We start from the raw sequence: 230686 nt of genomic DNA, 5'->3' as shown, positions 1-230686 counted from the left end.
GTGCTGCGCAGGAGCATTGGCGCATAGGCGCATGTTCGAGAGCATGTCGAGGCCTTCGATGAAGCCTTTGGCATGCTCTTTCGGCCCGTACAGCACCATCCAGCCGGCACGGAAACCCGCGACCCGGTAGGCCTTGGACAGGCCGTTGTAGGTGATCGTGAAGAGGTCGGGGGCGAGCGAGGCGATCGAGGTGTGGGTCGCGTCGTCGTAGAGGATCTTGTCGTAGATCTCGTCGGCGAGGATCATGAGCCCGTGCTTGCGGGCGATGTCGACTATGCCTGTGAGGTTCTCTTTCGTGTACACCGCACCGGTGGGGTTATTGGGGTTGATGACGACGATGGCTTTGGTGCGGGGCGTGACCTTGTCGGCGATGTCGGTGAGGTCGGGCAACCAGTCGTTGTCTTCATCGAGGCTGTAGTGCACGGGGGTCCCGCCCGCGAGGGTGACACACGCGGTCCACAGCGGGTAGTCGGGCATGGGGATGAGCACCTCGTCGCCGTCGTTGACGAGTGCTTGGGCAGTGAGCTGGATCAGCTCGCTCACGCCGTTGCCGAGGTAGATGTCGTCGAGGTGGAGCCCTGGCAGGCCGCGGGTCTGGTAGTGCTGGGCGACGGCGCGACGGGCCGCGACGATGCCTTTGGAATCGGTGTAGCCCTGGGAGACGTGAGCCTGGCGGATGAAGTCGACGAGGATCTCGTCGGGCGTTTCGAAGCCGAACGGCGCGGGGTTGCCGATGTTGAGCTTGAGAATGCGGTGCCCCTCGTTCTCCATGCGCGCGGCCTCGTCGAGGACCGGCCCGCGGATGTCGTAGAGGACGTTCTGTAGCTTCGCCGCCTGCGTGAATTCCATGGGCTGAGTGTACTCCCTGGCCTCGGCGGTCAATCTCCACACGCTCTGCGCTTCCTCGACCCCGACACCGGACCAGGATCGCCGAGGCTGCCCCTGCCCGTCATCTTCTCCGCCCCGCCGGCGGAGGTGGACGCGGGTTTATTTTGGTGCGAAAATAAGTGGGTCACGGACGCCCCAAGCACAAAGGATCTCCTTCATGCCACTCGCCCGCACCACCCACGCCACCGCTGCTTCGCGTTCTTTCCGCGCGTTCCGCTCCTGTGCCACTCGCGCGCTCGAAAGCGAACGCGCGCTCTATCTGAGCCGCGCGGGGGTGGGCATCGTCCTCGACCTGACCGAGGGCCGGATGCCCGCAGTCGCCTATTGGGGCTCCGACCTCGGCGACCTCACGCGCGACGAGCTCGACCTCATCCTTGATGCTGCAACGGTCGCCCCGAACCAGAACGCCCTCGACATTCCCCCACGCACGGGCCTCCTCCCCCAGGATGCCGACGGTTGGCTCGGCGAGCCCGGCCTCCTTGGCGGGCGCGACAACGGCTCCGGCTTCGCTCCGCGACTCGGCCTTGTGGCGCACACGCTACGGCAGAACGCGCCCGACGGTTCCGGAGAAAAAGACGTCCTCTCTCTCACACTCGAGGATGCCGCCCTCGGTCTCGAAGTCGTGCTCGCCCTCGAACTACTGAACTCTGGGCTCGTGCGCATGCGCGGCACGCTCACCAATCGCGGGGAGGGAAACTACCGGCTGCAGTCGTTCACGATGGCGCTCCCGGTGCCGTCGGAAGCGAACGAAATCCTTGATTTTGCTGGCCGCTGGACCCGCGAGCGCGAACCTCAGCGCTTGCCGGTGCGCGTGGGCCAGCACCTTCGCGAGAACCGCCGCGGGCGCACCGGGGCCGATTCGGCGTTCCTCATGCACGTGGGCGAGCGGGGCTTCACCTACTCGTCCGGCGAGGTATGGGCGCTGCACACGGGCTTTTCGGGCCAGCACCGCCACGTCGTGGAGCGTACGAGTGCGGGAGAGACAATCCTGGCGGGCGGCGAAGGGCTGTTCGCCGGCGAGGTCGTGCTCGCGCACGGCGAGAGCTACGAGTCGCCTGACGTCTACGCGAGCCACGGCGTGGGCCTCGACGAGGTCGCGCAGCGCTTCCACGCGTGGCTGCGCTCGCGCGAGAACCACGTGGACACGAACCGCCCCGTCACCTTGAACGTGTGGGAAGCCGTCTACTTCGATCATGACCTCGACCGCCTCAAGGATCTCGCGGATCGCGCCGCGGAGCTCGGTGTTGAGCGCTACGTGCTCGACGATGGCTGGTTTGGCGATCGCCGTGACGACTACGCGGGCCTCGGCGACTGGGTTGTCAGCACGGACATGTGGCCGAACGGGCTCACGCCGCTCATCGAGCACGTCAAGGGCCACGGCATGCAGTTTGGCCTGTGGTTCGAGCCGGAAATGGTCAACGAGGACTCGGCCGTGGCGCGCGAGCATCCCGAGTGGATCATGGGCACGACGATGCAGCGGCTGCCCGAGCAGTCGCGTCACCAGCAGGTCCTCAACCTCGCGATTCCCGAGGCGTACGCGCATGTGCGCGATCAGATGGTCCAGGTCCTCGAGGCCAACGACATCGACTACATCAAGTGGGATCACAATCGCGACCTCATTGAGGCGGGCTTTCGCGAGACCGGCCAGCCCGCGACTCACGCGCAGACCCTCGCCACCTATCGTTTCCTCGATGAGCTGAAGGAGCGCTTCCCGGGCCTCGAGATCGAATCGTGCTCATCGGGTGGTGCACGCGTTGACCTCGGCGTTCTTGAGCGCACGGACCGCGTGTGGGTATCGGACTGCATCGATCCGCTCGAACGCCAAATGATGAACCGCTGGACGAACCAGCTGATCCCCCTGGAGCTCATGGGCTCGCACGTCGCCTCGGGCGCCTCCCACACGACTGGCCGCCTCCACTCGATCGGCTACCGCGCCGCGACCGCGCTTTTCGGGCATTTCGGCATCGAATGGGATCTGCGGCTTGCCACCGACGAGGAGATGGCGGAGCTTCGCGAGTGGGTGCAGCTCTATAAGAACGAGCGCGATCTTCTTTTCACGGGTGATCGGGTACGCGTGGATCTCGGGGACGACTCGGTCGCGTTCCACGGTGTCGTCGCGTGCGATGCCTCCCGAGCACTCTTTTCCTTCACGGCTCTCTCACGAAGCGACGCCAACCAGACGGGCCGCCTCTACTTCCCGGGTCTCGACGACGATGCGCGCTACAGGCTCGAGGTTCTCGTGCCGGGCGCGAAGCCCTCGGGTTACGTCCCCTCGCCCGTCATGAGCAGCGCTTCGGGCTTCCTCGCGCCAACGCCGGGCAACGCGCGCGAATACGAGCGGCTCAACGCCGAATTCAAAGCGCGTGGAGTCACGGATCAGGTGCTGAGCGGTAGGACGTGGGCGAGCGTCGGAATCACCACCCCGATCCTGAACCCTGAAAACACGGTGCTGCTGCGCCTCACGCGCGTGAACTGACGGCCGCCACACTCCACGTCTTCCCCTTCACGCGTCCGCCCCACCTGGCTGTATCCGGTGGGGCGGACGGAGGCGTTTTGGACTGTGGTACACCGGTGCGCGGCGGGTAGGCGTTCGGTACGGTTACCGCATGAGTGAAGAAGCAACAGCGACGTCCAATCCGCTCCTCGAGGCCTCAAGCCTCCCCTACAACCTTCCCGACTTCGCCGCGATCCGCGACGAACACTACCTGCCCGCGATCGAGCAGGGTATTCGCGAAGCGCGCGAGGCCTACGCTTCGATCGCGAACGACACCTCGGAGCCCACCTTCGAGAACGTCGTCGCGGTGCTCGATCAACCGAGCCGCACCCTGAACCGCGCCGCGATCGTGTTCTACAACATCGCGAGCGCCGACGGCACCGAACCGCTCCTTGAGATCGAGTCGAAGGTGTCTGAGCTCCTCACGGAGCTCGATAACGAGCTGCACCTCAACCCGCAGATCTTCGAACGCCTCAACGCCGTGTACGAGGCCCGCGAGGAGGCGGGGCTCGACGCCGAACAGGTGCGACTCACGGAGAGGTTCCATCAGCGTTTCACTCTCGCGGGCGCGGCCCTGAGCGAGGAGCAGCGCGAAGAGCTCGCGAAGCTCAACCTCGAAATTTCCAAGGCGCAAACGGAGTTCAGCCAGCAGGTCACGCGGGACATGAATGCCGCGGCTCTTCACCTCACGTGCGAGGAGGAACTGGCGGGGCTGAGCGAGGATTCAAAGGCCGCCGCGGCGCGCGCCGCGAAGGAAGCCGGCCGCGAAGGTTGGCTGCTCACCTTCATTCTCCCGACGAACCAGCCGGCGCTCAGTTCCCTCACGAACCGCGACGTGCGCAAGCGCCTCTACGAAGCAAGCGTCGAGCGCGGCGACCGCACGTGGCAGATGGCCGCAGAGATTGCGGCGCTGCGCGCCCGCAAGGCGGCGATGCTCGGCTTCGAGGATTTCGCCTCGCTCGCCGTTGCCGACCGCACGGCCCGGACCGCCGCGGCCGTCGATGAACTGTTCGCGAAGACGAGCGCACCCGCGATGGCGAACGCCAACCGCGAGGCCGAAAAGATCGCGGTCCGCGCAAAACAGGATGGCATCGACACTCTCGAGCCGTGGGACTGGGCCTTCTACAGCGACAAGGTCAAGGCCGAAGAGTTCAGCGTGGATACCGCGGCACTTCGCCCCTACTTCGCGCTTGATCGCGTTGTTGAGGACGGCGTGTTCTACGCCGCCGAAAGGCTCTATGGCATTACCTTTAAGCGCCGCGAAGACCTCGTGGGTTATCATCCCGAGGTCAAGGTCTGGGAGGTCTTCGACGCGAGCGGCGAGGGGCTCGGCCTGTTCCTCGGCGACTACTTCACGCGCGAGACGAAGCGCGGTGGCGCGTGGATGAACAACATTGTCGATCAGTCGCTCGCGGAGGGCACGAAGCCCGTCGTCGTCAACAACCTCAACATCAGCGCACCCGCCGATGGCGATGTAGCGCTCGTGTCCCTCGACGAAGTGAGCACGCTCTTCCACGAGTTCGGCCACGCCCTCCACGGCCTCTTCTCGAACGTCGCGTATGAGACCCTCTCGGGCCTCAGCGTCGAGCGCGACATCGTCGAGTACCCGAGCCAGGTCAACGAGATGTGGATGTTCCACCCGGAGATCCTGCCGAACTACGCCAAGCACGTCGAAACCGGAGAGGTCGTGCCGCAGGAGCTCATCGATGCCGTGACCGCCTCGCAGCAGTGGGGCGAGGGCTTCGGCACGGTCGAGTATCTGCGCGCCGCCGCACTCGACTGGGCATGGCACCGCCTCCCCGCCTCCCTCGAGGCCGAGCCGATCGAGGATCCGGTCGTGTTCGAGCAGGCCTCGCTCGAGGACGCGGGCCTCATGCATCCGCTCGTCGAGTCGCGCTACCGCACGAGCTATCTCAACCACACGTTCTCGGGCGGCTACGCGGCCGGCTACTACTCATACCTGTGGGCTGAGGTGTTCGACGCGGACACGGTCGCCTGGTACGAAGAGAACGGCGGGCTCACGCGCGAAAACGGCGACAAGTTCCGCGCCTACGTGCTCTCGATCGGCGCAACGCGCCCGATCCCCGAAGCCTTCAAGGATATGACGGGTCGCGAGGCCCAGTACGAGCCGCTGCTCAAGCGGCGCGGTCTGATCTAGTCGCTAGTTCACGTGAGGGGCGGCGCCTTCGGGTGTCGCCCCTTTCGTTGCAGCACGGCGTCCACGCCATCGACGCACGAACCGCACGAGCACGACGATCGCGACCACCGCCGCGATCAGGATGAACACCGCGGCGATGCCCGCAAGGATCGGCAGCAGCACCGCGAAAATCGCGAGGATCACGGCAGCAATATCCTCGATCACGCTTACGACCACGTTCGAGACAGGCTCGGGAGAGACGTTGACCGCCGCGCGAGTCGCAGCTTTCGCGCCGTGCGTGCCAAGTGCCGCAAACGTGCCCACAGCCGCGTAGACCACCGCGGTCGTCGTGTCCGTCTCCCCACCAAGCAGGAAGCCGATCGCGCCGCCGGCCACGGGCCGCACGACGGTGTTGATGCCATCCCACACCGAATCGAGAAACTGCACCTTATCCGCGAGAAAATCCACGATCACGAGAATCGCGGCAATCACCAGAACGTCGGTGCGCTGCATCACCTGGGGAATCTCCTGCACCTCGAGAAAGCGTCCCGCGAGGCCGAGCACGAGCAGCATGAGGTACGGGCGCACTCCGCTCACCACGCCGGAGCTAAGGGTCATCATGAAGGCTTCCACGGCGTCTCCTTCGGGTGGGGCCAAGGGGGTGGGGTCCGACGGTGGCCGGCAACCGTCGGAACTACCGTACCCAAAGGCGGTGTGAACCGTCGCGGGTAGGGTTGACGCATGGCACAGTTTAGGCGTCCAGCATCTCTGTCCCCCCAGCGTCAAGAGGCGATCGAAGGAGGTGTCGATCCTGCCCTCAAGAATCAGGCGGCGCACGAGAGCGCCGCGGCGCTCCTGCGGGAGACGCGCGAAAATGCCCGACCCGAGGTTGTCGAGCGCGTGCTGAAACTTGTTGAGCGGGAGGGTCTCGAGGATCTCGCTGCGCTGTGGTCCGGGGCGGAACCGGCCTCGCTTCCGGGCGCCCTGTGGCGACTGTACGTCCTGCACACGTGGGTTCAGCGCGATACCGACGAGGTTCGGCGCCTGTTCGAGCTTGGCCAATCCACGGCGCCGGGCCTCACCTACCTCGTAGGGTTTAGCGATCCGCCCACGATCGATTCGATGCGCGTGACGCTCGATGCGATTCTCTCGGGCGCATTCACGGGCGATCTTTCGGTGGCGCTCTCGCGCGCGGCGGCCGTCGCGATGCTCGCCGCTTACGGATCGGCCCACGCCGCCGACTCCCCCGCCTCTCGCACCGAACTCGCGCGTTCATTCGGGACCCCCGCGACGCCCGAGGAGCTCACCAAGCGCGCCGATCGTCTCCTCAAAACCGGCGAGGCACTCAACGAGGCAGCCCGATCAGCAGCGGCCGGCACGCTCGCGTAGCAGCCAATTCGTGGGGTTGAAGCACATACCCCCTTCACTGTTAGGCTTGTGTGCGCGCCGGGCCGCGGTGGCCCCGGGCTCCAACATTTGCCGCTACGAGCGGCCTTCGCGCCGACAGGCGCCCCCGGTCCGGCGCTTCACCCCTCTTCGTGAGGTGTTCGACCCTCTCCACGCCCAATTTCGTTACGTTCGAGCGGTACCCTGAGGCCATGCCGCTGTTTTCCCCTCCTCGCGAAAAGTCCGTGTATCACATCTTCACGGACCTCGCGCAATGCGTACAGGTCAGCGCAGAGACTCTAGCGGAGAGTCTCGCCCTCGAAGGAGAGGGTCGGTCCTCGGCATTCGACCGCCTCCAAACGCACATGATCGATGCGGCCGAGCTGAACCACAGGATCGCGAACAGGCTCGCCACAAGTCTCATCACGCCTTTCCAGGCCGATGCCCTTCACGGCGTCGCCGCCGCCATGAAACTGTGCGTCAACGAAATGGAACGCACGGCTGATCTCACCTTGAGGCTCAAGATTGACAAGCTTCCGAAGCGGCTTCTCGAGATTCTCTCGATCATTGAACGCGCATCAGAACTCGTCGTGCAATGCGCGTGGAAGCTCGAGAACCCGAAGCAGCTTTCCGGCTTCGACGAGGATATGCGGCGACTCACGACCCACGCTTCCGAGCATTCCCGCACCGCAATCGCCGAGTTATGGGACGACTGTTCCACCCCTTCGAGCTTTCCCACAGCCGCGCGCTCGCGCGAAGTGATCGGCGCGCTCGAGCGCGTACTACTCGCGTTCCAGGACCTTTCGCGCTGCGTCGATTTGCTGCGCGTCAAGGACGTCTGATGCTCGCCTGGAGCATCGTTGCACTCTCGGGCCTGTGGGCGTCCGTCAATGGAGCCCAGGACGCCTCGAACGCGGTCACAACCACGATTGTGACGCGCGTGCTCCCAGAGAGACTTGCCCTCGCCTACGCGGCGATCATGAACGGCGCCGGCGCGATGTTTGGCCTCGTGAGCGTTGCGTTTCTGCATCTCTCACTCGTGAGAGTCGTGGGTGTTCCCGAAGCCCTGTTTGATGAGCCTCGTACTCTTGGACTCGCGCTCGCGTGTGGTCTTTCGACCGCAATCGTATGTCTCCTGATCGGGTGGTGGCGCGGTATCCCCCTTTCGGGTTGGGTGACGACCCTCGCGTCACTCGTGGGCGCCTTCGCGGGAGCGCTTGCCGACGTGCGCCAGCTCGGCGGTATCGCCTTGCTCTTCATCCCCGTATTCATCGGGCCGCTTCTCGGCTTCGCGTTGAGCTTCCTTCTCACGCGCGCCGTGAGTGGGCTGCAATCCAAGCGCCGTCTCACGGCAGAAACGGTGCGTTGGACGCAAACCCTTACCGCGGGGCTCGTCGCTTTCGGCCACGGACTCAGCAACATTCGACTCCCGCTCGGAATCGTCGTTGTCGCGTTCGCAGGACTTGGCGAGCAAGGAACGCTCGGTTCGCACCCGCCGGGTCCTGAGTCCGACGGCTCCCTCGGTCACCTCCTTTCTTCTCACGCGGGCATGGCCGCGCTTCCGCTGTGGATCGCGGTGTTGCTTTCAAGTGCGATGGCGCTCGGCACGTTTATGGGTGGGCGCGAGATCGTTCGCACTCTTGGCCGACGCCTGACTGACCTCACGGTGAGTCAGGGTCTCGCAGCGGAAACGTCGACCGCCGCGCTGCTCTACACCGTGAGCGTGTGGCTCGGATTCCCGATGTCGTCGTCGTTCACGATCGTAGGATCGATCGTTGGATCCTCGCTCGCGACCTCGAAGAAGTCTGTCGCATGGCAGGTCTTCGGGCGCATCGCCCTGTGGTGGATACTGACGCCCCTCGCTTGTGCGGGGCTCGCGTGGGGCACGGTTGTGCTCGCCCTCCCCTAAACGCTTGCCTGCGTTTCCACATTGCTGCAAGGGCAACCTTGTAGGCTATGCGTGCAGAGCGTCACGCCCGTGATCGCGGTCCCTACTTCATACGGAGGCACACGTGTCCGATCCCTTCAACGGCAATGATCGCCCGCGCCCCACATACGGGCAGAGCGCAAACGAAGCATCCGGCCAGTACTCCCCCTATGGCCAACCGAGCGCCCCCGAGGCGCAGGGGTCGAACCAGTACCAGAGCTCACCGCAGTACTCGCAGAACGGTCAGCAGTATCAGCAGCACAGTCAGCAGTACTCGCAGCCTCAATACACGCCCCAGGCGCCGCAGGGGGCCTTTGGCGGCTATGGCACCCCTCAGAACTATGGAGGCGCAGCACTCAAGCCCAAGCAGAAGCCTATCGGAATTGTGCTCACGCTCATCGGCGTTGCGTTCCTTGTTATTTCGCTCATCCTTGGCGGGATTGCGATATGGCGCACGGGTGCTGGTCTCATGGATGAGATAGGCGACCTCAGCTCGCTCGAAAAGACCAACAGCAAGTTCGAGGGTGGCAAAGCCACGTATGACTTTGAGGTCGACGGCTTCGAGGTTCTGGCCCTCTACATCCCGGAAGCCGATAAAGACAACGCCACCTGTAAGGCCGTCCTCGAAGACGGCACTGAACTCGAAGCTCAGACAGATGCGTCGGATAGCGACTCCCTCGACATCAACGGCCAAAAGTACGTGCCGTACAAGGACTCGTTCCTCGCTAACAATGTCAGTGGCAAGGGCACGCTCACGTGCGAGAACGTCAGCGCCGCCGTCTCCGTCATCGGCCCGATCAACCCGATCAACATGGTTGGTGGCGGCATCGGCTGGGGCATCGGCGCACTCGTTACTGGTCTCATCGGCGGCCTTCTCTTCTTTGTTGGTGTCGTCGTCATGATTGTTCGCGCGATCGGCCGCAGCAGGAACTAAAAGCGCCCGTGAGGGCACAAAGGCACTAAGGAGTTTTCCATGGTTCACGAACGGGCGGGGAAGCTCCCGCTTCCTTCCGACCTGATCGACCCGGCCGCGGTTGTCGACGCCTACTATTCGCTGCAGCCGGATCCAGAGAACCCCGATCAGGCGGTGAGCTTCGGAACCTCCGGGCACCGCGGGAGCTCTCTCGATACTGCGTTCAATGAGGACCACATCGCAGCCACGACGCAGGCGATCGTGGAGTACCGTGCGGGACAGGGCATTCGCGGCCCGCTCTTCATGGGGCGCGATACCCACGTATTGAGCAAGCCCGCGTTCGACACCGCCCTCGAGGTGCTCGTGGGCAACGACGTCACCGTGCTCATTGACTCGAGCGATGGGTACACGCCTACGCCGGCTGTTTCACACGCGATTCTCGTGCACAATCGCGGCAAGAGCGCGAGCGATGAGTCGCGCGCCGATGGCATCGTCGTAACGCCGAGCCACAACCCCCCACGCGACGGCGGCTTCAAGTACAACCCGCCGCATGGCGGCCCCGCGGGCACCGACGCGACGTCCTGGATCGCTAATCGTGCGAACGAGATCCTCGCGGGCGGGCTTCGCGAGGTACGCCGCGTCAGTGCGGCGAAGGCGGTTGAGGGCGCCGGGCGCTACGACTTCACGACGACTTACGTCGAGGACCTTCCTTCCGTTGTGAACCTCGAGGCTATCGCGAAAGCAGGGGTGCGAATCGGCGCCGATCCTCTCGGTGGCGCGGCCGTTGAATACTGGGCCCGCATCGCCGAGCGTCACGGGCTCGACCTCACGGTTGTCAACCCCGAGGTCGATCCGACGTTCTCGTTCATGACCCTTGATGCCGACGGCATCATCCGCATGGACTGTTCGAGCCCGTGGGCAATGGCCTCGGTTCTCGAGCAGCGCGAAAAGTTTGATATCGCAACGGGTAACGATACGGATTCTGATCGCCACGGCATCGTCACGCCACAGGGCGGTCTCATGAACCCCAACCACTACCTCGCGGTTGCCATCACCTACCTGTTCAATAACCGCCCCGAATGGCCGAGCAACGCCAAGATCGGCAAGACCCTCGTCTCGAGTTCCCTCATTGACCGCGTCGGCGCAAAGATCCGCCGCGAGGTGCTCGAGGTTCCCGTGGGCTTCAAGTGGTTCGTGCCCGGCCTGCTCGACTCGTCAGTGGGCTTCGGCGGAGAGGAAAGCGCGGGGGCATCGTTCCTGCGCATGAACGGCGATGTGTGGACGACCGACAAGGACGGCATCATCCTCGCCCTGCTCGCCTCGGAAATCACGGCCGTCACGGGCAAAAACCCGCACGAGCATCTTTGCGACCTCGTTGAGGAATTCGGGGCGAGCGCCTACGCGCGAATCTCCGCACCGGCCGATCGCGAGGCGAAGGCGAAACTCAAGAACCTCTCTCCCGAGGCTGTCAGTGCCACGAGCGTCGCAGGCGAAGAGATCACGGCGATCATGACGAGTGCCCCTTCGGGTGATCCGATCGGTGGTCTCAAGGTCACGACTGAGAACGCATGGTTCGCGGCGCGCCCCTCGGGCACCGAGGACATCTACAAGATCTACGCCGAATCTTTCAAGGGCGAAGATCACCTCAAGAACGTCCAGGCCGCAGCCAAGGACGTTGTCGATGCCGCTTTGAACGAATAAGCCCTTCTCAGCGCCTCTTTTTCAGAGAATCGGGAGTGTCCGGGTGAACGGGCACTCCCGATTTCGCGACGAAGCGATGACGATTTATGCACCAATCGGTCCAGTTTTTATTACAAAACGATAACAGGGGTGACATACACACTTACTGGCGCGTACCCTAGTCACCGTTGCGCGATTCTCGCGCCGCCATTTTCGCGCTCTACATCGCTCTTTCCCGGGGAGACTGCATGTCCATTTCACGAACCGGCGCGCGCCGCACAGCGCACCACGCGCCGGCACGCAGTTTCCAGTCCCGACATCGCCGCCGTGCCGCGCGCGTGGGCGCGATCGCGTTGGCACTTTCACTGTCGGGAATCCCGGCAGCGCCTCTAGCCTTCGCGGCGGGCGATTCTACGCAACCGTCGGCACCTTCTGCCTCTGACAGCCCCACGAGCGGCGCTGAGCCGGCTGAGCCCGATGCCCCCAAGTGCGTTGTGCCGGGTGAGGAATACTTCTTCTTCGCGGGCTTCCGCTGGGTGAAGTGGTGGATTGAGCACCCGGGTGAGGATCCGTGCTTTCTCTGGCCCCCCGCGCCCGAGCCCGAACCAGAACCGTCACCGGATCCCACGGAAGAACCCGCCCCGGAGCCAGCACCCACTGCGGACCCCACGGAGCAGCCAGCCCCGGAGCCGGAACCCACCCCGGAGCCAAAACCGACCGTAGACCCCACGGACGCACCGCTGCCCGAGCCCGAACCAGAACCGTCACCGGATCCCACGGAACAACCCACCCCTGAACCGGCACCCACCGCAGACCCCACGGACACACCAACGCCAGAACCCACGCCCAAACCAGAACCATCACCGGACCCCACGGAACAACCCACCCCGGAGCCAGCACCCACCCCGGAACCGTCGGCGGAGCCCGCCCCACAGCCGAGCCCTAAGCCTGAGCCTGAGTCTGAGCAACTTCCTACGGACGCCCCGGCCGTCGCCTCCTCACCGCACGAGCGCCCCGAGTCTCTTGCACCGGATCTCGCGCCCGAGCACACCACTGAATCCGAAATCAATGCCGGGTCCGCACCGGCGGCCGAACCCCCACTCGACTCCCCCGCGCCGCTGCTCGTGCCCGAACAAGAGACTTCGGGACTCGCTCTCGCGCCGGCTCCGACGAGCCAACAAACTGAGATCCCCGCCCTCACCGTTCCCACGACCGAGGAATCGCAAACCGCCCCACCTGGCGTTCGCCTCAACCCCACGCAGGCCCCCACCGACGGTTCAACTCCGCCAGCAGATGACGTTCTCGGTGCCGACGAAGAGAAGGTCGACACGATTCTTTCCGTGTGGACCAACCCCGATGGCAGCGCCCTCGGCACACTCAAAACCATCCTCGCGAGTACGGTCGCGGTAGGCGTTGGTGTTGCCGGCGGTCTTGGTGCCCTCACGCTCAGGGCGCGCGCAAAGTGACCGTAGGGGCCCGCGAGTCAGCCTTGTTCAGGCAAGGGCAGCGCGATCCGGCCTAGGCGATCTCGCCGCGCTCACGAAGGCGCGACTTGATGAATAGCAGGATCGACGGGACCGCTCGCTCCATCTTGAGCACGGTGCGGTCGAAAAACTTCTGGCTCTCGTAGAACGGATCGGGAACCTCGAGATCCTCGGGTTCAGCAACTGCCGGTTTCGCCGGATCGAATTCGCCCCACATGTGAAGCGTGGGCGGCTCGACGCCTTCGGGAATCGCCTCGAGTTTGCGCGTCATTTCCGCGAGGTGTTTCGTGCTCATCGTGAGCACGAGGTCCCATTCGCCGAGCTGGTGGACGGGAACGGTGCGGGCTGCATGCGCATCCGGGCTATAGCCAGCGCGCTCGAGGGCAACGACGATGCGATCGTCCATGGGGAACCCTTCGGATTCGTACGTGGTTCCCGCGCTTTCAACCTCGACAAGACCCGCGAGCCCGGCCTGCTCGAGGCCAGTCTTGAGCATGACGGCGGCCGCGGGCGAACGGCAGATGTTCGCCGTGCACACTGTCAACACTCGGTACTTGCTCACGCCCCTATCTTGCCGCATTTTTGGCGCGAGCGTTAAGGGTCGTACCCGGCGCGTCTACTAGGATGGGGAGGCTCCCACCGGGGGCCTTTGCCGCGATCTGAAGTGCATGGAGGTGCGCGTTGGGTTCATACGCGTTCTCGCGACTGGATCGTCCCCACTGGTCGGCGCGCCTCGAAGATAAAAAGAACACCGCAATCGCCCGTGTGTTGCGCGCCCTCGGCTACGAAGCGCGCATCCAGCCGTATACCGCGTACGGCTCCCCCACAAAAGTACGCGTGCTCGGGCGCGTTCTCTTCGCGGGCGCCGGTACGCGCCCGGATCATTTCGATCCTCCGGTCTACGACATGCGCTCGCTTGCGCGGCGCGGCTTTCGGAATTTCACGTCGCAGATCGACCCGCACGTTCGAGTTACGGTCACCGTGAGCACCGCCAAGGGCCCACAGGTCTTTGAGACGTACGCTGACCGCTCCGGCATTATCGACGAGATCATTGGCGTAGAGCTCGCCCCCGGCATCCACGAGCTCTCCCTCAGCACCGATGGTACAAACACCGTCACGGCGAACGTCCACGTTTTCGATGATGAGGCGCAAGAAATCGCGGTTGTCAGCGACATCGACGACACGGTCCTCATCACGCTCCTGCCCCGCCCCCTCATCGCCGGGTGGAACGCCTTCGTGATCTCCCAGGCCTCCCGCCGCATCGTTCCCGGAATGGCCGTTTTCTACCAGCAGCTTCGCCGCCACTACGGTGAGAACACCCCGTTCATATACCTCTCGACGGGAGCGTGGAACGTCGCGCCCGTGCTCGAACGCTTCCTCTTCAAGAACGGGTACCCTGCCGGCCCGCTTCTCCTCACCGACTGGGGCCCCACCAACACGGGCTTCTTCCGCTCGGGCACACGCCACAAGCTCACGACTCTCGCCGCCCTGCGCGAGATGTTCCCGAACACGCGCTGGCTCCTCGTGGGCGACGACGGTCAGCACGACCCCTCGATCTACGGAAGCGTGGTCGATGAACATCCGGAATCGGTCGCCGCGGTAGCTATCCGCGAACTCACCGACAACGAGCAGGACCTCGCTCACGGCGCCGAACGCCCCCTCGCGTCGATCGGTGCCCTCGGGCGCGCCCTCGTGGATGCCGTACCGAAGGTGTGGCGCAGCACGATTGGCCTAAAGGGTTCCGACGATCGCCCGGCATCCGTCGGGCCTTCCTCAAACGGTACTGCCAGCGCCAGCTCCACGCACGCGCCCGGGACTGCTCTCGAGAGCGTGCACGAGCGCCAAGGGGTGCCGTGGGTCAGCGCACCCGATGGTTTTGGCCTTATTCGGGCGGCACGCGCGATCGGGATCCTCGGCCACCACTAAAATCAGGGTGGAGAGAGGGGCAGGCATGGGCGAGAGAACCTTTACCGTCCGCTACAACGATGGCGGTCTCGCCGACGCCGCGAGTCCGCGCGAGGCGCGCACCCGCCGCTACTGGCAGGCCCTCCTCGCGTTTTGTGCGCGGCACGTGACCGCGCTCGTTACGCTCCTCATCGCGGGAGTTCTCGCGGACATCGCCTTGAAGAAGGCGTTCGGAATCCACATCTTTTTCATTTCACTCGTCTCCTCGGGAACGGTTTTTGCACTCCTCGGGTACGTGTTCTACCGAGACGGTCGCAACCTCTACGATCGAGTGTTTCTTTCGCGTCGCGAGAACCCGCCCAGTCCACCCTTGGCGCCAACGGGCGCGGAGGCCTACGAGTGGGGTCGTGCGATCGACGGTGTCGGACTGTGGATTGACCCCGAATATCTCGGCCTCGTCGCAGACCCGGGACGCTACGAGACCTACCCGTGGAGCGATGTGCGTCTCGACAAGGCCACGTTTCGCGGGATTGGCAGGAGCGATTTGATCGTTCACTTGCCTCACCGCCACTTGCGCTACAGCGGCGACAAGCTTGGAGTGACCGCGGCAGACATCATCGCGCGCGCCTCGAGCCTCGCGCGCTAGAGCACAAGTGCCGAGGCTCCCTCTCGCGTAGTCACAGGGGTGTCGCGCCGCCCCTACAGCACGCTCGCGAGGAATGCCTTGAGCCGCTCCGAGCGCGGGTTATCGAGGATCTCGCTCGGCGACCCAGCCTCGACCGCCTTACCGCCGTCCATGAATACGACGTGGTCGGCAACCTCGCGCGCGAAGGCGATCTCGTGCGTCACGACGACCATGGTCTGGCCCTCGGCCGCAAGATCCTTGAGGACCTGGAGCACTTCGGCAACGAGTTCGGGGTCAAGTGCCGATGTCGGCTCGTCGAACAGCATGATCTCGGGCTCCATCGCGAGGGCCCGCGCGATTGCGACGCGCTGCTGCTGCCCGCCTGAGAGCTCGCTCGGATAGTGGTCGGCGCGGTCGCCGAGCCCCACGCGCTTCAGAAGCTCGAGTGCCTGTGCCCGGGCCTCGGCTTTCGACATGCCCCGCACGTGGATTGGGGCTTCGCTCACGTTCTCGAGGGCCGTCATGTGAGGGAACAGGTTGAAGCGCTGGAACACCATCGAGATGCGGGAGCGCTGCGCGGCGATGTCCTTTTCGGAAAGTTCTTGCCAGCGACCGTCGGCAAGCGGTTCCGGACCGTACCCTTGCAGCTCTCCGTCGATCAGGACTTTCCCGCCCGTGGGTTCCTCGAGTTGGTTGATGCAGCGAAGGAGCGTGGATTTACCCGAGCCCGAGGGGCCGATGAGCACGCACACGTCCCCGTCGCCTACCTCGAGGTCAACCCCCCGTAGGACGTGCAGGTCCCCGAATGCCTTATGGATGTTCTCGAGCCGAACCTTCGGCGCTACCGCCATAGTCATGTCCCCTTCCTCGCCACTGTTTTCTGTTCTTGCCACATGTGCCTCTGCGCTCACAGCTCAACCTCCGGCAGCGGGTCCTTCGGGGTTGTGCCGGCCGCGTTCACGGATGCCTGGCGCGAGGCTCGTTTGCCGGGGCGCACCGCGGCGCGATCGTCGAAGCCGCGCCCGAAGTAGCGCTCGATGTAGTACTGGCCCACCATGAGCACGCTCGTCACGGCGAGGTACCACAGCGCTGCGACGATGAGCATCGGCACGGGCTTGAACAGAAGGTTCGCGATCGAGTTCGATGCGTAGGTGAGGTCGAGCGTGAACGGCACCGCGAGGACGAGCGAGGTCGTCTTGAGCATGCCGATTGTTTCGTTGCCAAGCGGCGGGATAATCACGCGCATGGCCTGCGGAAGCACGATCCTGCGCAGGATGAGCGAGTTCTTCATGCCGAGGGATTTCGCGGCCTCGCTTTGGCCACGCTCGACGCTCGTGAGCCCCGCGCGCATGATTTCCGCGAGGTAGGCGCCTTCGTTGAGGCCGAGTGCGACCGTGGCTGCCCAGAACGCGGTAAAGAAATCTCGCGTCGAGAAGCTGAAGAGTTCGGGCCCGAACGGCACACCGATCACGACCTTCGGGATGATCACCGTGATGAGACCCCAGAAGACGAGCTGCGTGTAGACGGGCACGCCGCGGAACACGAAGATGTACGCCCACGAGACGCCGCGCAGGACGGGGTTGGAGCTCAAGCGCATGATCGCGGCGGTGAGGGCGATGATGGTGCCGATGATCATCGACACGAGCGTGAGCAGCAGGGTCCAACCAACGCCGCGAACGACCTTCACGTCGAAGAGGTAGGTGCCAACGACGTCCCATTCAAAGACCTCATTGCCTGCGGCGAAGACAATGAGCCACACGCTGAGGACCGAGGTGATGACCGCGGCGATCCATGTTCCTGGCCTCGGGGCCCGCTTCGCGCGGATCCGGTTCGGGATCGGGGTATCGATACTCGTATTCATGCCTTTTTGACCTCTGCTTTCTCGATCAGCCCCGCGTCGTTGCCCCATGCACTCATGATGGTGCGCATTGCACCAGTGTCGATGAGGTGTTGCACGGCAGCGCGCAGCGCTTCGGCGAGTTGATCTTCGCCCTTTTTGACGACGATCCCATTGAGTGCCGATTCCTCGACGTCGCCTACCTGTTCGAGGCTTCCGCGCGAACGCGCGATCGCGTAGCTCGTGACGGGTGAGTCTGCGATGAGCACATCGGCCTTACCGCCCGCGACGTTCGTGACGGCGTCTGAGTTATTGGCGTAGGCGAGGACGTCGACGGGGCGTTGGCCTTCGGCGCGGCACTGCTCATCGGCGGCGAGGGCGATTTCCTCCTGGTAGGAGCCAACCTGCACCGCGGGGCGTTTGCCGCACAACTTGTGCGGGTCGATGGAGTAGGGGTTGCCTTTCTTGACCGCGTAGGAGATGCCGGCTTCGAAGTAGCTCACCATCGTCACGGTTTGGAGCCGTTCCTCGTTGACCGTGAAGCCGGAGATTCCCACGTCGTACTTGCTTCCCACCGCGGGGATGATCTGGGAGAACACCGCCGATTCGGTGCGGGTTTTGAGCCCGAACACGATGCCGAGTGCAGTGAGCAGGTCGATGTCGTAGCCGACCGCCTTGCCGTTGCTAAGGAATTCGCCGGGCGCGTAGCTCAGTTCGGCACCGTTGACGAGTTCGCCTCGCGTGCGGATCTCTTCGGGAAGGAGTGCGGCGATGTCCTCCTGGTACTCGATCCCGCTGAAGTCCACTTCGGGGATGAGGCTCGCTTCAGCCGCCAGCTCTTCGGAAGCGCGCGTGCACGCGCCGAGGCTCGGGACTAGGGCGCTTGCCACGAGGGCGGCGGGGAGGGCTCGCAGGAATGTGCGCCTGGAGGTTCCGACGGTTGCCGCACTGGCGTCGGACTCACATTCACCGGTTTGAATCATTTTGCAATCGTATGCATGGCTATGCGATTGATGCAAGGTGTTCACAGTGTGACATGCGGCGGAGTCGAAAGCTTCGGTGACGGGCATTACACTGGAATCACAAGCATCTCTCGGCAAGGAGGCCACCATGAACGAGAGCACCCCCACCAACCGCGCAACCATGAATGAAGAAAGCTACGCGCATTTCCGGCGGCTCGGCACTTCGGGGCTCCTGCTGCCGCCGATCTCCCTCGGGTTCTGGCACAACTTTGGACGCGAACGCTTCGAAGGCGGCTTCGAACACGACGTTCGTGAACGTCCCAAAGCAGACTTCTCGCGCCAGCGCGAGATTGTGCACTACGCGTTCGATCACGGCATCACCCACTTCGACCTCGCCAACAACTACGGCCCGCCCGCGGGCAGCGCCGAAGAAATCTTCGGTGAGATTCTCCGCAAAGACCTCGCAGCCCACCGCGATGAAATCCTCGTGACAACCAAGGCGGGCTTTCGCATGTGGCCCGGGCCGTACGGCGATGGCGGCAGCAGAAAGTACCTACTCGCCTCACTCGATCAATCGCTCACGCGCCTCGGTCTCGACTACGTCGACATCTTCTACCACCATCGCCAAGACGACTCGACCCCGCTTGAGGAGTCGATGGGGGCACTCGCGCACGCCGTCAAGAGTGGCAAGGCGCTCTACGCAGGCATCTCAAACTACTCCCCCGAAAAAACCCGCGAGGCTGCAACGATGCTACGCACGATGGGTGTTCCGCTCCTTGTCAACCAGGCGAGCTACTCGATGCTCACCCGCACCCCCGAGGAGAGCCCGAGCGGTCACGCGGAAGATTCGCTCCTCGGCGTATGCGAGCGGCTCGGCATCGGGGTCGTCGCGTTCTCTCCGCTCTCGCAAGGGCTGCTCACGAACCGCTACCTCACGGGCATTCCCGAGAAATCACGCGCCGCGCAGAACGTGTTCCTCGGGGAAGACGTCGCGAAGGACCCCCGCTACCTCGAGAAGGTTCGCGCGCTCAGCCGCGTCGCCGACGACCGCGGGCAGAGCCTCGCACAAATGGCCCTCGCATGGGTTCTGCGCAAGCGCGTCGTGACATCCGCGATCGTCGGAGCGTCGAGCGTGCAGCAGCTGCGCGCGAACATCGCCGCCGCACGAACCATCGTGCGCGCGGGCGAGAGCGTTCCGGCAACACACTTCAGCGACGAGGAGATCTCGAGGATCGATACGATCCTCGCCGATCCCGTTCTAGAAGACTGAGCATCTAACCGTCCTGGGCGGAAGCCTGCAGCTCCTGCCCGGGGCTGCTCTCACACTCGCTGCTCGCACCCTCGAACTGCGAGCGATACAGCCGCGCGTAGGCGCCGCCCGCCGCGAGAAGCTCGTCGTGGGTGCCCTGCTCGACGATGTCGCCGTGCTCCATCACGAGAATCAGATCGGCATCGCGAATTGTTGAGAGGCGGTGCGCGATCACGAATGACGTGCGGCCTTCGCGAAGCGTATTCATCGCGTTCTGCACGAGGACCTCGGTGCGAGTATCGACACTTGAAGTCGCCTCATCGAGAATGAGCAGCTCGGGCCGCGCGAGGAAGGCACGCGCGATCGTGAGAAGCTGCTTTTCACCGGAAGACACGCTCGAACCTTCGTCGTCGATGATCGTGTCGTAGCCCTCTGGAAGCTGCTGCACGAAGTCATGCACGTGAGTAGCCTTGGCGGCTTCAAGCACCTCCTCGTCGCTCGCATCGAGGCGACCGTAGCGAATATTCTCGCGGATCGTGCCTTTGAAAAGCCACGTATCCTGCAGCACCATCCCGGTGCGGCTGCGCAACTCATCGCGCGTCATCTCGCGCGTATCCACGCCGTCAATCGTGATCGTACCACCATCGATCTCGTAGAAGCGCATGATGAGGTTGACGAGAGTCGTTTTGCCCGCCCCCGTGGGGCCCACGATCGCAACAGTCATCCCGGGACTCGCCACGAGTGACAAATCAGAAATGAGAGGCTTCTCGGGCGAATAGGAAAAGCGCACGTGCTCGAACCGCACCTCGCCACGACCAGGTGATGCGGCCTCGGGTTTGGGCCGGCGAGCGTCGGACCCCTCCCCCGGGCTCTCCGGGACCTGCTCCTCGGCATCCAAAAACTCAAAGATGCGCTCGGCCGATGCAACGCCCGACTGAAGCTGTGTTGCCATCGAAGCGAGCTGCGACACGGGCTGCGTGAACTGGCGCGAGTACTGGATGAAGGCCTGCACATCACCGAGCGTGAGCTGCCCCGAGACGACCTTGAGGCCGCCCACGAGCGCCACCGCCGCATAGGACAGGTTCCCCGCAAACATCATGAACGGCATGATGAGCGAACTGACCACCTGCGCACCAAGACTCGCGCGATACATCTCGGCGTTCTTCTTCTCGAAGCTCACGCGCAGATCGTCCTGGCGACCAAAAACCGACACGATCTCGTGGCCGGAGAACGCTTCCTCAACCTCCGAGTTGACCTCGCCCGTCGCATCCCACTGCTCCCCAAACAACTTCTGGGCGCGCTTGCCGATCACCGCGGTAATCACAAGCGCGAGCGGGATCACGATGAGCGCCACGAGCGTGAGAATCGGCGAGATCACGAACATCATGATGATCGTGCCGAGCACCGTGAGGCCCGAGGTAATGATGCCGCCGAGAGTGTTGTTGAGCGTGTTTTGAACGTTGTCGACATCGTTCGTGACGCGCGAGAGAAGGTCCCCGCGGCGACGCGAATCAAAGTAGCTGAGAGGCACGCGGTGCAGTTTCTCTTCGACGTCGCGGCGCAGCCTGTAGACGCTGCGGTACACCACGCGAATAAGCATGCGCGTTTCGAGCCACGTGAAGAACGCCGCGAGCACATAGAGGATCGTGACGGTGAGTAGCACCGTGTTGAGCGCACCAAAGTCGATCCCGTGACCGGGATTCAGGTCCATGCCCGAGACCATGTCCGCAAGCTGCTCTTGGCCACTCGCGCGCATTCCGGCGACAACCTGTTCCTTCGTGACGCCAGCCGGCAACCGCTTGGAGACGACACCGTTGAAGATGATGTCGGTCGCGCGGCCGAGGATCTTCGGGCCGATCACGCTCAGAATCACCGAGAGGACGCCGATTGCCATCGCGCCGAACAGCATTGCCTTTTCGGCCATGAGTTCGCGAAGGAGCCGCTTCAGCGACGGCCCGAAGTTGCGCGATTTTTGACCGGGGCGCAGGCCCCGCTCGCTCTGCTTCTTGTCCTCGCTCATTGCTTCGCCTCTTCCTCAAACTCTGAAGCCGCACCCTGCGAGGCCACAATCTCCTGATAGGTCTCGTTCGTCGCGAGGAGCTCCTCGTGCGTACCGCGCCCGACTATCCGTCCGTGATCGAGCACGAGGATCACATCGGCGCTCGTAATGGTCGATACGCGCTGGGCGACGATCACCATGAGCGCCTCGCGCGTTTCGGGTTTCAGGGCCGCGCGCAACCGCGCATCGGTCTGCAGGTCGAGCGCGCTGAAAGAGTCGTCAAAAAGGTAAATGTCGGGCTTAGACAGGAGCGCCCGCGCGATCGAGAGGCGCTGACGCTGACCACCCGACACGTTCGAACCACCCTGGGCGATCGGGGAATCGAGCCCCTCGGGCATTTCGGCAACGAAGTCGCGGGCCTGCGCAATCGTGAGGGCATGCCACACCTCTTCGTCGCTCGCCTCCGGCCGCCCAAACCTCACATTTGAGGCGACCGTCCCGCTAAAAAGATACGGGCGTTGCGGCACGTAACCGAGGCGACCGTGAAGCAACTCAGGCGCCGCCTCACGCACATCCACGCCATTGATCTTGACGGCGCCGTCCGTCACGTCGAAGAGCCGCGAGATGAGCCCGAGCAGCGTGGTTTTGCCCGAGCCTGTTCCGCCGATGATCGCCACTGTTTGCCCCGCGTGGGCCTTGAACGAAATGCCCTCGAGCACGGGCCGTTCCGCGCCCGGATACGCGAACGTAACGTCGTCAAATTCGAGCTCGGCGCGCGCACTTACACGCGGATCCCCCGGTTGAACAGCGACCTCTGGGGCAGGAAGCGCCACCGAACTGTGCGTATCGAGCACCTCCGTGATGCGCTCTGCGGAGACCATCGCACGCGGAATCATCATCGTCATGAACGTCGCCATCATGACCGCAATGAGGATCTGGATGAGGTAGGAAATAAACGCGACAATCGAACCGACCTGCATCTCGCCGCGGTCGATTGGACCCGCCGCCGCGAGCAACACAAGCACCGAGCTAAACGACAGCAGAAACATGATGATCGGGTTGATAAACGCGATCAGGTGCCCCACCCGTCGATTGATCTGCGTGAAGCGCTCGTTCGACACCTCGAAACGGCCCCGCTCATGGGGCTCGCGGACGAATGCACGCACCACGCGAATGCCCGTGATCTGCTCGCGAAGAATCAGATTCAGCTCGTCAATCCTCTCCTGCATCTCGCGGAACAGGGGCGCCGCACGCAGCACGATGACACCGATCGCGACGAGCATGAGCGGCACCATGACCGCGATCAGCCACGCAAGCTGTGCCTCCTGCTGGAGCGCGAGAACGACCCCGCCGATGCCGGTAATCGGCGCGGACACGAGGAACATGAGACCGAAGAACGACAGGTTTTGAAGCTGTTGCACGTCGTTCGTGTTGCGCGTAATAAGCGAGGCAGGAGTGAAATGGCTGATTTCCTTCGCGCTGAAGGACTGCACGCGATCGAACACATCGGAGCGCACGTCCCGCGCAAGCCTCATCGCAACCCGACCCGCGAAGTAGTTCGCGGCGCAGAGGGCGAGAATATTGGCAAAGCTCACGAGGAGCATCCAGCCGGCAAGGCGCCAAATCGCGTCGATATCACCCTTGGCGATGCCAAGATCGATGATGTCAGCGTTGAGCGTGGGCAGGTAGAGGGCGGCAAGCTGCGCCGCAGTTTCGAACACCGCGACGAGCACGAGAGAAAGCCACGACATTTTTGCGTAGCGCCACAGGAGTCTCAGGAGGGTCACGAGAGAGAAGAACCTTTCGTGCTCGTGCGGGTAAGGAGAGGCCGACGCCTGCCACGCCCGCAGTGACAATGCCCAAAGAATACAACCGATGCTGTTTCGCGACTATGGTGATCGCTCTCGACCGATTCTGCCGTGCACCGAGGGGCTGTATTAGCCTTGAGCGGTGAGTAAAACGACCCAGCGCATCGTCGTCCTGATCTTCGCTCTTGCCCTCATCATCCCCGCGGGGCTCGTGGGGATCGGGCAGTTCACGCAGAATGATCAGGGCGGTCGGCAGGTGGCCGACTCCGCGCAAGACACGCGCGCAAAGGTCGATCCCGCGACCCAGCCAAAGCCGACGAACACCACGGAACCATCGCGCGCGGACTTCCCGGGTATCGACGACGAAACCGAGGCGGGAGCAAAAGCAGCCACCACATATCTCTTTGCCGTGTACGCCTACATGATCGGCACCGGTGACACGAGCGCGTGGCGCGAACTCATGGACCCGTCGTGCGAGGAGTGCATGCGCTTTGCTGACAATGCGGAGCAACTTCACGCCGCGGGAGGCTGGATCGTGGGCGGCGAGATCACCCTCAGCGACGAGAAGGTGACGCTCACGAAGGGCAACGGTGCGAGTGATGGAGCCTCGACGACTGCGAAGGTCGACGCGACGTTCCACGAGGCCGCCGCAAAGCTCATCGATGACCCGACGCGCGAGCCCGCAACGCGCGGGGCGTCGCAGGGGAAGTTTTCCGTAGGTCTTCGTTTCGTTGACGGCCACTGGCGCGTGACGTCGATGGCGGTTGGTTAAGACAGCCGGCTAGGCGGGCCTGTACAGAAAGAGATCCGTGCGGTACGGCATCGCGACCCGGCTGCCGGGGTTGTAGCCGAGGTGCTCGTGGAGGTACCAGTCGAGATTGTCGAGGACCTTCGCTCGGGTTTTTTCCGAAGCGGTGAGATAGTAGCTGCGGGTCGTTGCAAGCCGTACGAAGTCCCACGTGGGGCGCTCATCTACCCAGTGTTCGACGTGCCGCTTCACAAGCTCGAGTCCCTCACCCACATCGGGGAGAAAACCTTCGCGTTGCACGTCGCCCGCGTGCGCAATCCGCGAATATCGATGCACCCACGGCACGCTCACATCGAGCGTGTTCCACACGAGAGCGAGCACTCCCCCGGGTGCAAGAATCCTCCGAACTTCGGCGCTCACCGCGCCCGTCTCAAACCAGTGCCACGCTTGCGCGGCAGTCACGATGTCTGCGCTTCCCGCCTCAAGAGTGGTGGCCTCTGCCGGCGCCACGCACGCCTCGAACCGCTGCGCCATTTGGCTCGCGACCGCTTGCGTGCGCGCCACTTCAAGCATCGACTCGCTCGTATCGAGCGCAGTGACGCGACAGCCTCGCTCAGCGAGCGCGAGCGAAAGCTTTCCCGTTCCGGCCCCTAGGTCAACCACGCGGGGGCGTGCAGCGGTTCCGATGGCTGCCACGATCAGGTCGAGAGCTTCAGCCGGGTACCCGGGCCTCAGCTCGTCGTAGCCGTCGCCCTCGCCTAGAAATCCCTTCGCGAGTTCCTCTTTGCGTTCCCGCGAGCCATAGCGCGGTTCATCCCGGCCCGAAATGTTGGGGATCGGGCCGGGAGTGCTTCGCCTGTCGTTCATGGTCACGAAAGACCACCCTAGCCGCGGCTCTTGATGCTCCGCGTGATGGTCTGCAGATTTAGCAAGGTTAACGGCACAACCGCCACACGGCGGCGAGCTCGTGCCCGCCGCCGATGGCGCCTCCATTCGGGCTAGTCGACGGGGCTGACCCGCACGAGGTTGTGGTCGGGGTCGGCTATCACGAAGGTGCGACCAAAGACGTCGTCGTGCGGTTCCTCGATCACGTGCACTCCTTTCGCGACCCATTCCTCGTAGACGTCGTCGATGGCAGAGGCGGGACCGGGAATCATGAGCCCGATTTCGTTCGTGCGCGGTGTCGCTGATGCGAGATTTTCGTCGTGACCGGTCCAGATTGCGAAAAGCACGCCGGGCGCGACCTCAAAAGCGACGTACCGCGGGCTGGTGAAGGTGGGTTCGATTTCGAACAGGCGACTATAGAAATCGGTGGATCGCTCGACGTCGCTGACGTAGGTCAGAAACAGATTTGGAGCCGGCATGGATCTCTCCTTATGTCAGTGGATCAGGGAGCCCCATATAATCAGGCATAGACGACACCTGCTGTCATGTTTTCTTTAAGGATTGGGAATGAAGTCGTCCCGCTTGTTGTCCATCCTGCTGCTACTGCAAACCCACGAACGAATGACCAGTCAAGAACTGGCTCGTCGTCTTGAGGTATCTTCACGCACGATCCTGCGTGACATCACGGCGTTGTCGGCTGCTGGGGTGCCGATCTACACCGAGCGGGGCCGGGGTGGAGCCATCGTGCTGGATCACCGGGCCCGGCTCGACGTCTCACGCCTCGATCCAAATGAACTGCAGCTGCTATCCGTCGCAGGACTAGATGAGGGTCTTCTTGAGCAGATCGGGCTCCATGCTGTACATGTCAGAACCCAGCAGAAGCTGACCGCTGTTGCGGCGCGTAAGCAAACCTCCGCCGCTCTGCCCTTGCCCGAGGTGCTCCACGTCGACCCCTCTGGATGGCTCACGGCCGAGCAGGAACTCGACGTGGCCGACCTTCTCACCGCTGCTCGAAATAGACAACGCATCCGCCTCCGATATCGACGCAGCGGCGAGAGCAGCGGGCAGTGGGTTGTCGCGGACCCTTACGGTCTCGTGAACAAAGCCGGATCCTGGTATCTAGTGGCTGACGTCGCCTCACAACCCCGCATGTTTAACACCAGCCGCATTGAGACCCGCGAGCTACTTACGGATTCCGCAGTGCTACGACCGGACTGCGATCTGCGCTCAGTGTGGCAAGAATTGCTGACCAGTTTTCAGTCGGCGCCTGGTATCGAGGTGCACGCACAGCTGCGCTCGACCCGCCTAGATCTGGCCCGACGAATCCTTAGAGGGCGAATGATCCGTATCGACGGCTCCGAGGACGAGTGGACTCATATCGTCGTCCACTATCCAGACGTTGAATCGGTTCGGCAGCTCCTCCAATTCGGAGACCACATTCGGATCTTAAGACCAGCCGCAGCGGTGGTTCGATTCCGCGAGATCGCGGCCCAGATCGTGCAGTTTCACTCAGCACAAAGCACTGCCGATCATCGCCGCCGCGATCGCTAACCAGCCCTCGAGAAGAGGTGGATGCCAAGCGCGACGATGAACACTGTTCCGCTCGCCATCGCGAGCAGGAGTTCTACGAGAATGCCAATCCCGAGGGTTTTCAAGGTGGAGAGCGTCGAGTTGAGGGCGTCGTGGAACTCGCGCTTGCGGCTCAGCTCTACGAGGAAGAAGCCGAGAATGAACCCGATGAGGAGGCCCGGGCCGGGAATGAGGAACAGGCCGAGGATCGCGCAGCCGATCGCGACGAAGATCGCCCACGTGGGCACTTCGCTCTGTTTGAGCTTCCGCCCAGTGAGCACGTAGCTGCTCGCCATGCCCGCGATCGAAAACATCGCCACCAGCGCGAACGCAACCCAGCCCGTCCAGCCGCCGATCCCTATGGCCCATACGAGCATTCCGGTAAGGATGAGGAACGACCCGGGAAGCACGGGCAGCACGATGCCCGTGATACCTACCGCGAAGGCGAGCGCGGCGATGATTGTCACGATGATGTCCACGGGCACGGTGTTCTCCTTAGTGCGTGGCGGGCAAGGGGCAATTTGGACGCCGCTGGCGGAGACTTCAGTCTATAGAGATTCGCGCAGGCACCGCTCGCTACACACTCACGCTGATGCGCGAGGTACCGTCGGACTTTCTTTCCACGTGCACCTTCTCCGCGATCTGTGTTTTGAGTTCGGCGACGTGGGAGATGATTCCCACCGTGCGACCGTGGGCGGCAAGTTGGCGGATCTCGGCGATCACACCCTCGAGTTTTTCCGGGTCGAGCGTGCCGAAGCCTTCGTCGATAAAGAGGGTGTTCATCTGCACCCCGCCGTTTTCTCCGCTCACGACGTCGGCGAGGCCGAGCGCGAGTGCGAGTGACACGTAGAAGGTTTCACCACCCGAGAGGGTCGAGGGCGAGCGAGAGGAATCATTGCGCAAGTCGAGCATGTCGAGGTCGAGCCCAACGTGCTTGCGGCCTGCTTTTTCGGGTTGGGCAAGGCGGATCTCGTAGATCCCACCCGAGAGAGTCGATAGCCGCGCATTCGCGGCCTCGATGACCTTCTCGAAGCGGCGCATGACCGCGAACGTCGACAGGGTGAGACGTGCTTTCGCATCGCTCGAGTTGCCCGTCGCGATATTCGCGAGGTGAAGTATTTCGCTTTGGCGCGCCGAGCGTTTCTCGTGCGCGGTGGCAAGAGCCGTGAAATCTGTGCGTGCGCGTTTCACGCGCTCGAGCTCTTTCGCGCGAGTCGCGTGGGTTCCCGCGGCTTCCGTGTGTGCATCGCGGGTCTCGCGCACGCGCGCTGCCGCGGTCTCGAGCGCCGCGGCTGCATCTCGCTGGGCTTCTTCGCTCGCATCAATGCCCTCGAGACGGCCGTCCGCGCGGGCATCCTCGATGAGCGCGGTGAGCGAAGAATGCTCCTTCACGGTGTCCTCGAGCGATTGTCTACGGTCGGGGGCAAGACGCGCCTGCGCCACTTTCTCTATGGTTTCGAAGCCGCTGCCCTCGAGAGACTCGTTGAGGTGCGTTTGAGCCCGCTCGTGCGCAGAACGAGCCTCCAGGGCTTTGTCGAGCAGTTTCGCGTGCGCGCGAGCATCCTTACCCTCCGTTAGAAGCGCGAGGCGTAGCGCCGCGATGCTCCCGTGCGAGTCTTCGTGGGCCGAAAGCTCCTGTGCAATAGCCGCGCGGGTCTCGGTTAGAGCTTTCTCGAGGTGCTGAGCTTCGAGGGCGGCACGCTCGGCGGCGAGCGCCTCCTCGTGCGCTTCACGTTCGAGCGAGGCCGTTCGCTCGTCGAACCGCGAGATCTCCGTTTTCACTCGCTCACGCTCGCCCTCGGCTTCGCGCGCAAGCTCCTCCTCGCGGGCAAGCGCAACACCCTCGCTCCTCAAGCGTTCGATGAGTTCAGGAAGCTGCTCCTGGAACTTCGCGAGATCCCCCTCGACGCTCTCCCCCCACGCCCGCTCGAGCGCATCGAGGTGGAGTGCCTTGGTGGCGGCAGCCGATGCCCGTGCCTCGCTCAGGCCCTGTTCGGCCTCCACTCGCGCGCGTTCGGCCGCCGCAGTGCGCTCTTGGCTCACGAGCTCATCGTCGGTGTGCGCGGGTGCCGGGTGCTCACACGCCCCGCACACGGGGCATGCCTGGCCGTCCTCGAGGTCCGCCGCGAGCTCGAAGGCGATCGCGTCGAGGCGTTTGCGCCGAAGACGTGCCTCTTCCTCGCTTGCACGCTTGAGAGCCGCGAGCATGTCGCGTTCATGCTGCGCGCGCGACGAGTAGGTTTCGAGGGTCGTGCTCGCCTCCTTCGCGGTGCGCTCGCGCGCGGCATGGGACTCGCGCCTTTCTATGAGGGCCCCGAGGCTCGAGGCCCGCTCGGTTGCCTCGCGAAGCTTCTCGGCGAGCACTTCACGTTCCGACGGCCGCTCGTTCAACAGCGTCGCCTTCTCTTTCGACGCTTCCGCCGCCCTTTCAGCCTCGCGAGCGGCCTCTTTCACCTCGGTCGCACGTCGAGGTAGCGCTGCTTCCTCCTTTTCGAGGCTCGCGAGCGCAGCGGCCGCTCCCAGTGCGCTTTCGCTTCGCTGATGGTTCTTGTCGCTTAGCGCCCCCCACTGGGAGACTTGCCCACGTTCGGCTTCGGGAAGTGCCGTCGCGGCGGCGTCCAGCGCTGCCGCCGCGCTCTTTTCATGCGCGTGGGCGTAGAACGGTTTTTCGGCACGTTCGTGAGAGGCAAGGCTTTCGCGGGCTTTGCGCGCCGCCCCTTCAATCGATGCCCGTTTCTTCTCGTGGGCGTCGAGCTGGGCTTTGCGAGCGAGCAGATCGTGGCGTTCGGTGGCTTTCTTCGCGGCTTCCGCCGCCTCGTTCGAGGCTGCCTTCGCTATGTCCAGGATGCGCATGGCTTCGCGAGCGGCGGCTTCGGAGGAATTCTCGAGCTCCTCGCCAATAGCCCTGGCACGCTCGAGACCCGCCGGGGTGAAATCCCGGGTATCGGTGAGCGCCTGCATGCGCTGCTCATCGCTGACCGATGCCGCCTCGAGGACCCGCTGGAGGGCCGCGCCGAGTTCCGCTTTTGAGGCGTCGACGTCACGTTGAGCCTCGCGTCTGAGTTCGCCGAATGATTGTTCGATCTGCTCGTACAGCTGAGTCTGGAAGATCCGTTCGAGCACAGTCTTGCGTTCACTCGTGTCAGCTTTGAGAAAGCGGGCGAACTCGCCCTGAGGAAGCACGACTGTTTGGGTGAACTGCGCGTGCGTGAGGCCGAGCAGTTCCTGAATCTCCCGGCCAACGTCGGCCGGTCGGTTGGCGATCGGCTCGATCTCTTCCGCGCGTTCGGTGCCAGCGATCGCCTCACCTAGCGCTTCGGGCGAGGCTAGCCGCCAGAGCTTCGCGCTCTGGTTCTCATGCACGGGAGCGCCTTTTCCACGCAGTCGAGCGCGCTCGTAGGCGGGGGTGCGCCGCACGCGGTAGATCCCTCGTGGAACCTCGAAAAAGAGGTCCACGACGCTCGGGTGCGTATTGGGCATGAAGTCGCTTCGCACTCGCGCATCGCTCGAGCCGCCGCCCGCAACATTGCCGTAGAGGGCAAAGACGATCGCATCGATGATGGTGGACTTTCCAGAACCCGTGGCGCCCTCGAGGAGAAAGAGGCCGCTCGCGCCGAGCGCATCGAAATCGAGTTCGACTTTCTCCCTAAACGGCCCGATGCCCTCAAAACTCAGGTGGTGAAGTTTCATGGATTCAGGAAGCCTTTCGCTGTGCGTGCGACTCCGTGAGATCGGCACGTGCGCGCGCATCGGCGAGCACCTGCTCGATGATGTCTCGTTGCACGGCGCTCGGTTCGGCACCCGTGACGTAGTCGAAGAATTCCGAGATGACCTCCGTCGGTGAAGCCTCGCGCGTCACAACCGGCGCGGCACTAGATTCCGTTTCGCGTGTGGAGCGGAACTCCGTAAAAAGGAGATGTGGAAGCGCCGCGCTCAGGACCTGCTGAAGGTGCGCGGGGCGAGTTTCCTCCCGCACGATCGCGTGGACCCAATCCTCCGAATAGTTCGGGGCACTATCGAGAATCTCTTTGAGAGAGCCGTCCAGTTCGATGAGTCGGCGGCGCACGGGGGTGGGAATACGTTCCACCTCGACCAACCCCGAGGAGTCCATCTCGACAAGAAGAACGGCTTTGGTGTGGTGACGCTCCGAGAACGAGAAGGCCAGAGGGCTTCCCGAGTACCACGCGACGGGCCGCTCGCCAGGGACAAGCGCACTCATGTTTTGGCAGCCGTGGAGGTGGCCGAGCGCGACGTAGTCGACCCCCGCAAACACGCCACCGGGAACAGACGCCACACCACCCACGCTCAGGTCGCGTTCGGAATCCGAGCCGTCCCCGCCCGCAACGAAGGTGTGGGCAAGCACGACGCTTCGCGGATGCCCGAGAATCTCGAGTTTTGCACGGACTCGATCCATCGCCTGCACCGTAACGTCTTCGTGCGTGCGAGGAAGCGGGTCCCCACCCTTGGGAGCGAGGCTGTAGCGCGCAAGATCCGGATCAAGGAAGGGCAGCCCGAAAAAGAGCACCTCACCGTGCTCATCGGCAACCGAAACCGGGTGCTCGATCCCTTCGACATCCGCGAGAATGTGAATGCCGGGCCGCATGAGTTTTGCGCCAAAGCCGAGCCGCACCGCCGAATCGTGGTTGCCTGGCGTGAGGATCACCGTGGTTTCTTCCGCGAGCGCTGCGAGCGACTCGTGCAGAAGCTCAACCGCCTCGACGGGCGGGACCGAGCGATCGTAGATATCGCCGGCGATCACGAGAGCGTGCGCTCCGGTTTCACGGACCTTCGCCAGAAGGAAATCCTGGAACTCCCGCTGGTATTCGTGCAGGTTCTCACCGTGCAAGGTGCGCCCGAGGTGCCAATCCGACGTGTGAAGAATTTTCATGCTTTCACTCTAAGAGGAGGGTGGGACATTTAAACTCACCTCATGACGTCTGCGCCTTTTTTCGCCTTCGTAGCCGCCCTCGCAAATGCCGTGTTCTTTCTGCCCAAAGTTCCCGAAGCCGCCGAGCCGGTTGCCTTCCTCCCCGGCGCGGATAAATTGGGACACATCCTCGTGTTTGCTTTCACGACCTGGGCGTTTTCACGACTTCTATGTCTCGAAGACTCGCGGGCTCTCTCGTGGTCCCCTCGTGCTGAGAGTGGCGCGCACCAGCGTGGGAACACGAGGCTCGAGACAGTTTTCGGGGTCGTGAAGGTCCGACACTTGCTCGTTCTCATTGCCGTCCTCCTCCTGTGGGGCGCCGCGATCGAAGTCCTGCAATCGTTCATGCCCGCGCGCTCAGCAGATGTCACCGACGCGCTTGCCGACGCATGCGGAATCGCCCTCGGAGTCGGAGCGCTGTGGATCGAACTCGCGCTCGCCCAGCGGTCCCGCACCCGCCGCACCGCAGGATAACGACTGCGACATGATCGCGAGCCTCACGACAGTCGCGCGGCTCACAGGATGTGGAGCTTTCTTTCACGTCACCGATTTACCGTTATGGGCGGCCATAGCCGAGTCGCATCACTGAAGGACCAGATCGTTCATGCCCCTGCTCCCCGCGTTCTATCGCAAGACCGTGCCCGCCAAAGATGGCGCAAGTTGGCCCCATGTCGTGGTCGTTGGCGGCGGCTTCGCCGGCGCCCACCTCGTGCTTGCCCTGCGCGATGCTCGCGTGCGGGTCACGCTCATCGATCGGAACGTGTACAAGACTTTCCAGCCGCTCCTCTATCAGGTTGCGACCGCGGGCCTCAACTCTGGCGACGTCACGATGTTCCTGCGCGGGCTCTCCCTCCACGCCCCCAACATGCGCTTTCGCCAGGGAGAGGTCACGGGGATTGACACCGACGATCAGGTCGTGAAGCTTTCCGACGGAGGCTCGGTGCGCTACGACCACCTCGTTTTGGCAAATGGCGCCACCACGAACTATTTCGGCACCCCGGGCGCGGAAGAGTTCGCGATGCCGATGTACACCCGCTCGCAGGCTCTCGAGATCCGCGAGCGGATCTTCGCGGAGCTCGAGCGTGCCACGCAGCTCACGGAGATGAGCTTCACCGACCGCCTCGCCATTTCGATTGTGGGCGGTGGCCCCACGGGCGTGGAAATCGCGGGGGCACTCGCTGATTTCCGCATTAGCGAGCTCGATGTGCTCTACCCCGAGGTGGACCCGGGAACGCTCGAGATTTCCCTTATTCAACGCGGCGATGAGCTCCTCAAAGCCTTCGAGCCTCAGCATCGCGAGTATGCGGCGCGCGAGCTTGAAAAGCGCGGCGTGACGCTGCGCCTTGGCCAGGGTGTCGAGGAGGTCGGCTACGACTTTGTGCGCCTCGCCGACGGCAGCTACGTCGAATCAGACATCACGATCTGGGCCGCCGGCGTGAGCGTGTCGACGTCCGTCAACGCGTGGGGTTTCCCGCAGGGGCGCGGGGGGCGAATCGATGTCGATCCCACCCTTCGCGTCAAGGGCTATGACAACGTGTGGGCCGCGGGTGATATCGCCGGTGGCGATGATCCACAGCCGCAACTCGCCCAACCCGCCGTGCAAATGGGCCAGCACGTGGCCCGCGCGATCAAGGCCCTCGTCGACGGCGATGAGGACGCTGCACACAAACCGTTCCACTACAACGACCTGGGGGCGATGGCGACGATCGGTCGGCGTGCCGCTATCGCGGAACTGCCCGGAGGCGTGAATCTCCAGGGCTCGATCGGGTGGCTCGCATGGCTGGGCGTGCACGTCTCGAAGTTGCTCGGTACACGCAATCGCCGTTCGGTTGCCGCGAACCTCCTGTATCTCTACAACGGCACGGGCATTTCCCGTGTGCCGAACCCGGTCGTGGGTGACGTGGATTCGCTCGGAGCTCGCAGGGCCTTTCGGGAAAATGCGCCGATTCGCCGGTTCGGCTACCAGGCCGGCAAACGGTTCAAGGATCCGGGCAGGCCGCGCATGCGCCGCTAGGGTGATGCCCCGGGTTTTACACGGGTTTTAAGCGCGCTACACGCTTAACGGTTGTTTCGTGGCCTATCGTGAGGTGGAGCGCGGTGAATCTTCCGCGTGGAATCTCTATCGCTCGCCTGACCACGAGGACGCACCCCATGGCCCAGCCCCGCACGACTGCGCTTCGCCGCCGCCTGAGCGGTGTCGTCGCAGGAGCGAGTGTGCTTGCCTCGGTACTGGCGATCTCGGGTACGGTGCCGTTTGAGACAGTGAGCGCTTTTGCTGTCGACACCACCTGCACACCGGGAACCGTCACCCTTTCCGAAGCAAAGGTCGAAAAGGGAAAGGCGTTTACGGCACTCGTATGCGGCCTCAAGGAAGGCACGCAGGTGCGAGGCGAATACCGCCACGCCGATCCAGCCGTCGAACTCGAAGCGACCGCAACCCCCACCGAAGGTAATCCGGTCGAGCTCCCGCCGCTCGGTTATTCGCGTGACACCGCGATTGTGGACGCCAACGGGCGTGCAAGAGTAACCTTCGTCATCGCGGAGCCCGGAAACTACATGGTCACTGTCGCCCCACTCAAGGGCGGCACGAAGTCCAGTGCGCAGGTCACCGTCACCGAGCCGGCTGAGCCCACGCCAACCCCGACTCCTGAACCGACGCCAAAGCCCGATCCCACCGATCCCACCGATCAGCCCTCGCCTAGCCCGACGCCGAAGCCGGAGCCAAGCCCTACGGATCAACCTGACCCAACCCCCACGCCGACGCCGGATCCCAAACCAACTGCGGAGCCTACCGCCACCCCGAAGCCGGATCCCACGGAGAAACCTGCACCTTCACCAACGGAACCGGCGTCCCCATCCTCGTCAGCGCGCCCTTCCCCGCGCCCTGAAACGGAAGCGCCGCTCCCCGCCGATCCGGGCGACAGCCCCGGCAGCACCGAACCCTCGACGACGCCCTCGCGCGAACAAACGGGTGAGCCCGAAGGATCCTCAACCGAGGCTGGCGGATCGAGGTTCGTGCGCTCTCACCCCTCCGCCATGTCCCGTATTCCTCAGCGAAGCGGCTACGGACGCTCAGCCGACTTCGGCGCCGTGGGAAGCGACTATTCGAAACTCAGCCACCACGGCACGAGTGGCAACGGCGATGCTGGCGGCATCGTCAGACCAGGCCCAACCCCGAGCCCGACGCCCGGTCAGCCTCAAGAGGAGCCGACGGAGGGCTCCACCCAGCTCATCACCGATCCCTCGCGGCAGCCGCTTGGCCTATCGGTCGCATGGCTCATCGGCGGCGTGATTGCGGGCCTCGGCCTCGCGGCTACGGGCGCGATCGTGCTAATGCGCCGCAATAGCTAGGCCAGGTACGCGGCGAGCGCCTCGAACTGATCGCGCGGGTGAAAGCCCGCCTCGGTAATTTTGCTCAGGTCGAGCGCGGAATTGATGGGGCGAAGCGCGATGCCCTTGTGTGTATCGAGGTATTCGGCACTTGAGACGCTTTGAACGTTCTCCGGGTCGTGCCCCGTGAGCTCGTAGACTCTCTGCGCGATCTCGAACCACGAGGTGATATCGCCTGAGTTCGTCACGTTGTAGGTGCCGAACGGCACCCGGGCGCGCAGCACAAAATCGATCGCACGCGCGATTTCATCCGTAAAGGTCAAACGCCCAAACTGGTCGTTGACGACCGAGGGCGACTCGCCATTAACGGCGTGTTCACGCATCGTCGCAACAAAATTCTTGCCCTCGCCGACAACCCAGCTCGTCCGGAGAATGTAGTGCGTATCGAGGGTCGAGACCGCGGCATCACCGGCCGCTTTCGTCTGTCCGTAGACGCCGAGCGGGGCGAAGCCTTCCTCCTCCGTGTGGAACGCGACCGAACCATCGAAGACGTAGTCACTCGAGATGTGCACGAGCACGGCACCCGCCTCACGCGCGGCCGAGACCAAAAGTGCAACCCCCTTGGCGTTCACCGCCCATGCTTCTCGGCGCCCCTCGGCACTTTCCGCGCCGTCTTTATCGGTATAGCCCGCGGCGTTCACGATCACACTGTAGGGCGAGAAATCAAAAGCGGCGATTGAGTCATGGGCGCCGACATCGAGGACCTCGCGGTCCACGAAATCAACATCGTCGCGACCGAGCCACAGCCCCTGGAGAGCTCGCCCTAGCTGTCCCGCGGCACCCACCACGAGGGTACGCTCGGGCGAGGAGGCCGCTTCTTGCCATTCGCGTTCGGCAGGCGGGGATGCAAAGTCGTGGGACACGGGCATTCCTTACTGTTCGTTTTTCGCGTATGTCGCTTCAGTTGCGGCCTTTGAGGCGCGCCACCACTGTTCGTTCTCGCGATACCACTCAATCGTCTCGCGGATACCGGCATCAAAGTCGCGGTGGCGAGGGCGCCACCCGAGTTCGTCCTCAAGCTTGCGTGCGTCGAGCGCGTAGCGCACGTCGTGCCCGGGCCGGTCGGCCACAAAGTCGATGTCGTCTCCGTCGCGCCCGAAGGCCTCGAGAATGACCCGCGCAACCTCGCGGTTGCTTCTCTCGCACTTCGCACCCACCAGGTACGTCTCACCGATGCGGCCCCGCTCGAGGATAGCAAGAACGGCCGAAGAGTGGTCGTCAACATGAATCCAATCGCGAACGTTCGCGCCGTCACCGAAGAGCCGCGGCCGCACTCCATCAAGAAGATTCGTGATTTGTCGGGGAATGAACTTCTCAACGTGCTGGCGAGGCCCGTAGTTATTCGAGCAAATCGAGATGGTTGCCCGTAACCCGAAGCTGCGTGTCCAGGCGCGTACGAGAAGATCGCTCGAGGCTTTCGTCGCGCTATAGGGAGAGCTTGGCCGGTAAGGGGATTCTTCCGTGAACCGCCGATCATCCTCGAGCGGTAGATCGCCGTAGACCTCGTCGGTAGAGACGTGGTGGAGACGCACGCCGAACTCGCGCACCGCTTCAAGCAGGGCAAAAGTGCCCACAATGTTCGAGCGCACGAACACGGTCGGGTCGCTCAGCGATCGATCGTTGTGGGACTCGGCAGCAAAGTGCACAACCGCATCCGTTTCAGGATCGAGGCTTTCGACAAGCGCACGAGTGGCTTCACGATCAGCGACATCGCCAACAACGAGACGCACGCGATCCTGGGGAAGACCCTCGAGGTTTGCCTCATTCCCCGCGTACGTCAAAGCATCAAGAACTGTCACCGAATAATCGGTGTGCGTGACGACATAGTGCACGAAATTCGAACCGACGAATCCCGCGCCACCGGTCACGATCAAGTGTGCAGCACCACCCATAGCTGCTAGTGTGCCACGACGACGAGCGCCAGACTGTTAGGCGAGTCTCCCGGCCCTCTCCCCACGCCCCAGCGCCATGATCGTAAAGCCCGCCTCGCGCCAGCGGGCCAGATCGAAGACCCCGCGTCCGTCGATCACCGCACGCTCGGCCACGAGCTCCGCGACACGAGCAGGATCAAGGTCGCGGTACACCTGCCACTCCGTCGCGAGGATGAGCAAGCGCGCGCCGCTCATCGCCTCCTCGAGATCGTCCACGAGGGTCAACTCCTCGTAGCGGCCTCGCACGACCGCGAGAGCCTGCGGATCCGTGATCCGCACATCAGCACCGTGGCGCGCGAGGGAAAGGGCGATGTCGATCGCGGGCGAATCACGCACGTCATCGCTATAGGGCTTGAATGCCGCGCCGAGAACCGTGATGGGCACCCCCGTGAGGTCCCCGTTGAAATACTCGAGGGCGAGCTCCACGGGGCGCGCGCGACGCTTCTGATTGATGCGATCGACGTTGCGGAGAAATTCGAAGGACTCCCCCACACCGTGCTCCTCCGCACTCGCAATGAAGGCCCGCACGTCTTTAGGGAGACAGCCGCCGCCGAAGCCGATGCCGGCTTTGAGGAAGCGTCGGCCAATGCGCTCGTCAAGACCGATCGCCTCGGCAACCTCGACAACGTCGGCGCCCGTCGCCTCACACATCTCCGCGACCGCGTTGACGAAACTGATCTTCGTTGCGAGGAACGCATTCGCGCTCACCTTCACGAGCTCGGCGCTCTCGTACCCGTACACAAGGCGGGGCGTCCCGGCCTCGAGGATCGAGGCGTACACCTCGTCGAGATGCGTGATGGAAAACTTCTGCTCCTCGTGCACGCCGTATACGAGGCGATCCGGGCCGAGCGTATCTTTCACCGCGTACCCCTCGCGCAAAAACTCCGGATTCCACGCGAGTTCGACGTTCGGAAGATCCGCAAATGCCTCGCTGAGGCCGCGCGCTGTCCCAACGGGCACGGTCGATTTGCCCACCACAAGGATCCTGTCGCGCGTCGATCCGGCGAGAATTTCCCTCAGGCCCTTGCGTACAGCATGGAGAGCGGCGAGATCCGCGGAGCCGTCGGACCCCTGCGGCGTACCCACGCACACAAAGTGCACGTCGCACTCGCGCACATCCGCGAGATCCGTCGAGAAATGGAGATTTCCGCGCTCGAGAGCTGCGGAGAGTTTTTCGGGGAAACTGGGCTCGAAAAATGGCGCTTCACCGCGCTCAAGCTTGGCGATCCTCTCGGTATCCACATCGATCCCCACGACATCGTGCCCCAGTTCCGCCATGCATACCGCGTGAACTGCACCAAGATATCCGAGCCCAATAACCGAGATTTTCATATATATCCTTGTGACGAAGAAGTAAGCGAATCTTTGACGGCGAAAAACCGTCATTGATTCGACCCTACCGACCGCACACTCACACCCCGGCCCGGGTTACCGAGAATTCACCGCGTACTTTCAGCCGTTCACGCGCCCGTTAACAATGTCTGGTTTCCGACGGTCGCCGCGACCACTCGACCCCACACGGATCAATCGTGCGGCGACGAGTGCGGGTCAGCGATCACGGCCGACTCGTAGTATTCGCGCAACTGTTCTTCTTGCGTGAACGTCAAATGACCGAGCCCGTTCGCGCGCGGGGCATCCTCGAGAATTTCGCGCCGAACCGCGGTTCTGGGGCCACTTTCATCAAGGTCAATATATTCGTAGGGAATATAGATTTCACGCGTACCGAAAGGCCCGAGTGCAAGCGTCACAAAAGAGATTTTTTGAGTGCGATCATTGAGGAAAATTTCGCACACTTTACCGAGGCGCGCACCGGAGGCATCGCGCACGAGAGCGTTGCGGAGTCGATCAAGCTCAACCTCGGTCGCCATACACGCTACTTTCTGCTCGTCGGGGTAAACGGATCGGCTTCGCGCAGCGGGATGACGAACATGCGCAAGAAAATCGAGAGGTCATGGTCATAGAGGCCATCGCCCATGAGGGCATCGCGCATGAAGACCCCCGTCCACATCGCGACGATCGAGCGGGCAATCCACTCGGGGCTCGCACCTTCGTCGAGCCAGCCCTTTTCTTCGTACATCTCAAAAAGGGCGGTGAGCTTCTCTTCTGCCATCGTCTGCATTCCCACGATCGCTTCGTGACCGGGGTGATCCTTTTCGACAGCCTCGGCCCTCACGACGGCGAACATCACGGACTGGTACTGCCGCACCGCATCCCAGTCACGAATCGCCGCGGGCTCTTGCGCCGTCTCGACGAAGTCATCGATGAGCTCTTCAAAATGGCGTGCCGCGCGCTCGAGGACCGCCTGGAGCAAGGTTTCCTTACGGGAAAAATGATGGAGCATACCCGGGTGGGAGATTCCCACGCGCTCGGAAATATCGCGAAGCGACGTGCCACGGTAGCCGTACGTGGAGAACAGGAGCGTCGCTTCCTCGAGGATGACCTCGCGAGTGCGCTCTCCGCGCGCCCGCGTGAGGTTGACTCTGGCGCCGTGATCGGGCGATGGATCGGCCGTGCGACGGGCTGCTCGGCGATCGGGGGTCATGGGCAACACTCCTAGGCTCTGTGACGGCGCGTGAACCTTGTGGCTGCTACGCACGCTCGCCCGCACAACACTGTAGGGTCACGACCTGCACGTACGCTAAGTTACGGCGATGAGCATGGGGGTGGATTCACGGGCGAATACCAATATTTCCAGCAGTTACTCCCAGTATGTCACAGCTTCGAGGCTTCAGCCCGCAAGCCGCTCGCATATCTGCACCGCGTTGAGGGCCGCGCCCTTGCGAAGGTTGTCCGAGGACACGAAGAAGATAAGTCCGCGACCATCCGGAACCGCCTGATCACTGCGGAACCGCCCCACGAATGTGCCGTCGCGCCCTGCAGCAAGGCGCGACGTGGGCACATCAACGAGGTCGACGCCCACCTGGGCCCGGACCGCTTCCTCGGCTTCGTCCACGGTGATCGGCCGCTCAAACTCGGCGTGGATGCTGAGCGAATGCCCCGTGAACACCCCAATGCGCACGCACGTGCCCGACACACGGAGATCCGGAAGATCGAGAATGCGCCGGGACTCATTGCGGAGTTTTTGCTCTTCATCGGTCTCGAGCGAGCCGTCGTCCACAAGCGCCCCCGCGAACGGGACCGCGTTGAACGCGATCGGAGCTGGATACACGCATGGCGCCGGCTCAGCATCGACTCGGCCATCGAGGGCGAGCGACTCAAGGTCATTCACGTGGGCGCGCGTTTGGTTCGCAAGCTCGTCGACGCCTTTGAGGCCGCTGCCGGACACAGCCTGGTAGGTCGCAACCGTGAGCCGCTCGAGCCCGGCGCGCTCGTGAAGAGCCTTGAGGGTCGGCATCGCCGCCATCGTCGTGCAGTTCGGGTTCGCAATAATGCCTTTCGGCGCTTTCTCGGCACACTCTCCGTTCACTTCGGCGACAACGAGCGGGACATCCGGATCCTTACGCCACGCGGAACTGTTGTCGATCACAGTGGCACCGGCGCGTGCAAACACGGGAGCGAGGCGCTTCGAGGTCGCACCACCCGCGCTGAACAACGCGATATCGACCGTATTGCCCTCACCCTCGAGCACTGCGGTCTCGGCGTTTTCTACCACGAGGTCCTCGCCATTGACACGCATACGCGTACCCGCCGAACGCTCGGACGCAAAAAGGCGGATTCGCGAGTGCCGCACGCGACGCTCTTCGAGAAGCGCGAGCATGACACGGCCCACCTGGCCCGTTGCCCCCACGACAGCAATGACCGGCCCCGACGGGTCCCTATCCATAACCTTTTCGCCCATTGCCCTCTCCTTTCGGTCGCGCTCAGCGACCCGTTCCGGCGTAAATGATGGCTTCACCCTCGCCGTCGAGGCCGAAAGCCGTGTGGAGCACCCGCACAGCCTGGTCGAGCTCGTCGACGCGAGTCACGACGCTGATGCGGATCTCCGAGGTCGAAATCATCGAAATATTGATCCCCGCGTTCGACAGCGCGCGGAACGCCGTCGCGGACACGCCGGGGTTCGACTTCATGCCCGCGCCAATAATCGAGACCTTGCCGATCTGGCCGGTGTACCGCAACTCGCGATAGCCGATCTCGCTTCGCGCTGCCTCGAGCGCACGTGTGGCAGCCTCGGCGTGCGCCTCGGGAATTGTGAACGAAATCGCGACTGTACCGTCGACAGTTGAGACATTCTGGACGATCATGTCGACATGCGCGCCGACGGACGCGACGAGTTCGAAAATTGCCGCGGCTTTCCCGGGCGTATCGGGGACCTCGACGAGGGTCACCATACCCTCGCTGCGGTCGTGGGCGATGCCCGTGATCATCGGGGCCTCATGGCCCCCTTCTGTCAGGAATGCCACGGGGGCCTCCTCCTTCGTAGGTGAAACATCACAGGCGCCCGCGAGTGCGCCAAGGCGGGTAAGGTCGGGGTCGATCGGGAAGTCCCGATCGGGATCCTCGCAAATCACGGTGCCGATACGGCCGCTGTGGCTCGAACGCACGTGGAGTGGAACCTCGAAACGGCGCGCGTACTCGACACATCGAAGGGCGAGAATCTTCGCTCCGGCAGCGGCCATTTCCAGCATCTCCTCGGAGCTGATCTCGGGGATGCGGCATGCGCTCGACACGATGCGCGGATCGGCGGTAAAGATTCCATCCACGTCGCTGTAGATCTCGCACACGTCTGCCTCGAGCGCTGCCGCGAGGGCGACGGCGGTGGTGTCGCTCCCGCCGCGACCGAGAGTCGTGATTTCCTTCGTCGTGCGCGACACCCCTTGAAAGCCCGCGACGATGGCGACGTGACCGTTGTCGAGCGCGCTGCGGATACGCCCGGGGGTCACGTCAATGATGTGGGCGCCGCCGTGAAGCTCGTCGGTAATCATGCCCGCCTGCGAGCCCGTGTATGCCCGCGCGCTCACGCCATTGGCGTTGAGGGCCATCGAGAGCACCGCCATCGAGATGCGTTCGCCCGCCGTGAGCAGCATGTCGAGTTCGCGGGCGGGCGGCTGCGCGGTCACTTCTTGAGCGAGGTCGATGAGTTCATCGGTCATGTCCCCCATCGCCGAGACGACGACCACGACTTCGTGGCCCGCCTTCGCGTACAGAGCGATGCGCGCGGCGACGCGCTTGATCGCGGCGGCATCCTCAACGGAGGATCCGCCAAATTTTTGTACGACAAGCGCCATGGGCGAGCTTCCCTTTCGCGCGCGGGGTTACCGCGGTAGTGGCATGAATGCGGGGTGGTGCCATTGTGACAGGCGAGGCCGCGGGGATGAGTGCAGCGCGCCCGTTGCGTCTCACACTGTGAGGCGTCCCGCGTGCAGCTCCTCGAGACTCTCCGGGATATCGTGCTCGCCTTTGATCGTGGGAGGCTCGACCGTGGCGGGCGTCACCTGTTCTTCGCCGAGCCCAAAGTCGGGCAACACACCGGTTCTCGAGGCCGCCTTGGCGATTTGCTCGAGCGTCGCGTCTTTCGGTAGACCAAGTTTCATCGCCTGACGTTCGCGCAGAGCCGCCCTCACGCGCGGATCGTCCGCGAGATCCGTCCGTGTGCCGCGCTGAGGTGCAATGGCTGAGAACGGCACCTCTCTGCGCATGTACCAGCCCGCAGGGCCGTAAACGATCGTGCGCAGGTCAATCGCCATCGCGCGGTAGGTGGCGATCATCCCCAATGCGCTCGCCGCGAATCCCGAGATCCCAAGAACCCAGAGGTGCACTGGGCCCGCGAGGGCTGCGTCACCGGTCACCTGGAGCACGACGAGCAACGCGATGAGGCACACGGCTTCCACTGCGGCGAGACCAAGGGTTGTCACCCACACGACGCCCCGCTCCCATCGATTCACGGCCATGCGCTCAGTAATCGTGGGATAGGTGCGCTGATCCCGGACCCCCCGTTTTGATGGCGGTATGAGGTGGAACAGGGAGAGCACGAGCGGTGGCAGCCATGCGAAGGCGCCCAGCCACGCAATGAGCAGGATGAGTGCCGCGATGCGCGTCGTGAGGGAAAAATCCGTCGCGCCGGAGACGTCGCCAACGCCGCCATCGAACGTAAAAAGTTGCCCGAAATCGGCAAAGTAGTAAAACGGCACAACCAGCACAGCAACGGTCAGGACCTGCCACCAGCGGTACCGGGCGATAGTGCGGAACGACTGCGCCACGACGCGCGGGTTTGCGATGAACCTATTGCGCGGCAGGTGCCGACGATCCTGCGCGAATAGAACGCGCGTGTAGTGACCGTAGTTGTCCGTGCCAATCGCAGCCTGGCGCCTCATTTCCAGCTCGCCGAGTCCCGGCAGCTTCAGCGGGTTTGATGCACGCGCGAGTCCAGCCGCGAGAGGCGCGCTCAACAGTGCGATCACAAGCATCTGGAGGTACCCCGACACGACGATGTAAGAAAAGTCGGCGAGGATGAAGGTGTTACCGGGAAGCGCGGTAAGGATCATCGATAGGACGATCACTGCGAGCTCGGGGCACAGGATCCACTTCGCAAACGACCAGCCGATCGCCCTTCGAAACTCCTTCTCCGTGAGGTACTCGCGGGGGCGTAGCCGCGCAACCGACCGCAGACCGAGCGCTGCCGCCCCCAGACCGGCGAGCGCGCCTAAGGGCGCCGACCCAAAAGCTATGAACAGCACGACACCCGGTGACGCGCCGAGTCCGTTGAGGAGCGATGCCACGAACGATGGCTCGGCAATCGCGAAAATCGGCAAAAACAAAAACAGCGGGGTCAGCGAACCGAGAAACACCATCGCGAGCGCTCCCCAACTGACAAACCCCACAATTGCCATCCACACCCAAATCTTCCGGCCCGTGGCCGCGCGCATCGACCGCGCGGATTCGCACAAGACTTCCTCGGGAAGGTCGACGACGTCGTCTCCCGTGGGCAGCCTTTCCGGCTCGGGCAAGTCGAGCAGTGGCGGAAGTGACTGCGCCGAAGGCCCGGCGAGCGTCGGAATCCCCATGCCCTGGCCCGGCCTTCCCGGGTGAGTGCCCTGCACCATCGAAACCCCCTAGAAAGTGCGCCGCCCCGCGAACGCGCGGCCAAGAGTCATCTCATCAGCGTAATCAAGGTCCCCGCCGACCGGAAGGCCCGAGGCCAGACGCGTGACCTCGACTCCGGAGTCCGCAAGCGTGCGCGCGATGTAGGTGCTCGTCGCCTCGCCCTGAACGTTCGGGTCCAGCGCAAGGATCACTTCGGTGATGCCTCCTTGCGAGACGCGATCCTGAAGTTCCTGAATACGCAGGTCCGCCGGGCCGACTCCCCCGATTGGGTCGATCGCGCCGCCGAGCACGTGGTAGCGACCCCGATACTCGCGAAGCCGCTCGATCGCAAAAACATCGCGGGGCTCCTCCACAACGCACAGGAGCTCACCGTTGCGACGCTCGTCGAGGCAGATCGCACAGCGTTCTTCCTCTGCGATATTGCCGCACACCTCGCAAAAGCGGATGCGCTTTTTCACCTCGGTGAGGGTCGAGGCCAGCCGTTCGATCGACGCGCTCTCCGCACCGAGCACGTAAAACGCGATGCGCTGCGCCGACTTGGGGCCCACCCCGGGGAGCATCCCGAGTTCGTCGATCAGATCCTGCACGATTCCCTGAAACACACCTAAACTCTATGGCACGGGTGAGACAAATAAACTCGTAAACTCGCCCCACGCCCGTTCTCAACGCGAAAGCACACCATGACCATCCACACGACTCCCGGCGGAAGCGATGTCGAAAACGGCCGCGGCTACACGACACTCACCGTGCTCGATCAGCCCTCCGTGCCGCTCGCCGCCGTCCGCGTCAACGACCTTGCGATGGACGCGCTCGGAGACTATGCGAGCGTGGTTGCTGATGCTCTGCCCGCGGCGCTCGAGCGCGAAGGCGCCGAGATCACCGGGCACCTGGTTGTCGTGTTTTACCGCGTTGGCGGCATCGACAGCGCTCACGCGCAGAGCGATGTCGCTATCGGTTTCCCGATCGAACGTCCGCTTTCGAGGGATATCGACGTGAGGTCCGACGCTTGCCCGGGCGAGACCACACTCCACGCAAGTACCGTCACCCTCCCCGAGGGGCGCATCGCAGCTCTTTCGCACAACGGCCCCTACAGCACGCGCGACGACTCGTGGAATGCCCTGCTCACAACTCTCACGGACCGCGGGCTCGAGCCCACGCCGCCGTTTTGGGAAGTGTCGATTCCCGTTGCCGAGCAGGACACGGTCGTGACAACCTCACGCACCGATCTTTTCGCACCGCTTGCCCCGCTGAACTAGGAGCGGGCCATGCTTGCCGACGGTCAAGACGACCCCCTCGATTTCAGCGCCGTTCGACTCGCGCGGGCCTACCGCGACGGAGAGCTCACGCCGAGCGTCCACGTCGAGCGCGCACTCGAGCGCGCCCATGAACGCGGCGCGAAGGTCGGGGCGTTTTCGTGTGTCACCGACGATCGTGCCCGCACGCAAGCCGAGCGCGCCGAGGAGATGCTGCTCGCAGAACGCTCTGCGGGCAAAACGCCAGCGCCTTTCCTCGCCGGCATTCCCCTACCGATCAAAGACCTCGTCGAAGTCGAAGGGCTGCCATTCGAGGCCGGCTCCCCCGCTCTCGCAGGAAGCATATCGACTCGCACCGATGGCATCGCCGAGGATCTCATCGCCGCCGGCACCCTCACGCTCGGGAAAACCACGACGAGCGAGTTCGGGATGAGCGTGTTTAGCGAATCGCCACTCGGAGCGGCCCGCACTCCGTGGGATGTGCGGCGCACCGCAGGCGGTTCGAGCGGCGGCGCCGGTGCAGCCGTCGCGTGCGGCATCGCGCCACTCGCCCACGGCAACGACGCCGGCGGAAGCGTGCGTGTGCCCGCTGCCTGCAATGGCGTCCTCGGCATGGTGACCTCGCGTGGAACGGTAAGCGCCGGACCACACGGCCTCGACGGGCCGGGACTCGCGCGCCACGGAATGCTCGCGCGCACGGTCGCGGATCTCGCCCTCGGCATCGATCTCATCGCCCACGCACGGCCAGGCGATTCATTCGCTGGCACGCGGCCCACACGGGGCGCGGGCTGCGGCGCAACCTCTTCAGTCGAGGCGTCGCTCGCTGCGCTCGATGCGCGAAAGGTTTCACCGCTCAGGATCGGTGTGCTCACCTCGCCCATGGTCGCCGAGGTAGAGCTCGCGGCCTCCTCTCTCGAAGCCGTCGAGCGTGCCCGCTCGCTGCTCGAGGCCCTCGGGCACACAACCATCGAGATCCCCGCACCGATGACACCGAAGGATTGGCAAACGTTCATGCCCGTGTGGGCTGTGGGAGCAGCGTCGATTCCGCTGCCGTACGGTCCGGCCGGGAGCGCCGAAGCCCGCGCCGGGGAGGAGGCAGCGGGCGTTGGAGCACTCACGCGCTGGCTACGCGGCATCGGCGCCGAGGTCACCGGACTTGAGTACGCCGCCGCCATCGCGCGCATCCAGGAACTTACGCGACGCATGGCCGAGGCGTGGGAGAGCTTCGACGCGATCCTCACGCCGATGCTGTCCGAGCCGCCCGTGCTCGCGGATCGCATCCCCGACGACCCGCGCGAGGACTTCGATTTTCAATCGCGCTTCACACCGTTCACGAGCGTGTGGAATATGAATGGGTTCGCCGCCATGAGCGTGCCACTGCATCGCACAGTGGTCGACGGAATCGAACTGCCCGTAGGCGTCCACCTCGGGGGAACTCGGCCGGGAGCCGAGACCACTCTTCTCAGTATCGCCGCGCAGCTCGAGGCCCTCGACCCCTGGCCCCTACTCGTCGCGCCCTGAAAAGCCCAGGCGCGGCTCGCCCCTTCCGCCGCTCTCCTCGCCCGTGCCGTCACACTTCATGAAAAACAGCCAGCACCAAGCCCTCACCGACCCCCAAGCCCACAATTTCTTCATACTCCGAGACGCGATCAGCGCCCAGAGTGAAGGGCCGACCCCAGAGCCGAGGCCAGAACAGCCCCTGCCGCCGCTCTCCTCGCCCGCACCGTCACACTTCATGAAAAAACAGCCAGCACCAAGCCCTCACCGACCCCCAAGCCCACAATTTCTTCATACTCCGAGACGCGATCAGCGCCCAGAGTGCAGCACCGAGGACGCCGGGCCGCGCCCAGAACTCAGAGCCGCGACCAGAACAGCCCCTGCCGCCGCTCTCCTCACCCGCGCACCGTCACACTTCATGAAAAAACAGCCAGCACCAAGCCCTCACCGACCCCCAAGCCCACAATTTCTTCATACTCCGAGACGCCATCGGCGCCCAGAGCGCAACGCCGAGAGCGCAGCATCGACGCCCGAACACAAATTTTCATAAGCGAGATCAGGCAAATCGAGATAGGGGCTCAGGGCTGCTCGTCGATAACCTCGAGCACCTCGCCGCCGAGGAATTCCTCAACAATGTCTCGACCGGGGCGGCGCTGCGAGCCAGTTGACGACGCGTCTTCGTCATCGAGCGAAGCCCCCTGGAAGGGATCATCGTAATTATGACCCTCGGCGCTCACGTGCGATTCTTGAGCCTTGGGCGAGTGCTGGCTGCGTCCATTGAGCCCATAGCCAGCATGTGCACCGCTGCCGTGTCGATTGGCTTGCGCTTCGTGGAGGGCCTGACGCGCAAGCGCAGCACCCGTCAGACGCGGCGCACCAGCGGGACCCAGACCCGGGCCCCGCTTGAGCTCCTGTCTTTCGGGAGCCTGATCGCGTTGCACATCTGGTTGCGTGCGTAGTCCCCAGCTGTCTTCATCTGTCGACGTAGCGGTTGCTGTCCCCGACCATGCATCGGTCTGCTCCGCATCAACCTCGGCCTGAGCCCGCCCGATTGCTGGATCCTTTTCGTGCCCCGCCGGGACGTTCGCCTCGGGTGCATCTACGAGAGTCGCCGCAGGTTCAAAACCCTGACCGAACGCGCTTGCCATCGCCTCCTTGAGAGCCTTCTGGCCGTGGGTGCGAGGCTCTCCCTCGCCTGGTTGTGCCGGGATGCGCACCGGCTCCGTGACCCCGCGCGGCATCGAAGCAGTGTCGCGCGCGGGCGTCGGTTCTTCAAACTGCGCCCGAGGTTCAGGCTCCGGCTCGGAGGTGCGCTGCGGTGTGTAGTCCTCAGACGGGGCATCCTCGTCACCGGGAGGCTCCTCGTCGAAGAACGGCGGCACGTCCGCGTCCGGCTCGCGAGGGGCGGCAACTGCCACGGGAGGCTGGCCCCCTGGAGACGCCTCCGCGTCGCGCGTTGCGCGTGCATTCGCTGCGTTCTGCCCGGGCACGCGCGGTGAAGGCGCCGGATGCTCGGCTGGAGCAACGGCATCGCCCCACCGCTCAGTGGGCGCGGCGGCCTTGGGGGGTCCACCTTCGCGTGATCGATTGCCGTTCGCGGGCGAACCATTGGAGGGAGAACCGCCGCGCCCATCTCCCGGCGGCACATCGCCAGAGGTAGCCTCGACCGTCACGTCGATGCGCATGATGCGCCGCACGGCCTCGGCCATATGCGGCGCGTGCTGGCCGCGATAGAAAGCATTGACGAGCCCTTGGCTGCGGAAACTCAACACGAGGGTCGAGCCGTCAAACGACTGAATGCCCGCATTTTGAGCGATAAGCGCCCACGATGCGCGCTTGAGCGTCTGCAGCGTATCCATAAGCGCCGACCAGTGCCCCTCAACATCGCTCGCACTCGCGCCCGAATCCGCCGGTGTGGCCTGCGGGTTCGCTCCGTCCGTCGCAGAATGGGCCGGTTGCTCAGGGGTCGGGTTCGGCTTCAGGGAGTCCGACGGTTGCTGCGACACAAGGTCGCCCCATGAATCATCGCTGTTGCTCGGCACTGGTCGCCGTGGCTGCGATTGAGGTTGCTCCGGCGTCGGCCGAGAGGACTGCGCGTTTTTCACGGGTTCCGCTTCAGGCGAGGCTGGCACGTGCTCCGGCCCTTCTTGAGCCTTGGGCTGCGTCCGAAGCTGGTCTGCCTGCACCGCTCTCTGCTCTTCTCGCGCGGGGTCTCGGTGCGCGTGCGGCGACGATTCCTCGGCCTGCGGCGCTCGCGAGACCTGACCTTTGTCGCGGCCCGCGGCCGCCGCTGCCTGTTCCCGTGCAATTTGCACGGCGCGCTGACGTGGAGACAGGGGTTGGCGGGAGGCGTCGGACTGCGCAGCCCCGCCCCCATTCGCGCCACCGAAAGAGGCGCCCGGGGCGCCGCCCACCGCGCCGGGGCGTGCCCCGATTGCGCCCTCCCCCGTACCCGTCGCCGGGCTGAGAAGGAGCCTCGCGGCGAGCAATTCGAGATGTAAGCGTGGCGAGGTCGCGCCCACCATGGAGTTGAGGGCTTCGCTCGTCACCTGCGCCAAATGCGTAAGCGTGCGAGGCTCGAAATCCTCGGCCTGGGAACTCAGGCGTTGGACCTGGTCGCTAGGAACGTCCGGAAGCAGCTCGCGTGCGCGCTCGGGCGCAGCTACGAGAACGATGAGATCACGGAAGCGCTCGAGCAGGTCCTCGACAAAGCGCCTAGGCTCGTGGCCCGAGCCGATCACCTCGTCGAGAACGCCGAACAGGGTCGCGGCGTCGTGTGCCGCGATGGCATCAACCGCGCGATTAAGCAGTTCAACGTCGGTGAAGCCGAGCAGGTTCGTCGCAACCTCAAGCTCGACACCGCGTTCGTCAGAGCCGGCGATCAGCTGGTCGAGCACGCTCAACGTGTCACGGGCCGAGCCGCCGCCCGCACGCACGGCGAGCGAGAGGACCCCGTCCTCAACAGTGACGCCCTCCTGAGCACAAATCTGCTCGAGGTAGGGAAGCAGCACCTGCGGCGGGATGAGGCGGAACGGATAGTGGTGGGTGCGCGAACGAATCGTGCCGATCACCTTGTCGGGCTCGGTCGTCGCGAACACAAACTTGACGTGCTCGGGCGGCTCCTCAACGAGCTTGAGCAGCGCGTTGAAGCCGGCCGAGGTGACCATGTGGGCCTCGTCGATGATGAAGACCTTGAAGCGGTCGCGGACCGGAGCAAAAGCTGCACGTTCACGCAGGTCACGGGCATCATCCACGCCGCCGTGGCTCGCCGCGTCGATCTCGACGACGTCGAGACTGCCCGCCCCGTCGCGTGCGAGATCACGGCATGAATCGCACGTGCCGCAGGGCGTATCCGTGGGCCCCTCGGCGCAGTTCAGGCACCGCGCGAGGATGCGTGCCGACGTGGTCTTGCCGCAGCCGCGCGGGCCCGAAAAAAGATAGGCGTGGCCGATTCGGCCCGACTTCAACGCGCGCCGGATCGGCTCGGTGACGTGGTCCTGGCCGATGACCTCGGCGAAGGACTCGGGGCGATAACGACGGTAAAGAGCTGTAGCCACGACACCAGCCTAATGGAGGGCAGCATTGTGGATGAGGTCGAGCGTCGAGTGCGAGTGCTGGCTGGGCCCGGACCTCGCGGAGATTGCGTTCCACACCATGAAGAAAACCTCAGAGCTGCTTGCCTTCGAGAGCCTGCAGCCCCGGAATTTTTATTAAAAGTGACGCGGTCCAGTTCATCGCATCCGCTTACGATGAAAACCCTGCCTGATGGCCTCCCTCACTCGAGCCTCGCACTCGTTCCAGCGGTAAAACACCTGGTCGTAGGTCAGCCTGATCACCCTGTAGCCACGGAGCTGAAGATCCGCATCGCGCTCGCGATCTCGATTGAACCCGTGCCGGCTAGCTTGATGATGCTCGAACGAATCGAGCTCAACGACGAGCGAGTCCCCGATCAGGAAGTCAACGCGCCCAATGGCATCGATGTACACCTGCTGCCGAAAACCGACACCCAGGCGTTTCATGCGAAAGGCGAACGCCGATTCCGTTCCCGACTCTGAGAAACGGCCCGGGACTCCAATCTCCTTGGCCTGGTATGCGAAGCACTTTCCCAAGATGCGCTCAACTTCAAACGGGGCTACCTTCCCAAGGCGGAGGGCAGACTCGAGCACAATAAACGCCTGTTCAGCAGTTCCGCAGTGGACAGCCTCGGTGAGCGAATCCACGATGTCGAGCACCGGTGCTTTCGACGGGTTGCGGGTCCATCGACGGTGGGACCCCACGCTCACCTTTCGGGCCTTGCCACTTGCGAGGCGATTGTAGGTCGTGCACAAATGCGGCGAGCCAAACATTCGCGGGACCCAGAGACCATGCCGTTCAAGTGCCGAGAAGCAGGTGACCCAACAACCGAGCGTGACGGCGCGTATAGCCAGGTCTTCCGACGAAACTGGGGGGAACGAATAGCTTCCATACGCGACCCGCACGAGGTTTCCCTTTGCGAGAGCGCGGTTGATGGATCGCCGGGTCCACCCCGCCTCGAAAAGTTGCGCCGCACTCACAGTCTCGTGGGGAAAGTCAATTCTCATACTCCAAGGATTGAAGTTGAGAGGTATTCAAATCACGGCGGGTATCGCAGCTGTTGACGGCCGCGATCTGTGAAGCGACAGCCGCGGCAAGAGGCAAGGGTTTGCCACAGCCCCTCGCCTGCAGTCCCTCACCGCGCCGCTTCCGCCCCCACTTCTGCCCCTCACTGCCTTCCGCCCCTCACTGCCTTCTTCCCCCGCCTCGCCCCCTCTTCTCCCGTTTCACTTCATGAAGAAACAGGGGCATGGCAAGGGCGGCAGCCCCGCATGACTCGAGACTTTTCATAAAGTGCGACGGCGAGGGAGGGAGGAAGCAGTGTTGGGAGGAGACAGCGAGAGTAGGAGAAAGGGGACGAACGGAGGGGTGTGGAAGAGACGGAGACTGGGACGGCCCCGCCCCTCAGGGGCTGGTGGCCTAGGCTTAACCCATGACATTTGCGCAGTGGACCGAAGCACTGATCGGGGCGATCGGTATCGAATGGTGGCGTATCCCCATCGTGGTCCTCTCCGCCGTCGTGATTTACCTCGTCTTCTATCTCCTCATCCACATTTTTGGGCCGCGCATCCTCACGGGGTCGACGAGCTTCGACGCTGCCGTCATCATCATGCTCGGCGCAGTCGCGGGCCGCGTCGTGATTGGACACCCACCCACCCTCGCCGCAGGCGTGATCGGGCTCGTCACCCTCGTTCTCATGGAAGTGATCTTCGGCGCGCTCAACACGGCGCTGTCACGATCGACGAAATATCCCGCGCTTGGCCTCAACAAACGGCCCGTCGTCGTCTTCGCGCACGGTAAGAAAGTCGAGCACTATGCGCGGCGGGCCCGCGTCACCGACCAGGACCTAGCATTCGCGTTCCGTCGCTCCGGCATCGCTACCCGGAGCCAGGTTCAGTGCGCGATTATGGAGCCGAACGGCTTCATAAGCGTCATCCGCGAAGGGGAAAGTATTGACCCCCTCCTCATCAAGGGAGTCGTGGGTCAGGAGTTCGTTCTTCCCGAAGACGACTCGCTCGACTAACCCCTGCTCGCTGACGGCATAAAACGACTCCCCGCGCACCTGCCAGAGCCTTCGTACCCTTGCTGCCGTCAAGCCCTGGGGGATTCCGATGGATGACACCACGCGGGGAGTCGCCCTCAACGATACAGGCTCGCAACCCATTTCGCACAGCCACCGTCGGCCACTGTGATGTAGACGAGCCCTACACTCCGACCCCGCACTCCGAGCCGACCACATCGCGAAACGCGGTGGACACGGCGCAGTCCTCATCCCCACACTGTGAAAGTTCATCTCGCCACGAGTGCGATAGTTCTGAGGAAAGACCACAATGACCGAACATTCCCACCATCTGGGCGTGGAACCGTCGGCCCCGAGCACAGACCGGCCCGCGGGTACTCAATCGACAATCCACGCCGCTCCCGAGCAACAACGCGCCAACCGCGGCGCGTTCTCCGGCCGCACAGCGTTTATTTTTGCGGCGATCGGCTCGGCGGTGGGGCTCGGCAACATTTGGCGCTTCCCGTACACGGCGTACGAAAACGGTGGCGGCGCGTTTATGATTCCGTACCTGATCGCGCTCCTCACCGCGGGTGTTCCGCTCCTCTTCATGGATTACGCGATTGGGCACCGGTGGCGTAGTTCCGCACCTCTTGCCTGGCGGCGCATGAACCGCAAGGCCGAGGCTATCGGCTGGTGGCAGGTCATGATCTGCGTAGTGATCGCGGCGTATTACGCGGCAATTCTCGCGTGGTCCGCGTGGTACTTCATCTTCAGCTTTAACAAGGCGTGGGGCGAGGATCCGGCGGCATTTTTCGGGACGTTCACGGCGTCGGTCCCCGCTGAGACAACGGGGATTGGCTTTGATTTCGTGCCGAAGATCCTCATCGCGATGATCGTCGTGTGGGTTTTGAGCGTCGGTGTTCTTGCGCTCGGCGTACAAGGGGGCATCGCCCGCTCGAGCACAATCTTCATCCCGCTTCTTATCGTGATGTTCCTCGTGCTCGTCATTCGTGCGGTGACTCTACCGAACGCAAGCTTCGGCCTTGATGCGCTCTTCACGCCCGACTGGGGTGCTCTTACAGACGGCTCGGTGTGGATCGCGGCCTATGGGCAGATTTTCTATTCGCTCTCGATTGCGTTCGGCATCATGCTCACCTACGCCTCGTACCTCAAGAAGAAAACAGACCTGACCGGCTCGGGCCTCGTTGTCGCCTTCTCGAACTCGGGCTTCGAGCTGCTCGCTGGCATCGGTGTCTTCGCAGCACTCGGCTTCATGGCGGCCTCGACCGGGCAGCAAGTGACCGACGTTGCCGCGGACGGCATCGGTCTCGCCTTCATTGCCTTCCCGGCAATCATCAATCAGGCCCCGCTCGGTGCTCTCATTGGTGTGCTGTTCTTCGGTTCTCTGCTCGTGGCCGGCTTCACCTCGCTCATTTCGATTCTCGAAGTCATCATCGCCGCGGTCCAGGACAAGCTCGGGCTCGGCCGGGTCGCAGGCACTCTTGCTGTAGGCATCCCGATGGCAATTCTTTCCACGCTCGGATTCTCCACCACAACGGGCCTCAACTTGCTCGATGTGTCCGATAAGTTCGTGAATTCGTTTGGCATCGTGGTCGCTGCCCTAGTGGGAACGCTCGTCCTCTCCTACGTGATTCGCGGCATCCCCGCCCTGCGCGACCACTTGAATATGTACGGCTCCTTCCGAGTGGGCGATTTTTGGTACGTCATGATCTCGGTCATCGCCCCGGCGATCCTCGCCGTCACCCTCGTGCTCGATGCGCGCGAAATCCTCGCGAACGGCTACGGCGGCATGCCCTCGTGGTTCGTCAATACGTTTGGGTGGGGCATGGCGGCGACACTCGTCGCTTTAGCCATCATCATGAGCGCAATCCCGTGGCCGAAAGCCTCCAATGCTGGCAAGCTCGACTCCGACGGCGACCCGATCGCTCAAAGCATCGTGCGCGGCAAGCCGCTTGAGGCCCCCACGTCCACGACGCAGTTCCCGCAAGAGCTTCGCGCCGACGATGACCCCGCGCGCGCCGGACTCTTCGCGCGCCTCTTGACGAAGGGAGGGAAGCGATGAATGCGTCAGCCGTTGTTTTGCTGATCGTCTCGATGCTTATGCTCTGGGGCGGGCTCGGTGCAGCGATCGTGAATCTACTGCGCCATCCCGATCTTTCTGCCGAAGACGACTAGCTCGTGTGACCTTCGACCCGTCTGTACCGAGCGATTCCGGCCCGCACATGCGCCGCGCATGTCTTTTTGGGTACACTGGAGCGCGTTGCCTTTTGTGGCGGGTATGTCCCGCCCACGGCAGCGAACTGGAGGATTCGCCTAGCGGCCTATGGCGCACGCCTGGAACGCGTGTTGGGTTCACGCCCTCAGGGGTTCAAATCCCCTATCCTCCGCTGATTGAACGGGCACCGCCTCAGCCTTCATGGTTGGGCCGGTGCCCGTTTTTCGCGCTGGGGCTCTCGCAGTTCCACCAGAACCGGTACGTAAACTCGGTGCGCGCCCCTTTCAATCACGACGAAGCGACGACCGGCGCCTGGAGTCCCGCATGTGGCACATTACCCCGCTCGACAAGATTCAACAGTGCACCGCACAGAGCGCAGAGGCGTGCTCGCAGGAGCCGCCCGAGCACCACTTCCCCACGAAGATTGCCGCGAGCCTCTTTCTCGATGAGTTGCACGCCGAGAGTGTCATCGACCCCATTTCGGGTTTCCACATTCGTGAGCTAAGGCGTGTGCGGCCGAGGAGCGGGGCCCCCGATCGCTTCCTTCGATCCCTCAAAGATGACCTCGACGAGAAATTTGAGGGGAGCGAGCCGGGCGAAATTAAGGGTGTAAACATGGTGACCACGGCGACGAGCCGGGTCTTACCGGTTTCGTATGGGATCTTTCGTAACGTAAGGAGCGACGGAGGCGGTACGTGGAAGCTCGTGTTCGCCGATCGTGCGGATAAGCACGTTAGGCATCGGTTTTCGACGAAAGATTCCGGTGAAGGGGATCCACGCGTGACGGGCGAAATCGACAAAGCCGTTGATGCTTTCCGCGACCTGATTTACAAGGAATACGGAAGTGCAACATGGGAGTTCCGCCCCGAAAGTACGGAAGAGTTCGATCGGGCCATTGCCGCCGACATGGCCGCCATCCTTTCGTGCGTGTACTACGTCGAGGAGTACCTCTCTCCGTTAACCTCCGGCAGTGACCGCCTGTGCAGCGGTAGCGCGAGTTACCTCTTCAATCACCTGATTCAGTCCGACGGTTCCCTTGCAGGGCAGGTTCCCTACTTTTCCGGGTTCGACGCGCGGGACATTCGCCGTCTCTTCCGCTGCTCGCCCGCCGTGCGCGATCGGTATGCGCGTATCGACATCACCGTGGCCGAGGAACCCGATGCGTACCTGCGCAGGGAGATTGGCGACCGGGCCCCCGCGTGGGCCCTGCGGAACGCTCAGGGGCGCTGGCAGTACAACGAAATCGAGAACGGCGAGAGCGTCACGAACGCTCTCGCCTCCCCCGACGATGCCTTCGCGAAGGTCATGGAACACTTTGAGAGGCTCGAGAACGTGCAGGGGTTTGCTACTTCCGGGGACAAGGTTCAGCGCAGTCAGTACCGACGTGCGGCCACGAGACGAGCGGAGTGGGCACGAGATTTCATGCGCAGCACCGATGCCTTTGCCCTCGCACATGATGCGGCACGTGCACAGGCCGCGAAGAACGCGCAAGGCTAAATGTTGGACTGGCGTAGCCGGGAAGCTGGGCCTGGCGGCATCAGCTCTTGAGGTGGAGTCCGACGGTGGCCAGGCGACCGTCGGAATCGCAAACCTCGAGGTGCTTCGCTCCCCCGCCGGGGATTTCACCCCGTTTGCCCGGATCGCGAGGAAACTCTCTGGCGCCTAGGCCGCAAGCTCCGCCTCCTGTAAACGGATGATCCCACGAAGCTCCCCTCGGGAACTATGTCAACGTCGAACACGAAGCGGCCCCCTTCGATGCTCCATACGTAGCACTCCAGGACACCCGGCTAATCGAGAGAAATCGACCCACGGTTAAATCGAGGCGCGAGGGAGCATAACGATGCATCTTCCTTGCTCGACCGCGCTCTCGTGACACACAACACCCACAGGTTTAGGTTGCCCTAACTTCTTTGTTAGTGCATCCTGGATTTCTCGCGTCATAGGGCGCGAGAGACGGGTCGACATCCGACGTGCACGGATGCACGCCTGCTCGGCACGTCTTCACTCCAGCATCAAAGGGATAACGTGAACCTTCGAAAGTCAGCACGCGCTGCCGTCGTTGCCTTCGCTGCCATGGCGCTCGCACTCACTGGCTGCTCAGGCCAAACCACACGCCAAGACGACGGCAAGAAACTCTCCGTGTACGCGACGACGGGCTACCTCGCCGATGCCGTCGCGAACATCGCCCCAGACGCCGAGATCACGACGATGGTGGGCCCCGGAGGGGATCCCCACACCTACCAGCCCTCCACCCAAGACATCGAAAAAATGCGAAGCGCCGACCTCGTTTTCTGGAACGGCTTGAACCTCGAGGCCCACATGACCTCTCAGCTCGAAAGCTTCGGCGATCGTCAACTCGCTGTCGGCTCGAAGGTCCCTGAGAAGCTTCTCCTGCCGTGGCCAGAAAAGGACGACAAAGGGCGCCCGCTCCATGACCCTCACATCTGGAACAGCCCTGAAGCATGGCTCATCGCCGTTGACTCGGTTGCCGACAAGATCGCCGAGGCCGACCCCAAAAACGAAAAAACCTATCGCGCGAACGCCGAGAAATACAAGGAGAAAATTCGCGCAGCAGTGAGTAAGGCCGACGCAAAACTCGCAAAGATCGATGCGCCCCGCATCCTCGTGACGGGGCACGACGCCTTCAACTATTTCGGAAAGCATTTCGATCTCGAGGTTCACGCGACCGATTTCATCTCGACGGAAGCCAAGCGGAGCGCAAAGGAAATCGACGATCTCGCAACCCTGATCGCCTCGAAGAAAATTCCCACGATCTTCCTCGACAACCAGGCCAACCCGCAGGCCATCAAGAGCCTCCAAGAAGCGGTGCACGCGAAAGGGTGGGACGTCAAGATCTCGGATGCCGAGCTCTACGCGGATTCCCTTGGAGCGGAACCCGGGGTCGACACGTACCTGGGAGCTTTCACCCACAACGTTGACGCTGTCGCGGAGGGGCTTGGGAAGTGACGGCGCAACCCCCTGCTAAGAGTGTCGCCGCGCCCGCGTGTCGCGTCACCGACATGACAGTCGCCTACCGCGAAAATATCGTCCTCAAAGGTGTCACGCTCGAAGTGGCACGCGGCGCCTGCATGGCGATCGTCGGACCCAACGGCGCGGGAAAATCCACTCTGCTCAAAGCCATGCTTGGGCTCGTTCCACCCCTCACGGGCACGGCCGAGTTTTTCGGGCAAAGCCTCCGCGTGGCGCGTTCGCGAGTGGGGTACATGCCGCAATCTCTGAGCGTCGATTGGGACTTTCCCGCGACCACGCTCACCGTTGTGACAATGGGGACCTACGGCACTCTCGGGTGGTTTCGCCGGCCGGGGCGCCGCGAGCGTGAGCGTGCGCTCGCGGCGCTTCGCCAGGTCGGCCTCGAGGATCTGAGCACACGCCACATTAATGAGCTCTCGGGTGGTCAGCGCCAACGCGTCTTTCTCGCCCGCGCCCTCGTACAAGAGCCAGACCTCCTCATCCTCGACGAAGCATTTCAAGGGGTCGATGCGCGAAGCGAGCGTGCAATCTTTGATGTTCTTGCCGACTTCCGCTCGAAAGGGCGCACCGTTGTGCTCGTTCATCACAATCTTGCGACTGTTCGGGAGTTTTGCTCTGACGTTGCGATTCTCAATACTGAACTCATCGCATCGGGCCCCGTGGAACGCACCCTCACAGACGTAGCTATTCGGCGCGCGTATGACCTCGATGGATGTCTCTCGCGCGCCCTCGTCTCTCGCGAAGAAGGCCACTCGTGAGCATCGTCGATTTTCTTTCGGTCTACACCTACCGCACTGTTCTTGTGGGGACGAGCCTCATCGGAGCCATTGCTGGGGCGCTCGGCTGCTTCGCCTATGTGCGCCACCAGTCGCTTGCGAGCGACGTCATCTCGCATTCAGCCCTCCCCGGGGTTCTCCTCGCCTTCCTTTTTTCAACGCTTGGTCCGGGCGCCTTCATACATTCGCCACTTCTTCTCGTCATAGGAGCGGCGGTCACCGGAACGGCAGCGCATCTCGTCGCGAACATCGTCGCGTCTCGCACACCGCTCACGATCGATGCCGCGATGGCCACGACGCTCTCGCTCTTTTTCGGAACCGGTATGCTGCTCCTTCAGTTCATCAGTAAAAGTTCCCTCCCCGGTAAGGGTGGGATCGGTGCGTTTCTTTTCGGTAACGCCTCAACGCTCACGAAAGCCGACATCACCTCGAGCGCGGTAGTCGGCGGGTGCGCAATCCTCGTGACGCTCGCCCTGTGGAAAGAGTTTTCGCTGCGCGCGTTCGATCCGGAGTTTTGCACGGTACTCGGACTGAACGGCAAGGCGATCGATGCGGCCATGTTCGCCATGCTCGCGATCGCCACGGTCGCGGGGGTAAAAGCCGTCGGGCTCGTGCTCATGGTGGCTTTCGTTGTGACCCCTCCGGCGGTCGCACGCCAGTGGACCCGCGAGCTTTCCTCCATGACACTTTGCTCCGCTCTCGTTGGTGCGGGCGCAAGCAGCCTCGGCGCCTATGCATCTGTCGCGCTCGGGGAACTGCCGAGCGGACCCGTGACCGTTCTCGTGCTCGTCGGGGCTCTCGTCGTGTCACTCCTGTGCGCCCCTCGACGTGGAATCCTTGCGCGCATGGTCGCGTCTTCGACAACGCGCCGCACTTTTCGATCGTCACCCGGGCAAGGGAGGAAACCGTGAACTTCATCCTTGGTACGTGTGCCCTAGCTGTCACGACGGCACTCGCTACTGCCCTTCCCGGAGTTTTCGTCGTACTTCGCAAGAGTTCGATGATGGTCGATGGTATGAGCCATGCGGTTCTTCCAGGAGTCGTGATCGGCTATGCGCTGACGCACTCTCTTACCTCTCCCCTGCTCATCGTCGGCGCCGCAGGTGCGGGGCTCCTCGTCGTGCTCGGAAGCGAAGCACTCTCACGCACGCGTTTGCTCGCGGGAGATGCGTCGCAGGGCCTTGTTTTTCCCGCTCTTTTCAGCGCCGGCGTTCTTCTCATCTCGATCGATTTCGGCAATGTCCACCTCGATGAACACGCGGTCTTGGTGGGCGATGTCAATCTCGCCGCATGGACACCTCTCACCATCGGTGGCATCGACGTTGGACCGCAATACCTCTACGTTATGCTCGCGGTTCTCGCCCTTAACATCGGCGTAATCGCCGCGTTGTTCCCACGATTGACCGTCACCACCTACGATCCAGCATTCGCCCAATCAATCGGCGTGCGCACGGGAGCCATCAACGTGGTGTTCATGTTTCTCACATCGCTCACCGTGACGGCCGCTTTTCACGCCGCAGGCGCTGTCCTGGTACTTGCCCTGGTCGTGATTCCCGCCGCGACAGCGCGGTTGTGGTCCAGAGACCTTCGAGACATGGTGATCGGAAGTGTTCTCGTCGCTACGCTCGGAACGCTCGCTGGGTTTTGGCTCGCCTACGTGCTCGGCGCGGCGACGAGCGCGGGCATGGCTGTCGTCTATGGCCTCATCTTTTTCTGCGTACTCGCCGCCCGCACGGCGCTCTCTCGGGTTCGCCCCTCTATTCGAGAACCGTGACCCACACAGCGTCAGTCGCAGTCTTGCCGAGCGCCGCTATCCCCTTCACGCCGTCGACCTCAAGGTCGAGCGTCTCGGAGAAAGGCTCCGCTTCGCGTGCACGCACAATCGCCCCAAAAGTGAGCCCTTTCCCCGCGAGGAACTGCAAAAGCGCTGGATCAGCATCCGACACTCGCTCCACCCGTGCCGACTCCCCAGCCGCAAGATCCGTGAGTTGGAACGCGGGGATCGTTTCAAGTTTTCCGTCGGGCCCTGGAATCGGGTCACCGTGCGGGTCTCGCGTGGGATGCGCCAACGCGGCGTCGATTCTCTCCACCATAAGATCGGAGACCGCATGCTCAAGCACTTCTGCTTCGGCATGCACCTCGTCCCACCCGTAGCCGAGCTTTTCGACGAGGAAGGTCTCGATGAGTCTATGTCGGCGCACCATAGCGAGGGCGAGGCAGCGTCCTTCTTCCGTGAGCGTGATTGCCCCGTAAGGCGAATGCTCCACGAGCGCCTGTTTCGCCAGTTTCTTAATGGTCTCGGATGCCGTTGCCGGCCGAACTCCCACGCGCGCGGCAATCTTCGAGGTCGTCACGGGTTCGTTCGACCATTCGCCTAGAACCCACACAGCCTTGAGGTAATCCTGCACGCTACCGGAGAGCTTCTCTACTGACACGCCACCACAGTAGCAACACAGCACTCTCATGAGCGGCTCACGGCTGAGCCGATCAAAGGCTATTCCGCCGTGCGGCACCAGTTGAGGCCGCGTGCCGTGAGGCGCGCGAGGTGGGCCTTCATCGTCTCGAGCTCACGTGCGTTGCCGGCCGAACCGGACCACACCTGCTGCGCGACCGAACAGCCGCGGGGCCACAGGAGGTACTCGGCTTTCACCCAGTCGTGGACGTATTCGGTCCACAGTTGGAATTGCGCACCGAGCAGTTCGCCTTTGCCTTCGCCGCCAACGGCGTCGAGGAGGTCGCTGAGGCCCGCGACCTTGCTGAGCGGGAGGTTGCCGCCGATCGTGAGCGGGTGGTCCTCTCCGGAGTGCTGGCGGTAGTCGAAATACGTGAACTCCGTGGGCGCGGCGATAGCGTCGAAGCCGGCGTTCATCGCCGCCTCGACCGCTTCGGATTTGCGCCACACCATGACCGTCGTCCCCTCTGGCACGGTGCCGTCGAGCACTTCGTCCCATGCGATCACGCGGCGGTTCATGCCGAGAACGTGCGTGCACACTTCGTTCTCAAACCAGGCCTGGGCCTCGGCAGGTGTCGTTGCACCGATACGTTCCATGGTTGCGCGCGACGGTCCGTGTTCGCGCCATTCCTTACCGGGGCATTCGTCGCCACCCACGTGGATGGGCGAGCCGGGAAAGAGCGAGGCGACGTCGGTAAGCACGGCGCGGCAGAATTCGACGGCTTCGTCGGTGAGGGCGAGAACGTGTTCGGAGATGCCCCAACACGTACGCGGGTGTTCGATGGGGACACAGCCGAGCTCGGGGTATGCGGCGACGACGGATTCCATGTGCCCGGGCATGTCAATTTCGGGCACGACTTGGATGCCGAGCTTTCCGGCTCGTTCGATGAGCGCGGTTATCTCGTCGCGCGTGTAGTAGCCGCCGCATTCGATTCCATCGTGTTCCGCGACATCGTCGCAGTCGTTTTCGTCGGGCGGCGGCTGATGGCCCGCGAGGGTTCCCGGGCGCCGTGATCCCTTCTCGATGAGCTTCGGGAACCCTTCGATGGGAATGCGCCAGCCCTGATCGTCGGTGAGGTGAAGGTGCAGCACGTTGAGCTTATGCATCGCCATGACCTCGAGGTGCCTGTAGAGGCCCTCAAGGGGAAGGAAGTTGCGGGCGACGTCGATGTGGGAGCCGCGCCAGTGGTAGCGCGGGGCGTCCTCGATCTCGACGCACGGCACGACGAGGGAGGAGGGCTCCATGGGGCCCGATGAGTAGATTGCGGGCGGAAGGAGCTGGAGGAGCGTCTGCACGGCCCATCCGGCACCGCGGTCGTCGGCGCTCTCAATCTGGATGCCCTCGGCGCTTACGCGCAGGCGGTAGGCCTCGTCGCCGAGGGAATCGTCGCGGGAGAACAGCACTCCGCCGGAGCCTTCGCACACGCGCACGCCGGCCGCGCGGGAAAGGCGTTCCTCGAGATAGTCGGCGGCATGCCCGCCTCCGGTCACGGGCAGGGGCGAGGGGAAGCTGAAGTGGCCGTCCAGCTCGCGCACGGTTGTTGGTTCGGGAATAAGGGTTCTCATGTCAGCTGCTCCGGTGTCCACGAGGTCACAATGTCATCGTTAAGAGTATCGACTGCCAGCGTCCCGATTCCACGCGCGTCGTCGCCGATCGTCACGACAAAGGCGCCCGAAGCGACAGCGGCGCGGGCTCCCGTGGGCGAGTCTTCGAAAATGACGCAATCGCGAGGGTCGGCTCCTAAGCGCCTGGCCGCTTCACGGTAGAGGTCGGGGGCGGGCTTGGGGTTCATGTGTGCACTGACGCCGAGGGCTGCGGTGAACCGCTCCTGCCAGCCGATCGCGCGCACGCACTGCTCGACGATGCGTTGCGGCGAGTTGGAGCCGATCGCGAGCGGCACCACTTGGGCGAGGCGAGACGTGAGGGCGTCGGCTCCAGGCATGGGCGCGAGGTCGACGTCGAGTCGCTCGCGGATCGCGTCTTCGAGTCTCGCGCATACGTCACCCATGCGCTCTTCGCGTTCGTCCCCTCCCCCGAATTCGTCAAGGAACGCGTTCGCGAGGTCTTCGACGGTGCCGCCTCGGTCTCCGTAGCCGCGAAAGACTCCCCCTGCATCACGCCACAGGGCAGCGGCTGCTTCGTGCCACGCCTTTTCCGAATCGAAAAGTGTGTCGTCCATGTCAAAGATGACGCCGGCAACCCGGCTCGGGAGTGTTTCCGCCACGGCCACCCTCACCACTCGAAAGCGAGGTTGCGCGTGGGGCCCACCTGCTCGATGTCGCGTAGCACTCCCACTCCTTCGGCGTCGTAGCTACCCTGGCGCACGCCCATGGCATCGAGGAGGTCCCACATGACCTGCTCGCTGTGGAGCACGTCGCGCGAGGTAAGAACCTCAGGCAAGGGCGCGCCGATGCGGTGGGTAATGAGGAAGCTGCGGCGCACTTCGACCTCGTCCTCGCCGTGGCCGCCTTCGGGTTTGTGGCCGTGGTCGGTCGTGACGGCCACGAGCCAGTCCTCGCCGAGCTGCTCGTGACGCTCGGCAACAGCCTTGATGAGGTGACGGGTGAGTTCATCGACGTGGCGGATCGCGTCCCGATACTGTTCCGATTCGGCGCCGTGCGCGTGGCCCGCGCCGTCGACGCCCTCGAAGTACACGACCGCCGCGTCGGGGCCCTCGTGGAGAAGCTTCCACGTCGCCCAGTGCGCAACGTCATCGTCCGCGCGATCCAATCCGTCCTTAAGGTCGGGGTGGAACGTCTGGTGCTGGCCCGTGCGCTGCTGGTCGAAGCGGTGCTGGAGCAGCGGGCCGAGCCCGTGGGGCGCACAGAACGCCTCCCACGTGGCCGCGGCGAGTGTGCGCGCGGCGGGGTTCGCGAAGTACACGCGCGAGAGGATGTCGGGGCGCCGCGCGAGATCGTGACCGACGAATTCGTTCCACCACACGTTGCATTCCTCGTGGGTGGAGCCCGTGAGGATGGAGGACCAGCCGGGCGCGGAGTCCGTGGGCGGCGTCATCCACATGGGCGTGATGTGCCCGCCCGAGTGCTCGTCGCCGCGAGCAAGCCGCGCGAGCGTGGGCGCGAGATTCTTCGGGGCCTCCTCGAGCGGGAGGGTGCGGTCGAGCGGAGGGTCGTGGGGTCCGACGGCAGGCTCACCCTTATCGTTTACTGCCCGAAAACGGGGATCAGCGCCGTGATCGGGTTTCGCGAAGTGCGGATCCGCCGCAACGAATTCGGGAAGGGCGATGTCGGCCCTCACTCCGTCGAGGCATATAAGAAGAAGTTTCATGCGCGGGCCACCCTTAGGGTCACAATCTGGAATTCGTGCATCGACACCTCGTAGAGCGAGGGGTCCTCGCTACACGCGGTAAGGCCGGGCGCGACCTCCGGCGCTTCTTTTTCGCGCAGGTTCGTCGCGCGGACTTTGCTCGGCGCGGAGGCGAAGCGGACGTGGGCGATGCCCGCACGCCCCTCGGCCTCGTGGAGACGGACGATGAGGTCGCCCGAGCCGTCGTCGGCGGGCTTCACGGCGTCGATGAGAGCGAGAGTGTCGCCCTCACGGTGTTCGATGCTCGCAACGGCCGATGTTTCGAGCGCGTGAGCGGTTTCGCGAAGCGGCTGCGTCAGGCGGAGGCCAGCGGCGTGCGCGTGCGCGAGATCCGCACCACACACGAGGCTGTAGCGAAGCGTGTGCTCACCGAGATCGACTTCCGGGTCGGGCGCCGTGGCCGAGCGCAAGAGCGTGTAGCCAAACGCGACACCACCGCGACGGTCGGCGGCAGCGGCGTCAAGCACGCGGACGTCGTGCCCGTATGTTTGCGAGTTGGCGAAGGCAACCGCGTAGCCGGGTTCTTCGAGGAGCGCCCAGCGGTGGCCGCTCACCTCAAACTGCGCTTCCTGCCACGAAGTGTTCTTCGCGATCGCACGGTCGATATGCCCGAATTGGATCTCCGAACGATCCGTGCGGGCATTGAGTGCAAGCGGGAAGCCCACGCGCAGTACGCGATGCTTCTCGCGCCAATCGACATGCACCTCGAAGTCAACGGCACGAGCGTCCGCATCGAGCGTGATGCGCTGAGTGAAGGTGGAATCTCCGTGGGTGCGGCGTACTTCGACGCACGCGCGAAGCGCCGTCTTCGTCACGACCTTCACCTCGAGCGCTTCCTCAAGCACTGTTTCGCTGCGCTTGTACTGGTGCTGAAGCTCCCACGCATCGAAGCAGCTTGGGAAATCCGGGTGGACGCTGAGGGCGTTGCCCCTCTGGCCTGCGGCGAGCAGCTCGCGGCCGCCCGCGTCGAGGTCGAGAATGGACGAGACCAGACCGTTTGCATCGATCACGACCTCCACGAGGCCGTTGGCAAGCACGATATCGCTCCCGCGCGTCTCGCACGTCACCGGATTCGTGGGCGACACCTCGAGCGCACTCAGGGGAGCACTCGAAAGAGGGGCAACCTCGATGAGTGAGCAACCGTCGGAATGCTCCCACACCTCGCGGCGGATCACGGGCGACGGGTTAACGACGGTGACCTCAGAGCCCGCGAGCGCCGCGGCCTGACCACTGTCGCCGTCGAGGGCCTCCACCGAGCCCGTGCCCCCACCCGCGCGGGAGGCGAGGAGCGAGTCGATGAGAGTTTCGATATCGGTGCGCAGCGCCTCGTACTCGGCACGCGCCTCGCGGTTGACCCAGTGGATCGACGAGCCCGGCAGGATGTCGTGGAACTGGAGGAGAAGGGCGCGCTGCCACAGCTCCTCGACCTCAGCGAGCGGGTAGTCGATTCCTCGCTCGGTGGCGAGAGCGCCGAGCCATTCGAGGACGGCGAGCTTCGCCTCGACCTCCCGGTTACCGCGCTTGAGTTCAGCGCTGCTCGTGTACACGCCGCGGTGGAACTCGAGATACATCTCGCCGCTCCACACAGGGGCGTCGGGATACTCCTCGCGCGCTTTGTCGAAGAAGCCGTCGGGGGAATCGAACTCCACGCGGGGCGCACCTTCCATGTCGGCGAATCGCCTGGCGCGCTCCACCATTTCCGCGACGGGGCCGCCGCCGCCATCGCCGTAGCCGTACGGAAGCAGCGAGCGCTTTGCTCGGCCCTTTTCTTTGAAGTTCCGCTCGGCCTTGAAGACCTCTTCGGCGCTCACGATCGAGTCGTAGCAATCCACGGGCGGGAAGTGCGTGAAGATGCGGGTGCCGTCGATCCCCTCCCACCAGAACGTGTGGTGCGGGAGCGTGTTCGTTTGGCTCCAGTTGAGCTTTTGCGTGAAGAACGTGGTCATGCCACTCAAACGTGCGATCTGCGGGAGCGCCCCCGTGTAGCCGAATGAGTCGGGAAGCCACGTGCACGTGGGGGCAACGCCAAGCTCTCGCTCCATCCAGTTGAGCCCCACGGTGAACTGACGAACGAGAGCCTCGCCACCGGGGAGGTTGGTGTCGGATTCAACCCACATGCCGCCCGCGGGGTGCCACTGACCCTTCGCAATCGATTCTTTCACGCGCGCGAAGAGCGCCGGGGCCCCGTCCTTGAGCCACGCATAATGCTGCGCAGACGTGCACGCGAACGTGAATTCGGGGTAATCCTCGGCAAGGGTAAGGACGTTCGAGAAGGTGCGCGCGACCTTGCGGCGAGTCTCACGCAGGGGCCACAGCCAAGCTGAATCAATGTGGGCGTGGCCAACGGCGCTCATGATCTGGGCGGAGTTACCGGCACTGCTTGCGATCACGGGAGCGAGGTGGGCCCGGGCGGCGTCGGCCCCCTCCTGGATGCCCTGAGCATCGACGACGTCCGCGGCTTCCTCGAGCCTGCGCAGAAGGGTCGCGCGCAGTGTCGAACCCTTGGGCTGCTCCTTGAGTACGCCCCAGAGCACCTCGACGTCGAGCCACAGATGCCACACGCTCTCGTTGCGCACCACGAGGTCGGCACCACCGAACGTCCACACGGGCGTGTCCGGGCGCGTCGAAAGGTCCCCGAGGTCGGTGGGATTGTTCATGTAGTCGCCCATATTGGGGTTTGCGCCGGCCTCGATGAGGAGTTCAACGGCACCGCTGTCGTCGAGAAGCCGCTCCCCCGCCTTCGCGATGGTCGCGGGAAGCCCCTCGCCCGTCAGCGGGATCAGGCGGTTCATGGGGTTCACGCCCTTGAGCGGCGTTCCAGCGGTCGTGTAGGCGAGGCCCTCGGACTGGTTTCCTGCCCAATCACCTTCGAAGCCAAGATCGACCCGCAGGTGCACGCGCTCGCCTCTCGCCTCTGCGGGAACGGTGCCCTTCATACGGAACCACCACGTGCTCCACGCCGGGCCCCAGCGGTCACCCGAGGAGATCGGGTCGTAGTTCGCTTCAGCGGCGGTCGCGAAGTCGACGGGCTCGCCGGGGGACTTCCACGCGGTGACGTCAACCGGGGCAAGGACGCGGAAGAGCTCTTTCCCTAGCCTCTCGTGGAGCCGTTCAATACGGTCCTCGACGAGCGTTGAATCATCAAACATCGCACCTGCCCCTACCTGGTTGTCACACGGCTCGGTTCCGGGTCGAGGAGCACCGAGCGGCCCCCTCGCCCTACGTTCGCACGCCAGTTCATTTGCGCGCCGGACCAAGCCTACATGGGGTCACCAAGGTGAAAAGTCTCGGTCTCACAAAATTTACTGGCCGTTAACATCGCGGGTTTCTACTAGTCGCGGAAAATGATCGCCACCATTCATCCCTACTTACGGAGTACGCAATGAACCTTTCACGTCGTTCGCTTCTGGGCGCTAGCACCCTCGCCCTCGGCCCCATCGCACTCGCTCTCAGTGGATGCTCGACGGGCAAGGGTGGGTCGAGCGGAGGAAATGACGACGCATTCGTGCTCTGGATGTGGCCCGAAGGTTACGGAGACAAGGTCCTCGACGCCGTCACAAAGGAGTTCCCGGACCTGAACCTCCGCCAAGACGTGATCGGTGGCGACTTCAAGCAGAAGCTCACGACCACCTTCAGCGCCGGCTCCGGCCTTCCCGACATCACCGGCGTCAAGGGCGAAGACATCGCATTTTTCTGCTCAAAAGCCGACTACTTCGAGGATCTCAACGAGCTCGGTGCGAAAGACATCAAGGGCACCTACCTCGACTGGAAGTGGGAGCAAGCGACAACCAAGGACGGCAAGCAGATTGGCATCCCCATCGATATCGGCCCCACCGCCCTCTTCTACCGCTTCGATGTGTTCGAAGAAGCGGGCCTGCCCTCCGAACCCGCCGAGCTCGAAGCCGCCATCCGCAGCTGGGAAGAGTACTTCGAGCTTGGCAAGGAGCTCATCGCCAAGAAGCCGGGCACCTACCTCATTCGCAACACCGCGAGCGTCTTCGGCACGGCTTGGCGCCAAGCCGGCCAGGGATTCGTCGATGAAAACGGCACCTTTATCGGCGACCAGGACCACATCAAGAAGGCATGGGACCTCGCGATCGCCGCGAACGACGCCGGTATCAACGGCGCACTCGCCGCTCAAACCACCGATTCGGCCGCCGCGGTCAACGCCGGGCGCCTCCCCGCGGACTTCGGCGCGTCATGGCACCTCGCCGACCTCATGTCCGACGCACCCGACACCACCGGAAAGTGGCACGTGTGCAAGCACCCCGGCGAGGCCGTCAACAAGGGCGGCTCCTTCCTCACCGTTCCGAAGGGAGAGAAAGACCCGAAGAAGTCCTTCGAGGTACTCTCCTTCATCCTGAACGCCCGCAATCAGGCCCTCGAATACACGAACAGCGGCAACTTCCCCGCTGCACCCGAGGCGCACTCGATGCCGGAGGTCGACGGCCCCGTCGAATTCCTCGGCGGCCAAAAAGCCGCGGAGGTCTTCAGCGCCGCCGCCGAAACCGTGCGCCCGCTCTATGAAGACCCGAACTCCGAAACCGTGAACGCGCCGTTCTACGCGGAGCTTGAGCAGGTCGAATCGTCGAAGAAGGACCCGGCGAAGGCCTGGAGCGATGCCGTCACGGCCGCCAAGCGCATCGCCGAACAGGCCGGCCTGACACTCGCGTGATCACAGCGGCAGCACCGGTGGTGGGGCAAGCGTCGGACCATTCCGACGCCTGCCCCACCTCACGGCGCTTCCGCGATCCCGCCTCGCTTAACCACGAAAAGGTCGACTTCAGAGCGGCCTTCAAGAACATCGAGAGCATGCCACACGCGCTCGGCGCCCCACGGCGAGAGAATCGCCGCGTCCCGCGGGTCGATGAGATCCCACGCCTCAAGCTCTTCCTCCTGCAGACGCACTCGATCGCGAAGCTCCGCCTCGGGAACCACCCCGGCATCGAACACGAAGTGAACTCCCATCGGTGCGCCGTAGGCGGCGCTCGACGGCACCCAGCTCACCGAAAGGAGCCGGCCGACCGGAAGATCCAGGTTGAGCTCTTCGCGCAGCTCCCGGGCGGTGGCCTCTCGCGCGTCCTCGCCGGCATCCACGCCTCCGCCCGGCAAGAGCCAGTGGTCGCGGTAGTTCGGTTTTTCCACGAGGATTCGACCGTGCTCGTCGCGGATCACGGCCGCACCCGAGCTGAAGAGGGTAGGCAGCTGCTGGTAGAAGTAGGGGTTCGGGAGGAGGTCGCTCATGCCTCCACGGTAGCGAGGCGGCCTGAGCCCGGTCAGGGTCGGCATGCGCCGGCAACAGTTCTCGTCGATGCTCGTCGAGGTCACCTCGCCCAGTGCACCGCTCTCGTGCCGCATCCCGCACGCCACCCCGGGCCACATAATCTGTATACAGATCTTTTCGATGACAAAAGCCTGTCCCGTCAATTTGCAAAAGACACCCAAAGCCGCGCATCTAATGCGATTACAGTCGACGCGCTCTCGGGCACGAGCAGCCGCCCGCACACCGCGCACTGCGCGCGGGCAAAGTCCCCCGCTCGCGCGCTATACTCGAACGGGCAGCGGAGCCAGCGAATTGGGGCACCGCGGCCCTTCCCGCCACCGTCGGCGGGGCACACACAATTCATAACCCCAACCGTGTGGATAGCTTTATATCCCCGCGAATATTCACATCATCAATACCCGGAAGTAAGGTTCAGTGCTCCGTGTTCGCGACGGCTGCGGACTCAGTAGCTCCTATAACCTCACGCTTTCCGAATTACGGAGTTTTCCATGGATATCTCACGCCGTTCGCTTCTGGGCGCCAGCGCGCTCACCCTCGGCCCCGTCGCTCTCGCCCTCACGGGCTGCTCCACCGGTAAATCCGGCTCCACCTCGGGTGGCGGCAGCGACAAGGACTTCGTTCTATGGACCTGGCCCGAGGGCTTCAGCGAGGACACCCTCAAGGCCGTCAAAGAACAGTTCCCCGACATCAACTTCCGCCAGAATGTCATCGGTGGCGACTTCAAGCAGAAGCTCACGACCACCTTCAGCGCCGGCTCCGGCCTTCCCGACATCACCGGCGTCAAGGGCGAAGACATCGCCTTCTTCCTCTCGAAGACCGACTACTTCGAGGATCTCAACGAACTCGGCGCGAAAGACATCAAGGGCGACTACCTCGACTGGAAATGGCAGCAGGCCACCTCGAAAGACGGCAAGCAGCTCGGTATCCCGATCGACATCGGCCCCACCGCCCTCTTCTATCGCATCGACGTGTTTGAAGAAGCAGGACTCCCCTTCGAACCAGCCGAACTCGAAGCCGCGATTCGCGAGTGGGACGCCTACTTCGAACTCGGCAAGGAACTCATCGCCAAGAAGCCTGGCACCTACCTGATCCGCAACAGCGCCGGCATCTTCAGCACCGCCTACCGCCAAAGCGGCAAGGGCTTTATCGATGAGAACCAGATGTTCATCGGCGATCAGGACCACATCCGCAAGGCCTGGGATCTCTCGGTCAAGGCGAATGCTGCCGGCATCAACGCCGCCCTTGACTCGCAGACCGCTGACTCCGCGGCAGCTGTCAACGAAGGGCGCTTGCCCGCCGACTTCGGCGCGTCGTGGCACCTCGCCGACATGAAAGTCGACGCCCCCGAAACTGCCGGCAAGTGGCGCGTGTGCAAGCACCCTGGTGAGGCCGTCAACCAGGGCGGTTCGTTCCTGACTATCCCGAAGGGCGCGAAGGACCCGAAGAAGTCGTTCGAGCTCATCTCCTTCATTCTCAACGCGAAGAACCAGGCAGTCGAGTACACCTTCAGCGGCAACTTCCCCGCTGCACCCGAGGCGCACTCGATGCCCGAGGTCGACGGTGCCGTCGAATTCCTCGGCGGCCAAAAAGCCGCGGAGGTCTTCAGCGCCGCCGCCGAAACCGTTCGCCCGCTGTATGAAGACCCGAACTCCGAATCGGTCATCGCACCGTTCACTGCAGAGCTCGAACAAATCGAATCGACAGGCAAGGACCCTGAAAAGGCGTGGAACGACGCGGTCACGGCCGCTAAGCGCATCGCCGAACAGGCCGGTATCAAGGTGAAGTAACAGATATGAACAATCCGCAACCCCGGCCACTCGGGACGCGCATCAAAAAGGCGCTGCCGCAATACCTGGCCATCTCGCCGTACTTTTTCTTCTTTTTCGTGTTCGGTGCGATGCCGGTCGTTTTCACGATGGCGCTCGCGTTCACGAACTGGTCGGGGTTGGGCGACTTCGACTTGGTCGGCTTCACCAACTTCAAGTACCTGATCTCCGATCCTCTCTTCTACAAATCCCTCGTCAACACCCTGATTCTGTGGGTCATGGGCACTGTTCCCACCCTCATTCTCGCGACGATCCTCGCCCTCATGCTCAACTCGACCCTCAGGTTCTCGACGACCTACAAAGTCATCTACCTGATCCCGAACATCACGTCGATGGTCGCGATGGGTATGCTGTTCAGCTCGATCTTCTCGAGCCAATTCGGTATCGCAAACGCCATCATCAACGTGTTCGGTTTCGAGAACATCGCGTGGCTTCAAACCGAATGGGGCATCAAGATTGCGATCTCATGCCTCACGACCTGGGCGTTCGTGGGCTACAACGCGCTGCTTATCCTCGCCGGCCTCCAGGCGATCGATAAATCCCTCTACGAAGCCGCCGCACTCGACGGCGCAAACTCGTGGCAGATCTTCTTCCACATCACCCTCCCCCAGCTGCGGCCAATCATCCTGTTCGTCACCCTGATGTCGACGATCGGCTCACTCCAAAGCTTCACCGAATCGCAGGTGCTGACCTCCTCGAACTCCGGAGGTGCAGCAAGTGCGGGCGGCATCAACAACTCTGGTCTCACCATGGTGATGTACTTCTACTCGGTGGCCTTCCAAGAGAACCGCTACGGCTACGGCGCCGCGATTGCGTGGGGCGTTTTCGTTGTCGTCATGTTCTTCTCGATCATCAACTGGCTCGTGACCCGCGAGCGCAAGGACTAAGGGGCGCCTCGACATGACAGCTCAGACTCATACGGACACGATTGTTCGCCGCCGCAAGCCGATTCGGATCACCACGATCCTCAAATACATCGCGCTCACGGCGGGCGCGCTCGTCTCGTTGTTCCCGTTCTACTGGATGTTCATCCTCGCGACCCACCCGTCGTCCGCGATCTTCAAGTTCCCGCCGGATGTGCTTCCCGGTGATCGTCTCGGCACCAACATCGAGACCATCACCTCGAAGATCAGCATTTGGGCGGCAATGGGCAACACCCTGGTCGTGGCCCTGTCCGTGACGGTACTCGGGCTTTTCGTCTCGTCGATCACCGCATTCACCTTCGCGAAGTTCGAGTTCCCCGGCAAAAAAGGCCTCTTCCTCATCATCATGGCCACGTTCCTTCTGCCGGCCCAGCTCGCGAGCATCCCGCAGTTCCTGTTCATGAGCAAGCTCGGTTGGACCGGCGACCTCAAGGCCCTGATTTTCCCGTCGCTCGCAAGCGCGTTCGGCGTGTTTTGGCTTCGTCAATACGCGACGAACTCGGTGTCAACCGAGTTGCTCGAGGCTGCCCGCATCGACGGTTGTGGCTTCCTGCGCCAGTACCGCCACGTGTGCCTCCCGCTCATCAGGCCGGCCCTCGCCTTCCTCGGCATGTTCACGTTCATCGGCGCATGGAACGACTTCATGTGGCCCCTCATTGTGCTCACGAACCCGGATAAGCTCACACTTCAGGTCGCATTGAGCCAGCTGAAGACCGCCCACGGAAGTGACTACGGCATGCTCATGGCCTCGGCCCTGATCGCGGTCGTGCCGCTCATCATCGTGTTCATCATTGGCGCGAAGCAGTTCATTGCGGGTATCGCCGAGGGCGCGGTGAAGTCCTAGCCCGCTCTTTCATGAGCGGGGCGATTACTCCCCCGACGCTCAGGCTTTGCGGGTTTCGACGTTCGCGTCGCCAACGAGTTCGGCAAGTTTCGCGTCGTACCAGGCCGCTGCCTGTTCCGGGGTTTTGTCACCCACCATCACGGTGTCCATTGCGTCCTGGATCGCGGAGGAGACCTCGGGATAGACCGCGAAGGCGGGCCGGTAATGGGCGCCCTCGAGCATGTCGGTGAAGAATCCGACGGTTGGCGAATAGCCCCTGTACTCCTCGTTTTGCGCGACGTCCCTCCTCGTCGTGAGCGTGCCTCCCGTGATGTTGCGCTGAACCTGGTGCTCGAGGCTGCATAGCTCCTTGACGAGTGCGAACGAGAGCTCGCGATCACGCGCGTGCGTGGGGATCGCCCAGCCCCAGCCTCCCGCGAGCGTTGTCGATCCGGGGGCCTCGCCGTGCTGAGTGGGCATGAAGGCGACACCGACGTCATCGGGCCACGTGGGCCAGGGGGCGAGGCTGCCTTCGGCCCAGAGGAATGAGATCCACGATCCATCGATGAGGATGCCGAGCTCGCCCGCGGGGAACATCGTAGCCTGCACGGCGTCCATGAGATTCGGGTCGAAGTGGCGGGCTGCGGGGAGCGTGAGCCCTTCGTCGAACTGGCGCTTGTAAAACGCGAGCGCGTCAATGAAGCCCTGCGAGCCCGCAACCCATTTCTTCGTCTCGGGATTGTAGAGCGTGTCGTTCGTGCCGTAGAGGAGCATCTCGAGGCCCTGCATCGAGGCTGATTCGCCCTGCGCTTTTCCGCAGTACATGAACATGCCGGTCGCGCCGATGTCGGCGTCGCGAATGACCGCGGCAGTCTCGGCGATGTCTTCCCACGATTGCGGCTGCCACTCGGTGGGAAGTCCCGCCTTCTCGAACACTCTCTTGTGGTAGTAGATGCCGCGCGTATCGGTCTCGGTGGGAATAAAGTGCACGCGCCCCTCGGGGTCCTTGGCAGCCTCCTTGGAGGCCGGGTAGAAACTCTCCCAGGCCTCCCACGCGTCAACGAGATCATCGATCGGTTGAAGGTAACCGGCGGCGATGTCGGATTGGAGAATGAAGGAGTCTTCGAACACGACGTCCGGGCAGCTGCGCGGCGAGGCCATGAGCAGCTCATTTTTCGTGAAGTAGTCATTCGTCGCGGCCACGATCGGCACGAGCTCGACCTTCACCTCCGGGTGTTTCGCGGTAAAGCTCGCGGCTACTCCCGTCAGCCACTGCTCGAGGTTCGTGTCTGATCCGAACTGTTGGAACGCGATCCGCAGCGTCAAGGCGTCGCGCTCGCTCGCGCACCCGGTCAGCATCGACAGCGGGAGCGTTGCCGCCACACCGCCCGTCACCGTGAGGAAGTTTCGGCGCGACGGCCGGTTCGTGACTCTCACGGCGTGGTGCATGATGGCGGTCCTCTCGTTCGCGGGCCACCGGTGTGCGTGGCTAAGCTGCCCCGTACTCCACGCGAGGGGCCGGGGAGACTCCCGTAGCCTACCGATGACTGGGCTGCCTGCGGAACTTTGGCCGGATCGCGGTCGCGCGGGCGCTTCTCCGCGGTGCTTCACTCACCCCTTAACCGCGCCGTCTTCCACTCCCTTGAAGAAGAAGCGCTGGAACACGGCAAAGAACAGGATGATCGGCACGAGCGCAATCATGGTGCCCGCGGCGATGACGCGCGGGTTGGAACCGAAGTTCGAGTTGAGGTACTGCATGCCCACGGTGAGCGTGTATTTGTCGGGATCGCTCAGCACGAGCAGCGGCCACAGGAAGTCATCCCACCCGCCGATGAACGCGAAAATGGCGACGACACTCGCCATACCCCGCACGTTCGGCCACACCACTCGCGTGATGATTTGCCACGTATTCGCGCCGTCGATCACGGCCGCGTCAAGGAGCGCCGGCGGGATCGATCGGCACGCCGCCATCATGAGAAGAACGTTGACAGCACCGATGAGGCCGGGAAGCACGACGCCCGCGAGCGAGTCAGCGAGGCCAAGCGACTTGATCGTGAGGAACTGGCTCATGAGGGTCACTTCGCCGGGCAGGAGAAGCGTCGAAAAGAGGATCCCGAGCGCGATTTTCTTGCCCTTGAACTGCAAGCAGCCCAGGGCGTAACCGGCGATTGTCGAGAAGACCACGTTCGCGAGTGCGAGTGACACGGCGACGATGAGCGAGTGCCAGGCGTAGCCGAGGATCGGCACGGTGTTGGCAACCTCGACGTAGTTGTGGAGCGTGAAATCACTCGGCAGAAGCGACGGCGGGAACTGATAGATGGGGTCCTTCGGGCCTTTGAAACTCGTGCTGAGCTGCCACAGGAACGGCCCCACCGACACGAAGAACATCGCGACGAGCAGAATGTAGCGCACGATCAAACCGGCAAGCGTCGGCTTATTAAATCCCCCGGATTCCTTGCTGCGCCACGGGCGGTTCGTGTTGCGGTAGGTGCGGGAAGAGGTTCCGACGGCTTCCGGGTTCACGTTGCCGGCTCCAGTTTCGAGAGTGGACATTCCGATCAGTTCCTTAGTGCGCGTTCGAGTCTGGCCGGTTGTTGAGGTAGGCCACGAGGATGAGTGGCCCCACCGTGAAGAGGAAGAGGAGTACGGAAAGCGCCGATGCGTAGCCGAGCCTGCCGTTGAGGCCTGAGCCGACCTGCTGGACGAGCATGACGAGCGAGGAAGCCTCGCCACCGGGCCCGCCCGAGCCTTTCGAGAGCACGTACAGTTCGGAGAACACGCGCATGCCGCTCACGGTGATGAGGGCGCTCACGAGGAACATTGCGCCGCGCACGCCCGGAACGGTGACCGACCAGAAGCGGCGCCAGGCGCTCGCGCCGTCCATGGCTGCGGCCTCGTGGAGCTCGTTGCCGACGTTGGCGAGTGCCGCGAGGTACACGACCATGTAGTACCCGAGACCCTTCCATACGGTGAGGACGACGGCCGTGAAAATGAGACCCCATCGCGAGGCGAGGAACGGCAACGGGCCTTGAACGAGGCCGAGGAATTGCAGGGTTTCGTTGATGACGCCGCGTGAGTCGAAGAGCCACTGGAAGATGAGGGCCACGACAACAACCGAGGCAATGACGGGGAAGTAGAAAGTCGTTCGGAAGAACGAAATGCCGGGAATCACGCGATGCACGAGGAGAGCGAGCAAGAGCGGCAAGAAGGTCAGGAGGGGGACGCACGCAACGGTGAAGGCAAGCGTCGTTCCGAGCGATGTCCACACGCGCGCATCGCTAAAGAGCGCCGCATAGTTGTCGAAGGCGACGAAGGTTCCTCCGGTGAGCGGGCGCGCATTCGTGAAGCTCAGGACGACCGTGTTGACGAACGGCCATAGAGCAAAAACGACGACCCACACAACTGCGGGGCCTACGAGGAGCCACGGGACGTACCACTTGTATGAACGCACGCTACTTCTTTCCTTCCAACGGTGCGGCGTAAAGGGGCCGGGCGAGGCCCGAGGGGCTTCGCCCGGCGACGGGTATCAGCTGAGCTGATCGTTGCCGTACTTTACGGCTGCGTCGAGCGCTTCTTTAGCCGTGATGTCGCCGCGCATGGCGAGCGCCATCTGCTGCCCCATGTTGGTCTTCATGTCTTCGGTCCACATGACGTTCGTGGGGTCGACTGCGGTCTTCATCGACTCGGCGGCCAGCTCGACTGCTTTGTTCTGCAGTTCGATGTCCGATTTTTCGGCGAACTTGCTGGGGTCGGCTGCCGCTTCTTTCGTGCCGGGCAAGAAGCCCTGTGCGAGCTTGACGAACTCGATCTGGTTTTCGGTGTTCGTCGCGAACTTCGCGAAGGCGAGTGCTGCGGCGGGGGCCTTCGACTTTGCGGAGACGGCGATGCCCTGCACGAACAGGGGCGGCTGCCCCATGCGCTTCGTGACGACCGTCTTCTCGATGAGGCCGGGGTTATCGGTCTTGAGCTCGGTGGGGTAGCTCGAGGTCGCGGTTGTCCACAGCACCTTCTCCTGCTTGTACAGCTGGGCGTTACCGGTGTAGTTATCGCTCAGCACCTCGACCGGCATGGCCTTGGCTTTGTACAGCTCCACGTATTTCTGCAGGAAGTCGACGTTTTCGTCGGTGTTGAAGTTGAACTTGCCGTCGTCACCAGAGGTGATGATGATTTCGGGGAGCGAGGAGATGATCGGGGCGGATCCCCCCTGCTTGGCGGCTTCCATGGCCAGGTCGTAGAGCTCGTCGAAGGTGGTGGGCAGCGATTCCTCGCTCACGCCGAACTTGCTCAGCGCATCGATGTTCCACCAGGACATGTCGGTACCGAGGTACCACGGGTAGCCGTAGCTGCCGTCGATGCCCGGCATTTCGTAGGCCTTGACGCCGCCCTCGACGTACATGTCTTTGAGCTTGTCGTCGGCCTTCGCGAGGTCGAGAAGCATGCCGTTCTTTGCGAGTGAGTACGCGAAGTTCGGCGGAACGTTGACGACGTCAGGGAGCGCGCCGGAGTTTGCCTGGCCGAGGAGCTTATCCTCGTAGCCTTCGCCGGGCTGATCCATCCACTTGACTTTGACGCCCGGGTTTTCTTTTTCGAACCTTGCGACGAGGTCTTCAAAGTAAGGGCTGAATTTTTCGTTCTTGAGCGACCAGGTTTGGAACGAAATCTCGCCCTCGACCTTGCCTTCTTTGGCTTCCTTGGCGGCTTTATCCTGTTCGGCGCTGCCGCCGCCACCGCTCAGACCGCATCCCGCGAGGGTGAGCCCCATAAGCCCGACGCCTGCACCGAGAACCGCGCGACGAGTTGTTTTCATTGCCGTGTACCTCTTCCTTGAGATGTCGTGAGCGGCACCAGACCGGTGATAACTAAACCGCTAAAGTTGAGTGTACACGCCTCCTCAGCCACACGGAAGACTGAAGGCCCGCAGGCGGATCGCTCCGCCCGCGGGCCCAAACCCCCACAGCCCCTATGGAATCCAGTTAAAAACGCGCGCGAAGCGTCACGATCTGGAACGGTCGGGCCGCGATCGTGATCCCGTCGCCGTCAGCGCGCTGGGCCTGGTAGTGCAGCACCGACTCCTCGGTCAGCTCACGCTCGAGAAGATCCACAGCGACAATCTCCTCAGCGCCAGGCACCACAACGACACCCTCGCCGCGCACGCCCTCGGACTCGTATAGGCGCACGATCAGATCGCCCGACTGGTCCTCGGCGAGTTTGAGCGTCTGGAGGCGCAGCGAGGTCCCCTCCCCCTCGATGCGCGCAAGCGCAGCGTCCACGAGGTCGTGATCGACATCGCGCGGCACCTGATTGAGTCGCGTGCCCTCGTCGATTGCGTCGGCAATCGACGCACCCGGAACGAGCGAAAACCGCATCCGGTACTGCCCCTCCTCAGCGCGCGGATCGGGGAACTCGGCCGCGCGGATCACGGTCGCGCGCACGATCGTGGTCGTGCCGCCGTCACTCTCGCGAAGGCATCGGCGCACGTCGTGGCCGTACGAAGAGTCGTTCGCCAGCGAGACGGCCGAGCCTGCCTGATCACCCTCGTGCACGCGCACCCAGCGGTGCGCGCACGTCTCGAAGCGACCGAAGTCGTCGAGCGTGTTGACGGGGATGGGGCGTTCGATGTGCCCGAACTGGATCTCGCTCGCCATGTGCGCCGCGCGCAGGTCGAACGGGAACGCGAGCTTGAGAACCTTTTTGCGCTCGTGCCAATCCACGTCGAGCACGACCTCGAGCCCCTTGGCACCGGGCGAGAGCACGTATGTGAGCACAATCCTCGAGCCGGTCCCGTTAGAGGGCGCGCCGGGGTACGGACGCTCCTCGGTGCGCACGCCCTCCGTGCGGGTCTCGTAGGTGGCGCGCACGCGCACCGCCTCGCCTTCGCGCTCCACGCTCACGGGTCCGACGGCTGCCAGGTCCCTGCCAATGCGCCGATAAAACTCGTCGATGTCCCACGAATCCCACGCGTTGGGGGTATCGCGGTGAAGCTGGAGCAGCGCGCCTTTGGCGCCGGGGGCGATGAGCTCGCGGCCGCTTTCGCCGGCGCGGAGGCTCACGAGGTGGCCGTCGCCATCAATCCGCGCGAAAACGTGGCCGTTGCTGAGGGCGAAGCAGCCGTCGGACTCTTCGCACGTAACCTCGCCCGCGGTTTCACTGCTCTTTGCCGCGCCCGTGTCCTTTGCCCTCGCGATTGCCTCGAGGGCTTTCTCGACGAGTTCCTCGCCGCGCTCCGCGATGCCCTCGTAGTTGTGTTCGGTCTCCTTGTGCACCCACGCGATCGAACTGCCGGGGAGGATGTCGTGGAACTGGAGGAGGAGGACCTTTTCCCACAGCTCGTTGATCTCCGCATAGGGGTACTCGAACGAGTCATCGAGGCGTGCGGCGAGCGCGCTCCATTTCTCGACGTCGTGCATGAGCGCCTCACTCCGGCGGTTGCCCTGCTTACCGCGGATCTGTGACGAGTACGTGCCGCGGTGAAGCTCGAGGTACAGCTCACCGTTCCAGCGTGGCGCATCGGCGTATTCGGCGCGGCTGCGCTCAAAGAATGCCGTGGGGCTCGAGAACTCGACCTTCGGCGAACCCTCGAGGCTCGCGGCCCGGCGGCCCGCCGCGAGTTGCTCGCGCGTGGGGCCGCCACCGCCATCGCCCCAACCGGTCGGGCTAAGCGCGATGTGGCTGCGGCCCTTGTCCTTGTAGTTCTTCTCGACGTATGCGAGTTCTTTGCCGGTGAGCTGGCAGTTGTAGGTGTCGGCGGGCGGGAAGTGCGTGTACTGGGTCGTGCCGTCGATGCCCTCCCACCAGAACGTGTGGTGCGGGAACACGGAGAACTGGTTCCAGCTGACCTTTTGGGTGAGGAAGTTGGTGTTGCCCGCGGCGGCGCAAATTTGCGGAAGCGCGCCCGAATATCCGAAGGAATCGGGCAACCAGGTTTCTGTGGTTTCGAGCCCAAACTCGCGCAAGAAAAAGCTCTTGCCCTGAATGAACTGCCGGGCCATTGCCTCGGAGCCGGGCATGTTCGTGTCGGACTCGACCCACATGCCACCCACGGGAATGAAACGGCCGCTCGCGACGTGCGCCTTGATGCGCTCGAACAGTTCGGGGTAGAAATCTCGGATCCACTGGTACTGCTGCGCCGATGAACACGAGAACGTCAGGTCGTCGTAATGCTCGAGGAGCCAGCACACGTTGGAGAAGGTGCGCGCGCATTTACGCACTGTCTCGCGCACGGGCCAGAGCCACGCGGAGTCAATGTGGGCGTGGCCGGTCGCGATCACGGTCATCGCGGAGGCATTGGCGGGCTTGTCGAGTTCGCGACGCAGCACCTCGCGGGCGTCGCTGGCGGTCGCGTGCAGATCATCCGGGTCGGCGACGTCGAGTGCATCGTCGAGGCAGCGGAGGATGTCCTGGCGGCGCGTGCTGTCCTCGGGGAGTTCATGCATGAGGCCGTTCAGCGCAACGACATCCTGTTCGAGCTCCCAGATCGTTGTCGAGCGCCACGCGAGGCGAAGTTCCGTGAGGTCGTAAATCGGGTCGTCTCCCGCGCTCTCCCACTCACCGAGCTTCGTCGGCGCGAATGTCCAGTCACCTGCGACGTTGGGATTGGCGGCAAGTTCGAGGTAGTACTCGAAGCTCGTGATGCCGGGTTCGAGCGTGAGGTACTGGTTGTAGGGATTGACCGCCTTGACGGTGGTGCCGTCGGTATTCCAGATGAGCGCCTCGGCCTGGAAGCCCGGCATGTTCGTGAAGGAGAGATTGAGCTGGAGTTCTATGTCACGTTCGTCGTCGGTCACCCACGCGTCGGGGACCTCGCCCGTCACGTGCAGCCACAGGGTTGACCAGGGGCGGCCCCAGCGCGCGCCGACCTCGATGGGGATATAGGTCTGCGCTTTCGCTTCGGCGAAGGGCACGGGCTCGCCGGGCACCTCCCACGCTTCGATCGTGACGGGCGCGGTATCGAGGTGACGCCGGGCGGGAAGCTGTTCGGCGAGGAACCGTCGGACCCGGTCCTCGCTGTGCGCGCGGTTGTTGAACATCGGTTGGCCTTTCGTCGAGGGTCTGCTGCGCGTTCGGGTTACGGGCGGGCACGGTCGTGATCGGCGGGTGGCGAACGACGGTGCTCGCGCTATCCGAGCTCGAGGCTTCGGTACTCTCCACGGCGAGCGAAATCCATCCATTCGCCGAAGACATCGGATCCTGTATTGGTGAGGGAGCGGTTCGAGCCATCGGCCTTCAGCCCTTCCACGATCACGCTCTGCGTCGAGGTTGGGGTCGTGGCAAGCTCGCCGGCTTTCTCGAGAGCGATGAGGTCGCGGAGGCGCTCGCCCGCGGGTTTCACCGCTCCTTCGGAATCGATGAGACCCAGGCTATATTCCAGATCTGGGAAGTCGGCAAGTGTTCTCGAGACGTCGTGGGAGCACCACCAGGTGATGCCCGAGAGGTCTCGGTACCCGCACGCTGCGCGAACGGTTCCCTCGAGGAAATCGGCGGCGTTCTCGGGACTCACCCACGGCGTTGGCGCGCCCACTTCCTGGAGCCACACGGGGCGGTCCGACGGTTGCCCGCTCACCCTGTGCCAGAGGTCTGCGACCTCGAGCAGGTAGCGGGCGAAGTGGGGAAGCTCGGGGGCATCGATGCCGTAGCGTTGCGCCGCGCCGCCGAAGATCCACGAGTGCACGGTTGTGGAGTCACCGAGTTCAACGGCCGCGCGGGGGGTGAAGGGGTGAGCATCGACGAACCAGGTGTCGTCATCAAAGCAGTGGTGGTGGGCTCCCGTCGGGAAGGCTCCGCGCACCTCGGCGAGCATGCCGTCGAGCCAGGCGTAGGCCTCGCTCGGGGAGATCTCGTGGCGTTCGGGGTGCCGTGGGGCGGCGAACTGACCGATCTCGTTGCCGAGGGTGAGGCCCGAGACGTGTGGGCGGGCGGAGAGCTCGGCGGCGAGGGCGCGGGCGAGGGCGCGCTGGCCGTTCACGACGTCGGCGTCGGTGAAAATGTTGCGGCGATGCCACGTACTCACCCACGAGGGGAGGAAGTCGAAGCTCGACAGGTGACCTTGGAGGAGATCCACGGAGACCGTGAGGCCCGCGTCGCCGGCGGCGTCGGCGACGGCGAGGACGTCATCGATGGCTTTCGAGTCGATGAAAGTGCGATTGGGCTGCAGGAGCGGCCACAGCGGGAAGATGCGCACGTGGTCGAGGCCGAGGTCGGCGAGGGTCGCGAAGTCGTTGTCGACCGAGCCGAGATCGAGGTTCGCCCAGGAGTGGAACCAGCCTTTTCGGGGGGTGTAGTTCGCGCCCCACGCGTGCTGTTGATTCATCGCGTCACCTCGTTGTCGCTGGATACCCATGCGCTCACCTAAAGCGCTTTAGCTCAAAAGGTATCATGGACTGCATGGCCCGCCCCACCATCGCCGATATCGCCCGCACCGCCGGTGTTTCGAGTACCGCCGTGTCGTTCGCGCTCAACGGGCGGCCCGGAGTCGCCGAACCCACCCGCGAAAAAATCATGGCGATCGCCCACGACATGGGGTGGACCCCAAACAGTGCCGCTCGAGCGCTGTCCACTTCGCGCGTCAACGCGATCGGCCTCATCATCACGTCGTCCTACGCCGAACTCGCGCGAGACGCCTTCTTTCTCCAGCTCATCGCGGGCGTCGAGCACGCACTCTCGTCGAGCCCCGTCGCCCTCGTCCTCAAAATTGTCGAGAACTTCGAGGATGAGCTCACGGCGATTCGCCAGTGGCACGGCGAGTCCCGCATCGACGGGCTCATCCTCGTCAACCCTCGCCCCGACGACCCGCGGCCTGCGCTTACGAACACGCTCGGCGTTCCCACCGTCTTCATCGGCAAGCCCGGAACGAACGAGCAGTTCTCCTCCGTTTTCATCGACGACGCTCTCGTCATGGACACGCTTATCGAAGACCTCGTGGCCCACGGAACGCGCCGCATCGCCTACCTCCATTCGCACGCCCGCTACAGTCACGGCGAGGCTCGCCTCAAGGCCCTCAGGCGCAGCCGCCCGGGGATCACGGCAATTGAGCACGGCATCCCCTTGGGCGAGCTCGACGACACCTGCGCGGCCATTCGCGATTTCGCCTCGATGCTCGACCTCACGGCCGCGACGACGTTCGTGTGCGAGAGCGAGGACCTCACTCTCGCGACCCTGCGCGCACTCAGCGACCTCGATGTCGCCGTCCCCGCAGACGCGGGCGTCGTGTCGTGGGAATCGACCCCGGGCCTCACGCTCCGTACCCCTGCGGTCTCGACGCTCGAGCGAAGCCCCGCCGAGATGGGAAGCGCCGCGGTGGAAGTCCTCCGCGACATGCGCGACAATCCCGGGCCCGAGCCCCGCACACGCGAACTCGCGTGCCCGCGCCTTCACGCGCGCGACACTCTCCCGCCGCGCGTCGAGAGCTAGAGAAGCGGCTCGGCCACGAGCGACGGGCGAGAGATCCCCGCAACGTCGAGGGCAAGCTCGCAAAACATCGCATTGGACCACGAGAACCACTCGCGCGTGAACGCCGTGGGATCGTTGCAGTCGACCCCTTCGTGCATATAGCCGGTTCCACCGGTCGTCGCGAGGAGCAACTCGAGAATCGCCCGCTTCTCGTCGATGTGGGTCGAGGTGAGCCCCTCGACGGATTTCGCGATGGGCCACACGTAGCCCTCGGGCGTATGCGGGGAGCCGACTCCCGCGAGCGCCGATCCCTCGTAATAGAACGGGTTGGCGGTGCTCAACACGGCCGCGCGTGTCGCGAGATACAGCGGGTCCTCGGCATCAATCACGCCCAGATACGGGAGAGACAGAAGCGAGGGGACGTTCGCGTCATCCATGAAGAGGGCTTCACCGGAACCGTCAACCTCGTACCAGAACCGGGCACCCCCCTCATCGCGCGTGATTCCGTGCGCCTCAATCCCCTTGAGGATCCCCTCGCGTACGAGGTCGGCACGCTCGCCCAGGGGCAGACGTCGGACCCCTTCACCCTGCTCCCCCGGCGCCTCGCTAAATCCGGCCGTCGCGCACGCCTCCACGAGCGCCGGCACGGCCCTGAGAGCCGAGGCCATGAAGAGGTTCCCCGGGATGTTGTAGCCGAGCGCGCACGCGTCATCGCTCGGGCGAAAGCCCTGCCAGACGAGCCCACACGGCTCAGTGAGCCGCCCGCGCCCCTCGCGTACGAGCGTGTCGGTGGGCGGGCAGTCGCGGCGCACGAACGTGTACGTCGAGCGTTCTTCGTGGTGGGTTTCGGTTTCGAGGACCTCGAGGACGGCCTCAAGGGCTGGGAGCGTGTCGGCGGTGATCCAGGATGTGTTGCCGGTTGCGAGCAGGCGCGCGGCGAGGTCAATCGGGTAGGCGAGCGAGTCAATCTCGAACTTGCGCTCCCACACCCACGGGCTCGGCTCGGGTTCGTCGTCATCCCAGCGGTTTGAGTTGGCTTCCTCGTTAAAGGCGTTTGCGTACGGGTCGATGAGAATCATGCGCCAGTGCGTCGCGAGCAGGCCGCCGATCAGGTCACCGAGGGTTTCGTCCTCGCCGACCAGGCGAAGCAGTGGCGAGAGTTGCGCGCACGAATCTCGCAGCCACATCGCGGGGATGTCGCCCGTCATCACGAACGTGTCCCCCTTGCCGCGGCGACGAACCGTCGTCCGCGCCGTGTTGTCAAGGAATCGCACCACGGCCTCGGCGACGCCCTCGCCAGCAGCGTCGCGCACGCGGGCAGACACGCGTTCAAGGAGTTCAGGGGCGAGTTCAACGCCTTGGGGATGAGGGGTTCCGACGGTGGCAAAGCGGGACACTCTTAGCTCATTTCGCTCGGGGTTCTCGGCCGCCAACAGTGGCGGATGTGGACCTTCTTCCGGTCTTCGATGCTCCCACTTTCTCGCATCCCGCACCGTGGAGGCAACACGGCTCGTGCCCCTCTCACGCCTTTACATTCCCAGGTAGGAGTTTTACCCTCGTATGTGAATCGCGTCATAGATACGTGATTGGCGCATATACGTCTACAACGGAGTGAGACATGAATCGGCCACGCGGAGCCACGCACCAATCGTCGCGGCGAACCTTCCTGAAAGTGACCGGAGGAATCGCGAGCACACTCCCCCTCGCGATGCTCGCAGGCTGCTCGAGCGAGCGCGATTCGTCCACGCTCAAGGTCGCCTATCAGCAATTTGGTTCGGGCACGACCCTCCAGCAGTGGCTCACGAAGATCATCGCGGAGTTCACCAAGAAGCACCCCGGCGTGAGCGTCGAGCTCCTGCCGATCGTCGCCGCGGAGAACGACTACTTCACGAAGAACGAACTCTTGATGTCGTCGCCCCGAAGCTGCCCCGACCTCGTTTTCGAAGACACCTTCATCCTGCTCTCCGACGTTGCCGCCGGATACATTCAACCGATCGACGATCTCGTCAAGGGCTGGGAGGGCTGGGACAACCTCTACCCCGCTTCCCAAGCGGCAGCCGTCGATCCCGAGGGGCGCGCGCACTGCGTTCCCACTGAAACGGACACGCGCGGCATCTATTACAACAAGAAGGTCTTCGAAAAGGCCGGCCTGCCCACCGAGTGGCAGCCGCGCACGTGGGAGGAGATCGCCGAAGCTGCCACGACCATTCGTGACACGAACGTCGATGCCGCCGGCATGTTCATGTACTGCGGGAAAACCCAGGGCGAAAAAGCCTCGATGCAGGGCTTCGAAATGCTGCTGTATGGCACGAACGACACCCTCTACAACCCCGAGACGAAGAAGTGGGTCGCAGGGTCGCAGGGCTTCATCGACACGCTCGCGTTTTACAAGCGCCAGTTCGACGAGAAGCTCACGCTGCCCGTCTCCCAACACCTCGACCCGAATATCGCCGAAGCGATCCAATCGACGATGTTCCCCGCCGGCAAACTCGGGATCCTCATTGACGGCTCGTGGATCTCCAACCAGTGGGCTGAGGACGGCCCCGCACCGTGGCCCACGTGGCAGGACGATGTGGGCCTCGCCCAGATGCCCACGCAAAATGGAGAAGAACCGGGGCTGACCACCCTCGCCGGCGGCTGGGGATGGACGATCCCCACCCACGCGCGCGACCGAGAGCTCTCCTTCGAACTCATCAAGGAACTGTGTACGCTCGAGAGTCTCGTCTACCGCAATAAGAGCGGCGCCAACCTCACGACAAGGAGGGACGTCGCGAAAAACGAGGAATACAGGACTTACTCGCCAACCGTCGGATTCTTCACCGACATTTTCGAAGCCGCCTACTACCGGCCGGCGTTTGCTGTCTATCCCGAAGTGTCTTCCGCTCTTCAAGACGCAATGGACACCGTGATGGTGGGCGACAAGACTCCCGAACAGGCAGCCGCCTGGTACGACACCAAGCTCACCGAGCTGGTGGGCAAGGAGAACATCGAGGTGCGTAACTCATGAGTACTTCCGTAGATGCCGTCGCAGCGGCGCCAACAAGTGCGCCAACCAATCGCAAACGGGCTCCGCTCGGGAATCACCTCACGCCTCGCCGCGGCCTCCTCATGGTTCCCGCGTTCCTGCTCATCGCGATTTTCATGCTCGGCCCGATCGTCTATTCGATCTATCTCGCGTTTACGAATAAAGCCGTGCGCGGGGAGAACGCGAAAGCCGTGGAGTTCGTCGCGCTGGACAACTTCATCACCGCCTTTAGCGACGATCGGTTCTGGAACGCCGTCGTCCTCACCCTGATTTTCACCCTGGTGTCCGCGGTTATCGGCCAAAATCTCCTCGGCATGGTTCTCGCACTCCTCATGGAGAAGGCCAACCGCCTCGTGACGTTCATCGGCACGTCGATCGTGATTCTCGCGTGGATCCTCCCAGAGGTCGTCGCGGGCTACCTCCTGTACACCTTCTTCGCCGATCACGGCTCCCTCAACACGCTCCTCACGAGCATCGGGCTTCCCGGGCAAGACTGGCTCTTTAGCGCGCCGATCCTCGCGGTGTCGTTCGCGAACATTTGGCGCGGAACAGCGTTCACGATGCTCATCTACTCGGCGGCTCTCACGTCGATCCCGAAGGACGTATACGAATCAGCGGAGATCGACGGCGCGGGGGCGTTCACGCGACTTATCCGCATCACAATTCCGCTCATGCGTACCGCGATCGCCACGAACCTCATGCTCATCACGCTGCAGACCCTTTCCGTTTTCGGTCTGATCTTCATCATGACCGGTGGCGGCCCCTCCGGTCGCAGCCAGACCCTCCCCCTGTACATGTATGAGCAGGCGTTCTCGTACGGCCAGCTCGGCTACGGCACCGCGGTCGCGCTAATCCTGCTCGCGATTGGGGCGATCGCCTCACTCATCTATCTGAAGCTTCTGCCTGAGGAGGACAAGCGATGACCACCGCAGCTCCCACGAAGGCCCGTGCGAAAAGCGACCGCGGAAACCAGCCTCACACGGCGCGCGGGCGCCTCACGTCCGCTCTCTCCTCGATCGTCATCGCCCTCATTAGCGTAAGTTTCGCGATCCCCATTCTGTGGGTCGTGCTTGCGTCTTTCGATACCGAAGCGACCCTCGCGGTGAAGGCGCCGGAACACTGGAGTTTCGGCAACTATCAGGCAATCTGGAACGAGCAGACGACGTTCCGCCCGCTCCTCAACTCGCTTGTGCTGTGCGGGTGCGCAACACTGATCACGATGACGGTCGCGGTGCTATGCGCCTACGCCTTCTCTCGGTATCGCTTCCGGGCGCGGCGCCCGCTGCTTCTCGGCATCCTGTTTTCCACGGGCCTTCCGATCACGGCAATCATGATCCCCGTGTATTCGATGTTCGTGCAGGTCAACCTCGTTGACTCGATGCCCGCCGCGATCCTGTTCCTTGCCACGTCGTCGCTTCCCTACGCCATCTTCCTCACGAAAGGGTTCATCGATTCCGTGCCCGTCGAGATTGAGGAAAGCGCGTGGACGGAAGGTGCGGGTGTGGTGCGCACGATCCTCTCGGTCGTTCTTCCACTCATGAGGTCGGGCCTCGCCGTCGCCACGATTTTCACGTTCGTGGGCATGTGGGGCAACTTCTTCGTGCCGTTCATGCTGCTGCTGAGTCCCGAGAAGCTCCCGGCTGCCGTCACCCTCTACACGTTCTCGTCCCAGTACGGCCAGGTGGCGTACGGTCAGCTCGCGGCGTTCTCGATCTTCTACTCCGCCCCGATCGTGGTGCTGTATTTGGCGCTCGGCCGGAGCCTCGGCACGGGCTTCGCGGCCGCCGGCGGCGTCAAGGGTTAGGGGGTCCGACGGTTGCTTTAATCTGAAGAGCGCTCCCGGCATCGATCGCCGGGAGCGCTCTTTGTGCACCAGCGGCGAGTGCCGCGTGGAGCGTTACTTCGCCTCGTGCACCTCAGCGTCGCCGCCGGCCACGCTCGAGTCGCTCGACGTATCGGTGGCCTTCACCGTCGGCGTGCTCGCCCTGTGGGAGGCGCGTGCCTCCTGTGCCTTGTCCTTGGCCGCCGATGCCGCGCCCTTCGCGGCGCTCTTGGCCTGCTCGGCAACCTCGGGGGCCTTGTCCTTTACGGTCTCAGCCGCGTCCTTCGCCACCTTCGACACGGTTTCGCGCGCCTGGCCAACCCTCTCCTGCACACGCGGGTCATCGACGTACTGCTTGGCGGTTGCCTCGAGCTTCTCGTAGGGCTCACGGCCCATCTTCGAGCCGATCACAAAACCAATAGCGATGCCGGTCGCAAGAATGAGCTTGTTCTTCATGGTTCCTCCTCCAAGAGGGATGTCTACGGACACAGCCATCGTGGCACACAGTTCTGAGGGCAACTCGGTCGTTGGCTCGACCTCCTCGCAGCCCCAAGCAGCTTTACTCAATCACGGGAGGCGGAGCAGTCGAGCCGCGAATCACGAACCCTGTCTCCAGTTGAAGCCTCCTGGTTACTGATTCTGGATTGGTCAAGAGACCCACGATTGCATTCACTGCGGCAACACCCATCTCATTTAAGGGCTGATCCACGACTGTGAGGGGCGGGGCGCTCTGTTCCGCATACGAAGTGTTGTCGAACCCCACGACACTGAGGTCATACGGAACATGTATCCCAAGACTGCGCGCAGCCTCCAATACTCCCAAGGCTGTTTCATCTGATGCAGCAAATACTGCCGAGGGTCGCTCTTCTTGGTCAAGTAGTTCCAAGCCAGCCTCGAGGCCTCCTTGGAATGTGAAGGGGGCCGTCCTGACAAACTCCTGACGGTATTCGACGCCATGACGCGTGAGCGCACTTCGGTATCCCTCATGTCGATCCGCCGCCGCATCAGACAGAATTGGGCCCGCAATGTGCCCTATTCTCCTATGCCCCAGGTGAAGCAAGTGCTCAGTCGCTTCGCGTCCGCCTGCCCAATTGGTTGCTCCGATTCGCACAATGTCAGATCCAACAGAGTTCGTCGGATCGACGAAAGCTACAGGGAGCCCGAGGTAGCGGATACTTTCTGCAAGGTCCGGGGTCAATGGTGTTGTCACGAAGATAAAGCCATCGGCCTTATGCCCACCGCTCTTGAGCCACTCGCTAAGAGACCCTCCCGAACTATGCTCGCTAGCACTTTCGACTGTGTTAATGAGGACATCGAAACCTCGCGCCGTAGCCGCGCCAAGTACCCCCGTAAGGACTTCTGACGCGTACGGAGATTCGAGCGCGTCAAAGATGATCATCAAACGTCGCGCCTCGAGGTTCACGCTTGGATTGGAGTACCCAAGCACCTGGGCCACTTTTCTCACGCGCGCACGCATCTCCAGACCAACACCGGGGCGATTATTCAGAACCTTAGAGACCGTACCGACGCTGACTCCTGCTTCAGCAGCAACCCTGGCAAGGGTAATCTTCCCACTCACACTTCCCCTAACGAAACTTTTCGCAACTTTTTAGTTTCTACATCTAACTATTTCAGAATTACGCTCGCCAGGCCGCATGTTTGTCCTTACAGTGAAGCTAAGCCCACGAAAAATTTTTCGGTTGGCCCGATGTACCACATGAACTCAAGGAAGAGGACCCCATGTCTCATTCATCATTCACCCTAACTCGACGCTCGTTTAGCATCTTCGGAGCCGGGGCCATCGCTCTAGGTCTCACCGCATGCGGCGGCGGGACAAGGCCGGGGGGTGCTGGGTCGGGCACCACGGCATGGACTCTCACCGGTGGCGCCGAAGCAATGTTCCGCGCCACCTTTGATGAGTGGAACGAGAAACACTCCGACAGCAAAATCAAGGTCGAGTACTTCTCGAACGACTCATACAAAGAAAAGATTCGAACCGCCATTGGGTCGGGTAACCAGCCCACCCTTGTCTACTCGTGGGGCAACGGTGGAACCCTCCGCGACTACGTGAAAAACAACAAAGTCATCGATCTCACTGGGAAGGTCGACGAGGCCGCTAGCCGCGCCCTCCCATCCGTTCTCGACGCTGGCAAGATCGATGACAAAATCTATGCGTTGCCGAACAACAATAGTCAGCCATCGATGCTCTATATCAACAAGAAGCTCTTTGCTGAACATGGCGCGACGGTCCCAACCACATGGGACGAGCTCCTCGCCGCGGTTGATGTATTCAAGGCAGCCGGTGTCACGCCAATCGCTGTTGCTGGCTCAAGCCAATGGCCCTACCTCATGTGGATCCAGTACCTGACCGATCGCATCGGCGGCCCAGAAGTCTTCCAGCGTGTCCTCGACGGCGAACCGGATTCTTGGTCTGACCCGGCGATTAAGGAAGCGCTTGAAAAGATCCAGGAACTCGTCAAAGCCGGTGGCTTTGGCAGTGGCTACGGCTCGGTTGTGTCCGACGCGAGCGCAGACGTGGCTCTCGTCTACACCGACAAGGCGGCCATGATCCTTCAGGGATCGTGGATTTACTCCGACTTCCTGGAAGCAGCAGCTGATTGGATGGCGGAAGGCAATCTCGATGTCGTCGCGTTCCCAGAAGTCCCCGGAGGCAAGGGGGACCTCTCAAATGTCACCGGCAACCCTGCAAACTTCTGGTCAGTGTCCGCAGACGCCACCGAAGAGGACCAAGAGATCGCCATCAAGTTCCTCAACGAGATGAACCTCGGAGAAACGGCGATTAAGGCTCTCATTGAGGCTGGTACTGTCCCGGCCGCTGCCAATATTGAGGAATCTTTGAGTGCGAGCGAGCGCTCTGACTACCTCGAATTCGCTTACGGTCTCGTACGAGATGCGGCGCATTTCCAAATGTCGTGGGATCAAGCCCTCGACGCTGGGCCCGCACAAGCCCTTTTGCAGAACCTGAGCCAGATCTTCCTACTCGACATCACCCCGGACGACTTCATCAAGAACATGAACGGAACCCTGTGATGTCAACTTCGGCACTTCCTCACAAGAAGAAGCCGAAGACCAAGCGTGTCGTAGGTAGGGGGCCAAGCCTTTGGCTCCTTACCCCGGCACTCGCCTTCTTCGTCTTCTTCTGCATCATTCCGCTCATCGGGGTTTTCGTTTTGTCCCTGACTAAGTGGGACGGCATCGGTACTCCGCAGTTCGTGGGTCTCGAGAGCTGGCAGTACGCCCTCTCCAATGACACAACTCTCAATGCCATTCAGCTGACTGTGCTTCTGACGCTTCTTAGCTATGCCGTTCAGTTCCCACTGAGCCTTTTGCTAGGAACCTTCATGGCGGGCGAGCAAACGTATCGTGAGTTCCTTTCGGTGCTGTACTTCCTGCCCATGCTCTTCTCCGCAGCTGCCATAGGCATCGCCTTCAAGGCCTTGTTGGACCCAAATTTCGGGCTTTCCAATGCCTTCGGCCTCGACGTGCTTTCGCAAGACTACTTAGGCCAGCCAAAGCTAGCGTTCTACGTAGTCATCCTGGTGATTTCGTGGCAGTTCGTGCCGTTCCACTCTCTGCTTTACCAGGCAGGGGTTCGTCAGATCCCGAAGACGATGTACGAGGCTGCCCAGATCGATGGTGCGGGCAGAATCAAGCAGTTCTTCTCCATCACGCTTCCGCAGCTGAAGTACACCATCGTGACGAGCTCGACCCTCATGATCGTTGGTTCACTCACGTACTTCGATCTCATTATCACGCTTACGCAGGGGGGACCCGGAATCGCAACCCGAATCCTCCCCCTGGACATGTACTTGCTCGGCTTCCGCAGCAATCTCATGGGGCCAGCCAGTGCCGTTGCGGTGCTTCTCGTGGTCGTGGGTCTGGTCCTTTCGCTTTCACTTCAGAAGCTCTCGGGGTCTGACTCCATGGAAAGTCAATCGGAGGGTGCATAGCCATGCTGAGCTTCATTCGCAAGCACAATGTTCTCGGCGCGCTTGGTGGATGGATCTGGCTACTCATCACGATCGTCCCGATCTATTACATTGTGATCACGAGCCTCAAGCCTCAGTCAGAGTTCTATACAACGAATCCTCTTATCCCTTCAATGCCCTCTTTCGAGGCGTACGGTAGAGTGCTTGAAAATGACTTCGCGATGTACCTTTTCAACAGCCTCTTCGTTGTGGCTTTAACGGTATTCGGTGTCCTTTTTGTATCGACTCTTGCTTCATATGTGATCGTTCGTTCGCACTCTCGTATCGCACGCTTATGCAACAAGTTCTTCTTGCTCGGAATCGCGATCCCAATTCAGGCAATCATTATCCCCGTTTACCTGATCATCGTGGAGATCGGCCTCTACGACACCTTGTGGGCCCTCATCTTGCCGGGAATTGCATCTGCAATCCCCATCACGATCATGATCCTCGTGAACTTCATGCGTGACGTCCCCAATGAACTCTACGAATCAATGATTGTTGACGGGGCAAGCGACTGGAAAATCTTTCGGAAGCTTGTTCTCCCACTGTCGATGCCGGCCATCACCACAGTTGGAATCTACGACGCTCTCAATGCTTGGAATAACTTCCTCTTCCCATTGATCCTCACGCAGAGCGGCGATAAGCGGACCCTGCCGATGTCGCTATGGACTTACCAGGGTGAGTTCCAGGCAGATATTCCAGCAGTTCTCGCGGCAGTCACACTGTCCGCCGTGCCAATTCTCGCAATGTACATCTTTGGCCGACGCCAACTTGTCGCGGGTCTCACCGCGGGCTTCGGCAAGTAACCGCACTTCAACTACTCAAGGAGTTTTCCCCATGTCGACTCTCTATGTTTCTGCTTCTGCCGCCCCCGGGGGCGTTGGCACCAAGGATCAACCGTTCCGCACCATTAGCGAGGCTGCCGCTGTAGCTGTTGCTGGTGACACCGTCGAAGTCGGTGATGGCACTTACCGAGAATGGGTCAAACCCAGCAATCCTGGCCTTAGCGATACCCGACGTATCACTTTTCGCGCAGCGGAGGGGTGCCGCCCTGTTGTGAAAGGCTCCGAGATCATTGACACGTGGGAAGATCAGGGCAAAGGCGTCTGGAAGGTTGACGTTCCTAACTCTTTCTTCGGTGATTTCAACCCTTACAAAGAAATACTCTTCGGCGACTGGCTTCTCACCCCGGCACCGGAAGGGCCACACAAGCACCTTGGCGAGGTATACCTCAACGGCGAAGCCTTTTTCGAAGTTACGAGTCTCGAAGACGTCAATCGCCCAATGGAACGCGAAAACGTCTACGACGACTGGACCGGGGTTGCAGTAGACCCCGAGAGCTACGCGCATGGAGGGCGCGTCTGGTATTGCGAAGTCGATACCGACTCGACTCACATCTGGGCCAATTTCGGATCTGTGGACCCTAATGAGGAACTCACTGAGATCAATGTTCGCCGAAGCGTATTTTTTCCTGTCGAAGCCCACGTCGACTTCATCACCGTTGCTGGGTTCGAGATGGCTCATGCTGCGACACCATGGGCGCCACCAACCGGTGATCAGCCCGGCTTGATCGGCCCAAAGTGGGCGAAGGGTTGGATTATTGAGAACAACCTCATCCACGACGCAAAGTGCTCGGCTGTTTCTCTCGGGAAGGATGCGACGACAGGCGATAACTACCACCAAAAGCGTTGGGATAAGCCTGGCTACCAGTACCAACTCGAATCGGTCTACGAGGCCTACATGCTGGGGTGGTCGAAGGAACGCATCGGCTCGCACGTTGTCCGTAACAACGAGATCTATAACTGCGGCCAGAACGGCATCGTAGGGCACCTCGGTTGCGTCTTCTCACGAATCGAAAACAACCATATCCACCACATCGCTACGCGGCGTGAGTATTTCGGTCACGAGATTGGTGGCATCAAACTCCATGCCCCTATCGACACGGTGATCGCTAATAATCGTATTCATGACTGCACACTTGGCATCTGGCTCGACTGGGAGATCCAAGGCACCCGGATTAGCCGAAATGTCCTCTATCGCAACAACCGCGACATCTTTTTGGAGGTCTCACACGGTCCTTATGTCGTCGACTTCAACGTCTTCGGCTCTAAAGCAGCGGTGGAAAATGTCGCCCAGGGCGGTGCCTACATCCATAATCTGCTTCTAGGCACCTTGCGCCAAGAGCACGTCCGCGACCGCGCAACGCCGTACCACCTGCCCCATTCGACCGCGCCAAAGGGATATGCAGTGATCGAGGGCGGCGACGATCGCTACCGCGGCAACATTTTTGCCGGCGACTCGGTTGAATCGGCGTACAACTTAGATCGCATTCTGCCTGATCTTGAGAAGTCGATCGTCGGTCTCGGCACCGACGGCTTCGGAGATTTCCCTGCAACCATGGATGAATACATCGAGGCAAGGAAAGCCTACGGAAACGCTGATCACATGGCTTTCCTCGGCGCCCTCCAACCCATCGAACTTCGCGACAATGCCTACAGTGGAAACGCCCAGCCCCTAGCACGTGAGGAAGGCGCACTCTCACTCCCAGGGGCACAGTTCTCAATAGTCGAAGAGGAGGATGGCGTTTATCTTGAAGCTGAGCTACCAGAGAGCTTTGCTGCAGGCGAGGCTCAGACTTGCGCTCTCCATGATCCCTACTCTCCTACTCGTTTCTCCTACGCAGATTTCGAAGACGCGGACGGATCCCCGGTGTCGTTCGAGGTGGATGTAACAGGCGAAAAGGTTGGCGACACACCGGGTCGCGGACCGGTTGCCGCTCTGTCCGCGGGACATAGTCGCGTAAAAGTCTGGGGTTAATTCCTCCTATAGACCGATCCCTTCTAAGCTACGGAAAGGCTCCTCGCCACGATCACGGTGGCAGAGGAGCCTTTCCCGTGCTCTTCACCCCTCTTCGCCTAGCGGGTAGTGCAACCGTGGGCTTGGGTTTTGGTGTAGTCGTTTCTCGCAGCCCCTCAACAAGCGATATAAACACGGCCATCCTCCACGCCGCCGTCTTGTATCGACTCCGGCAAGAAGAAAAGAACGGTGGATGAGAATTTCTCATCCACCGTTCTTCGTCAAGCGCCGTATGAACTCCTATGCGGCGCGTTTCTTGTTCACGAGGTCGAAGGCCACGGCACCGAGGAGAACGATGCCTTTGATGGCCTGTTGCCATGCGGGATCGACCGCGAGGATGGAAAGGCCGATGTTCAAGACGCCCATGATGAGCGCACCAATCATGGCGCCCGAGATCTTGCCAACACCGCCGGTGACTGCGGCGCCACCGATGAAGCAAGCGGCAATGGCATCAAGCTCGTAACCTTGGCCAGCATTCGCCACTGCAGCACCGGCGCGCGACGTGACGACGATGCCCGCAATCGACGCGAGAACACCGGCAATGAGGAAGACGTTGAAGGTGACAGCCTTCGCGTTCACACCTGACAACGCAGCCGCCTTGTAGTTTCCACCTACCGCGTAAATGTTCCGCCCAAACGGCGTCTGGCCGAGCACCCACGCGAAAAGAAGCACGAGAATGCCGACAATGCCCAGAATAATGGGGAAGCCTCCAGTGGAGTTGGCGAGCAAGAATGTAAAGAGTGCAATAATCAGCGATACAAAAATGATCCGCGCCCAGAACATACCCGCGGGAGACACCTCAAGCTCATGTGCTCTCCTTAAACAGCGAGCCCGAAGCTGAGAAAGGATAAACGATACGATTGCGGCGATGCCGAGGAGCAGGGTAATGCCCTCTAGATAGCCGATGGCCGGAGTATTCGTGAAGCCAAGAACGTTCGGCACCGCGCCGTTACCAATCTGAATGAACGACGGCGAAAATCCGGAAATCGTTTGGCCGACGAGTAGTTGTGCAAACCCGCGAAAGATCATCATGCTTGCGAGGGTGACGATAAACGCCGGAATTCCGACGTAGGCCACCCAGAAGCCTTGCCACGCGCCAACAGCAAGGCCAACGAGAAGGCACAAAATGATCGCAAGGACCCAGTTCATGTGCCAGCTCATGGTGGCGACACCGAAGACACCGCCGATCATCGCAACGGTCGAACCGACGGAGAGATCGATATGGCCTGCGATGATGACGAGCATCATGCCGATCGCAAGGATCATGACGTAGGCGTTCTGTTGGATAAGCGAGGCGATGTTGTCTGGCACGAGAAGTCGCCCGCCGGTGAGAATCTGAAAGAGAATGACGATGCCTATGAGGGCAATGATGAGGCCTGACTCACGCACATTGAGAGTCCTCAGCCACTTTGGCTTTGCTTTTGTGTTTTCTACGGTTTCTGTTGATGCGCTCACGCTGCCGCACCTGCCTTCTGATTGGTCATGAGGCGCATGAGGGCCTCTTGTGAGAATTCGTTTCGGCCGAGTTGGCCTGTGATGCTGCCTTCGTTGAGGGCATATATGCGATCGCATATCCCGATGAGTTCGGGCATCTCGGAAGAAATTACGAGCACTGCCTTCCCCTCGTCGGCGAGAGCATTGATGAGCTCGTAAATCTCGTACTTTGCTCCCACGTCGATGCCGCGCGTGGGTTCGTCAAGGATGAGAATCTCCGGATCGGTATAAAGCCACTTAGCGAGAGCGACCTTCTGCTGGTTTCCTCCGGAAAGATTGCCGACGGCTTCGCCGGTATCTTGTGTTTTGATCCTTACGCTTGAGCGATAGCGCTCGGCCACACGCATCTCCTCATTTGAGTTGATCATCGCGTGCTTCGTGAGTTTCTTGAGATTTGCTGAGGAGATGTTCGTCCGAATTGATTGGATGAGGTTGAGGCCTAGCTCTTTGCGATCCTCAGAAACGTAGGCAAAGCCGTTATCGATTGCTTTGCGTACGCTCGAGGTGTCTACAAGGTTTCCCGCCTTGTACACTTCACCGGAGCGGTATGTTCCGTATGAGCGGCCAAAAAGACTCATCGCGAACTCGGTACGACCGGATCCCATGAGTCCGGCGATTCCCACGATCTCGCCACTCTTGACGTCGAGTGAAATTTCCTTACTGACGAAGCGGTGAGGGATGGTCGGATGCTCAACCGTCCAGTTTTCGACTCTGAGCAATTCCTCGCCGACGTTCGGCTCGTGTTCGGGGTAGCGGTGATCGAGGCTCCTGCCGACCATTCCACGGATAATGCGGGCTTCATCGATCGCGCCCTCGTCCGCCACGTGGAATGTCTCGACGGTAAGCCCATCGCGGATGATCGTGACGGAGTCAGCGATCGCGGCGACCTCGTTGAGCTTGTGGGAAATGATCACGCACCCCACGCCCTCAGCGCGCAATTGTCGGACGAGCTCGAGCAGCTGTTCCGAGTCATCGTCGTTAAGGGCGGCCGTGGGCTCGTCCAGAATGAGGATGCGGACGTCCTTCGAAAGCGCTCGCGCAATCTCGACGAGTTGTTGCTTCCCCACGCCCAAGTTGCCGACGAGAGTGTCAATACTTTCGTCTAGGCCTACCTTGGCGAGAAGGCGAGTTGCTTCTTGCCGCATGGGCTGCCAGTTGATCCCAAACCGTGCGGTTTTGGCGCGGCCCAGGTAGATATTTTCGAGGATCGAAAGATTGGGCGCGAGCGCGAGTTCCTGGTGAATGATGGCGATTCCCGCCTTCTCGCTATCGCGAATCGATTTGAACTCGACCTCGCTACCGTCGAGCACGATGGCACCTTCATACTCTCCCGCCGGATACACCCCCGAGAGAACTTTCATGAGGGTGGATTTGCCGGCTCCGTTTTCACCACAAATTGCGTGAACGGCACCTTTGGCGACTTGAAGATCTACTCGATCGAGCGCAACAACAGGGCCAAAAGTCTTTCGGATTCCCTGCATCTCAAGGATGATTGGCGTTTCTTGCACCATGCCGGTCAGAGCCCCAGATCAGCTTCTGTGTAGTACTCAGAATCCACGAGGATCTCTTTGTAGGTGTCCTTCGTGACGACGGCCGGGTCGAGGAGGTAGGTGGGAACGTCCTTTTTCCCGTTGTTGTACTCCTTGCCCTCGGACACTTCGACGTCCGCTCCTTTAATGATCTGGTCGACCATTGTGAAGGCGCGTTCGCCAAGCTTTCGAGTGTCTTTGAAGACGGTCATCGACTGCTTGCCAGCGATAATGCTCATGACGTTCGCTTTGTCAGCGTCTTGCCCGGTGAGGAGAGGCCAGTTGTCACCGACCTTGTAACCGCGAGCGTCGAGGGCTTGAGCAATTCCAAGCGCGAGTGAGTCGTTGGGGGACAGCACCGCGTGAAGCTCGGTTCCATCTGCATAGAAAGAGTTGAGTCGGGTCTGCATCTCCGATTGTGCTTGCGCGCTGTCCCATCCGAGAATGCCGATTTGCTTCCAGCCTTCCGGGCTTGCGGGGACCTTTCCCGACGGCGACGTAAAAGCCCCAGATTCGAAGTGCTCGGCGAGAACATCCCACGCTCCGCCGAAGAACTGTGCAGCATTGGGATCATCAGGCGATCCACCGAATAACTCAACATTCTTTGGTTTTTGAGGATCTGGTTCGAGCGTGTCGACGAGGTACTGCCCCTGATACGAACCAACGGTGCGGTTGTCGAAGCTTACGTAGTACCCGATGCCCTCGGTTGCTTCAATCAAGCGGTCGTATGCAACCGTCGGGATTCCCTTTTCGGCAGCAAGGTCAACGACTGGCGCGAGCATGGTTCCGTCGATCGGCGCGATCACAAGCACATCGACGCCCTGGTTGATCATGTTCTGGATCTGGCTGAACTGCATGTCCGGCTTATTGTCGGCGTATTGCAAGCTCGTCGAGAATCCAGCCTCTTTCAAAAGGCGATCAAGATTACCACCATCACGGCTCCACCGCTCAAGATATTTGGTAGGCATGGAAACGCCGACAGTGGCGTTACTCGGGTCGATCTTTCGGCTTGTGGTTGGGCGCTCCGCCACGCATCCGCTCAACAAGAGTGAGACGAATAGTGGCGCAGCGAGAACCGCACGCCTTCCTACAGTGTGGTTCACGGTGTTCTCCTTCGAACTATTGGCTCGCGCAGAGCTTTGTGGGGTTACGGTTGATACGGCTTTTCAGCCGCGTGCTTCTTGGTACGCCTCGAGAACTTGGGGTGCACTTTCGCCCGAATAGCTCTGGGTTCGGCCAAAGGACCATTCGGGTGCTGTGTCGCCACCATGGAGAGCCCAGGCCGCCTGGCGAGCTGCTCCGAGAGCCACGTACTCGGCTGGTTCGGGTACAAGGATTTCGCGCCCGAACACCGTGGGAGCTAATTCACGCACAGCACGCGACTTGATACCTCCACCGATGAAAAGAAGTCGCTCGCTCTGTTCTCCGGAGACATTCTCGAGGAATCCGACGGCGTCGGCGAGAGAGCAAAGGAGCCCTTCGACACATGCGCGAGCAATGTCCTCTCGACGAGTCTTGCGAGTGAGCCCAAAAAGCGTTCCTGTTGCTTCCGGTCGGTTCGGGGTGCGCTCTCCATCAAGATAAGGAATGAAGACCACACCTCGAGCGCCGGGTTCAGATGCGAGCGCCATTTCACCGAGGTTCTCGTAATCCACCCCAAGAATTTGGCACCCGAAGTCGAGGATCCGCGAGGCGTTGAGAGTGCACGCAAGCGGAAGCCAGCGACCGGTGGCATCCGCGAAACCGGTCACGGCGCCAGTAGGATCGGCGACGGGCGCATCAACGACCATCGCCGCGACACCCGAAGTTCCGATAGAGACCGAAACATCCCCTCTTCCAAGCCCGAGCCCGAGGGCTGCTGCCATATTGTCGCCAGTTCCGGGAGCGATCGCTGCGCCGCTTTTGGTCTCACCCATGATTTGATTCGGCTTCCCGGCAATCTCCGGCGCTTCAAAGTCATGACCAAGCGCTTGAATACGAAGTTCAGGATCGTAACCGTTGAGTTTCGGGGAAAAGTACGCGGTACCCGATGCATCGCCGCGATCGGTGAAGAATCCGCCGCGAGCATCGAGAACGTGGTTGATGTAATCGTGCGGAAGCACAACGCGCGAGGTGCGTTCGGCGTTTTCCGGTTCATTGTCACGCATCCATCGCAATTTCGTCGCAGTTAGTGATGCAACGTGAACACTACCGGTTCGCTCGGCCGCAGCGGCGGGGCCACCCAATTCCTCAATGAGGTCTCGGGCGGCGCCCGCGCTCCGCGTGTCGTTCCAGAGAAGCGCGTCCCGCACGACGTTTCCTTCGGCATCGAGTGCAACCATGCCGTGCTGTTGACCACCGACAGCGACAGCTTGGGCGCGCTCGAGGAGCGGTCCGGCTGCGTGTTCGAGTGCGTCGAGCCAGGCCTGAGGGTTGACCTCGGTTCCATCGGGGTGCGGTGCGCGGCGTTCCTCGACGATCTCGCCGCTTTCGGCCTCAACGAGGAGCGCCTTGGTGGACTGGGTCGAGGAGTCAATCCCTAGAACGAGTGCCATGCGATATCAGGCCCCAAATCCCATGAGGTGGCGCATCGCGAGCTGGTGCAGGCGCACGAAACCATAGTTACGTTCGCCGGCTTTATCGGCATCGAACTCCTCGTAGGCCGACTTATCGGCAAGGATGTCTTCGAGCGTTTCACCTTCGCCAATGGTCGGTTCCGCGAGCTCGTCGATACCCGAGTATGCGAGGGCTTCTTGGACTTCGGGGTCCTGACGGAAAGCCACGGCGCGTTCCTTGAGCATAAGGTACATTTCCATGTTCGCGGCGGCCGCGTCGTACTGGCCCTTCTCGTGTTCGGTTCGCGAAGGCTTGTAGTCGAAGTGGCGCGCACCGTCAAAAGCGCCAGGGCGCGACGGGAAGCCGTTCTCGAGCAAGTCGACGGTGAAGAACGCTTGAATGAGATCGCCGTGGCCGAACACAAGGTCCTGGTCATACATGGGACCATGCTGACCATTGAGGTCAATGTGGAAGAGCTTGTTGCTCCACAGGGCCTGGGCGAGACCATGGTTGTAGTTCAATGTAGCCATCTGCTCATGGCCCGTTTCGGGGTTGATTCCGACAACGTCGCCATTATCGAGTTGCTCGATGAAGGCGAGGGCGTGGCCGATGGTGGGAAGGAAAATGTTGCCTCGGGGTTCGTTGGGCTTGGGCTCGAGACCGATACGAAGGTCGTAACCCTTTGACTTAATGTAGCCGGCGACTGTGTCGATGCCTTCGGCATAGCGCTGGAGCGCTGCATAGAGGTCTTTCGAGGAGTCGTACTCCGAGCCTTCACGACCACCCCACATAACGAATGTCTTGGCGCCGAGCTCGGCAGCAAGGTCCACGTTCTTGAGGACCTTGCGAAGGCCGTATCGACGAACAGAGCGATCGTTCGAGGTGAATGCGCCGTCCTTGAAAATAGGGTGCGCAAACGTGTCGGTCGTGACCATCTCAGTCACGAGGCCGGTTTCTTCTGTCGCCTTCTTGAGACGATTGATCATCTCTTCACGCTCGGCATCGGTGGCATCGAACGGGAAAAGGTCGTTGTCGTGGAACGTGTAGCCCCACGCACCGAGATCGGCGAGCTTGCGAAGGTGATCTTCGAGCTTGAGGGCCGGACGGGTAGCAAGGCCAAACTGGTCGCGTGCCTCCCAGCCGGTTGTCCAGAGGCCAAAGGTGAATTTGTCGTCGCGAGTGGGCTGCGGAGCTGCCATGATAGGCACCTTTCGTCATCGAGGTGATCGACTCTCGCCGATCGGCTTTGTCGGCAAGGCCGACGATTGACTAGCAATAGTTAGTTTCTTTTACTAACATAGCTCTGTCAAGTCGATTCCTGCAAGAGCCGCACTCGCTTGTCCGACACCTCCGCGGCCGCTCGTAAAATGAAGGGCGCTATGCAACCTACGGACCTTCGCTCCCACAATCTCGCCCGAGTTCTCACCGCGATCGTTCGAACCCCCGAACCGCTTTCACGCGCAGGGATCGCCGCCGCAACTGGCCTCACGAAACCAACCATTTCGAAACTCGTAGAAACACTCATCGATGAGAAGCTCATCATTGAAGGGCCTCTCCAGCGCACAGGCGGGTCGGGACGGCCGACGACTCCCCTTCTACCTGCACCCAAAACCGTGTGCGGTCTAGGGATTCAAGTGAGCGCCGATCACGCCGCCATTCTTGCGCGCGATCTCGCAGGCGAGACGCTCATTACTCACAAGGAGTACGGCACTAACCACGGACGCCCTGACCGCGCTGCCGAACTCGTAGGCCAACTCATCTCCGATGCCCACAGTGCTTTGCCTGAAGGCTGCACCATCGCTGGCATTACGATCGCCGTTCCTGGCCGAATGAGTGCCGATCGCACGAAAGTTGTCTCCTCCCCCGGTCTCGATTGGGCCGATATTGATTTCGCCTCGATGGTTCACACGGCAGCCATCAGAAAAGTGACCGCACCCGCAGCTCTTCCGAGCCCCCTTCTCGGAAATGACACACGTCTCGTAGCGCGCTCCGAGCTCATTTCCCGAGCGGAAGAATCTTTCTTACTCGTCCACGGCGAAACAGGGATCGGTGGAACCATCGTTCTCAACGGCGAAATTCTCCACGGGGACTTGGGGTGGGCCGGGGAGATCGGACACACAACTCTCGACCCCCATGGTCCGCGCTGCCAATGTGGCCGAAGAGGCTGCCTGGAAGCCTTCGCGAGCGCATGGGCCCTTCGGGAGGCAGCGCATGTGCCCGAACACGTACACATTGACGAACTTGCGCATCGCATTGATGGCGCCGTTCTCGAAAAAGCGGGGCTCTGGCTCGGGGTTGCCATTTCCAGTGCACTGACACTACTCGACCTCCAAACGGTAATCCTTTCGGGGTATTTCGGCGAGCTCTTCGATGCAATCGAAACGCCGGTGCGGCGCGCGATGGACGCACACTGCCTCAGCGCCCCAAGCGCCCCCATAACCCTTGCCAAGTCCGCCTTCGCAGGCGACTCCACCCTCGTGGGGGCAACCCAGTACGCACTTTTACCGCTTCTCAACGACCCGGTGAGTTGGATCGAGCGCGACCGCTCTCGAGCGGTACATACGCCACTGGAGCGCGCGTAATGGAAACAATCGTTGGGGTCGCCCACTACATCACTGACCTTGGGGCCGCGATCGCCCTCCCCGTCATCATCACGCTCTTTGGTTGGTTTCTTGGGCTACCGTTCTCGAAGGCGTTCCGCGCTGGCCTCACGATCGGTATTGGTTTCATCGGTGTGGGCCTCGTTATCACGCTCATGAGCGACCAGGTGAGCCCGGCTGCGCAGTCGATGGCGGGGCGTTTCGGCGTCGGCCTCGATATTGTCGATGTGGGATGGCCTTACATGGGGGCAGCAGCGTACGCCACGCTCTACGGTGCGGCAATTATTCCGCTCGTGGCGGGCATGAATCTCCTATATCTCGCGCTGGGCCTCACCCGAACCTTCAACATCGATCTCTGGAACTACTGGACAAGCGCTTTCGTAGGTGCGCTGGTCGGCGAAGTTACGGGATCCTTTGTATGGGGTCTCGTTGGTGCGGCCGCACACATGACACTCATGCTGGCCCTTGCTGACCTCACAGCGCCCATCTTCCAAAAGTACTTCGAGCTGCCAGGTCTCTCTCTGGCGCACGGGACCAGCTCTCCGTACGGCCTGTTTGCCATCCCCCTCAATTGGCTTTTCGACCGAATCCCGGGCTTCAACAAGCTTGACGCGACCCCCGAGACCATTCAGAAGCGACTGGGCATGATCGGAGAACCTATGATCATGGGGCTCTTCCTCGGCCTGTTCATCGGTACCTTGAGTTTTGCGGGAACCTCGACCCCTCCTGACGACGTCAAGAAGATTCTCACATTGGCCATCTCAATGGCCGCGGTGATGCACCTTCTACCGCAGATGGTTGGGGTCTTAGTTGGTGGGTTATTACCCATTTCCGAGGCTGCCCAAGCCTTCGTCAAAAAACGCTTTCCCAGCCGCACCCTGTATATCGGCGTTGACTCCGCAGTAGCGGTCGGCCACCCAGCTGTGATCGCTTCTGGTCTCCTCCTGATACCCATTACCCTGGCCCTTGCAATCGCACTCGAGCCCTTGGGGAATCGAGTACTTCCGCTTGTTGATCTTGCCGCAACTCCCTTCATCGTGGCGCTCATGGTCGCGGTATTTCGTGGAAACATCATTCGTACGGTCGCAGGGGCCACAATTCTTCTCGTGCCCGGTCTTTTCATGGCGACATGGGTAGCACCGCTCTGCACCGCTGTAGCAGCGGATACACATGTAGGTACAGACTCCAGCGCTGCAACCGTCATCTCTCTCACCCCGGGGGCGAATCCCGCAAACTGGTTTTATCCCGCTCTTGCTTCACTTGGGGACTGGTGGGTCGTTGCAGGTGCAGTTCTCTCGTTCAGCGCTCTTGCGATCGTCGCAGCGCGCGATAAGCACGGCGAGCACACCAACGCCAATAGCCAGGCAGGACTTGACTAACTTGGGAGTCAGCTCTCGCTGCCCGAAAGATCAACCCGCTCGACACCGCAGTACACGTTGAAGCGCCCGTCATCGTCACCTTCGCTGCGCACGAATCCACACAGGGTGATGCCGAGCCTTTGGGCAGTGTCGATCGCGAGGGAGGAGGGGGCACTCACGCACGCGATGAGACCGATGCCGGCCATCGCGGCCTTCTGCACGATTTCGAAGGAGGCACGTGAACTGACGAGAAGCACGGCGTCGTTGAGGGGCAGGCGATCCTCGAGGAGGGCCCAGCCGATCACTTTGTCGACGGCGTTGTGACGGCCGACGTCCTCACGAAGCACAAGGCGCTCACCCTCCGGAGTAAGGAGGGCTGCCGCGTGCACGCCGCCGGTTTTCGAGAACGCCGCCTGGCCGTCGCCTAGCTCGCGTTGCGCCCGAAGAAGGTTCGACGGCTGCATGGCAAACGTCGGAGCGAAATCGTGACGTACCCGCTGCGTCACCTGGTCGATTGAAGCCGAACCGCACACGCCACACGCGCTCGAGGTAAGGAACGGCTTCGTGATCACCGGGGCTGCTGTGATGGTGCGGGTGGTGAAATCCATGACGTTGTAGGTGTTGCGTTCGAAACCCGAGTCGTCTTCAACGACGGCGCCATCGCAGTAGCGAGCTTCGCGAATGTCATCGCGGTTCGTGATGTACCCCTCCGCATGAAGGAAACCGTGGATGAGTTCAACGTCGTGACCGGGGGTGCGCATCGTCATCGAGAGCTGCTGGCCGTTGAGGCGAATGTCGAGCGGCTCTTCGACGGCGACGCTATCGGGCCGCTCGGAGTGGTAAAGCTTGCCGTCGCGGATGCGTACGCGCGTGAGGCGCGTCGATGCTGTCACTCGTCCCATAGCACCTCAGCCTAACTCCATTCGTTCGCTGCAGCACGGCCTGTAATGTTGGGGCGTGACCGCGAAGGACTCCCCCTCGAAAGCTGCCGCTCTTGCACATGCGCTGCGCGGCTCGAAGTTCCTGATCGTGGGCGGCCTCGTCTTCTTCTTTGATGCGGCGATGTATAACGTCCTCGTGTTTTGGAGCCCGACGCACGGCTGGGACGAGGGGCTCATGCACGGCCAGCCGATCCTCGCCAAGATCCTCACGATCGCGACGGCCAGCTGCCTCACGTATCTCGGGAATCGCTTTTGGACGTACGGGGACCGTGACAAGCCGCAGACCGCGAAATCCATTCTCGCGTTCATCATCGTGAACGTGATCGCGAGCGCGCTGCAGCTCGGTTGCCTGGGGTTTTCCCGCTACGTCCTCGGGCTGGATTCGGCCTTCGCGGACAACGTGAGCGGCACGTTCATTGGCCAGGTGGTTTCCACGACGTTCCGGTACTTCACGTACGGGAAGTTCGTTTTTCCTGAGGCGGAGGGGTCCGACGCCACCTAGACTCGAGGTGAAGCATCTTTTGAAAGGCGTGGATCATGAACATTTCACGAAGTCGTGACGGATCTGAGCACGCTGCTCCGCGGTGGGCATGCGATGTAACGCGCGATCATGGGAAAGGGGCGCCGTCGGCGTCGGGCGAGTCGGTCATTCTTTCGCCGCATGCGATTCGCGTTCCGGGCCTTGCTCGAAATCAGAGCGAGGCGATTGAGGAGGCAGGCGATCTCCTCGTTGAACTCGAGGCGATCGATCCGGCGTATGTTGAGGCGATGCACGAGCGCGAGGACGCGGTGTCAACGTTTATGGGGTATGGCGTTGCGGTTCCCCATGCAACGAGCGAGGCAAAGAGCAATATTCACCGCACAGCGATGAGCGTCGTGAAGTATGACGAGCCGATTGCTTGGGGTGACAGCGGCGAGGAAAAGGTGTCGTTCGTTATCGCCATTGCGGGCATTGGCGATGAGCATCTGATGCTGCTTCAGGCAATCTCGCAGGTGTTTGCGGAGGAGGATCGCCGCCGGGCACTAGCTGAGGCAGAGGCGCCGCTCGAGGTTCTCGCGGTGTTTGATCCTGACTTCGAGGAGATTCGCGGGCTGTGAGGATGGCCCGCACGAGACGGTTCCAACAAGGTCACCTGCAGCGTCATTCGGTAGGGTGGCCTCACTAAAATTTTCCCGCTGGTGTTTGTCCATGTGGCATACCGGCTCGTCGAAAGGCACATCATGGCAGAACGCACCGTCAAGATTGCGGCCGCTTCCGGGCTCCATGCCCGCCCCGCCGCTATTTTCTCGAAGGCCGCGGGTGAACAGCCCGCGAAGGTCACGATCGAAAAGGTTGGCGGCGCGCCGATCGACGCCTCGTCAATTCTTATGCTTATGACTCTCGGCGCTGGCCACGGCGACGAGGTTGTTCTGCGTGCCGAGGGCGACGGAGCCGAAGAGTCGGTCAACAAGCTCGCGGAGCTTCTCGAGACGGATCTCGACGCGCAGGCCTAAGTACCAACTACACCTCTGTTGGCTGATGAAGGGGGCATGCCGAGCGGCATACCCCCTTCGCTTCATTCAGCCCGTTAGAGTCCGAGTTCCTCAATGATGGGGAGCTTCGCACGCACGGCCCGTTTGCCTTCGGCGGCGGTCGGTGAGCACACCGCGAGACGAGCGAGTTCGCGCGCATCCGCCAGCGACACGGTCGACAAGACTTTCGCGACTGCTGGCAGCGATCGAGGCGTCATTGACAGGGAGTTCACACCGAGCCCCACGAGGACGACCGCGAGCGCGGGGTCGCCTGCTGCCTCACCGCATACGCCCACGGGCTTGTTCGCGCCGTCGCCGAAGGCTTCCGGGTCGCCACCCGCGACCCGCGCACCCGTCGCCGTTGCGCCCACGAGCGCGAGGACGGCAGGCTGCCACGGATCGTTGAGCTGCGCGAGGGAGCCGAGCATGCGGTCGGCAGCCATCGTGTATTGCGTGAGGTCGTTCGTGCCAATCGAAGCAAAGTCGGCGACGCCCATCAGGTGATCGCTTGTGAGGGCCGCGCTCGGAGTTTCGACCATGATGCCGGCGCGCTCCACGCCAGCGGAGCGTGCCATCGACACGAAATCTTCGGTGTCCTCGAGTGTCGAGATCATCGGTGCCATGACCCACGGCTCAGCGCTCGTCTCGCAGCTCGCTTTTGCGATTGCCTTCAGCTGGTTCTCGAGCACCGAGCGCTTCTCCCACGAGGTGCGATAGGCCCGGACGCCAAGCGCGGGGTTCGGCTCGTCGGCATCGGTCAAAAACGGAAGCGGCTTGTCGGCACCCGCGTCGAGTGTACGGATCACGACCTTCCTACCCGGAAAGTGCCGAAGCACCCCCGCATACGCCTCGGCCTGCTCCTCGATACTCGGCTCCTCGTCGCGGTCGAGGAAGCAGAACTCGGTTCGGAAGAGACCCACGCCGTCAGCATTGGCCTCGGCGGCTAAAGCCGCGTCCTTTTCGCCGCCCACATTGGCGAGCAGTGGAACGCGGGTACCGTCGAAAAGCTCCGCACCCCCGCCGGAGTATGTGAGCGGGTTTTTCACGAGCTCGTACCAGGTGGCGGAGAGTTCCCGCTCTCGGTCGCCGAACTCACTGGTCACGGTGCCGGCGGCACCATCCACGTACACGACCGTTCCCGGCTCGATGCTCTCGACGCCTTTCGCGGCGACAACGGCAGGAATCCCAAGCTGGCGCGCGAGAATCGCGGTGTGCGACTGCGGCCCACCGTCGGAGGTGATAAGCGCCGAAACGATGGTCGGGTCGAGGGTTGCTGTGTCGGCGGGGGCGAGATCGATCGCGGCGAGTACGAAGCGCTCGGTCGAGAACGGGATGCCGGGCGCCTGTTCGCCGCGGAGGTGGGCGACGATGCGAGCGCGCACATCCTTAACGTCGGCAACGCGCTCGGCCATGTAGCCGCCGAGGCCCTCAAGCATCGTGGCGACCTGCTCGCCGGCTTCCCACACGGCGCGTTCGGCGCTCATACCGGCGGTGCGTACAAGCTGCTCCGCGCTCGTTGTGAGCGTTGGATCCGCCGCCATTTGCGCTGTCGCCTCGAGAACGGCTTTGCCGTCGCCACTCGCTCTTTCCGCGCGCGCTTCAAGATCTGCTTTGACCGCCGCAGCTGACTGTGAGATGCGAGCAGCCTCAGCCTCGCGCGCTTCACCCTCTGGGAGCGTCTTTCCGGCCTCGGGTTCGGTCACGGGAGGGGCCATAACCTTGACCGGATCGATCACGCGGCCGGCGCTTACGGCGACGCCTCGGTATGTCGTCACACTATCTCCCTCTTACGCCCTAGGCGGACGCGGTCTCTACTCTCTACTGGCGATGTCACCTCATCGTAATCACGCTGACGCGCCGCGCCCGCGCGATCACGGCACTTACAACATTCCAACCGCTCGGATTGGATCGCGGGGCCCAGTGCGACTACAATAGGGCCGCCGCATCGCGGCACTCGGCAACGACGCCCCTGTTGTTTAAAGGAGAACAGCAATGATCGCACGGAGGACTTTCCTCACTCTCACGTCCGCTGGTATTGCGCTTGGCGCGCTCGCAGCATGTTCCAACTCCTCCGGTGGCGGCTCCGCTGGAGGGGACGACTCTGTCGAGGTTTTCACGTGGTGGGCCCAAGGCTCGGAGAAAGCGGGCCTCGACGCTCTCGTCAAGGTATTCAACGAGCAAAACCCCAAGATTAAGTTCGTCAATGGCTCCGTCGCGGGTGGTGCGGGCAGTGCCGCAAAGGACATGCTCCAGTCGCGCTTGCAGACCAAGAATCCGCCTGACACTTTCCAGGCGCACGCGGGTGGCGAGCTGACCGATTACATCAATGCTGGCCAGATCGAAGACGTCTCTGGACTCTACGACGAGTTCGACCTGCGCAAGGCCTTCCCTGACAGTTTGGTCAAGCTCCTCACGGTGGATGGCAAGATCTATTCGGTGCCGTCCAACATTCACCGTTCGAACGTCGTGTGGGCATCAGCAGCCGTGCTCGAGAAGGCCGGGATCGACCCGAAGGCTGTCCCCGAGACGTTCGATGCCTGGCTCGCCGACCTCGAAAAGGCCAAGGCTGCGGGTGTCACCGCGCTTTCTCTCGCGGCACCGTGGACGCAGGTCAACCTGCTTGAAGCAGTGCTCATGTCCCACCTCGGCGCGGACGCCTACAACGGCCTGTTCGACGGCTCGACCGACTGGGCAGGTGCGGAAGTCGCCACTGCGATCGCGGCGTTCGAGAAGCTCGTGGGCTACACCAACTCCGACCGAGATTCGCTCGATTGGCCCGAAGCGACAGCCCTCGTGATCGACGAGAAGGCCGCCTACAACGTCATGGGCGACTGGGCCGTTGCAGCATTCCAGGAAGCCGGCAAGGAAGACATGAAGGACTATGTCTACTTCGAGGTGCCCTCGGCCGCCTCTGGCGACAAGATCTTCGGTTTCCTCGCGGACTCCTTCACCCTGCCTGTGGGCGCACCGCACGCCGACAACGCGAAGGCGTGGCTCAAGACCATCTCGTCCGTTGAAGGTCAGGAAGCCTTCAATCTCGCCAAGGGCTCGATCCCGGCGCGCACCGACGCTGATGTCTCGAAGTTCCCGGCGTATCAGCAGTCCGCGCTCGAGTCCTTCGCACACGACAAGATCTGCGCCTCGATCGCCCACGGTGCGGCAACTTCGGTCGCGTGGCTCAACGCCATTTCCGACGCAACGAGCAAGTTCACCTCCGGCGCGACCGACGCCAAGGCATTCCAGGCCGAGCTTGTTTCCGCTGCCGAATCGAACATGAAGAAGTAAGCTCCGCTTTCACATCGGTTTCGGGGCCGGGGATCTCATTTCCGACGCTCGCCCGGCCCCCACCGATGCCACTTCCACCCTAGGACCAGGCATGAAAAAGTATGCGGCGCCCCTGCTGCTCATCTCGCCTTCGCTCATTCTCGTGGGGATCTTCGTCTACGTGCTTATGGCGCAGAACGTGTGGACCTCTCTCACTGACAACCACACGGCAGCGCAAGCGAACGGCGTGCAACCCAGTAAGTTCGTTGGCCTCGATAACTACATCGCTCTTCTCTCGAGCCCCGATTTTCGCCACTCACTCATGAACCTCGTGATTTTCACGGTGGTGTTCTTGGGTGGCGCGATGATCACCGGGTTCGTGTGGGCGTGGCTTCTCGATCGCCCCATCAAAGGTGGTCGAGTGTTCCAAACCATCTACCTTTTCCCAATGGCTGTGTCCTTCGTGGCCTCGGGCGTGGTGTGGCGCTGGCTCCTCAACTCCAACCAGGGCGAGAGTGCAAGTGGGCTTAACCGCCTCTTTCAGATGGTGGGACTCGGCTTTCTCCAAAACCCTTGGTGGAACAACATCACGTGGGGCATCGCCGCGATTGCCCTTCCGGCGATTTGGCAGCTGAGCGGCTATGTCATGGCGCTTTTTCTCGCCGGCTTCCGCGGCGTTCCCGATGAGCTTCGCGAAGCGGGTCGCATGGACGGTGCGAGCGAGTGGCAAATCTACCGCCACGTGATCTTCCCGCAGCTCACCCCCATCATCATGAGCGCTCTCGTGATTATCGCGCACATGAGCCTCAAGAGCTTCGACCTCATCATGTCGATCTCGAAACCCTCGAACTACCAAACCAAGATCCCCGCCGTGGACATGTTCGTGTTTAAGTCGAGCTTCGACTACGCGAACGCGGCTGCCGTCGGCACGATTCTTCTCATCATCGTGGGCGTCCTCATCGTTCCTTATCTCATTCAGCAACACAGGGAGCGTCAGTCGTGAACACCTCCTCGGTTTCCCCGTGGCGGTTCGCCCGCCTCACCCTTCTCCTCATCGGCGTCGTCCTCGTCCTGATTCCCGTCTATGTCCTCATCGTCACGAGCTTCAAAACGAGCGGCGATGCCTCGGCCGCCCGCGCGTGGGCGCTGCCGAGCGAGTGGACGCTTGAGAACTGGGCGGAAGCCTGGGAAACGCTCTCGCCTGCGATGGGACGTTCGTTTGCGATGGTCATTCCCTCGACGATCATCTCCTCGGCTCTCGGGTGCATGAACGGCTTTGTGCTGTCTCGCTGGCGTTTCCCCGGGGCGGATGTCGTATTCACGTTCCTCCTGTTTGGCATGTTCCTGCCCTATCAGGCCGTGATGATCCCCCTGCTCTCGCTCGTGCTTGCTCTGCCCATCGACTCGGGCGTTCCCTCGCTTATTCTCGTGCACGTCGTGTTCGGTATCCCGATCTGCACGCTTATCTTCCGCAACTACTTCGAGACGGTTCCCGAGTCGCTCATCGAAGCCGCCAAGGTTGATGGCGCGGGGATGCTCCGCACGTTCTGGTCCGTTGCGCTGCCCATCTCGATTCCCGGTTTCGTGGTGGTCATGATCTGGCAGTTCACGAACGCGTGGAACGACTTCCTGTTCGCGGTGTTCTTCGCGACCCCGATGAACGGCCCGGTGACTCTCGCGCTCAACAACCTCGCCAACGGCGCGCTGCTAACCAACTACGGGGTGTCGATGGCGGGCGCACTTCTTGCTTCGGCTCCCACCCTCGTCGTGTACATCCTGCTGTCGAAGTACTTCATTTCGGGCATGATGAGCGGCTCCGTGAAGGGCTGAGAGCAGGGCCACCGCGAAAGAGTAGGCATCGCGGGTACGCGCGGGGACCGTCGGACCGCAACGGTCCTGGAAACTCACCCGCTCGTGCCCTAAAATGTCGAGGGCTGCACATGCAGGTCGTATGCCACCGGCCCCCTCGTTTTCTCATCTCATCGCAGGAGGCTCGCATGGCACGCACGCAAGGTTTTGATCCCGAAAAATACATCGAGCTGCAGTCGAAGCACATCGCCGAGCGGCGGGCCCAGATCGGCGGGAAGCTCTATCTCGAAATGGGCGGCAAGCTTTTCGACGACCTGCACGCTTCGAGGGTTCTTCCCGGGTTCACACCCGATAACAAGATCGCGATGCTCTACGAGCTGAAGGATGAGCTCGAGATCCTTATCGCCATCAACGCCCACGATATTGAACACGACAAGATGCGCGCCGACCTCGGCATCACGTATGAGGAGGACGTTCTGCGCCTCGTGGATGTGTTCCGCGAGCGCGGTTTCCTCGTCAACACGATCGTGCTCACGCAAATGGACGACCATAACGAGGCGGCGTCACAGTTTAAAACTCGCATGGAGCGACTCGGTTTGACGGTCGTGCGCCACCGCACGATCAAGGGCTACCCGGACCCAACCCTCGTCGTGTCCGAGGAGGGACTTGGTCAAAACGAGTGGGCAAAAACTGAACGCGACCTCATCATCGTGACGGCGCCGGGGCCTGGGTCGGGCAAGCTCGCGACGTGTCTGTCGCAGATTTATCACGACCACAAGCGCGGAATCGCCTCGAGCTACGCGAAATTCGAGACGTTCCCGATCTGGAACCTTCCGCTTGAGCATCCCGTGAACCTCGCCTATGAGGCGGCGACCGCGGATCTCGACGACGTCAACCTCATCGACCCGTTCCACCTCGAAACGTACGGCGAAAAGGCCGTCAACTACAACCGCGATATCGAAGCGTTCCCTCTGCTCAGAATCCTCCTCGAACGCATCCTCGGGCAGTGCCCTTACGCTTCTCCGACCGACATGGGCGTGAACATGGCCGGGTACGCGATCACCGACGACGACGCCTGCCGCGAGGCCGCGACGCAAGAGGTTGTGCGCCGCTACTTCAAGGCCCGTGTTTCCGAAAAAAAGCTCGAACTTCCCCCGCTCGAGTCGCAGCGCATCAAGCTCGTGATGGCGAAACTCGGCGTGGACGAAACGATTCGCCCCACAGTGAAGCCTGCTCTCGCCCTCGCCGAAAAAACCGGCGGGCCTGCTTCGTGCCTCGAGCTTTCCGACGGCACCCTCATTACAGGCAAGACCTCAGACCTGCTCGGTGCTTCCGCTGCCATGCTCCTCAACGCGCTCAAGCATCTCGCGGGGATTCCCGAGGATGCCCTTTTGCTGTCGCCCGAGTCGATCAAGCCGATCCAGACTCTCAAGGTGGACCACTTGGGCTCGCGCAATCCGCGCCTGCACACCGACGAAGTGCTCATCGCCCTATCGGTCTCCGCGGGGAGCGACAAGAATGCAGCCGCCGCGCTCGCGCAGATTAAGAACCTGCGTGGCTGCGACGTGCACACGACGACGATCCTCGGCTCCGTCGACGAGTCCGTTTTCCGCTCGCTCGGGGTTCTCGTCACGAGCGAGCCCGCCTTCGGCAAAAAGAGCCTTTTCCACAAATAGCGAGCAAATAGCTAGGTGGGCCGGCTCTCAAGCAGCCGGCCCACCTACGCCATCGCGTCCGTGTGCTCACATGGTGTTCACAATGAGCCCGATGTGGGTATAGAAGTTCATCGCGCCAAAAAGACCCCAAGCGATGCCAGCAAGTGCGAGGCTCCATCCTGCTACGACGGCAAGCGGCGTGAGCGCCCCCTTCTCGCGGATCTGTTTCGTGATGAATGGGAAACAGATCGCTCCAAAAGCCACGAGACAGAAGAGAACGGCCAGTGCGCCGTTTTCGAGCATAGGCATGCTTGCGAACGCACCCGAGATGGGCTCTTGTGGAGGTGCTGCAAAAAGCTGGTACACGAGACCCGCAAGTGCAATGCCAATCAATGCAAGGCCGAGGAGCACGGTGAAGAAGCCTACTGGGCTCGCAATGCGCGCGAGATGCACAAGAGGGTTCGGGGCGTCGAGGACGCTATCGCGGCGACGCCACAGGTAAAGTGAAGCGCCAAGAGCCAGTGCACCGAGCGGCAGGCAGGTTTCGCCGAAGACGATGTTGTCGAACGGAAAACCGCCCTCCGCGAGCGGCCATGTGAGAATCATGTGGAGGCCGGTCGTAAAAAGAATGAGCCCGAATACTCCAAAGGCAACGGCATAGCCGTCGAGAAAAGCGGCAAGCTCGCGGTACTCTTCTGTCCCTTCCGAAACTTCTTCGGTGCGCGAGAGCGTACTGCGTTTCGCTAACCCGCGTACGAATAGTACGAGCGCGAGAAGGGTGGCGCCAGCAGCGATGGCCATAATCGTGTTGTAAGTAGGCATCGACGACCAGTCGATGAGCCCGGGCGTACTTTCACCGGTGAAAAACGTGCCCATTGGACCTCCTTGGAGCGTTGATTTTGCTTAAAACTAGCATTCGCCTGCAGGTTTTTACCTAGAGACGTTGCGAACGAGCCGGCTGACCGGTCCAACAGGCGGCCATTGCTAAATATCGCGTCAAATATCAATGCTGACGAAGGTCTTCTGTACGGGCGGTGCAGGAGCAAAGGCGCTTTCATTTATTCTTATGGCATGCAACCACCATTGGGACAACCCAATCCCCCCTCTGCATCCCCGGAGCGCAAAAACAACACTCTCCTGTGGGTGCTACTTGGCTGCGGTGGCATGTTCGTTGCGCTCGCAGCACTCACTGTTGCCGGGCTTCTTGCCTTCATGTTCCTGGGCGATAGGGAAGAGCAAGCGTCGGACCCCTCCCCCGATACCTCAAGCTCCCAGGCTGTGTCCCCCAAATCCGGAGAACCCGAAACGGTGGGCGATACCCACCTTGCTTATTCCGAAGCCCGCGGGGAAGACCCGGATCACGATTACGTCGTGCGCGCCCGCTACGAAGATGAGAGCGGCGGCGGGTTCGAGATCGGGATCGAGAATGATACGGGCCGCACGTTTGAAGAGGACACCGCCGGCCTCATGAACCGGCAAGACATCGGGCCTTGGGTGTGCGGGACGCAGTACGAGATGAACGTCTGCATGGCCGACGACGAACGTGGAAGAGTTCTCCTCGTTCCGCTTGATACCGACGCCGACCTCAGCACCATTGCGGCCTGGGGTGAAGAGTTTATGGAGCAACTCAAATAGCCGAAGTAGATCTCGCCCCGCACACCGCGCCGTAGATTAACGGAAGCCCTAGTACTCCTTCGGTGTGATGTGTAATACTGACGAACGGCACAGCGTTACAGTCAGCTGCGCTATCCCTTGTGCGCGTGCGCACACCGCCCCACCCGATGAGGACCCCGCACATGTCGAACAACCAGTGGAATCAGGCTCCAATCAATCACGGTGCGGTGCAGGGGCAGCCCGCTATGGGATACCCGGGCGCTATGCCACAGCAAAAAAAGAGCAATACCGGCCTATGGGTCGGCTTCGGCTGCGGCTGCCTCTTGCTCCTCGCCCTCCTCATCGGTGTCATCGTGCTCGCAGTGATGCTCATGGGCGGGGACGATTCGAAGGAATCGAAAGACGGTGGCACGACGACATCGGCTGCAGCACCGGCACCAAATCCAGCGCCCGCCCCCAGCGGCGGCGACAGCACGGCATCAAATCCCGCTCCGGCTCCCAACGATGGTGGCAACGACCCAGGGCCTGCTCCCATGCCAGAACAGCCCTCGGGCGACAGCAGTTCAAATAAACCGCAACAAGTCGGCGACTACACACTCGCCGGTGTTGGAACAGGCAATACTGTCGGTGCGGATTACGTCGCTGCCTACAGCAACAGCGCAATGGACATGATCGAAGTGTCGGGCGCGGCAAATCCCACGCTCAGCCCCGAGGATGAAAAGAAAACCATCACTGACGGACAAGAAATCAACGGCTGGACGTGCGGGACCTTCCAAGGAGACCCGAGCCAAAACATTTGCGTGAAATCTTCCAACGGCACCGACGTCGTGAAGGTGATCGGCACGCCAGATGCCCAAACTCTCGCCAACTTCGGTGATCAGTTCATCGCAGCCGGAGGAGCGAGCTCATGACCCAATTCACGCCACACGGCGGCCACCTTCCCGGAATACCGACCGCAAAGAAGAGCAGGACCGGCCTGTGGGTTGGCCTCGGCTGCGGCTGCATCGTGCTGCTCGCCCTCATCGTCGGCGGCATCATCCTCGCGTTCGCGCTCATGAGCGGGAATGATTCGAAGGAATCGGGCGGCGACGACACGACCACGTCGTCTACAGCTCCCGACCCGAGCCCACAAGACGACGGCCAAAGCGATCCAGCGTCGGCACCACCAAGCGATGAGGGCGGGGACGAACGGACCTCGCAGCCCGCACCGACACCGGAACCCGAGCCCGACGACGGCTCCGGGCCAGTCGAAGCTCGGGGCGGCGAACCCCAAAAGATCGGAGACGCCGTTCTCGTCAACTCCGGGGAGCCCCACCAAGCCCCTCAAAACTTTGACTTCCATTCCGTGTACCAAATGCCCGACGGCACCCAGATCGAAGTTGGAGTCGGCAAGAACACCGACCGTAACGCTGAGAGCGTTGCGAAGACCCTCCCTAACCCCCAAAAAATCGGCAAATGGACATGCGCCGTGGAAGAGTCCAGCTCACTTACCGGCTGCATCACGCAAGACGCCACTCACGGCTACGTGGCGATTGGAGCCAAGACGCTCGCCCCCAACGAACTCGCAGCATGGGGCGACGAACTCCTTGGAGCGTTGAATGAACAACAATAATTGGCAGCAGACCCCCGATCCCCACGCAGAACCAACCGAGTACCAGGCTGGCAGCCCTTACCAAGCACCACAGGGCGGCACTCCAATGACCCAACCGGGCCCGGTACCCCCGGAAAAGAAAAACAGGATGGTTCTGTGGGTCGCGATCGGGATGGGCGTCGCATTCGTGCTCCTTCTCATCGCCGGTGGAGTTCTCGCCTTCATGCTCATGAACAACAAAGACAAGGAAGCGTCGGACTCTAAAGACGACACGACCACGAGCGCACCCGCGCCCGCCCCGAACCCCAAGGCTCCCGTGAGTGATGGCGGTGGGGATAACCCTGTACCTAACCCCAACCCGGCTCCAGCACCTGGTCCGAACCCAGCGCCGCAGCCGAACCCCAACCCGGCTCCGAATCCAGACCCGAATCCCGGACCTCAACCTGCACCGGCCCCAGGGCCCAACGGTCCTGACCCTGGCCCCCAGCCGGCGCCGGGACCGAACGGGCCGGATCCCGCCCCGGGCTCGAATCCCAGCGGCGGCTATACTCCCCCGGATCAAGTGGGAGATTTCAAAGTCGACGAAAGCCAACCGAAACTAGATTTCGGTGATGTTGAGAAGGTGTACTCCTCACCAAACAGCTCTGCGATCTTCTGGGTCGAGGTATTCCACGATACCGAGAGCGGTCGACTCTTTGTCCAAGATCTTGACGCGACCGGAAAACAGATCGGCAACTGGAAATGCCAAGAAGACGCCTTCGTAGAGAACGGCGGCGACTGTTACGCCCAGGGCCCTGGCGGCGCGATCGTGCTCATTATGGCCTCCAATGTGAAAGACCTCAACGAGATCGCCCAGTTCGGCGATCAGCTTGCGACCGCGCCACACTAAAGCACCCGAACGGGAGCACACACAGCGTGGGGGTGAGATGTGCGAGCCAAGGCAAAGACGCCGAGGTGCATTCCGTAAGCAAAAGCTCGTCAGGATCCTCCCGCCTGCGTTTTTCAACCCCTGGTGCTCTCACCGCAATTTTGAGATAGGCAACTCTAGGTTTCCATCGATGTGATGTGTAATACTGACTGGCGCCTGCGCCTACATTGGCGTCTGCGACACGTCCCGTCCGCTTCTCGCACCTTCGCGACCCAGCACAGCAGGAAGACATCGAACATGAGCAACCCCGAGTGGCAGCCAGGAGCTGCTTCGAGTGCAAATCCGAACGGCAACCAAGGCTACGACCAGCAGCCCTCATACGATCAGGGCAATTTTCAAGGGCAATACAACCAGCCCGCGGGATACCCCGGCGGCGGTATGCCTCCACAGAAGAGGAGCAAGACTGGACTGTGGGTTGGAATCGGCTGCGGTGTTCTCCTCCTGCTCGCTCTCCTGGTCGGTGGAGGCGTCCTCGCGTTCACGCTCCTCAATGGCGACGACAAAAAAGAGGTTCCCGCCTCAGAAGTGAGCTCCGCGGAAAAGGACCTCAAGGGCAAGGACGACAAGGGGAACACGAATAACAACGGGGGTTCAGCTCCTGCTCCGAACCCCGCGCCCGGTGGAAACAGCAGCGACAGCCCTCAACCTGACGACGTCAAGAATATCCCCCAGCCGATGCCCCAACCTGGCACCGGGGGCAACGACCCGCAACCCGGGGACGGCGGCAATAGCCCTCAGCCGGGACAAGGCGGTGGAGACGCTCCGCAGCCCGGCGGTGGAGGCGGAGTGGCATCGGGGAACCTTCCTCAACAGGTTGGCTCGACAAGCCTCGACCCCTCGTTCGGCGATGCCGGAATCGGCGACGTTGGCGGAACCTACGTCTCTCAGGATATGACTCTTGTCTATATCGCTTCGATCATCAATGACAAAGACACCCAAGACATGTTCACAAAGTACGGAAGTGGAGAAAAGAAGACCGTAGGCAGCTGGACATGCGAATCCAAAACCACGAATAGTCATACGTGCTACAAACAGAACTCTTCCGGCGCACTCGTCTATATCATCGGTGCAAACGCCGGAGCGCTGAGTCCCGAAGACGTTACCGCCTGGGGCGACGAGTTCATTTCGAAGATGGGATAGACATTCTCGCCTGGACTTCCCACTCCTCAAAAACGACAACAAAAGTGCAAGAACCCTTCGTAAGGTAATTGCAAACTACTCAGCGGCTCCGCCAGCGCATTTAGCCCATGCCATCCCGCCCGAAAGCGGCGATGATCTCGATAAAGGCGAAAACCTCGCGGAGCCGCACGAGTCCAATGGCATGATTCCGTCGGAGCGTAGCAACACTTGAGCACAGACTCGGTGGCCAGACAGGCAGGGGCCGCTCCAGGACAAGATGCCGGCGAAGCTTCGGGCACCGGCTCCTGACTATCGCCTCACCTACAAAGCATCTAACACCGGCGAAAAGGTGGAGCAATCAGCTTTTCTCCTCGATGCCCTCGATCGACGGATAAGTTCAGTGACTAAGCGAGCGAGAGCGCTCAGCTAGCTGACTCTCTTCACCATGCGGGCAGCGCGATCGGTAAACACACGGATGATGCAAGCATTCGCATGAAGGCAAAAGAAAACCCCGAACCTTAGCTCAGGGGTATTGGCTCCAAAAATTCGGGCGTTAAATGTGGGGAGCCCCGACCCTAGCGGCCGGGGCTCCACCCTCAAAGAATAGTTCGGCGGTGTCCTACTCTCCCACACCCTCCCGAGTGCAGTACCATCGGCGCAACTGGGCTTAGCTACCGGGTTCGGAATGGAACCGGGCGTTTCCCCAACGCTATGACCACCGAAACAACCAAAACCCTCCCCACAAACAAGCAGGGGGTGTGGAATGTCAACCACACAGTGAACGCGAACACACAAACAAAGCAAACAAGAGTGCAAGTAAGTCATCGGCCAATTAGTACCAGTCAGCTCCACACGTTACCGCGCTTCCACATCTGGCCTATCAACCCCGTCATCTACAGGGGACCTCCCACACAAAAAATGTACGGATATCTCATCTCGAAGCAGGCTTCCCGCTTAGATGCTTTCAGCGGTTATCCCTTCCCAACGTAGCCAACCAGCCATGCCCTTGGCAGAACAACTGGCACACCAGAGGTTAGTCCATCCCGGTCCTCTCGTACTAGGGACAGGCCTTCTCAAATATCCAACGCGCGCAGCGGATAGGGACCGAACTGTCTCACGACGTTCTAAACCCAGCTCGCGTACCGCTTTAATAGGCGAACAGCCTAACCCTTGGGACCAACTCCAGCCCCAGGATGCGACGAGCCGACATCGAGGTGCCAAACCATGCCGTCGATATGAGCTCTTGGGCAAGATCAGCCTGTTATCCCCGGGGTACCTTTTATCCGTTGAGCGACACCCATTCCACAATGAGGTGCCGGGTCACTAGTTCCAGCTTTCGCTCCTGCCCGACATGTCTGTCTCGCAGTCAAGCTCCCTTGTGCACTTACACTCAACACCTGATTGCCAACCAGGCTGAGGGAACCTTTGAGCGCCTCCGTTACTCTTTAGGAGGCAACCGCCCCAGTTAAACTACCCATCAGGCACTGTCCCTGAACCAGATCATGGTTCGAAGTGAGGAATCCAAAACGACCAGAGTGGTATTTCACCAACGACTCCACCAACACTAGCGTGCCAGCTTCTCAGTCTCCCACCTATCCTACACAAGCCGTTCCGAACACCAATACCAAACTATAGTAAAGGTCCCGGGGTCTTTCCGTCCTGCTGCGCGTAACGAGCATCTTTACTCGTAATGCAATTTCGCCGAGTTCGCGGTTGAGACAGTGGAGAAGTCGTTACGCCATTCGTGCAGGTCGGAACTTACCCGACAAGGAATTTCGCTACCTTAGGATGGTTATAGTTACCACCGCCGTTTACTGGGGCTTAAATTCTCAGCTTCGCCCACAAGGGGCTAACCAGTCCTCTTAACCTTCCAGCACCGGGCAGGCGTCAGTCCGTATACAGCGACTTACGTCTTCGCACGGACCTGTGTTTTTAGTAAACAGTCGCTTCTCCCTGGTCTCTGCGGCCATCAGTGCTCTCACACCTCAGGCCCCCCTTCTCCCGAAGTTACGGGGGCATTTTGCCGAGTTCCTTAACCACGATTCTCTCGAACTCCTTAGTATTCTCTACCTGATCACCTGAGTCGGTTTAGGGTACGGGCAATAGTGCTCGTCACGCCGGAACTTTTCTCGGCAGTCCAGGATCACCCACCTACCCCAATAAAGGGTCCTCATCACGACTCACCCACAAGAGCACAACATTACTCGCACTCGGGCTGCTCGCTTGAACGGGGACAACCATTACCCCGCGGAAGCTACCTCACTGCGTCATCCCACACGCTGACCTACTACGCACTTGGTTCCCAGCCTCACCACCAACAACCAACCCAAAGGGAAGGAAGCAGCAGCTCGGGTGGTTAGCATCACACGCCTCGGTATGGGTCCTCACACTATCGGTACGGGAATATCAACCCGTTATCCATCGACTACGCCTGTCGGCCTCGCCTTAGGTCCCGACTAACCCGGGGCGGATTAACCTAGCCCCGGAACCCTTGATCATTCGGAGGACGGGTTTCTCACCCGTCTTTCGCTACTCATGCCTGCATTCTCACTCGCATAGCCTCCACCACTGGGTTCCCCCGCAGCTTCACCGGCCACACGACGCTCCCCTACCCACCCCACACAAAATGGAGTGACACAGCTTCGGCGGTGTACTTGAGCCCCGCTACATTATCGGCGCAGAATCACTTGACCAGTGAGCTATTACGCACTCTTTCAAGGGTGGCTGCTTCTAAGCCAACCTCCTGGTTGTCTCAGCAACTCCACATCCTTTCCCACTTAGCACACGCTTAGGGGCCTTAGCTGATGTTCTGGGCTGTTTCCCTCTCGACCATGAAGCTTATCCCCCACAGTCTCACTGCTACGCTCTCACGTACCGGCATTCGGAGTTTGGCTAAGGTCAGTAACCCGGTGGGGCCCATCGCCTATCCAGTGCTCTACCTCCAGCACGAAACACGCAACGCTGCACCTAAATGCATTTCGGGGAGAACCAGCTATCACGAAGTTTGATTGGCCTTTCACCCCTATCCACAGGTCATCCCCTCCATTTTCAACTGAAGTGGGTTCGCGCCTCCACACGGTCTTACCCGCGCTTCACACTGCCCATGGATAGATCACTTCGCTTCGGGTCTAGAGCCGGCGACTCAACGCCCCATTCAGACTCGCTTTCGCTACGGCTACCCCACACAGGTTAACCTCGCCACCGACCACTAACTCGCAGGCTCATTTTTCAATAGGCACGCCGTCACCCCTCAAGGCTCCGACGGATTGTAAGCACACGGTTTCAGGTACTCTTTCACTCCCCTCCCGGGGTACTTTTCACCTTTCCCTCACGGTACTAGTCCGCTATCGGTCACAAGGAAGTATTTAGGCTTACCAGGTGGTCCTGGCAGATTCACACCGGATTCCACGAGCCCGGCCCTACTCGGGGCAACACCACGCCTGGCCATGCAGTTTCAGCTACGGGACTCACACCCACTATGGCGCCCCACTCACAAGGCTTCACCTACCACACACCACGACGCCACAACACCGGTAGATATTGTGTAAATGCACCCCACAACCCCACACCAGCAACCCCTACCGAGTCTCACACCAGCATGGTTTAGCCTCCTACGCTTTCGCTCGCCACTACTCACGCAATCACTATTGTTTTCTCTTCCTAAGGGTACTGAGATGTTTCACTTCCCCTCGTTCCCCCCACACCACCTATACATTCAGCGGCGGGTACCACGACTCACGTCGCGGCGGGTTTCCCCATTCGGACATCCCCGGATCACAGGTCGGTTGTCACCTCCCCGAGGCTTATCGCAGACTCCCACGTCCTTCATCGGCTCCTTGTGCCCAGGCATCCACCGTATGCTCTAAGTAACTTAGAAACACTCAAAAATGAACACATAGACCAAAAACATTGAACTATCTGTAACAAAAAATTGCTTACAAGATGCTCGCGTCCACTATGCAGTTGACAAACAACACCCCCACACCCACCACCACCAACCACAGTCAGCAGCAACAGGAAGGGACAAGACCAAAACGCTCACGCGTGCAGCCTCACACCCCAATAGTGTGCCCACAACAAGCAACCCCCAACCGCACTCTTTCCAACCCCACAACAGGGCGTACTCAAACACAACCAGAAAGCCACTCATCTTTTATTGATGTTCCACCCAGCCCCATACGCGCTGCACACACACGGCGCAGAACACGCACACCACAAAAAGCGGTGCAGGGCAAAAGTAAACTCCTTAGAAAGGAGGTGATCCAGCCGCACCTTCCGGTACGGCTACCTTGTTACGACTTAGTCCCAATCACCGATCCCACCTTCGACGACTCCCCGCATAAAGCTTGGGCCATCGGCTTCGGGTGTTACCGACTTTCGTGACTTGACGGGCGGTGTGTACAAGGCCCGGGAACGTATTCACCGCAGCATTGCTGATCTGCGATTACTAGCGACTCCGACTTCATAGGGTCGAGTTGCAGACCCCAATCCGAACTGAGACCGGCTTTTTGGGATTAGCTCCACCTCACAGTATCGCAACCCATTGTACCGACCATTGTAGCACGCGTGAAGCCCAAGACATAAGGGGCATGATGATTTGACGTCGTCCCCACCTTCCTCCGAGTTGACCCCGGCAGTCTCCCATGAGTCCCCACCCGAAGTGCTGGCAACATGGAACGAGGGTTGCGCTCGTTGCGGGACTTAACCCAACATCTCACGACACGAGCTGACGACAACCATGCACCACCTGTGCACCAGTCCAAAGAAAACCACATCTCTGCAGCGATCCAGTGCATGTCAAGCCTTGGTAAGGTTCTTCGCGTTGCATCGAATTAATCCGCATGCTCCGCCGCTTGTGCGGGCCCCCGTCAATTCCTTTGAGTTTTAGCCTTGCGGCCGTACTCCCCAGGCGGGGCACTTAATGCGTTAGCTACGGCGCGGAAAACGTGGAATGCTCCCCACACCTAGTGCCCAACGTTTACGGCATGGACTACCAGGGTATCTAATCCTGTTCGCTCCCCATGCTTTCGCTTCTCAGTGTCAGTAACGGCCCAGAGACCTGCCTTCGCCATCGGTGTTCCTCCTGATATCTGCGCATTTCACCGCTACACCAGGAATTCCAGTCTCCCCTACCGCACTCTAGCCTGCCCGTACCCACCGCACGCCCAGAGTTAAGCCCTGGGTTTTCACGGCAGACGCGACAAGCCACCTACAAGCCCTTTACGCCCAATAATTCCGGACAACGCTTGCGCCCTACGTATTACCGCGGCTGCTGGCACGTAGTTAGCCGGCGCTTCTTCTGCAAGTACCGTCACTTTCGCTTCTTCCTTGCTGAAAGAGGTTTACAACCCGAAGGCCGTCATCCCCCACGCGGCGTCGCTGCATCAGGCTTTCGCCCATTGTGCAATATTCCCCACTGCTGCCTCCCGTAGGAGTCTGGGCCGTGTCTCAGTCCCAGTGTGGCCGGTCGCCCTCTCAGGCCGGCTACCCGTCATCGCCTTGGTGAGCCACTACCTCACCAACAAACTGATAGGCCGCGAGCCCATCCCCCACCGAAAAACTTTCCACCACAACCCATGCGGGCCAAGGTCATATCCAGTATTAGCCCCGATTTCTCGGAGTTATCCCAAAGTGGAGGGCAGGTTACTCACGTGTTACTCACCCGTTCGCCACTAATCCACTGTGCAAGCACAGCTTCATCGTTCGACTTGCATGTGTTAAGCACGCCGCCAGCGTTCGTCCTGAGCCAGGATCAAACTCTCCATTAAAAAACAGAAAAATCTAAACCCAGCAGAAACAAACAATCAACATTACGCTGACCATCCAGAAATTGAACAAGAAATTCAATGTTCCTGCCAAAAAAAATTGGCATCAATAAACAGACACACTATTGAGATATCAAACAACACACGCACCCAAACACCCACACTCACACGAGCACTTCGTTTTGGAGCAACCCCTACAACTTACCGAACCAGACCCACCCCGTCAAATCCACGCCGCGTGATCCGCAACACGAACAAGAGCGAAAGCCCAGCCCAACAACCAAGAAACACCACACGCACCCACCAGCAACAACCAGCAAGCACCCGCCACATTCCTCCGGGGCAACGAGGAAAAACACTACGCCCCACACCACCCCTACGCAAACCACACACCCCAACTCGTGGCCCACACCATAAAACAACCCAAAAAGCCGCTCATTTGACTCGGTTTTAGGGCCTTAGGTCACATAAAAGACGGGGACTACGAGCCGGCCGCCCGTAGTCCCCGCGGGTTTACGAAGGGGTTCTTCGTCGCTACGCCTTCTTCTCGTTGGCCGCGCCCGGAAGGTTCACCTCGGCGATGTCACTTGCCAGGCGGCCACGGAAGTCCTCCCCCGTGGCGTAGGACGTCTGAGTGCCGTGCCGCGTCACGGAGTCGGAGGCATACAGGCGCGCCATGCGCATGGCATATTCGATGTCTCCGGTTTCAACCCAGTAGTGGGAGAAGCACCCGATGAATGCATCACCCGCACCCGTGGTGTCGACTGCACCAACCGCACGCCCGTCAACGTAGGTCGAGCCGCCCTCGTGCACCCACACGGCACCCTTTCGGCCGAGGGTCACGATCACGTTGCGAATACCGACGTTGAGGAGCACCTGAGCAGCCTTCAGCACATCGTCCATGTCGTCGACGGGCATACCTGACAGGAGCGAAAGCTCCGTTTCGTTCGGCACGACGAACTCGGCCCCACGGATCTTGTCGAGGCGCAGCTCGGGGGATGCCGGTGCGGGGTTGACGAGAACGGGGATTCCGAGTTCGTTACCGAGCTCGATCGTGGAGTACACGGTCTCCAGCTCGATCTCGAGCTGAAGCATGATGAGGCTGCACTTCGCAATGTCCTCGCGTGCATTCTCCACGTCTTGCGGGGTCAGGTGCGCGTTCGCCCCTTTGACGATGATGATCGAGTTTTTCGAATCAGGATCAACGAAGATTGGGGCCACGCCACTCGTCGCCTCGGTCGTGAGCACGTGGGTGGTGTCGATGCCGTTGTCCTGGAAATTCCGGATCGTGTTCTCGGCAAAGATGTCGTTGCCGACCCTCGTCACCATGGTGACGTTCGAGCCGAGCCGCGAGCACGCAACGGCTTGATTGGCACCTTTACCGCCGCACCCCATTGTGAAGTTCGGGGCTTCGACGGTTTCGCCCTCGGCAGGCATGCGGTCGATGTACGAGATGAGGTCAACCATGTTCGACCCCACGACAGCGATGCTCACGACAGTTCTCCTTCGTCAAGTGTTTCGTTCTCGGCAAGTAGCCCGGTCCTCACGCAGAATTCGCGCGTTTGTCCGGCTTCCAGTTGGATGAGCGTCCCCTGGGCCTGTGCCGCCTTGAAGCCTTCCGGGCGAGACGTGCCGGGGAGCACGAAGGCGGCGACCTTCTGATCAGGATTATGGAGGATCCACCGCGTGGCCGTGGAAAACTCCTCGCTCGAAAATTCCGTCGCGAACCGAGGCCCGGAGGGCAATGCCAGTTCGCAGTACACACGTTCGCCGTATTGCGCGAGGTCGTCAGCGAAGTACACGATCTCTGGATCGAAGGCTTCGGCGCCGTGCAAGGAGTCTGCGTCGACGTCCCCTCGCGTGATGCTGGCGTTAATGGCCTCCCATGCCGGGGTCGGTGTCACGTGTGCGGGAACCGTGGACCTCAGCTTGAAGGCGCCCTCGGGGAGGTTTTGCGACATCTGCCCCTCCGGCACGAAGGCGTAGTTCATGTGGCACATGTACTGGAGAGGCATCGGTTGGTACGCAGACAGGTTCGTGACAGCCATGCCGATGTCGAAGATCGCGCTGTCCTTTCGCAGTGTCACGCGAGGCTCCGCCCGGTAGTGATGCCCAAAACCTTTGACGTATTCGCCGACGGAGACGAGCGAGAGAGCGTCGTCGTCAATGTCCAGGCGGGCACTCGCCATCGGCAGGCACGGGAATTCTCCGTGCAGCGGATGGTCGTCCTCGGGGCTCGGGCACCCGTTAGCGAGCAGGCCGGAGTGGAAAGCGAAGCACCCGTAGGTGTCCACGATCTCGCGTGCCGGCATGGGCTGCTCGAACATGTTGGTCATCGTGAGGTCGATGCCGTCGAACTCGGCTCCCCAGATGATCTGGCCCATGAACGGCAGGATCTCCAGCGAGCCTCGCGAGTTTCGAAGGGTGATGGAGGCGATGCCGTTCGGGTAGCGGAATGCTTCTACGGTGAACGACTCGTTCGCGCAGAGGGTGTGCGGACTCTGCGGAAACTGCGCCTCGCTGAGCGGGATTGTCAGGGTCATTTCGTTGCCTCCGTCGTGAGCGATTCCTTGTGGGAAGACCTGTACTGCGCAACAAAGTAGATGAAGATCGCGAGGAAGCACACGAAGTTCACGATGAAGCTGAAGCGCATCGAGCCCGTCGAATCGGAAATGAAGCCCTGGACGACGGGAATGACCGCGCCGCCGATGATCGACATGACGATGATGGCGCCGCCCGTTTCGGTGAAGCGCTTGTCTTTGATCGTGTCGAGGTTACGTGCGTAGATCGTTGCCCAGCCCGGACCGAGGAGTGCGGAGGCGACGATCGCCGCGTAGACGCTCGTGAAGTTCGGCGCGAGAACGATGTAGAGGATCGTGATCATGCCGAGGCCCGAGTAGATGAGCAGCACGACGTCCTCGTTAATCTTGGTCATGAGAACGTTGGCGATGATCTTGCCGATGAAGAAGGCGATAAACGTGGCGATCAAATAGTTCGCGGCGGTCTTCTCATTGAGCGAGTGGTCGAGATTGAGCGCGAGTCGAATCGTAAACGACCACAGAGCGGTCTGCATGCCAACGTAGAAGAACTGGGTGATGATGCCGCCGATGAACATCTTGTTCTTCACCAGGTAGGCGAGTGTTTCGCCGATGGAAGCTTCGGCCTCTTTCGCGTCGCTATTGAGCGGTTTGCAGTGCGGGTACTGCGTGATCGCAATAAGCACGACGAGGACGACGAGGATCGCGAGGATGATCTTGTAGGGGCCGAGGGTTCGACCGAGTGCGGCTTCGGTGATCTCCATACGCGCGGCTTCGGAGCCTGCGGCGGCGATGCGGTTGTGGAGAGCATCTCCGTCTTCAAAGACGAGGAACTTGCCCATGACGGCGCCCGACAGGAACCCCAGCGCGGTGAAGGTCTGGGAGATGTTCAGGCGAAGCGTCGCGTGTTTTCTATCGCCGATGAGCGAGGAATAGGTGTTGGCGGACGTCTCCAGGAAGGAAAGGCCGATGGCGATCGCGAACAGCGAGGCAAGGAACACGGTGTATGTCGCCATCGTCGACGCGGGGAAGAAGAGCATGCAACCCGCGATGTACACCGTGAGGCCGATGAGGAGGCCGGTCTTGTACGAGGTGCGTCGAATGACGCGAGAAGCGGGAATCGCGATGACAAAGTAGCCGCCGTAGAACGCCGACTGCACGAATGCCGAGGCAACGTCCGAAAGGTCGAAGACGGCTTTGAATTGCGTGATCAGGATGTCGTTCATGCTTGCCGCGGCGCCCCACATGGGGAAGCAGATCGACAGCAGAATGAATTGGAAGATTGGGGTTTTCGTCAGATACCCGTCGCGCAGCTGTCGGGTCGGATCTTTGATGAGCCCCCAGCTCGTGTTAGGAATCCCCTGGTCGACGTTTGTCGTCTGTGGTGAAGTCATCGGTGACCTCCTCTTTCGTCAATTGTGGTGTGTTAGTTGCCCTGCGCGGTCAGGAGAGCGGCGCCTGCGGAGGATCCGATGCGTGTTGCGCCCGCGGCGACCATCGCGTCGAGGTCTGCCGCTGTGCGAATGCCGCCTGAGGCCTTGACGCCCATGTCGGGTCCGACGGTCTCGCGCATGAGTTGAACCGCGTGGGTGGTTGCTCCCCCGCCCGCGAATCCCGTTGAGGTCTTGACGAAGTCGGCGCCGGCAGCGCGCGCGGCGACGCACGCCGCGACGATCTCGTCGTCCTCGAGGACGCATGTTTCAAGGATGACTTTGACGATTCGCCCCTGAGCCGCCTCGACGACTGCGCGAATGTCGTTCTCGACCGCGGCCCAGTCGTGGGCTTTTGCGGATGCGAGGTTCATGACCATGTCGATCTCGTCAGCCCCGTCGTCGACTGCGGTGCGAGTTTCGTAGGCCTTCACGGCGCTCGTGTGAGCGCCCGAGGGGAAGCCAACGACTGTGCACACGTGCACGTCACTCCCCTCGACCAGGCTCGCTGCTTGTGCAACGTAGGTGGGGCTCACGCATACCGAATAGAAGCGGTTATCGCGCGCATCGCGGCAGAGAGCCTCGATTTCGTCAGGCGTTGCCGTGGGGGCCAGGAGAGTGTGGTCCACAATCTGGTTCGGTGTAGTCATGCTCACTCCTTTGTGTGAAGAGAGCACTAGGTTAGGGACGCGCGCGCACCGTTCGGGAGGCTGAATTGGCACATTTGTGCCATTAAGGCTCGGCGATTGGCGAATCTGCGCGGGTTCGCTGACGGTCCTCGCTCATGCGCACAAGATCGTGTGCCGTGTCGACGTCGGTCACGAGGTGGTTCGCGTACCTGTTGGCGAGGATCGCATCCATGGCGGCAACCTTGTCAGGCCCACAGGCCACGAGGACTTTCTGCTCGACGTTGCGGAGCGTTGCTAGCGGGAGACCCGAGGTTCGCTGATTGACGATCGGCTCGCATATCCGCGCATCGGCATCGATGAAGTGGCCGCATATGTGCCCAACGGACGTGCACTCGATCCGCGCACGTTCGTCTTCACTCAGCGTGTCCGGCTGGCGCGCCATGAGTGCGTGCGCGCTGCTGGTGCTAAACACGGTGATGCGGCACGCGTTCTGGGCGGCGCGCACCGCCCTCGCCTCGGGGGTGCGCTCACTCTCGAGCTTGTCACTGAGGCTCGAGTAAATGTGCGGGGTGCGCGCGGCCACGGTCTCCCACCCGAGCTCCCGTTCAATGTGCTCGCGGGCGGATTCCCACGCCGCGAGGTCGTGCGCCGAATCGTCGCTGCCGTTGAGCCCCACGATTCTCACGCCCCGGGTTGCCGTGCGCCGGAACCCGCGCGCAACTTCGCACGTCGTCTGCGACCACCACATCCCGAGAGTGTCGGAGACCTGCACGAGCCCTTCGAGGAGTTCGGCACCCGCGACACCGAGTGCATGGCGTTTATCCATGGGACCGCGGCCCACCGGCACCACGAGGCGCAGGCTCGAGAGATCGTAGGCGGCGTTGAGCGCTCCGTACAGTTCCGTGTCCATTTCCCTTGGATCTCGAATCACCGTACGAACGAGCCCCTTGCGTCGGGCAGTCGAGAGAAGCTTCGACACGGTCGCGCGATTAACGAAAAGACGCTCGGCGACTTCGGCTTGCGAAAGTCCCGAATAGTAGAGCTTGGCCGCATCGAGGGCGAGTCGATCCCTCACGGTCAAACCGTGACGATCGGTTCTGGCCATTTCTCGCCACCTCGTTGTCGCGCACGAGCCGCCGCTCGCACTCCGGGCCGGAAGAACAAACGAGCCGCAACCCCAAAGCTTGAGGCTACGGCTCGTTTTCGTGGCGGTAGCGGCGGGATTTGAACCCGCGGTACGGGGTTGCCGTACACAACATTTCGAGTGTTGCACCTTCGGCCGCTCGGACACGCTACCGCGAAACACTTTACCGATTCGTCGCCTGGCGTCAAAGTTGAGGCTACCTGGTGGGAGGCAGGTCACGTGACAGGCGGGAGAAACGACTCGCGAAGCGGACACCGAAGGAGCACGAGCGCAAGGCCCTCGGTACGCAGCTCGGAACGCGCAGGTCCGACGGCTGAGGCCCCTATAAGGTTGTGCCTATGACTGACAACACTTTCATGAAGCCGCCGGTACCGGCGAAGAAGCCCATCGAGCGCACGCATCACGGCGACACGGTCGTCGATAACTTTGACTGGCTGCGCGACAAGGAAAACCAGGAGGTCCTCGACCATCTGAACGCCGAAAACGCCTACGCTGATCAGATCCTCGAGCCGCTTCACCCGCTCCGCGATCAGATCGTCGCGGAGATCAAGAACCACACGCAGGAGACCGATAGCTCGGTTCCGTTTCGCGATGGGGACTACTGGTACATCTCGCGCACGCGAGAGGGCGACAACTACCCGCGCTTTAGCCGCATCGCCCTCGCGGATAGCCCCGAGCGTCCCGTCATCGATGCCGAAAACGACGAACTGCTTCCCGGCGAGCACGTGTATCTCGATGCACAAGCACTCTCGGAGGGCACGGAGTTTTTCCAGCTCGGCGGCATCACCCTCAACGACGAATCGAACCGCCTCGCCTACAGCGTGGATACTTCTGGCGGCGAGGTGTATGCGCTTCGCATCGTGGACCTCGCTTCGGGCGACGTGATCGACGATTCCGTCAAGGACGTTGCCTACGGTCTCGCGTTCTCCCTCGACGGCTCGGAAATCGTCTACGCCAAGAATGATGAAGCCTGGCGTCAGTGTGAAATCTGGGTCCACGAGATTGGCAAGCCAGCGTCGGAAGACCGCCTTCTTTTCCGCGAGGACGACGAGAAATTCACCACCTACGCGGGCGCGAGCCGCAACCGCAAGGCTCTCATCATCGAGACGGCCTCACGCGTCACCGGCGAGGCCCTCGTGACCTCCCTTGAAAGCCCGATTCAGGAACCGCGCTCGGTCGCGGGTCGCGTCGAAGGCGTCGAGTACTCGGTCGAGCACGCGGACGATCACTACCTCGTCATTCACAACCGCGACCACAAGGGCTTCGCGCTTGCGCGCCAGGAGCTCGACGCGAGCGGCGCCGAGGCGCAAGAAACCTGGCGCGAGATCCTCGCCCCCGCAGAGGGCGAGCGCATCGAGGGGGCCGACGCTTTCGAGAGCCACGTGGCGATCACGATGCGCGCAGCGGGTCTCCCGACCGTCCGTGTACTGCAGCGCGATCAGGTGAGCGGCGATCAAAGTGCCGAGAGCAGCACGGGTTGGGACACTGCCTCCGCTTTTGACATTTCGCACGGCGGCGAACTCGATGCCGTCTACCTCGCGCACAATCGCAATTGGGACGAGGAGACGATCCGCTACACGCTCGACTCGATGCTCACGCCTACGACCGTCGCGCAGATTCCCGCATCGGGTGGCGAACCGGAGATCCTCAAGGAAACCCCTGTACCGAACTTCGATCGCACGAAGTACGTAGAAAAGCGCCTGTGGGCGACGGCCCACGACGGCACGAAGATCCCGATCTCGCTCATGGCACGCGCCGATATTGAGCCCGACGGCACGAACCCCGGCTTCCTCTACGGCTACGGAAGCTACGAGGTGCCGATCGATCCCACTTTCTCGGTGTTCTGGCTGAGCCTCATGGACCGCGGCGTGGTAGTCGCCATCGCGCACATCCGCGGCGGCGGCGAGATGGGCCGTGAGTGGTACGAGAACGGCAAGAAGCTCGCAAAGAAGAACACGTTCAGTGATTTCGTGGAATCCGCACAGTTCCTCGCGAGCGAAGGGTGGTTCGACAAGAACCGCATCGCCGCGGAAGGACGCAGCGCGGGCGGCTTGCTCATGGGCGCGATAACGAACCTCTCCCCCGAAACGTTCCGCGTGGTTCTCGCGGGCGTGCCGTTCGTGGACGCTCTCACGACAATCCTCGACCCGAGCCTCCCCCTCACCGTCGGCGAGTGGGAAGAGTGGGGCAACCCGCTCGACGATCCCGAGGTGTACCAGTACATGAAGGAGTACTCGCCCTACGAGAACGTCGAGAGTGTGCAGTACCCGGCCATCCTCGCGACAACGAGTCTCAACGACATCCGCGTGTTTTATGTCGAGCCCGCCAAGTGGGTGGCTCGCCTTCGCGAAGAGACCCGCAACTACGAGGGCGGCGAGGCGATTCCCGCTCACCCGGTTCTCTTCAAGTGCGAGATGGTTGCCGGCCACGGTGGCCGCTCGGGGCGCTACGCCCGGTGGGAGCAGCGCGCCGAGGAATACGCCTTCGTACTCGATCAGCTCGGGGCGACCGAACTGATCTAACGCCCTCTTAGAAAGCGGGGATGACGGAGCCGTCGGTGTAGGTCTTCTCGATGAAGGCCTTCACCTCGGCCGAGTGCAGGAGCTCTTCGAGCTTCTTGAGATGCTCGTTACCGTCATCCTCGCTTCGCCATACGAGGAGGTTCGCGTAGGGGCTGTCCTCGCCCGGCTCAAGGAAAAGCGAATCCTTGTTGGGCTTCAACCCCGCCTCGAGCGCGAAGTTTCCGTTGATGACACCCGCGGCGAAGTCGCCGAGCGAACGGGGAATCTGACCGCCCTCGAGCTCGGTGAACTTGAGGTTCTTGGGGTTCTCCTTGACATCCTCGGGCTTGACGAGTGCGTCCTCGGGGGCGTCACCGAGCGAGATGAGCCCCGCCGATTCGAGAAGCCTCAGGCCACGCGCGGTGTTCGCGGGATCGCTGTTGAGCGCGATCTCGCCGCCCTCGGCGATCTCCTCGACACTCTTCGCCTTCTCCGAGTACAGGCCAAGAGGTTCGATGTGCACGCCCTTGCCGGCCGTGAACTTGTAGCCGTTTTCTTCAATCTCGTTCTTGAGGAAGTTCGGGGTCTGGTAGAAGTTCGCGTCGGTGTCGCCCGCCTCGAGGTCCTTGTTCGGCAGGATGTAGTCGGTGTATTCGACGATCTCGATGTCGAGCCCAGCGTCTTTCGCGAGCTCATCCTTCACATACTGAAGAATCTCGGCGTGAGGGACGGGTGAGGCCCCGACCTTGAGCACGGAGTTGGCGCCCGATTCACCCTTCTCCCCACCGGTGCCCGGGGAGTTCGACACGCATGCGCTCAGCAAGCCAATGCCCGCGAGTCCGGCGGCGGAGGTGAGGAGGGTACGGCGGTTGAGGTTCGTCATGATGGTCTCCTTAGATGATCTCGTGTGGCACTAGCCTGCACCGGGCGACGTCCCTGGCGCGAGAAATGTGACGTTTCGTGACAACAACGTGCGTGGCGGGATCGGTAGAGCGGGTCCGACGTCGGACTGCCCCGCAGTGAACCCGCGTGCGCCTAGCCCTTAGCCCGGTGATCGACCGTCCGGGACGCCCAGTCCCCCACGACTTGAACGATCACGACGAGGATGACGAGGACGACGACGGTCGTGATCATGACCGTGTCGTTGTAGCTCAAGTACCCCTTGCGGAAGGCCAGGTCACCGAGGCCACCGGCGCCGACGGTGCCCGCCATCGCGGTGTAGCCGACCACGCCGATCGTTGTCGTGGTGATGCCGGCGATGATGCCGGGAAGCGCTTCGGCGAGCAGCACATGCCGGATCACCTGGAATCGGCTGGCTCCCATCATCTCGACTGCCTCGAGCTTGCCGGCCGGGATTTCCCTGAGCGCGGTTTCAACGAGTCGCGCGAGGAAGGGAACGGCGGCGATCGTGAGGGAGATGATGGCGGCGTTTGGCCCCGTTCCTCGCCCGACGATCGCCTTCGCGAGTGGCAGGAGGGCGATGATGAGGATGACGAAGGGGAAGCTGCGCAGCACGTTCACGATGAAGCCGAGCACCTGATAGGCGAGTCGGGCAACGCGGCCGTGGGCACGCGAGAGTTCAAAAAGGCCGATCCCCAGGGGAATGCCGATGACGATGCTCAGTGCCATGGTCCACGCGACCATGTAGATCGTGAGACCCGTGTTGATCCACAGCGAGTTATTCGTGCTCGTCGAGGTAAAGATCGGGTCGGAGAAAAACTCCTGGAACCACTGGGTCACGGCTGCACCTCCGCGGCGACGATGTTGTTGTCTGCGCAGTCCTTCACAAACTTGGCGAAGCCCGGCGCACTGATGGGACTGTTATCGGCATTGCGGAGCGCAAGCTGCACGCGGCCGATCTGCTGCCCCTGGATGGTTTCGATCGACGCGGCGACGACCTCGGCGAGGGCGTCGTGCTCCTCGGTGAAGCGCACGATGTCGTTCACGTTGTTGACGACCGGCGATTTTCCGTAGTCCAGGTTGACGATCTTCGCATCGACACCCGTGGGTGCCGGCGGGAGCGGAATGAGCTCTTTGGCGAGTCGGCCGAAGGGGTCGGAGGCGACGTCGAGGAGCGTGCCAGTCTGCACGATCGCGCCGTCCTCGAGGAGAGTCACGTGGTCGCAGATTTCGCGTACCGCGCTCATCTCGTGGGTGATGAGGAGGACCGTGATGCCGAGGCGGCGGTTGAGGTTCTTGATGAGCGCAAGAATCTGCCTGGTCGTTCCTGGATCGAGTGCGCTCGTGGGTTCGTCGCACAGCAGCACCTGGGGTCGTGCCGCGAGGCCGCGTGCGATACCGACGCGCTGAATCTGCCCGCCGGAGAGCTGAGATGGGTAGTTGTTTTCGCGGCCCTCGAGTCCCACGAGAGTGACGAGCTCCGCGACGCGTTCGCGAATCTCGGCGCGCGGCCAGCCGGCGATCTCGAGGGGGTGCGCGATATTGCGTGCGGCCGTGCGCGAATCCAGCAGGTTCGCGTGCTGAAAGACCATGCCGATCTTCCGTCGGGCCGTTCGCAGCTGAGGACCGTTGAGCGCGGCGATGTCGGTGTCGCCGATCCGAACGGTCCCGCTCGTGGGCTTTTCGAGCCCCGTGAGGCAGCGAATCAGCGTCGATTTACCAGCGCCGGAGCGGCCGACGATGCCGTGGATCTCGCCTTCGGCGACATTCAGTGAGATGCCGTCGAGGGCGCGAACCTCGGCACCGCCGGTTCCGGGGAAGACTTTCGTAAGGCCGTCAAGTGTGATCACGCGCTCCAGTATCCGTGAAACGCGGCACGAAGGCAGATGTCAGTTCATGAAAGGACACACAGTTCACACGTGCCGGCCTTGGCCGGGGCGCGCAGACGCCTACTGGCCCTGGGGCGGCTGCTGCTGACCCTGCGGGTCGTGCTGCCCGTAGCCGTAGGCCTGTTCGGGTGTGAATCCGGGCGCCTGAGGAGCACTCGGCTGACCCTGCCCGCTCGGCTGCTGGCCATACTGCGGAGCCTGGCTCTGCTGCGAATAGCCCTGCTGCGGAGCACTCGCCTGGCCCTGCGGGTAACCCTGCCCGCTCGGCTGCTGGCCGTACTGCGGAGCCTGGCTCTGCTGCGAATAACCCTGATGCGGAACACTCGGCTGACCCTGCGGGTAACCCTGCCCGCTCGGCTGCTGGCCGTACTGCGGAGCCTGATTCTGCTGCGGATAACCCTGCTGCGGGGCGCTGGTCTGTCCCTGCTGGGCCTGTTGCCCGAAGTTCTGCGTCTGGTTCTGCACGCTCGTCGCGAGGGCAGCGAAGTCAACCTTTTTCTGCTGCACCTCGGTTGCGGGATACTCCTCGTTCGCACCGTGCTGCTTGTGCACGAAACCGCCCACAACGGCGGGCACAAACGCTGAGTAGAACGGGGCGATAAAGCGGGAAATGACCTCGATCAGGATGCCCACGATTGCGGCGATGAACGGCGTCGCGAGGCTCACGCCCGCGTGCGCTTCGCCCTCGAAGTTCGCGAGGCCTGCAGATTCAAGCACGTCGCGTGCGCCGCTCGCGTCGTAGCTCGAGTTGAGAGTCGCGAAAATGATGCCGATGACGCTCAGCACGAAGAACATCGCGGGAAGTGCGGCCCACGAGGTCACGGTCGCGAGCGTGTTGCCCTGCACGCGGTGACGGGACTTCGCCCACACGCCCGCGAACACGAACATCAGGAGGAAAACGAACGGGATCGCGGGGACGATCATCCACCAGTGCGGGAGGGTGAACACCGAAACCATGTCGCCATCCTGGCTAATCAGGAGTCCAGCGTAGGGACCCAGACCGAAGGTGTAGTTCACAGGCGAGAAGGTCGCGAGGCCGAAGTAGGTGAAGAGCACCGTCAAGAGCGTTGCCGGGAGGGTGAGGACGAGCATCACGAGCATCTTGAGGCTGTCACCGAAGTGCCCCTCATTGATGGCAGCAATGAGCACAACGGCCACGGCGCACACGAGGCCAACGACGGCTGCTGTCGCGGCGTAGAGGAGTGCGAGCTTTGCCGCATCGAGGTATTCGCTCACGAGCGGCCACTTCTTCGGGAGGGCGCGAACGCTATAGCGACCCGCGACGAGCGCAAGGGTGAGAAGCACGAGAATTGCGAGGAACGGAAGGATGCCCGCGGCGTGCACGCTCATGTTCATCTCGTACTTCACGCCGTAGCTGTCGGCCTTCTCGCTCGCGCGCACGGCAAGCGCCCATGTGAGGAGGGTGGAAATGGTGGCCACGAGGAAGCTCGAGGCCGCCGCCTGGACCCAGATCGCAACTGCGCCTTCGTTCGGCTTGCGCTTCGCGATGAATCGACCCGCGAAGAAAGCGCCGCCGAGTACAGCCGCAAGAACGAGGAAGGGCACGAGCCCCAGACTCGAATACAGGGAGAAGGCCGCGTCTTCCTCCCCACCCAGGTTCCCCTTCACGGTGACGTGGCTCGTGTACGAGCCGAGGAATGCCATCGAAACTACCTGGAAGGGCGCGCCGAGGATATAGAGAAACTCTGGCGTGTCCGGCTTTATCTCACCGGCGACGGCCATTCCTGCGGGGCCGCCCTTCGGGTCAGGAATAATGCTCGGCGTGTCCAGCACCATCGAGCCGAGGAGAGGAAGTCCCACGACGATCGCGGCAACGATAAGCCCCGCCGCGTACGAGGCGAAAGCTGCGCCGAGCGTCGGCAACGGGTTGCCGATGAACGATGCGGCCTGGCCGAACTGTTTGCCGGGATGAGGAGCCTGCTGGCCGGGCTGACCTTGCTGGTTCTGCGGGGACTGCTGGAACTGCCCGTTGGGCGGGAAACTCTGCGAAGCCTGCTGGCTCTGCGGGAAGCCTTGCGGGGCGCCCTGCGGGGTGTACTGAGGCTGCTGGCCCTGCCCGCCTTGCTGGAATTGGGGCGCCTGGTACTGGGGCGCTTGGCTGGAGGCCTGGTGGGCGTTCGGCGCCGGCGGGGCCGACGGTGCCGAAGGCGGAAAATCAGGGTTAGCGCTTGAACCGGAACCCTGAGACGGTCCCTGATGCGGAGTGTTCGTCATGTCGTGTCCTTGCTCGTGGGCGCACACGCACGGTCACCGTGCGTCTGTAACGTGCATCATCGTACGGGACTTTCTACCCTGCGCGCAGCCCCTTGCGCCGCTCGCGCAGGTCGCGGAAGAAGCCGCGCAGCATCTGTGCGCATTCAATCTCGCGCACGCCAGTCGTGAGCCGCACGCGATGGTTGAGCCGTTCCTCGCGAACGAGATCGTAGAGCGATCCGGCAGCCCCGGCTTTCGGATCCATTGCGCCGACGACGAGGTGATCGATGCGAGCGAGGACAATCGCTCCCGCGCACATCGTGCAAGGTTCGAGGGTGACGGCGAGCGTGCAGCCGGTCAGGTTCCAGCGGCCGCGAACGCGGGCTGCTTCGCGCAGAGCGAGGATTTCGGCGTGCGCGGTTGGGTCTTCGTCCGCTTCCCGACGGTTGCCGGCGCTCGCAATGAGCCTTCCCTCTTCGTCGTACACGGCTGCGCCGATGGGAATGTCACGGCGCGGCGGCGTTGAGGCGGCGCGCGCTTCGTCGATCGCGGGCTGCATGAGCTGGTCCAATTCGGGAACCGGGTGTGTCATGCTCGCCTCGCTTTCAGTCTCGGGCCCTGGGGCCGCGGCGGATCGGCTCTCATCGTAATAGGCTGGCCTCATGCGCGTATTGAACATTGACCACCCGCTCGTTGCCCACAAACTCACCGTCCTCCGCGACAAGAACACCCCGAGTTCCGTTTTCCGCCAGCTCGCCGACGAGCTCGTCACTCTCCTCGCTTACGAGGCGACGCGCAATGTCGCCGTCGCACCCGCTGAGGTCGAGACGCCGGTCGCGACGACGATCGGCAGTAAGCTCACGGATCCAAAGCCCATGGTCGTGCCGATTCTCCGCGCGGGCCTCGGCATGCTCGATGGCATCACTCGCCTGCTGCCGACGGCCGAGGTGGGCTTCCTCGGCATGGTGCGCAACGATGAAACTCTCGAAGTCACCACGTACGCGAACCGCCTTCCCGACGACCTTACGGGCCGCCAGTGCTTCGTCGTCGACCCGATGCTCGCGACGGGCCACACCCTGATCGCGTCCGTGAACTACCTTCTCGAAAAGGGCGCGCGCGACATCACGTGTGTCACTCTCCTCTCGGCACCCGAGGGCATTGAGACCATGGAGCGCGAGCTCGACAAGAGCGCCAACATCACGGTCGTGACAGCGGCGATCGACGAAAAGCTCAACGAGAAGAACTACATCGTTCCCGGTCTTGGGGACGCGGGCGATCGACTCTTCGGGGTCGTCGACTAGGCCTCGCATTTTCCTTCCGCACGGCGCCGGCGCGGCGCGCGTTCACATGTGCTTCCTCCACCGAAGTGTTTCAGTATGTGAACGCCCACTTGCGCCGGCGCCATTCGTGTTTCACACTGGTGGCATGAATCTCCATGCCGCATCGAGCATCAGCGAGGGGACCGCTTCGGTCTCCCGTTTCATGATGCGCGGCATGATGATGGACATGGCGATGTCCATGATGCAGGGTCAGCCGCGCCTCTAAGCGCACTGCGGAAAGCCGGCTGACAGGAGCCGGCCACTGGGCGTGGGCTCCAGGTGCCCACCGGGAGCACGCCTCGCACGCGAGTTCATCTCACTCCCCCGCGAGATCCCGGATTCCCACTCTTTTCGCGCCGCGCGGCGCCGCATCCTGGAGAATCGCCATGACAGTTGCTGTTGATCGCCCCCTAACATCCACCTCGACCCGCACGGTGAGTATCACGCTCACCGTTGACCTGCCCGCCTCGAGCGACCCTCGTGAAGCGACGCTGCTCGCAGATTCGCTCCGCTCCCACGCCCTCACGCTCGCGACTGCCAAGGGTGGAACCGCGCGCGTTCAGGTGACGTCGGAATCTTCGCCTCGCCCCACCCGCTTCACGGCCGTGCCGGGCCAGAGCGCGAGCGCCTCCATCCCGCCGCGCCCCGCCGGCAAACCTCAGGCTCTCCGCCCACGCAAGGCCGGCGTCGTGTCGCCGAACGCTCCCGCCCGCCGCGATGCCGAGGCCGCGCGGCTGCGCCTGATCCAGTCGCGCCTCGTCAGCCCGGTGAGCGCGCCCGGGCCCGTGAGCGCTCTTAGCCCGGCGAGCCCTTCGCTTCCCGGGGGCGCTGCTGGCGCTCGCTCCGCTCAGCCGTCTCTTGTGATCGACCTCTACGGCCGACGCGTCAGGATCGACGGTGAGGATGTGGACCTCACTCATCGCGAGTTCGAACTGCTCGCGCATCTTGCCCGCAATGCTCGCTGCATCGTTTCGCGCGGCGAACTCATGAGCGAGGTGTGGAGCTCGGCGGGTAGCGATGCGGGTGAACGCACAGTTGACGTGCATATTCGCCGAGTGCGCAACAAGCTTGGCCGCTACCGGAAGCTCATTTCGACGGTGCGAGGCTCGGGTTACAGGCTTGAGCTCGGTAGCGACGTTGCGCTGCTCGGCGCGAGGTAACGGGAGCGCGGGCCAATCGATTAACACACGAACGGACCGGAGCGCGCACAAATGGGGCTCACGGTCCGTCCGCTGGCTCCGCGGGACAAAGGGGGGAGGTCCCTGCGGAGCGGCGATCGGGTTCGGGGGAACATCCGATCGCCAGGCCGCACGCGCAAGGGGGTGAGCGCTGTGCGGCAGCTATATTCCGGCACATGTGCCGCACCTGCGGCACCGGGGTGCCGCGGAGCGGGCAACGCCGGTACTCCAACTCTAAAACACTTTGCGGCAAATGTGAACCTCGTTAGTCCCTCCACATTCGAGTACTATCCACGGGCGGATTGGGGGCCGGCATCCACGTGCCATCCACCGTTTAAGGTCGGGCCGTTACGATGGGGAGCCAGGGCGCTCAACCGTCCTTGTCAGCATCCCCCATTTCCAGCGAGGACCTTCATGATTGCTCACGCACGTATCGTTTCGGCGAAGGACGCCACGATTCAGTTCGCCGATCGCGCCGAACGCATCGAAGGCGAGAGCAGGAACGAGGTGCGCACTGCGATCAAGCACGCCTTCGTCGCGGAAGCGCGAAAGCAGGAATCACCGATCGACGTCGTCATTTTCGACGGCCCGGCGACCCACAATCTTCGCGTCGAGCCCAATGGCCGGATCCAGCCACGCGAGGCGGATTCTCGGCCGCTTTACGCCTCAAGCGCGGCAATGCCTGCCGCTTCGGGCCAAAAGCGCGGGCGCCATTCGGCGCTGAGCGCCACGAGCCCGGCTTCCGGGAACGCCCCGCGACCCGCGAGCGCCTCCTCCCCCGGCTCCGCGAGCGCGGCCTCTGCTGCGGCCCTCGCCGACCTGCAAAAGCGGCTCGCGGCCGCCGAGGAGCGCCCGGCCGCCGATTCGATGTCCTCTCCCGAGGCCCTCAATGGCACGCGTCGCGCAGGTGGCGACGAGCTCACACCCTCCTCGACGGCACAACCGCACGAGCCCGTTGTGGCACCGAAGCGCGAGCTTCCCAAGGACGATCTGCCGACGCTCGATGACCTGCGTGCGGGCAACGACGCCCACCGCAAACCGGTCGCCACGCGAGGCTTCAACAAGTTCGTCCGCCAGGCCACCTTCGGTCTCATTAAGCCCGGCCCGGGGCGCGCGGAGCGCCGCGAACTCGATCAGATCGAGCGGATCCGCAAGCGGCTCGACGCGCCGAAGAACATCGCGGTCGTGAACCTCAAGGGCGGCGCCCACAAGACCACGAGCGTGCTCATGCTCGCCGCGACCCTCGGCATGTTCCGCGGCGGCAGCGTGCTCGCATGGGATAACAACGAGACGCGCGGCACCCTGGGCTGGCGCGGCATCCCTAGCGACCACCACCTCACGGCGCTCGACCTTCTCAATAACCTCGACCACTTCGCGGGCACGGATGCGCGCGTTGCCGATCTCGACAAGTACGTGCGCCCGCAAGGCAACATGAACTTCGACATCCTCGCCTCTGATGAGGATCCGGGATCAGCGGCGTCGATCGATGGTGATGCGTTCAATCGCCTCAACGACACGCTCTCGCGCTTCTACCGCATCAAGGTCGTGGACACGGGCAACAATGTTCGTGCCTCGAACTGGCTGGCTGCCGTCGAAGGCGCCGATCAGCTCGTGATCGTCTCGACGGTTCGAGAGGACACCTTCAACGCGGCAGCGTGGATGATCGATGAACTCCGCATGACGGGCCACAAGAAGCAGGTCGAGAACGCGGTCACAATCCTGTCGCACTCCTCGCGCGGGAAGATCGACCGCGTGCTCCGCAAACGCCTGCTGCATCACTTCGGCGCGCACACTCGTGCCGTGCTTGAGGTTCCGTTCGAGCCGCACTTCGTGGATGGCGGAAGCCTCGAGTGGGGCAAGCTCTCGAAGGAGACGCGTCAGGCGTGGATGAACGCAACCGCGACGGTAGCCGACGGACTCTGAGCACCACTGGAGCCCCGCACGCGACCCGCGAGGCTGACCTCCACTCGTGCACGCTCCACCTCCACGCTGATGCCTCGCTCGGCGTGAGCCTGTGGGCCCACGCGACCGACTCCGAGCGCCGCGCGAGCATCCTCGACGCACTCGAGCCCGCCCTCACCGCGCTCTCTCCCGAAGGCACGCGGCCCGCTGCGCTCGCACCACTTGGGGCGTGGCTCGCGCGGCCCATGCGCCACGTCATCGAGGTCGACTTTCGCGGCCGCCGCAGGAAGGTGCGCACGCTCGCGCTCGAAAGCACGCACCTCGCTGAGCTCACCACGGCTCTGCGCGCGCGCATCGCCCACCTCGCACGCACCTCGGCTACGCCGCGCGATGCGAGCGAAAGCGGGATCACGCAGCTCATGGACGAACTCGCTAAAGCGGGTCGCTCCCTCGATCTCGGCGAGGGGATCCTTCTCGCCCCCGAGACGCTCGCCGTCCTCAATCTCGATTCGCACGCGCGCCGCATCGTCGAGCGGCGCGACATCGTTCCCGGTCCTGAAAGCGCGCACGACACTTCTCGCGTGCGATGGCGCCTCGCCCCCGGTCTCGCGGTGGGCACCTCTCCCGCTCATCCCGCTCTCGAACACCTCGTCGACGCCCACGCGCGCGTGGCCTTCACGCGCCTGCGCACGGAACACGAACGGGCGGGAAAGCTCCCGGGCGCCGAGGAACTCGCGGGGCTCGACCCCGTGGGCGCGGCGCTCCTCGATGCTCTCGACGGCAGCGACGCGCTTCTTGCGCTCGACACCGTCAACGATCGCCGCGTGCGAAAAACTCTCGATGATTTCGCCCAATCGGCGCTCACCGGCGTCCTCTTGAGCGAGGCGCGGCCGCGGCTCACGGTGCGCGTGCGCGAGGCACAAAAGAAGGGGTACGACGCTGGCTCGGCGACCGTCGGACTCCGAGTGTTCTCCAGTGCCGCCCGCTGGCAGGTCGAGGTGTGCCTCGCGGAAACCTCGGGGCGCGTGCACCTGCTCGGCGACCTCGTCAACGCGGGCGACCTCACGAGTGTGGGAGCACTCGAACACGCCTCCCACGTGCACCGACTCTCCCCGACTCTCGCGGCGATCCACGCCGAGCCGGGAGGGCTCACGTGGAACCTCTCCACAAAGGAGCTTTCGCGCTTCCTCACCGACGATGCGGTCGTGCTCGAAACCGAGGGCATCGTGGTGATGCTTCCGCGTGAATGGACGAAGCAGCCCGTGAGCGTGGTCGCGAAGGTGGCGACGCCGCAGGAGGATCCCGAGAATCGCCCCACAAAGTCGGTGGGACTCTCGGGTGCCATGGCGTCGTTTGAGTTCTCGGTCGCCGTCGGGGAATCGATGCTGAGCCCCGAAGAGCTCGAGGAACTCCTCGAAGAGCAGCGCGAACTGGTGAACATCCGCGGGCAGTGGGTGCGCCTCGATTCCTCGACGCTCCGTGCCGCGACGGCCTTCCTCGCGGGCGCCCGCCGCGCCGCCGCAACGCAACCGCGCGATGACGGGCACGAGAAACTCTCCGACGTTCAGTTCCGAAGCCTGCTCGCGCACGAGGACCTGAGCGATCTGAATCTGCGCGTCGAGGCCACGAGCGCCAATGGGGACGAACTCCTTTTCGGCGCCGATAAAGTCTCCGTACCGGCCCTGCCCGCGCCGCGTACGCTCAAGGCGACGCTCCGCCCCTATCAAAAGCGCGGCCTCGATTGGCTCACGTTCCTCGACTCTCGCGGCCTCGGCGGGATCCTCGCCGACGACATGGGCCTCGGCAAAACGATGCAGGTCCTCGCGTTCCTCGCGCGCGAACGCGAGAAGCTCCCCCAGATCGGGCCCACGCTTCTCGTGTGTCCCATGTCGGTCCTCGGTAGCTGGCAGCGCGAGGCTGAGCGCTGGCTCCCCAGCCTCGACGTGCACATCCACCACGGCCCCGATCGACTCCACGGCGAGGCGTTCCGCGAGCGCTCTCGCGCTTCCCACCTCACGCTCACGACCTACGCGCTCGTCGCACGCGACTTCGATGACCTCGCCTCCGCGAAGTTCCACCGCGTGATCCTCGACGAGGCGCAGCACGTCAAGAATCACGACACCGGCGTCACGCAGGCCGTCAAGGCCCTGCCCGAGGGGCGGCGGCTTGCTCTCACGGGCACGCCCGTCGAGAACGACCTCACGGATCTCCACTCGATCCTCTCGATCACAACGCCGGGGCTGCTGCCGAGCGAGGCCGCCTTCAAGGAGCGATTCGTCAAGCCCATCAACGAGGGCAACCAGGCCGTGCAGGAACGCTTAAGTCTTGTGACGCGCCCCTTCATCCTGCGGCGCGTCAAAACGGATCGAAGCATCATCTCGGATCTTCCCGACAAGCGCGAGGAGCGCGAGCTCGTCAATATCACCGAAGAGCAGGCGGGGCTCTACAAGGCGCTCGTCGAGGACATGACGAAAGAGCTCGAGCAGCTCGCAAAAGTTTCTGACCCCCTCGCCCGCGACCGCCGGCGCCGCACGATCGTGAGCACCACGATCATGAAAATGAAGCAGGTCCTCGGGCATCCCGCGCATTTTCTCGGCGACGGCTCGCCCCTCCTGGATGCCGCTGGCGAGCACAGAAGCGGAAAGCTTGAGCGGCTCGACACGATCCTCGAATCTGTCGTCGCGAGCGGCGAGAAGGCCCTCATTTTCACGCAGTTCACGGCGTTTGCCCCCACGATGCTCGAGCATTGGAACAACACGTTCGGGATTCGCGTGCCGTTCCTCCACGGTGGAATCTCGAAGGCCGAGCGCGACGAGATGGTGCGCGAGTTCCAGAACTCCCCCGGCACCCCGGGGGCGATGCTCCTTTCGCTCCGCGCAGGCGGCACCGGCATCACTCTCACGGCCGCGAATCACGTGATCCACCTGGATCGTTGGTGGAATCCGGCCGTCGAAAACCAGGCCACCGACCGCGCCTTCCGCATCGGCCAAACGCGGGACGTTTCCGTCCACAAGCTCATCTCGATCGGAACGATCGAGGAGAAGATCGACGATGTGCTGCGCACCAAGCTCGAGCTCGCAGAGCACACCGTCCGCTCCGGCGAAGGCTGGCTCACGGAACTCAGCAATGAGAAACTCGCCGAGATCGTCGCTCTCGGCGACGCGCGGAAGGACAGACGCCCATGAGCATCGAGATGACCTCAAAGCGTGGTGCGATCGGCGAAAGCTTCCTCGCGACCGAGTTTCTCGCACGGGCCGAGGTGCAGCTCGGCCGCACGCGGCTCGCGGCCGGTAAGCGCCTCGCGCGCGCGGGCGCCGTCCAATGGCTCGACATGACGCCCGGGCACGTGAAGGCAGAGGTCACCGCAGCGATCGACGGCACGCTCACCCATCCGCAACTCGACTTCGGGCCGCGTCTGCCTCACGACATCGAGGCTCTCGCCGCGCGTGCCAAGCGCGACCCGCACGAGATCCTTGCCGTGCTCGCAGGCACCTACGACATCGCCGACGAACGCACCCTCGATCGCGAAGGCCTCTCCCTCCTCCCGAGCGCGGAGTTGCCCCTGTCCTTCGGCTGCACGTGCCTGCGCTGGCCCGACGTGTGCGAGCACGTGTGGGCGCTCGCCGTCGCCTTCACCGAGCACATCGACCGGGCGCCGGCGGATTACCTTGCCCTTCTGGGGTTGGACGTGGAGAGGCTTCACCTCACAAAAGCAGCGTCCGACGCTCCCCCGGCAACCGTCGGACCAGATCCCCACGTGGAAACTCGCACCCGTTTTGATCCCGCGCGGCTCGAGTCCGGGATACTGGTGAGAGCAATGGGCGAAGAGGCAGCGGCTCTCGTGGCCGCGTTCTACGCTGAAGCACAAAGAGGCGGCGACGTGCCGCACACCGAGACGAAAGGACGGGGCCAGGGCGATGGCTCACGAGCTGACACAGGAGACGATTGACGCCGTCGCGGCGATTTTTGACAAGGCTGTCGCGGAGCACCGCATGGCGGGCGTCGCGTGGGGCATTGCGTCGGGCGGTGAGGTGCTCGCCTCGGGTGGCGCGGGCTCGAGCGCGCTCGTGGCCGGCGAAAGGGCCGAGGGGGCATTCACGCCTCGCGTCGATTCAATCTCGCGCATTGCGTCGATGACGAAGTCGTTCACGGCCGCGACGATCCTCGCGCTTCGTGACGAGGGCAAGCTACGCCTCGACGACCCGATCGCGACTTACGTTCCTGCCGCCGCGCACATCGGGTCCTTTAGCGAGGATTCCCCCGCCCTCACACTTCGTCACGCCCTCACGATGTCGGCCGGCTTCGTGACCGATAACCCGTGGGGCGATAGGCAGGAGTCGATGAGCACCGACGAGTTCGATGAATACATCGCCGGCGGCCTCTCGCTCATCGCCGAACCCGGCTGCGGATTCGAATACTCCAATACCGGCTTTGTGCTCCTCGGGCGCGTGATCGACGAGGTCACGGGCGTGAGCTTCCGCGACGAAATTCGCCGCCGCTTCATCGATCCGCTCGGGATGAAGGACACGGTGTTCTCGCTCGCGGAGATGACCGATGACCAGCGCTCGCGCGTGCTCACGGGTCACCGCGTGGGCGATGGTGAGGGCGCGACGCGCTTCGAAGAGGTCGATTTCGACACTCCCGGCGCCTTCGGCGCGATGGCGGGGCTCTTCTCAACCGTCGCCGACGTCGCAAAGTGGACGGCGTTCCTCGCCGAGGTGGGCGTGCATGGCGCCGATGGCATCAGCGACGACTCGCGCGCGATGCTCTCGCCGGCTTCGCGCCGCGAAATGCAGGAGATCCACCGCATCCAGGAGTGGCCGGTTCTCGAGGATGGAAACGGTTTCGGTCGCGTTCGCGGCTACGGCTACGGTCTCGTCGTCGAGAAATTCCCGAAGCTAGGGGACGTCGTCTCGCACTCGGGTGGATACCCGGGCTACGGCTCGTACATGGTGTGGCTGCGCGGCACGGGCCTGACCGTGATCGCCCTCGCGAACTCCAAGTACGCGCCCGCGATCCCCTGCTCCCTCGACGCGCTCGAGGCGATCCGCACCCACCAGGCCGAACTCGTCGAAGCTCCGAAGCGTGAACTCGCGCCCACCACGCGCGACGCCCTCGAGAAGGCTCTCGCGTGGCTGCGCGACGTCGAGCTCGAAGGCCAGCCGACGACCCTCGTGCCGAGCGGCTCGGCGCGCACCGTGCTCGCAAACCGCGCCGAGCAGGGCGTGAGCGAGGAAAGCGACCCGCTTCTCGCGCTGTTTGCGACCAACATGGATCAGGACGTCTCGCGCGCCGAACGCGTGCGTCTGCGTGACGCAGCCCTGCGGATCGCCGGCCTCGGCCGCGCCGACCTCACGCTCGAGAAGGCGGCGAGTCTGAAGGTGCTTTCACCGTTCCAAGCGGTGTGCACGTTCGAGGGCGAAAGCGGGAAGGTCCTCATCGACCTGCTCATGGATCCGCGCAAGAACTCCCAGATCCAGGCGCTCAACATCAAGGGCGAGTCGAAGGACAAGGGCGAGGCCTCGGGCGCCGCACCCATCGGAATCTGAGCCTCATGCCGCACATCCACCTCGAGGTGAGCGACCTCGATGCCGCCCTGGTCGACGACCTCGACTGGGGCGGCACGATCCTCACGATCGGCGGGCACGAGCAGTCTCACGTCAATCCCGCCGATCCGCGAGAGATCCGCTACGAGTACTTGAGGCGCATCGCGAACGTTCTCGACGAAGGATTCGAGACGGGCGCGCCGATCAGCATTCTCCACCTCGGCGCGGGTGCGCTCACACTCGCGCGGTACGTGCAGGCCACGCGCCCGGGAAGCATGCAGCTCGCGGTCGACATCGAACCCCGCCTCGTCACGTTCGTGCTCGAGAACCTGCCTCTTCCAGCGGGCACGCGCCTCGAGCACCGCGTGGGCGATGCCCTCGCACAGGCGCGCGCACTCTCGCAGGAGCACGCGGGCTCCGCCTCCGCCTCCAGCGGCGAGGTCCGACGGTTCCACGCCGCCGTCCTCGATGTATTCAGCGGGAAGGAGACCGCGCCTCACCTCGCAACGGCAACCTTTTGTGGCGCCGCGCTCGACGTGCTCGACGCGGAAGCTGAGGATCCGGGAGTGCTCCTCGTCAATATCGGCGACGACGAGCCCCAACGCTTCCTCGACGCGCAGGCGCGAGAGCTTCACGCCGCGTGCGCTGAGCGGGATTACCCCGAGCCGTGGATCCTCACTGATGCTCACGTCGCGCACTCCCGTGCGACGGGCAACTCGATTCTCGTGGCAGGCCCCCTCACGGCTCGCGAGGATTTTATGCAGATTGCCTCGCGCGTGCGGGCGTTGGGGCCCCATCCCGCCGTCGTGGAGCCGTGGCGCGACGTCCTCGGCGGTTAGCTCCGCCGCGCTTTACAGGAAGCCAATGAGCGTGAGCGATGCGAAGGCGCCCGCGCCGATCGCGATCGTCATGCCCGCGATGATCGCGGCCCACCCCACGAGAGTCATCCGGTCATAGCTGCGCGCACGCTCCCCCAGACCGCGTTTTCCGGTGCGAATATCGACATCGTGCTCATCCGGGCTCGGCGGCACGAGCGAAACCGCGGGGGGCATCCGTCGTTCGGGCGGATCGAATGGCGCCTCGACGTCATCCACTTCTTCGATAATCGCGGCGCTTGGGGGACGCTGCGGCACGGGCGACGGCACGGGCTCAACGGAGGGCGGTTCCCCCTCGTACGGATCGAAATCTTCCGGAATATCCGGCATGAGGTCCACAATTTCAAGCCGGGAACCGTCGGAAAGAAGAGCCGGGGAACCGGGCTCCACGCTCGGGAGCTGCGCGAGGGCCTCCCGCGCGCTCGGGCGCTCGGCGGGGTCGCTCGCAAGCATTGCGGCGAGGACCCGGGCGAATTCGGGCGAGAGACCTTCGGGAATTGTCGTATCGCTTAGCGCGGTGGGGCCGGCGAGCGTGAACAGCACAGACGCACCAAGCGCGTAGACGTCGGCCGCGGGTGTAGCGACGGCACCGGCGGCGACCTCGGGCGCGAAGAAAGCTTCCACGGTCGCGGTGTCCACGACCGGGAAATCTGGCGCTTCGACCTCCGGCATCGCTGCGCTCACGCCCGCGAGCACAGCGAATACGGGTGGGCGATCTTCCCGGCACATGATCGTCGTGGCACTCACGCGGCGATGCACCCACCCCGCCTCATGCATCGTTGCGAGCGCCTCGAGGATTTGCCTCGCGATCATGAGTGCCGCTGATTCGCCGAGCGTCCCCCTGAGGCTCACAACTTCGGCGAGGGTGCCACCTGACACGAGCGGCATTGCCACGAGCGCCTCGGACTCATCCATCGCATACGGGGAAAGAAGATGCGGGTGGGCGAAAGCCCCGTCGGAATCTTCGAGTATCCGCCTCGCCGAGACCAACTGCCCGTCACCGAGAACCTTGAGCGCACACTGATCCTCGCGTTCGCAGTCCCACGCACGCCAGACCTCGCCCGTGCGTGAGCGCTCGACCAGGTCGATCCGCACGAAACGCTTGCCGTAGGCGTTCATGGACCTAGATCAGCACACGCCGACGCATCTTTCAACTTCTGTAGCGTTTCAGTGTTGACATTCGCATTTTGTGGCCAGCCTTGCACATATGAATATGCAGGCTAAGTTCGCAGGCATTCTCCTCCGGGGGCATGGCCATGAAGGCCTCAACGCGCGGGCTATGAAGCAACGAGCAATGGCAGCGCGTAACAGTCACCAAGTATTCCTAAGGGTCTTCACGTAAGACGGCACCCGAGCCCAAAGAAGCTGAGGAATGTTCTGGCCAACATTCGAGCTTGCGTTCGACGCTGGGGCCACATGACCCACGGCGTTCAACTGGCTTGCTCACGGCTCACAGCCGCCCGAGGCAGGTAACTCTAGCCAGCTTTCGTCAGCTTCCTCTAAGTTCTCCCAACGGCTCACCTGGAAGGAGGGCTAGAGCCTTGCCGTGCCCCAAGCACCACGCACGCGTGACCATCGTCACACAGCGGTGTATGATCCGAGATGACCCAAGAGGAGGTGATTTCAATGACGATTCAACTTTCCCAAAAGACGCCTCGCCTACACCAAGGCGCATACGGACAAACGCACTGCAGCTCACACTGCTCCAGCCCCAACTCCAATCTCGCCATGAGCGAAGGGAAAACTAGCGAGGGGCGGACGTCATGACGACTTCCACCATCAAGACCGCGCTTTGGGCCGTGTATCAGTTGTGGAAATACTCGCCGGCGGTCCTGATGTTCTATCTGATTTTCGTGATCGTCGACAGTCTCGGCCCTGCGCTGATGGTGATCGCGGTTGAAAACCTCGTACACGAGGCCACTACGAGGGAATCACACTCCCAACTGTCTGGAGCTATTGTCGCGGCGGGGCTCGTATTCGGGCTGAACTCCAGCGTTCGGTCTGTCGCGATGACTCTCAGTCAAATCTTGAGCCGAAAAACCCGGGCGGGCATGGAGTATGAGTTCGCGAAAGCAATGTCCCGTGTACCGGCAGACCAGCTCATGGGAGACTCGCTCACTACCCGAGCAAGAACCGCGAGCGAAGCCATTGCAACGGCGGCATCCTTCCATGGAACCTATGTGATCAATTCGTTCCGCGCAGTCGCCACCATGGCATTTTTGGTCCTCGCCTTGGCTCCTTACAGTGTCATTTCGGCGTTGGTCATCGTGCTGGCTACGATTCCTACGCTCATCGCTTTTACACTGGTCGCCAAAATCGAAGGCCGAACCTGGCCCTTGGTTTCTCACGAAGTAAAGTTCGGAAGCTACGCCCTCAATCAGTTGGTTTACGAAAAGCCAGCTTTCGAGCTGTCGGCACTTGGGACCGGCTTCAAATTAGCTCGCGTCGTTAAGCAGCGGTCTTTCAAAGCCGCACAGCTCTTTGTCTCAGCGATGTCGAAGTCCACTATCCTTATCGTTCTGGGTGGTTTTTTTGCGACTGGCCTCTTGATCTTTGCTTTATTCACACTCGCCTCTGATAGTGGTCTCGGTGCAGGGGTTCTTGCTGCCGGAGTGGTGGCACTGATTTCGAGCATGTCAGCTACGTCTGATGCCTCATACACTCTGGGCAGTGTTGTGTCAGGCACCCCGATTGTCGATGCCTATAGACGGTTTACTAATGAGTTTCAAGGTGAGGCCGGGGAAGCTTCCTCGTCAGACGCCGATACACCTAGACCAGATATACAAAGTCTTCACGTGCGTTCCGTTTCCTATAGCTATCCCCATGGCGAGACTAAAGCACTTGATAACATTTCACTGTCTGCGGAGAAGGGTCAACTCATCGGTATCGTCGGCGTGAACGGCGCAGGCAAAACAACGCTGGTACGTATCATCATGGGTCTCTTTAATCCCAGTGTTGGCGACGTTCTGATTAACGGCGAACCGATCGACTATTTCAACGACGCCTCGCGCACCAGCCTTTTTGGATTACTGTCGCAAGAGTTTGGGCGATACGAACTCACAGTGAGGGAGTCCTTGCTTCTCGGGACAAGAAGAGACTATGTCTGCGACAGTGAGCTTTGGGACGCGCTCGATGCGGCCAGACTAAGGAAAGCTGTCGAGAACCTACCGGATAAGCTAGATTCCCAACTGGGCGAGCAGTTCGGCGGGGTCGGACTCTCTGGCGGCCAATGGCAGCGACTTGCGTTGGCGCGGATAGTCTTGCGCAATGCTCCAGTGTGGATTCTTGATGAACCTACAAGCGCCATCGATGCAGAGAGTGAGAGGGCAATCTTCGATGACCTTGCATCCGGAATCACGAAGAAAGATCGTATAACCATCGTCGTATCCCATCGTGCAGCCACATTACGTTCTATGGACCAAATCTATGTCATCGAAGAAGGGCAACTGATTCAATCAGGCACCTACTTAGAGCTGCTGGAATCGCCAGGTCGGTTTCGCGAAATTTTTCGTGAAGAAGAATAGGACACGCATCGTTGCGAACCATGTATCGATTTCTACATGCATGAAACGAATGAGGGATGAGACTACCCCAACGAGGAGCAAAATTTTGAAATCATTGACTCGTAAAAGCGAGCAAGTCATCTTCTGATATCCACCGACTACAACGTGGATCAAACTCCCTAGCGTAGAAGTTCCACCCGTCCGGGCGGGACGCTTCGTGTTCGCTTCGCGAAGGACTGTTCCCTCACGAGTGAAAGCCTGCTGTTTTCGAAAATCGACGCAGCCCGAGAGCTCAAGATCCCGTCACTCCTCCAGACTCCTAGTCAACGGATTTGCCTCGCGACCATGACTGCCGCTGATTCGCCGAGCGTCCCCTTGAGACTCACAGCTTCGGCGAGCCTGCCACCTGACACGGGCGGCTTTGCCCCGCACGCCAGACCTCGGTCGTGCGTGAGCGCTCGACTGGGTCGATCCGCACGAAACTCTTGCTCTGCGCGCTCACACTCCCCCCTGCCCACGCGTTCGCACGCGTCCTAAGAGGGTCTGGAAGTCCTCAAGGCGACGCTCCCACCACGACTCGGGCTTCACGCGTTCCCACAGCTCATCAAGTTCGGGCACGAGATGCCACACATGAAAGTCGGCTCCCGAATCAGCGGGCGGCTGCGCAGGATCCGTAAAGATCCGTGCGACGACCTCGCCCGTGCGATCGCAGTGGAACTCGACGCCCGTCACGGGCCCGAGCTGCTCCTTTTCAGCCGCCTCGAGCGCGAATGCCCACGCGGGTTCGAGGTGTGCGGCAAGCTCAGGCATCGAGGCGAGCGGGGCAGGCAGATCGCGGTGAGCGACCCATACGCCACCGATGTCAAGAACCGCCTCCACGCGGCACATCTGCTCGCCGTCGTCGCTCGCGGCACTCATATACACGAGGTTGCGGATGGCATCCACGGGCGTCATTGGTGACACGTACTCTCCGAGCGGCCCGGCAAGATCGGCGGGCAAGGCGCGGCGGAGCATCGAATGTTCAGCGTCCGCCGCCTCGTGGGCGCTCAGCGACACGTCCCCTCCTCCGGTTCTATTCACGTACGTTCGAGGCTACTGTGCCATGTCCTTGAAGCGCGAGTAGTGACCCTCGAACGCGACGGGAATCGTCTTGGTCGCGCCGTTGCGGTGCTTCGCAACGATGAGATCGGCCTCGCCCGCGCGCGCCGATTCCTTCTCGTAGTAGTCCTCGCGGTGGATGAGCACGATGAGGTCGGCATCCTGCTCGATCGAGCCCGATTCGCGAAGGTCGCTCATCATCGGTTTCTTGTCGGTGCGCTGCTCATTACCGCGGTTCAGCTGCGAAATGGCGATCACGGGCACCTCAATCTCCTTCGCGAGAAGCTTCAGGGCACGCGAGAACTCGGAAACCTCCTGCTGACGGGACTCTACGCGTTTACCCGAGCTCATGAGCTGCAGATAATCGATCACGACGAGTTTGAGATCGGCCTTTTGCTTGAGGCGGCGGCACTTCGCGCGGATCTCCATGAGTGTCATGTTCGCCGAATCGTCGATGAACATGGGCGCGTCCATGAAGCGCGTCGTCGCGCGCGCGAGGCGCTCCCAGTCCTGATCGTCGACCGTGCCGTCGCGGAGGCGGCTCATCGGCACCTGCGCCTCGGCCGCCATGATGCGCATCATGATCTCCTGGCGGTCCATCTCGAGAGAGAAAATGACCGACGCCATCCCGTTGTGGATTGCCGCGCTCCTCAGCACGTCCATGCCGAGCGTGGTCTTACCCATCGCAGGGCGGCCCGCGAAGATGATCATCTGACCGGGATGCAGGCCCTGCGTGAGCTCATCGAACTCCGCGAAACCCGTGGGCACGCCATTGACCTGACCGCCGCGCGACTGGAGCATCTCGATGAAGTCCATCGTCGGCTCAATCACTTCGGAAAGCTTCACGTAGTCCTCGGACTTCGTGCGGTCCGTTACCGAGTACACCTGCGCCTGCGCCTCGTTGACGGCGGCATCAACCTCGCCGCCATCCGCGGCGAAACCAAGCTGCACGATGCGCGTGCCAGCCTCGACGAGCCTACGGAGCGTGGCCCGCTCCGCGACGATCTCGGCATAGAACCCCGCGTTGGCAGCCGTCGGAACCGCATCAATCAAATCGGCGAGGTACGGGGCTCCACCGACTTTCTCGAGGTTGCCCTTCTCACGCAGCGCATCGGCGACCGTCACGAAGTCGGCCGGCTCCCCGCGACCGTAAAGGTCGATGATCGCCTCGTAAATGAGTTCGTGCGCGGGGCGGTAAAAGTCGTTGCTGCGGAGCTTCTCGACGACGTCGGCGATCGCATCCTTCGACAGCATCATGCCGCCAAGAACGCCCTGCTCAGCACCTAGATCCTGCGGCGGGAGGCGGTCCATTCCCTGATCGGGACCCGGCTCCAAAAGGGCGCTCGACATACGACCTCCTCAAGTCTCGGTGTGACTGCCCCCGAGGCGGGGCGTGAATGCCCCAGAATCCTATCGCGAGGTGCTACTCGGCGACGAGGTCTTGCACATCGGGGTTCTTCTCGAGCCAGCCCTGAACGTAGGGGCACACGGGGCGAACCTTCACGCCGTGACGGCGCGCATGTTCGAATGCCGCGGCGGTCACCTCGCCGGCGATGCCTCGCCCGCGAAACTCCGGATCCGTCACGACATGCGTGGCGACGAAAATGGCGCCATCATTCTCGCGGTCGTATTCGAGGTACCCCGCTTCCACGCCACCTTCCGTGGCAATGAAGCGCTGCTGGTCAGAAAAATGAGTCACGGTAGCCATGCCTTAAGTGTCGCAGGAGCGCGCGGGTCGCAACAGGCTTTTGGCTATTTTGGCCGGAGATCTCGAGGCATGGGCAGGGCTCGCTTGGCTCATGCGGGTCCGACGCTTGTTGGGCGACCGTCGGACCCATCCGCTTTCACCGCGGCGCCTCTCTCCTTTTCGCTCCTTGCCTCTTCCTCCATCGCCGCCGTACATCCCCCTTTCCTCCCCCCCCCCTCACAGTTACCGTGGTGCACCTCACTCTGCTGTTTTTCGGGCTAGGTTTATCCACACTCGTATCCCCGGTTTTGGTGTGCGGTGTTTCTTGGGGAGGGGTTTTGCGTGACGATCGGTGCTCCACAATCCGTTTTTATCCACAAGCATTTCGGGTTTTCCACATGCAGGAATTCTGTGGTTGCTGGTTTTCCACATTCTCTGGGCTGGTAGCAGGGTCCGTTTCGGGGCGGGCGAGTTTAAATGTCTCACCCTTCTTTTAAGCTCGAGACATCAATGAACAATACGAACTCTGGTCGCAAGAAGTTCAGTGTTAAGGGGAAGGGGGAATTCAGGAGCTATGAGTGCACCAACACTCGACCACACTGCCACTGCCGTTGATGCGATCAGCATGGATGGCGCTACTGCTGCTGCGGTTGGCGCTGCGGGGTCCACTGGCATCGTTTCCCCCACGACTGATTCACCCAATGCTCTGCCCATCTCTCTCGAACTCGTTGATTCCGGTGCTCCCACCCGCACGGACGTGCTGAATGTGCTGCTTTCCCGTTCTGAGGGTTGGCAGGCTTCGCTTGCAGGCATGCTGGAAGCCTTCCCCACCGCTCCTGCGACATCTTCGTCTAGGGTTTCTCGCGGTGAGACGATGGCGCATCCGGTGACGACGCCCGCGCGTGTTCTTGATGGGCAGGATTTGCTGACGCGTCTGGATGTGTTGGAGTCACTCACGCGGATCGCGGAACTGACTGAAGCGGTCAAAGCGCATATTCTTTGCGAGCTTGATGAGACCGACGGCATCGGCCACCTCAACGGCAAAGAGATCGCTGCAAGCAACGCAGTGAAGTCTGAAAGCACCAAGCCGAGCGAACACTCACCTGAGGTTACCCTCGTTTAGTGGACACCCTATTAGTGCGGATCTTGTGTCCGTAGGAGAGGATGTTCATTGTGAGTCAACAGCGCAAGAAGTACACGCCGGAGTATCGGCGTGAAGCCGCGAACCTGGTAATAGAGTCGCGGCGTCCGATTGCTCATGTGGCTAAGAAGATTGGTGTGTCCGCCGGGCTTTTAGGCCGGTGGGTCAAACTCGAGCGTGAGCGCCGAGGAGCATCAGATGGGATGAGCGAGGCTGATCTTCGTGCTGAGAATGCTCGTCTTCGTCGGGAGCTGGCTGAAGCCAAGATGGATAACGAGTTTTTGTCAAAAGCGACAGCCTTCTTCGCTGCGAAGCAACGCGAGCAGAAAAGTTCGAATTGATGCAGCAGGAGAAGGCGAACTACAGCATCAAGCGCATGGCACGGCTTTTAAAAGTGTCTCGGTCTGGATACTACAAATGGGCCCATACGCAGCAGAAGCGACTATCGGGCGAAGATGATCGTGCAGCATTTTACGATGATGTTGACCGCAAGATTCACCGGATTTGGAAAGACTCCGATGAGGTTTATGGTGCGCCGCGGATCACCGCAGAACTTGCCGAGCGCTACCACATTGCGCTTAACCGTAAGACTGTGGCTAAACGGATGTGCATGATGGGGATTGAGGGGATTTCACCGCGGGCCTTTGTCCCGGTGACAACGATTCAAGCTAAGCGTAAGTCCACGCTTCCTGACCTGGTCAAGCGCATGTTTGATACTGGTGAGCTCAACCGGGTGTGGATGTCAGATATTACCTACTTGCGCACCGGTGAAGGCTGGTTGTACTTGTGCGCGGTCCGCGATGGCCATTCCCGCCGGGTGCTGGGCTGGGCTATGGATAGCGTTCAAGATACTTCCCTGGTCGAGCGAGCCCTGCGGATGGCGCACACGTTGCGTGGTGACGTTCCTGATGGGCTGGTGTTTCACGCTGACCGCGGAGCTCAATTCACTAGCGAGCAGCTCTGGGAGGTTTGCCGCAGCCTGAGCATTGCTCAGTCCGTGGGGCGTACTGGTGTGTGCTTCGATAACGCGATGGCTGAGTCGTTCTGGTCGACGCTTAAAACCGAGTTCTACGACCGTAAGCGCTGGACGACCCGTGATGCTGCACGCAAGGCCGTTGCCTACTGGATTGAAGTCGTCTACAACCGTCGACGCCGACATTCCGCACTCGGTATGGTCAGCCCCGTCGACTTTGAGAACCAAATTGGTCTAATCACTAGCAGAAAAGAAATAGCTGCCTAACCACTAGGTAGCTCCACTACGTGTCCACGATTTGCGGGTAACCCCAAACAGCCTGCGCGATGCCACAAGTCCCCACGCCCAACAACTAGACCACCCAATCGCGCGAGAGTTGGAGCGTTCCCCACACGCCGGGAAAACACACTGGCGAAACTTCACCACAAACGCACTCCTCTCACTCGACCCTGCGACTGCGCTGGAGCGAGAAAAGACAGCATTCACCAAACGCCGCCTCACGTTGAGAACCTTACGCAACGGCATGAGCAGCCTCACCCTCACCCTGCGCACCCTCGACGCCACACGCATCCACGACCTGCTCACCAACCACGCTGCCCGCGCCTACAACACTCTCCACCAGCACGAAATCACCACCGCCAAAAAAGAAGCACACGACCACGCCCAACAAACCACCACCAAACTCCACTCGCTCCTCGAAAACGGCGACTTCACCCTGAGCCACCTCACCAAACCCGCCCCTACCCCACAGCCACGGATCCTCACTCAGCACGCGAAACTCACCAAGATCGAAGAACTCGAGTTAGAGGAAGCCGATGAAGCCGCCCGCACCAAAGCCAAAGCCTTCCTCACCAAGCTCGAACAGGAAAAACTCCGCCTCACAATCACGAACAACAGTGACGGTTCACCAGAGGTGAGCGTGGTAGCCAGTGCAGGGGCATGGCGGCGCCACTACCAACCACCAGCACACACAAAGCACAACCTCGCCATCGACGCTCTCGTCGAAACCCTCCTCAACACACGACCCGACCACCCCACAACCTGCTTCGCACCCGCCACCACCGCACCCGGCGTCACCACAGACCCCTGGACACCACTACCCCACCCACACGAACCAGAAGACGAAAGAACGAAACGAAGCAGGCAAGCCAACGAAACAGCAGCACCACCCGAACCAAGAACCGAACGAATGGGGTTACCCGCAAATCGTGGACACGTAGTGGAGCTACCTAGTGGTTAGGCAGCTATTTCTTTTCTGCTAGTGATTAGACCAATTTGGTTCTCAAAGTCGACGGGGCTGACCATACCGAGTGCGGAATGTCGGCGTCGACGGTTGTAGACGACTTCAATCCAGTAGGCAACGGCCTTGCGTGCAGCATCACGGGTCGTCCAGCGCTTACGGTCGTAGAACTCGGTTTTAAGCGTCGACCAGAACGACTCAGCCATCGCGTTATCGAAGCACACACCAGTACGCCCCACGGACTGAGCAATGCTCAGGCTGCGGCAAACCTCCCAGAGCTGCTCGCTAGTGAATTGAGCTCCGCGGTCAGCGTGAAACACCAGCCCATCAGGAACGTCACCACGCAACGTGTGCGCCATCCGCAGGGCTCGCTCGACCAGGGAAGTATCTTGAACGCTATCCATAGCCCAGCCCAGCACCCGGCGGGAATGGCCATCGCGGACCGCGCACAAGTACAACCAGCCTTCACCGGTGCGCAAGTAGGTAATATCTGACATCCACACCCGGTTGAGCTCACCAGTATCAAACATGCGCTTGACCAGGTCAGGAAGCGTGGACTTACGCTTAGCTTGAATCGTTGTCACCGGGACAAAGGCCCGCGGTGAAATCCCCTCAATCCCCATCATGCACATCCGTTTAGCCACAGTCTTACGGTTAAGCGCAATGTGGTAGCGCTCGGCAAGTTCTGCGGTGATCCGCGGCGCACCATAAACCTCATCGGAGTCTTTCCAAATCCGGTGAATCTTGCGGTCAACATCATCGTAAAATGCTGCACGATCATCTTCGCCCGATAGTCGCTTCTGCTGCGTATGGGCCCATTTGTAGTATCCAGACCGAGACACTTTTAAAAGCCGTGCCATGCGCTTGATGCTGTAGTTCGCCTTCTCCTGCTGCATCAATTCGAACTTTTCTGCTCGCGTTGCTTCGCAGCGAAGAAGGCTGTCGCTTTTGACAAAAACTCGTTATCCATCTTGGCTTCAGCCAGCTCCCGACGAAGACGAGCATTCTCAGCACGAAGATCAGCCTCGCTCATCCCATCTGATGCTCCTCGGCGCTCACGCTCGAGTTTGACCCACCGGCCTAAAAGCCCGGCGGACACACCAATCTTCTTAGCCACATGAGCAATCGGACGCCGCGACTCTATTACCAGGTTCGCGGCTTCACGCCGATACTCCGGCGTGTACTTCTTGCGCTGTTGACTCACAATGAACATCCTCTCCTACGGACACAAGATCCGCACTAATAGGGTGTCCACTAAACGAGGGTAACCTCACGAACAGAAGAATCCACGGAAAGCACAGAAACCGAAGACACTGCTTTGGGTGTTCGGGGGCCAGGCCGTGCCCGAAGGTTCGAGATCGGGCTACTCGTCCCCGTCAACCCCGACGTCTCCAGCGCCTACATTCCCGAGGCCGGCCCCATCACCGCCAAAGCCGGCTACGACTACCTGAGCGAACTTCTCGACAATGACGTCCTCATCAAATACAAACGAATCTTCACCAGTGCCACCACCGGTGAAGTCCTCGCCATGGACTCCCGCTCCAGACTCTTCCCCAAAGCCCTCGCCGAACTCGTTCGCCTCAGAGACCGCACCTGCCGCGGCCCCTACTGCAACGCCCCCATCACCCACATCGACCACATCAAACGCCACGCCCAAAATGGACCCACCACCCTCACCAACGCCCAAGGCCTCTGCGCACGATGCAACCTCGCCAAAGAAGCCCTCACCGTCACCACCACGACCGGCACCACACCCCACACCACCACCTGGACCACCTCAAACGGCCGCACCTACACCAGCACCACACCCACATACGACAGCTAGGCAACCTGAACACCACGGGAAGAACGCTCGCGACAGATGCGAGAGTCTCGACAGATGCAAGAGTCTGAGGAAGCGGCCGCGCTGCCGAAAGCGGCACGCCGCCATTAGCGAGAGGACACCAGAGCCATTCGTGGAGATTGTCCGGGGGGCGAGAGGCGTCCCCTGCATTGGAGCGATGGGGCGCCTCAGTTCTGCCACGGGTCCCGGCCCGCGCACCTAGGATTGAGAGCGTGAGCACTAACGAACAGAAGAATGACCTTCGACAGGGCGCGGGCGAGCGTCGGAACGAAAACCTGGCTGCCACCGGCACCGACCCCAACACCAACAGTTCCGCCTCCACCGCCTACGCGACCCAACGCCCGAGCCGCATGCTCTCGAGCGTGTGGGGCGACGAGCAGCACGCCGTCGAAGCCGCGCAAAAGTGGGCACGCGAGCACACCGCTCTCGCCCACGACCCCAAGGCCACAGCGCGCCCCGCGGCTGAGCTCGACGCCGCAGTCAAGGCCCTCGCCGGCGAGATGATCACGGAAGAGGGCATCGGCGCCGACCGCGCCCTCGAGATCTACGAGAACATCCTCATCCCGGCAACCCGCGCCGCCGACGACCCCATGAACCTCGCCTACATTCCCGGCGCACCCACGCGCGCGGCCGTCGCCTTCGACAACGTCGTGAGCGCCGCTAACGTTTTCGGCGGCGTGTGGGAAGCCGGAGCGGGCGCAATCTGGGCCGAGAACCAGGTGCTGCGGTGGCTCATGGATCTGCTCGGCTGGCCCGAAGAGTCCGCTGGCGCCTTCGTCTCGGGAGGCACAAGCGGCAACCTTTCGGCGCTCGCCACGGCACGCGAGAAGGCCCGCGAAGAATGGGCCGCCCGCGGCGTGTTCATGGACGGCCGCCCCACAACCGGCTTCAAGGTCGCGTGCGCGAGCAGCGCCCACTCCTCGATCCGCAGCGCGGCGCGCCTCCTCGACGTCGAAGTCGTGACCGTTCCCGTTGATGAGCGCGGACACCTGAGCGGCCCGAATCTCGCACGCGCCCTCGACGAGAACCCCGGCGTGTTCGCAGTTGTCGCCTCGGGCGGCACGACCAACGCCGGCATCGTTGACGACATCCGCTCCGTGGTCGAGGTCGCTCACGCGCGCGGCGTGTGGGTTCACATCGACGGCGCTTACGGTGGCGCCGCCCTCGCTGCCCCGAGCGCGCGCCCGCGCTTCGACGGCATCGAACAGGCCGATTCCTTCATCGTCGACCCCCACAAGTGGCTCTTCGCCCCATACGATTGCTGCGCCCTCGTGTACCGGGACCCGAGCCCCGCCTACCGCGCGCATTCTCAGCACGCCGAATACTTGGATTCAATCGTGAGGTCCGACGCTAACCCGAGCGACCTCGCAGCCCACCTCTCGCGTCGCACCCGCGGCCTCCCGCTGTGGTATTCGCTGCTGACGCACGGCACGGCGAAGTACTCCGAAGCGATCGAGAAGTGCCTTTCGACCTCGCGCGCGGTGCGCCGCGGCATCGACGACATCGACCACCTCGAAATGGTCATCGAACCCGAGCTGAGCGTTCTCGTGTTCCGCCGCCCCGGCTGGACCGACGAGCAGTATCACGAGTGGTCGCAGCGCATGGCCCGCGACGGCGTGATCCTGTGCATCCCCACCAAGCACGGCGGCGAAACGGTGCTGCGGCTTGTGTTCGTCAACCCTGACACTGAAGCGGACCGCGTGGTCGCGGTTTTGCGCGACACGATGGCCTAACGCGCGTCTCAGCGCGAGTCCGCGAGCGCGAGGCTCTCGAATTCGGCAAGCACCGTTTCATCGGCATCGCCCGCTGCCCGAGCCCGGGCAATGCGGCGCAGCATCGCCTCAATCTCGACTGCTGCAGCTCGATCTCGGCCCTCTTCTCGCATGTGCACAAGCAGGTGCGCGCGTGCCTGAAGTGCCGAAATCGTCGCATCGCGGCGCAGATCAGGAGTGCTGTCGAGATCGTCGGCAACGCGCTCGGCGAGTGAGGCGACCTCAGCGTGAGCGGCAGCCTCCGCCCATGTGCGCCCCGCAATACTCAGCGTCTGCGCGCGGATCCGCTCGGCGTGCCACTGCCCGGCGAGGTCCCGAGCGCGGTCGGCAAGAATTTTCGCGCGGTTGACGGGGATGAGCGCTGCTTCGGGATCGCCCAGGGCGAGCCGGGCAATCGCGATCGACGACCACGCGTGAAAGCGGACGTGCACAGCGTGGACGCGGGAGGCGTTCTCCGCAACAGCAGCAAGCGGCGCTTCAACCGCGTCAGTCACGCCCGCGACAAGCGCCGTGCGCACGAGAGTCAGCCCCAGCTCAACCACGACATCGGGAATACTGGCAACGCCGCCGCCCCCTCGCGCGGCTTCACACCACGCGAACGCCTCTGCTGCGGCATCGTAGGCATCCGTCGGACCAAAAACGCGCGCCCTTCGCCCTGAACGCGCCGTCCCAGGATCAAGCACAGAAAGCGCGAACCTCTGCAAGAGAAGCGCTCGAAGAGCCTGGTGACGACCTTGCTCAGCCTCGAGCTTTTCGAGCGCAGCCCTGCATAACGCAGGCGACGGCGGCACAGCCGAAGTCACGATCTCGACCGCTCGCCGCTCAAACGATTCCGACGGTTGCCCCGCACACCACGCGTCCACGCGCGCACGCCGCTCGCGCGCGAAGGCTCGGCGATTGGCAACCGCAAAAAGCGGCGCGTGCCACGTGAAAAGCGAGCCGACATCACATTCGTGCGCGGCTCGCTCTTTCATGGCCTCAGGCTATCAATCGAGAAATTTTACTTCTTGGCCTTCGCGATGATCGCTTTCACGAGGTCGGCTTTGAGCGTGCCGGGCTTTTCACCGTCGCCCATCCATTCCTCGCCGTCGATGTACACCGTCGGGGTGCCAACCTGGCGTTCCTGGCCAACCTCTTCGATAGTCGCGACGTAGTCGCGGTACTTCTCGTCGAGGACGGCGTTCTTGACCTCTTCACTTGCGCCGGCCTTCACCGCTGCTTCGGCAACCTCGGCCGTATCGGGCGTGGGGTCCTCCGGCGATTCGGGCTGGAGCGCGAACATCGCTTCGTTCATGTCCCAGAACAGCTTCGGATCCTCGACCCACGAGGCGACGACAGCGCTCGCCGTATCGTTCGAGAACGTGAGCCCCGTGCGCTTATCGAGCATCGGGCGCGGGTAGACGCGGTAGTTGATGTAGCCCTTCTCGACGAGTTCGCGAATGTCCTTATCCTGCGCCTCGGCAAAGAGCTTGCAGTGAGGGCATCGGTAGTCGACGAGCAACTCGACGGTCGGCCCCTTGGAATCGGGGTTGAACTCGAGGTAGGGCTTCGATTCGTCGAACGGCACGCTCACAGCAGCGCTCTGGGTGGGCTCGGGCAGGGTGGGGGTGGCGTCGGAACCGCCGGAGTCCGACGCTTTCCCGCCTTCCTTGCTCCCCGAGTCTCCGCAGGCGGCAAGGAGTGCCGCGGCGGTCGCGCCACCAGCAAAAATCGCGGCGCGGCGAGTCGTGACAAGGCGGCTCAGGGCAGGTTCGTGCGAAGTCTTGTGACTATCCATGGAGCTATTGTGGCGCCTCCGATTGAAGAAGCCTCGGGACTCATGGGGACTGAGACGAAAATCGTGCGAAATGTTCACGATATGGGCAGCGGGCGGAGCGGAGCAGGGCGCTCACGTGAGGCCGGAAGTTCCATGACGATCGCTTCGTGGCGAAGGCCCGAATCACTGATCCACTCTTTCGTTTCGCCCGTGCGCGTGTACCCAAGGCGCTCCCAAAACGGGAGGACCTCGGCGTTGGTGTCGACGACTGTGAGGCGCCACCGCCCGGGAAACTCGGCACGAAGTGCTTGGTGAAAGGCACGGGCGAGCCCGCGACCCTGATGGCTGGTACGTAGCTGGAGAAGGCCGAGATACGTGATGTCCGGGGACCGCCACCCCACGACAAACGAGGCAACTTCCGCGAGTTCGTCGTCGACCCACAGACCCATAACATGGTGATCATCGGCGCCCACCTCGGGCGGTTTGTCGCTCAGGAGCGAAGCCACAGTGCGGGAATCGGCTTGCTCGCCGTTGACGCGCATCGCGTAGCCGCCGTCGTCCCGGAGAACGCGAAGAATCTCGTCGCTATCGGTCGAATCGAGGGAGCGAACCACGAGCATTGAGGATTGCTCCTTTCTCGCGGTTGTTGAGCGACTGCCGACTATGCTGCAGGGCCGACAAAATCGATCGCTGCCGCGGCGATCACCTCGACATCACGACCAGGGGCGGACGTGTGTGACCACGCCATGTTGAGATAAGCAATGGCCTCTTCTGGCCCGATAGGTGCGCCCCACTGTCGCATGTCCTCGGTCGTGTGCGCGTCCGAGACGAGGGTGACGTCGTAGCCACGAGCGAGACCCCCGTGGATCGTGCAACGGATGCAGGCGTCCGTCATTGCACCACACACGACAATCTTGCCGGCGTCGAGTTTCGCAAGCTCAGCCTCGAGGGTCGTGTCTTCGAATGAGTCGCCGTAGCGCTTGAGGACTCGCGGCTCGCTTTGCTCGGGTTGAAGCTCGGCGGTCACTTGCCACACGTCGCTGCCTTCTGGAAATTCGTCACTGCAATGCTGCACCCATACCACAGGGATCCCAGCCTCCCTCGCCGAACCCACCAAGTCGTTGATTCGGTCGACAACGGCGTCCCGATCGTGGCAGGAGGAAAGAACACCCGTCTGGGCATCGACCACCACAAGCACAGTCTCTTTGCGGTCTCTAAAAGTGCTCATTCGTTCGATCCTTCCTACGGCTGCACGGCCAAGGTTCGCTTGGACCTCACACGACAAAAAGTAACTGCGCATAGCTGGGAAGTGACCCAATGAATACTCTCGGTCGAGGCACGGGGGATGACAGCGCATGCGAAAACCCCAGGCACGCCACACGCCTGGCGCTGCCTGAGGTCTTTCCTTTCCAGTGGATCTAGCGGGAGGCTTGTCGAAACTTGCCCCAGCGCTGGCGCAGATGGTCGCGAGCCACAGGGCAATTCGGAGGCGCACGTGTCCACCAGGCCCACCGAGGCGGAGCCTCCTTCAGCTGTCTCGACCGGATGAGGCTGCCCTTCAGGAGGCGGAAACTGAGTACCTGTCGGGGCGGTCGTTGAAGGCGGTCGCGAAGGAAGTTGGGATCGAGCATGAGCGGTTGTCGCGCCTCCTCCGCGAGCGCGGACTCAGACTACGGAACCAGTCCCCTACTCGGGAAGAGACTGCTCAGATGAAGACACGCTATAACGAAGGCATGTCACTTGAGCGCATTGGAGCAGTGCTGGGCTACTCGCCTGGCACTGTCAGGACTCATCTGCGCGCGGCCCGGGTCGTCATGCGCGACTCGCACGGGCGATAGGCCTGCGCGATCAGGCCGATCCGTAATCGTCGGACCTGCCTTCCATTTCGTCGAACAGTGCGTCGTGAACGAGGAGGCGGGCCTCGGCGCTGAGCGTCCGAGCCGAGTGTCGGTCTTCCGCTTACTCGCCGACGTTGATAGCCACGCCGGAGAGATCGTTCCATCCGTGGTGGACGTCACCGCAGCTGGCTGGAGCGTCGTCACGGTGCGACCAGCCTCAACATTAGGATCCTTGAACGACTGCCCGAGCGGCGCCCGCTCCACAACACTCAGCATCTCGGGCTGCTGCGAAACTACTGCCAACAAGCGTGGAAGACGGCGGAGCTGGCCAAGCTCTTGTCCGCAGGCCGCGCCTCGTCCCGGGAGCCTGACGAGCGACCGCTCCCCCAGCACAACGCGCTGCATCGGTCGGTCGTCAGGCTCCTGATCGAGGACTACGAGGCCGGCGCCTCGACGTACGAGCTTGCCGAGCGCTACAACGTGCGCCGCAACACCGTCCTAGACACGCTCCGCCGCGCTGGATTCGACCTCACCGTCAAGGCGAATCGTGCAGCCCTCAGCGACGAGCAGAAGACCGAGGCACGACGCCTGTTTGCCAGCGGGACGACCCGACGCGAGTTGATGGAGATGTACGGCGTGAGTGAGTCGACGATCAAGCGGATACTGCGGACGCACGCACCGTAACGACAAATGTCTGGACGGCGCTGCCTTGAATCGGGATAGCAGCTAGAACCCGTAAAGATGCTGTCGAGCGTTGAATGCTGCAGGCCCTCCCTCGAGTACGTTCTCAACGTGTGAGCGAATGGCTACATCGTCCAGGGATCCTATCCCGTCCGCTGCAGCTCGGCCGTTCTGGCCATCTCCTTCGAGAGCCACGATCAATTCGGCGTCACCGAGTACTGGAACGTTCGCGTTGTGAGTACTCGCGATGATCTGACGCTTACCCTTCAGGCTCCGAAGGTTGGTGACGATGCCGTCATAAACAAATCGGTTGTCGAGATCATCCTCAGGTTGGTCGATCACGAGCGGAGCGTTCGATGCGCTGAGCAAGAGAAGGAGCAGTGCGGTCGCACGCTGGCCTTTCGACAGATCGTCCATCTTCTTGAACTCGCGTGTGCCGGTTCCTGCCTGCACGTCCAGCTGCACCTCCACAGCTTGCCCAACCGACTGCTCTTCGAGCTTGCGGAAAAGGGGCTCACCGGCTTCGACCAGTGATCGCGCCTGCGCGCCGGTGATCGAGAACTGCGCGCTCAGCTCCGACTCTCCGACCCGCGCCGCTTCCACGAAAGCTCGCATTGAGAAGTTGTCCTGGTCGATAGCCGCCATGATGCGATTCCGCTGGCCGGAGATGGACTGCTCAATCAGCGACTTGATGTGCTTCCGATCCGCCGCGGGGACGGGTTTCACGATCACGACACCGCCGGTCGCGGCGTTCGCGGCACGGATCGCCTCGGTCAGTTCTCGTGCCCGGTCGTTCTCGTGGCCTCTGAGCGCCTGCAGCAGGGTGTCCCGCTCGGTTTGCAGGGCCCGAAGGCTTGTTGCGATACCGGCGCGTCGAGACTCCTTAGCCTTCAGCGTCTCCAGCGCTCTGGTCGTGTCGAGGTACTTGTTGGGCTCCAGCCCTTCCTCCACGAGCTTGCGCAGCACCTCATCGTGCTCGTCACGTTGCTCGCGAACTACGTCTGACCACTCGGTCTTCGCTGTCTCGATCTCCAAGGATGCCGCGTCGAGCGCTGCGCGGGCTTCAGTCGCAAGCGCCGTCAGCTTGGCGGCGAGTGCCGTCGATGCAGCCTGCGCGCGCTTGAGATAGTCAGATCTCGGTGAGTCATCGATGTTCTCAAATGCCGCCTCCAGCTTGGTGATCAGCTGCGGGTCAGTGAGCGTTGATAGCGACTCCTGAGCATTGGTCACGCGCGCCGTTGCTTCGGTGAAAACTGCTTCATCTTGGGTGAGTCGCGTGACCTCCTTGAGTCGAGTCGGCACATCCGTGTCGGTGTAGTGCCGCACCTGTTCCTCAAGCCGCGGGATATCCGCGAGCTCATCTTCGAGCTGAGATCGCCCTTCCTCCGCACGAGCCAGCTTCTCTCGATTCAGCTTGAGCTTCTCCAAGGTGTCGATGTGCTCGACTGTCAGTTCGCCGCCCCCTTGGAACCGCTGCAGCATGCTCGCGACCTTCGAGCTGTCGTTCGTCAGCTCGGCGAGCTCGTGCTGCCCGAAGATCTCCACGTTCGCGATGACATCGACTGGCCGCAGGTTGGTGGCAGTACCGCTCTCGTCTTTCACGACCGGAAGATTGTTGACGGAGCGTTCGATGGTAAATGTTCGCGCGGACGGCGAGGTGGTCTCGACAAGCAGCTTCACAACGGTGCCCGACTTGAGCACGCCGCTCACGATGCCGTCATGGTCTCGCCTCGCCTCCGCACCAATCGGAGTGAGTCCCAGCACGAATCGCAGGCTCTCGATGGCGGTCGACTTACCGGTTCCTCGTCCGCCAATGAGCGTCGTGAGATCTGTCGAAAGCGGGATCGTTACGCCATCCAGGAAGCCGCCGACCCACGAGATCTCCTTCAGGGCGGGGCGCGCCTCGATCGCGGGATCTTCCAGCGAGACTCGGGTCTCAGGAGTTCGGACGGCCAGCTTAAGACTGTCCACGGAGAGGCGACTGACCTTGAACCAGCAGCTCGAGCCCTCGTTCTGGAGGGCGGAGGGCTTCGTCACATCGTCGGCATGGATCGCGGCAAGCGGGTGAGCCCTGTCGTAGGGCTTGGTGCCGTTGAGGATCGCAGCCTGGTCTGTGCCATCGGGTTGGCTGGGCGTGATGCCGAGTGCATGAAGATCCGGGTGCTTGATCTTCGTGATGAGCGGCTGTCCGGCGCGGCCGGTCAGAAGGCCGCTGTTTGGGACATTGACGTGGGCAGGAATCACGAGCGCGCCCTGCGCGGTCATTTTCTCGAGGATGTCGGTGAACGACGCACCAGTTGTCCCGTTGGCGCAGCCAGGTGCAACACCGCACATCCCGATCGCGGCGTTGATCTTCGCCGCGCTGGTACCCGCTTCGAAGATCACGAGGATATGGATGCCCTCGTCGGAGTTCGCCTCAAAGCCGGGAAGGGCAACGATGCCCCGATCGGCTGCGTCGCGGATGAGCTGGAGTGCAGAGTCGACCTTCCAGTGATCAGTGACCGCAAACAACTCGATGCCCCGCGTTTCGCACTCGTCAAGCAGGGCCTTGTTGTAGTCAGCCTCCGTACTGTACGTGGCCGACGGCGCGTTCTTCCCTTGGTACTCGTAGGGGTTCACTTGAAGCGCAGCCCGCACCCATCGCGCCCCATGTGTCGTCTTCTCGCTCATCTCTGTCCTCGCTGCCTGCAGATGCCCATCACTTGTGCTTCCTGTTCACCTTGATAGGCGACACGTCCGCGTCATACGAGCTGACAGTCCCATGCTGTTTCAAGCTCTCAAGGAGCGCTCGGTCTGCAGGGGTGTTCGCGACGTGTAGGGCGGTGCGTCCCACTGTGGTCAGCCTCGAATAGTCGCCTCCCAGAGCCTGCAAGATCGCGAAGAGGTCTGCGCGGGCAAGGTCGCCAAGGTGCGGTTCGAGAAGGGGTACTACGTACTGCGCAGAAGCGCCACACTGCGCCATCTTCTGCACGACGACGGACGGGATGGTGTGCCCGTGCTTCACAGCAAGGCGCGCCAGTTCATTCAGTCCTCGCTGCCCAGCGACCTCGGCGTATGCTTCAGACTGCTCGACGATCACCCGCTTGATCGCGTCCTCGATCTCATTGTCGGCGAGAAGCGCCGCCAGATCCGGCTGCACCAGCTCCGGCGTCATGTAGCGAGAGAACTTCTCCGACTCGCGGATGAAAGCCCTTCGCGTTGGCCAATCAGTCGCCGCAAGGTACGCGTATGACTCGGCGGTGTCCGAGATGATGTCGTGCTTGAGGAGTAGCGCAAACAAGTCGCCCGTCTCGGCAGCAATCTCCCCAATCTCGAGGTGGCTGCCCAGCTTCAAGCTCGCAACAAGGTCCGCGCGCAGTGTTGCGGCTGTCAGCTGCTCCCGCGCCGCAAGGATCGTGATCGCCAACGTGGTCTTCTCGTCCTCGTCGGCCGACTCAGTCTCGGTGAGCGTGCCTGTTGCGGCCAGCAGCGGAGCGAGGTGGGCATCGACTCCAAGAGCAGCAACGTATCGGCTGACGTTGTTGAACGTTGCAGGGAACCGCTGATGCATAGCCAACGCCGGCCACGCTCCCTCGGAGATGGCGCCAAGATCGACAACCTGACATCCTGGCGCGGCACGCTCAACCACGTCGGCTAGGCGAAGCGTCCCTTGCTCGAGTAGTTCCTCGAGCACTGCGATGAACTGCTCACCTGTATCGACCGCTGCGGAAGAGCCTTCGATCGCGCCCAGATAGGCATCGATATGTTCGAGGACGTAGTCATAGACCGTCTTGTTCGCCGCTCGGATGACGTCGAGAGCAACCGTCTCGTCATTGCCAATCGCGAGGGTCAGGTTCTCATGCGTGATGTCGTACAAACTGCGCGAGACGAACGACGAACGGGCACTTGCCGAGAGCGGCATCAGGCTAGGCAGCGTGATACTCGCCTCGGCGAAGAGCGCTCCAACTCGCTCTGCCTGGGCGGACATCCCGTCGTTCGTGAGGACGGAGAACTCCGCGTAGTGCGTTCGGAGATAATCGACGACCCGCGCGTCCGCGCGCTGCGCTGACGATGACAGATTCGCCAATGCAACGTCTACTAGTTTTAGCTGCGAAGCGTCGTCCAGCTCCGCTTGGTTCACTAGGTAGAGAAGCGTTCTCGGCGACACTGTCACAAACCGCTGGACGAGTTGTGCGCGCTGCTCACCGGCGGTCAAGTACGCCTGCAGGAACTGCGTCTGACTCTCTCCCAGGCCAACCAGCGAGCGAATAATGATGTCGGCTGCATCAACGTTGGTTGCCAGGAGACGATCAAGGATCGCGATATTGTAGAGCGCTGGTTCTTTCAGTGCGCTCTTGCCACATTCCCGCACGACGGCATCGACATCCTCCGGGCCGAGTTCAAAGTGCGCATCCATCAGGTCTCGCTCAGCGTGGTGGATGATGAAGTTCGTCGCCGCTGGGCTTACGCGGTCGCCGTGGAACGTCGATGTGTACAGTGTGAAGTTGCGGTTGATGTGTCCTGCCCGAACAAGCTGATAGGCCAAGCCGGGCTTGAGCAGTGCCTTGGCGACGTACTCAAGCGACTGCGCCGTCTCCTTGTAGGTCTCAGACGTACCTTCGCTCGCAGGCGTGTCGAGTTCCTTGAACATGACTAGAAACTCTGGGCGCTTGATCAGATCATCCATGTCCGCACCGCGTAGGAACTTGATCTCCTCGGCCCTGTCCTCGATCTGTTCGTTCAGCGAATCCCGATCTGCCTCGCTCCAACTGTCCGGGTCTAGTGGATCACCCAGTTCCGTCGCGAGGTGACTCCGAGTGAATGACAGCGTGCGCCCGTAATTGTTGCTCCACTGGAGCACTGGGTCGCCATCAGCCGCGACGAAACTCGTCCAGAACTGCACGCTCTTGAGGTCATCAACGGATTCGCCCTGACACTCAAATACACCCGTCGCATACTGTCGCTGGTGCCCCGCAGCAGCCACAACCCGTTGGACGTGCGCCAAGAGGCGATCTCCCAGCTGAGCGCTTCGAGTTGCCGCTCCGTTGATCCGCGCGAGCCGTTGTCGAAGCACTCGACGCTCGCCCTCCATCCGCTTGATGTTCTCGGCTACCAGCTCGCGACTAAGCTTGTAGAGGGTGTCCAGATTGCTCTTGCCGAGCCGGATCGTCTCGAAGTCCGTGAGGTGCGTGCTCTTGTAGAGCATCATCGCGAACAAGTCAGTCTCGCTCAGGTCGAGTTGCTCGCCGTCGCCTGAGAAGATTCGGTCGCGGAAGACGATGAACTCGTTGCGGACGTTCTTCAGCAGCCGCATATCAGGGACGTACTGCGCAGCCAGATCGAGCAGTTCCGGCTCCACCTTGTGCTCGATCTCGGCCAGCAACCGAGTCGCCAGGTTCCGTGCACTGCGATGCGTGATGAACGGCACCACCGGAATCACGAGATCAAAGAATTTGGTGCGGTTAGCACGCACCGCCTCAGCCTGCGCCGGATCCTCGATTGCCAGCACGCCCGTCTCGAGCTTACGACCTTCCGCCTCCAGCCCGATCCGGTCGAAAATACTGTCCTTGATCGCGTAGATGAAGCGGATCGGCTTCTCGATCTGAGGCGAGGCGTTGAGCAACGTGTTCAGCGCACGCAGCGTCTCAAAGATGTGTGAGTCGTTAAAGCGGTCAATGTCCTCGAAGATCACGACGTCACGATCCGACACGTCGAAGAAGTAGACGATCTCGTCGAGGTACTGGTCGAAGTACGACACAGCGTTGTCATCGAGGGTGACAGTCGCTGCGCCCGCGGACAGCTGCTTGATGCGAATCTTCCCATAGAACAGCCAGCGCACCAGGAGCACCGCAGTCGTTGCCACGACCCAAACGATCAGATGCGTCCAGACGCCGAGGTCGTTCAGCGCCGTGAAGGTCGCTGAAATCTGCGCAGTCCAGCCAGTCAGCAAGAAAATGACGGCAACGGCCAGACCGATCAGTGCAGCCGTGCCGAACTCTCTCCACCACCGGAAGCGCTCGATTCGACGAAATCTGGACGCAGGCGTCTTGCTCGGATCCTCCCGGTAAAGCAGCTGCTTGACGATCTCCTGCTGGATACGGTTCGTCGGAGTCATGGCCTGCAGCGGCACCGACTCGTCTAACTTGGACGCTTCAATCGGGGCAAGGGTCGACAGCGAAAGCTCGACAACGCGGCCGTCAAGTCGCTTCCCGAGCTCCCGCAAGATGCTGCTCTTGCCGACACCGTAGTTTCCGGACAGCGCGATGTTACGGATTTCATCGTCTTGAAGTGCAGCCCCAAGCGCCGAGACGTAGCCACTGTGCTCAGCTTCGAGATACTCAGGGGTGAGTGGGATGAGGCTCCACTTGGACTTCTCGGTCGGCTCCTTCGGGGCGTGGTTCATCCCTCCGATGCCTCCCCCTTAGCGAACAGCTCCGCCTGCTCCAGCACTAGTTCGATCGCCTTTGCCTCAGCGTCGGGCGGGTAGTCGTATTTGGCGAGCAGACGCCGCACCTTCGAGCGCATCGAGGCGCGGACGCTCTCCTTCTGATCCCAATCGATGACGACGCTGGTGCGCACGGCCCAGACAAGGTCGACGGCGATCTTCTTCAGGGTGGCATCGCCCATCTCCAGCACGGCAGCATCATTCTGGGCAATGGCGTCATAGAGAGCGACCTCGGCAGCGGACAGGCCGAGGTCGTCCTGGCGCTTGGCATCGTCGCGCATCTGCTTAGCGAGCTTCACCAGCTCCGCGATAATCTCCGCCGTCGTCAGCGACCGGTTCGTGTACCGATTGATCGCCTCGTCGAGCAGTTCGGAGAACTTCCGTGCCTGCACAAGGTTGGTGCGCTGCACAGTCCGGATCTGGTCGTTGAGTAGGCGCCGCAGCAGCCCCATCTGGAGGCTGGGCTTGTCCTTCTCCGCGAGGGAGTCGAGGAACTCATCGCTCAGAATCGAGAGCTCTGGCGTCTCTACGCCGGCGAGCTTGTAGATGTCGACGACCTGGTCGGCAGCGACGGCCTCGTTGAGCAGCTGCCCTAGTGCTGTGTCGATCTCGACAGCGCCGGAGCCTCCACGCCCAGAATCCGGGTTCTGAATCTTCAAGATGGCGGCACGCACGTCGGTGAACAGGCGCACGTCGTTGCGGATCGCTGCCGCCTCGTCGCGCGCTCCAGCCAGAGCGAACGCCTTAGCCAGTGCGAGCACCTGGTCGTTGAAGCGCTTGGTGCGGTCGGGATCAGCCATGACGAAGTCGAGCACCTTGGCGTACTCCGTCAGGCGGTGGGAGGCGGTGAGCGAGGGCGAGGAATCGTAATCGACGCCGTGCAGCAGCCCCCGGATGATGTCATGCTTCTCCAACATGACGGCGACCATGTCGTCGATCGGTACGCCTGCCTGGTCACGGTCGGAGGGTGAGTACTCCTGGAGGGCCGCCTGGAGGTTCGAGAACACGCCGATGTAGTCGACGATGAGGCCGCCGGGCTTGTCCCGGAAGGTACGGTTGACGCGGGCGATGGCCTGCATGAGCCCTGCACCCTGCATGGTCTTGTCGACGTACATCGTGTGCATGCTGGGCGCATCGAAGCCGGTCAGCCACATGTCACGGACGATCACCAGTTCAAGTTCGTCGTCGGGGTTCTTCGCCCGGAGCTTGAGGTCTTTGCGGACGTCCTTGGAGTGGATGTGCGGCTGGAACTCGGCTGGGTCCGCTGCTGAGCCGGTCATGACGACCTTGATCTTGCCCTTGGCCGGGTCATCAGAATGCCAGTCGGGGCGAAGTGCGATGATCTTCTCGTAGAGCCGCACCGCGATCCGGCGGCTCATCGTGACGATCATGCCCTTACCGAACAGCGCCTCGCGTCGTTTCTCCCAGTGCTCGACGATGTCCCGAGCAATGAGGTCGAGCCGCGAGTCAGCACCGACGATGGCTTCCAGGCGCGACCAGCGGGACTTCGCTGCCGTGGCGGCGTCCTCTTCGACGGTCTCGGTGATCTCGTCCGCCAGTTCGTCGAGCGCGGCGAGGTCATCGTCGGACAGATCGATCTTCGCCAGACGCGATTCGTAGAAGATCTTGACGGTCGCGCCGTCCTCGACCGCGCGAGTGAGGTCGTAGACGTCGATGTAGTCACCGAACACCGAGCGGGTGGACTTGTCGTTCGATTCGATCGGTGTACCGGTGAAGCCGAGGTAGGTAGCACCCGGCAAAGCATCTCGCATGTGCTTCGCCAAGCCCGAGCGCAAGCGTCCGTGACGATCCAGCGTCTCTCCGAAGCCGTACTGGCTGCGATGCGCCTCGTCCGCCACAACCACCACGTTGCGACGATCCGTCAGCACTAGGTTGGCATCGCCATCCTCACCGGGGGCGAACTTCTGCAGCGTCGTAAAGACGATGCCGCCCGACGCGCGCTTCAACTTCGTCCGCAGATCGGTACGAGTCGCGGCCTGTACTGGGGTCTCCGGAAGGATACGAGCAGGGGCGAACGTCTCCCCGAACAGCTGATCGTCCAAGTCGTTGCGATCGGTAATGAACACCAGCGTCGGATTCGCCATCCGGGGATCGCGCATGATCTTCGCGGCGTAGAACACCATCTCGAAGCTCTTGCCCGACCCCTGGGTGTGCCAGACCACACCACCACGACGATCACCATCAGGCCGAGACGCCTGCACGGTCGACTCGACAGCAGCGTTCACCGCCCAGTACTGGTGGTACTTCGCCACCCGCTTCACCAGCACCCGCGTCGGCTGCCCAGTGGCCTTGTCCGTGGTGGTCTCGTCGCTGAATACGATGAAGTTCTGCAACAGATCAAGGAACCGCTTCGGCTCGAACACCCCCTTGATCAGCACCTCAAGGGCAGGGCGGTCGTTCACGACCTCGCGGCCCTCGATCGTCTTCCACGGCGCATAGTGCTCGAATGCCCCGGCGTAGCTGCTCATCGCCGCCGACGTGCCGTCGGAGATCACGGTGACCGCGTTCGGCACGAACACGGACGGGATGTCCTGCCGGTACGTCTGCACCTGGTTCCACGCCGATTTCAACGTGGCGTGCTCGGCAGCCGGGTTCTTCAGCTCCAGCAGTGCCAACGGGATGCCGTTGACGAGCACCAGCACGTCAGGCCGGCGGTTCTTGCCGTTCTCGGCGATCGTGAACTGGTTGATCGCTACCCAGTCGTTGTTCTCTGGCTGCTCGAAGTCGACCAGCCACAACCTGGTCGTGCGCAGCGCGCCGTCGGCATCCCGATGCTCAACAGGCACGCCCTCCGCGATGAGCTGGTGCAGGCGGTAGTTCTCATCGATCGGGCTCTGCGACTCTGCACGCCGCACCCGCTTGATCGCTTCGTCGACGAGGGCAGGGGAAGTCCCGGGATTGATCCGCCTGATCGCATCACGCAGCCGCCCCCAGAGGAACACCTCCTCATAGGAGTCCCGCTCCGCGCCCGGCTCGCCAGGAGCGATGTCCGGACCGTGCAGGGTGCGGTAGCCCAGCTCCGCGAAGTACTCCAACGCAGCCAGCTCGACGGTGTTCTCGTTGAACGCGCTCACGATGCAACCTCCAACGTCGATTCATCCACCCAGCGCGCCAGCACACTGAGCGCCGCCAAGTACTCCAGCGCTTCCTGCTCTGGCATCTCCTGGTCAGCCTCATGCGCAAGCGGGTTACGGATACCAGCGAAAACACCCTCAGCAAACGTCCGAGCGCCGCGCTGCACTGACTTGGACGTGCTGCTGCCATCGTTCTTCATCCTGTAGAGACGTGGTTTACCCGCCGCAGGTGCCTGCTCGCTGAATGCCTGGTTGAAGAGATCTGTCTCGCTCACATCACGACGACCGAGCTTGTTCTGCGTCTCCGCATTCAGCTTGCGAATCGCGCCCTCGACAGCCTCACGGAAGTGCCCTGACTGCCACAACGAGGACGCGCCGTCCCAGACCCACGGATGCAGCTTCGCAGCCGACAGCTCCGGGGCGTCATCGCCAAGGTTCTTGCGGATCTCCTCCTGACGACGGAGGTTCTCGCGGGCACGAAGCGAAGCCTCATGGTGCAGTGCCCACTTCTTCCGGCTTGTGCTGACCTCAAGGGAACGCCAGTTGGGAAGCACCCGATCAAGGATCTGCTCAGCGACCTGAGCTCGCTTGACTACTTCCTCTTCCGAGTCCGCCGTCCGATAGCTCCCGGCGCTTATGACTCCGCTCGGCGGCGGCACGTGATGCACGGTGGTAGCCCGTATGAAGTCATCCAGCTGCTCCAGAGCCCACTCAACGTTCAGCCCGGTCATGCTGCGGCTCCCTCAGTTGGGACACGCATGCGACCAGAGAGCAGTTCGGGAAGAAGCGCGTTGCGGAGCGCCGTCAGACGATCCGACTCGACGCGCAAGCTCTCGACGCGCATCAGCAACGCGAGCGCCGACTGCTTCACTTCCGGTGCGGCACTTCTGAAATCAGGAACTTCGATCGTGAGCACGTCATCGGGCCTCACTCTCTGATGGCTGCCCGACGTGCCCGTCACACGCTTCGGTAGTTCTTCGCGGAAGAACGGATCTCGCACCGCCAGCCACACGCCCGCCAACTCCAGGTCATCCTCGGACGCCAATACGAGAAACTCAGTCGATGCAAGTGCCGACGCCTCAGCCCCAGCGGAAGCCCACCAAGTGCGGTTGAAGCGCGGATTGAGTCGCGAGAGGAGAACCGCACTCCGCGGCACCTTGAGCTTGTTGCTCTTGATTGTCGCTGCAGCAACGCGTTCAGGCCGAGCCCCGGCGTCGAACGCGGGAAGGCTGAAATGGTCGACTACCGCGTCGCCAAGTTTGGACGGATTCACTGTGTCCTTGACGGACGTTGCGATAACTCCGAGTGGAACAGTCGGGAGATCTGCTCCGGACTTCTCTGATTGCGCATCGAGCAGCTCGGATATCGATACGACTACCCGCCGGTTCGACTCGATCTTGTCGTCGAGCGCGCCGAGCGTCGCGGCAATGGCACGCTGCACTTCCAACGGAGGTGCTGGAACTTTAATCACTGCCAGCGCCGCTTGACTCAACTTGGGCTGCGCGGATCCGGTCACATAACCAGAGATATCCATAGCCTCGAGCGCATAGGACAAATATCTAGTGTCGTTGTCGCGGTTACCTTGGAGTACGTGCGCGTGGTTATTTACCCAGAAGCGTCCATCAGCCAAGAACGCAATAGCCGTATTGCGGCTGCGAAGATTTTCGCCGTCTTCGGCAACCAGTAGGTGAAGGCCTTCGAATAGGTAGTCATCAACGTGGTCTACGACTCCGCTGGCCCCGTAATAGGGGTACGGGCCGTGGCGCCTGTCCGCAGCTTTGACTGGGATGCGCTTCCGATCAAGATTTACCGTTAGTTCACCGATAGGGCGATGGATAATCTGCGTCATGACTCCAACGTCTCCAGTCGCCGACGGATCTCGTCCTCGAGTTCCCGTCCGCGCTCGAACTCGACGAACAGCTCATTCGTGAGGCGCTCGATCTTCTCGTCGATCGGTTCGTCGTCTGCCTCGGCCTCGGCCGCGCCGACGTAGCGTCCTGGGGTGAGCACGAAGCCGTGCTCGGCGATCTCTTCTAGCGAGGCGCCCTTCGCGAAGCCCGGCACGTCCTCGTAGCCGCCATCGTGGTTGCGCCAGGCGTGGTAGGCGCCGGCGATCTTCGCGATGTCGTCGTCCGTCAGCACACGCAGACGGCGAGACTCCATCGTGCCGAGCTTGCGGGCATCAATGAACAGCACCTCGCCGCGACGCTCGCGGTGGCCGTTACCGTGCCGGGCCTTCGAGACGAACCAGAGCGAGACGGGGATACCGGTGTTGAAGAACAGCTTGTCGGGCATCGCCACGATGCAGTCGACCAGGTCAGCCTCGACGAGCTTGCGGCGGATCTCACCCTCGCCGCCCGCCTTCGATGACAGCGATCCGTTCGCGAGCACGAAGCCCGCCGTGCCCCGAGGGCTCAGGTGGTGGATGAAGTGCTGCACCCACGCGAAGTTTGCGTTCCCCGGCGGCGGCGTGCCGTACTTCCAGCGCGGGTCATCACCGAGTTTCGCATCCCACCAGTCAGAGACGTTGAACGGCGGGTTCGCGATCACGTAGTCGGCGCGGAGATCCTTGTGAAGATCCTCGGTGAACGAGTCCGCAGAGTGCGATCCCATGTCGGCTTCGATGCCTCGCAGTGCGAGGTTCATCTTTGCGAGCTTCCACGTTGTGTCGGTGAACTCCTGGCCATACACAGAGATGTCGGTGCGTTTGCCTCCGTGGGCTTTCACGAACTCAGCTGACTGCACGAACATGCCGCCCGAGCCTGCCGCCGGATCGTAGACGCGACCCTTATACGGCTCCAGCATCTCCACGAGCGTGCGGACGACGGAGCGCGGGGTGTAGAACGCTCCCGCGTCCTTGCCGGTCTCTTTGCCTGCGAACTGACCCAGGAAGTACTCGTACACGCGCCCGAGCACGTCATCAGCGCCGTGGTCGTCGGCCTCCTTGAAGCCGATCGACCCGATGAGATCGACCAGTTCGCCGAGGCGCCGCTTGTCGAGGCCATCACGACCATAGTTACGGGGCAGCACACCCCGAAGCGACGGGTTCTCCTTCTCGATGAGATCCATCGCCTGGTCGATCTGCTGACCGACCTCAGGCTGCTTCGCCACGGACTGGATGTGGCCCCAGCGAGCGAGCTCCGGCACCCAGAACACGTTGTGGCTGGTGTACTCGTCGCGGTCTTCGAGGAAGTCCGGTAACCGCTCCGGCTTGATGCCCTCCGCGGCGAGCTCGGCCTCGAGCGTTGCCCGTCGCTCTTCGAAACGGTCAGAGATGTACTTGAGGAACACCAGGCCCAGCACGACGTGCTTGTACTCACTCGGCTCCTGGTTGCCGCGCAGCTTGTCGGCAGCCTCCCAGAGGGTCTGCTCGAGTGTCTTCGTCGGTTTCGGCTTCGCGGCGCGTGCCATGCTGTGGGTCTCCTCTGCGCCGCAGGGCGCCTCTTAAGTTGTGCTCTCGGGGCGTGTCCTACGCTACCGACGGCCACTGACACCGCTAAGGTGCCGCGCCGGATGCGGTGCCGAGAGGAGTCTCGCGACGGGGAGCCGGACGGGCTCAACCGAGTGTCACGATCTACGCCAAGTATCTCATGACCGGCGATTTTCGTGAAGAGCTGCCCGCCGCACCCCTTTCGGCCACGGCGCTAGCGTCGCCATCCGGTAGCGCAGCCACAGGTCAACGAGCACGGCCTGGTCAGTCACGATCTGCACGGCCTGCCGCGTCGCCTCATCCCACGTATGACTTGGTCGGAGCCCGGCGCCGTCGAGGAACGCAGCGATCGTCGCTCCGGCGTAGGGCCGGAAAACGAGTGCTTCGGACAGCTCACCGCACACGTCGATCAGGTGCTCCTGGAGGGTGTGCTGCATCCAGTGCGGCCACCAATGCGCAGTGGAGTCGTCCTCCAGCTGGGCGATGATGACGTACGAATCACGGCGGCAGTCTTCACACGGACGGTCGTCCGCGAACACCGGACGGCGAGCCTGATGGGCTGCACTGTCACGCCACGACTGCAGCACCCGGTTCAGCTTCTCGTCCCAGGACGGGTATTCCGTGTCCAAACCAACCTCGACGCCAACAACACCCGCGGCGAACGACCCCAGAAGTACGACCACCACCTCAAAGACACGCTGTACTGCGCCTGCGGAGCCAAGGTCATGGTCGAACGCACCTACCAGCGCAACTCCCTGCCCCAGACCCAGGCTGAGCACGTCCGGAAGGTCCTCAACGACGTGTTCGACCAGCTCGAAGGATCCAGCGAGGACGAACGCAAGCGCCTGACCGCCCAGCGCGACAAACTCGAAGCCGAACGCCTCAAACTCGTCCAAGCTCACTACGCCGACGCGATCCCCCTCGACCTCCTCAAAAGCGAACAAGACCGCATCCGCGCCAGCCTCGACCAGATCACCACCCGGCTCGACAACCTCACCGACACCTACGCTGAGGCCCGAACAGGCTTGGACCAGCTCACTGAACTCCTGGTCGACCTCGACGACCTCTACAACAAGTGCGAACCAGCCGAACGACGCATCCTCAATCGCGCCCTGTTCACCCGCATCACCATCGACGACGAAGAGAACGCCACCTACACTCCCGAGCAGACCACAGCCAGCGTCCTCGCCCACACCAGCATCGACGCCCCGGCGCACGTCGCCGCAGAAACAAAACTGCCCCGCCATCAGGCGGGGCAAGTTTCGATTTTCTCATCTTACGTGGAGCTAAGGGGAATCGAACCCCTGACCTTTTCATTGCGAACGAAACGCTCTACCAACTGAGCTATAGCCCCTGAACCGCATCCACTTTACCGCACGAAGCAGCGCTCATCGAATCGAAGAGGTGACTTCCTCGTCACGTTTGGCGCGCCCGCGCCTCGAGGGAGCAGCTCGCGGACCCTTAGCATCGTCCCGTGAGTTCTTCTGCCCCCACCGATTCGCCTCAGCCCCGAACCGATGCCCGCGCGATCCTCGCACTCGCGATTCCTGCGCTCGGCGCACTCGTCGCTGAACCACTCTTTATTCTCGTGGACTCGGCGTTCGTGGGGCACGTGTCCACGGCTGCCCTCGCCGGCCTCTCGATCGCCTCGACGATCCTCACAACCGTCGTGGGACTCGCGATCTTTCTCGCGTATTCCACCACCGCGGCGGTCGCGCGGGCCGTGGGCGCTGGGAACATGGCCCGCGCCCTCACGAAGGGCATCGACGCCACGTGGCTCGCCTCCCTCATTGGGCTCGCGTGCGCGCTCGTGCTGGGCTTCGGGGCGGACGTCGTGATCGGTCTCTTCGGGCCGCGAGCGGAGGTCGCGCACGAGGCGGCCACCTACCTGCGTATTTCCGCTGCGGGCCTCCCTGCGATGCTCATGATCCAGGCGGCTCTCGGCCTCGTGCGCGGCCTTCAGGACACGCGCATAACGCTCATCATCGCGGCCGTGGGGGCAGCGCTCAACGTTCCCATCAACTGGGCCCTCATTTTCGGCCTCAACCTCGGCATCGCGGGCTCCGCGATCGGCACGCTCATCTGCCAGTGGGGTATGGCGCTGTGGTACATCGGGATTATCGTGCGCGGGGCCCGACGCCACTCGGTGAGCCTCGCCCCGAACTTCTCGGGCGTGAACTCGGCGTGGCGGGAGGGCCGGTGGCTCTTCATCCGCTCCGTGACGATGCGCATCGTGCTCCTCACGGCCACGGCCATCGCGATCAAGCTCGGCGAAGTCACGCTCGCCGCGCATCAGCTCATGAACTCCGTTTTCTCCCTCACGGCGCTCGCCCTCGACTCCCTCGCAATCGCGGCGCAAGCACTCACGGGCAAGCACCTCGGGGCAGGCGACCGCAAGAGCGTCGAGTCCGTGACGCGCACGCTTGTGCGCTGGTCTTTCGTCGGCGGGCTCGCCGTCGCCGCCGTGCTCCTTCTCGCGTCGTTCGTGCTCCCCCAGGTGTTTACGCCCGATCCCGCGGTGCAGCGCTCGCTCACGTGGGCGCTCGTCGTACTGCTGATCGCGCAGCCGCTAGCGGGCTACGTGTTCGTGCTCGACGGGGTGTACATGGGCGCAGGCGACGCCCGCTATCTCGGGCTCGCAGGGCTCGTCACGATGGGTGCGTATCTCCCGTTCGCCCTCGGGCTGTGGTGGGTGTCCGACGCCGGCCTGCTTCCCGCCGATTCCCCGTTCGCACTGGCGCTCCTGTGGGCGATCTTCACCTTTGTGTTCCTGGCCTCGCGCGCCGCGACGCTCTGGTGGCGCGGCCGAAGTGACGCGTGGATGCACCTCGAAGAACACGAGAGCGCCGAGGCGTAGGCGAGCGTCGGAACTGACCTACGGGACGCTTGCCTGCACGAGCCGGCCGTGCCCACGCACCGTGAGCGGGCCTTCGGCTGCGGCGATAAAGACGGCCTCGCCCCGCTCGAGTGTGTCCACTCCCGCCGACGTTTCGAGGGTGAGCGGACCCTCGATGCACAACACGATGCGCGGGCCAGTGCCCACGAGCGTGCGAGCCGCCGCGTCCGCGTTCGCCCCGCCCGTCTCGCTCGTGAACGTCGAGAGCTCGAAGTCATCGATCGGGGCGAAGTAGGCGCTCGTGGCGTCGCTCAGGCGTTCGGGTGCGATGCGGATCGGCGGGGCTGCGGTCACGGAGACGCACTGGAGGAGCTCGTCGGCGTCGACCTTCTTGGGGGTGATGCCGGCGCGCAACACGTTGTCGCTTGAGGCCATGATTTCGACCGCGAAGCCACTCAGATACGAATGCAGAGCGCCTGCGGGAACAAACATCGCTTCGCCCGGTTTGAGCGACACGGGGTTGAGCAGGAGCGTTGCGGCAACGCCGGGATCGCCGGGGTATTTCTCGTTGAGCAGCGCCACGGCCCGGTCAATGCGGGGGGAAGGCGAGCGGTGCGACTCGAGCCGCGCCGCGCATTCGTTGGCAAGCACCGTGATTTCGGACGGCTCCGGGCGCATGGCAGGGGCGACGAGCATGCGAAAAGCCGCGCGCATCCCGTGCGCGCTCGGCTGCGCAACCAGGAGGTCGAGCATGCGTTTCGCGAGCGGTGCCTCGAGCCCCTCGAGGATCGAGGCGGCCTTGCGCGGGGTGCGGAATCCGCACAGCGCCTCGAAGGGTTCGAGGGCGAGGACCATTTCTGGTTTGTGGTTCGCATCGCGGTAGTTGCGCTCGGGAGAGTCCAGCGGGAGGCCCGCGGCGTTCTCCGCTGCGAAGCATTCGCGCGCATGCTCTCGCGTGGGGTGCACCTGGAGTGAGAGAGGCTCCGCGGGCGCGATGAGTTTCATCAGGTACGGCAGTGCGCCATCAAACGCACGCGCGACGGAATCGCCAAGCATCCCTTCGGGGTCGGCGCTGACCGCTTCGTTGAGCGCGAGATTGCTCGGGGCCACGGTGGCGGGAGCGAGCGGGTGGGCACCGAACCACAGTTCGGCCCACGGCTCGCCGTCGGCTACCGTTCGAAGGAACTGTGGCAGAACTGTAGGCGAGCCCCACGCGTAGCGCTGGCGATGGCCGTTAATTCGCCGCATCCTCTGCCTTCCGCCGCCAAGGTGTTACGAGAATCAATCCTAAACATATCCCCCACCCCATAAGGATCCCTTTGGGCGCCTGTAGACTTGCAGGCATGGATCCTCGCAGACTCGTGATCTTCAACAGGGTGGTCACCAAAGGCTCGATTGGTGCTGCGGCGCGTGAGCTCGGCTGGACTCAACCCGCGGTCTCACAGCACATCGCGGCCCTCGAAAAGGACACGGGCATGCAGCTCGTCGTGCGCGGTTCGGGTGGCGTGACCCCCACCGAGGCTGGGGCACGTCTCGCCGTGCACGCCGCCGCTATCGCGGCGAACCTCGAGGCAGCGGAGACTGAAATGAACGACCTCGCCGCCCTGAAGAAGGGGCTCGTGCGCTGCGCGGCCTTCCCCTCGGCCGCCGCCATGCTGCTACCGCCAACCCTCGCCCGCATGGACAAGGACTACCCCGGCATCGAGCTCGGCTTCACCGAATGCGAGCCGCCAGAGGCGCTCGAAGGGGTGCGCGGCAATAACTTCGACGTGGCAATGATCTTCCGCTACGCGCAAACCCCGGCTGACGAAAACGAGTCACTCGAGTGGACGCCCATACTCGCCGATCCCGTGCGCCTCATCCTGCCGCGAGATCATCCCCTCGCTTCGCGCGATGACATCTCGATGAGGGACCTCAAGAACGAGGCGTGGGTTGCAGGATGCGATCGCTGCAGCGCGAACCTCCGCCACCACGCGCAGGTCGCGGGCTTCACGCCAAACATTCGGTACTGCACGGACGATTCGACGGTTGCCCAGCGCCTCGTGGGGCACGGCACGGGCGTCATTGCGCTCCTCCCCGAAATCGCCCTTGAGGCCTACCCCAACGACACGGTCGTCATCAAAGAAGTCACCGAACTCGACAATCGCGTGATCGGAATCGTGAACCGGCCCGGCGCCCTCAAGATTCCCGCGATCGCAGCGTTCGTCAACACCCTCCGGCACAACGCGAACGCCCACGGCTGCACGCTCACCCACGCCCACGTCCACCTTGATACGGGCGATCTCAGTGAACTCGAGGCGCTCGCCGACATCGAGGCCAGTGCGCGGGAAGGAGCCGAACAATGACCACTCGCAATCGCCCGCACGGCCCATCCGCGATCCGCCTGTGGGCCCGCACATTCATGTTCCTCCTCGTGGGGGCCATTGCCGCGGCGATCTGCGCGTACTACGGGTGGTGGATCACGATGACGATCATCCTCGTGCCGACGCTCTTCTTCGCGTGGTGGGTCTCCCCCGTTCGCAAAGGCCAACACACGCCGTGGCTCGAGGCGCTGCAACGCCGCGCCCCGGATCACGCAATCATCGTGTGGTCACCGGTCAGCCGGCACAGTGCTCAAATCCAGATCGGCCTTCAGCCAACCGACCCCCGCACGACCTGGGTGAACTTCCACCAGGACACCGAGGCGTGGGCGTTCGCGCAGCAGCACGGCGGTTTCGCGGCGCTGCCCATCGCTATCGTGGGCGAGACGATCCTTGAGGGTGCGACCTCGGGCCAAGTGTTCGACGCCCTTGAGAGCACACCCGCCGCGGGCACGAACGAATCCGGCGAAGAGCCCCCGCGCTAGATCCAGTCGAGGAAGCGGCGCACGTACTCGTCCCACACCGCCCATTCGTGGGCGCCGGGCGTGTACGTCACCTCGTGAGCGTGGCCGCGCTCCTCGAGCGTGCGCACGAACGTGCGCGTCTCTTCGAGCAGGAAATCCTCCGTCCCACACCCGATCCAGAGCCGCGGGAGCGATCCCGGCTCGGCAGCGCGCGCAAGCGCATTCACGTCATCGATGGCGGGGAACTTCCCCTGCTCGACGCCCTCGAAGAACGGCTCGTACACGCTGCCCGCCTCGGGCGTGAGGCCCTGCCCCCACACGCGCGCGGGCATCGCATGCCCGAACTCGGTGTAGTCGCGCTGGGCGACCGCGAGCGCGCCCGAGAATGAGCCTGCCGCAGCGAAGCGTTCGGGCTGGTTGAGTGCGAGTTTCATCGCGCCGAAGCCTCCCATTGAGAGGCCGGCAACGAACGTGTCCTCGCGGGCCGTCGAGACGCGGAAGGTCTGGTTGATGAGGGCGGGAAGCTCCTCGCTCACGTACGTCCAGTATTTTTCGCCGAGCACTTCGTCGGCATAGAACGAACGGCGCACCTCGGGCATGACCACGCAGATCCCCTTCGCGGAGGCGTAGCGCTCGATGCTCGTGCGGCGCGTCCAACCTGTGCAGTCATCGCTCAGACCGTGCAGGAGGTACAGGACCCGAACGTGCGGCTCGCCGTTGTCGTCGAGGTCGATCCCTCCCGCCATGCCGATCTGGCCGTCGGTCTGCTGCGGGTAGAGCACAACGGCGCTCGTGCCCATGCCGAGGGCGGGCGAGTGGAAATCCATGCGTGTGTGAATCATGGCTCCAGCGTAGTCGCCGCTCCACACTCACACCCATCCACATTTGACTAGGGGCGCTAGTCTTGAACATCAAGGGGCTCTAGATTTACCCTATGGTCAAGCCATTAAAGTACCGCGACGCTGCCAAGGTGCTTCGGGCACGAGGGTGGAGACATGACAGTACGCGTGGCTCGCACGAGAAGTGGAAGCACCCCTTGAACCCTTCCCCGATCATCCTTCCAGCTCATCCAGAAATTTCGCCGGGCGTCATTCGAAGCATCGCACGAACGCTCGGCTCCCAAGCACCGAAAGAGTGGAGGTAGCACTCATGGTGGCTTCGCCATTTCACGTCCTTGCTCGCCGCGAAGGTCGATGGTGGGTTGTCGAGATTCCGGCCCTCGATATCGCGACTCAAACACGCAACCTCAAGGATGCCCGCGCCGTCGCAGCCGAGGCCATCGGCCTTTACCTCGATGTCGACGAATCAAGGGTGGCCGTCGATCTCTCGATCCAGCTTCCGCGCGACGTGAGCTCGACATGGCAAAAAGCCCGCGACCTTGAGGAAGAGTCTCGAAAGACTTCCGCCGAGGCGGCCCGCCTCTCACGCGCTGCCGTCCGCACCTTGCGCGCAAGCGGCATGAGCCAACGCGACACCGCGGAGGCACTCGGCCTTTCGTATCAGCGCATCGCCCAGCTCGAGAAACAGACCGCTCCCACCTAGTGAAACAGCCCACATAAAACGGGAGCCGCCGGTAAAATCGTGCAGGCCATGCACAAAAACTCCGCGACCTCGCACCCGCATCCGATGATCCGGCTGTGGCGAATCGTTCGGCCCATACGCGTCCGTCTCATGCTCGGTCTCGTGTGCGCGATCGGGAGCGCGGTCCTCGGCCTCATGATCCCGCAGGTGCTCGAGCGTCTCGTCAACTCCGACCTCGTCCAGGGTGGCACCGCCACAGCCGTGTGGACCGCGGGCGCAACCGTGCTCGTGCTCGGCATTTTCGAGGCCCTCCTCCTGTTCCTCCGCCGCGTATTCGCCCTCGTTCCCGCAACCGCCATCGAACGCGACATGCGCACCGATCTGTACGACAAAATCCAGGACATGCCCGTCACCTTCCACGACCAATGGAGTTCAGGGCAGCTGCTCTCGCGCGCGATGAGCGACACGAACCTCATCCGCCGCTGGATCGCGTTCGGCGTCATCATGGGCGTGACCACAGCCGTCACGACCATCGTGGGCATCGCACTACTCATCCGCGCGAGCTGGATCCTCGCTCTCGTGTTCGTCGCAGCGGCCATCCCCATCGGGATCTTCTCGTTCCGCTTCAACCGGCAGTTCTCCACCCTCTCTCGTCTCTCGCAGGATCAAAACGGCGACCTCGCCACCACAATCGAACAATCCGTCCAGGGCATCCGCGTACTCAAAGCCTTTGGCCGCGGCCCCACGGCTCTCGAACAGTTCACCCTCCAGGCCGACGAGCTTCGCGGAACCGAGGTCAAAAAGGCCACCGCGATCGCGCGCTTCGACATGCTCATGTACGGCCTTCCAGAGATTGCCACCTCCATCAGCCTCCTCCTCGGCATTTACCTCACGGCACACGGCCACATGAACCTCGGCCAATTGAGCGCCTACTTCGTGACTGCCGTGCTTGTCACGGGCCCCGTGCGCATGCTCGGCCAGCTGTTCGGCATGCTCATCAATACGAACACCGCGCTCGACCGCTACTTCGACGTCATGGACGCCCCGAACACGATCGCCGATCCCGAGACGCCGACGCTCGAGCCCGGGCACACGTTCGCAGGCAGGCTTGCCCTCCACGACGTCCACTTCCGCTACTCCGACTCCCCCGCGCACATGCCCGACCTCCTCGACGGGGCAACCCTCGAGATCGAACCGGGCGAGACCATGGCACTCGTGGGAATCACCGGCTCCGGCAAATCGACCCTGCTCCAGCTCGTGCCACGCCTCTACGACGTCACCTCGGGCTCGATCACGATCGACGGCTACGACGTGCGCGACATCCCCCTCGACACCCTCCACCGGATCACGGCCTTCGCGTTCGAAGACGCAACGCTTTTCAGCGATTCCGTTCGCGACAACGTGCTCCTTGGGGCTCCCGGGTACGAAAGAACCGTCGGAACCGTGGAGTTCGCGGACAGGCTCTTTGGTTCCGACGGCACCGTGCCCCCGGTGACGCGCACGTCCACGCGAAGCGCCGAGCTCGACCGGGCCCTCGAACTCGCCCTCGACACCGCCGACGCGCGCTACGCCTACGACCTACCCGAAGGCGTCGAGACCCACATCGGCGAGGAGGGAATGAGCCTTTCTGGCGGGCAGCGCCAGCGCCTCGCACTCGCCCGCGCAATCGCCGCGAAACCCACGGTGCTCCTCCTCGACGATCCCCTCTCCGCGCTCGATACGAAAACGGAAGAGCGCGTGACGGAACGCCTGCGCGAGGTTCTCTCCCACACGACCACGCTCATCGTCGCGCACCGCACGTCGACCGTCGCGCTCGCGGACCGCGTCGCACTTCTCGAGGATGGCCGCATCACGGCTGTCGGCACACATACGCAGCTCATGGCCTCGAGCGAACGCTACCGCTACGTGATCGCGAACCAGGAAGAAGAGGCGCGAGGAAACCGAAACCTGACGCGGGTCGCGACGGAAACGGGAAGCCTCGAGGTCGCTGAGATTCGCGAAGCGGTTGACGAGAAGGGAGGTGCGCAGTGAGCCAGGCAGTCGAAGAGGAAGATCACGAGCTCACGAAGGAAGAAAACCGCGCCTCGCGCAAGCGTTCGCTCGCGCTGCTTCGCGCGCTACTCGCGCCAGAAAAGGGCTCGATCGTGCTTGTCGCCATCATGGTGGTTCTCGCCCAGGCCGCTGTCGTGGCAGGTCCCGCGATTCTCGCGTGGGGCATCGACAATGGGCTTCCTGCCCTGATCGACGGCGACGCTATGCCGGCACTCGGCGCGGCCGGTCTCCACGCGGCCTGCGCGATTCTCGCCGCGCTCCTCACGTTTGCCTTCACCCGCCAGTCCTCCGTCATCGGTCAGAGGCTCCTGCTCGAGCTGCGCCGCCGCGTTTTCCGGCACACGCAGCGCCTTTCCCTCGAGTTCCACGAACGCTATACCTCCGGGCGCATCGTCTCTCGCCAAACGTCCGACATGGAGGCGCTGCGCGAGCTTCTCGAGTTCGGCGTGCCGATCCTCATCGGCTCGAGCCTCTCGATGGTTCTCACCGCCGCATCGATCGTCGCGATGGACTGGCCAACCGGGCTCATCATGCTCGTGCTGCTCATCCCGTGCATCGCCCTCACCGTGTGGTTCCAGGTGCGCTCGCGCATCGCCTATCGCGGTATGCGCACGCACTCGGCAGCCCTCATCGTGCAGTTCGTCGAGGCAATGAACGGTATCCGCGCCGTCAAGGCCTTCCGCAAGGAGGAATCGAACTCGCGCGAATACCGGGCGCTCGCGGAAAACTACCGCCGCGCGACCCTCAATTCGATCTCCGTGTTTGGCATCTACCAGCCCGCGCTGCGCCTCCTCGCGAACGTCACCGTCGCGGCGGTTCTCGTCGTCGGCGGCTTCCGCGTCCTCGCGGGTGACTTGAGCGTGGGCGTGCTCCTCGCGCTCGTGCTGTACGCGAGGCGCTTCTTCCAGCGCGTCGATGAGATTGCGAACTTCTACAACTCGTTCCAGTCGGCCACGGCGGCACTCGAGAAGATCAGTGCGCTTTTGTGGGAAGTTCCGACGGTTGCCGAGCCCACCACCGCTCACGCGAAATCCATCGCGAGCGGCCGCGGGGCAATTCAGTTCACGGGGGCCGAGTTCCGCTATAGCGAGGATGGTCCCCTTGTGCTCAAGCCTCTCGACCTTTCGATTCCCGCAGGTCAGACCGTCGCACTCGTCGGGCAGACGGGTGCGGGCAAGTCGACGATCGCGAAGCTCGTCTCGCGTTTTTACGACGTCACGCAGGGCTCCGTGGAACTCGACGGTGTCGATCTTCGCGACCTCACGAGCGCGGAGCTCACACACAATGTGGTCATGGTGACCCAAGAGGCGTACCTGTTCAGCGGCACCGTTGCCGACAACATCGAGTTAGGGCGGCCCGGCGCAAGCCGCGAAGAGGTCGTGCGCGCGGCCAAAGCGATCGGCGCGCACGAGTTCATCGAGGCCCTCCCCTACGGCTACGACACCGACGTGAGCAAGCGCGGCGGGCGCGTCTCCGCTGGTCAGCGTCAGCTCATTTCGTTCGCGCGTGCGTTCCTCGCAAACCCGAACGTGCTCATCCTCGACGAAGCGACGAGTTCGCTCGACTTGCCGAGTGAACGCCTCGTGCAGGAGGGCCTCACGAAGCTCCTCGGCAACCGCACGGCGATCATCATCGCTCACCGTCTCTCGACCGTCATGATCGCGGACCGCGTGCTCGTGCTGCACGATGGGGTCGTGGTCGAAGACGACGCCCCCAGGGCGCTCATCGAGCAGGGAGGCCGCTTCGCCGCCCTCTACAAAGCGTGGCAGGATTCGCTCTAGGGTTCCTCGGCTTCACTCGCGCCTTCACCTAACCGCTCTAGTACTTCCTTGTAGCGCTCAAGGCCGAAGGCTGCTGCGTCGCTCACGATGCGCTCGTGTTCAGCCTGATTCGTCGCCATGAACTGCTCCTTTTCCTAGTTCCATGAGTCGCATCGAGGTTGCCGCTGCACGCTCGAGGTTGCGCGGACCGTCATTGAGGGCCTCTTCGAGAGTCGTCACTCCCTGCACGATCGGCACGAGAGCGCTCACACCATGAGCGTAAAGCACCTCGGCGCCCTCACCAATGCGTCCCGCGAAGACCACGCACGACACGCCGTGGCGCCTTGCGAGAGCGGCGACACCCGCGGGGGCCTTGCCGTAGAGCGTTTGTGCATCGATCGCCCCCTCGCCCGTGAACACGAGGTCAGCATTCTCGATCACCTGCTCTAGCCCCACCGTACGCGCGACGAGATCGAAACCCGGCTCGAATCGCGCATCGAGGAACGTCGCGAGGGCCCAGCCGAGCCCACCCGCGGCGCCAGCACCGGGCTCGGTTGCATGAGCCCGGGCGCCAAGGGAAGGGTCCGACGCTTCCGCAGCCTCCACGAGTTCCCCGAGGAAACCCTCGAGCTTCGCCACCGTGGCGGGATCCGCGCCCTTTTGCGGGCCGAAGACCGCGCTTGCACCACTCGTGCCAAGGAGCGGGTTCGTCACGTCGCACGCGACCTCGATGCTGACCTCAAAGAGCCGAGGATCGAGGCCGCTCACGTCGATGCGGGCAAGGCACCCGGCTAGAGAGGCGGGTACGGGGGGAAGCGGGCGGCCGTCGGAATCAAGAAACCGCGCGCCGAGCGCACCGAGCATCCCCACCCCGCCATCATTCGTTGCGGAGCCGCCAAGGCCGATGATGAGCCGGCCGCCCTCGCCAAGCCGATCGAGCGCGGAGGAGATGAGTTCGCCGACGCCGCGCGTGCTCGCCCTCATCGGGTCGCGCTCCCCCGGTTGAAGGTGCATGAGTCCCGCGGCGCTCGCCATCTCGAGGACCGCTGTGGACGGCTGCGCGTTTGGGGCGAGGCCGTACTCTGCGCTCACGGGGCGGCCGAGGGCATCCGCAACGGTGACGGAATGGAGGGTGGCCCCGAGCGCTGTCCCGAGGGAGGCAGTGAAACCCTCGCCACCGTCGGACACCGGAGCAAGCGTGCACGCCGCCCCCGGAATAACCGCGCGCACTCCTCGCGCGATCGTCTCAGCCGCCTCGCGCGCACTCATCGATTCTTTAAAGGAATCGGGCGCGATCAGAACCCTCACCGCGGGCCTCCCTACTCCTGCCCTTTTAATCTGGGCGTTCTTCGACAGCTCTCTCACAGAGAAAGTACCGCTCCTCCCGACGAAACCGTCAAGGGGGTAACGTGGAATTATGTCGCAAACTGAGAACCCCGAGTCGACCCTGCCTTCGAGTCCCCGCGAAATTCTCGAAGCTCTCGTGCGTATCGACAGCACCTCCCACACGGGGAACCTCGACACGATCATGCTTCTGCAGCGGATCTTCGCGAGCAAGGGCGTCACTACCCACGTGTTCCGCGAAGAGGACGGTCTCGATGCGAACCTCGTGGCCGTATTCCCCGCGGCGGGAGAAACCGCTGGTGATAGCACAGACCGTGCGGCAAAGGACGTACTCGGTCGCGACTACGGCACCGGGCGCGGCGGCGTGAACCGGCTCGATGGTGAGAGCACACCCGTGCACGTGCAGGTCGCAGAGCGCCGCGGCATCCTCATCGCTGGCCACACCGATTGCGTGCCCGTCACGGGGCAGAACTGGAGCAGCGATCCCTTCGAGCCCACCGAGCGGGACGGAAAACTCTATGGTCGCGGCACCGCCGACATGAAGGGGTACCTCGCGACCTTCACGGCCCTCGCCGACCGCTTCCTCGCGGCCGAGCTGACCGAACCCGTCTACCTCGCGGCGACGTGGGACGAAGAAACGAGCTGCAACGGTGCGCGCGAACTCGTCAAGCAACTCGAAACCCTCGATATTGCGCCGCGCATCGCCTACGTCGGTGAGCCCACGATGATGGACGTCATCACCGGCCACAAGTCGATGAACGCGTTCGAAGCGGACTTCCGCGGGATTGCGGCGCACTCGAGCCTCCTGCCCCGAGGTCTCAACGCGAACCGCTACGCAGCGGAGTTCACGACCTGGTTCCACGAAGAAATCATCGACCGCGGCGTAGCCGAAGGCCCGAACGATCCCGCCTTCCTCGTCCCCCACATCACGGGCGGTGTGAACCGCTTCGATGGCGGCAACGCGATCAACACGGTCGGGGCGCACGCCCACCTGCTCTTCGAATACCGCGCCCTGCCAAGCGACGACGCGATCGCGATCGCCCGCCGCATCCAGGCGAAGATCGCCGAACTCGACGACGAGATGAAGCAGGCAATTCCCGCCGATCCGGCCGATCCCGAGCAAGCGAAAAACGTCGGCGCGAGCCTCACGATCCGCTCGCTTCTCTACCCGCTCGATTGCGGGACCGACGGTGACGCCGCACAGCTCGCGCGCGAACTCGGCATGACCATCAGCCCCACGAAGGTCACGTACGGCACTGAGTCAGGCATCTACGAGGCCGCGGGCATGAGTGCCGTCGTGATCGGCCCCGGCGACATCGCCCAGGCCCACGGCGCCAACGAATACGTTGACCTCGAACAAATCGACAAATGCGAGGCGTTCTTCCTCGCCCTCCTCGAGAACCTGAGCGCCTCGTAGCTCAAGCGTCGCGAGAACCCCACTTCACCACACTCGACCAATCAGAAAGGCACGCAGTGAACAGCAAGCCGGCGTCGAAACACGACCTGCCCGCGCCCAAACCGGGCACCCCACGAAAAATCCTTGAGCAGGGAACCTTCCGCGAATACAGCCGCGTCGAAGAAATCCTCACGAAGGAATCGGCGGGCGGCATTGCTCTCGTCATCGCGACGATCCTCGCGCTCATCTGCGCGAACTCCCCGCTCGCGGACCTCTACTTCACCATCCGCGACGCCCACTTCGGCTTCGACCTCGGATGGCTGAACCTCAACCTCTCGGTTGCACACTGGGCAGCCGACGGTCTCCTCGCCGTGTTCTTCTTCCTCGTAGGCCTCGAGCTCAAGCACGAGTTCGTGCGTGGCGACCTGCGCGACCCGAAGCTTGCCCTCGTGCCGATGCTCGCCGCGGCCGGTGGCGTCGCGGTACCCGCAATCATCTACACGCTCGTGAACCTCGGTGGTCCCGAAGCTTCCCACAACGGATGGGCGATTCCCGCCGCGACCGACATTGCGTTCGCCGTTGCGGTGCTCACCCTGATCGGCTCGAAGCTTCCCGCCGCCTTGCGCACCTTCCTCCTCACCCTCGCCGTTGTCGACGACCTCATCGCCATCCTCATCATCGCGATCTTCTACGCGGAGGAAACGAAGTTCGTGTACCTCCTCGCGGCAATCCCCGTCATCGCGATCTACGCGCTCGTCGCCTACAAGGCCGAATGGCTGTTCAAGAAGCACTACTCTGCGGCCTGGATGATCCTCTTCCCGCTCGCGGTCATCACGTGGATCCTGTTCTACAACTCGGGCGTGCACGCCACCATCGCGGGCGTCGTACTCGCGTTCTGCGTGCCCGTCCATGCCCGCAGCGCCTACGGCAGCCAGCATTCGCTCGCCGAAACCCTCGAGCACAGGCTTCGCCCGTTCTCGACTGGCGTTGCCGTTCCCGTGTTCGCATTCTTCAGCGCTGGCGTCGCCGTGGGCGGCTTGAGCGGTCTTCTCGACGCCTGGACCACGACCGTCGCCCTCGGCGTCATCGTGGGCCTCGTGTGCGGCAAGATGCTCGGCATCACGGGTACGACCTTCCTCGTCACGAAGCTGACGAAGGCGAACCTGGACGACGAGATCAAGTGGATCGACCTCATCGGCATGTCCGCCATCGCCGGTATCGGCTTCACCGTGTCGCTTCTCGTTGCTGAGCTGAGCTTCGATCCCTCGAGCCCGCTCGTGGAAGACGCAAAGGTCGGGGTGCTGACCGCTTCGCTCCTCGCCGCGATCGTCGGCTCGATTCTTCTTATCCCCCGCAACAACCACTACAAGAAGATCGCCGAACTCGAATCGCGAGACGAGAACCAGGACGGCATTCCCGACGTGTTCTCCGACGACACCTCGCGCACGTCGCAGCCATAGGGCTTCGCACACCGCCCGCATGAATGGGGCTCGGGTCACACGACCCGGGCCCCATTCGCACCTCAGCCTGTAGTGTGGGTGGCTGGTGTGCCGGGAAGTCTGGTCGGCACGGGCGAGGCTCCGGATGCTTCGCTCGTTGACAATGCCCGCCGAGCCCCAAGGACTCCCATGACGAGCAAGCACAAGAGCCGTACCGACGCGATCCTCGCCCGCGGCACCTACCGCGAACTCACGCGCATCGAAAAAATCCTCACGACCGAGACCACCGGTGGCCTCATCCTCGTCGGAGCGACCATCCTCGCACTCCTCCTCGCAAACTCCCCTGCCGCCGACGCCTACTTCTCCCTGCGCGACATGCACGTCGGTTTTTCGACAAGCTGGCTGGACCTCGACCTCTCCCTCGCACATTGGGCGGCCGACGGACTCCTCGCGATTTTCTTCTTCCTCGTAGGCCTCGAACTCAAGATGGAGCTCACGAAAGGAGACCTGCGTGATCCCCGCCGCGCGTTCGTGCCCGTCGCGGCCGCTGCGGGAGGCGTCGCGCTGCCGGCCCTGCTCTACTCGGCCATCAATGCGGCAAACCCCGAGACACTCGGTGGCTGGGCGATTCCCGCCGCAACCGACATTGCCTTCGCCGTCGCAGTCCTCGCAATCGTCGGCTCAAAGCTCCCCGCGGCGCTGCGCACCTTCCTCCTGACCCTCGCGATCGTCGATGACCTGATCGCCATCACGATCATCGCCGTGTTCTACTCGAGCGACCTCAAGCTCCACTACCTTGCCTTCGCGCTCATCCCTCTCGCGCTCTACTGGCTGGTCGCCAACAAGGCCGAGGCACTCTTTAAAAAGCACTACAGCGCCGCGTGGTTCGTTCTTCTCCCGCTCGGCCTCATCGTGTGGGCGCTCTTCTACAACTCCGGCATCCACGCGACGATCGCCGGCGTGGCCCTCGCCTTCATGATCCCGGTGAATCCGCTTTCGAAGTACGGCGAGCGCTACTCGCTTGCCGAAACGTTCGAGCACCGCTTCCGCCCGCTCTCCTCGGGCATCGCCGTGCCGATCTTTGCATTCTTTAGCGCGGGCGTCGCCGTCGGCGGCCTCAGCGGGCTCGCCGAGGCGTGGACCTCAAGCGTTGCGCTCGGGATCACCGTCGGTCTCGTCGCAGGAAAGATGCTCGGCATCGTGGGAACGACGTTCCTCGTGACGCGGATCCGAGGCGCAAACCTCGACCCCGACATTAAGTGGATCGACCTCACGGGTGTCGCGGCGCTCGCCGGCATCGGCTTCACCGTGTCACTCCTCGTGGCCGAGCTCAGCTTCGACGTTGCCAACCCCGCGCATGATTGGGCGAAGGTCGGCGTGCTCACCGCTTCGGTGCTCGCCGCGATCGTGGGCGCCGCCATCCTCACGCCGCGAAACGCCCGCTATGCGAAGATCGCCGAACGCGAAAAGGTCGATGTGAACCACGACGGCATCCCCGACGTGTTTGCCGACGATACTTCGCGCACGAAGTAGCCGCCGGGGAATAGACCGCCGCCTCTACTCGGCGGCGCCCTCCTCGCGCTGCGCGTAGTACGCGATGCGGTCGGTATGCACCCAAATGCGTGCCGCATCCGAGGTAAGCGTGAGAAGCGCGAGGGTGCTCAGCCCAACACCGAGCAGCTCGGTGGCACTCGCCGCTCCCGCGGGCTCGAGCGCGGCTACGCTAATGCGCGCAAGCGAGTCGAAGGCGAGAAGGGCCATGAGGCCGAGCCTCGCCCACCTGTTGCGACCAAGCATGAACAGGAACAGCAGGATCTGCCCCGCAACGAGCACGGTGAAAGGCAGAAGCGGGGCTTCGCCGAGCTGATCGAAGCCGAGGGCGCGCACGATGCCGTCGGCCTGCGCGGCCCCCGATCCCTTCGCCCACACGAGCCCCCACAGAGCCACCACCGCTGCCACTTCAAGCGCGATCATGAGCCCGACGAACCCGATCGATGGGGGCGGCAGGTGGTGGTCGCCGACGTTGCGGAGTGCCTGCAGAAAATCCTCGCGAGCGCCATGCCATTCGCGCTCGAGCGACTGCATGAGTTCGCGCGGGCGCAGCGAGCGTCCACGCAGGTAGAAGATACCCGTGGCACGGTTGCGCGGCTGGATCACCGCGGTGGACCCGGTCGAGCGAGCCTCGGCGCCCGTCACGTCAACGACGGGCAAGTGGCCGTCCGTGCGAAGCGGATCCCCGCCGCCGTTCCTGTGGTGGTAGGAGGTCGAATAATCCTTGATAACGCCCACGGGGATCGCGTGGTCGGCGTGCAACAACGTATCGACGACGTAGTTACGTTCAACGTCCGTGTTTTCGTCGATCTTGTGCGTGACCTGGAACGTGAAGCGCGAAAGCCCCACGCCGCGGTCGAACGTCGCCGCGGCAAGCCACGTTACGCGGTGCCCGCCGGGCATGACCCACTTATGCGGCACTCGCCAGAACCGGATGTGGTGACGCCTGAGCGTCGTACCGCCCACCTCCTGCTGGTAGGCGAACTCGTGCCGTCGACCAAAGAGGAAGAGCGAACTCACCGGGGCCTGCGGGTAGGAGCGTCGAAGAAGAAACGAGATTACCGCGCGCCTCGCGCTGTGCAGCGTGTTCTCCTCCGCGAGAACCCAGCCGGCCTTGCGCATCGCCACGTGGATATCCTCGGCTGAGCCTTCGAACGCAAGGTTCACGGGGTCGCCCAGCAGACCGTCAGCCGTGCGCGTGCGCCCCATGAAGTAATCGGGAACGTACACGGCCGTGAGCGCCTGGTGAATGCGCGGGAGAGCGACGTAGGTGAACACGAGCCAAAACACGAGAAGGTTGACGAGGCGCCTCGGGTTGGTCGTGAGGCCCTGCCGCAGAAACACGTAGGCAAGCACGAGCGAGAGAACGGTCGCGAGCAGCACGAATAGGGCGTCAAGCCGAGGGTAGATCTCGAGGCGCGGGCGGTCGTGGCTATGGCCGGCCGCGTGATCATATTCGGGATACGTGAGCGGAACGGGCCGCTTCCACTTCGCGAACCGGGTGCGTTTCGTGTGCGGCGGGCGGGGCACGACGCGCGGTTTCTCCGGGAGAACAAACGGTTGCGACGGTCGCCTCGCCTCAGCGCGTGCGCGCCCCCCGTAAGCCTCCATGCCGCTCATTGTACGGGCGGCGCCTCCCGATCCCGATGATTCAGGGACCGCCCGATGGAGATTTATAGGCTTGTGTGAGGCTTTAGGAAGAAGGATTCGATGACCTCTACGAGCGAGTTCGCGTCGACAAGCCCGCTGCTCACCCTCAATGACGGCAAGAAGATCCCCCAACTCGGCTTCGGGGTGTACAAGACTCCGAACGATGAGGTGGAGGCCGCGATCGAGTGTGCGTTTGAGGCCGGCTACCGGCACATCGATACCGCGAAGCTCTACGGCAACGAAGAGGGCGTGGGGCGTGCCGTGCGAAACTCGGGCCTCGAGCGCTCGAGCGTGTTCGTCACGACAAAGGTGTGGAACGACGATCACGGGCGCGAAAAGACGCGCCGCGCTTTCGAGGAGAGCCTCGAGCGGCTCGGCCTCGACTACGTCGACCTCTACCTCATCCACTGGCCCATGCCCATGAACGGCCTCGCGGTCGACACTTGGGAGGAACTCATCAGGCTCCGTGAGGAGGGCCTCGCGACCTCGATCGGCGTCGCGAACTTCCCGGCACAGCGCATCGACGAGCTGACGGAGGCGACGGGGGTTGTGCCCGTGCTGAACCAGATCGAGCTCAACCCCTATTTCGCGCAAAACGACCTGCGCGAAGCCAATCGCGAGCGCGGCATCTTGAGCCAGGCCTGGGCGCCCCTTCATCGCGGCAAGGGCCTCTTCGACGAACCGATCATCCGCGAGATCGCCGAGCGCCTCGAGGCAACCCCCGCGCAGGTCGTGCTCACGTGGCACCTCGCGCTCGGCACGATCGCGATCCCGAAGTCGGTGACGCCGAGCCGAATCCGCGAGAACTTCGACGCGCTCAATGTGCGCCTCACGCCCGAGGACCTCGCGGCAATCGCGGCCCTCGACCGCGGCGAGGCCGGGCGCACCGGCTTCGACCCGGAAACCATGGAGCGAGGAGCTGGCTACCAAGGCTAGGCACCACGCACCGCAGCCCCCGACAGTCCGTGCCCGCCAACCGTAAGGAGACAACAATGGCCTACGAAAGCCCACTCACAACCCTGAACGACGGGAAGACGATCCCGCAGCTCGGCTTCGGCGTGTTCAAGGTTCCGAACGATGAAACCGCCGCCGCCGTCAAGGCCGCGATCGAGACCGGCTACCGCCACATCGATACCGCTGCCGTCTACGGCAACGAGAAGGGCGTTCGCGAGGGCATCGATGCCGCGGGCGTTGACCCGAAGGACCTTTTCATCACGACGAAGCTGTGGAACGCGAACCAGGGCTACGACGAGACAATGCGTGCCTTCGACGAGTCGATGGGTAAGCTCGGCCTCGACGTGCTCGATCTTTACCTCATCCATTGGGCGTGCCCGAGCTTCGGCCTCTACAACGACACGTGGAAGGCCTTCATCGAACTTCAGAAGCAAGGCCGCATCACCTCGATCGGTGTCTCGAACTTCCCCGCGGAAAACCTCGAGGATCTCATTGAGACGAGCGGCGTGACGCCCGTCCTCAACCAGATCGAGCTTCACCCCTACTTCAACCAGGCCGAGCTGCGTGTCACCAACACCAAGTACGGCGTAGCAACCGAGGCGTGGGGGCCGCTTGGCCAGGGCGGTGACGTCCTGAGCGATCCCGCGCTCGAGGCCATCGCGAAGGCTCATGACGCGAGCATCGCCCAGGTCATCCTCGCGTGGCACCGCCAGCTCGGCACCATTGCGATCCCGAAGTCGGTCACGCCTTCGCGCATCGCCGAGAACTGGGAGTCGCTCGGCCTCACGCTCAGCGGCGAGGAGATCGAGAAGATCAACGCCCTCTCGCGCGCCGACGGCCGCGGCGGCCCGGACCCGGCTACGGCGGATTTTAAGTAAACCGTCGGCGGCGAAGTTTCGTTCCGCCAAGCGGAAGGTAACAAGTTCACGAACACTGTGCGGAACCTGCCCGCGCCCTCTTCCCCGGGGGCGCGGGCCTTCCTATTTTGGAGGCATGAGTGACGCACGCACCCTTTCACGCACCGACTACACGTTCCGCGCACGCGGTCATTTCGCGCTTTCGCAAGACGAGGCGTGGGACCGCATGACCCAGCAGTGGCTGCCCGCGTGGCTCGGCCTTCAGTCGATCCCCCTCATGGTGGGCGGCCCCCTCGTCAAGAACCCCGGTAAGAACCGCCAGATCATCGGCAAGGTGCTCGGCTCGGCACTCGGGCACCGCATCCGCGTCGAGTACGACAGCCCGCTCGTGAGCGCTCGCATCATCGTGCAAGCGACCCTCATGGAGGATGAGGGCGCGACCGTTCTCGAACTCGATGTGGAGCACGCTCCATCGCACGACGCACTCGAGACTCTCCGCGAGGCGTGGAGCGAGCGCGTCGCGGCTGCCGAAGCCGAAGTTGCGCGCGAACACGAGGCGCATCGAGCACTCTAAGCGCTCGCGAACCGCATACGCGAAAGCCCCGCCCGATTGGGCGGGGCATCCGTGCTGTTCACGCGTGAATGACATCCATGTAGTTCTCCCCAACCGTGGATAACGTTGTGGATAACTCTGTTGAGGCGGGGCTATACGAGAGTGAAACCCAGCCCGACCGAAGCGGCGTTAGACGAGGTAGCCCGCCTGTGCCGCGAGCCACCACTTGACCGCACACGCGGCGATCAGCAACACGACGAGTCCCGCGATCACGCCGCCGTGAATGAGCGCCGATTTTTTCGCGATAGCAACGCGATCCGCGCCAGGTTCGGCGGTGGGTCGGGTTGCGAAGAAAAGGCCGACGGCTGCTGCCCCCACAACGAGGCCTCCAAGGTGGCCCTGCCACGAGATACCCGGGTAGAGGAAACCGATCACGAAGTTGAGCACGATAAGGATAAGAACCTGCGTGCTCTCCGCACCGAGGCGGCGTTGGAGGATCAGGAGCGCACCAAACAGGCCGAAAAGACCGCCCGAAGCGCCTACCGTGCCCGTGAACCACGAATCCGTGCCGATGCTTGACAGAAGCAGCACGGCGGTGTGCCCGCCGAACACGCTCACGAGGAACACCGCGAGATAGCGCCAGTGCCCGAGCGCACGCTCAAGGAATTGACCCACGGCCCACAGGGCATACAGGTTGAGACCCACGTGCGCGATTCCTCCGTGGAGGAAGCCGCTCGTGAGGAAAGTCCACGGCATCGCGAGCGAGCGGAACGGCGCGAACATGAACCACTGCGAGAGCGTGCGGTCAAGCCCGATGAACTGGAGCGCGAAGATCACGGCGCACAGCCCCATGATCGTGTACGTCACGACGGGGAGAGTGCGCACGGGCTCGGCTCCCACAACGGTTCGCGGGGCACTCTGACGCTGACTGTGTTCGGCCTCGCTCACACAGTCGACGCACTGGACGCCGACGGCGGCCCGGCGCTGACATTCGACACACGCGGGGCGATCGCAGCGCTGGCAGCGGATAAGAGAGGGCCGATCCGGGTGGCGCGGGCACACGGAGTCCGTACTACTCGTGTAGTTCGGCTCGCCCGCGCCCGGCTGCGGATCGGCTCCTTTTCCGTAGCTCTGGGACATCGACGAAGTGAACCTTCGGGTCAGTCCTCGATGGTCACCGAGTTGATGACGACGTCTTCGAGCGGGCGATCACGCATGTCGGTATCGACCTTGGCGATCTCGTCGACGACCTTCTTCGAGGCATCGTCGGCAACCTCACCAAACACGGTGTGCTTGCCGTGCAGGTACTGGGTCGGGGCAACGGTGATGAAGAACTGCGAGCCGTTGGTGCCCGAGGGGCGGCCCGTGATGGCGTTCATGCGCTTACCGGCATTGGCCATCGCGAGAACGTAGGGCTCGTTGAAGTTCTTTTCGGAGATCTCATCGTCGAAGTTGTAGCCGGGGCCGCCCGTGCCGGTGCCGGTCGGGTCGCCGCCCTGGATCATGAAGCCATCGATGATGCGGTGGAAGATCACGCCGTCGTAGTAGGGGCGCTTTTCCTTGTCGCCCGTGACCGGGTTCGTGAATTCGCGCTCGCCCTTCGCGAGCTCAACGAAGTTCGCGACGGTCTTGGGGGCGTGGTGAGCGAACAGTTCGAGGCGGATATCGCCGTGATTCGTGTGAAGCGTTGCAAACATGCCTCGATCCTCCCATACCCTCGCTGAAAACCGCTGAACGGCGCACAGCCATTCTGCATAGAAACTGTGATCTGCCGATGCACCGCTAGTAGGCTTGAGTCATCGCGGCGTGGCCACCACCCGCACTTCCAGACCGCCGCCGGGTTAGTCCGGCGCACGAACGAAAGGGTCAGCGATGGCTTTCACCAATTCCAAGCGCGAGGCCAAGAAGGCCGCGAAGAAGCACGCAAAGCACGCGAAGAAGCAGGCCGAAAAGCAGGCGAAGCGCGCGCAGAGCACGTGGTACAAGGCACTCAACAACGCCGGGCCGCTCTTCAACGAGGCGTCGAAGGAGGCGCGTAAGCGCGCCGAAAAGTTCTACGGCGACTACGCCCCCGAGGTTGAAAAGCGCGTACGCAAAGGCCTCGATGTCGGCCAGGCACGCGTGAGCGGGCTTTCGAGCCGCCTTTCCGATGAATTCGATCGCAACGTCGGCCCGCGCGCTCGCAAGTTCCGCAGCGATTTCGAGGCTGACTACCTCCCCCGCGCACGCCGCACCGCGGACGCCGCGAACACGACCCTCAGCGCGGCCGTCGCCGCCGCCGTGGATGCCGCTCGCGCCGAATGGGAGAAGGGCGCGCCCGAGATCCGCACCGCCGCCACCACGAGCCCCGCTGCCGACAAGAAGAAGTCGAAGGTCGGCACCGTCCTCGTCGTCCTCGGCATTGCCGCGGTTGCCGGCACCGCCGGCTACCTCGCATGGCAGAAGACCCGCCCCGTCGAGGATCCGTGGGCCCCGCCCGCGGACTTCGCCCGCTCGCACTACCCCGCCGCTGGCGTGAGCGAAGAGGATTCGACCGTAGTGTCAGATTCGGTGGCCGCAGCCGAGGCCGGCGACGTCTCCGAGTCCCTCGCCGACGGCGAAAAGGAAAACACTCACAAGGGTGAGTGACACTCCGCCGCACAGCAGCACGAGCCCCGTTCCCCACGCCCGCCGTGGGAGCGGGGCTCTCTCGCACACCCTCGCGCCTCTCGCGCCGGCGGATCTTCCGCAACTGTGGCTCCTCCACTCGGATCCGCGCACGTTCACGCTCGACACGATCGGGCCGCTCGAAACCGTCGACCAGATGCAGCGCGTCCTGGGCATGTGGCTCGACTCGCATGAGCGCGACGGCTTCGGTTACTGCGCCATCCGCGAGGCAGGATCGGGCGAGTTCCTCGGTGTCGCGGGGCTTTCCGCGATGCCGCTCGGGAAGCGCTGGGTCGCCAACACCTACGTGCGTTTAGCGCCGAGGGCCTGGGGAACCGGGGTCGCCACGGCCGCGCTCACGACGTGTCTTCGCGAGGTCGCCGCGCTCGACACCGCGCCGCGCGAGGCCGCGTTTATTACCGCGGAGCACAACCTTCCCGCGCGCCGCCTCGCCGAGCGCCTCGGCTTCATCCTCTCTTACGAAAGCGACCCGACCGAATCTGGCGCCCACGTCGTCTACCTCCTCGATCTCCATGACCACACCTGATCCCCGCTCGCCCTTCGGTTTCGCGGGCCGCTACGCACCCTCGCCGAGCGGCGATCTGCACCTCGGCAACCTTCGTACGGCGATCCTCGCGTGGGTTTTTGCGCGCCGCACCGGCCGTCATTTCCTCATGCGCATGGAGGATCTCAACCGTGTGAAGGAAGGCAGCGCCGAGAGGCAGCTCGAGGACATGGAGGCGCTTGGCCTCGACTGGGACGGCCCTGTTGCCTGGCAGTCGAAGCGACTTGACCTGTATCAGCGGGTCGTGGCTGCCCTCGATGAACGCGGGCTCGTCTACGAGTGCTATTGCACCCGCCGCGAGATTCACGAGGCGCCGTCGGCCCCTCACGCCCCGCCTGGGGCGTACCCCGGAACATGCCGGGACCTCACCGAAGTCGAGCGGGAGGCCGGTCGCACGAAGATGCGCGCGCTGAATCGCGAGCCGTCGCTGCGACTGCGCGCGGATACGCACTCCTACGAGGTCACCGACCTGTACGCCGGGCACACCCTGGGCGACGTCGACGACTTCGTGCTCGTGCGCGGCGATGGGATGTTCGCCTACAACCTCGTGGCGGTGGTCGACGATATTGAGACGGGCGTCGATCAGGTCGTGCGCGGGGATGATCTCCTCAGCTCGAGTCCGCGCCAGGCCTACCTCACCGACCTACTCGCGCACGCCGCGCCCTGGCTTTTCCCGCACCCTGATCGCCTCGGCGCGGGCCCGACGGTCGCCGGGACAGCCTCGCCACCGCCTCCGTCAGCGCGCCTCTCCTACATTCACGTCCCGCTCGCCCTCAATACAGATGGGGCGAGGATCGCCAAGCGAGACGGGGCCGTGACGCTCAGGGATCGCCTCGCCAAAGGCGAAAGCCCCGAGGCCGTCGCCGAAACCATCGGAGACTCCCTGGGGCTTCCGGGGTGCCGAAGCGCCCGCGACATCCTCGAGGCCTTCGACCCTGGCGCCTTGCCGCGAGCGCCATGGATCTACACGCCCGGCGAGTGACCCGGCGCCTAAATCACGCTCACGCCGAGCAGCGTACCGATGCCGTAGGAGACGGCCATCGCTGCCGTGCCGCCGAGAATCGTGCGGATCGTCGCCCGGCCCGCTTTCGCCTGGCCGAGGCGCGCCGAAATAGAGCCGGTGAGGGCGAGCGCGATGACAACCGCGAGAACGACAGCGGGGACTTTGAAGGCAACGGGCGTGACGAGCACGGCGATCAACGGGAGGAGGCCGCCGAGCGTGAATGCGATGAGTGAGGCAAAGGCGGCGCCGAGCGGCGATGCGATCGACTCTTCTTCAATGCCGTAGCGCACGCGGGCATGAGCGTCGAGCGCGTCGTGCGCGCTCATGCGTTCGGCGGCTTCGCGCGCAAGGTCTTCGGGGATCCCGGTCTCCTCGAGAGAGGCCGCGAGGGCTGCGAGTTCACGTTCCGGATCCGCGGCGAGACGCTGCCGCTCACGCTCGAGGAGCGAACGTTCGGTGTCTCGCTGCGTCGAAACGGACACGTACTCGCCCATCGCCATCGAGAGCGCGCCGGCACTGAGCGCGGCGGCACCCGCGATCGCGAGAGCGCCGAAGGTCGGGGTTGCGGCGGCGACGCCAACGACCATGCCGGCGACGGACACGATGCCATCGTTTGCGCCGAGCACACCGGCACGCAGGCGGTTGAGGTTCGCCGATGACGCGGCGCGGTCGTGGGTGTCCTCGGAGGAGGTTTCTGAGGCGGTGCTAGAGCTACTCATAGCTCTCACGCTACGTCGCTAAAAACCTTGCCCGCTAGACCGGGAAGCCTACCCTTAGCGTCCTTCGCCACCCTCGACAGCGGCCGCCGGTTTATCGTCGTTCGTCTTCGGCGCCCACAGAAGCGAGGCGATAATCGCGATGATCATCGAACCGGCAATGACGGCGAGCGACAGCCAGATCGGGATCTCGGGGATCGAGTGCACGAAGTGTCCGAATCCGGAATTCTCGGGCCACAGCGGCGCCTCGTGGGCTGCGTGAATGACGAGCTTGAGGCCGATGAAGGCGAGGATCGCCGCGAGACCGTAGTGGAGGTACACGAGGCGATCCACGAGCCCGCCGAGCAGGAAGTACAGCTGGCGAAGGCCCATGAGCGCGAACAGGTTCGTCGTGAACACGATGAACGGGTTCTGCGAAATGCCGAGGATCGCGGGGATCGAGTCGAACGCGAACATCACGTCGGTCAGGCCGATCGTGAGGAACACGAGCAGCATCGGCGTGAAGACCTTCTTGCCGTTCACCACCGTGCGGAGCTTGTTTCCGTCGTACTCATCGTGAACGCGGATGGCCTTCTTGAGCTTCTTCATGACGAAGCCGTCCTCGGCCTCCTCCTCTTCCTCGCCCTGGACCTGCTTATAGGCCGTGTAGAACAGGAAGATCGCAAAGATGTAAAACACCCACGCGAAGGAATTGATCACGGCGATGCCGAGCAAAATCAAGATCGCACGCGCAATGAGCGCGATGATGATGCCCACCATGAGCACCTCTTGCTGGTATTTCCTCGGCACAGCAAACTTCGACATGATCACAATGAACACGAAGAGGTTGTCGATACTGAGCGAGTATTCGGTGAGCCAGCCCACGATGAATTGTCCCGCGACCTGGTGGTCGGCGAGGAAGTAGAGCGTGACGGCGAAGATGAGCGCGAGCGCCACGTAGAACACGACCCAGCCGATGCACTCCTTGAAGGACGGCACGTGGGGGCGCTTGAGAACGAGGAGAAGGTCGATAACGAGGATCGCAACGAGGACGATCAGCGAAATGACCTCGAACTGCAGGGAAATCTCACCCATCGGGGTCCCTTCGGGCTGGGGGCGGTGGAAATGACGAGGGCGCCTCACATCATGGGGCGCCCGTCTTCGGATTGTGTCTAGTCTACGTGTTCACCTTGGACGAGAGTCGAGCGAAGAGGTCAGGAATCACCTGCGCAATGTCGCTTGCGAGAATCGGCGCGTGGCCCTCACCCGCTGCGAGGGCCGCGGCGTGAGCGTGCAGGGTCACAGCGGCTTCGCACACCGCAAGGAGCGTCCGACGGTCGCCGCGCTCAAGCCCTTGCGCGATCTGTGCGTGGTTGAGCGCCAGCAACGCCCCGGTGATGCCCGCGAGCGCATCGCCCGTTCCCGCGGTCGCGAGGCGCGTCGTGGGCGATGTGACCGCGAGAGTGTCGGTCCCCGGCGCGGCAATCCACGTCGTGTGCCCCTTGAGGATCACCGTCGCACCAGTGCGCTCGGTGAGGGTCTCGGTGGCCTCGCGAGGCGAGGCTTCGATGCGGCCACGGTCCCAGCCGTCGAGCAGAGCCGCGGCCTCCCCCGCGTGAGGGGTGAGAACGAGGCGGGCGGAGAAATCGTCGGAATTCGCACGCGCCAGGGCGGGACTCAGCGCGCCCGCATCCGCGACCAGATGGGCACCCGGCGAGGTTTCCGTCATGCACGCGCGCACGGCCTCAAGACGGCCCGGCCCTTCCCATCCGGAGCCAGCCACGAATACCTGTGCACGGCCGACGGCGGGGACGACCTCGGGTGTACGCGCTATCACCATGCGCGCGACGGCTTCGGGCCCGAGGTAGCGCACCATGCCCACGCCGCAGCGGGCCGCCGCTTCACAGCCGATGAGCGCCGCACCCGGGTAGTGCTCGCTGCCCGTCGCCATGCACACAACGCCGCGCGTGTACTTGTGGTCGCGTTCGGTAGGCGCGGGCCAGTAGCGGGCGAGGTTGTCGAGACCGGTCACGAGAAGAGCTCCTTGACGTCGTCTGCGGTGATCTGTGCGCTGAACGCCTCGCCGCCGTCGGTGAGCGAATCGAACAGCGCGCGTTTCTTCTCCTGGAGCGCGAGGACCTTGTCCTCGATCGTATCTGCCGCAACGAGACGGTAGACCATGACGCGCTCCGTTTGGCCGATGCGGTGCGTGCGGTCAATCGCCTGGTTTTCGGCGGCGGGATTCCACCACGGATCGAGGAGAAACACGTAATCGGCCTCGGTGAGCGTCAGGCCGAAACCGCCGGCCTTGAGGGAGATGAGGAATACGGGATCGTTGCCCTCGCGGAAGTCTCGGATGACGTCGGCTCGATCGCGGGTCGAACCGTCGAGGTACTGGTAGGCGATCTGGCGTTCCCGAAGCTGCTCCGCGACGCGCGCGAGGAAGCTCGTGAACTGCGAGAATACGAGAACCCTGTGGCCCTCGGCGACGACCTCGTCGAGGCGCTCGAAAAGAACCGCGAGCTTCGTCGACGGCGCGTTCTTATCGCCGCCATCGTCCACGAGCGCGGGATCGAGCGCGAGCATCCGCAAGAGCGTGAGTGAGCGAAACACGATGAAGCGGTTCTTGTCCATGTCGTCGATGAGGCCGAGGACCTTCTTGCGTTCGCGTTGAAGCACCGAATCGTAGATCCTGCGGTGCGCCCCCTCGAGCTCGACCTTGACGACCTGCTCCTGCTTCTGAGGAAGGTCCTTCGCCACGAGTTCCTTCGTGCGCCGCAGCATGAACGGGCGGAGCCGGCGGCGAAGCACGGGCATCTTCTCCGGATGCTCGCCCGATTCGATCGGCTGCGTGAAGTGGGTGCGGAACTGCACGTGAGGGCCAAGAACACCCGGCGCGACGATCGACATGATCGCCCACAGGTCCCCGAGGGAGTTCTCCATGGGCGTGCCGGTGATCGCGAGGCGAAACGGCGCCTTGATCCTCTTGACCGCTTGATGGATGCGCGAGGCGCGGTTCTTCACGAATTGGGCCTCGTCGAGGATGAGGCCCGCAAACTGTTCGCGTGCGAAATCCTCCGAATCGATGCGGGCAATCGTGTAACTCGTGACGACAATATCGGCGCCCTCGATTTCGCGCCGCAGCTCCGTTTTTCGGGCGCGCCTCGTGCGATCCACGAGCGCAACCTTCAGGTTGGGCGTGAAGCGCTCGGCCTCCGCCTGCCACACACCGAGCACGCTGCTCGGCGCCAGGACGAGGAAGGGGCGATGGGTGCCGGAAGACGTCGGACCTGAACTTGCCTGGGCGGAGGTCTCCCCCGCGTGCACCATCACCGAGCCGTTCCCCTCCCCCGCGCTCGCCGTCTCTCGCGCGTGCTGGATAAGCGTGAGCGCCTGGAGGGTTTTGCCAAGCCCCATGTCATCGGCAAGAATCCCGCCGAGCCCGAGCGAATACAGCAGCGCAAGGAACTCGAAGCCCTCACGCTGGTAGGAGCGCAGCTTCGCGTGCAGCCCGGCTGGAATGGGCGTATGGGGGATGGCCTCGAGGTTCTTCAGTTTTCCGACGGTTTCTTCCCAACCGTCAGCAGCCTCGGTCGCATCCGCCGCGTCGGCGAGATCCTCCCAGAACCCCACCTGATACTTCGAGATCTGCTGGCGTTCGGGGTTCCATTCCGCGAGAGCCTCCCCCTCGGCGATGAGGGCGCGCAGGGCATCGAATGCCGGATGCTCAAGCGAAAAGTAGGTGCGATCCTCGAGCAGAAGCGTCGACTGCCCCTTCGCGAGCGCCACAAAAAGGGAGGGGAACGGGATCGTTCTGCCCTCGAGCGTGACCTCGAAACCAAGGTCGAACCAATCATTCTTCGAAGGATTCTCGGTCTGCCTCACGCGCACGGAAGGATCGCCATCGAGTTCACGATAGGTGTGGCGCGTGCCTGAAACGGTGACGTCGATGCCGTCCATCGCCTCGAGCTCAGGCAGAACACGCGTCGTGAAGTGGGCGGTGTCCACGTCGCTCAGCTTCTCGGTGCCTTCGGGGGCGCGGTCATCGGGGCGCGCGCCGCCAACCGTTGGCCACAGGTCACGCACCTCGGCAAGAAGCTCATCCTCGTAGTCGTGCTCGCGGCCAGCACCACCCTGCTGGTACACGCCGAAACGACTCCGAGTTGAGGGGTAGAACCACGACCACGCGAGTGCAACCGTGTTCGCACCGCTGTAGGCGACCTCGAGCTGCAGCCGCGGCTTTTTCGGCGCGGGCATCGTGACGCTTCCGTCGCCGCTTGCGACGCTCGTGACGCGGTTCAGGCGAGGAAGCGCGCTATCAAAGAACGCCTCGCGGTCGCTCTTTGGCACGTCGATGCGAGTGCGTGCCTCGAGGAGCTTCTGCACGGGCATCGGCACAGGCGCGGAGGTTGCCGCGAATTCAATATCGAACGTGTCGCGGGCGCCCTGGCGGATGTCGATGACGCCGTTCGAACCGAGCATGCGCGCCTCGGGCCTCGGTTCGCCGTCAATATGGGCGAGGGCCCGCACCGTGAGATCGTCGGCGCCGGTCAGGTCGAGGCCGACGTCGGCCCCCTCACCAAGCCGGACCTCGCCAACGTTCTCCAATCCCACAAACGCCACCCCCGCCTCGCGAGCGCGCGCGAGAGCCTCCCACAGGATCGGCGAGCGAAACTGGTTGATCCACAGCTGCTCGACCGCGGCCGTGTGGCTGCGATCCGCCTCCGACAGCGCAAAGATCCTGGTCAAGGCGTCAGCATGCGCGGGGTCGAAGCCTCGACCGTTCATGCGGTACTCGAACGTCCGCCACGACAGCCCCGACTTGATCCAGTTGTTGCGCTTACCGCGGCGCAGCGGGCGGATCGACAGATACACGCTCTTACCCGCCTCGAGGTGCGCCATCGTGAACGGCTCATACCCCCACGAGAACCTGGTCTTGTGGAGCTGCTCGGCCTTGAGGTCAAAACCGAGCGCGAGAGGGGTCGTGTCCTCCGTTTCCTCCTCGCTCGCCCGCAAGAGCGGTGCGAGGGTCTCGAGCCACGACGCTGCCTTCTCCTCGGGTTCCGCCTCGCGGGCCTCCGCCCACTCCTCTGCCTGCTGGCCCGACCACAGGGCAAGCGCCGCGCCGTGCTTGCAGTTCATGACCACGGGACACGAACACGTCGACTGCACGGGAATCCACAGGGGAAGCGCCCCCTCGGTCTCGCTTTCGTCATCGTCGACATGGTGGAGCGACACCCGCACCCGGTAGGACTCCGCGCCGCGCCCGTGCACGACGCCGATGAGCTCGCCCTTCGACCCGGTCGAGGTCGTCACCCAGTTGGGAAGGCGAACATGGTCGTCATTCGCGTAATCGGCCGCGCGCTCCACGACGACGCGTCCAAACACCGGTTCGATGAGGGCCTTCGGCACGCAAGGAAACGGCGGCTGAGGGGTGTGCGCGGAAGAAGCCATAACTTCCAGGGTACAGGCCAGGAAAAGGCGCCGTCGGACCACCAAGAGCCCTCCGCTCCCTAGCCGAGGGGCGGGCCTGCCCCCGGCCTGCTGCCCGAGGGATGGGCCGGCCCCGGGCCCTTCCGGCCCTCACCGCCTACTCACCTTGCCCCCGCCCCGACCCCTCCCCGGCCCTCTCGCCCACTCCCCCTCCCCGACTCCTTCCTTCCTGACCTAGAAAACTAACCCCTACGTTTGTGGCGCAATTCGGGTGGGTTCCGCCGCAAACGTTGGGTTTAGATTCGCGCGACCTCGAGGAGCCTCCAGGCGCGACCGTTTAGCCTTGAGCCATGGTGAACCAGGGCACATTCAAGAACGAATTCGAAGAGTGGGCACCCGCCTGTGTGCAACTCGCTTACACCTACGCCGACGGCCACGAGACACTCGACCGACTCTGGGTGATCGCACACCTCGGTACAACCGTGACGCCGTACGCCGTTTACGAAGTCAACGGCCGGATTTGCGAACCTTACAGCCTCGACGAGGCGATTCCTGAACTCGACTGCTCCCCCGAGGCGCAGGGGGAACTTCTCCATCCCCTCCTCGAGAACTCGGTCGAACTGCGAGACGCAGTCGTCGAGGCGAACGAGCCGCTGCCCACTCGCATCGTGCTGCGCTACGAAGTCAAGCAGGAGGAACTGACAGCGAGCATTACCTACGACTCGCTCGAACCCGGAGTTCCCGAAGAGAAGCAGGTGAGCAATACCGAACTCATCGAGCGGTGGATTGAGCGACTACGCGAGACCGGCGATGACTCTGCATCCGCGCTCCCTGAGGAACCCGGCGACGAACAGGACGCTCACGCCGCCCCTATCGAGTTCGAGCCGACGGACCCCACCGACTTCGAGACGCCTTTCGACCAGTGGTCGGCATACTGCTTGCAGGTCGCCTATAGCTTCGCCGACTGCCACGAGTCACTTCAGCGCGTATGGGTCGTTGCCCACCTCGGCGGAGCCGTCTCGGTGAACGCCGTATACGAGATCGACGGCGCCATCGTCCGGTCGCACGAACTCGGCAAAGCAATCCCCGAGCTCGAAAGCCCGATCGAGGAGCAGGTCGAGTATCTCCTCGAACCGCTCACCGAAAATACGGCCGATTTCCAGGACGAACTAGAGGCCGCGGGCGAGCCAGTTCCTACCCGTATCGTGCTGCGCTTCAACGTCGCCGATGACGACGTGAATGAGGACCTCACCTATGAACCCCTCGAACCCGGCGTTGCCGAGGAAGACCAAAGCCCCGCGAGCGTGCTCCACGAACGCTGGGTCGAGCGCTTGCGCGACACGGGCAACGACGCAGCTGGTGCCCTATGAAACTAAACCCCACGTTTGCGGCGGTAAGAGACGAGATACCGCCACAATTGTTGGGGACAGATCCCCCTGGTTTCGCTAGGGACGCCGTCAGCCCTTGCGGACAACGTTGCGCGCGCCGCCGATTGGCTCCTCGATCACGCCGACGCCGACGGCGACCTGTTCCTCGAATACATCGACGAATCAGGCCACGGCCTTGCGAACCAGGGCTGGAAGGACTCGGGTGGCTCCGTGCGATTCGCGGACGGCACGATCGTCGAAGGACCGATCGCCCTCACTGAAGTACAGGGGTACGCCTATGAAGCTAGGCTCGTAGCCGCGTGACTCCTCGAGGAGCGCGAAGAACGCCTGGTCATCGACCGTCTCATGGACTCGACGATGTTCACGGGCTTTGGCATCCGCACCCTCTCGAGCGACAACAGCGCGTACTTCCCGACCCGCTACCACGGTGGCAGCGTGTGGAGTCACGACACGGCGTTCGTCATGCGCCAAGCCATGCGTGCGGGATTCACAAGCGAGGCACGGCAGATCGCCCGGTCGCTCGTGCGGGCGGCGCAGGGCTTCGACTGGCGTCTGCCCGAACTGTTTGCGGGGGATCCGACGGTTGCCGTGCAGCAGCCGCTGCCCTATCCCGCATCGTGTCGTCCGCAGGCGTGGGCTGCGGCGAGCGCCGTTCCGATCGCCGAAGTGCTCGGGCTGCTCCCCGCACGAGACTAGGGCTTGACCTCGACTTTCACGACGTACCCGCTGAGTGGGAGATGCACGAGGGCATAATCGGGGCGGCGCCCCGTACGCTCCTCGAGGGCGTTCAGGTAGGTCGCGAGCTGGCCCACGTATTCGCGGCGAATGAAATCGAGGACGTCGGCTGGTTCGGTCCGCGAATTCGTTTTGTGATCCACGACGATGCTGTGACCGTTTTCGAGGGTCAGGAGCGAGTCGATCCAGCCTTCCATGGCTTGACCGTCGGCATTCCACCACGCCACCGGAACCTCGGTGCCGGCGGTGTGCCCGGGAAATTCGCGCGTGATCCAGGCGTGCCATCGCTCGCCGACCTCGACGATGACCTCGGGCGTGACCTTCGCTTTGAGCAGAGGGTTTGTGCCGAGCCATCGATCGGTGATCCTCCGGGCAAGGGTGAGCTGGCGCTCGCGCGGTAGCTGCGAGTACGGGGTCGCAAGGTAGGCGTGGACGGCTTCGCCTACGAGTTCTCGGTGCGTTCCGCCCTCCCCGACGAGAGGGGCGCCGAGCTTCGCGTGGATCGTGACTCGCGCGTCGATGCCGGTGGACTCAACGGCGCTCGCGGCAAAACGCGCGGGAAGGCCGCCCTCGTGCTCGATGAAACTGGACGGCGCCCCCGTGGGAGCCGCCGTGGGTTCCGCCGCGAGTGGGCTTCGCTCCCGGCGGTACGGTTCGAGAGGCGAATCGGGGTCATCGGCGTCGCCTGGGGTCTCGTGGTGGAGAACCGTCACGGGGATCGTTGAGACGCGAGGACCGCACTCACACTCGTTCGCTTGGGCGTCGTCGTCAGCATCAGCGGCGCAGTGAGGCTCGCTCTGGCCCGGCAGGCCGGCCGGGACGCGCGCGCCGGTCACGGTGAGGGCTGCGCAGCCGTCGGATTTCTCCGTGAGCTCGAGCGTGTACGTGGCCTTCTGATCCCGAGCCTCCTTGCGTTCTTTCACGGCCTTTGTGGATTCGTCCCGCTCGGGGGTCCACGTGGCTGCTTCGGCGATTTCCGCCTCGAGAACCTCGGGCGAAAACTGCGCGTACAGCGTCTCGGTAAGGTCTTTGTGACCTGCGAGAACGAGCTGATATTTCGCTCGCGTGAGCGCAACGTAGTGGATGCGGGCCTCCTCCGCGCGGTTGGCGAGACGCGCGCGCGTCACATCGCTATCGTGTGCGAGCGCCTTTGCCATGGGCGCGAAAGAGTCGTTGATGATCGGGTTGAAGCGCAGCGCTCGACCGGTGAGGGGGTGTTCGGGATCGAATTCCGACGCTGGCCTCGGCCGCACGGTCACCGCGTCTCGAACGTTTTTCGCCTTCTCGGGAACGATCGTGACGACCACGGGCCACTGCAGGCCCTTTGCACCGTGGATGGTGCTGACGGTGACGGCGTTCGGGTCGTGCGCAAGCCTGTGCTCCTTGCCGTGCTCCGCAAGGAAGGCCCCGAGGCCGGCTAGGCCCATGGCGCGGCCCCTGCCCGTGCACTCCTCCTCGTACTCGCGGGCAAGCGAATGAAGGGCATCGAGAACTGCGAGTCGCTCCTCGCTCGCACTCCACTGCTTGACGCGCCGCGGAAGCTCGAGCGCATCGATCAGGGCGAGGACAACTTCGCTCGGACTGAGTTGAGCAGCGCGCGCACGCAAAGCTTCGAGGCCCGCAAGTGCGGGATCTTCACGCCAGGTGCGCATGCGCCGCGCACGCTCGGCACGATTGGGGAGTGCGCCAAGCTCGTGGAACCAGCTTTCGTGCGACGCATGCTCCGGCACGAGGCTCACCAGCTCGGCGAGAGCGAGAGTGTCATTCGGGTCGAGGAGGGACGCGAGGCCGGCGCGCATCATGTGCGCCTCGCGTCCGGTCCATAGATCACGCTTCGCGCCAGTCGTGGGTATGCCGAGGGTTTCAAGCGCGTCCGTCACGGTGGCAAGTGCTCCTCCGTTTCTCGCGAGCACGGCAATATCACCGGGCGTCAGGGGTTTTCCTGCGATTGCGGCGCCCGAGGTGAGGAGCGCGTGGATGCCCGTCGCGATCGAGCTTCGCAATGCTGCGTCCTTCGCGCGGGGCAGGTTCTCGGGGCCTTTCCACAGCTCCACGCCGCCCTCATGCCGCGTGTTCTCGCGGGCACCGGGCACGTCAAGCGCGACAGTCGACGGCTTCATGTCTCGAAAGATTGCCGTGAACAGGGCGTTGGTGAGGGCGAGCGGCGGCTCAGAGCTTCGATAGGAATCGGTAAGCGCCTCGACGTTTCCGCCGGCGAACCCTCCGCGGCCCTCGCGCACGGCGTCGACGACGCCCGACATGAGCTCGGGGGCCGCGTCGCGAAAGCCATAGATTGACTGCTTTTGGTCACCCACCCACACGACGTCCTCGACAAGGTCGCCAAGACGCATGAAAAGCTCGAGCTGAATCGGGGATGTGTCCTGAAATTCGTCAACGGCGAGGAAGCGAAAACGGCTCTTGAGTGAGGACCGCACGCGCTCGTTGTGAGTGACAAGATCGAGCGCGAGGGTCTCTTGATCGGCGAAATCCATGACCCCCAGGGCTGCCTTGTGCTCGGCATACGCTTCGAGCGCGTGGGCCGCAGTCGAGAACGCGAGGAGAATCAGTTTCTCGACATCCGCGAGGAACGCTTCGTTACCGAGAACCCCCACGCCGTCGCTCGCGCCGAGGATCAGGTCGGCAAGCGGTGCGAAGACAGCCTGGGGTCGCGCACCGGGCTTTTTTCCTCCGTGGGCCGGGCGCACTTTCCTCACGTCGGCGAGTGCCATCCACTGCGTCCACGGCACGCTCTCGATGCCGCGGCTCATGCGACGGTAGAGCGACTCGAGCGTCACGATCGATCCCTCGATGTTTCCGAGTGTCGACGAGACCCGTTTCGCGGGCTCGCCGTCGCTCGGCCAATGCGTAAGCTCCTCGCCCTGGGCCTCGGCCGCACGCGCCGCGTCGCGATCCGCCGTGAGTTCTGCGAGGCAACTTTCGAAAACTCGCAGCCAGGCTCCGCGTTGATCGGGCCCACTCTCGTAGCCTGCCTCATTGATCATCGAGCGGAAAGCGGTGATCGATTCCTCGGCACTGCGCTCGAGGGCGGCGGGTGTGATGCCGTTCGTGCGCGCGAGCCTCGTCATGCTCGTGACGGCGCTCGCCCACGATTCATCACGCTCAAACGAGTTCGCGCCTTGATCTGGTGCCCCTTCGTATCCGAGTCGAGCAAGGAGCGCGTGCTCGCGCTCCTCGATCTCGGCGATGGTGTGGTTGATCGACGCCGTGAAGATGAGTTCGCTTTCCTCTTCGCTCAGCACTCGCAGCTCGGGGCTAAGCCCCATGTCAATCGCGTAGTCCTGAACGATGCTCCCCGCGATCGAGTTGACCGTGCCAATGAGTGCCGAGCCGATCTCGTTCGCCTGCTCCACGTGCCCGAGCTCGAGAAGGCGTACTTGGAGACGCTCGCGGAGCTCGGCCGCGGCCTTCACCGTGAAGGTCGTCGCGATGATTTCGCTCGTGCGCACGCCGCCCGCGAGCGCATCAGCCAGTCGCGTGGTGAGGGTGTAGGTTTTGCCGGATCCCGCCGACGCGGTGATGACGGTGAAGGTCATGAGTAGTCTCCCGTGAGTCCCGTGAGCAGGCAGTAGTCGCTGTAGGCGGCGTTAGCGTCGACGAATACGCGCCCCGCTTGCGCGCGTTCCTCGGCAAGTTCCGCCGCGGCTTTTTTGTGGGCGGTGTCGAGGGGCGAAAGACCGCTGGCAAGGGCGATGTCCCCCAGCGCACTCGTCACGCGGCCCTGGGCGATCGCGCTCAGTTCATCCTCGATCGTGGCGCGAAGCCGCTCGAAAAGGGCGAGGCTTCCGTCGGAAGTTTCGCCGCTTTCCCCTCGCCCGCCGAGGCCCCGGTCTAGGGTCACGAACTCCGCGTGCCGCAGCATGAAATATCCGGAGCGCGGCTCACGCATCTCACCTCTCTGTGCGCCGTATGCCCACGCGTAGGTCGCAAGCTGGAGCGCTGCGTGTGTGGCGACGTAGTTCGCGTATCGCGACGTGCTGTTCGTCCACTTGAAGTCGAGGAGAACGGGTCTTCCGTTCTCGTCGATTCCCGTGAAGTCGATCGAACCGAAGAGGGGCGCGGTGAACTGCTGGGCTGCGCCGGTGGCTTCCACCGTGAAGGTGAGGGGCACGCCTTCGAGTGCATGCTCGATCTGAAGCACGCTGATGCCCGCGCTGCGGAGCGTGCGAAACAGCATGCCGATGCTAGTTTTCGCCCGCCGTAGGACGTACGCGCGCAGAGCCTCGTTGCCGGGGAGGTCGAGATGACTCGCGTACCGGGGGATGAGGCGCGCCACGAGTTCCTCGACGGTGCTTTCGGGAACCTCGTAGCTTGGCGGCACGAGTTTGTCATTGACGAGAGTTTCGATAACGGCGTGGACGAGCGTGCCTATCGCGCGGTTGCCGCTCGGGACGCTCGCGGCGCTGCCCGGTTTGATGCCGAACGGGTAGCGGAGCACCCATTCAAGGGCGTCGCGGTGAAGTTTTTCGAGCTGCGTAAACGACAGGCGTTCTGGCATGAGGTGCATCCCGGGCGTCACGTCGCGCGCGAGGGTTGATGGCGGCATGAATCGAAGCTCGGGCACTGTTTCGAGCAACCCCGCCTCGAGCCGTCGCGCGGCCCATTGACGCGCATCGATCGTGAGCGCCCGATGCTGCGTGGGATCCGATTGCTTCGCGTCCAGAGCCTGGATGTCGGGGTGGGCCTCAAGCCATGCTCCCGCGAGTGGCGCGAGTGCAGGGTTGAGGCTCGCACGCTCGCCGTCCACGACATCGGCAACGACGGCGATGATCGTTGAGGCTCGACTCAAAGCACGCAGTTTCGTGCCCATCTCGAGCGCCTCGAGTGCCTCCGGTTCAATGACGCGGGCCCCGCCCTCTTCGAGCAGGTCAACTTCCGAACGATCCCACGTGGCACTGCGCCTTCCTTGGACTCCAGCGGCGCCCCACCACACCACCGTTCCTCCATCCACGTGCGCCTCACTCACCGCCGTTTCCCACGGGGTAACGGATGGCCGCGCGAGCACCGACCGTGCCGAAGGCGCGGAAGCCGAGACGAGGTCGCGCAGCTCGCGCTCACTGAGCGAGGGCCCTCCCACGAGGCCCACGAGATCGCGAAGGGTCGCGAGGTGCTGGCGAATGATTCTCTTCGCGGGCCCGGCCGCTCTCGGCATCGATTCCACTCGTGCCTCGAGAAACTCAAGGCGCCTGCCGAGAGCACCGACCGCCACGCGCTCCCCCGGAGTTTCGGCGGTGAACGCGCACAGCTCACGCACGATCGCGACATTCTGCGTGCCGACTTCGGGATCTGCAGCTATTTCCTCGAGCGCCCGCGAGAAGGCCGAATGCGGATCGCTCGCGTCGATCCCCGCTTCCTCCCCGAGGGCGCGAAGGAGCGCGCGGGTCACCTTCCACGGCAGCACGGGGGCCGACGCTTGCCTCTCTCCCGCAGATTCCCGCCCTTTCTCGCACGGAACCTCGACACTGAGGAACTCCACGAGCGCCTGCACGTTCACGGGAGCGCTACTCGCCTCGAGAAAGAGCGGCACGATCTGTGCGGCAAGCCGTGGCAATTCCGACGGCGCATGCGCGACGGGCGGGAGGCCGCGCCGCGTAAGCGAGAGGTCAAGCGGGAGTGTTCCCCTACTTGCAAGCACGGTCACGGCGCCTTCGCCCGCGCATGCGTCTTCGAGGATCTGCGCGGCAATTTCCCCGGCCGAGAGTTCCTGGGGCGCACGCACGATCGACAGTGAACCGGGCACGCGCGCATCGTCCGCGCAAACCGTCACCTCGACACCGCAGCGCGAAAGGAGCGTAAAAATCGCCGGCCACCGGCCGGGCAGACTGCGAGGATCCTCGGTGCACTCGATGGCCTCGATCCCCAGTGGCCACACTTCGCTCGAAGCCGCAAGCCCTTCGAGCTCGGCGTGAACACTCGCGAGATCATCGGCAAACCCCGGTGGCAGATTCGCACCGGGAACTCCTTCGACGCCCACGACAATGGCCTGTTCGAGAGCCGCGAGCGCCTGAAGCCGGGGCTGGCGTACTCCATCAATCCGGCGAGGCTCCGGCGCACACCACCCCAATTCGAGCGCCTCATCGCGTAGCCGAAGCAGCACGCGCGCCGTGTTCCACGGATCCAGCTCTCGCGAGCGCCGATACCACGAATGATCCACCTCGCCGAGAAGGCGGTGCATGCGCGCAACCCTCACCGCGTGCGACGTTTCCGGATGACGCAGCCCCAGGCGCGTAAGCAGCACCCCCACGAGCTCTCGCGGCCCCGCGACCATGTCCCACGTACGCTCCGCGCCGCCGCGCGACGCCCACGCAGCGCCATCCGCAAGCCAGCCAAATCGAATCCTCACGAGGGCCCCTCTCGACCGTTTCCCGTTACGCCCACAACGGTATCCCGGGGGTGAGACATTTAAACCGGCAACCGTCGGACCCGCCCTCAACCGCACGCTCGACGGCGACCCGAGGAGCCCAACCCAAGCGCTGCCCCACCCGTGTGCCGTCCCCGGTGGCCAGCACGCCGCGGTGCGAGCCTCATAGCCCCGGCTCTGCGCAGCCAAAACACGGCAGTCGCCGTAAAAGTGGCGGAGCACACATGCCCTAATTTCCCAAAACGATGTCTCTGAATAGCGCTTGACCAGCGACTGTTATATATTCGTGATGTTCGTGTCGCGGGTCTCCCCGTGACGGAACCGCGTTCCTCATCTTCACAAACGAGGGCTCAGGCCCGCGCCGCCAAGCGGCGTTCACATCGCCACCCGCCACTAACACCATCGCGCGGGTGGGGCGGTGCCGCGGTGAGGGGATTTCCGCGGTACGAGAAGCGCCCGGCGGAGGGGGTCCGACGGGCGCTTCTCTACATCTCCGGCCCCTTTCATCCGGGTGCCGGTCCTGTCTTATTCGGGCGCAGCCTCATCGGAAGCCAAGGAGCCGTCGGGCCCCTCCCCCGCATTCTTCCCACCCGGGTTGCCACCGAGGTAGCCGAGGTAGCCGAAGCCGCCCTCCCACGGGTCCAGGTCGTCTTTCAAAGCGTGCTCTGCCGACTCGTGCACGAGTCGCGTCGTGGCCTCCATGCCCTCGGCAATCACGAAGCCGAGCGGCATATATTCCTTGAACTGATCCCAGAGCGCGCGCGCATCGGCACTGCTCAGCTTCGACTCCCCCGCGGGAAGCTCCAAGAAAATATCCTCGAGAACGCCCTGGGTCGCCGGAATGAGATCCAAAGTTCCGCGCGTGCCCGGCCCACTCAGGCACCACGTGATCAGCTCTGGTGACACTTCCGCGGACGTGCCCACAACGAGCTCACGATCCCACGGCACGCGCGAGATTTCAGTCCGCCCCACCCTCACGTGAGGAAGTCCGACGGTTGCCGCAAGAAGTCGCTCACTCGCTTCACCCACCGCCTCCGTGTCGTCAAGGGGGTGAAGCACCTGAAGGCGAATGCGCAAGCCGTCCGGCGTGAAGTACGGAACCTTCCGCCCTTCCGCCAGCTCCAGAACGCCATCGCTCGTCCAGTTGTACCCCAGTCCCGTGATGCCTTCGACCGGGCCATCAGCCGTTTCGCGGATCCACAGCACCTGGAAGGTGTCGAAGATGCGCCGCATGTACGGGCTGATGCGCGTAGATTCCGGCGTGCGAATAATGAGCGAGTGAGGCTCGGCCTGCGCGCTCGCGATAAGGGCCGAAATCCACGGGCTGAACTCGATGACCTCCACCGGCATGTCGATCACGCGCGGCACGAGAGGCGTGGCGTCCTCGTAGTATTCACCACGGCTAATCTGCTCCCGCGGGGTTCGGTTTGCCCAGCCCGCATCGTCCACAAGATCGAGGTCGATGCTCACGTCGCTCGCGCTCGCCGAGAACGCACGCGCGCAGGCTTTCGCAAACGCGATCGTCTCGGCGCGCGGCCCGACGATCTCGGCCGCACAGTAGGGAGCGCCGATGAAGACAACATCAACGAACCAGATGGGCGGAGTATTGGACGTGCCGTCAGTGATCGCAACAGCACCACTGTCGGTCGACCACATCTCGTGATCCGGCGAGAACACGGCGCTCACGACATCGGCGAGGCGCTCGGCCTCCCACTCGCGCGGGCTGTGAAGCCGCACAATGGCCTGCTGGTTCATGCCTTCACCTCTCAGTTGTTTGCGTGTGGACTGCCGAAGCCACGCGAGTGCGTCACTTCCTCATCGCCACCCTCGTACACGATCTGAACAGTTTCGCCAGGCTGCCCCATGCGGAACATGCGAGCCCGGCCCGTCGGGAGGGAGCGGGCGCGCTCGCCACCGAGGAGTAGACCCTCGGTACGGTCGCCCGAGAACATGAAGCCCGTCGCGCCACTTTCACGCACCGTGTTGAACACCGGCTCATACAGGCCGCGCGATGCACCTGCGACACGGCGAGCAATGATCGCGGAGAGGTTGATCTCCGGCCCCATCGCGAGGAACGGTTGAAGAGCTTGAAGTGGGCTCATGTTGCCGGCCGTGAGCACGTCATAGTCATCGATAAGCAAAACGATGCGCGGCTGCGATTCACCCTCGGCCTCGGCCGCTTCGGGTGAGCCGGGAACGCGCTTCTTAAGCTCGGGAATAATGGCGGCCACGAGCTGCTCAGCCAGGGTCGCGGAAGCCGCATACCCGCCGAGATAGGGCTCGGGGATCGCATCCGCGAGGTTTCTGCGGGGATCGAAGACGGCAAAGACCAGCTCCTCCTCGCTCCACCGCTTCATCATCTCGCGCGCGATGTACTTGAGCATGCTGGTGCGGCCCATCTTGTTGGAGCCGAGGAGCACCATGTTCCAGTCGGTGCCTTCCACGTCGAGCTGCGCCGTGCCGAGGTCGCCCTCGTAAAGGCCGATCGGGATGAGATTCTTCGATTCGCTCTGCTCGAGCAGGTCGGGCGTGACAACCGTCGGAAGCAGACGCACCTTGGGCGCGCGGTCCGTGGTCGATGCCGAAACCGCTTCGACGAGGTTGGTGAGGCCCTCGACGGTCGTTTCGCGGTCTGCCTTAGAGTCGATGCGCGGGAGCGCGATCTGCCCGAACAGGCTCTTCGAGGTCAAGCACTGACCCGGGCGGTCAGCGGCAATCGTCGCCGAGAGCTTACGCGCAACGCTCGACTCACCCGGGTCGGTGAGGCGCAGTTCGAGGCGGTTACCGAAGTAGGTCTGCATCGTCAGTCGCGCGTCGTTGAGGCGCGAACCGGTCGCGACCACGTGAACACCGAGGCCAGCACCGCGGCGGACGATGTCCTTGATGTTCTCCTCGAGGTCGTTGAACTCCTCGTTGAACTGGCCGAACCCGTCAACGAGCAGCACGATCTCGCTCATGAGCTTCGGATCAACGTCGAGGCCCGCCGCACGCCGTACCGATTCGAGGTCGGGAAGCTGGCTTTGGTGGAGCAAAAGCTCGCGGGCCTGCATGGCGGCCTGAACCTCTTCGACCGTGCGGCGCACGGCCTCGCGCTGCTGGCGAGTCGCGATGCCCGCGACGTTCGGAAGCTTCTCGATTGCCATGAGGCCAGAGCCGAGAAGGTCAATGCCGTATACGATCGCCTCCGCGGAAGGATGCGTGAGCGCGAGCGACGCCGCGATCGTGTGGAGTGCCGTCGTTTTGCCTGAGCGAGGCGCACCCACGATAAAGACGTGACCGCCTGGGCCAGCAAGATCGAGGTTGAGCTTGCCCTGCCACTGACGCGCCGGATCGTCAATCATGCCAATCGGCACCGAGAGGAGCTTGTCCTTCGGCAGGCGCAAACCGCGCCTCGTAGCCATGGGCTTGCCGGCAGCCTGGTCGAGCGTAATGACCTTGTCGATCGGGTCGAGCCAAATGGGGCGCGTGACGCGAGGCTGCTTCTCGAGCTGGGCAACGACGGTCGAAAGAATCGTGTCGCCCTCTTCATCCTCATCATCGGCGCCGCCCGGGGTAGCTTTCTTATCGGGCTCCGAATCGGTATCGAGGACCGCAAACTCATCGATAAGGGAGACGTGCGGGAGGTCCGCAACCTCCATCTCATCCTCTTGCGCCGGCAAGAGGCCCGACACGTAGCCCGAACGGAACTTCGTGTAGGTCGTCGTGTCGACCTTGAGATAGCCGTAACCGGGCAACGGTGGAAGTGAGAACGCATCAACCGTGTCGATCACGGTGCGCGACTCGGCCGCCGACAGGGTACGAAGACCGATGCGGTACGACAGGTAGGTTTCGAGGCCGCGAAGCTTGCCGCCCTCGATGCGCTGGCTCGACAGAAGCAAGTGCACACCGATCGAACGACCGATACGGCCAATCGACAGGAACAGATCGATGAAGTCCGGGCGGGCGGTCAGAAGCTCGCCGAACTCGTCAATGATCACGAGCAGATGCGGAAGCGGCTCCATGTGTTCGCCACCGTCGGCCGCCTGACGACGCCGGTACGTCGTAATATCCGAGAGGCTTCCAGCGTCCTTCAGGAGTTGCTGGCGGCGCTTGACTTCGCCCTCGAGGCTCGCGTACACCCTCTCCACGAGGTTCGCGTCGTCGCCAAGGTTCGTGATGACGCCCGCAACGTGCGGGAGATTCTCGAACGGCGCGAAGGCGGCACCGCCCTTGTAGTCGATGAGCACCATGTTGACGTCCGCCGGCGAGTGCCCCGTGACGAGGCCGAGCACCAAGGTGCGCAGGAGCTCAGACTTACCGGAACCGGTCGCACCGATCGCGAGGCCGTGAGGCCCCATGCCGTACTGTGCCGACTCCTTGAGGTCGAGCATGACCGGAGCGCCCTGGTCGTCGGTACCGATCTGTACGCGCAGAAAGCTCGAGCGGGGGCGCGGGGCCCACGCTTCCTCAAGGTTGATGTTCGTGAGTTCGCCAACGCCAAGAAGGTCCGAGGCGCGCAATGCTTGCTGCGTTTCGTCGTGTTCAAGCGAGTCGGGTGCGAGGCGAACGCCGGAGAGATAGCGCGCGAGCGCCCTCGCCTCTTCGTGCGTGAATTCGTCGAGCTTCACCGTAAGGCGCTCCGGCTCTTGATCTCGCGACGTGTAGCGCTCGATGATCGCCTCATCGGACTTGACCGACGAGGGGCTGATGCGAAGCGTGATGTCGTCGGGTTCGTGCTCGCGACTCGCGAGCAGGTGCAGCATCGTAAGGCCGACGTCCGACGGGCGCACCTCGCGGTCGCCGATGGGAAGATCGAGCGCATCTTCTCCGTGATGGTCCGAGACGATCCACATGCGCGCCATGGTGCTCGAGATGTTGCCACCACCGAGATTGCGTCGAAGCTGCGCGGCCTCCGTGAGGCGTCGGTGAAGCTCGGGGCGCAGCACTTCTCCGAGCTGTCGCTCATCCTTCGCGATGCGGCGAATGGGACCGTGCTGAGTCGCACGAGACTGGTCAGCCATGTGCGGAAGCCACGTCATCCACGACCAAAATTCGCGCGCTTCGCCCTCGGGGTAGGTGAGAGCCATTTGGATGTCCTCGGGCGAGGATAGCGCTGCCGCATGACTCGTGAGCAGTACGGCAATGCGACGGCAGAACGGCTGATCGCCCACGATACTCACGTTGCCCACGGAATCGAACGGGATGGTCACGGGCGCATCGGGCATCGTCGAAAAACGAGCTTCGACGCGATCCAGCTCGCTCGACATGAACTCATCGTCGAGGCTCATCGCGTTATCTTCGCCGACGCGTTCGAATTCGACCGCCGGCGCGAAGCCCGTACCGAGCCGCAAGCGCATGAAGTCCTGGTCGTCGCGGCGGCGCTCCCACAGCCTGGAGGTGGAGCGCGCGAGTGACAGAAGAGCCCCGGGGTGGGGTTCAGCTGCGCGCGCAAGCTCGGCCCGATGCTGCTCGGCTTCAAAGAGCTCGCTCGATTGACGGTCGAGGTAGGTCAGGTACCGGTCGCGGAGGGATTGCCGACGCCTGATTGTGCGACCACGGTTGCTCATAAACATGATGACGAACGCGATGACCGTCACGATCATCATGAGGGCACCGATTGCGGCGAGGGCGGAGCCCCTGAACAGCATCATGAGGGTCATACTCGTCGCGGCACCGAGCATGGGGATCAGCATGAGGAAGTTCGCCGTGCCATCGTTCTCGGGCAGCGCCGGCGGCAGCTCGATCTCGTGGCGTGTGATCCCCGGGGCCGAAGGCGAGGTTCGGGCGGGACGGTGGACGATTCGTGTACTCACCGACTGACCGCCAACTGCATCATGAGCGCACCCAGCTCCTCTATTGCGACGCGGGAGGGTTCCGAAATGTTGGCGATACGAACGTGGGAGTCGCCCGCGAGATGCTGATCCTGCGGGATGACCACGAGGTCGCCGAGCTGAATGCCGCCGCGGGGCTTTCCAAGGCCGCTTTCCGGGGTCTCGCGAAGCAAACGAATAGTAGCGCCGTGCTTGTCACCGAGAGCCTCACGAATGTTCTCGACCTTCTCGATGCCCTGCACGGTACGGCGGCCCACGATGACAATCACGTGCGGCATGAGCATCGAAAGCTCGTCGTCATTCACGTGTGAGTCGCAGTCAACGAGAAGCACCTGCTGCGATCGCGAGATCTCGCCGATCGATTCACGCGCCTGCAGGAGAGGGGTCTGCTGAAGACGAAGACCTCGCTGGTGGTAGTTCTCACCGAGGAACCACGCAAGGTCGCTCGTCGAGCGCAGTCCGGCGACGGTCACCGAACCGCCGCGCGCCTGCGCGAGGTAGCCTGCGCTCGCGACGAGGAGCGAGGTCGCGCCTGCGCCGCCGTGGGCACCGAGAAAAGCGATGCGGCGCCCGGTCGTGATGGGCAGTTGCTCATCGCGTTGGGCCTGTGCAATGCGAGTCGGGGTTTCGTCGTTGCCGATCCATCCGGTCACCCGGCGCAGCGCGCGACGCGCCCCACCTTCGCCCTTGCGTTTACTGATCTTGAGTGCGCGGTCTTTTTGGTTCACTGGAAAGTCCTCAACAATTCGCTATACACACCGAAAATACCGACGAGCGCAGGCACGGTCACGAGCGTGCAAATGCGTTCAATCACGCCGGAGATGCGACGTCCAAGGGCCGAGTTCACGGAGCTACGGAAGGCGAAACGCGGGACCGTGTACACAGCGATCGCCACAACGATGACGCCCACGCCGAGCCAAAGTGAGAGGTCGGGGTTCGACGCGACAATCGCCTGGGCGCAACACACACCAGTCACGATTGCGGCGCCCCACAGAACGGCCCGGTGGAGCGCGAACGGGAAGTGACGAGTGCGGAACACCATGGCAATGGCGACGGCTGCCACGGTGATCGCCGCGAAAATGTTCTCCGCAACGAGGGCCGACGCAAGACCGAGGGAGATTGCCAAGATCACCGCGAGAACGATAACCGACATGGAGAGAGCCTCATACGCCTCTGAAATGGCGACATCGACCCGCTTGACTTTCACGTCATCGCCCTCGGCGAGGGCATCCTGGACCTTGTAGAGGCCCGCCCCCTGCATCGCGAAGCGCGGCACTAGGCCGAGCGCCGCGAGGGCGATCACGGCAACGATCGCACCGGCCTGCTCCACCGTTGCACCGAGCGTTGTGGACAGGGTGAAGATACCGATGCTAGCGGCAAGGGTGGCGAGGGCGGTGCCGAGCGCCAGGAAGCGTCGGCGGAGAACCCCAAACACTGCAAGGTTTGCCGCGAACGCGCTAAGCCACCAGATCGCACTCTCCTTGCTCCCGAATTCGAAGTTGATCCCTCCGAGGAAAGTGAGCAGGAGCGAGCCCGCGTACAGCGGCCACGCAAGGGTGTGGACCTTCAGCGCCGCGGTGACGATGGTGAGCGCGTACATTCCCGCGACGGGCCACCACGGGCGGGAAAACGCACCGGGGATGAACCACAGGGAAAGAAGGAGAAGGACAGTGGAAAGAATCCCAAGCACCCACGGGCGGCTGGTGTCGTTCCATAAACCCCGGACGTCGATGGCCGTGAGGCGATCGACGACGTCGTGAACGACCGGCTCCAAGGGAGCATCGGCAAGCGGCAGAACCTGCACAACCTGGCCGTCGAGAAGCTCTTGCTCACCAACGGGCACCGTGTGGTCAAGTCGCGCGCCGAGGACCGTGAAAAGGCCGAGGCTTGAAACTTTCGTGGTTTCGCCTACGAGCTCAATGAACTCGGGGATCACATCGGCGGGCGTGAGCGAGCCGGGGACGATCACGTCCGCAGCGCGCTCACTACCGCGAATGGTGAGGCGAACAAAAGGGCTTTGGGTCATTGCTTGTCCTCATCAGCAGTGTTCGGCGTGGAAGCCGGCGTAGTGGGAGGTGTGGCGGGAGTGGTGATCGACGTGCCGTGCATGGGCTGTCGTTTAAAGGTCGTGTCGGTCGCGAGGAGATGCATAACGAATGACACGGCTACGCATACAGCACACGCAAGAACGGCGAAGAAAATACTGGCGAGCATCGTGCCGAGGCCGTCCGTCCACGTCCGACGCAGCCTCTCCGATCGGTGCAAAAGCGCCTGGGCAAGCCGTTTCCGGCGCACCTTAACGGCGTCGAGAAGCTGGTCATCATAGGTGTACACGCAGTCCAAACCCCCTGCTGAGCGCGTCAGCGGTCAATATGCGAGAGCCATTGTGCACACAATCCCTGAGATAGGCCACTTGGGTGAACATTAAGGGAACATAACGGAACCTTTTGGTGGATTGGCGTGACACCGTCAGGGCGTTGTGGTTTTGTGTAACGGTCAGATAACGGGACGTGTGTCCCGGACAGCACAAGGGGAAGCGTGGGAACCGCACGCGCTCTGACGCCGTGGTTCACACACTCCCACCACTACTTTCATTCCACCCTCACCACCAACACCGCGGGTTCCAACGACGATTTGGGCACCCTCGTCCAGCAGCTCGTCGCTTCGGTTGAGCCGCTTGAGGGCAAGTTCAACGGTGCCGGCCGCGCCGCCTTCGACCAGTTCAAGGGCCGCACCGACGAAATCAGCGCCGACCTCAACTCCTCGCTCGGCCGCATCGTCGAGGGCCAGTCCGGCATGGACACTGCCTTCCAGACCGGCGACCAGGAGTCGATGGACAACGCCACCTCCGCGCAGGGCTCGGCCAACTTCGACGGCGCACGCTTCTCCGGCCAGCGCTGACCCTCACCCGTCACCACACATACTTTTTCTAGAGAGGAACTCTCATGCCCACCACCGACCGTATTTCGTTTGACACCGGCGTTTCCCAGTCCGTCCAGGGCGACATCGCAGGCATCATCGGCCGCCTCGAAGGCCTCATCGCCCAGCGCGACCAGCAGGTCGCTACCGCCATGGCCGACTTCCAGGCCGACGGCGTCTCCGAAGAATACCGCCACGTTGAACAGCGCTGGAACCGCGCCTCCAACGAAGTCAAGAGCATCATCAACCTCGTCAAGACCACCATGGGCAAAAACGACGAAACCGCCACCAGCGCCCAACAACGCGCCGCCAGCGCCGTCGCCAACATCGGCTAACACCACACACCACCAACGCCCTGCCGCCCCAGCGGCGGCAGGGCGTTATTCACGATATAAGCCCGAACAGTGGACGTGTGCCGAAACAGCAAAAGCCGTGGCGCCCCGTTTCGGAGCTCACCGGATAGCAAATAGAACCAACAGCCTCAGAGACTCTTCGCAACGACACCTCGAGTGCGAGCATCTCCGCTTAGACCCTCTGTGGATCGCCGGAGAAAACCTCAACTGAACCGCGGTGCGAGATCCATGCATCACCACTGCGCGGCTATGTAACCACGATCCTCGACCAGGGGGGAATCAATTATCCATGCATTTTAGACTTACGCCGAACGAATACTTTTTTCGAGCCCGCGATGCTCGGAACACCCTCGATAACCTCACTGGCGTCAACGCTCTTGTGGACGAAGCAATTGATTTTACCAGCCAAGCACTCGAACACAGCATTCTCAGTCGGGGAGCATCAAGTTCATGCCTGGAACTATACGTCCGAAGTGAAGTGGACTACGGCCGTGGGCGCGCCAACCAAAATATCGAATACGCTTCCGAGGGAATGCGCTATTACATGAGCGCCGATTCTGAAATGGCTGACAACAGTAACAGCAGCGCAGCCGCCGCCGAAGGCAAAGGTCGCATGACAAATCTGGACAGGTACAACGAAGCCAATGGCGGTGGTCCCGGAGTATGCACACCAGAAAACCCGATGGGCCAAGCCAACTACGCGAGCAGCCCCGAAGAGATGTTAGCTAATTCATTTGCAAAAGCACGGGAAGCCGAGCAGCGCCCTTACGGCCCGTACCCCATCGAGAAGTAAACCCCTGGAGTAAATCATGGTTTCAAAGTCTGATCTCCCCGAGCTGGATGACCCCGGCACCGTAAGCCAACTAGGCGCAAAATTCGTGGCGATTGGCATGCTCAATAAGTCCATCATCGATGAAGCCAAGTACGGCTGGACGGATATTGCCACCTCCTATCAGGCACCCGAAAGCGGCAAGGTACAACGGGTATTCCACACCCCATCGGAGGCTGCCGACGAGCTCGAACGACGCACCAAAAAAGTTGGGGACGCTCTCGACTCGTATTCCAACACGCTCAGCGACCTTCACACAGAAAAGGCGCAGATCGAATCGGACATCGATGCGGCCAACGCGAAATACGCAGAAGCTATGGCGATGCCTGAAAAGGTCGAAGAGCCGGACCCGGATAATCCGGGCGAGACGATCGAAAAGGATAACGAAGAACGAGAGCAAGCCCTCGCTGAAGCCAATCAAATGATTTCAGCGGCGGAGGGTGCGGTTCGGGCCTTCAAGTTTAAAGTGCAGCAAGAAGACCGAAGTCTCGCAGACTCCATCACAGGGGAAACTATCAATCCACATACTGGTGAAGCAGCGTGGAGCAACTTCGCCGGAGGCAGCTTCTTCAAAGGCGTCTTTGACGCCATTATTGGTATGCCAAAAATTATCGTCGGCACGGTTCGCATCAACGTTTCTGACGTTTGGAATCATCGCCACGATTTGAAGAATTTCTTTTTTGGCCCAGACGGCGCTCGTCACAGGCAGTTTTGGCTCCAAATGGGCACCCTTCTAGCCCCTCCTGGAATGGGAGCAGCTCTTGGAACTGTCGGAACCGCGCCCGAAATTGTGAAAGGAGCGCAAGACGGTTCCCTAAAGCGAGGAGCATTCACTGCGGGCAAGTGGGTATACGAAAATCTGCAGGACGCCGCCATGGGCCCAGCGTCCCCCTCCGTCTATATCCACGGCGAGGCGTGGCTTAGAAAATGGGGCACCGAAACGGCGCACGATCCGGCCTACACCATCGGAGGCCTCGCCCCCACCGTGGTTACCGGCGGCCTCAGCGTAGAGCTGAAAGCCGGCCAAGTCGTCGTCAAGAACCTTACGAAGCCAGGCGAAAAAGCCGTAAAGAAGGGGCTGAAAGACGCTGCTAAGAAGGCGTACGAGGACCCGGCGCGCGAAGCGTTCAATAACGGTATCTACGACTCCCTGAAAGAAGCCTACGGTTCCCAGGGCGAGCAAGGTGCGGCTCCTTCCGCACCTGCACCGGCTCCGGCGCCCGCCGAACAGCCGGCTCCAGCGCCTGCGCCAGCACCCGCAGCTCCAGCGCCTGCGCCAGCACCGGCACCCGTTGCGCCGGCACCTGTGGCACCCGCACCGGCCCCGGCACCTGTCGACCAGCCAGCGCCCGCTCCGGCCCCGGCACCCGCTGCACCCGCACCGGCCCCCGTGGCCCCCGCACCAGCACCGGCACCCGTTGCACCCGCGCCGGCACCCGTCGACAAGCCAGCACCCGCGCCGGCACCCGTCGACAAGCCAGCACCCGCGCCGGCACCCGTCGACAAGCCAGCACCCGCACCGGCACCGGCACCCGCTGCACCCGCACCGGCACCGGCACCCGCTGCGCCTGCACCAGCTCCGGCTCCTGTCAACCAGCCCGCGCCGGCACCCGCCCCGGCTCCGCGTCCAGTGGACCCTGTCGCCGATGCCCTCGAAACGCTTGGCAATGCATCGCACCACGACTTCTTCGAGTTCCGAAACGATCTCATCGATCAAATTTCGGCGATCGACGGAATCGACGGCGATGCGGTGCGCGCCTTTGCTGATGACCCCGAGGGCTTTGCACAGGGGCAAGCGAACCAGGCGTACGAGGACTTCCTGTCCGCGAACCCTGAGGTGAAGCAACTCGTTCCGTAACCCCGAGTAGCCAACTCAAAAAGGCGCTGGCCCCGCGAGATCAGGGAGCGACATTGCGTCGCACCACCGTTCCGCGGGGCCTTCGCATGCGCACACAACATCAATGCTGACGTCGCCCGACGCACCTAAGTGAACATCGCGGAAACTTCTTGCAAAATGGTTTCTCTTCGGGTGGTGCACGACACGTCGGCTCTGTACTTTATAACGGTCAGATAACGGGACGTGTGTCCCGGACAGCACAAGGGGAAGCGTGGGAACCGCACGCGCTCTGACGCCGTGGTTCACA

At 62.7% G+C, this 230686-nt stretch carries 181 protein-coding genes, 3 tRNA genes, 3 rRNA genes, 1 other RNA gene and 1 pseudogene (1 of these 189 cut by a window edge); 91 read left to right on the top strand and 98 right to left on the bottom strand.

From position 1 onward, the window contains the following. Window positions 1-849: the 5' portion of a pyridoxal phosphate-dependent aminotransferase gene (locus HMPREF1484_RS04365; protein ID WP_040386450.1), read on the bottom strand. The gene continues 363 nt to the left of window position 1, outside the view; only the first 849 of its 1212 coding nucleotides appear in the window; its start codon is at window positions 847-849; its stop codon lies off the left edge, out of view. A 196-nt stretch (window positions 850-1045) separates the two neighbouring features. Here HMPREF1484_RS04365 and HMPREF1484_RS04360 point away from each other — a divergent pair, with 196 nt between their 5' ends. Both HMPREF1484_RS04360 and HMPREF1484_RS04355 read left to right on the top strand, forming a co-directional pair. After that, entirely contained in the window at window positions 1046-3364 is a 2319-nt protein-coding gene (locus tag HMPREF1484_RS04360) for an alpha-galactosidase (protein WP_016663810.1), read from the top strand. 130 nt (window positions 3365-3494) lie between these two features. Beyond that, window positions 3495-5540 (top strand): M3 family metallopeptidase, encoded by a 2046-nt coding sequence (locus tag HMPREF1484_RS04355; RefSeq protein WP_016663809.1) that lies wholly within the window; start codon window positions 3495-3497, stop codon window positions 5538-5540. A gap of 3 nt (window positions 5541-5543) precedes the next feature. On the opposite strand, the gene HMPREF1484_RS04350 is transcribed toward HMPREF1484_RS04355, so the two are convergent. After that, window positions 5544-6152, bottom strand: coding sequence for a DUF4126 domain-containing protein (locus tag HMPREF1484_RS04350; RefSeq protein ID WP_016663808.1), 609 nt, complete (start codon window positions 6150-6152; stop codon window positions 5544-5546). Between the two features lie 108 nt (window positions 6153-6260). On the opposite strand from HMPREF1484_RS04350, the gene HMPREF1484_RS04345 reads away from it, so the two are divergent. From HMPREF1484_RS04345 to HMPREF1484_RS11525, 6 genes are all read left to right on the top strand, one after another. Beyond that, on the top strand, window positions 6261-6908 hold the full coding sequence (locus tag HMPREF1484_RS04345; protein WP_016663807.1) for a hypothetical protein: 648 nt from the start codon (window positions 6261-6263) through the stop codon (window positions 6906-6908). Between the two features lie 209 nt (window positions 6909-7117). Next, the gene (locus HMPREF1484_RS11670) at window positions 7118-7747 is read left to right on the top strand and encodes a DUF47 domain-containing protein (protein WP_034371845.1); all 630 of its coding nucleotides are present in this window, start codon (window positions 7118-7120) and stop codon (window positions 7745-7747) included. Continuing rightward, window positions 7747-8814, top strand: coding sequence for an inorganic phosphate transporter (locus HMPREF1484_RS04335; RefSeq protein WP_016663805.1), 1068 nt, complete (start codon window positions 7747-7749; stop codon window positions 8812-8814). The genes HMPREF1484_RS11670 and HMPREF1484_RS04335 overlap by 1 nt, the downstream gene beginning before the upstream one ends. 103 nt (window positions 8815-8917) lie before the next feature. After that, window positions 8918-9766, top strand: coding sequence for a hypothetical protein (locus HMPREF1484_RS04330; protein ID WP_016663804.1), 849 nt, complete (start codon window positions 8918-8920; stop codon window positions 9764-9766). Window positions 9767-9805: 39 nt separating this feature from the next. Further along, entirely contained in the window at window positions 9806-11446 is a 1641-nt protein-coding gene (pgm, locus tag HMPREF1484_RS04325; RefSeq protein ID WP_016663803.1) for a phosphoglucomutase (alpha-D-glucose-1,6-bisphosphate-dependent), read from the top strand. A 227-nt stretch (window positions 11447-11673) separates the two neighbouring features. Continuing rightward, window positions 11674-12891, top strand: coding sequence for a hypothetical protein (locus HMPREF1484_RS11525; protein ID WP_016663802.1), 1218 nt, complete (start codon window positions 11674-11676; stop codon window positions 12889-12891). Window positions 12892-12943: 52 nt separating this feature from the next. On the opposite strand, the gene HMPREF1484_RS04315 is transcribed toward HMPREF1484_RS11525, so the two are convergent. Then, a complete protein-coding gene (locus tag HMPREF1484_RS04315; protein WP_101686629.1) occupies window positions 12944-13471 on the bottom strand; it encodes a protein tyrosine phosphatase in 528 nt (175 codons plus the stop codon). Between the two features lie 119 nt (window positions 13472-13590). Between HMPREF1484_RS04315 and HMPREF1484_RS04310 the strand changes: the two genes are divergently transcribed. Both HMPREF1484_RS04310 and HMPREF1484_RS04305 read left to right on the top strand, forming a co-directional pair. Continuing rightward, window positions 13591-14835 carry an App1 family protein gene (locus HMPREF1484_RS04310; RefSeq protein WP_016663800.1) on the top strand — a complete coding sequence of 415 codons (1245 nt, stop codon included), beginning with the start codon at window positions 13591-13593 and terminating at the stop codon, window positions 14833-14835. 25 nt (window positions 14836-14860) lie between these two features. Beyond that, on the top strand, window positions 14861-15460 hold the full coding sequence (locus tag HMPREF1484_RS04305; RefSeq protein WP_016663799.1) for a hypothetical protein: 600 nt from the start codon (window positions 14861-14863) through the stop codon (window positions 15458-15460). A gap of 53 nt (window positions 15461-15513) precedes the next feature. Here HMPREF1484_RS04305 and HMPREF1484_RS04300 read toward each other — a convergent pair whose 3' ends face one another. From HMPREF1484_RS04300 to HMPREF1484_RS04290, 3 genes are read right to left on the bottom strand one after another with little or no spacing between them, the layout of a single operon-like run. After that, entirely contained in the window at window positions 15514-16296 is a 783-nt protein-coding gene (locus HMPREF1484_RS04300) for an amino acid ABC transporter ATP-binding protein (RefSeq protein ID WP_040386446.1), read from the bottom strand. A 50-nt stretch (window positions 16297-16346) separates the two neighbouring features. Beyond that, window positions 16347-17300, bottom strand: coding sequence for an amino acid ABC transporter permease (locus HMPREF1484_RS04295; RefSeq protein WP_016663797.1), 954 nt, complete (start codon window positions 17298-17300; stop codon window positions 16347-16349). Further along, complete coding sequence (locus HMPREF1484_RS04290) at window positions 17297-18259, bottom strand: ABC transporter substrate-binding protein (protein ID WP_016663796.1); 963 nt, start codon at window positions 18257-18259, stop codon at window positions 17297-17299. Before HMPREF1484_RS04290 ends, HMPREF1484_RS04295 begins: the two co-directional genes overlap by 4 nt. Before the next feature lie 127 nt (window positions 18260-18386). Here HMPREF1484_RS04290 and HMPREF1484_RS04285 point away from each other — a divergent pair, with 127 nt between their 5' ends. Then, window positions 18387-19508, top strand: a complete 1122-nt coding sequence (locus HMPREF1484_RS04285; RefSeq protein ID WP_016663795.1) for an aldo/keto reductase — start codon at window positions 18387-18389, stop codon at window positions 19506-19508. A 4-nt stretch (window positions 19509-19512) separates the two neighbouring features. Here HMPREF1484_RS04285 and HMPREF1484_RS04280 read toward each other — a convergent pair whose 3' ends face one another. After that, a complete protein-coding gene (locus HMPREF1484_RS04280; protein ID WP_016663794.1) occupies window positions 19513-21507 on the bottom strand; it encodes an ABC transporter ATP-binding protein in 1995 nt (664 codons plus the stop codon). Beyond that, window positions 21504-23237: an ABC transporter ATP-binding protein gene (locus tag HMPREF1484_RS04275; protein WP_051120691.1), complete on the bottom strand. Its 1734-nt coding sequence runs from the start codon at window positions 23235-23237 to the stop codon at window positions 21504-21506. The genes HMPREF1484_RS04280 and HMPREF1484_RS04275 overlap by 4 nt, the downstream gene beginning before the upstream one ends. A 199-nt stretch (window positions 23238-23436) precedes the next feature. Between HMPREF1484_RS04275 and HMPREF1484_RS04270 the strand changes: the two genes are divergently transcribed. After that, on the top strand, window positions 23437-24066 hold the full coding sequence (locus tag HMPREF1484_RS04270; protein WP_016663792.1) for a DUF6318 family protein: 630 nt from the start codon (window positions 23437-23439) through the stop codon (window positions 24064-24066). A gap of 9 nt (window positions 24067-24075) precedes the next feature. Here the strand turns inward: HMPREF1484_RS04270 and HMPREF1484_RS04265 are convergent, their stop codons facing one another. Together HMPREF1484_RS04265 and HMPREF1484_RS04260 are read right to left on the bottom strand one after the other, a co-directional pair. Next, window positions 24076-24909 (bottom strand): class I SAM-dependent methyltransferase, encoded by an 834-nt coding sequence (locus tag HMPREF1484_RS04265; RefSeq protein WP_040386444.1) that lies wholly within the window; start codon window positions 24907-24909, stop codon window positions 24076-24078. A gap of 131 nt (window positions 24910-25040) precedes the next feature. Then, the gene (locus HMPREF1484_RS04260) at window positions 25041-25406 is read right to left on the bottom strand and encodes a VOC family protein (RefSeq protein WP_016663790.1); all 366 of its coding nucleotides are present in this window, start codon (window positions 25404-25406) and stop codon (window positions 25041-25043) included. Window positions 25407-25494: 88 nt separating this feature from the next. On the opposite strand from HMPREF1484_RS04260, the gene HMPREF1484_RS04255 reads away from it, so the two are divergent. Further along, window positions 25495-26478 (top strand): YafY family protein, encoded by a 984-nt coding sequence (locus tag HMPREF1484_RS04255; RefSeq protein ID WP_016663789.1) that lies wholly within the window; start codon window positions 25495-25497, stop codon window positions 26476-26478. On the opposite strand, the gene HMPREF1484_RS04250 is transcribed toward HMPREF1484_RS04255, so the two are convergent. The 3 genes from HMPREF1484_RS04250 to HMPREF1484_RS04240 form a co-directional block, all read right to left on the bottom strand. Beyond that, window positions 26475-26981 carry a DUF456 domain-containing protein gene (locus HMPREF1484_RS04250; protein ID WP_016663788.1) on the bottom strand — a complete coding sequence of 169 codons (507 nt, stop codon included), beginning with the start codon at window positions 26979-26981 and terminating at the stop codon, window positions 26475-26477. The two genes, HMPREF1484_RS04255 and HMPREF1484_RS04250, sit on opposite strands and share 4 nt — an antisense overlap. A 91-nt stretch (window positions 26982-27072) precedes the next feature. Then, a complete protein-coding gene (locus tag HMPREF1484_RS04245; protein ID WP_070435616.1) occupies window positions 27073-30186 on the bottom strand; it encodes an AAA family ATPase in 3114 nt (1037 codons plus the stop codon). Window positions 30187-30190: 4 nt separating this feature from the next. Next, complete coding sequence (locus HMPREF1484_RS04240) at window positions 30191-31384, bottom strand: exonuclease SbcCD subunit D (RefSeq protein WP_016663786.1); 1194 nt, start codon at window positions 31382-31384, stop codon at window positions 30191-30193. Window positions 31385-31426: 42 nt separating this feature from the next. On the opposite strand from HMPREF1484_RS04240, the gene HMPREF1484_RS04235 reads away from it, so the two are divergent. The 3 genes from HMPREF1484_RS04235 to HMPREF1484_RS04225 all read left to right on the top strand — a co-directional run bounded on the left by HMPREF1484_RS04235 (window position 31427) and on the right by HMPREF1484_RS04225 (window position 34774). Next, window positions 31427-31897, top strand: a complete 471-nt coding sequence (locus HMPREF1484_RS04235; protein WP_016663785.1) for a VanZ family protein — start codon at window positions 31427-31429, stop codon at window positions 31895-31897. 130 nt (window positions 31898-32027) lie between these two features. After that, the gene (locus HMPREF1484_RS04230) at window positions 32028-33437 is read left to right on the top strand and encodes an NAD(P)/FAD-dependent oxidoreductase (RefSeq protein WP_016663784.1); all 1410 of its coding nucleotides are present in this window, start codon (window positions 32028-32030) and stop codon (window positions 33435-33437) included. Window positions 33438-33574: 137 nt separating this feature from the next. Next, window positions 33575-34774: a hypothetical protein gene (locus tag HMPREF1484_RS04225; RefSeq protein WP_016663783.1), complete on the top strand. Its 1200-nt coding sequence runs from the start codon at window positions 33575-33577 to the stop codon at window positions 34772-34774. Here HMPREF1484_RS04225 and HMPREF1484_RS04220 read toward each other — a convergent pair. The 9 genes from HMPREF1484_RS04220 to recR form a co-directional block, all read right to left on the bottom strand. Continuing rightward, the gene (locus tag HMPREF1484_RS04220; protein ID WP_016663782.1) at window positions 34771-35676 is read right to left on the bottom strand and encodes an NAD(P)-dependent oxidoreductase; all 906 of its coding nucleotides are present in this window, start codon (window positions 35674-35676) and stop codon (window positions 34771-34773) included. The two genes, HMPREF1484_RS04225 and HMPREF1484_RS04220, sit on opposite strands and share 4 nt — an antisense overlap. Before the next feature lie 9 nt (window positions 35677-35685). After that, a complete protein-coding gene (gene rfbB / locus HMPREF1484_RS04215) occupies window positions 35686-36705 on the bottom strand; it encodes a dTDP-glucose 4,6-dehydratase (RefSeq protein ID WP_016663781.1) in 1020 nt (339 codons plus the stop codon). Between the two features lie 36 nt (window positions 36706-36741). Beyond that, window positions 36742-38076: a UDP-glucose/GDP-mannose dehydrogenase family protein gene (locus HMPREF1484_RS04210; protein WP_016663780.1), complete on the bottom strand. Its 1335-nt coding sequence runs from the start codon at window positions 38074-38076 to the stop codon at window positions 36742-36744. A 191-nt stretch (window positions 38077-38267) separates the two neighbouring features. Beyond that, the gene (locus HMPREF1484_RS04205) at window positions 38268-38612 is read right to left on the bottom strand and encodes a PRC-barrel domain-containing protein (protein ID WP_016663779.1); all 345 of its coding nucleotides are present in this window, start codon (window positions 38610-38612) and stop codon (window positions 38268-38270) included. Between the two features lie 5 nt (window positions 38613-38617). Continuing rightward, entirely contained in the window at window positions 38618-39286 is a 669-nt protein-coding gene (locus HMPREF1484_RS10885; protein WP_016663778.1) for a TetR/AcrR family transcriptional regulator, read from the bottom strand. A gap of 186 nt (window positions 39287-39472) precedes the next feature. After that, window positions 39473-40543 (bottom strand): aspartate-semialdehyde dehydrogenase, encoded by a 1071-nt coding sequence (locus HMPREF1484_RS04195; protein ID WP_016663777.1) that lies wholly within the window; start codon window positions 40541-40543, stop codon window positions 39473-39475. A 22-nt stretch (window positions 40544-40565) separates the two neighbouring features. After that, complete coding sequence (locus HMPREF1484_RS04190) at window positions 40566-41930, bottom strand: aspartate kinase (RefSeq protein WP_016663776.1); 1365 nt, start codon at window positions 41928-41930, stop codon at window positions 40566-40568. A 111-nt stretch (window positions 41931-42041) separates the two neighbouring features. Continuing rightward, on the bottom strand, window positions 42042-43745 hold the full coding sequence (locus HMPREF1484_RS04185; RefSeq protein WP_016663775.1) for a hypothetical protein: 1704 nt from the start codon (window positions 43743-43745) through the stop codon (window positions 42042-42044). Window positions 43746-43754: 9 nt separating this feature from the next. After that, window positions 43755-44348: a recombination mediator RecR gene (recR, locus tag HMPREF1484_RS04180; RefSeq protein WP_016663774.1), complete on the bottom strand. Its 594-nt coding sequence runs from the start codon at window positions 44346-44348 to the stop codon at window positions 43755-43757. A gap of 78 nt (window positions 44349-44426) precedes the next feature. Here recR and HMPREF1484_RS04175 point away from each other — a divergent pair, with 78 nt between their 5' ends. Both HMPREF1484_RS04175 and HMPREF1484_RS04170 read left to right on the top strand, forming a co-directional pair. After that, window positions 44427-45002: a hypothetical protein gene (locus HMPREF1484_RS04175; protein WP_016663773.1), complete on the top strand. Its 576-nt coding sequence runs from the start codon at window positions 44427-44429 to the stop codon at window positions 45000-45002. A gap of 9 nt (window positions 45003-45011) precedes the next feature. After that, entirely contained in the window at window positions 45012-46520 is a 1509-nt protein-coding gene (locus HMPREF1484_RS04170; RefSeq protein ID WP_016663772.1) for an amidase, read from the top strand. Between the two features lie 554 nt (window positions 46521-47074). On the opposite strand, the gene HMPREF1484_RS04160 is transcribed toward HMPREF1484_RS04170, so the two are convergent. Continuing rightward, entirely contained in the window at window positions 47075-50053 is a 2979-nt protein-coding gene (locus HMPREF1484_RS04160; protein ID WP_016663771.1) for a DNA polymerase III subunit gamma and tau, read from the bottom strand. Window positions 50054-50227: 174 nt separating this feature from the next. Further along, window positions 50228-50779, bottom strand: coding sequence for an endonuclease domain-containing protein (locus HMPREF1484_RS10880; RefSeq protein ID WP_172620168.1), 552 nt, complete (start codon window positions 50777-50779; stop codon window positions 50228-50230). Between the two features lie 722 nt (window positions 50780-51501). Here HMPREF1484_RS10880 and HMPREF1484_RS04150 point away from each other — a divergent pair. Then, entirely contained in the window at window positions 51502-52092 is a 591-nt protein-coding gene (locus HMPREF1484_RS04150) for a DUF421 domain-containing protein (protein ID WP_016663768.1), read from the top strand. 19 nt (window positions 52093-52111) lie between these two features. Here the strand turns inward: HMPREF1484_RS04150 and ffs are convergent. Then, an RNA gene (ffs, locus tag HMPREF1484_RS11215) (signal recognition particle sRNA small type) lies at window positions 52112-52207 on the bottom strand. 192 nt (window positions 52208-52399) lie between these two features. On the opposite strand from ffs, the gene HMPREF1484_RS04145 reads away from it, so the two are divergent. From HMPREF1484_RS04145 to HMPREF1484_RS04115, 8 genes are all read left to right on the top strand, one after another. Then, on the top strand, window positions 52400-54154 hold the full coding sequence (locus tag HMPREF1484_RS04145) for a sodium-dependent transporter (protein WP_016663767.1): 1755 nt from the start codon (window positions 52400-52402) through the stop codon (window positions 54152-54154). Continuing rightward, window positions 54151-54267 (top strand): methionine/alanine import family NSS transporter small subunit, encoded by a 117-nt coding sequence (locus HMPREF1484_RS11210; RefSeq protein WP_016663766.1) that lies wholly within the window; start codon window positions 54151-54153, stop codon window positions 54265-54267. The genes HMPREF1484_RS04145 and HMPREF1484_RS11210 overlap by 4 nt, the downstream gene beginning before the upstream one ends. Before the next feature lie 127 nt (window positions 54268-54394). Beyond that, a tRNA-Ser gene (locus HMPREF1484_RS04140) sits at window positions 54395-54479 on the top strand. Window positions 54480-54631: 152 nt separating this feature from the next. Continuing rightward, window positions 54632-55804 carry a hypothetical protein gene (locus HMPREF1484_RS04135; protein WP_016663765.1) on the top strand — a complete coding sequence of 391 codons (1173 nt, stop codon included), beginning with the start codon at window positions 54632-54634 and terminating at the stop codon, window positions 55802-55804. A gap of 528 nt (window positions 55805-56332) precedes the next feature. Next, a complete protein-coding gene (locus HMPREF1484_RS04130) occupies window positions 56333-57274 on the top strand; it encodes a metal ABC transporter substrate-binding protein (RefSeq protein ID WP_016663764.1) in 942 nt (313 codons plus the stop codon). 53 nt (window positions 57275-57327) lie between these two features. Further along, entirely contained in the window at window positions 57328-58056 is a 729-nt protein-coding gene (locus HMPREF1484_RS04125; RefSeq protein ID WP_051120618.1) for a metal ABC transporter ATP-binding protein, read from the top strand. After that, complete coding sequence (locus tag HMPREF1484_RS04120; RefSeq protein ID WP_016663762.1) at window positions 58053-58985, top strand: metal ABC transporter permease; 933 nt, start codon at window positions 58053-58055, stop codon at window positions 58983-58985. The genes HMPREF1484_RS04125 and HMPREF1484_RS04120 overlap by 4 nt, the downstream gene beginning before the upstream one ends. Further along, on the top strand, window positions 58982-59848 hold the full coding sequence (locus tag HMPREF1484_RS04115; protein ID WP_016663761.1) for a metal ABC transporter permease: 867 nt from the start codon (window positions 58982-58984) through the stop codon (window positions 59846-59848). The genes HMPREF1484_RS04120 and HMPREF1484_RS04115 overlap by 4 nt, the downstream gene beginning before the upstream one ends. On the opposite strand, the gene HMPREF1484_RS04110 is transcribed toward HMPREF1484_RS04115, so the two are convergent. The 5 genes from HMPREF1484_RS04110 to HMPREF1484_RS04090 are packed head-to-tail and all read right to left on the bottom strand — an operon-like array spanning window position 59832 to window position 67003. Continuing rightward, the gene (locus HMPREF1484_RS04110) at window positions 59832-60509 is read right to left on the bottom strand and encodes a metal-dependent transcriptional regulator (protein WP_040386438.1); all 678 of its coding nucleotides are present in this window, start codon (window positions 60507-60509) and stop codon (window positions 59832-59834) included. The genes HMPREF1484_RS04115 and HMPREF1484_RS04110 overlap by 17 nt on opposite strands. 59 nt (window positions 60510-60568) lie before the next feature. Further along, on the bottom strand, window positions 60569-62092 hold the full coding sequence (locus HMPREF1484_RS04105; protein ID WP_016663759.1) for a beta-N-acetylhexosaminidase: 1524 nt from the start codon (window positions 62090-62092) through the stop codon (window positions 60569-60571). Further along, a complete protein-coding gene (locus HMPREF1484_RS04100) occupies window positions 62089-62751 on the bottom strand; it encodes an HAD family phosphatase (protein WP_016663758.1) in 663 nt (220 codons plus the stop codon). Before HMPREF1484_RS04100 ends, HMPREF1484_RS04105 begins: the two co-directional genes overlap by 4 nt. 8 nt (window positions 62752-62759) lie before the next feature. After that, window positions 62760-63815, bottom strand: a complete 1056-nt coding sequence (locus HMPREF1484_RS04095; protein WP_016663757.1) for an alkaline phosphatase family protein — start codon at window positions 63813-63815, stop codon at window positions 62760-62762. Further along, window positions 63812-67003 carry an alpha-mannosidase gene (locus HMPREF1484_RS04090; RefSeq protein WP_016663756.1) on the bottom strand — a complete coding sequence of 1064 codons (3192 nt, stop codon included), beginning with the start codon at window positions 67001-67003 and terminating at the stop codon, window positions 63812-63814. The genes HMPREF1484_RS04095 and HMPREF1484_RS04090 overlap by 4 nt, the downstream gene beginning before the upstream one ends. 233 nt (window positions 67004-67236) lie before the next feature. On the opposite strand from HMPREF1484_RS04090, the gene HMPREF1484_RS04085 reads away from it, so the two are divergent. Beyond that, window positions 67237-68529, top strand: coding sequence for an extracellular solute-binding protein (locus tag HMPREF1484_RS04085; RefSeq protein ID WP_016663755.1), 1293 nt, complete (start codon window positions 67237-67239; stop codon window positions 68527-68529). 59 nt (window positions 68530-68588) lie between these two features. On the opposite strand, the gene HMPREF1484_RS04080 is transcribed toward HMPREF1484_RS04085, so the two are convergent. Beyond that, entirely contained in the window at window positions 68589-69212 is a 624-nt protein-coding gene (locus HMPREF1484_RS04080; RefSeq protein ID WP_016663754.1) for an NUDIX hydrolase, read from the bottom strand. 414 nt (window positions 69213-69626) lie between these two features. On the opposite strand from HMPREF1484_RS04080, the gene HMPREF1484_RS04075 reads away from it, so the two are divergent. From HMPREF1484_RS04075 to HMPREF1484_RS04065, 3 genes are read left to right on the top strand one after another with little or no spacing between them, the layout of a single operon-like run. After that, window positions 69627-70925, top strand: a complete 1299-nt coding sequence (locus HMPREF1484_RS04075; protein ID WP_016663753.1) for an extracellular solute-binding protein — start codon at window positions 69627-69629, stop codon at window positions 70923-70925. A 5-nt stretch (window positions 70926-70930) separates the two neighbouring features. Beyond that, entirely contained in the window at window positions 70931-71851 is a 921-nt protein-coding gene (locus HMPREF1484_RS04070) for a carbohydrate ABC transporter permease (RefSeq protein ID WP_016663752.1), read from the top strand. A gap of 13 nt (window positions 71852-71864) precedes the next feature. Continuing rightward, on the top strand, window positions 71865-72731 hold the full coding sequence (locus HMPREF1484_RS04065; protein ID WP_016663751.1) for a carbohydrate ABC transporter permease: 867 nt from the start codon (window positions 71865-71867) through the stop codon (window positions 72729-72731). A gap of 39 nt (window positions 72732-72770) precedes the next feature. Here HMPREF1484_RS04065 and HMPREF1484_RS04060 read toward each other — a convergent pair whose 3' ends face one another. The 6 genes from HMPREF1484_RS04060 to HMPREF1484_RS04035 form a co-directional block, all read right to left on the bottom strand. Further along, window positions 72771-74159, bottom strand: a complete 1389-nt coding sequence (locus tag HMPREF1484_RS04060) for an extracellular solute-binding protein (RefSeq protein ID WP_016663750.1) — start codon at window positions 74157-74159, stop codon at window positions 72771-72773. Between the two features lie 162 nt (window positions 74160-74321). Further along, entirely contained in the window at window positions 74322-75263 is a 942-nt protein-coding gene (locus tag HMPREF1484_RS04055) for a carbohydrate ABC transporter permease (protein WP_016663749.1), read from the bottom strand. 13 nt (window positions 75264-75276) lie between these two features. Next, complete coding sequence (locus HMPREF1484_RS04050; protein WP_016663748.1) at window positions 75277-76161, bottom strand: carbohydrate ABC transporter permease; 885 nt, start codon at window positions 76159-76161, stop codon at window positions 75277-75279. A 75-nt stretch (window positions 76162-76236) separates the two neighbouring features. Beyond that, window positions 76237-77517, bottom strand: coding sequence for an extracellular solute-binding protein (locus HMPREF1484_RS04045; RefSeq protein WP_016663747.1), 1281 nt, complete (start codon window positions 77515-77517; stop codon window positions 76237-76239). A gap of 166 nt (window positions 77518-77683) precedes the next feature. After that, the gene (locus HMPREF1484_RS04040) at window positions 77684-80737 is read right to left on the bottom strand and encodes a glycoside hydrolase family 38 C-terminal domain-containing protein (protein ID WP_016663746.1); all 3054 of its coding nucleotides are present in this window, start codon (window positions 80735-80737) and stop codon (window positions 77684-77686) included. 89 nt (window positions 80738-80826) lie between these two features. After that, a complete protein-coding gene (locus HMPREF1484_RS04035) occupies window positions 80827-82017 on the bottom strand; it encodes a hypothetical protein (protein WP_016663745.1) in 1191 nt (396 codons plus the stop codon). 74 nt (window positions 82018-82091) lie between these two features. Here HMPREF1484_RS04035 and HMPREF1484_RS04030 point away from each other — a divergent pair, with 74 nt between their 5' ends. Further along, window positions 82092-83117: a LacI family DNA-binding transcriptional regulator gene (locus HMPREF1484_RS04030; protein WP_016663744.1), complete on the top strand. Its 1026-nt coding sequence runs from the start codon at window positions 82092-82094 to the stop codon at window positions 83115-83117. Here HMPREF1484_RS04030 and HMPREF1484_RS04025 read toward each other — a convergent pair. Then, entirely contained in the window at window positions 83114-84493 is a 1380-nt protein-coding gene (locus HMPREF1484_RS04025; RefSeq protein ID WP_016663743.1) for a glycoside hydrolase family 125 protein, read from the bottom strand. The genes HMPREF1484_RS04030 and HMPREF1484_RS04025 overlap by 4 nt on opposite strands. A gap of 275 nt (window positions 84494-84768) precedes the next feature. Between HMPREF1484_RS04025 and HMPREF1484_RS04020 the strand changes: the two genes are divergently transcribed. The 3 genes from HMPREF1484_RS04020 to HMPREF1484_RS04010 are packed head-to-tail and all read left to right on the top strand — an operon-like array spanning window position 84769 to window position 87925. After that, a complete protein-coding gene (locus HMPREF1484_RS04020) occupies window positions 84769-86103 on the top strand; it encodes an extracellular solute-binding protein (RefSeq protein WP_232049687.1) in 1335 nt (444 codons plus the stop codon). Beyond that, window positions 86100-87044, top strand: coding sequence for a carbohydrate ABC transporter permease (locus HMPREF1484_RS04015; protein ID WP_016663741.1), 945 nt, complete (start codon window positions 86100-86102; stop codon window positions 87042-87044). Before HMPREF1484_RS04020 ends, HMPREF1484_RS04015 begins: the two co-directional genes overlap by 4 nt. Further along, complete coding sequence (locus HMPREF1484_RS04010; protein ID WP_016663740.1) at window positions 87041-87925, top strand: carbohydrate ABC transporter permease; 885 nt, start codon at window positions 87041-87043, stop codon at window positions 87923-87925. The genes HMPREF1484_RS04015 and HMPREF1484_RS04010 overlap by 4 nt, the downstream gene beginning before the upstream one ends. A 93-nt stretch (window positions 87926-88018) precedes the next feature. Here the strand turns inward: HMPREF1484_RS04010 and HMPREF1484_RS04005 are convergent, their stop codons facing one another. Together HMPREF1484_RS04005 and HMPREF1484_RS04000 are read right to left on the bottom strand one after the other, a co-directional pair. Continuing rightward, window positions 88019-88399 (bottom strand): hypothetical protein, encoded by a 381-nt coding sequence (locus HMPREF1484_RS04005; RefSeq protein WP_016663739.1) that lies wholly within the window; start codon window positions 88397-88399, stop codon window positions 88019-88021. Window positions 88400-88502: 103 nt separating this feature from the next. Further along, a complete protein-coding gene (locus HMPREF1484_RS04000) occupies window positions 88503-89522 on the bottom strand; it encodes a LacI family DNA-binding transcriptional regulator (protein ID WP_016663738.1) in 1020 nt (339 codons plus the stop codon). 317 nt (window positions 89523-89839) lie between these two features. Between HMPREF1484_RS04000 and HMPREF1484_RS03995 the strand changes: the two genes are divergently transcribed. The 4 genes from HMPREF1484_RS03995 to HMPREF1484_RS03980 are packed head-to-tail and all read left to right on the top strand — an operon-like array spanning window position 89840 to window position 94752. After that, complete coding sequence (locus HMPREF1484_RS03995; protein WP_232049686.1) at window positions 89840-90994, top strand: extracellular solute-binding protein; 1155 nt, start codon at window positions 89840-89842, stop codon at window positions 90992-90994. Next, on the top strand, window positions 90994-91914 hold the full coding sequence (locus HMPREF1484_RS03990) for a carbohydrate ABC transporter permease (protein ID WP_016663736.1): 921 nt from the start codon (window positions 90994-90996) through the stop codon (window positions 91912-91914). The genes HMPREF1484_RS03995 and HMPREF1484_RS03990 overlap by 1 nt, the downstream gene beginning before the upstream one ends. Before the next feature lie 2 nt (window positions 91915-91916). After that, entirely contained in the window at window positions 91917-92741 is an 825-nt protein-coding gene (locus tag HMPREF1484_RS03985; protein WP_016663735.1) for a carbohydrate ABC transporter permease, read from the top strand. Between the two features lie 31 nt (window positions 92742-92772). Then, window positions 92773-94752 (top strand): right-handed parallel beta-helix repeat-containing protein, encoded by a 1980-nt coding sequence (locus tag HMPREF1484_RS03980; protein ID WP_016663734.1) that lies wholly within the window; start codon window positions 92773-92775, stop codon window positions 94750-94752. A gap of 279 nt (window positions 94753-95031) precedes the next feature. Here the strand turns inward: HMPREF1484_RS03980 and mmsB are convergent, their stop codons facing one another. From mmsB to xylA, 5 genes are all read right to left on the bottom strand, one after another. Continuing rightward, window positions 95032-96246: a multiple monosaccharide ABC transporter permease gene (gene mmsB / locus HMPREF1484_RS03975; RefSeq protein WP_016663732.1), complete on the bottom strand. Its 1215-nt coding sequence runs from the start codon at window positions 96244-96246 to the stop codon at window positions 95032-95034. Then, complete coding sequence (locus tag HMPREF1484_RS03970) at window positions 96243-97766, bottom strand: sugar ABC transporter ATP-binding protein (RefSeq protein WP_269472710.1); 1524 nt, start codon at window positions 97764-97766, stop codon at window positions 96243-96245. Before HMPREF1484_RS03970 ends, mmsB begins: the two co-directional genes overlap by 4 nt. A gap of 35 nt (window positions 97767-97801) precedes the next feature. Beyond that, window positions 97802-98917, bottom strand: a complete 1116-nt coding sequence (locus HMPREF1484_RS03965; protein ID WP_016663730.1) for a sugar-binding protein — start codon at window positions 98915-98917, stop codon at window positions 97802-97804. A 63-nt stretch (window positions 98918-98980) separates the two neighbouring features. Further along, window positions 98981-100348: a xylulokinase gene (xylB, locus tag HMPREF1484_RS03960; RefSeq protein WP_016663729.1), complete on the bottom strand. Its 1368-nt coding sequence runs from the start codon at window positions 100346-100348 to the stop codon at window positions 98981-98983. 6 nt (window positions 100349-100354) lie between these two features. Beyond that, window positions 100355-101548 (bottom strand): xylose isomerase, encoded by a 1194-nt coding sequence (xylA, locus tag HMPREF1484_RS03955; protein WP_016663728.1) that lies wholly within the window; start codon window positions 101546-101548, stop codon window positions 100355-100357. 180 nt (window positions 101549-101728) lie between these two features. Here xylA and HMPREF1484_RS03950 point away from each other — a divergent pair, with 180 nt between their 5' ends. Both HMPREF1484_RS03950 and HMPREF1484_RS03945 read left to right on the top strand, forming a co-directional pair. Then, window positions 101729-102931: an ROK family transcriptional regulator gene (locus HMPREF1484_RS03950; protein ID WP_016663727.1), complete on the top strand. Its 1203-nt coding sequence runs from the start codon at window positions 101729-101731 to the stop codon at window positions 102929-102931. Then, a complete protein-coding gene (locus tag HMPREF1484_RS03945; protein ID WP_016663726.1) occupies window positions 102931-104328 on the top strand; it encodes a PTS galactitol transporter subunit IIC in 1398 nt (465 codons plus the stop codon). The genes HMPREF1484_RS03950 and HMPREF1484_RS03945 overlap by 1 nt, the downstream gene beginning before the upstream one ends. Window positions 104329-104336: 8 nt before the next feature. Here HMPREF1484_RS03945 and fdhD read toward each other — a convergent pair whose 3' ends face one another. Beyond that, on the bottom strand, window positions 104337-105209 hold the full coding sequence (gene fdhD, locus HMPREF1484_RS03940; RefSeq protein ID WP_016663725.1) for a formate dehydrogenase accessory sulfurtransferase FdhD: 873 nt from the start codon (window positions 105207-105209) through the stop codon (window positions 104337-104339). Between the two features lie 55 nt (window positions 105210-105264). Between fdhD and HMPREF1484_RS03935 the strand changes: the two genes are divergently transcribed. The 3 genes from HMPREF1484_RS03935 to HMPREF1484_RS03925 all read left to right on the top strand — a co-directional run bounded on the left by HMPREF1484_RS03935 (window position 105265) and on the right by HMPREF1484_RS03925 (window position 106742). Next, window positions 105265-105750, top strand: coding sequence for a GtrA family protein (locus HMPREF1484_RS03935; protein WP_016663724.1), 486 nt, complete (start codon window positions 105265-105267; stop codon window positions 105748-105750). A gap of 35 nt (window positions 105751-105785) precedes the next feature. Continuing rightward, window positions 105786-106346 (top strand): PTS sugar transporter subunit IIA, encoded by a 561-nt coding sequence (locus HMPREF1484_RS03930; RefSeq protein ID WP_016663723.1) that lies wholly within the window; start codon window positions 105786-105788, stop codon window positions 106344-106346. A 123-nt stretch (window positions 106347-106469) separates the two neighbouring features. Next, window positions 106470-106742, top strand: a complete 273-nt coding sequence (locus tag HMPREF1484_RS03925) for an HPr family phosphocarrier protein (protein WP_016663722.1) — start codon at window positions 106470-106472, stop codon at window positions 106740-106742. A gap of 74 nt (window positions 106743-106816) precedes the next feature. Here the strand turns inward: HMPREF1484_RS03925 and ptsP are convergent, their stop codons facing one another. After that, window positions 106817-108535, bottom strand: a complete 1719-nt coding sequence (ptsP, locus tag HMPREF1484_RS03920) for a phosphoenolpyruvate--protein phosphotransferase (protein WP_016663721.1) — start codon at window positions 108533-108535, stop codon at window positions 106817-106819. A 217-nt stretch (window positions 108536-108752) separates the two neighbouring features. On the opposite strand from ptsP, the gene HMPREF1484_RS03915 reads away from it, so the two are divergent. From HMPREF1484_RS03915 to HMPREF1484_RS03900, 4 genes are all read left to right on the top strand, one after another. After that, window positions 108753-110045, top strand: coding sequence for an ABC transporter substrate-binding protein (locus HMPREF1484_RS03915; RefSeq protein ID WP_016663720.1), 1293 nt, complete (start codon window positions 108753-108755; stop codon window positions 110043-110045). 91 nt (window positions 110046-110136) lie between these two features. After that, complete coding sequence (locus tag HMPREF1484_RS03910; RefSeq protein ID WP_016663719.1) at window positions 110137-111027, top strand: carbohydrate ABC transporter permease; 891 nt, start codon at window positions 110137-110139, stop codon at window positions 111025-111027. Further along, window positions 111024-111854, top strand: a complete 831-nt coding sequence (locus HMPREF1484_RS03905) for a carbohydrate ABC transporter permease (protein WP_016663718.1) — start codon at window positions 111024-111026, stop codon at window positions 111852-111854. Before HMPREF1484_RS03910 ends, HMPREF1484_RS03905 begins: the two co-directional genes overlap by 4 nt. Before the next feature lie 167 nt (window positions 111855-112021). Continuing rightward, on the top strand, window positions 112022-113509 hold the full coding sequence (locus HMPREF1484_RS03900; protein WP_016663717.1) for a DUF1846 domain-containing protein: 1488 nt from the start codon (window positions 112022-112024) through the stop codon (window positions 113507-113509). Window positions 113510-113575: 66 nt separating this feature from the next. On the opposite strand, the gene HMPREF1484_RS03895 is transcribed toward HMPREF1484_RS03900, so the two are convergent. Beyond that, complete coding sequence (locus HMPREF1484_RS03895; protein ID WP_016663716.1) at window positions 113576-114364, bottom strand: DUF981 family protein; 789 nt, start codon at window positions 114362-114364, stop codon at window positions 113576-113578. Between the two features lie 288 nt (window positions 114365-114652). Between HMPREF1484_RS03895 and HMPREF1484_RS03890 the strand changes: the two genes are divergently transcribed. The 5 genes from HMPREF1484_RS03890 (at window position 114653) to HMPREF1484_RS03870 (ending at window position 118761) form a co-directional block, all read left to right on the top strand. Continuing rightward, entirely contained in the window at window positions 114653-115123 is a 471-nt protein-coding gene (locus HMPREF1484_RS03890) for a hypothetical protein (RefSeq protein WP_040386434.1), read from the top strand. A 161-nt stretch (window positions 115124-115284) separates the two neighbouring features. Continuing rightward, window positions 115285-116013 carry a hypothetical protein gene (locus HMPREF1484_RS03885; protein ID WP_016663714.1) on the top strand — a complete coding sequence of 243 codons (729 nt, stop codon included), beginning with the start codon at window positions 115285-115287 and terminating at the stop codon, window positions 116011-116013. Next, a complete protein-coding gene (locus HMPREF1484_RS03880) occupies window positions 116010-116714 on the top strand; it encodes a hypothetical protein (protein ID WP_016663713.1) in 705 nt (234 codons plus the stop codon). Before HMPREF1484_RS03885 ends, HMPREF1484_RS03880 begins: the two co-directional genes overlap by 4 nt. Next, a complete protein-coding gene (locus tag HMPREF1484_RS11520) occupies window positions 116701-117582 on the top strand; it encodes a hypothetical protein (RefSeq protein ID WP_016663712.1) in 882 nt (293 codons plus the stop codon). Before HMPREF1484_RS03880 ends, HMPREF1484_RS11520 begins: the two co-directional genes overlap by 14 nt. 276 nt (window positions 117583-117858) lie before the next feature. Continuing rightward, a complete protein-coding gene (locus HMPREF1484_RS03870) occupies window positions 117859-118761 on the top strand; it encodes a hypothetical protein (protein ID WP_016663711.1) in 903 nt (300 codons plus the stop codon). Window positions 118762-119346: 585 nt separating this feature from the next. Here HMPREF1484_RS03870 and rrf read toward each other — a convergent pair. From rrf to HMPREF1484_RS03825, 9 genes are all read right to left on the bottom strand, one after another. Then, window positions 119347-119463, bottom strand: a 5S ribosomal RNA gene (rrf, locus tag HMPREF1484_RS03865). A gap of 89 nt (window positions 119464-119552) precedes the next feature. Continuing rightward, window positions 119553-122617 (bottom strand): 23S ribosomal RNA (locus tag HMPREF1484_RS03860). 373 nt (window positions 122618-122990) lie between these two features. Further along, window positions 122991-124508 (bottom strand): 16S ribosomal RNA (locus HMPREF1484_RS03855). The 16S, 23S and 5S rRNA genes sit together here, the layout of an rRNA operon. A 531-nt stretch (window positions 124509-125039) precedes the next feature. Further along, window positions 125040-125999 carry a ribokinase gene (rbsK, locus tag HMPREF1484_RS03850; protein WP_016663710.1) on the bottom strand — a complete coding sequence of 320 codons (960 nt, stop codon included), beginning with the start codon at window positions 125997-125999 and terminating at the stop codon, window positions 125040-125042. Continuing rightward, the gene (locus HMPREF1484_RS03845; RefSeq protein ID WP_016663709.1) at window positions 125996-127048 is read right to left on the bottom strand and encodes an aldose 1-epimerase family protein; all 1053 of its coding nucleotides are present in this window, start codon (window positions 127046-127048) and stop codon (window positions 125996-125998) included. Before HMPREF1484_RS03845 ends, rbsK begins: the two co-directional genes overlap by 4 nt. Beyond that, window positions 127045-128436, bottom strand: a complete 1392-nt coding sequence (fucP, locus tag HMPREF1484_RS03840; protein ID WP_016663708.1) for an L-fucose:H+ symporter permease — start codon at window positions 128434-128436, stop codon at window positions 127045-127047. Before fucP ends, HMPREF1484_RS03845 begins: the two co-directional genes overlap by 4 nt. 32 nt (window positions 128437-128468) lie before the next feature. Then, window positions 128469-129122, bottom strand: a complete 654-nt coding sequence (deoC, locus tag HMPREF1484_RS03835; RefSeq protein ID WP_016663707.1) for a deoxyribose-phosphate aldolase — start codon at window positions 129120-129122, stop codon at window positions 128469-128471. An 82-nt stretch (window positions 129123-129204) separates the two neighbouring features. Continuing rightward, entirely contained in the window at window positions 129205-130206 is a 1002-nt protein-coding gene (locus tag HMPREF1484_RS03830) for a sugar-binding transcriptional regulator (RefSeq protein WP_016663706.1), read from the bottom strand. A 101-nt stretch (window positions 130207-130307) separates the two neighbouring features. After that, window positions 130308-130398 (bottom strand) — tRNA-Ser (locus tag HMPREF1484_RS03825). 185 nt (window positions 130399-130583) lie between these two features. Here HMPREF1484_RS03825 and HMPREF1484_RS03820 point away from each other — a divergent pair. After that, on the top strand, window positions 130584-132767 hold the full coding sequence (locus tag HMPREF1484_RS03820) for a S9 family peptidase (RefSeq protein ID WP_016663705.1): 2184 nt from the start codon (window positions 130584-130586) through the stop codon (window positions 132765-132767). 7 nt (window positions 132768-132774) lie between these two features. On the opposite strand, the gene HMPREF1484_RS03815 is transcribed toward HMPREF1484_RS03820, so the two are convergent. The 5 genes from HMPREF1484_RS03815 to HMPREF1484_RS03795 all read right to left on the bottom strand — a co-directional run bounded on the left by HMPREF1484_RS03815 (window position 132775) and on the right by HMPREF1484_RS03795 (window position 138341). Next, window positions 132775-133629, bottom strand: a complete 855-nt coding sequence (locus HMPREF1484_RS03815) for a MetQ/NlpA family ABC transporter substrate-binding protein (protein ID WP_016663704.1) — start codon at window positions 133627-133629, stop codon at window positions 132775-132777. A gap of 152 nt (window positions 133630-133781) precedes the next feature. After that, window positions 133782-134486 (bottom strand): methionine ABC transporter permease, encoded by a 705-nt coding sequence (locus HMPREF1484_RS03810; RefSeq protein WP_016663703.1) that lies wholly within the window; start codon window positions 134484-134486, stop codon window positions 133782-133784. Beyond that, entirely contained in the window at window positions 134483-135496 is a 1014-nt protein-coding gene (locus HMPREF1484_RS03805; protein WP_016663702.1) for a methionine ABC transporter ATP-binding protein, read from the bottom strand. Before HMPREF1484_RS03805 ends, HMPREF1484_RS03810 begins: the two co-directional genes overlap by 4 nt. 99 nt (window positions 135497-135595) lie before the next feature. After that, entirely contained in the window at window positions 135596-137770 is a 2175-nt protein-coding gene (locus HMPREF1484_RS10875; RefSeq protein WP_016663701.1) for a hypothetical protein, read from the bottom strand. A gap of 73 nt (window positions 137771-137843) precedes the next feature. Continuing rightward, the gene (locus HMPREF1484_RS03795) at window positions 137844-138341 is read right to left on the bottom strand and encodes a nucleoside deaminase (protein WP_016663700.1); all 498 of its coding nucleotides are present in this window, start codon (window positions 138339-138341) and stop codon (window positions 137844-137846) included. Between the two features lie 70 nt (window positions 138342-138411). Between HMPREF1484_RS03795 and upp the strand changes: the two genes are divergently transcribed. The 7 genes from upp to HMPREF1484_RS03760 all read left to right on the top strand — a co-directional run bounded on the left by upp (window position 138412) and on the right by HMPREF1484_RS03760 (window position 148533). After that, window positions 138412-139050, top strand: a complete 639-nt coding sequence (gene upp / locus HMPREF1484_RS03790; RefSeq protein ID WP_016663699.1) for a uracil phosphoribosyltransferase — start codon at window positions 138412-138414, stop codon at window positions 139048-139050. A 404-nt stretch (window positions 139051-139454) separates the two neighbouring features. Continuing rightward, entirely contained in the window at window positions 139455-140228 is a 774-nt protein-coding gene (locus HMPREF1484_RS03785) for a winged helix-turn-helix domain-containing protein (protein ID WP_016663698.1), read from the top strand. Window positions 140229-140660: 432 nt separating this feature from the next. Beyond that, complete coding sequence (locus HMPREF1484_RS03780) at window positions 140661-142169, top strand: hypothetical protein (RefSeq protein WP_016663697.1); 1509 nt, start codon at window positions 140661-140663, stop codon at window positions 142167-142169. Continuing rightward, on the top strand, window positions 142130-145333 hold the full coding sequence (locus HMPREF1484_RS10870; RefSeq protein WP_016663696.1) for a DEAD/DEAH box helicase: 3204 nt from the start codon (window positions 142130-142132) through the stop codon (window positions 145331-145333). Before HMPREF1484_RS03780 ends, HMPREF1484_RS10870 begins: the two co-directional genes overlap by 40 nt. After that, window positions 145330-146097, top strand: a complete 768-nt coding sequence (locus tag HMPREF1484_RS03770; protein ID WP_016663695.1) for a hypothetical protein — start codon at window positions 145330-145332, stop codon at window positions 146095-146097. Before HMPREF1484_RS10870 ends, HMPREF1484_RS03770 begins: the two co-directional genes overlap by 4 nt. Beyond that, complete coding sequence (locus HMPREF1484_RS03765) at window positions 146066-147697, top strand: serine hydrolase (protein WP_016663694.1); 1632 nt, start codon at window positions 146066-146068, stop codon at window positions 147695-147697. The genes HMPREF1484_RS03770 and HMPREF1484_RS03765 overlap by 32 nt, the downstream gene beginning before the upstream one ends. Window positions 147698-147702: 5 nt before the next feature. Next, complete coding sequence (locus HMPREF1484_RS03760; RefSeq protein ID WP_016663693.1) at window positions 147703-148533, top strand: spermidine synthase; 831 nt, start codon at window positions 147703-147705, stop codon at window positions 148531-148533. Window positions 148534-148545: 12 nt separating this feature from the next. Here HMPREF1484_RS03760 and HMPREF1484_RS03755 read toward each other — a convergent pair whose 3' ends face one another. Then, window positions 148546-149688 carry a protein kinase gene (locus HMPREF1484_RS03755; protein ID WP_016663692.1) on the bottom strand — a complete coding sequence of 381 codons (1143 nt, stop codon included), beginning with the start codon at window positions 149686-149688 and terminating at the stop codon, window positions 148546-148548. 644 nt (window positions 149689-150332) lie between these two features. Here HMPREF1484_RS03755 and HMPREF1484_RS03750 point away from each other — a divergent pair. Further along, the gene (locus tag HMPREF1484_RS03750; RefSeq protein WP_016663691.1) at window positions 150333-152093 is read left to right on the top strand and encodes an ABC transporter ATP-binding protein; all 1761 of its coding nucleotides are present in this window, start codon (window positions 150333-150335) and stop codon (window positions 152091-152093) included. A gap of 477 nt (window positions 152094-152570) precedes the next feature. Here the strand turns inward: HMPREF1484_RS03750 and HMPREF1484_RS03745 are convergent, their stop codons facing one another. From HMPREF1484_RS03745 to HMPREF1484_RS03735, 3 genes are all read right to left on the bottom strand, one after another. Continuing rightward, on the bottom strand, window positions 152571-153128 hold the full coding sequence (locus HMPREF1484_RS03745; protein ID WP_016663690.1) for a hypothetical protein: 558 nt from the start codon (window positions 153126-153128) through the stop codon (window positions 152571-152573). 36 nt (window positions 153129-153164) lie between these two features. After that, window positions 153165-154520, bottom strand: coding sequence for a replicative DNA helicase (gene dnaB / locus HMPREF1484_RS03740; RefSeq protein WP_016663689.1), 1356 nt, complete (start codon window positions 154518-154520; stop codon window positions 153165-153167). Between the two features lie 73 nt (window positions 154521-154593). Beyond that, complete coding sequence (locus tag HMPREF1484_RS03735) at window positions 154594-154878, bottom strand: GNAT family N-acetyltransferase (RefSeq protein ID WP_040386431.1); 285 nt, start codon at window positions 154876-154878, stop codon at window positions 154594-154596. Between the two features lie 553 nt (window positions 154879-155431). On the opposite strand from HMPREF1484_RS03735, the gene HMPREF1484_RS03730 reads away from it, so the two are divergent. From HMPREF1484_RS03730 to HMPREF1484_RS03715, 3 genes are all read left to right on the top strand, one after another. After that, entirely contained in the window at window positions 155432-155980 is a 549-nt protein-coding gene (locus HMPREF1484_RS03730) for a hypothetical protein (RefSeq protein ID WP_016663687.1), read from the top strand. Window positions 155981-156021: 41 nt separating this feature from the next. Then, window positions 156022-157238, top strand: a protein-coding gene (locus HMPREF1484_RS03720; protein ID WP_096883315.1) for an IS3 family transposase whose coding sequence is annotated in 2 segments (ribosomal slippage) — window positions 156022-156283 and window positions 156283-157238 — 1218 coding nt in all. Because the reading frame shifts where the segments join, the coding sequence is not laid out codon by codon here. A 256-nt stretch (window positions 157239-157494) separates the two neighbouring features. Continuing rightward, window positions 157495-158211: a hypothetical protein gene (locus HMPREF1484_RS03715; RefSeq protein WP_016663686.1), complete on the top strand. Its 717-nt coding sequence runs from the start codon at window positions 157495-157497 to the stop codon at window positions 158209-158211. Here the strand turns inward: HMPREF1484_RS03715 and HMPREF1484_RS03710 are convergent. Beyond that, window positions 158208-159424, bottom strand: a protein-coding gene (locus HMPREF1484_RS03710; protein ID WP_096883315.1) for an IS3 family transposase whose coding sequence is annotated in 2 segments (ribosomal slippage) — window positions 158208-159163 and window positions 159163-159424 — 1218 coding nt in all. Because the reading frame shifts where the segments join, the coding sequence is not laid out codon by codon here. The two genes, HMPREF1484_RS03715 and HMPREF1484_RS03710, sit on opposite strands and share 4 nt — an antisense overlap. A gap of 105 nt (window positions 159425-159529) precedes the next feature. On the opposite strand from HMPREF1484_RS03710, the gene HMPREF1484_RS11770 reads away from it, so the two are divergent. Together HMPREF1484_RS11770 and HMPREF1484_RS03695 are read left to right on the top strand one after the other, a co-directional pair. Further along, on the top strand, window positions 159530-160036 hold the full coding sequence (locus HMPREF1484_RS11770) for an HNH endonuclease (RefSeq protein WP_016663685.1): 507 nt from the start codon (window positions 159530-159532) through the stop codon (window positions 160034-160036). A gap of 230 nt (window positions 160037-160266) precedes the next feature. Next, window positions 160267-161787, top strand: a complete 1521-nt coding sequence (locus HMPREF1484_RS03695) for an aminotransferase class V-fold PLP-dependent enzyme (protein ID WP_016663684.1) — start codon at window positions 160267-160269, stop codon at window positions 161785-161787. Between the two features lie 8 nt (window positions 161788-161795). On the opposite strand, the gene HMPREF1484_RS03690 is transcribed toward HMPREF1484_RS03695, so the two are convergent. The 4 genes from HMPREF1484_RS03690 to HMPREF1484_RS03675 all read right to left on the bottom strand — a co-directional run bounded on the left by HMPREF1484_RS03690 (window position 161796) and on the right by HMPREF1484_RS03675 (window position 164810). Beyond that, the gene (locus tag HMPREF1484_RS03690; RefSeq protein WP_016663683.1) at window positions 161796-162800 is read right to left on the bottom strand and encodes a hypothetical protein; all 1005 of its coding nucleotides are present in this window, start codon (window positions 162798-162800) and stop codon (window positions 161796-161798) included. A gap of 26 nt (window positions 162801-162826) precedes the next feature. Beyond that, complete coding sequence (locus HMPREF1484_RS03685; protein ID WP_016663682.1) at window positions 162827-163603, bottom strand: thioredoxin domain-containing protein; 777 nt, start codon at window positions 163601-163603, stop codon at window positions 162827-162829. A 74-nt stretch (window positions 163604-163677) separates the two neighbouring features. Further along, window positions 163678-164202, bottom strand: a complete 525-nt coding sequence (locus HMPREF1484_RS03680) for an N-acetyltransferase (RefSeq protein WP_016663681.1) — start codon at window positions 164200-164202, stop codon at window positions 163678-163680. A 41-nt stretch (window positions 164203-164243) separates the two neighbouring features. Then, on the bottom strand, window positions 164244-164810 hold the full coding sequence (locus HMPREF1484_RS03675; RefSeq protein ID WP_016663680.1) for an isochorismatase family protein: 567 nt from the start codon (window positions 164808-164810) through the stop codon (window positions 164244-164246). Between the two features lie 232 nt (window positions 164811-165042). On the opposite strand from HMPREF1484_RS03675, the gene HMPREF1484_RS11985 reads away from it, so the two are divergent. Then, window positions 165043-165420 carry a sigma factor-like helix-turn-helix DNA-binding protein gene (locus tag HMPREF1484_RS11985; protein WP_332067304.1) on the top strand — a complete coding sequence of 126 codons (378 nt, stop codon included), beginning with the start codon at window positions 165043-165045 and terminating at the stop codon, window positions 165418-165420. Here HMPREF1484_RS11985 and HMPREF1484_RS11980 read toward each other — a convergent pair. After that, window positions 165319-165726, bottom strand: a complete 408-nt coding sequence (locus tag HMPREF1484_RS11980) for a hypothetical protein (RefSeq protein ID WP_332067307.1) — start codon at window positions 165724-165726, stop codon at window positions 165319-165321. The two genes, HMPREF1484_RS11985 and HMPREF1484_RS11980, sit on opposite strands and share 102 nt — an antisense overlap. A 30-nt stretch (window positions 165727-165756) precedes the next feature. Here HMPREF1484_RS11980 and HMPREF1484_RS03665 point away from each other — a divergent pair, with 30 nt between their 5' ends. Beyond that, window positions 165757-166104: a helix-turn-helix domain-containing protein gene (locus tag HMPREF1484_RS03665; protein WP_016663679.1), complete on the top strand. Its 348-nt coding sequence runs from the start codon at window positions 165757-165759 to the stop codon at window positions 166102-166104. Window positions 166105-166146: 42 nt separating this feature from the next. On the opposite strand, the gene HMPREF1484_RS03660 is transcribed toward HMPREF1484_RS03665, so the two are convergent. From HMPREF1484_RS03660 to HMPREF1484_RS03620, 8 genes are all read right to left on the bottom strand, one after another. Further along, on the bottom strand, window positions 166147-168771 hold the full coding sequence (locus HMPREF1484_RS03660) for a TrlF family AAA-like ATPase (protein WP_016663678.1): 2625 nt from the start codon (window positions 168769-168771) through the stop codon (window positions 166147-166149). Window positions 168772-168799: 28 nt separating this feature from the next. Next, window positions 168800-172483, bottom strand: coding sequence for a hypothetical protein (locus HMPREF1484_RS03655; RefSeq protein WP_016663677.1), 3684 nt, complete (start codon window positions 172481-172483; stop codon window positions 168800-168802). Continuing rightward, window positions 172480-175620 (bottom strand): type I restriction endonuclease subunit R, encoded by a 3141-nt coding sequence (locus HMPREF1484_RS03650; RefSeq protein ID WP_016663676.1) that lies wholly within the window; start codon window positions 175618-175620, stop codon window positions 172480-172482. Before HMPREF1484_RS03650 ends, HMPREF1484_RS03655 begins: the two co-directional genes overlap by 4 nt. Further along, a complete protein-coding gene (locus HMPREF1484_RS03645) occupies window positions 175617-176351 on the bottom strand; it encodes a TIGR02391 family protein (protein ID WP_016663675.1) in 735 nt (244 codons plus the stop codon). The genes HMPREF1484_RS03650 and HMPREF1484_RS03645 overlap by 4 nt, the downstream gene beginning before the upstream one ends. Next, window positions 176348-177469: a restriction endonuclease subunit S gene (locus tag HMPREF1484_RS11190; protein ID WP_016663674.1), complete on the bottom strand. Its 1122-nt coding sequence runs from the start codon at window positions 177467-177469 to the stop codon at window positions 176348-176350. Before HMPREF1484_RS11190 ends, HMPREF1484_RS03645 begins: the two co-directional genes overlap by 4 nt. Next, window positions 177466-179031: a class I SAM-dependent DNA methyltransferase gene (locus HMPREF1484_RS03635; RefSeq protein ID WP_016663673.1), complete on the bottom strand. Its 1566-nt coding sequence runs from the start codon at window positions 179029-179031 to the stop codon at window positions 177466-177468. Before HMPREF1484_RS03635 ends, HMPREF1484_RS11190 begins: the two co-directional genes overlap by 4 nt. Window positions 179032-179208: 177 nt before the next feature. Continuing rightward, window positions 179209-180309 (bottom strand): hypothetical protein, encoded by a 1101-nt coding sequence (locus tag HMPREF1484_RS11505; protein ID WP_156979622.1) that lies wholly within the window; start codon window positions 180307-180309, stop codon window positions 179209-179211. Between the two features lie 22 nt (window positions 180310-180331). After that, a tRNA-Ala gene (locus HMPREF1484_RS03620) sits at window positions 180332-180404 on the bottom strand. 120 nt (window positions 180405-180524) lie between these two features. Here HMPREF1484_RS03620 and HMPREF1484_RS03615 point away from each other — a divergent pair. Next, window positions 180525-181907 carry an MATE family efflux transporter gene (locus HMPREF1484_RS03615; protein WP_016663672.1) on the top strand — a complete coding sequence of 461 codons (1383 nt, stop codon included), beginning with the start codon at window positions 180525-180527 and terminating at the stop codon, window positions 181905-181907. Window positions 181908-181925: 18 nt separating this feature from the next. Here the strand turns inward: HMPREF1484_RS03615 and manA are convergent, their stop codons facing one another. Further along, complete coding sequence (gene manA / locus HMPREF1484_RS03610) at window positions 181926-183134, bottom strand: mannose-6-phosphate isomerase, class I (RefSeq protein ID WP_016663671.1); 1209 nt, start codon at window positions 183132-183134, stop codon at window positions 181926-181928. Between the two features lie 95 nt (window positions 183135-183229). Between manA and HMPREF1484_RS03605 the strand changes: the two genes are divergently transcribed. Together HMPREF1484_RS03605 and HMPREF1484_RS10855 are read left to right on the top strand one after the other, a co-directional pair. After that, complete coding sequence (locus HMPREF1484_RS03605) at window positions 183230-184231, top strand: LysR family transcriptional regulator (protein ID WP_040386425.1); 1002 nt, start codon at window positions 183230-183232, stop codon at window positions 184229-184231. Beyond that, window positions 184228-184731, top strand: a complete 504-nt coding sequence (locus HMPREF1484_RS10855; RefSeq protein ID WP_016663669.1) for a hypothetical protein — start codon at window positions 184228-184230, stop codon at window positions 184729-184731. The genes HMPREF1484_RS03605 and HMPREF1484_RS10855 overlap by 4 nt, the downstream gene beginning before the upstream one ends. Here HMPREF1484_RS10855 and HMPREF1484_RS03595 read toward each other — a convergent pair. Beyond that, a complete protein-coding gene (locus HMPREF1484_RS03595) occupies window positions 184728-185552 on the bottom strand; it encodes an alpha/beta hydrolase family protein (protein WP_040386795.1) in 825 nt (274 codons plus the stop codon). The genes HMPREF1484_RS10855 and HMPREF1484_RS03595 overlap by 4 nt on opposite strands. 92 nt (window positions 185553-185644) lie before the next feature. On the opposite strand from HMPREF1484_RS03595, the gene HMPREF1484_RS11975 reads away from it, so the two are divergent. Genes HMPREF1484_RS11975 through HMPREF1484_RS03580 form a run of 4 tightly spaced genes read left to right on the top strand, consistent with a single transcriptional unit; the run spans window position 185645 to window position 190064 of the window. Continuing rightward, complete coding sequence (locus HMPREF1484_RS11975; protein WP_084813919.1) at window positions 185645-185854, top strand: type II toxin-antitoxin system HicA family toxin; 210 nt, start codon at window positions 185645-185647, stop codon at window positions 185852-185854. Window positions 185855-185859: 5 nt separating this feature from the next. After that, window positions 185860-186252: a type II toxin-antitoxin system HicB family antitoxin gene (locus HMPREF1484_RS03590; RefSeq protein ID WP_016663667.1), complete on the top strand. Its 393-nt coding sequence runs from the start codon at window positions 185860-185862 to the stop codon at window positions 186250-186252. A gap of 48 nt (window positions 186253-186300) precedes the next feature. Beyond that, a complete protein-coding gene (locus HMPREF1484_RS03585; protein ID WP_016663666.1) occupies window positions 186301-188262 on the top strand; it encodes an ABC transporter ATP-binding protein in 1962 nt (653 codons plus the stop codon). Next, the gene (locus HMPREF1484_RS03580; protein ID WP_016663665.1) at window positions 188259-190064 is read left to right on the top strand and encodes an ABC transporter ATP-binding protein; all 1806 of its coding nucleotides are present in this window, start codon (window positions 188259-188261) and stop codon (window positions 190062-190064) included. The genes HMPREF1484_RS03585 and HMPREF1484_RS03580 overlap by 4 nt, the downstream gene beginning before the upstream one ends. On the opposite strand, the gene HMPREF1484_RS11880 is transcribed toward HMPREF1484_RS03580, so the two are convergent. Then, window positions 190061-190183 carry a hypothetical protein gene (locus HMPREF1484_RS11880; RefSeq protein WP_016663664.1) on the bottom strand — a complete coding sequence of 41 codons (123 nt, stop codon included), beginning with the start codon at window positions 190181-190183 and terminating at the stop codon, window positions 190061-190063. The genes HMPREF1484_RS03580 and HMPREF1484_RS11880 overlap by 4 nt on opposite strands. Continuing rightward, on the bottom strand, window positions 190164-191351 hold the full coding sequence (locus tag HMPREF1484_RS03575) for a glycerate kinase (protein ID WP_016663663.1): 1188 nt from the start codon (window positions 191349-191351) through the stop codon (window positions 190164-190166). The genes HMPREF1484_RS11880 and HMPREF1484_RS03575 overlap by 20 nt, the downstream gene beginning before the upstream one ends. Before the next feature lie 109 nt (window positions 191352-191460). Here HMPREF1484_RS03575 and HMPREF1484_RS03570 point away from each other — a divergent pair, with 109 nt between their 5' ends. The 3 genes from HMPREF1484_RS03570 to nhaA (HMPREF1484_RS03560) all read left to right on the top strand — a co-directional run bounded on the left by HMPREF1484_RS03570 (window position 191461) and on the right by nhaA (HMPREF1484_RS03560) (window position 195755). Beyond that, the gene (locus tag HMPREF1484_RS03570; RefSeq protein WP_016663662.1) at window positions 191461-192804 is read left to right on the top strand and encodes a M20/M25/M40 family metallo-hydrolase; all 1344 of its coding nucleotides are present in this window, start codon (window positions 191461-191463) and stop codon (window positions 192802-192804) included. 56 nt (window positions 192805-192860) lie between these two features. Next, window positions 192861-194243: a Na+/H+ antiporter NhaA gene (gene nhaA, locus HMPREF1484_RS03565; protein WP_016663661.1), complete on the top strand. Its 1383-nt coding sequence runs from the start codon at window positions 192861-192863 to the stop codon at window positions 194241-194243. 168 nt (window positions 194244-194411) lie between these two features. Continuing rightward, complete coding sequence (gene nhaA, locus HMPREF1484_RS03560) at window positions 194412-195755, top strand: Na+/H+ antiporter NhaA (protein ID WP_016663660.1); 1344 nt, start codon at window positions 194412-194414, stop codon at window positions 195753-195755. A 24-nt stretch (window positions 195756-195779) separates the two neighbouring features. Here nhaA (HMPREF1484_RS03560) and HMPREF1484_RS10850 read toward each other — a convergent pair whose 3' ends face one another. Next, window positions 195780-197384: an LssY C-terminal domain-containing protein gene (locus HMPREF1484_RS10850; RefSeq protein WP_051120613.1), complete on the bottom strand. Its 1605-nt coding sequence runs from the start codon at window positions 197382-197384 to the stop codon at window positions 195780-195782. Between the two features lie 99 nt (window positions 197385-197483). Here HMPREF1484_RS10850 and HMPREF1484_RS03550 point away from each other — a divergent pair, with 99 nt between their 5' ends. From HMPREF1484_RS03550 to HMPREF1484_RS03540, 3 genes are all read left to right on the top strand, one after another. Then, entirely contained in the window at window positions 197484-198359 is an 876-nt protein-coding gene (locus HMPREF1484_RS03550) for an aldo/keto reductase (RefSeq protein ID WP_016663658.1), read from the top strand. Window positions 198360-198415: 56 nt separating this feature from the next. Continuing rightward, on the top strand, window positions 198416-199255 hold the full coding sequence (locus tag HMPREF1484_RS03545; RefSeq protein ID WP_016663657.1) for an aldo/keto reductase: 840 nt from the start codon (window positions 198416-198418) through the stop codon (window positions 199253-199255). Between the two features lie 115 nt (window positions 199256-199370). Continuing rightward, the gene (locus HMPREF1484_RS03540) at window positions 199371-199808 is read left to right on the top strand and encodes a hypothetical protein (RefSeq protein WP_016663656.1); all 438 of its coding nucleotides are present in this window, start codon (window positions 199371-199373) and stop codon (window positions 199806-199808) included. A 168-nt stretch (window positions 199809-199976) separates the two neighbouring features. Here HMPREF1484_RS03540 and HMPREF1484_RS03535 read toward each other — a convergent pair whose 3' ends face one another. Further along, entirely contained in the window at window positions 199977-200927 is a 951-nt protein-coding gene (locus HMPREF1484_RS03535) for a rhomboid family intramembrane serine protease (protein WP_016663655.1), read from the bottom strand. Between the two features lie 20 nt (window positions 200928-200947). After that, complete coding sequence (locus tag HMPREF1484_RS03530) at window positions 200948-201484, bottom strand: peptidylprolyl isomerase (RefSeq protein WP_016663654.1); 537 nt, start codon at window positions 201482-201484, stop codon at window positions 200948-200950. Window positions 201485-201659: 175 nt separating this feature from the next. Between HMPREF1484_RS03530 and HMPREF1484_RS03525 the strand changes: the two genes are divergently transcribed. The 3 genes from HMPREF1484_RS03525 to gluQRS are packed head-to-tail and all read left to right on the top strand — an operon-like array spanning window position 201660 to window position 203980. Next, window positions 201660-202415, top strand: coding sequence for a hypothetical protein (locus HMPREF1484_RS03525; RefSeq protein WP_016663653.1), 756 nt, complete (start codon window positions 201660-201662; stop codon window positions 202413-202415). Beyond that, complete coding sequence (locus HMPREF1484_RS10845) at window positions 202408-202980, top strand: GNAT family N-acetyltransferase (RefSeq protein ID WP_016663652.1); 573 nt, start codon at window positions 202408-202410, stop codon at window positions 202978-202980. Before HMPREF1484_RS03525 ends, HMPREF1484_RS10845 begins: the two co-directional genes overlap by 8 nt. After that, window positions 202967-203980 (top strand): tRNA glutamyl-Q(34) synthetase GluQRS, encoded by a 1014-nt coding sequence (gene gluQRS / locus HMPREF1484_RS03515; RefSeq protein ID WP_016663651.1) that lies wholly within the window; start codon window positions 202967-202969, stop codon window positions 203978-203980. The genes HMPREF1484_RS10845 and gluQRS overlap by 14 nt, the downstream gene beginning before the upstream one ends. A gap of 8 nt (window positions 203981-203988) precedes the next feature. Here gluQRS and HMPREF1484_RS03510 read toward each other — a convergent pair whose 3' ends face one another. The 4 genes from HMPREF1484_RS03510 to HMPREF1484_RS03495 form a co-directional block, all read right to left on the bottom strand. Then, the gene (locus tag HMPREF1484_RS03510) at window positions 203989-204720 is read right to left on the bottom strand and encodes a VIT family protein (protein ID WP_016663650.1); all 732 of its coding nucleotides are present in this window, start codon (window positions 204718-204720) and stop codon (window positions 203989-203991) included. Between the two features lie 54 nt (window positions 204721-204774). Next, a complete protein-coding gene (locus HMPREF1484_RS03505; RefSeq protein WP_016663649.1) occupies window positions 204775-205791 on the bottom strand; it encodes a TerC/Alx family metal homeostasis membrane protein in 1017 nt (338 codons plus the stop codon). A gap of 82 nt (window positions 205792-205873) precedes the next feature. Further along, window positions 205874-206728 (bottom strand): ADP/ATP-dependent (S)-NAD(P)H-hydrate dehydratase, encoded by an 855-nt coding sequence (locus tag HMPREF1484_RS03500; RefSeq protein WP_016663648.1) that lies wholly within the window; start codon window positions 206726-206728, stop codon window positions 205874-205876. Further along, on the bottom strand, window positions 206725-210150 hold the full coding sequence (locus tag HMPREF1484_RS03495) for a DEAD/DEAH box helicase (RefSeq protein ID WP_147594885.1): 3426 nt from the start codon (window positions 210148-210150) through the stop codon (window positions 206725-206727). The genes HMPREF1484_RS03500 and HMPREF1484_RS03495 overlap by 4 nt, the downstream gene beginning before the upstream one ends. Window positions 210151-210479: 329 nt before the next feature. On the opposite strand from HMPREF1484_RS03495, the gene HMPREF1484_RS03490 reads away from it, so the two are divergent. Next, the gene (locus HMPREF1484_RS03490) at window positions 210480-211499 is read left to right on the top strand and encodes a hypothetical protein (protein WP_040386424.1); all 1020 of its coding nucleotides are present in this window, start codon (window positions 210480-210482) and stop codon (window positions 211497-211499) included. Window positions 211500-211841: 342 nt separating this feature from the next. After that, window positions 211842-212213 (top strand): annotated as a pseudogene (locus HMPREF1484_RS03485) (amylo-alpha-1,6-glucosidase); the annotation flags it as partial. Here HMPREF1484_RS03485 and HMPREF1484_RS03480 read toward each other — a convergent pair. The 7 genes from HMPREF1484_RS03480 to HMPREF1484_RS10840 all read right to left on the bottom strand — a co-directional run bounded on the left by HMPREF1484_RS03480 (window position 212210) and on the right by HMPREF1484_RS10840 (window position 226775). Beyond that, window positions 212210-215806: a UvrD-helicase domain-containing protein gene (locus tag HMPREF1484_RS03480; RefSeq protein ID WP_016663644.1), complete on the bottom strand. Its 3597-nt coding sequence runs from the start codon at window positions 215804-215806 to the stop codon at window positions 212210-212212. The pseudogene HMPREF1484_RS03485 and the gene HMPREF1484_RS03480 overlap by 4 nt on opposite strands. Further along, window positions 215803-218613 carry a PD-(D/E)XK nuclease family protein gene (locus tag HMPREF1484_RS03475; protein WP_016663643.1) on the bottom strand — a complete coding sequence of 937 codons (2811 nt, stop codon included), beginning with the start codon at window positions 218611-218613 and terminating at the stop codon, window positions 215803-215805. The genes HMPREF1484_RS03480 and HMPREF1484_RS03475 overlap by 4 nt, the downstream gene beginning before the upstream one ends. 543 nt (window positions 218614-219156) lie before the next feature. Continuing rightward, a complete protein-coding gene (locus tag HMPREF1484_RS03470) occupies window positions 219157-220386 on the bottom strand; it encodes a DUF6177 family protein (RefSeq protein ID WP_016663642.1) in 1230 nt (409 codons plus the stop codon). 11 nt (window positions 220387-220397) lie between these two features. Further along, the gene (locus tag HMPREF1484_RS03465; RefSeq protein ID WP_016663641.1) at window positions 220398-224423 is read right to left on the bottom strand and encodes a type VII secretion protein EccC; all 4026 of its coding nucleotides are present in this window, start codon (window positions 224421-224423) and stop codon (window positions 220398-220400) included. Next, window positions 224420-225169, bottom strand: a complete 750-nt coding sequence (locus tag HMPREF1484_RS03460) for a hypothetical protein (protein ID WP_016663640.1) — start codon at window positions 225167-225169, stop codon at window positions 224420-224422. Before HMPREF1484_RS03460 ends, HMPREF1484_RS03465 begins: the two co-directional genes overlap by 4 nt. Beyond that, complete coding sequence (locus tag HMPREF1484_RS03455) at window positions 225166-226467, bottom strand: hypothetical protein (protein WP_016663639.1); 1302 nt, start codon at window positions 226465-226467, stop codon at window positions 225166-225168. Before HMPREF1484_RS03455 ends, HMPREF1484_RS03460 begins: the two co-directional genes overlap by 4 nt. Then, the gene (locus HMPREF1484_RS10840) at window positions 226464-226775 is read right to left on the bottom strand and encodes a hypothetical protein (RefSeq protein ID WP_016663638.1); all 312 of its coding nucleotides are present in this window, start codon (window positions 226773-226775) and stop codon (window positions 226464-226466) included. The genes HMPREF1484_RS03455 and HMPREF1484_RS10840 overlap by 4 nt, the downstream gene beginning before the upstream one ends. A gap of 204 nt (window positions 226776-226979) precedes the next feature. Between HMPREF1484_RS10840 and HMPREF1484_RS03440 the strand changes: the two genes are divergently transcribed. From HMPREF1484_RS03440 to HMPREF1484_RS11665, 4 genes are all read left to right on the top strand, one after another. Beyond that, on the top strand, window positions 226980-227342 hold the full coding sequence (locus HMPREF1484_RS03440) for a hypothetical protein (RefSeq protein WP_016663637.1): 363 nt from the start codon (window positions 226980-226982) through the stop codon (window positions 227340-227342). Between the two features lie 44 nt (window positions 227343-227386). Continuing rightward, entirely contained in the window at window positions 227387-227695 is a 309-nt protein-coding gene (locus tag HMPREF1484_RS03435) for a pore-forming ESAT-6 family protein (protein WP_016663629.1), read from the top strand. A gap of 307 nt (window positions 227696-228002) precedes the next feature. Beyond that, window positions 228003-228506: a hypothetical protein gene (locus tag HMPREF1484_RS11500; protein WP_016663636.1), complete on the top strand. Its 504-nt coding sequence runs from the start codon at window positions 228003-228005 to the stop codon at window positions 228504-228506. 16 nt (window positions 228507-228522) lie between these two features. Then, window positions 228523-230400: a hypothetical protein gene (locus HMPREF1484_RS11665; protein WP_016663635.1), complete on the top strand. Its 1878-nt coding sequence runs from the start codon at window positions 228523-228525 to the stop codon at window positions 230398-230400. The last annotated feature ends 286 nt before the right edge of the window (window positions 230401-230686 follow it).

Source organism: Dermabacter sp. HFH0086 (assembly GCF_000413375.1).
Classification (GTDB): Bacteria; Actinomycetota; Actinomycetes; order Actinomycetales; family Dermabacteraceae; genus Dermabacter; species Dermabacter hominis.
The sequence above is the reverse complement of the archived record's forward strand: the minus strand, read 5'-3'. Positions and strand labels throughout refer to the sequence as shown.

Excerpts from the sequence above, each read along its gene's own strand:
- HMPREF1484_RS04360 (WP_016663810.1), top strand. The coding sequence starts at position 1,046 with ATGCCACTCGCCCGCACCACCCACGCCACCGCTGCTTCGCGTTCTTTC.
- HMPREF1484_RS04355 (WP_016663809.1), top strand. The coding sequence starts at position 3,495 with ATGAGTGAAGAAGCAACAGCGACGTCCAATCCGCTCCTCGAGGCCTCA.
- HMPREF1484_RS04345 (WP_016663807.1), top strand. The coding sequence starts at position 6,261 with ATGGCACAGTTTAGGCGTCCAGCATCTCTGTCCCCCCAGCGTCAAGAG.
- HMPREF1484_RS11670 (WP_034371845.1), top strand. The coding sequence starts at position 7,118 with ATGCCGCTGTTTTCCCCTCCTCGCGAAAAGTCCGTGTATCACATCTTC.
- HMPREF1484_RS04335 (WP_016663805.1), top strand. The coding sequence starts at position 7,747 with ATGCTCGCCTGGAGCATCGTTGCACTCTCGGGCCTGTGGGCGTCCGTC.
- pgm (WP_016663803.1), top strand. The coding sequence starts at position 9,806 with ATGGTTCACGAACGGGCGGGGAAGCTCCCGCTTCCTTCCGACCTGATC.
- HMPREF1484_RS11525 (WP_016663802.1), top strand. The coding sequence starts at position 11,674 with ATGTCCATTTCACGAACCGGCGCGCGCCGCACAGCGCACCACGCGCCG.
- HMPREF1484_RS04305 (WP_016663799.1), top strand. The coding sequence starts at position 14,861 with ATGGGCGAGAGAACCTTTACCGTCCGCTACAACGATGGCGGTCTCGCC.
- HMPREF1484_RS04300 (WP_040386446.1), bottom strand. The coding sequence starts at position 16,296 with ATGACTATGGCGGTAGCGCCGAAGGTTCGGCTCGAGAACATCCATAAG.
- HMPREF1484_RS04295 (WP_016663797.1), bottom strand. The coding sequence starts at position 17,300 with ATGAATACGAGTATCGATACCCCGATCCCGAACCGGATCCGCGCGAAG.
- HMPREF1484_RS04290 (WP_016663796.1), bottom strand. The coding sequence starts at position 18,259 with ATGATTCAAACCGGTGAATGTGAGTCCGACGCCAGTGCGGCAACCGTC.
- HMPREF1484_RS04285 (WP_016663795.1), top strand. The coding sequence starts at position 18,387 with ATGAACGAGAGCACCCCCACCAACCGCGCAACCATGAATGAAGAAAGC.
- HMPREF1484_RS04280 (WP_016663794.1), bottom strand. The coding sequence starts at position 21,507 with ATGAGCGAGGACAAGAAGCAGAGCGAGCGGGGCCTGCGCCCCGGTCAA.
- HMPREF1484_RS04275 (WP_051120691.1), bottom strand. The coding sequence starts at position 23,237 with ATGTCGTGGCTTTCTCTCGTGCTCGTCGCGGTGTTCGAAACTGCGGCG.
- HMPREF1484_RS04265 (WP_040386444.1), bottom strand. The coding sequence starts at position 24,909 with ATGAACGACAGGCGAAGCACTCCCGGCCCGATCCCCAACATTTCGGGC.
- HMPREF1484_RS04260 (WP_016663790.1), bottom strand. The coding sequence starts at position 25,406 with ATGCCGGCTCCAAATCTGTTTCTGACCTACGTCAGCGACGTCGAGCGA.
- HMPREF1484_RS04255 (WP_016663789.1), top strand. The coding sequence starts at position 25,495 with ATGAAGTCGTCCCGCTTGTTGTCCATCCTGCTGCTACTGCAAACCCAC.
- HMPREF1484_RS04245 (WP_070435616.1), bottom strand. The coding sequence starts at position 30,186 with ATGAAACTTCACCACCTGAGTTTTGAGGGCATCGGGCCGTTTAGGGAG.
- HMPREF1484_RS04240 (WP_016663786.1), bottom strand. The coding sequence starts at position 31,384 with ATGAAAATTCTTCACACGTCGGATTGGCACCTCGGGCGCACCTTGCAC.
- HMPREF1484_RS04235 (WP_016663785.1), top strand. The coding sequence starts at position 31,427 with ATGACGTCTGCGCCTTTTTTCGCCTTCGTAGCCGCCCTCGCAAATGCC.
- HMPREF1484_RS04230 (WP_016663784.1), top strand. The coding sequence starts at position 32,028 with ATGCCCCTGCTCCCCGCGTTCTATCGCAAGACCGTGCCCGCCAAAGAT.
- HMPREF1484_RS04225 (WP_016663783.1), top strand. The coding sequence starts at position 33,575 with ATGGCCCAGCCCCGCACGACTGCGCTTCGCCGCCGCCTGAGCGGTGTC.
- rfbB (WP_016663781.1), bottom strand. The coding sequence starts at position 36,705 with ATGGGTGGTGCTGCACACTTGATCGTGACCGGTGGCGCGGGATTCGTC.
- HMPREF1484_RS04210 (WP_016663780.1), bottom strand. The coding sequence starts at position 38,076 with ATGAAAATCTCGGTTATTGGGCTCGGATATCTTGGTGCAGTTCACGCG.
- HMPREF1484_RS04205 (WP_016663779.1), bottom strand. The coding sequence starts at position 38,612 with ATGGCGACCGAGGTTGAGCTTGATCGACTCCGCAACGCTCTCGTGCGC.
- HMPREF1484_RS10885 (WP_016663778.1), bottom strand. The coding sequence starts at position 39,286 with ATGACCCCCGATCGCCGAGCAGCCCGTCGCACGGCCGATCCATCGCCC.
- HMPREF1484_RS04195 (WP_016663777.1), bottom strand. The coding sequence starts at position 40,543 with ATGGGCGAAAAGGTTATGGATAGGGACCCGTCGGGGCCGGTCATTGCT.
- HMPREF1484_RS04190 (WP_016663776.1), bottom strand. The coding sequence starts at position 41,930 with ATGGCGCTTGTCGTACAAAAATTTGGCGGATCCTCCGTTGAGGATGCC.
- HMPREF1484_RS04185 (WP_016663775.1), bottom strand. The coding sequence starts at position 43,745 with ATGGTGCAGGGCACTCACCCGGGAAGGCCGGGCCAGGGCATGGGGATT.
- HMPREF1484_RS04175 (WP_016663773.1), top strand. The coding sequence starts at position 44,427 with ATGACCATCCACACGACTCCCGGCGGAAGCGATGTCGAAAACGGCCGC.
- HMPREF1484_RS04170 (WP_016663772.1), top strand. The coding sequence starts at position 45,012 with ATGCTTGCCGACGGTCAAGACGACCCCCTCGATTTCAGCGCCGTTCGA.
- HMPREF1484_RS04150 (WP_016663768.1), top strand. The coding sequence starts at position 51,502 with ATGACATTTGCGCAGTGGACCGAAGCACTGATCGGGGCGATCGGTATC.
- HMPREF1484_RS04145 (WP_016663767.1), top strand. The coding sequence starts at position 52,400 with ATGACCGAACATTCCCACCATCTGGGCGTGGAACCGTCGGCCCCGAGC.
- HMPREF1484_RS11210 (WP_016663766.1), top strand. The coding sequence starts at position 54,151 with ATGAATGCGTCAGCCGTTGTTTTGCTGATCGTCTCGATGCTTATGCTC.
- HMPREF1484_RS04135 (WP_016663765.1), top strand. The coding sequence starts at position 54,632 with ATGTGGCACATTACCCCGCTCGACAAGATTCAACAGTGCACCGCACAG.
- HMPREF1484_RS04125 (WP_051120618.1), top strand. The coding sequence starts at position 57,328 with ATGACAGTCGCCTACCGCGAAAATATCGTCCTCAAAGGTGTCACGCTC.
- HMPREF1484_RS04105 (WP_016663759.1), bottom strand. The coding sequence starts at position 62,092 with ATGAGAACCCTTATTCCCGAACCAACAACCGTGCGCGAGCTGGACGGC.
- HMPREF1484_RS04095 (WP_016663757.1), bottom strand. The coding sequence starts at position 63,815 with ATGAAACTTCTTCTTATATGCCTCGACGGAGTGAGGGCCGACATCGCC.
- HMPREF1484_RS04090 (WP_016663756.1), bottom strand. The coding sequence starts at position 67,003 with ATGTTTGATGATTCAACGCTCGTCGAGGACCGTATTGAACGGCTCCAC.
- HMPREF1484_RS04085 (WP_016663755.1), top strand. The coding sequence starts at position 67,237 with ATGAACCTTTCACGTCGTTCGCTTCTGGGCGCTAGCACCCTCGCCCTC.
- HMPREF1484_RS04080 (WP_016663754.1), bottom strand. The coding sequence starts at position 69,212 with ATGCGGCACGAGAGCGGTGCACTGGGCGAGGTGACCTCGACGAGCATC.
- HMPREF1484_RS04075 (WP_016663753.1), top strand. The coding sequence starts at position 69,627 with ATGGATATCTCACGCCGTTCGCTTCTGGGCGCCAGCGCGCTCACCCTC.
- HMPREF1484_RS04070 (WP_016663752.1), top strand. The coding sequence starts at position 70,931 with ATGAACAATCCGCAACCCCGGCCACTCGGGACGCGCATCAAAAAGGCG.
- HMPREF1484_RS04065 (WP_016663751.1), top strand. The coding sequence starts at position 71,865 with ATGACAGCTCAGACTCATACGGACACGATTGTTCGCCGCCGCAAGCCG.
- HMPREF1484_RS04060 (WP_016663750.1), bottom strand. The coding sequence starts at position 74,159 with ATGCACCACGCCGTGAGAGTCACGAACCGGCCGTCGCGCCGAAACTTC.
- HMPREF1484_RS04055 (WP_016663749.1), bottom strand. The coding sequence starts at position 75,263 with ATGTCCACTCTCGAAACTGGAGCCGGCAACGTGAACCCGGAAGCCGTC.
- HMPREF1484_RS04045 (WP_016663747.1), bottom strand. The coding sequence starts at position 77,517 with ATGAAAACAACTCGTCGCGCGGTTCTCGGTGCAGGCGTCGGGCTTATG.
- HMPREF1484_RS04040 (WP_016663746.1), bottom strand. The coding sequence starts at position 80,737 with ATGTTCAACAACCGCGCGCACAGCGAGGACCGGGTCCGACGGTTCCTC.
- HMPREF1484_RS04035 (WP_016663745.1), bottom strand. The coding sequence starts at position 82,017 with ATGAATCAACAGCACGCGTGGGGCGCGAACTACACCCCCCGAAAAGGC.
- HMPREF1484_RS04030 (WP_016663744.1), top strand. The coding sequence starts at position 82,092 with ATGGCCCGCCCCACCATCGCCGATATCGCCCGCACCGCCGGTGTTTCG.
- HMPREF1484_RS04015 (WP_016663741.1), top strand. The coding sequence starts at position 86,100 with ATGAGTACTTCCGTAGATGCCGTCGCAGCGGCGCCAACAAGTGCGCCA.
- HMPREF1484_RS04010 (WP_016663740.1), top strand. The coding sequence starts at position 87,041 with ATGACCACCGCAGCTCCCACGAAGGCCCGTGCGAAAAGCGACCGCGGA.
- HMPREF1484_RS04005 (WP_016663739.1), bottom strand. The coding sequence starts at position 88,399 with ATGAAGAACAAGCTCATTCTTGCGACCGGCATCGCTATTGGTTTTGTG.
- HMPREF1484_RS03995 (WP_232049686.1), top strand. The coding sequence starts at position 89,840 with ATGTTCCGCGCCACCTTTGATGAGTGGAACGAGAAACACTCCGACAGC.
- HMPREF1484_RS03990 (WP_016663736.1), top strand. The coding sequence starts at position 90,994 with ATGTCAACTTCGGCACTTCCTCACAAGAAGAAGCCGAAGACCAAGCGT.
- HMPREF1484_RS03985 (WP_016663735.1), top strand. The coding sequence starts at position 91,917 with ATGCTGAGCTTCATTCGCAAGCACAATGTTCTCGGCGCGCTTGGTGGA.
- HMPREF1484_RS03980 (WP_016663734.1), top strand. The coding sequence starts at position 92,773 with ATGTCGACTCTCTATGTTTCTGCTTCTGCCGCCCCCGGGGGCGTTGGC.
- HMPREF1484_RS03970 (WP_269472710.1), bottom strand. The coding sequence starts at position 97,766 with ATGCAGGGAATCCGAAAGACTTTTGGCCCTGTTGTTGCGCTCGATCGA.
- xylB (WP_016663729.1), bottom strand. The coding sequence starts at position 100,348 with ATGGCACTCGTTCTAGGGATTGACTCCTCGACCCAGTCCACCAAGGCG.
- xylA (WP_016663728.1), bottom strand. The coding sequence starts at position 101,548 with ATGGCAGCTCCGCAGCCCACTCGCGACGACAAATTCACCTTTGGCCTC.
- HMPREF1484_RS03950 (WP_016663727.1), top strand. The coding sequence starts at position 101,729 with ATGCAACCTACGGACCTTCGCTCCCACAATCTCGCCCGAGTTCTCACC.
- HMPREF1484_RS03945 (WP_016663726.1), top strand. The coding sequence starts at position 102,931 with ATGGAAACAATCGTTGGGGTCGCCCACTACATCACTGACCTTGGGGCC.
- fdhD (WP_016663725.1), bottom strand. The coding sequence starts at position 105,209 with ATGGGACGAGTGACAGCATCGACGCGCCTCACGCGCGTACGCATCCGC.
- HMPREF1484_RS03930 (WP_016663723.1), top strand. The coding sequence starts at position 105,786 with ATGAACATTTCACGAAGTCGTGACGGATCTGAGCACGCTGCTCCGCGG.
- HMPREF1484_RS03925 (WP_016663722.1), top strand. The coding sequence starts at position 106,470 with ATGGCAGAACGCACCGTCAAGATTGCGGCCGCTTCCGGGCTCCATGCC.
- HMPREF1484_RS03915 (WP_016663720.1), top strand. The coding sequence starts at position 108,753 with ATGATCGCACGGAGGACTTTCCTCACTCTCACGTCCGCTGGTATTGCG.
- HMPREF1484_RS03910 (WP_016663719.1), top strand. The coding sequence starts at position 110,137 with ATGAAAAAGTATGCGGCGCCCCTGCTGCTCATCTCGCCTTCGCTCATT.
- HMPREF1484_RS03900 (WP_016663717.1), top strand. The coding sequence starts at position 112,022 with ATGGCACGCACGCAAGGTTTTGATCCCGAAAAATACATCGAGCTGCAG.
- HMPREF1484_RS03895 (WP_016663716.1), bottom strand. The coding sequence starts at position 114,364 with ATGGGCACGTTTTTCACCGGTGAAAGTACGCCCGGGCTCATCGACTGG.
- HMPREF1484_RS03890 (WP_040386434.1), top strand. The coding sequence starts at position 114,653 with ATGTTCGTTGCGCTCGCAGCACTCACTGTTGCCGGGCTTCTTGCCTTC.
- HMPREF1484_RS03885 (WP_016663714.1), top strand. The coding sequence starts at position 115,285 with ATGTCGAACAACCAGTGGAATCAGGCTCCAATCAATCACGGTGCGGTG.
- HMPREF1484_RS03880 (WP_016663713.1), top strand. The coding sequence starts at position 116,010 with ATGACCCAATTCACGCCACACGGCGGCCACCTTCCCGGAATACCGACC.
- HMPREF1484_RS11520 (WP_016663712.1), top strand. The coding sequence starts at position 116,701 with ATGAACAACAATAATTGGCAGCAGACCCCCGATCCCCACGCAGAACCA.
- HMPREF1484_RS03870 (WP_016663711.1), top strand. The coding sequence starts at position 117,859 with ATGAGCAACCCCGAGTGGCAGCCAGGAGCTGCTTCGAGTGCAAATCCG.
- HMPREF1484_RS03845 (WP_016663709.1), bottom strand. The coding sequence starts at position 127,048 with ATGACCCTGACAATCCCGCTCAGCGAGGCGCAGTTTCCGCAGAGTCCG.
- fucP (WP_016663708.1), bottom strand. The coding sequence starts at position 128,436 with ATGACTTCACCACAGACGACAAACGTCGACCAGGGGATTCCTAACACG.
- deoC (WP_016663707.1), bottom strand. The coding sequence starts at position 129,122 with ATGACTACACCGAACCAGATTGTGGACCACACTCTCCTGGCCCCCACG.
- HMPREF1484_RS03830 (WP_016663706.1), bottom strand. The coding sequence starts at position 130,206 with ATGGCCAGAACCGATCGTCACGGTTTGACCGTGAGGGATCGACTCGCC.
- HMPREF1484_RS03820 (WP_016663705.1), top strand. The coding sequence starts at position 130,584 with ATGACTGACAACACTTTCATGAAGCCGCCGGTACCGGCGAAGAAGCCC.
- HMPREF1484_RS03815 (WP_016663704.1), bottom strand. The coding sequence starts at position 133,629 with ATGACGAACCTCAACCGCCGTACCCTCCTCACCTCCGCCGCCGGACTC.
- HMPREF1484_RS10875 (WP_016663701.1), bottom strand. The coding sequence starts at position 137,770 with ATGACGAACACTCCGCATCAGGGACCGTCTCAGGGTTCCGGTTCAAGC.
- HMPREF1484_RS03795 (WP_016663700.1), bottom strand. The coding sequence starts at position 138,341 with ATGACACACCCGGTTCCCGAATTGGACCAGCTCATGCAGCCCGCGATC.
- upp (WP_016663699.1), top strand. The coding sequence starts at position 138,412 with ATGCGCGTATTGAACATTGACCACCCGCTCGTTGCCCACAAACTCACC.
- HMPREF1484_RS03785 (WP_016663698.1), top strand. The coding sequence starts at position 139,455 with ATGACAGTTGCTGTTGATCGCCCCCTAACATCCACCTCGACCCGCACG.
- HMPREF1484_RS03780 (WP_016663697.1), top strand. The coding sequence starts at position 140,661 with ATGATTGCTCACGCACGTATCGTTTCGGCGAAGGACGCCACGATTCAG.
- HMPREF1484_RS03770 (WP_016663695.1), top strand. The coding sequence starts at position 145,330 with ATGAGCATCGAGATGACCTCAAAGCGTGGTGCGATCGGCGAAAGCTTC.
- HMPREF1484_RS03765 (WP_016663694.1), top strand. The coding sequence starts at position 146,066 with ATGGCTCACGAGCTGACACAGGAGACGATTGACGCCGTCGCGGCGATT.
- HMPREF1484_RS03760 (WP_016663693.1), top strand. The coding sequence starts at position 147,703 with ATGCCGCACATCCACCTCGAGGTGAGCGACCTCGATGCCGCCCTGGTC.
- HMPREF1484_RS03755 (WP_016663692.1), bottom strand. The coding sequence starts at position 149,688 with ATGAACGCCTACGGCAAGCGTTTCGTGCGGATCGACCTGGTCGAGCGC.
- HMPREF1484_RS03750 (WP_016663691.1), top strand. The coding sequence starts at position 150,333 with ATGACGACTTCCACCATCAAGACCGCGCTTTGGGCCGTGTATCAGTTG.
- dnaB (WP_016663689.1), bottom strand. The coding sequence starts at position 154,520 with ATGTCGAGCGCCCTTTTGGAGCCGGGTCCCGATCAGGGAATGGACCGC.
- HMPREF1484_RS03735 (WP_040386431.1), bottom strand. The coding sequence starts at position 154,878 with ATGGCTACCGTGACTCATTTTTCTGACCAGCAGCGCTTCATTGCCACG.
- HMPREF1484_RS03730 (WP_016663687.1), top strand. The coding sequence starts at position 155,432 with ATGAGTGCACCAACACTCGACCACACTGCCACTGCCGTTGATGCGATC.
- HMPREF1484_RS03715 (WP_016663686.1), top strand. The coding sequence starts at position 157,495 with ATGAGCAGCCTCACCCTCACCCTGCGCACCCTCGACGCCACACGCATC.
- HMPREF1484_RS03690 (WP_016663683.1), bottom strand. The coding sequence starts at position 162,800 with ATGAAAGAGCGAGCCGCGCACGAATGTGATGTCGGCTCGCTTTTCACG.
- HMPREF1484_RS03685 (WP_016663682.1), bottom strand. The coding sequence starts at position 163,603 with ATGGATAGTCACAAGACTTCGCACGAACCTGCCCTGAGCCGCCTTGTC.
- HMPREF1484_RS03680 (WP_016663681.1), bottom strand. The coding sequence starts at position 164,202 with ATGCTCGTGGTTCGCTCCCTCGATTCGACCGATAGCGACGAGATTCTT.
- HMPREF1484_RS03675 (WP_016663680.1), bottom strand. The coding sequence starts at position 164,810 with ATGAGCACTTTTAGAGACCGCAAAGAGACTGTGCTTGTGGTGGTCGAT.
- HMPREF1484_RS11985 (WP_332067304.1), top strand. The coding sequence starts at position 165,043 with ATGGTCGCGAGCCACAGGGCAATTCGGAGGCGCACGTGTCCACCAGGC.
- HMPREF1484_RS03660 (WP_016663678.1), bottom strand. The coding sequence starts at position 168,771 with ATGAGCGAGAAGACGACACATGGGGCGCGATGGGTGCGGGCTGCGCTT.
- HMPREF1484_RS03655 (WP_016663677.1), bottom strand. The coding sequence starts at position 172,483 with ATGAACCACGCCCCGAAGGAGCCGACCGAGAAGTCCAAGTGGAGCCTC.
- HMPREF1484_RS03645 (WP_016663675.1), bottom strand. The coding sequence starts at position 176,351 with ATGACCGGGCTGAACGTTGAGTGGGCTCTGGAGCAGCTGGATGACTTC.
- HMPREF1484_RS11190 (WP_016663674.1), bottom strand. The coding sequence starts at position 177,469 with ATGACGCAGATTATCCATCGCCCTATCGGTGAACTAACGGTAAATCTT.
- HMPREF1484_RS03635 (WP_016663673.1), bottom strand. The coding sequence starts at position 179,031 with ATGGCACGCGCCGCGAAGCCGAAACCGACGAAGACACTCGAGCAGACC.
- manA (WP_016663671.1), bottom strand. The coding sequence starts at position 183,134 with ATGCGGCGAATTAACGGCCATCGCCAGCGCTACGCGTGGGGCTCGCCT.
- HMPREF1484_RS03605 (WP_040386425.1), top strand. The coding sequence starts at position 183,230 with ATGGATCCTCGCAGACTCGTGATCTTCAACAGGGTGGTCACCAAAGGC.
- HMPREF1484_RS10855 (WP_016663669.1), top strand. The coding sequence starts at position 184,228 with ATGACCACTCGCAATCGCCCGCACGGCCCATCCGCGATCCGCCTGTGG.
- HMPREF1484_RS03595 (WP_040386795.1), bottom strand. The coding sequence starts at position 185,552 with ATGATTCACACACGCATGGATTTCCACTCGCCCGCCCTCGGCATGGGC.
- HMPREF1484_RS11975 (WP_084813919.1), top strand. The coding sequence starts at position 185,645 with ATGGTCAAGCCATTAAAGTACCGCGACGCTGCCAAGGTGCTTCGGGCA.
- HMPREF1484_RS03590 (WP_016663667.1), top strand. The coding sequence starts at position 185,860 with ATGGTGGCTTCGCCATTTCACGTCCTTGCTCGCCGCGAAGGTCGATGG.
- HMPREF1484_RS03585 (WP_016663666.1), top strand. The coding sequence starts at position 186,301 with ATGCACAAAAACTCCGCGACCTCGCACCCGCATCCGATGATCCGGCTG.
- HMPREF1484_RS11880 (WP_016663664.1), bottom strand. The coding sequence starts at position 190,183 with ATGGCGACGAATCAGGCTGAACACGAGCGCATCGTGAGCGACGCAGCA.
- HMPREF1484_RS03570 (WP_016663662.1), top strand. The coding sequence starts at position 191,461 with ATGTCGCAAACTGAGAACCCCGAGTCGACCCTGCCTTCGAGTCCCCGC.
- nhaA (WP_016663660.1), top strand. The coding sequence starts at position 194,412 with ATGACGAGCAAGCACAAGAGCCGTACCGACGCGATCCTCGCCCGCGGC.
- HMPREF1484_RS10850 (WP_051120613.1), bottom strand. The coding sequence starts at position 197,384 with ATGGAGGCTTACGGGGGGCGCGCACGCGCTGAGGCGAGGCGACCGTCG.
- HMPREF1484_RS03550 (WP_016663658.1), top strand. The coding sequence starts at position 197,484 with ATGACCTCTACGAGCGAGTTCGCGTCGACAAGCCCGCTGCTCACCCTC.
- HMPREF1484_RS03545 (WP_016663657.1), top strand. The coding sequence starts at position 198,416 with ATGGCCTACGAAAGCCCACTCACAACCCTGAACGACGGGAAGACGATC.
- HMPREF1484_RS03540 (WP_016663656.1), top strand. The coding sequence starts at position 199,371 with ATGAGTGACGCACGCACCCTTTCACGCACCGACTACACGTTCCGCGCA.
- HMPREF1484_RS03535 (WP_016663655.1), bottom strand. The coding sequence starts at position 200,927 with ATGTCCCAGAGCTACGGAAAAGGAGCCGATCCGCAGCCGGGCGCGGGC.
- HMPREF1484_RS03530 (WP_016663654.1), bottom strand. The coding sequence starts at position 201,484 with ATGTTTGCAACGCTTCACACGAATCACGGCGATATCCGCCTCGAACTG.
- HMPREF1484_RS03525 (WP_016663653.1), top strand. The coding sequence starts at position 201,660 with ATGGCTTTCACCAATTCCAAGCGCGAGGCCAAGAAGGCCGCGAAGAAG.
- gluQRS (WP_016663651.1), top strand. The coding sequence starts at position 202,967 with ATGACCACACCTGATCCCCGCTCGCCCTTCGGTTTCGCGGGCCGCTAC.
- HMPREF1484_RS03510 (WP_016663650.1), bottom strand. The coding sequence starts at position 204,720 with ATGAGTAGCTCTAGCACCGCCTCAGAAACCTCCTCCGAGGACACCCAC.
- HMPREF1484_RS03505 (WP_016663649.1), bottom strand. The coding sequence starts at position 205,791 with ATGGGTGAGATTTCCCTGCAGTTCGAGGTCATTTCGCTGATCGTCCTC.
- HMPREF1484_RS03495 (WP_147594885.1), bottom strand. The coding sequence starts at position 210,150 with ATGGCTTCTTCCGCGCACACCCCTCAGCCGCCGTTTCCTTGCGTGCCG.
- HMPREF1484_RS03490 (WP_040386424.1), top strand. The coding sequence starts at position 210,480 with ATGGTGAACCAGGGCACATTCAAGAACGAATTCGAAGAGTGGGCACCC.
- HMPREF1484_RS03480 (WP_016663644.1), bottom strand. The coding sequence starts at position 215,806 with ATGACCTTCACCGTCATCACCGCGTCGGCGGGATCCGGCAAAACCTAC.
- HMPREF1484_RS03470 (WP_016663642.1), bottom strand. The coding sequence starts at position 220,386 with ATGAACCAGCAGGCCATTGTGCGGCTTCACAGCCCGCGCGAGTGGGAG.
- HMPREF1484_RS03455 (WP_016663639.1), bottom strand. The coding sequence starts at position 226,467 with ATGACCCAAAGCCCTTTTGTTCGCCTCACCATTCGCGGTAGTGAGCGC.
- HMPREF1484_RS03435 (WP_016663629.1), top strand. The coding sequence starts at position 227,387 with ATGCCCACCACCGACCGTATTTCGTTTGACACCGGCGTTTCCCAGTCC.
- HMPREF1484_RS11500 (WP_016663636.1), top strand. The coding sequence starts at position 228,003 with ATGCATTTTAGACTTACGCCGAACGAATACTTTTTTCGAGCCCGCGAT.
- HMPREF1484_RS11665 (WP_016663635.1), top strand. The coding sequence starts at position 228,523 with ATGGTTTCAAAGTCTGATCTCCCCGAGCTGGATGACCCCGGCACCGTA.